The 230,686-nt window shown below is 55.7% G+C and carries 219 protein-coding genes, 1 tRNA gene, 2 pseudogenes and 1 riboswitch (1 of these 223 cut by a window edge); of the genes and pseudogenes, 119 read left to right on the forward strand and 103 right to left on the reverse strand.

Annotation, left to right across the window (positions count from 1 at the left end; all coding sequences use genetic code 11):
* Positions 1-256 precede the first annotated feature (256 nt).
* Both msrQ and msrP read right to left on the reverse strand, forming a co-directional pair.
* Positions 257-871 (reverse strand): protein-methionine-sulfoxide reductase heme-binding subunit MsrQ, encoded by a 615-nt coding sequence (msrQ, locus tag GOV89_RS06550; RefSeq protein ID WP_171181893.1) that lies wholly within the window; start codon positions 869-871, stop codon positions 257-259.
* A 4-nt stretch (positions 872-875) separates the two neighbouring features.
* Positions 876-1,778: a protein-methionine-sulfoxide reductase catalytic subunit MsrP gene (gene msrP / locus GOV89_RS06555; protein WP_171237856.1), complete on the reverse strand. Its 903-nt coding sequence runs from the start codon at positions 1,776-1,778 to the stop codon at positions 876-878.
* 300 nt (positions 1,779-2,078) lie between these two features.
* Here msrP and GOV89_RS06560 point away from each other — a divergent pair, with 300 nt between their 5' ends.
* Together GOV89_RS06560 and GOV89_RS06565 are read left to right on the forward strand one after the other, a co-directional pair.
* Positions 2,079-2,894, forward strand: a complete 816-nt coding sequence (locus GOV89_RS06560; RefSeq protein ID WP_171181897.1) for a cyclase family protein — start codon at positions 2,079-2,081, stop codon at positions 2,892-2,894.
* 129 nt (positions 2,895-3,023) lie between these two features.
* The gene (locus GOV89_RS06565) at positions 3,024-3,671 is read left to right on the forward strand and encodes an NAD(P)H-dependent oxidoreductase (protein ID WP_171237857.1); all 648 of its coding nucleotides are present in this window, start codon (positions 3,024-3,026) and stop codon (positions 3,669-3,671) included.
* Between the two features lie 59 nt (positions 3,672-3,730).
* Here GOV89_RS06565 and clpB read toward each other — a convergent pair whose 3' ends face one another.
* Positions 3,731-6,349 (reverse strand): ATP-dependent chaperone ClpB, encoded by a 2,619-nt coding sequence (gene clpB / locus GOV89_RS06570; protein WP_171181901.1) that lies wholly within the window; start codon positions 6,347-6,349, stop codon positions 3,731-3,733.
* Positions 6,350-6,475: 126 nt separating this feature from the next.
* Positions 6,476-6,793 carry a hypothetical protein gene (locus GOV89_RS06575; RefSeq protein WP_171181903.1) on the reverse strand — a complete coding sequence of 106 codons (318 nt, stop codon included), beginning with the start codon at positions 6,791-6,793 and terminating at the stop codon, positions 6,476-6,478.
* A gap of 140 nt (positions 6,794-6,933) precedes the next feature.
* Between GOV89_RS06575 and pyrF the strand changes: the two genes are divergently transcribed.
* Both pyrF and GOV89_RS06585 read left to right on the forward strand, forming a co-directional pair.
* Positions 6,934-7,638, forward strand: coding sequence for an orotidine-5'-phosphate decarboxylase (gene pyrF / locus GOV89_RS06580; RefSeq protein WP_171237858.1), 705 nt, complete (start codon positions 6,934-6,936; stop codon positions 7,636-7,638).
* A 336-nt stretch (positions 7,639-7,974) separates the two neighbouring features.
* Entirely contained in the window at positions 7,975-9,228 is a 1,254-nt protein-coding gene (locus GOV89_RS06585) for a DNA polymerase IV (RefSeq protein WP_171237859.1), read from the forward strand.
* Positions 9,229-9,230: 2 nt separating this feature from the next.
* Here GOV89_RS06585 and GOV89_RS06590 read toward each other — a convergent pair whose 3' ends face one another.
* Complete coding sequence (locus tag GOV89_RS06590) at positions 9,231-10,091, reverse strand: N-formylglutamate amidohydrolase (protein ID WP_171181907.1); 861 nt, start codon at positions 10,089-10,091, stop codon at positions 9,231-9,233.
* Between the two features lie 148 nt (positions 10,092-10,239).
* Here GOV89_RS06590 and GOV89_RS06595 point away from each other — a divergent pair.
* The 5 genes from GOV89_RS06595 (at position 10,240) to GOV89_RS06615 (ending at position 12,962) form a co-directional block, all read left to right on the forward strand.
* Positions 10,240-10,314: transfer RNA gene (locus GOV89_RS06595), tRNA-Val, on the forward strand.
* Between the two features lie 90 nt (positions 10,315-10,404).
* On the forward strand, positions 10,405-10,530 hold the full coding sequence (ykgO, locus tag GOV89_RS06600) for a type B 50S ribosomal protein L36 (RefSeq protein ID WP_008755722.1): 126 nt from the start codon (positions 10,405-10,407) through the stop codon (positions 10,528-10,530).
* Positions 10,531-10,756: 226 nt separating this feature from the next.
* Complete coding sequence (locus tag GOV89_RS06605; protein WP_171181909.1) at positions 10,757-11,773, forward strand: Fe(3+) ABC transporter substrate-binding protein; 1,017 nt, start codon at positions 10,757-10,759, stop codon at positions 11,771-11,773.
* A 116-nt stretch (positions 11,774-11,889) separates the two neighbouring features.
* Positions 11,890-12,444: a helix-turn-helix domain-containing protein gene (locus GOV89_RS06610; protein ID WP_171181911.1), complete on the forward strand. Its 555-nt coding sequence runs from the start codon at positions 11,890-11,892 to the stop codon at positions 12,442-12,444.
* Positions 12,441-12,962, forward strand: a complete 522-nt coding sequence (locus tag GOV89_RS06615) for a GNAT family N-acetyltransferase (protein WP_171181913.1) — start codon at positions 12,441-12,443, stop codon at positions 12,960-12,962. The genes GOV89_RS06610 and GOV89_RS06615 overlap by 4 nt, the downstream gene beginning before the upstream one ends.
* Before the next feature lie 15 nt (positions 12,963-12,977).
* On the opposite strand, the gene GOV89_RS06620 is transcribed toward GOV89_RS06615, so the two are convergent.
* The gene (locus tag GOV89_RS06620) at positions 12,978-13,844 is read right to left on the reverse strand and encodes a phenylalanine 4-monooxygenase (protein ID WP_348540161.1); all 867 of its coding nucleotides are present in this window, start codon (positions 13,842-13,844) and stop codon (positions 12,978-12,980) included.
* Between the two features lie 53 nt (positions 13,845-13,897).
* Between GOV89_RS06620 and GOV89_RS06625 the strand changes: the two genes are divergently transcribed.
* Positions 13,898-14,356: an Lrp/AsnC family transcriptional regulator gene (locus GOV89_RS06625; RefSeq protein WP_171096703.1), complete on the forward strand. Its 459-nt coding sequence runs from the start codon at positions 13,898-13,900 to the stop codon at positions 14,354-14,356.
* A gap of 107 nt (positions 14,357-14,463) precedes the next feature.
* Here the strand turns inward: GOV89_RS06625 and GOV89_RS06630 are convergent, their stop codons facing one another.
* Both GOV89_RS06630 and GOV89_RS06635 read right to left on the reverse strand, forming a co-directional pair.
* The gene (locus GOV89_RS06630; RefSeq protein WP_171181917.1) at positions 14,464-17,253 is read right to left on the reverse strand and encodes a bifunctional aconitate hydratase 2/2-methylisocitrate dehydratase; all 2,790 of its coding nucleotides are present in this window, start codon (positions 17,251-17,253) and stop codon (positions 14,464-14,466) included.
* Positions 17,254-17,432: 179 nt separating this feature from the next.
* Complete coding sequence (locus tag GOV89_RS06635) at positions 17,433-18,779, reverse strand: serine hydrolase (protein ID WP_171237860.1); 1,347 nt, start codon at positions 18,777-18,779, stop codon at positions 17,433-17,435.
* Positions 18,780-19,037: 258 nt separating this feature from the next.
* Between GOV89_RS06635 and GOV89_RS06640 the strand changes: the two genes are divergently transcribed.
* Positions 19,038-20,024, forward strand: a complete 987-nt coding sequence (locus GOV89_RS06640; protein ID WP_171181922.1) for a DMT family transporter — start codon at positions 19,038-19,040, stop codon at positions 20,022-20,024.
* Positions 20,025-20,083: 59 nt separating this feature from the next.
* Here GOV89_RS06640 and GOV89_RS06645 read toward each other — a convergent pair whose 3' ends face one another.
* A complete protein-coding gene (locus GOV89_RS06645; protein ID WP_245223323.1) occupies positions 20,084-20,641 on the reverse strand; it encodes a CHAP domain-containing protein in 558 nt (185 codons plus the stop codon).
* A 129-nt stretch (positions 20,642-20,770) separates the two neighbouring features.
* Here GOV89_RS06645 and GOV89_RS06650 point away from each other — a divergent pair, with 129 nt between their 5' ends.
* From GOV89_RS06650 to GOV89_RS06675, 6 genes are all read left to right on the forward strand, one after another.
* Entirely contained in the window at positions 20,771-20,908 is a 138-nt protein-coding gene (locus GOV89_RS06650; protein WP_171181923.1) for a hypothetical protein, read from the forward strand.
* A gap of 304 nt (positions 20,909-21,212) precedes the next feature.
* Positions 21,213-21,770, forward strand: coding sequence for a hypothetical protein (locus GOV89_RS06655; protein WP_171237861.1), 558 nt, complete (start codon positions 21,213-21,215; stop codon positions 21,768-21,770).
* Positions 21,757-22,977, forward strand: coding sequence for a sodium/glutamate symporter (gene gltS, locus GOV89_RS06660; protein WP_171181927.1), 1,221 nt, complete (start codon positions 21,757-21,759; stop codon positions 22,975-22,977). Before GOV89_RS06655 ends, gltS begins: the two co-directional genes overlap by 14 nt.
* Positions 22,978-23,210: 233 nt before the next feature.
* A complete protein-coding gene (locus GOV89_RS06665) occupies positions 23,211-29,663 on the forward strand; it encodes a GAF domain-containing protein (protein WP_171181929.1) in 6,453 nt (2,150 codons plus the stop codon).
* 3 nt (positions 29,664-29,666) lie between these two features.
* Complete coding sequence (locus GOV89_RS06670) at positions 29,667-30,008, forward strand: Hpt domain-containing protein (RefSeq protein WP_171181931.1); 342 nt, start codon at positions 29,667-29,669, stop codon at positions 30,006-30,008.
* Positions 30,001-31,026 (forward strand): adenylate/guanylate cyclase domain-containing response regulator, encoded by a 1,026-nt coding sequence (locus GOV89_RS06675; protein WP_171181933.1) that lies wholly within the window; start codon positions 30,001-30,003, stop codon positions 31,024-31,026. The genes GOV89_RS06670 and GOV89_RS06675 overlap by 8 nt, the downstream gene beginning before the upstream one ends.
* A 160-nt stretch (positions 31,027-31,186) precedes the next feature.
* Here GOV89_RS06675 and GOV89_RS06680 read toward each other — a convergent pair whose 3' ends face one another.
* The 3 genes from GOV89_RS06680 to GOV89_RS06690 all read right to left on the reverse strand — a co-directional run bounded on the left by GOV89_RS06680 (position 31,187) and on the right by GOV89_RS06690 (position 35,570).
* On the reverse strand, positions 31,187-33,688 hold the full coding sequence (locus GOV89_RS06680; RefSeq protein WP_171181935.1) for a cation:proton antiporter: 2,502 nt from the start codon (positions 33,686-33,688) through the stop codon (positions 31,187-31,189).
* The gene (locus tag GOV89_RS06685) at positions 33,688-33,966 is read right to left on the reverse strand and encodes a cupin (RefSeq protein ID WP_171181937.1); all 279 of its coding nucleotides are present in this window, start codon (positions 33,964-33,966) and stop codon (positions 33,688-33,690) included. The genes GOV89_RS06680 and GOV89_RS06685 overlap by 1 nt, the downstream gene beginning before the upstream one ends.
* Positions 33,967-34,037: 71 nt before the next feature.
* Positions 34,038-35,570 (reverse strand): phospholipase D family protein, encoded by a 1,533-nt coding sequence (locus tag GOV89_RS06690; RefSeq protein WP_171237862.1) that lies wholly within the window; start codon positions 35,568-35,570, stop codon positions 34,038-34,040.
* Between the two features lie 367 nt (positions 35,571-35,937).
* Between GOV89_RS06690 and GOV89_RS06695 the strand changes: the two genes are divergently transcribed.
* Positions 35,938-36,087, forward strand: a complete 150-nt coding sequence (locus GOV89_RS06695; RefSeq protein WP_171181941.1) for a hypothetical protein — start codon at positions 35,938-35,940, stop codon at positions 36,085-36,087.
* 393 nt (positions 36,088-36,480) lie between these two features.
* Here the strand turns inward: GOV89_RS06695 and GOV89_RS06700 are convergent, their stop codons facing one another.
* Both GOV89_RS06700 and GOV89_RS06705 read right to left on the reverse strand, forming a co-directional pair.
* Positions 36,481-38,109 (reverse strand): N,N-dimethylformamidase beta subunit family domain-containing protein, encoded by a 1,629-nt coding sequence (locus tag GOV89_RS06700; protein ID WP_171237863.1) that lies wholly within the window; start codon positions 38,107-38,109, stop codon positions 36,481-36,483.
* 9 nt (positions 38,110-38,118) lie between these two features.
* On the reverse strand, positions 38,119-40,593 hold the full coding sequence (locus GOV89_RS06705; protein WP_171237864.1) for a CoA transferase: 2,475 nt from the start codon (positions 40,591-40,593) through the stop codon (positions 38,119-38,121).
* A gap of 105 nt (positions 40,594-40,698) precedes the next feature.
* Between GOV89_RS06705 and GOV89_RS06710 the strand changes: the two genes are divergently transcribed.
* A complete protein-coding gene (locus GOV89_RS06710) occupies positions 40,699-41,637 on the forward strand; it encodes a GlxA family transcriptional regulator (RefSeq protein ID WP_171237865.1) in 939 nt (312 codons plus the stop codon).
* A gap of 213 nt (positions 41,638-41,850) precedes the next feature.
* Here GOV89_RS06710 and GOV89_RS06715 read toward each other — a convergent pair whose 3' ends face one another.
* From GOV89_RS06715 to GOV89_RS06725, 3 genes are read right to left on the reverse strand one after another with little or no spacing between them, the layout of a single operon-like run.
* On the reverse strand, positions 41,851-42,405 hold the full coding sequence (locus tag GOV89_RS06715; RefSeq protein ID WP_171237866.1) for a CIA30 family protein: 555 nt from the start codon (positions 42,403-42,405) through the stop codon (positions 41,851-41,853).
* 11 nt (positions 42,406-42,416) lie between these two features.
* On the reverse strand, positions 42,417-42,869 hold the full coding sequence (locus GOV89_RS06720) for a TspO/MBR family protein (RefSeq protein WP_171181952.1): 453 nt from the start codon (positions 42,867-42,869) through the stop codon (positions 42,417-42,419).
* Positions 42,870-42,882: 13 nt separating this feature from the next.
* On the reverse strand, positions 42,883-43,386 hold the full coding sequence (locus GOV89_RS06725; RefSeq protein ID WP_171181954.1) for an aggregation factor core: 504 nt from the start codon (positions 43,384-43,386) through the stop codon (positions 42,883-42,885).
* A 302-nt stretch (positions 43,387-43,688) separates the two neighbouring features.
* On the opposite strand from GOV89_RS06725, the gene GOV89_RS06730 reads away from it, so the two are divergent.
* Positions 43,689-44,276, forward strand: a complete 588-nt coding sequence (locus tag GOV89_RS06730) for a substrate binding domain-containing protein (protein ID WP_245223324.1) — start codon at positions 43,689-43,691, stop codon at positions 44,274-44,276.
* Between the two features lie 198 nt (positions 44,277-44,474).
* On the opposite strand, the gene GOV89_RS06735 is transcribed toward GOV89_RS06730, so the two are convergent.
* The 7 genes from GOV89_RS06735 to GOV89_RS06765 form a co-directional block, all read right to left on the reverse strand.
* Positions 44,475-45,380, reverse strand: a complete 906-nt coding sequence (locus GOV89_RS06735; protein ID WP_171237868.1) for a haloalkane dehalogenase — start codon at positions 45,378-45,380, stop codon at positions 44,475-44,477.
* A 256-nt stretch (positions 45,381-45,636) separates the two neighbouring features.
* On the reverse strand, positions 45,637-47,526 hold the full coding sequence (locus GOV89_RS06740; protein ID WP_171181807.1) for an SLC13 family permease: 1,890 nt from the start codon (positions 47,524-47,526) through the stop codon (positions 45,637-45,639).
* Between the two features lie 597 nt (positions 47,527-48,123).
* Positions 48,124-48,669, reverse strand: coding sequence for a YdeI family protein (locus GOV89_RS06745; protein ID WP_171181809.1), 546 nt, complete (start codon positions 48,667-48,669; stop codon positions 48,124-48,126).
* Positions 48,670-48,690: 21 nt separating this feature from the next.
* A complete protein-coding gene (locus GOV89_RS06750; RefSeq protein WP_171237869.1) occupies positions 48,691-50,184 on the reverse strand; it encodes a cryptochrome/photolyase family protein in 1,494 nt (497 codons plus the stop codon).
* 3 nt (positions 50,185-50,187) lie between these two features.
* On the reverse strand, positions 50,188-51,489 hold the full coding sequence (locus GOV89_RS06755; protein ID WP_348540156.1) for an FAD-binding domain-containing protein: 1,302 nt from the start codon (positions 51,487-51,489) through the stop codon (positions 50,188-50,190).
* Positions 51,429-51,569, reverse strand: coding sequence for a DUF2256 domain-containing protein (locus GOV89_RS23035; protein WP_170575390.1), 141 nt, complete (start codon positions 51,567-51,569; stop codon positions 51,429-51,431). Before GOV89_RS23035 ends, GOV89_RS06755 begins: the two co-directional genes overlap by 61 nt.
* The gene (locus tag GOV89_RS06765) at positions 51,566-53,077 is read right to left on the reverse strand and encodes an FAD-binding domain-containing protein (RefSeq protein ID WP_371810608.1); all 1,512 of its coding nucleotides are present in this window, start codon (positions 53,075-53,077) and stop codon (positions 51,566-51,568) included. The genes GOV89_RS23035 and GOV89_RS06765 overlap by 4 nt, the downstream gene beginning before the upstream one ends.
* A 568-nt stretch (positions 53,078-53,645) precedes the next feature.
* Between GOV89_RS06765 and GOV89_RS06770 the strand changes: the two genes are divergently transcribed.
* Positions 53,646-54,092 (forward strand): thiol-disulfide oxidoreductase DCC family protein, encoded by a 447-nt coding sequence (locus GOV89_RS06770; RefSeq protein WP_171181817.1) that lies wholly within the window; start codon positions 53,646-53,648, stop codon positions 54,090-54,092.
* Positions 54,093-54,266: 174 nt separating this feature from the next.
* On the opposite strand, the gene GOV89_RS06775 is transcribed toward GOV89_RS06770, so the two are convergent.
* The 3 genes from GOV89_RS06775 to GOV89_RS06785 form a co-directional block, all read right to left on the reverse strand.
* Positions 54,267-55,586, reverse strand: coding sequence for an AarF/ABC1/UbiB kinase family protein (locus GOV89_RS06775; protein ID WP_171237870.1), 1,320 nt, complete (start codon positions 55,584-55,586; stop codon positions 54,267-54,269).
* Positions 55,587-55,592: 6 nt separating this feature from the next.
* The gene (locus tag GOV89_RS06780) at positions 55,593-56,066 is read right to left on the reverse strand and encodes a DUF427 domain-containing protein (protein ID WP_171181821.1); all 474 of its coding nucleotides are present in this window, start codon (positions 56,064-56,066) and stop codon (positions 55,593-55,595) included.
* Between the two features lie 188 nt (positions 56,067-56,254).
* On the reverse strand, positions 56,255-57,373 hold the full coding sequence (locus tag GOV89_RS06785) for a pyridoxal phosphate-dependent aminotransferase (protein ID WP_171181823.1): 1,119 nt from the start codon (positions 57,371-57,373) through the stop codon (positions 56,255-56,257).
* A gap of 41 nt (positions 57,374-57,414) precedes the next feature.
* Between GOV89_RS06785 and GOV89_RS06790 the strand changes: the two genes are divergently transcribed.
* Positions 57,415-58,170 carry an N-acyl homoserine lactonase family protein gene (locus GOV89_RS06790; protein ID WP_171181825.1) on the forward strand — a complete coding sequence of 252 codons (756 nt, stop codon included), beginning with the start codon at positions 57,415-57,417 and terminating at the stop codon, positions 58,168-58,170.
* Positions 58,171-58,218: 48 nt separating this feature from the next.
* Here the strand turns inward: GOV89_RS06790 and GOV89_RS06795 are convergent, their stop codons facing one another.
* Positions 58,219-58,947 (reverse strand): SDR family NAD(P)-dependent oxidoreductase, encoded by a 729-nt coding sequence (locus GOV89_RS06795; protein WP_171181827.1) that lies wholly within the window; start codon positions 58,945-58,947, stop codon positions 58,219-58,221.
* Positions 58,948-59,669: 722 nt separating this feature from the next.
* Here GOV89_RS06795 and GOV89_RS06800 point away from each other — a divergent pair.
* The gene (locus tag GOV89_RS06800; protein ID WP_245223326.1) at positions 59,670-60,476 is read left to right on the forward strand and encodes an MBL fold metallo-hydrolase; all 807 of its coding nucleotides are present in this window, start codon (positions 59,670-59,672) and stop codon (positions 60,474-60,476) included.
* Positions 60,477-60,478: 2 nt separating this feature from the next.
* Complete coding sequence (locus GOV89_RS06805; RefSeq protein WP_171237871.1) at positions 60,479-61,420, forward strand: MBL fold metallo-hydrolase; 942 nt, start codon at positions 60,479-60,481, stop codon at positions 61,418-61,420.
* A gap of 1 nt (position 61,421) precedes the next feature.
* Here the strand turns inward: GOV89_RS06805 and GOV89_RS06810 are convergent, their stop codons facing one another.
* From GOV89_RS06810 to GOV89_RS06875, 14 genes are all read right to left on the reverse strand, one after another.
* The gene (locus tag GOV89_RS06810) at positions 61,422-62,480 is read right to left on the reverse strand and encodes a YeeE/YedE family protein (RefSeq protein ID WP_348540158.1); all 1,059 of its coding nucleotides are present in this window, start codon (positions 62,478-62,480) and stop codon (positions 61,422-61,424) included.
* A gap of 58 nt (positions 62,481-62,538) precedes the next feature.
* Positions 62,539-63,762 carry a 5-aminolevulinate synthase gene (gene hemA / locus GOV89_RS06815; protein ID WP_171181835.1) on the reverse strand — a complete coding sequence of 408 codons (1,224 nt, stop codon included), beginning with the start codon at positions 63,760-63,762 and terminating at the stop codon, positions 62,539-62,541.
* 1 nt (position 63,763) lies between these two features.
* Positions 63,764-64,198, reverse strand: a complete 435-nt coding sequence (locus GOV89_RS06820) for a DUF302 domain-containing protein (protein WP_171181837.1) — start codon at positions 64,196-64,198, stop codon at positions 63,764-63,766.
* 80 nt (positions 64,199-64,278) lie between these two features.
* A complete protein-coding gene (locus GOV89_RS06825) occupies positions 64,279-65,541 on the reverse strand; it encodes an NAD(P)/FAD-dependent oxidoreductase (protein WP_171237872.1) in 1,263 nt (420 codons plus the stop codon).
* A 24-nt stretch (positions 65,542-65,565) separates the two neighbouring features.
* Complete coding sequence (locus GOV89_RS06830) at positions 65,566-66,273, reverse strand: c-type cytochrome (RefSeq protein WP_171181841.1); 708 nt, start codon at positions 66,271-66,273, stop codon at positions 65,566-65,568.
* A 2-nt stretch (positions 66,274-66,275) separates the two neighbouring features.
* Positions 66,276-67,601 (reverse strand): c-type cytochrome, encoded by a 1,326-nt coding sequence (locus tag GOV89_RS06835; protein WP_171181843.1) that lies wholly within the window; start codon positions 67,599-67,601, stop codon positions 66,276-66,278.
* Positions 67,585-68,847 carry a sulfite dehydrogenase gene (gene soxC / locus GOV89_RS06840; protein WP_171181845.1) on the reverse strand — a complete coding sequence of 421 codons (1,263 nt, stop codon included), beginning with the start codon at positions 68,845-68,847 and terminating at the stop codon, positions 67,585-67,587. The genes GOV89_RS06835 and soxC overlap by 17 nt, the downstream gene beginning before the upstream one ends.
* A gap of 24 nt (positions 68,848-68,871) precedes the next feature.
* Entirely contained in the window at positions 68,872-70,569 is a 1,698-nt protein-coding gene (soxB, locus tag GOV89_RS06845) for a thiosulfohydrolase SoxB (protein WP_171181847.1), read from the reverse strand.
* Between the two features lie 87 nt (positions 70,570-70,656).
* Positions 70,657-71,502, reverse strand: coding sequence for a sulfur oxidation c-type cytochrome SoxA (gene soxA / locus GOV89_RS06850; protein WP_171181849.1), 846 nt, complete (start codon positions 71,500-71,502; stop codon positions 70,657-70,659).
* 70 nt (positions 71,503-71,572) lie between these two features.
* Positions 71,573-71,902, reverse strand: coding sequence for a thiosulfate oxidation carrier complex protein SoxZ (soxZ, locus tag GOV89_RS06855; RefSeq protein WP_170380046.1), 330 nt, complete (start codon positions 71,900-71,902; stop codon positions 71,573-71,575).
* A gap of 36 nt (positions 71,903-71,938) precedes the next feature.
* Positions 71,939-72,355 carry a thiosulfate oxidation carrier protein SoxY gene (gene soxY, locus GOV89_RS06860; protein WP_058275041.1) on the reverse strand — a complete coding sequence of 139 codons (417 nt, stop codon included), beginning with the start codon at positions 72,353-72,355 and terminating at the stop codon, positions 71,939-71,941.
* 46 nt (positions 72,356-72,401) lie between these two features.
* A complete protein-coding gene (gene soxX / locus GOV89_RS06865) occupies positions 72,402-72,878 on the reverse strand; it encodes a sulfur oxidation c-type cytochrome SoxX (protein WP_171181851.1) in 477 nt (158 codons plus the stop codon).
* A gap of 130 nt (positions 72,879-73,008) precedes the next feature.
* The gene (locus tag GOV89_RS06870; RefSeq protein ID WP_171181886.1) at positions 73,009-73,587 is read right to left on the reverse strand and encodes a thioredoxin family protein; all 579 of its coding nucleotides are present in this window, start codon (positions 73,585-73,587) and stop codon (positions 73,009-73,011) included.
* Between the two features lie 14 nt (positions 73,588-73,601).
* Complete coding sequence (locus GOV89_RS06875; RefSeq protein WP_171181853.1) at positions 73,602-74,342, reverse strand: cytochrome c biogenesis CcdA family protein; 741 nt, start codon at positions 74,340-74,342, stop codon at positions 73,602-73,604.
* An 80-nt stretch (positions 74,343-74,422) separates the two neighbouring features.
* On the opposite strand from GOV89_RS06875, the gene GOV89_RS06880 reads away from it, so the two are divergent.
* From GOV89_RS06880 to GOV89_RS06900, 5 genes are all read left to right on the forward strand, one after another.
* Positions 74,423-74,797 carry a hypothetical protein gene (locus tag GOV89_RS06880; RefSeq protein WP_171181856.1) on the forward strand — a complete coding sequence of 125 codons (375 nt, stop codon included), beginning with the start codon at positions 74,423-74,425 and terminating at the stop codon, positions 74,795-74,797.
* A gap of 100 nt (positions 74,798-74,897) precedes the next feature.
* The gene (locus GOV89_RS06885) at positions 74,898-75,206 is read left to right on the forward strand and encodes a metalloregulator ArsR/SmtB family transcription factor (RefSeq protein ID WP_170514663.1); all 309 of its coding nucleotides are present in this window, start codon (positions 74,898-74,900) and stop codon (positions 75,204-75,206) included.
* 41 nt (positions 75,207-75,247) lie between these two features.
* A complete protein-coding gene (locus GOV89_RS06890) occupies positions 75,248-76,309 on the forward strand; it encodes a YeeE/YedE family protein (RefSeq protein ID WP_171181858.1) in 1,062 nt (353 codons plus the stop codon).
* Between the two features lie 226 nt (positions 76,310-76,535).
* Positions 76,536-77,567: an L-glyceraldehyde 3-phosphate reductase gene (gene mgrA / locus GOV89_RS06895; RefSeq protein WP_371809127.1), complete on the forward strand. Its 1,032-nt coding sequence runs from the start codon at positions 76,536-76,538 to the stop codon at positions 77,565-77,567.
* Between the two features lie 466 nt (positions 77,568-78,033).
* Positions 78,034-79,377 carry a phospholipase D family protein gene (locus tag GOV89_RS06900; protein WP_245223071.1) on the forward strand — a complete coding sequence of 448 codons (1,344 nt, stop codon included), beginning with the start codon at positions 78,034-78,036 and terminating at the stop codon, positions 79,375-79,377.
* A gap of 59 nt (positions 79,378-79,436) precedes the next feature.
* Here the strand turns inward: GOV89_RS06900 and GOV89_RS06905 are convergent, their stop codons facing one another.
* A complete protein-coding gene (locus GOV89_RS06905; RefSeq protein WP_171237873.1) occupies positions 79,437-80,711 on the reverse strand; it encodes a serine hydrolase in 1,275 nt (424 codons plus the stop codon).
* Between the two features lie 429 nt (positions 80,712-81,140).
* Between GOV89_RS06905 and GOV89_RS06910 the strand changes: the two genes are divergently transcribed.
* Positions 81,141-83,156 carry an amidohydrolase gene (locus GOV89_RS06910; protein ID WP_171237874.1) on the forward strand — a complete coding sequence of 672 codons (2,016 nt, stop codon included), beginning with the start codon at positions 81,141-81,143 and terminating at the stop codon, positions 83,154-83,156.
* On the opposite strand, the gene GOV89_RS23040 is transcribed toward GOV89_RS06910, so the two are convergent.
* The 5 genes and pseudogenes from GOV89_RS23040 to GOV89_RS06930 form a co-directional block, all read right to left on the reverse strand.
* Positions 83,055-83,534 carry an META domain-containing protein gene (locus tag GOV89_RS23040; protein ID WP_371810620.1) on the reverse strand — a complete coding sequence of 160 codons (480 nt, stop codon included), beginning with the start codon at positions 83,532-83,534 and terminating at the stop codon, positions 83,055-83,057. The genes GOV89_RS06910 and GOV89_RS23040 overlap by 102 nt on opposite strands.
* A 15-nt stretch (positions 83,535-83,549) precedes the next feature.
* Positions 83,550-83,842 (reverse strand): annotated as a pseudogene (locus tag GOV89_RS23045) (YbaY family lipoprotein); the annotation flags it as partial.
* 117 nt (positions 83,843-83,959) lie between these two features.
* On the reverse strand, positions 83,960-84,817 hold the full coding sequence (locus tag GOV89_RS06920; RefSeq protein WP_171237875.1) for a DUF302 domain-containing protein: 858 nt from the start codon (positions 84,815-84,817) through the stop codon (positions 83,960-83,962).
* On the reverse strand, positions 84,811-85,209 hold the full coding sequence (locus GOV89_RS06925; RefSeq protein WP_171181882.1) for a DUF4345 domain-containing protein: 399 nt from the start codon (positions 85,207-85,209) through the stop codon (positions 84,811-84,813). Before GOV89_RS06925 ends, GOV89_RS06920 begins: the two co-directional genes overlap by 7 nt.
* 182 nt (positions 85,210-85,391) lie before the next feature.
* Positions 85,392-85,691 carry a hypothetical protein gene (locus GOV89_RS06930; protein ID WP_171237876.1) on the reverse strand — a complete coding sequence of 100 codons (300 nt, stop codon included), beginning with the start codon at positions 85,689-85,691 and terminating at the stop codon, positions 85,392-85,394.
* Between the two features lie 668 nt (positions 85,692-86,359).
* On the opposite strand from GOV89_RS06930, the gene GOV89_RS06935 reads away from it, so the two are divergent.
* From GOV89_RS06935 to GOV89_RS06950, 4 genes are all read left to right on the forward strand, one after another.
* On the forward strand, positions 86,360-86,779 hold the full coding sequence (locus GOV89_RS06935) for a DUF805 domain-containing protein (protein ID WP_371810622.1): 420 nt from the start codon (positions 86,360-86,362) through the stop codon (positions 86,777-86,779).
* A gap of 73 nt (positions 86,780-86,852) precedes the next feature.
* Complete coding sequence (locus GOV89_RS06940; RefSeq protein ID WP_171237878.1) at positions 86,853-87,623, forward strand: hypothetical protein; 771 nt, start codon at positions 86,853-86,855, stop codon at positions 87,621-87,623.
* The gene (locus GOV89_RS06945; RefSeq protein ID WP_171237879.1) at positions 87,607-88,143 is read left to right on the forward strand and encodes a hypothetical protein; all 537 of its coding nucleotides are present in this window, start codon (positions 87,607-87,609) and stop codon (positions 88,141-88,143) included. Before GOV89_RS06940 ends, GOV89_RS06945 begins: the two co-directional genes overlap by 17 nt.
* Before the next feature lie 521 nt (positions 88,144-88,664).
* Positions 88,665-89,570: a sterol desaturase family protein gene (locus GOV89_RS06950; protein WP_171237880.1), complete on the forward strand. Its 906-nt coding sequence runs from the start codon at positions 88,665-88,667 to the stop codon at positions 89,568-89,570.
* Positions 89,571-89,953: 383 nt separating this feature from the next.
* Here GOV89_RS06950 and GOV89_RS23050 read toward each other — a convergent pair whose 3' ends face one another.
* The 5 genes and pseudogenes from GOV89_RS23050 to GOV89_RS06970 form a co-directional block, all read right to left on the reverse strand.
* Complete coding sequence (locus GOV89_RS23050) at positions 89,954-90,262, reverse strand: hypothetical protein (RefSeq protein ID WP_371810623.1); 309 nt, start codon at positions 90,260-90,262, stop codon at positions 89,954-89,956.
* Positions 90,263-90,337: 75 nt separating this feature from the next.
* Positions 90,338-90,517, reverse strand: a pseudogene (locus tag GOV89_RS23055) (Arm DNA-binding domain-containing protein); the annotation flags it as partial.
* Positions 90,518-91,095: 578 nt separating this feature from the next.
* A complete protein-coding gene (locus GOV89_RS06960; RefSeq protein WP_171178802.1) occupies positions 91,096-92,589 on the reverse strand; it encodes a heme biosynthesis protein HemY in 1,494 nt (497 codons plus the stop codon).
* A 10-nt stretch (positions 92,590-92,599) separates the two neighbouring features.
* Positions 92,600-93,814 carry a hypothetical protein gene (locus GOV89_RS06965; protein ID WP_171178801.1) on the reverse strand — a complete coding sequence of 405 codons (1,215 nt, stop codon included), beginning with the start codon at positions 93,812-93,814 and terminating at the stop codon, positions 92,600-92,602.
* Between the two features lie 54 nt (positions 93,815-93,868).
* Positions 93,869-94,582: a uroporphyrinogen-III synthase gene (locus GOV89_RS06970; RefSeq protein ID WP_171178799.1), complete on the reverse strand. Its 714-nt coding sequence runs from the start codon at positions 94,580-94,582 to the stop codon at positions 93,869-93,871.
* Between the two features lie 99 nt (positions 94,583-94,681).
* On the opposite strand from GOV89_RS06970, the gene tsaD reads away from it, so the two are divergent.
* The 5 genes from tsaD (at position 94,682) to GOV89_RS06995 (ending at position 98,767) form a co-directional block, all read left to right on the forward strand.
* Positions 94,682-95,779, forward strand: coding sequence for a tRNA (adenosine(37)-N6)-threonylcarbamoyltransferase complex transferase subunit TsaD (tsaD, locus tag GOV89_RS06975; RefSeq protein WP_171178797.1), 1,098 nt, complete (start codon positions 94,682-94,684; stop codon positions 95,777-95,779).
* The gene (locus tag GOV89_RS06980; protein WP_171178795.1) at positions 95,776-96,738 is read left to right on the forward strand and encodes an NAD(P)H-dependent glycerol-3-phosphate dehydrogenase; all 963 of its coding nucleotides are present in this window, start codon (positions 95,776-95,778) and stop codon (positions 96,736-96,738) included. Before tsaD ends, GOV89_RS06980 begins: the two co-directional genes overlap by 4 nt.
* 1 nt (position 96,739) lies before the next feature.
* Complete coding sequence (locus GOV89_RS06985) at positions 96,740-97,009, forward strand: YciI family protein (RefSeq protein ID WP_171178793.1); 270 nt, start codon at positions 96,740-96,742, stop codon at positions 97,007-97,009.
* Positions 97,009-97,431 (forward strand): EVE domain-containing protein, encoded by a 423-nt coding sequence (locus GOV89_RS06990; protein ID WP_171237953.1) that lies wholly within the window; start codon positions 97,009-97,011, stop codon positions 97,429-97,431. The genes GOV89_RS06985 and GOV89_RS06990 overlap by 1 nt, the downstream gene beginning before the upstream one ends.
* Positions 97,432-97,591: 160 nt before the next feature.
* A complete protein-coding gene (locus GOV89_RS06995; RefSeq protein ID WP_171178782.1) occupies positions 97,592-98,767 on the forward strand; it encodes a hypothetical protein in 1,176 nt (391 codons plus the stop codon).
* 218 nt (positions 98,768-98,985) lie between these two features.
* On the opposite strand, the gene GOV89_RS07000 is transcribed toward GOV89_RS06995, so the two are convergent.
* From GOV89_RS07000 to GOV89_RS07015, 4 genes are all read right to left on the reverse strand, one after another.
* Positions 98,986-99,327 (reverse strand): DUF2853 family protein, encoded by a 342-nt coding sequence (locus GOV89_RS07000; RefSeq protein WP_171178779.1) that lies wholly within the window; start codon positions 99,325-99,327, stop codon positions 98,986-98,988.
* Between the two features lie 140 nt (positions 99,328-99,467).
* Positions 99,468-100,217 carry an extensin family protein gene (locus tag GOV89_RS07005; RefSeq protein WP_171237881.1) on the reverse strand — a complete coding sequence of 250 codons (750 nt, stop codon included), beginning with the start codon at positions 100,215-100,217 and terminating at the stop codon, positions 99,468-99,470.
* 13 nt (positions 100,218-100,230) lie between these two features.
* The gene (gene ahcY / locus GOV89_RS07010) at positions 100,231-101,619 is read right to left on the reverse strand and encodes an adenosylhomocysteinase (RefSeq protein ID WP_171178776.1); all 1,389 of its coding nucleotides are present in this window, start codon (positions 101,617-101,619) and stop codon (positions 100,231-100,233) included.
* 102 nt (positions 101,620-101,721) lie between these two features.
* A complete protein-coding gene (locus GOV89_RS07015; RefSeq protein ID WP_171178774.1) occupies positions 101,722-102,036 on the reverse strand; it encodes a hypothetical protein in 315 nt (104 codons plus the stop codon).
* Positions 102,037-102,241: 205 nt separating this feature from the next.
* On the opposite strand from GOV89_RS07015, the gene GOV89_RS07020 reads away from it, so the two are divergent.
* Positions 102,242-102,835 carry an HD domain-containing protein gene (locus GOV89_RS07020; protein WP_171237882.1) on the forward strand — a complete coding sequence of 198 codons (594 nt, stop codon included), beginning with the start codon at positions 102,242-102,244 and terminating at the stop codon, positions 102,833-102,835.
* Between the two features lie 120 nt (positions 102,836-102,955).
* On the opposite strand, the gene GOV89_RS07025 is transcribed toward GOV89_RS07020, so the two are convergent.
* Together GOV89_RS07025 and GOV89_RS07030 are read right to left on the reverse strand one after the other, a co-directional pair.
* On the reverse strand, positions 102,956-103,510 hold the full coding sequence (locus tag GOV89_RS07025) for an ActR/PrrA/RegA family redox response regulator transcription factor (protein WP_050604676.1): 555 nt from the start codon (positions 103,508-103,510) through the stop codon (positions 102,956-102,958).
* Between the two features lie 80 nt (positions 103,511-103,590).
* On the reverse strand, positions 103,591-104,217 hold the full coding sequence (locus tag GOV89_RS07030) for an SCO family protein (protein ID WP_171178769.1): 627 nt from the start codon (positions 104,215-104,217) through the stop codon (positions 103,591-103,593).
* Positions 104,218-104,307: 90 nt separating this feature from the next.
* On the opposite strand from GOV89_RS07030, the gene regB reads away from it, so the two are divergent.
* The 10 genes from regB (at position 104,308) to GOV89_RS07080 (ending at position 116,911) form a co-directional block, all read left to right on the forward strand.
* Positions 104,308-105,705 carry a sensor histidine kinase RegB gene (regB, locus tag GOV89_RS07035; protein ID WP_171178767.1) on the forward strand — a complete coding sequence of 466 codons (1,398 nt, stop codon included), beginning with the start codon at positions 104,308-104,310 and terminating at the stop codon, positions 105,703-105,705.
* Positions 105,706-105,771: 66 nt separating this feature from the next.
* Positions 105,772-107,277, forward strand: a complete 1,506-nt coding sequence (locus GOV89_RS07040) for a PAS-domain containing protein (RefSeq protein ID WP_171237883.1) — start codon at positions 105,772-105,774, stop codon at positions 107,275-107,277.
* Between the two features lie 41 nt (positions 107,278-107,318).
* Positions 107,319-107,792, forward strand: a complete 474-nt coding sequence (tsaE, locus tag GOV89_RS07045) for a tRNA (adenosine(37)-N6)-threonylcarbamoyltransferase complex ATPase subunit type 1 TsaE (RefSeq protein WP_171178749.1) — start codon at positions 107,319-107,321, stop codon at positions 107,790-107,792.
* Positions 107,789-108,793, forward strand: coding sequence for an aminoglycoside phosphotransferase family protein (locus GOV89_RS07050; RefSeq protein WP_171237884.1), 1,005 nt, complete (start codon positions 107,789-107,791; stop codon positions 108,791-108,793). The genes tsaE and GOV89_RS07050 overlap by 4 nt, the downstream gene beginning before the upstream one ends.
* Positions 108,790-109,476, forward strand: a complete 687-nt coding sequence (locus GOV89_RS07055) for a nucleotidyltransferase family protein (RefSeq protein ID WP_171178737.1) — start codon at positions 108,790-108,792, stop codon at positions 109,474-109,476. Before GOV89_RS07050 ends, GOV89_RS07055 begins: the two co-directional genes overlap by 4 nt.
* The gene (gene addB, locus GOV89_RS07060) at positions 109,469-112,393 is read left to right on the forward strand and encodes a double-strand break repair protein AddB (protein WP_171237885.1); all 2,925 of its coding nucleotides are present in this window, start codon (positions 109,469-109,471) and stop codon (positions 112,391-112,393) included. Before GOV89_RS07055 ends, addB begins: the two co-directional genes overlap by 8 nt.
* Positions 112,390-115,746, forward strand: a complete 3,357-nt coding sequence (gene addA, locus GOV89_RS07065; RefSeq protein ID WP_171234615.1) for a double-strand break repair helicase AddA — start codon at positions 112,390-112,392, stop codon at positions 115,744-115,746. Before addB ends, addA begins: the two co-directional genes overlap by 4 nt.
* A gap of 60 nt (positions 115,747-115,806) precedes the next feature.
* Positions 115,807-116,127, forward strand: coding sequence for a thioredoxin (trxA, locus tag GOV89_RS07070; protein ID WP_152459632.1), 321 nt, complete (start codon positions 115,807-115,809; stop codon positions 116,125-116,127).
* 74 nt (positions 116,128-116,201) lie between these two features.
* Positions 116,202-116,552 (forward strand): Lin0512 family protein, encoded by a 351-nt coding sequence (locus GOV89_RS07075; RefSeq protein WP_171178731.1) that lies wholly within the window; start codon positions 116,202-116,204, stop codon positions 116,550-116,552.
* Positions 116,549-116,911: a Lin0512 family protein gene (locus tag GOV89_RS07080; protein ID WP_171178729.1), complete on the forward strand. Its 363-nt coding sequence runs from the start codon at positions 116,549-116,551 to the stop codon at positions 116,909-116,911. The genes GOV89_RS07075 and GOV89_RS07080 overlap by 4 nt, the downstream gene beginning before the upstream one ends.
* 61 nt (positions 116,912-116,972) lie before the next feature.
* On the opposite strand, the gene GOV89_RS07085 is transcribed toward GOV89_RS07080, so the two are convergent.
* A complete protein-coding gene (locus GOV89_RS07085) occupies positions 116,973-117,167 on the reverse strand; it encodes a DUF1127 domain-containing protein (RefSeq protein ID WP_171178727.1) in 195 nt (64 codons plus the stop codon).
* A 197-nt stretch (positions 117,168-117,364) separates the two neighbouring features.
* Here GOV89_RS07085 and hslV point away from each other — a divergent pair, with 197 nt between their 5' ends.
* Positions 117,365-117,922, forward strand: coding sequence for an ATP-dependent protease subunit HslV (gene hslV, locus GOV89_RS07090; protein ID WP_171178725.1), 558 nt, complete (start codon positions 117,365-117,367; stop codon positions 117,920-117,922).
* Complete coding sequence (locus GOV89_RS07095; RefSeq protein ID WP_171178723.1) at positions 117,919-118,272, forward strand: hypothetical protein; 354 nt, start codon at positions 117,919-117,921, stop codon at positions 118,270-118,272. Before hslV ends, GOV89_RS07095 begins: the two co-directional genes overlap by 4 nt.
* 37 nt (positions 118,273-118,309) lie before the next feature.
* Here GOV89_RS07095 and GOV89_RS07100 read toward each other — a convergent pair whose 3' ends face one another.
* The 3 genes from GOV89_RS07100 to GOV89_RS22780 form a co-directional block, all read right to left on the reverse strand.
* Positions 118,310-119,551: an MFS transporter gene (locus GOV89_RS07100; RefSeq protein WP_171237886.1), complete on the reverse strand. Its 1,242-nt coding sequence runs from the start codon at positions 119,549-119,551 to the stop codon at positions 118,310-118,312.
* Between the two features lie 105 nt (positions 119,552-119,656).
* Positions 119,657-119,914: a DM13 domain-containing protein gene (locus GOV89_RS22775; RefSeq protein WP_371810611.1), complete on the reverse strand. Its 258-nt coding sequence runs from the start codon at positions 119,912-119,914 to the stop codon at positions 119,657-119,659.
* On the reverse strand, positions 119,892-120,059 hold the full coding sequence (locus GOV89_RS22780) for a hypothetical protein (RefSeq protein ID WP_254451502.1): 168 nt from the start codon (positions 120,057-120,059) through the stop codon (positions 119,892-119,894). Before GOV89_RS22780 ends, GOV89_RS22775 begins: the two co-directional genes overlap by 23 nt.
* A 198-nt stretch (positions 120,060-120,257) precedes the next feature.
* On the opposite strand from GOV89_RS22780, the gene hslU reads away from it, so the two are divergent.
* The 3 genes from hslU (at position 120,258) to GOV89_RS07120 (ending at position 123,981) form a co-directional block, all read left to right on the forward strand.
* Positions 120,258-121,565, forward strand: coding sequence for an ATP-dependent protease ATPase subunit HslU (hslU, locus tag GOV89_RS07110; protein WP_171178716.1), 1,308 nt, complete (start codon positions 120,258-120,260; stop codon positions 121,563-121,565).
* Positions 121,566-121,663: 98 nt separating this feature from the next.
* A complete protein-coding gene (locus GOV89_RS07115) occupies positions 121,664-122,764 on the forward strand; it encodes an alpha/beta fold hydrolase (RefSeq protein WP_171178714.1) in 1,101 nt (366 codons plus the stop codon).
* Positions 122,761-123,981: an MFS transporter gene (locus tag GOV89_RS07120; protein ID WP_171178712.1), complete on the forward strand. Its 1,221-nt coding sequence runs from the start codon at positions 122,761-122,763 to the stop codon at positions 123,979-123,981. The genes GOV89_RS07115 and GOV89_RS07120 overlap by 4 nt, the downstream gene beginning before the upstream one ends.
* Here GOV89_RS07120 and GOV89_RS07125 read toward each other — a convergent pair.
* From GOV89_RS07125 to GOV89_RS07135, 3 genes are read right to left on the reverse strand one after another with little or no spacing between them, the layout of a single operon-like run.
* Positions 123,978-124,565 (reverse strand): Smr/MutS family protein, encoded by a 588-nt coding sequence (locus GOV89_RS07125; RefSeq protein WP_171237887.1) that lies wholly within the window; start codon positions 124,563-124,565, stop codon positions 123,978-123,980. The genes GOV89_RS07120 and GOV89_RS07125 overlap by 4 nt on opposite strands.
* Positions 124,565-125,602 (reverse strand): MltA domain-containing protein, encoded by a 1,038-nt coding sequence (locus GOV89_RS07130; RefSeq protein WP_171237888.1) that lies wholly within the window; start codon positions 125,600-125,602, stop codon positions 124,565-124,567. Before GOV89_RS07130 ends, GOV89_RS07125 begins: the two co-directional genes overlap by 1 nt.
* Positions 125,599-126,258 (reverse strand): Tim44/TimA family putative adaptor protein, encoded by a 660-nt coding sequence (locus tag GOV89_RS07135; RefSeq protein WP_171178706.1) that lies wholly within the window; start codon positions 126,256-126,258, stop codon positions 125,599-125,601. Before GOV89_RS07135 ends, GOV89_RS07130 begins: the two co-directional genes overlap by 4 nt.
* Positions 126,259-126,366: 108 nt before the next feature.
* On the opposite strand from GOV89_RS07135, the gene GOV89_RS07140 reads away from it, so the two are divergent.
* Both GOV89_RS07140 and secB read left to right on the forward strand, forming a co-directional pair.
* Positions 126,367-126,867: an FxsA family protein gene (locus tag GOV89_RS07140; RefSeq protein ID WP_171237889.1), complete on the forward strand. Its 501-nt coding sequence runs from the start codon at positions 126,367-126,369 to the stop codon at positions 126,865-126,867.
* A gap of 54 nt (positions 126,868-126,921) precedes the next feature.
* Complete coding sequence (gene secB / locus GOV89_RS07145) at positions 126,922-127,422, forward strand: protein-export chaperone SecB (protein WP_171092779.1); 501 nt, start codon at positions 126,922-126,924, stop codon at positions 127,420-127,422.
* A gap of 24 nt (positions 127,423-127,446) precedes the next feature.
* Here secB and dnaQ read toward each other — a convergent pair whose 3' ends face one another.
* From dnaQ to GOV89_RS07165, 4 genes are read right to left on the reverse strand one after another with little or no spacing between them, the layout of a single operon-like run.
* Complete coding sequence (gene dnaQ / locus GOV89_RS07150; protein ID WP_171178702.1) at positions 127,447-128,169, reverse strand: DNA polymerase III subunit epsilon; 723 nt, start codon at positions 128,167-128,169, stop codon at positions 127,447-127,449.
* Positions 128,162-128,755 carry a dephospho-CoA kinase gene (coaE, locus tag GOV89_RS07155; protein WP_171178700.1) on the reverse strand — a complete coding sequence of 198 codons (594 nt, stop codon included), beginning with the start codon at positions 128,753-128,755 and terminating at the stop codon, positions 128,162-128,164. The genes dnaQ and coaE overlap by 8 nt, the downstream gene beginning before the upstream one ends.
* The gene (locus GOV89_RS07160; RefSeq protein WP_171178698.1) at positions 128,752-129,585 is read right to left on the reverse strand and encodes a shikimate dehydrogenase; all 834 of its coding nucleotides are present in this window, start codon (positions 129,583-129,585) and stop codon (positions 128,752-128,754) included. Before GOV89_RS07160 ends, coaE begins: the two co-directional genes overlap by 4 nt.
* Entirely contained in the window at positions 129,582-130,181 is a 600-nt protein-coding gene (locus GOV89_RS07165; protein WP_171237890.1) for a nucleoside triphosphate pyrophosphatase, read from the reverse strand. The genes GOV89_RS07160 and GOV89_RS07165 overlap by 4 nt, the downstream gene beginning before the upstream one ends.
* Positions 130,182-130,586: 405 nt before the next feature.
* On the opposite strand from GOV89_RS07165, the gene GOV89_RS07170 reads away from it, so the two are divergent.
* The 7 genes from GOV89_RS07170 to GOV89_RS07200 all read left to right on the forward strand — a co-directional run bounded on the left by GOV89_RS07170 (position 130,587) and on the right by GOV89_RS07200 (position 137,959).
* Positions 130,587-131,036, forward strand: a complete 450-nt coding sequence (locus GOV89_RS07170) for a CopD family protein (protein ID WP_171178694.1) — start codon at positions 130,587-130,589, stop codon at positions 131,034-131,036.
* Positions 131,037-131,158: 122 nt separating this feature from the next.
* Entirely contained in the window at positions 131,159-132,430 is a 1,272-nt protein-coding gene (gene rho, locus GOV89_RS07175) for a transcription termination factor Rho (protein ID WP_171178692.1), read from the forward strand.
* Between the two features lie 31 nt (positions 132,431-132,461).
* Positions 132,462-133,748 (forward strand): tRNA uridine-5-carboxymethylaminomethyl(34) synthesis GTPase MnmE, encoded by a 1,287-nt coding sequence (gene mnmE, locus GOV89_RS07180; RefSeq protein WP_171178690.1) that lies wholly within the window; start codon positions 132,462-132,464, stop codon positions 133,746-133,748.
* Between the two features lie 12 nt (positions 133,749-133,760).
* A complete protein-coding gene (mnmG, locus tag GOV89_RS07185) occupies positions 133,761-135,629 on the forward strand; it encodes a tRNA uridine-5-carboxymethylaminomethyl(34) synthesis enzyme MnmG (RefSeq protein WP_171237891.1) in 1,869 nt (622 codons plus the stop codon).
* Positions 135,626-136,246 (forward strand): 16S rRNA (guanine(527)-N(7))-methyltransferase RsmG, encoded by a 621-nt coding sequence (rsmG, locus tag GOV89_RS07190; RefSeq protein ID WP_171178686.1) that lies wholly within the window; start codon positions 135,626-135,628, stop codon positions 136,244-136,246. Before mnmG ends, rsmG begins: the two co-directional genes overlap by 4 nt.
* On the forward strand, positions 136,239-137,042 hold the full coding sequence (locus tag GOV89_RS07195; protein WP_171178684.1) for an AAA family ATPase: 804 nt from the start codon (positions 136,239-136,241) through the stop codon (positions 137,040-137,042). The genes rsmG and GOV89_RS07195 overlap by 8 nt, the downstream gene beginning before the upstream one ends.
* Positions 137,043-137,062: 20 nt before the next feature.
* Positions 137,063-137,959 (forward strand): ParB/RepB/Spo0J family partition protein, encoded by an 897-nt coding sequence (locus GOV89_RS07200; RefSeq protein ID WP_171178682.1) that lies wholly within the window; start codon positions 137,063-137,065, stop codon positions 137,957-137,959.
* Here GOV89_RS07200 and GOV89_RS07205 read toward each other — a convergent pair.
* From GOV89_RS07205 to rph, 4 genes are read right to left on the reverse strand one after another with little or no spacing between them, the layout of a single operon-like run.
* Positions 137,949-138,302: a YbaN family protein gene (locus GOV89_RS07205; RefSeq protein WP_171178680.1), complete on the reverse strand. Its 354-nt coding sequence runs from the start codon at positions 138,300-138,302 to the stop codon at positions 137,949-137,951. The genes GOV89_RS07200 and GOV89_RS07205 overlap by 11 nt on opposite strands.
* A 2-nt stretch (positions 138,303-138,304) precedes the next feature.
* A complete protein-coding gene (hemW, locus tag GOV89_RS07210) occupies positions 138,305-139,459 on the reverse strand; it encodes a radical SAM family heme chaperone HemW (protein WP_171178678.1) in 1,155 nt (384 codons plus the stop codon).
* Complete coding sequence (gene rdgB, locus GOV89_RS07215; protein WP_171237892.1) at positions 139,449-140,063, reverse strand: RdgB/HAM1 family non-canonical purine NTP pyrophosphatase; 615 nt, start codon at positions 140,061-140,063, stop codon at positions 139,449-139,451. The genes hemW and rdgB overlap by 11 nt, the downstream gene beginning before the upstream one ends.
* Positions 140,060-140,773 carry a ribonuclease PH gene (gene rph, locus GOV89_RS07220; protein WP_170655392.1) on the reverse strand — a complete coding sequence of 238 codons (714 nt, stop codon included), beginning with the start codon at positions 140,771-140,773 and terminating at the stop codon, positions 140,060-140,062. The genes rdgB and rph overlap by 4 nt, the downstream gene beginning before the upstream one ends.
* A 112-nt stretch (positions 140,774-140,885) precedes the next feature.
* Between rph and hrcA the strand changes: the two genes are divergently transcribed.
* Both hrcA and GOV89_RS07230 read left to right on the forward strand, forming a co-directional pair.
* On the forward strand, positions 140,886-141,950 hold the full coding sequence (gene hrcA, locus GOV89_RS07225) for a heat-inducible transcriptional repressor HrcA (protein ID WP_171234639.1): 1,065 nt from the start codon (positions 140,886-140,888) through the stop codon (positions 141,948-141,950).
* 10 nt (positions 141,951-141,960) lie between these two features.
* A complete protein-coding gene (locus GOV89_RS07230; RefSeq protein ID WP_171237893.1) occupies positions 141,961-142,524 on the forward strand; it encodes a nucleotide exchange factor GrpE in 564 nt (187 codons plus the stop codon).
* A 59-nt stretch (positions 142,525-142,583) separates the two neighbouring features.
* On the opposite strand, the gene mutS is transcribed toward GOV89_RS07230, so the two are convergent.
* On the reverse strand, positions 142,584-145,199 hold the full coding sequence (gene mutS, locus GOV89_RS07235) for a DNA mismatch repair protein MutS (RefSeq protein ID WP_171237954.1): 2,616 nt from the start codon (positions 145,197-145,199) through the stop codon (positions 142,584-142,586).
* 163 nt (positions 145,200-145,362) lie between these two features.
* Between mutS and GOV89_RS07240 the strand changes: the two genes are divergently transcribed.
* Entirely contained in the window at positions 145,363-147,618 is a 2,256-nt protein-coding gene (locus tag GOV89_RS07240; RefSeq protein WP_171178670.1) for an NADP-dependent malic enzyme, read from the forward strand.
* Between the two features lie 3 nt (positions 147,619-147,621).
* Positions 147,622-148,494 (forward strand): ribokinase, encoded by an 873-nt coding sequence (locus tag GOV89_RS07245; RefSeq protein ID WP_171178668.1) that lies wholly within the window; start codon positions 147,622-147,624, stop codon positions 148,492-148,494.
* On the opposite strand, the gene msrA is transcribed toward GOV89_RS07245, so the two are convergent.
* The gene (msrA, locus tag GOV89_RS07250) at positions 148,491-149,162 is read right to left on the reverse strand and encodes a peptide-methionine (S)-S-oxide reductase MsrA (RefSeq protein WP_171237894.1); all 672 of its coding nucleotides are present in this window, start codon (positions 149,160-149,162) and stop codon (positions 148,491-148,493) included. The genes GOV89_RS07245 and msrA overlap by 4 nt on opposite strands.
* Positions 149,163-149,343: 181 nt before the next feature.
* Here msrA and GOV89_RS07255 point away from each other — a divergent pair, with 181 nt between their 5' ends.
* The 8 genes from GOV89_RS07255 to GOV89_RS07290 all read left to right on the forward strand — a co-directional run bounded on the left by GOV89_RS07255 (position 149,344) and on the right by GOV89_RS07290 (position 157,986).
* The gene (locus GOV89_RS07255; protein WP_171178664.1) at positions 149,344-150,360 is read left to right on the forward strand and encodes a GlxA family transcriptional regulator; all 1,017 of its coding nucleotides are present in this window, start codon (positions 149,344-149,346) and stop codon (positions 150,358-150,360) included.
* Between the two features lie 140 nt (positions 150,361-150,500).
* Positions 150,501-151,640, forward strand: a complete 1,140-nt coding sequence (locus tag GOV89_RS07260) for an SRPBCC family protein (protein WP_171178662.1) — start codon at positions 150,501-150,503, stop codon at positions 151,638-151,640.
* Positions 151,637-153,172: a choline-sulfatase gene (betC, locus tag GOV89_RS07265; RefSeq protein WP_171237895.1), complete on the forward strand. Its 1,536-nt coding sequence runs from the start codon at positions 151,637-151,639 to the stop codon at positions 153,170-153,172. Before GOV89_RS07260 ends, betC begins: the two co-directional genes overlap by 4 nt.
* Positions 153,169-153,963, forward strand: a complete 795-nt coding sequence (locus tag GOV89_RS07270) for an SDR family NAD(P)-dependent oxidoreductase (RefSeq protein WP_171178650.1) — start codon at positions 153,169-153,171, stop codon at positions 153,961-153,963. The genes betC and GOV89_RS07270 overlap by 4 nt, the downstream gene beginning before the upstream one ends.
* The gene (locus tag GOV89_RS07275) at positions 153,960-154,889 is read left to right on the forward strand and encodes a 3-keto-5-aminohexanoate cleavage protein (RefSeq protein WP_171178648.1); all 930 of its coding nucleotides are present in this window, start codon (positions 153,960-153,962) and stop codon (positions 154,887-154,889) included. The genes GOV89_RS07270 and GOV89_RS07275 overlap by 4 nt, the downstream gene beginning before the upstream one ends.
* Before the next feature lie 12 nt (positions 154,890-154,901).
* The gene (locus GOV89_RS07280) at positions 154,902-156,320 is read left to right on the forward strand and encodes a gamma-aminobutyraldehyde dehydrogenase (protein ID WP_171178646.1); all 1,419 of its coding nucleotides are present in this window, start codon (positions 154,902-154,904) and stop codon (positions 156,318-156,320) included.
* Positions 156,320-157,060 carry an SDR family NAD(P)-dependent oxidoreductase gene (locus GOV89_RS07285; protein ID WP_171178644.1) on the forward strand — a complete coding sequence of 247 codons (741 nt, stop codon included), beginning with the start codon at positions 156,320-156,322 and terminating at the stop codon, positions 157,058-157,060. Before GOV89_RS07280 ends, GOV89_RS07285 begins: the two co-directional genes overlap by 1 nt.
* The gene (locus GOV89_RS07290; RefSeq protein WP_171178641.1) at positions 157,060-157,986 is read left to right on the forward strand and encodes a 3-hydroxyacyl-CoA dehydrogenase NAD-binding domain-containing protein; all 927 of its coding nucleotides are present in this window, start codon (positions 157,060-157,062) and stop codon (positions 157,984-157,986) included. Before GOV89_RS07285 ends, GOV89_RS07290 begins: the two co-directional genes overlap by 1 nt.
* Positions 157,987-157,988: 2 nt before the next feature.
* Here the strand turns inward: GOV89_RS07290 and GOV89_RS07295 are convergent, their stop codons facing one another.
* The 3 genes from GOV89_RS07295 to GOV89_RS07305 form a co-directional block, all read right to left on the reverse strand.
* Complete coding sequence (locus GOV89_RS07295) at positions 157,989-158,270, reverse strand: SCP2 sterol-binding domain-containing protein (RefSeq protein WP_171178639.1); 282 nt, start codon at positions 158,268-158,270, stop codon at positions 157,989-157,991.
* 79 nt (positions 158,271-158,349) lie between these two features.
* Positions 158,350-158,754, reverse strand: coding sequence for a DUF1810 domain-containing protein (locus GOV89_RS07300; RefSeq protein ID WP_171178866.1), 405 nt, complete (start codon positions 158,752-158,754; stop codon positions 158,350-158,352).
* 32 nt (positions 158,755-158,786) lie between these two features.
* Entirely contained in the window at positions 158,787-160,013 is a 1,227-nt protein-coding gene (locus GOV89_RS07305) for an argininosuccinate synthase (RefSeq protein WP_171178636.1), read from the reverse strand.
* A 249-nt stretch (positions 160,014-160,262) separates the two neighbouring features.
* Between GOV89_RS07305 and GOV89_RS07310 the strand changes: the two genes are divergently transcribed.
* Both GOV89_RS07310 and ilvA read left to right on the forward strand, forming a co-directional pair.
* Positions 160,263-160,922, forward strand: a complete 660-nt coding sequence (locus GOV89_RS07310; RefSeq protein ID WP_348540057.1) for a hypothetical protein — start codon at positions 160,263-160,265, stop codon at positions 160,920-160,922.
* 57 nt (positions 160,923-160,979) lie between these two features.
* Positions 160,980-162,206: a threonine ammonia-lyase IlvA gene (gene ilvA / locus GOV89_RS07315; RefSeq protein ID WP_171178632.1), complete on the forward strand. Its 1,227-nt coding sequence runs from the start codon at positions 160,980-160,982 to the stop codon at positions 162,204-162,206.
* Here ilvA and GOV89_RS07320 read toward each other — a convergent pair.
* Positions 162,203-162,532: an Hpt domain-containing protein gene (locus GOV89_RS07320; RefSeq protein ID WP_171178630.1), complete on the reverse strand. Its 330-nt coding sequence runs from the start codon at positions 162,530-162,532 to the stop codon at positions 162,203-162,205. The two genes, ilvA and GOV89_RS07320, sit on opposite strands and share 4 nt — an antisense overlap.
* Positions 162,533-162,695: 163 nt before the next feature.
* Here GOV89_RS07320 and GOV89_RS07325 point away from each other — a divergent pair, with 163 nt between their 5' ends.
* Positions 162,696-163,970: a PP2C family protein-serine/threonine phosphatase gene (locus GOV89_RS07325; RefSeq protein ID WP_171237896.1), complete on the forward strand. Its 1,275-nt coding sequence runs from the start codon at positions 162,696-162,698 to the stop codon at positions 163,968-163,970.
* Here GOV89_RS07325 and GOV89_RS07330 read toward each other — a convergent pair.
* Positions 163,967-164,413 carry an NUDIX hydrolase gene (locus GOV89_RS07330; RefSeq protein WP_171178626.1) on the reverse strand — a complete coding sequence of 149 codons (447 nt, stop codon included), beginning with the start codon at positions 164,411-164,413 and terminating at the stop codon, positions 163,967-163,969. The genes GOV89_RS07325 and GOV89_RS07330 overlap by 4 nt on opposite strands.
* A gap of 76 nt (positions 164,414-164,489) precedes the next feature.
* On the opposite strand from GOV89_RS07330, the gene GOV89_RS07335 reads away from it, so the two are divergent.
* The 8 genes from GOV89_RS07335 (at position 164,490) to GOV89_RS07370 (ending at position 173,730) form a co-directional block, all read left to right on the forward strand.
* Positions 164,490-165,476 (forward strand): Hsp33 family molecular chaperone HslO, encoded by a 987-nt coding sequence (locus tag GOV89_RS07335; protein WP_171237897.1) that lies wholly within the window; start codon positions 164,490-164,492, stop codon positions 165,474-165,476.
* Positions 165,469-166,065: a CoA pyrophosphatase gene (locus GOV89_RS07340; protein ID WP_171178864.1), complete on the forward strand. Its 597-nt coding sequence runs from the start codon at positions 165,469-165,471 to the stop codon at positions 166,063-166,065. Before GOV89_RS07335 ends, GOV89_RS07340 begins: the two co-directional genes overlap by 8 nt.
* On the forward strand, positions 166,062-167,216 hold the full coding sequence (locus GOV89_RS07345) for a CCA tRNA nucleotidyltransferase (RefSeq protein ID WP_171178622.1): 1,155 nt from the start codon (positions 166,062-166,064) through the stop codon (positions 167,214-167,216). The genes GOV89_RS07340 and GOV89_RS07345 overlap by 4 nt, the downstream gene beginning before the upstream one ends.
* Before the next feature lie 191 nt (positions 167,217-167,407).
* Positions 167,408-169,246, forward strand: a complete 1,839-nt coding sequence (locus tag GOV89_RS07350) for an ABC transporter ATP-binding protein (protein ID WP_171178620.1) — start codon at positions 167,408-167,410, stop codon at positions 169,244-169,246.
* A complete protein-coding gene (locus GOV89_RS07355; protein WP_171178617.1) occupies positions 169,243-171,075 on the forward strand; it encodes an ABC transporter ATP-binding protein in 1,833 nt (610 codons plus the stop codon). The genes GOV89_RS07350 and GOV89_RS07355 overlap by 4 nt, the downstream gene beginning before the upstream one ends.
* Positions 171,076-171,114: 39 nt before the next feature.
* Positions 171,115-172,344 (forward strand): class I SAM-dependent RNA methyltransferase, encoded by a 1,230-nt coding sequence (locus tag GOV89_RS07360; RefSeq protein ID WP_171237898.1) that lies wholly within the window; start codon positions 171,115-171,117, stop codon positions 172,342-172,344.
* A 21-nt stretch (positions 172,345-172,365) separates the two neighbouring features.
* On the forward strand, positions 172,366-173,151 hold the full coding sequence (locus tag GOV89_RS07365; protein ID WP_171178613.1) for an ion transporter: 786 nt from the start codon (positions 172,366-172,368) through the stop codon (positions 173,149-173,151).
* A 60-nt stretch (positions 173,152-173,211) separates the two neighbouring features.
* Complete coding sequence (locus GOV89_RS07370; protein WP_171178610.1) at positions 173,212-173,730, forward strand: murein L,D-transpeptidase family protein; 519 nt, start codon at positions 173,212-173,214, stop codon at positions 173,728-173,730.
* On the opposite strand, the gene GOV89_RS07375 is transcribed toward GOV89_RS07370, so the two are convergent.
* From GOV89_RS07375 to cysQ, 7 genes are all read right to left on the reverse strand, one after another.
* On the reverse strand, positions 173,714-175,165 hold the full coding sequence (locus GOV89_RS07375; protein ID WP_171178608.1) for a sulfotransferase family 2 domain-containing protein: 1,452 nt from the start codon (positions 175,163-175,165) through the stop codon (positions 173,714-173,716). The two genes, GOV89_RS07370 and GOV89_RS07375, sit on opposite strands and share 17 nt — an antisense overlap.
* A gap of 6 nt (positions 175,166-175,171) precedes the next feature.
* On the reverse strand, positions 175,172-176,872 hold the full coding sequence (locus GOV89_RS07380; RefSeq protein ID WP_171237899.1) for a beta-1,6-N-acetylglucosaminyltransferase: 1,701 nt from the start codon (positions 176,870-176,872) through the stop codon (positions 175,172-175,174).
* Positions 176,869-177,855 carry a glycosyltransferase family 2 protein gene (locus GOV89_RS07385; protein WP_171178861.1) on the reverse strand — a complete coding sequence of 329 codons (987 nt, stop codon included), beginning with the start codon at positions 177,853-177,855 and terminating at the stop codon, positions 176,869-176,871. Before GOV89_RS07385 ends, GOV89_RS07380 begins: the two co-directional genes overlap by 4 nt.
* Positions 177,856-178,033: 178 nt before the next feature.
* Positions 178,034-179,083, reverse strand: a complete 1,050-nt coding sequence (locus tag GOV89_RS07390) for a glycosyltransferase family 2 protein (protein ID WP_245222875.1) — start codon at positions 179,081-179,083, stop codon at positions 178,034-178,036.
* A gap of 7 nt (positions 179,084-179,090) precedes the next feature.
* Positions 179,091-180,074, reverse strand: coding sequence for a UDP-glucose 4-epimerase GalE (gene galE, locus GOV89_RS07395; protein WP_171178603.1), 984 nt, complete (start codon positions 180,072-180,074; stop codon positions 179,091-179,093).
* A gap of 70 nt (positions 180,075-180,144) precedes the next feature.
* Positions 180,145-180,945, reverse strand: a complete 801-nt coding sequence (locus tag GOV89_RS07400) for a manno-octulosonate cytidylyltransferase (RefSeq protein ID WP_171178601.1) — start codon at positions 180,943-180,945, stop codon at positions 180,145-180,147.
* Positions 180,945-181,742 (reverse strand): 3'(2'),5'-bisphosphate nucleotidase CysQ, encoded by a 798-nt coding sequence (cysQ, locus tag GOV89_RS07405; RefSeq protein WP_171178599.1) that lies wholly within the window; start codon positions 181,740-181,742, stop codon positions 180,945-180,947. Before cysQ ends, GOV89_RS07400 begins: the two co-directional genes overlap by 1 nt.
* 121 nt (positions 181,743-181,863) lie before the next feature.
* On the opposite strand from cysQ, the gene GOV89_RS07410 reads away from it, so the two are divergent.
* Positions 181,864-182,688 carry an ABC transporter permease gene (locus GOV89_RS07410; protein WP_171178597.1) on the forward strand — a complete coding sequence of 275 codons (825 nt, stop codon included), beginning with the start codon at positions 181,864-181,866 and terminating at the stop codon, positions 182,686-182,688.
* Here GOV89_RS07410 and GOV89_RS07415 read toward each other — a convergent pair.
* Complete coding sequence (locus tag GOV89_RS07415) at positions 182,685-183,287, reverse strand: alpha-ketoglutarate-dependent dioxygenase AlkB (protein ID WP_171178596.1); 603 nt, start codon at positions 183,285-183,287, stop codon at positions 182,685-182,687. The two genes, GOV89_RS07410 and GOV89_RS07415, sit on opposite strands and share 4 nt — an antisense overlap.
* 212 nt (positions 183,288-183,499) lie before the next feature.
* On the opposite strand from GOV89_RS07415, the gene dnaK reads away from it, so the two are divergent.
* The gene (gene dnaK / locus GOV89_RS07420; protein ID WP_171178593.1) at positions 183,500-185,407 is read left to right on the forward strand and encodes a molecular chaperone DnaK; all 1,908 of its coding nucleotides are present in this window, start codon (positions 183,500-183,502) and stop codon (positions 185,405-185,407) included.
* Positions 185,408-185,481: 74 nt separating this feature from the next.
* The gene (dnaJ, locus tag GOV89_RS07425) at positions 185,482-186,630 is read left to right on the forward strand and encodes a molecular chaperone DnaJ (RefSeq protein ID WP_171178591.1); all 1,149 of its coding nucleotides are present in this window, start codon (positions 185,482-185,484) and stop codon (positions 186,628-186,630) included.
* 75 nt (positions 186,631-186,705) lie between these two features.
* Here dnaJ and GOV89_RS07430 read toward each other — a convergent pair whose 3' ends face one another.
* Positions 186,706-188,010: an FAD-binding oxidoreductase gene (locus tag GOV89_RS07430; protein WP_171237900.1), complete on the reverse strand. Its 1,305-nt coding sequence runs from the start codon at positions 188,008-188,010 to the stop codon at positions 186,706-186,708.
* Between the two features lie 48 nt (positions 188,011-188,058).
* Positions 188,059-188,847: an IclR family transcriptional regulator gene (locus GOV89_RS07435; protein WP_245222876.1), complete on the reverse strand. Its 789-nt coding sequence runs from the start codon at positions 188,845-188,847 to the stop codon at positions 188,059-188,061.
* 293 nt (positions 188,848-189,140) lie between these two features.
* On the opposite strand from GOV89_RS07435, the gene GOV89_RS07440 reads away from it, so the two are divergent.
* From GOV89_RS07440 to radC, 14 genes are all read left to right on the forward strand, one after another.
* Complete coding sequence (locus tag GOV89_RS07440; protein WP_171237901.1) at positions 189,141-190,142, forward strand: ABC transporter substrate-binding protein; 1,002 nt, start codon at positions 189,141-189,143, stop codon at positions 190,140-190,142.
* 102 nt (positions 190,143-190,244) lie between these two features.
* Positions 190,245-191,051: a taurine ABC transporter ATP-binding protein gene (locus GOV89_RS07445; RefSeq protein ID WP_171092888.1), complete on the forward strand. Its 807-nt coding sequence runs from the start codon at positions 190,245-190,247 to the stop codon at positions 191,049-191,051.
* Entirely contained in the window at positions 191,048-192,316 is a 1,269-nt protein-coding gene (locus GOV89_RS07450; protein ID WP_171178583.1) for an ABC transporter permease subunit, read from the forward strand. Before GOV89_RS07445 ends, GOV89_RS07450 begins: the two co-directional genes overlap by 4 nt.
* 208 nt (positions 192,317-192,524) lie before the next feature.
* Positions 192,525-192,631: riboswitch (TPP riboswitch) on the forward strand.
* Positions 192,632-192,675: 44 nt separating this feature from the next.
* Positions 192,676-193,479, forward strand: a complete 804-nt coding sequence (gene thiD, locus GOV89_RS07455) for a bifunctional hydroxymethylpyrimidine kinase/phosphomethylpyrimidine kinase (protein WP_171178581.1) — start codon at positions 192,676-192,678, stop codon at positions 193,477-193,479.
* Complete coding sequence (thiO, locus tag GOV89_RS07460) at positions 193,476-194,453, forward strand: glycine oxidase ThiO (protein WP_171178579.1); 978 nt, start codon at positions 193,476-193,478, stop codon at positions 194,451-194,453. Before thiD ends, thiO begins: the two co-directional genes overlap by 4 nt.
* Positions 194,437-194,631 carry a sulfur carrier protein ThiS gene (gene thiS / locus GOV89_RS07465; protein WP_171178577.1) on the forward strand — a complete coding sequence of 65 codons (195 nt, stop codon included), beginning with the start codon at positions 194,437-194,439 and terminating at the stop codon, positions 194,629-194,631. Before thiO ends, thiS begins: the two co-directional genes overlap by 17 nt.
* 2 nt (positions 194,632-194,633) lie before the next feature.
* Positions 194,634-195,398: a thiazole synthase gene (locus GOV89_RS07470; protein WP_171178575.1), complete on the forward strand. Its 765-nt coding sequence runs from the start codon at positions 194,634-194,636 to the stop codon at positions 195,396-195,398.
* On the forward strand, positions 195,395-195,991 hold the full coding sequence (locus GOV89_RS07475) for a thiamine phosphate synthase (RefSeq protein WP_171237902.1): 597 nt from the start codon (positions 195,395-195,397) through the stop codon (positions 195,989-195,991). The genes GOV89_RS07470 and GOV89_RS07475 overlap by 4 nt, the downstream gene beginning before the upstream one ends.
* Positions 195,988-196,953, forward strand: coding sequence for a HesA/MoeB/ThiF family protein (locus GOV89_RS07480; protein ID WP_171178571.1), 966 nt, complete (start codon positions 195,988-195,990; stop codon positions 196,951-196,953). Before GOV89_RS07475 ends, GOV89_RS07480 begins: the two co-directional genes overlap by 4 nt.
* Before the next feature lie 20 nt (positions 196,954-196,973).
* Positions 196,974-197,909: an ABC transporter substrate-binding protein gene (locus GOV89_RS07485; protein ID WP_171178569.1), complete on the forward strand. Its 936-nt coding sequence runs from the start codon at positions 196,974-196,976 to the stop codon at positions 197,907-197,909.
* The gene (gene tenA, locus GOV89_RS07490; RefSeq protein WP_171237903.1) at positions 197,906-198,580 is read left to right on the forward strand and encodes a thiaminase II; all 675 of its coding nucleotides are present in this window, start codon (positions 197,906-197,908) and stop codon (positions 198,578-198,580) included. The genes GOV89_RS07485 and tenA overlap by 4 nt, the downstream gene beginning before the upstream one ends.
* Positions 198,577-199,305, forward strand: coding sequence for an ABC transporter ATP-binding protein (locus tag GOV89_RS07495; RefSeq protein WP_171178565.1), 729 nt, complete (start codon positions 198,577-198,579; stop codon positions 199,303-199,305). Before tenA ends, GOV89_RS07495 begins: the two co-directional genes overlap by 4 nt.
* Positions 199,302-200,036, forward strand: coding sequence for an ABC transporter permease (locus GOV89_RS07500; protein WP_171178563.1), 735 nt, complete (start codon positions 199,302-199,304; stop codon positions 200,034-200,036). The genes GOV89_RS07495 and GOV89_RS07500 overlap by 4 nt, the downstream gene beginning before the upstream one ends.
* 35 nt (positions 200,037-200,071) lie before the next feature.
* Positions 200,072-200,827, forward strand: coding sequence for a DNA repair protein RadC (gene radC, locus GOV89_RS07505; RefSeq protein WP_171178561.1), 756 nt, complete (start codon positions 200,072-200,074; stop codon positions 200,825-200,827).
* 3 nt (positions 200,828-200,830) lie between these two features.
* Here the strand turns inward: radC and GOV89_RS07510 are convergent, their stop codons facing one another.
* The 3 genes from GOV89_RS07510 to secA all read right to left on the reverse strand — a co-directional run bounded on the left by GOV89_RS07510 (position 200,831) and on the right by secA (position 206,141).
* Positions 200,831-202,381 (reverse strand): phosphate ABC transporter substrate-binding/OmpA family protein, encoded by a 1,551-nt coding sequence (locus GOV89_RS07510; protein WP_171178559.1) that lies wholly within the window; start codon positions 202,379-202,381, stop codon positions 200,831-200,833.
* Positions 202,382-202,405: 24 nt separating this feature from the next.
* Positions 202,406-203,323, reverse strand: a complete 918-nt coding sequence (locus tag GOV89_RS07515; protein WP_171178557.1) for a hypothetical protein — start codon at positions 203,321-203,323, stop codon at positions 202,406-202,408.
* A gap of 100 nt (positions 203,324-203,423) precedes the next feature.
* Positions 203,424-206,141, reverse strand: coding sequence for a preprotein translocase subunit SecA (secA, locus tag GOV89_RS07520; RefSeq protein WP_171178555.1), 2,718 nt, complete (start codon positions 206,139-206,141; stop codon positions 203,424-203,426).
* 176 nt (positions 206,142-206,317) lie between these two features.
* Here secA and GOV89_RS07525 point away from each other — a divergent pair, with 176 nt between their 5' ends.
* From GOV89_RS07525 to mutT, 3 genes are read left to right on the forward strand one after another with little or no spacing between them, the layout of a single operon-like run.
* The gene (locus GOV89_RS07525; RefSeq protein WP_171178548.1) at positions 206,318-207,166 is read left to right on the forward strand and encodes a peptidylprolyl isomerase; all 849 of its coding nucleotides are present in this window, start codon (positions 206,318-206,320) and stop codon (positions 207,164-207,166) included.
* Positions 207,167-207,172: 6 nt separating this feature from the next.
* On the forward strand, positions 207,173-208,399 hold the full coding sequence (gene argJ / locus GOV89_RS07530; RefSeq protein ID WP_171178546.1) for a bifunctional glutamate N-acetyltransferase/amino-acid acetyltransferase ArgJ: 1,227 nt from the start codon (positions 207,173-207,175) through the stop codon (positions 208,397-208,399).
* On the forward strand, positions 208,396-208,794 hold the full coding sequence (gene mutT, locus GOV89_RS07535) for an 8-oxo-dGTP diphosphatase MutT (RefSeq protein ID WP_171178544.1): 399 nt from the start codon (positions 208,396-208,398) through the stop codon (positions 208,792-208,794). Before argJ ends, mutT begins: the two co-directional genes overlap by 4 nt.
* 21 nt (positions 208,795-208,815) lie before the next feature.
* On the opposite strand, the gene GOV89_RS07540 is transcribed toward mutT, so the two are convergent.
* The gene (locus GOV89_RS07540; protein WP_171178542.1) at positions 208,816-209,214 is read right to left on the reverse strand and encodes a hypothetical protein; all 399 of its coding nucleotides are present in this window, start codon (positions 209,212-209,214) and stop codon (positions 208,816-208,818) included.
* Positions 209,215-209,508: 294 nt separating this feature from the next.
* Between GOV89_RS07540 and GOV89_RS07545 the strand changes: the two genes are divergently transcribed.
* The 10 genes from GOV89_RS07545 to GOV89_RS07590 all read left to right on the forward strand — a co-directional run bounded on the left by GOV89_RS07545 (position 209,509) and on the right by GOV89_RS07590 (position 220,433).
* The gene (locus GOV89_RS07545; protein ID WP_171237955.1) at positions 209,509-211,452 is read left to right on the forward strand and encodes an AMP-binding protein; all 1,944 of its coding nucleotides are present in this window, start codon (positions 209,509-209,511) and stop codon (positions 211,450-211,452) included.
* A 52-nt stretch (positions 211,453-211,504) separates the two neighbouring features.
* The gene (locus tag GOV89_RS07550) at positions 211,505-212,323 is read left to right on the forward strand and encodes an ABC transporter ATP-binding protein (RefSeq protein WP_171092927.1); all 819 of its coding nucleotides are present in this window, start codon (positions 211,505-211,507) and stop codon (positions 212,321-212,323) included.
* Between the two features lie 29 nt (positions 212,324-212,352).
* On the forward strand, positions 212,353-213,339 hold the full coding sequence (locus GOV89_RS07555; RefSeq protein WP_171092928.1) for a branched-chain amino acid ABC transporter permease: 987 nt from the start codon (positions 212,353-212,355) through the stop codon (positions 213,337-213,339).
* A gap of 3 nt (positions 213,340-213,342) precedes the next feature.
* On the forward strand, positions 213,343-213,600 hold the full coding sequence (locus GOV89_RS07560; RefSeq protein WP_171178538.1) for a hypothetical protein: 258 nt from the start codon (positions 213,343-213,345) through the stop codon (positions 213,598-213,600).
* 3 nt (positions 213,601-213,603) lie between these two features.
* Positions 213,604-214,680, forward strand: coding sequence for a branched-chain amino acid ABC transporter permease (locus GOV89_RS07565; protein ID WP_171178536.1), 1,077 nt, complete (start codon positions 213,604-213,606; stop codon positions 214,678-214,680).
* Between the two features lie 76 nt (positions 214,681-214,756).
* Positions 214,757-216,040: an ABC transporter substrate-binding protein gene (locus tag GOV89_RS07570; protein ID WP_171178534.1), complete on the forward strand. Its 1,284-nt coding sequence runs from the start codon at positions 214,757-214,759 to the stop codon at positions 216,038-216,040.
* Positions 216,041-216,151: 111 nt separating this feature from the next.
* Entirely contained in the window at positions 216,152-216,985 is an 834-nt protein-coding gene (locus GOV89_RS07575; RefSeq protein ID WP_171178532.1) for an ABC transporter ATP-binding protein, read from the forward strand.
* 19 nt (positions 216,986-217,004) lie between these two features.
* Entirely contained in the window at positions 217,005-218,222 is a 1,218-nt protein-coding gene (locus GOV89_RS07580) for a phenylacetate--CoA ligase family protein (RefSeq protein ID WP_171237904.1), read from the forward strand.
* A 122-nt stretch (positions 218,223-218,344) separates the two neighbouring features.
* Positions 218,345-220,009: an iron ABC transporter permease gene (locus GOV89_RS07585; RefSeq protein WP_171178530.1), complete on the forward strand. Its 1,665-nt coding sequence runs from the start codon at positions 218,345-218,347 to the stop codon at positions 220,007-220,009.
* A gap of 73 nt (positions 220,010-220,082) precedes the next feature.
* The gene (locus tag GOV89_RS07590) at positions 220,083-220,433 is read left to right on the forward strand and encodes a DUF2794 domain-containing protein (protein ID WP_171178528.1); all 351 of its coding nucleotides are present in this window, start codon (positions 220,083-220,085) and stop codon (positions 220,431-220,433) included.
* Here GOV89_RS07590 and GOV89_RS07595 read toward each other — a convergent pair.
* From GOV89_RS07595 to GOV89_RS07605, 3 genes are all read right to left on the reverse strand, one after another.
* Positions 220,430-221,167 carry a C40 family peptidase gene (locus tag GOV89_RS07595; protein ID WP_171237905.1) on the reverse strand — a complete coding sequence of 246 codons (738 nt, stop codon included), beginning with the start codon at positions 221,165-221,167 and terminating at the stop codon, positions 220,430-220,432. The two genes, GOV89_RS07590 and GOV89_RS07595, sit on opposite strands and share 4 nt — an antisense overlap.
* Positions 221,164-222,546, reverse strand: coding sequence for a M17 family metallopeptidase (locus GOV89_RS07600; protein WP_171237906.1), 1,383 nt, complete (start codon positions 222,544-222,546; stop codon positions 221,164-221,166). Before GOV89_RS07600 ends, GOV89_RS07595 begins: the two co-directional genes overlap by 4 nt.
* 63 nt (positions 222,547-222,609) lie before the next feature.
* Positions 222,610-222,999, reverse strand: coding sequence for a hypothetical protein (locus GOV89_RS07605; protein WP_171178855.1), 390 nt, complete (start codon positions 222,997-222,999; stop codon positions 222,610-222,612).
* A gap of 145 nt (positions 223,000-223,144) precedes the next feature.
* On the opposite strand from GOV89_RS07605, the gene GOV89_RS07610 reads away from it, so the two are divergent.
* On the forward strand, positions 223,145-223,795 hold the full coding sequence (locus GOV89_RS07610; RefSeq protein ID WP_171178522.1) for a carbonic anhydrase: 651 nt from the start codon (positions 223,145-223,147) through the stop codon (positions 223,793-223,795).
* 93 nt (positions 223,796-223,888) lie between these two features.
* Here the strand turns inward: GOV89_RS07610 and GOV89_RS07615 are convergent, their stop codons facing one another.
* The 5 genes from GOV89_RS07615 to GOV89_RS07635 all read right to left on the reverse strand — a co-directional run bounded on the left by GOV89_RS07615 (position 223,889) and on the right by GOV89_RS07635 (position 229,739).
* Positions 223,889-224,806 carry an endonuclease/exonuclease/phosphatase family protein gene (locus GOV89_RS07615; RefSeq protein ID WP_171178520.1) on the reverse strand — a complete coding sequence of 306 codons (918 nt, stop codon included), beginning with the start codon at positions 224,804-224,806 and terminating at the stop codon, positions 223,889-223,891.
* Between the two features lie 264 nt (positions 224,807-225,070).
* Positions 225,071-226,012, reverse strand: coding sequence for a hypothetical protein (locus GOV89_RS07620; protein WP_171178517.1), 942 nt, complete (start codon positions 226,010-226,012; stop codon positions 225,071-225,073).
* 375 nt (positions 226,013-226,387) lie between these two features.
* Complete coding sequence (locus GOV89_RS07625) at positions 226,388-227,410, reverse strand: aspartate-semialdehyde dehydrogenase (protein WP_171178515.1); 1,023 nt, start codon at positions 227,408-227,410, stop codon at positions 226,388-226,390.
* A gap of 103 nt (positions 227,411-227,513) precedes the next feature.
* Entirely contained in the window at positions 227,514-228,545 is a 1,032-nt protein-coding gene (locus tag GOV89_RS07630; RefSeq protein ID WP_171237907.1) for a glycosyltransferase family 4 protein, read from the reverse strand.
* A gap of 21 nt (positions 228,546-228,566) precedes the next feature.
* The gene (locus GOV89_RS07635) at positions 228,567-229,739 is read right to left on the reverse strand and encodes an MFS transporter (RefSeq protein WP_171237908.1); all 1,173 of its coding nucleotides are present in this window, start codon (positions 229,737-229,739) and stop codon (positions 228,567-228,569) included.
* Between the two features lie 141 nt (positions 229,740-229,880).
* On the opposite strand from GOV89_RS07635, the gene GOV89_RS07640 reads away from it, so the two are divergent.
* On the forward strand, positions 229,881-230,686 hold the 5' portion of the coding sequence (locus GOV89_RS07640; RefSeq protein WP_171237909.1) for a DUF3095 domain-containing protein. Its footprint extends 337 nt past the window's final position; only the first 806 of its 1,143 coding nucleotides appear in the window; it begins with the start codon at positions 229,881-229,883; the stop codon falls past the right edge of the window.

Raw genomic sequence — 230,686 nt, forward strand, 5'->3', positions numbered from 1 at the left:
TGTGTCACCGCCGCTTCCGCAGCGTCCCAGCGCCTCAGCAGCGCCGGTGAAGGGGGTTCTAAGGTTTACTCCCAAAACCCGCAACCCAAAAAAACAAAAAATCAAAAGTTTTTCTCTGATGCAGATTTTTATACTTAAAATCAATTAGATATGATGGAATTCTCTCGCCCAAAACCGCCTAAACCAGCCAAGAACACTCGAAACTTCAGAGCCCTGCCCCCTTATGCACACGGTTACCCACAGACTCGGCGTCGATTCAGGCGGAGTCTGCAGTTTTGCTTCCGGAAACGAGTCTTGGAGTCGGCAAACGCAAGGCAAGAAGTGTGAGAATGATCGTCAGATAGACAAGCGGCTCGATCTGGAACCCTTTGGCCAGCATCACGAAGTGTAAGGCACCCAACAGAGCGACTGGGTACACCAAACGGTGGAGCTTGCGCCAACGCGTCCCTAACCTGCGCACCGACCAATTGTTGGAAGTCACCGCCAGCGGCACCATAAGAAGGAAGGCCGCCATGCCGACCGTGATATAAGGACGCTTGAGAATATCCGCCCAAATCTGACTGGGAAGCTGTACATCCAAGATCAGCCAAACAAGAAGATGCAGACTGACATATGAAAATGTCAGCACTCCAATCGCGCGCCGGAACTTCATCAGGTTCAGACCCGCAATCCGGCGCAGGGGCGTGATTGCCAGACCAGCGATCAAAAGTTGCAGGGCCAGTTCGCCATAGCGATGCTCCAGCGCTTCGATCGGGTCGATACCCAGCCCCCCGGACAGGCCGAGGTAAAACAGCCAGGGCGCAGGTAGCGCGCCAAGCAGGTAAATGGCCCATACCGGAATACGGCGGAATATCTGGTTCACGGCCTGCATGGGCTTAGTAGTTTTTGGCCAGATCCAAGCCTTCATACAGGCTGGCGACCTCTTCCTCGTAGCCGTTGAACATGAGAGTGGGGATTCGTTTGGCAAACAGACCGCCGCCAATGCGACGCTCGGACGCCTGAGACCAACGCGGATGATCAACCTTCGGATTCACATTGCTGTAAAACCCGTATTCGCGGGGGTTCGACATGTTCCAGCTTGTGGGCGGCTCTACATCGGTCAGCGTGATGCGCACGATCGATTTGATCGACTTGAACCCGTATTTCCACGGAACCACCAAACGCAAAGGCGCGCCATTCTGGTTCGGAATCGTTTTCCCGTAAATTCCGGTGGCTATGAACGTCAGAGGGTGCATCGCCTCATCCAGACGCAAGCCTTCACGATACGGCCATTCAAGAATGGGGAAGCGTGTTCCGGGCATCTCATCCGGGCGGTACGCGGTTTCAAAGGCCACATATTTCGCACTCTCCTGAACTCCGGCCATATTCAGCAGGTCGGCGAGTTCGAAACCGTTCCACGGAATGACCATTGACCACGCTTCAACACAACGGAAACGATAGATCCGCTCTTCGATGGTCATCTCAGACAGAATATCCTTAAAGTCATACTCACCCGGGCGATCCACCAAGCCGTCGATCTTGACGCTCCAGGGTTCGGTCACAAGAGAACCGGCATACTTAGCAGGGTCATCTTTTCCGGTCCCGAACTCATAATAGTTGTTGTAGCTCGTGATCTCTTCCCATGTATTCGGTTCCAACGCGTCTCGCGCTGCAGCCGGGCGCGCCATCGCGGTTAGCCCAACACCTGCCAGACCGGCCATCACCTGCCGCCGGTTCAGGAACGCCGCCTTTGGCGTGACGTCGGCTTGTGTCAAAGTATTGGTCCAGCGATGCGCCATGTATGTCTCCGTCGTGTCCACGTGTCAGTCTTGACTTAATGCGCTGATAGCACAGCGCCAGCGAAACAGGCGTAACGATTGAGCGAAGTGACTGTAACGTTCTCAAATCGGACGCCTCGAAAAGACCGGAGCATTCTGCCTGTTCAGCTCTTCTTTTCGACTGCTTTGGCCGAGCTATTTATCGGAAACCTTTACAAAAGCGCCTACCGGACTGCACTCTGTCACGCAGGCATCGCACGCGTTCCTGCGCGTTGCTTGTCTGTTATTGTAGCCGTTTCGCCGCAAAAGGGAGGAAGAACTATGTGTGACATCTGTGTAATGAATGCCGTCAAGGACAGGATGCTGTCTCGGCGCGGGTTCTTCAAAGCTGCAGCTGCGACAGGCGTTGCCGCCGTCGCAACCGGTGGTACGGCCCCCGCATCGCTGGCCGCAGGACATGGCGGCATCGAGGATATGACCCACACGCTCAGCCCGGAATTTCCGACATGGGGCGGTGACCCTGGCATTTCGGCAGAACAGGCTTTCAACTTTGCAGATCACGGTTTCAACCTGTTCAATTTGTCGATCAATGAACACACAGGCACCCATATCGACGCCCCGCTGCACTTTTCCGCGGATGGCACATCGGTCGATGAGATCCCGGTCAACGACCTGGTCGCGCCATTATGTGTAGTCGATATCGCCGCCCGCGCGGCTGAGGACGCAGACACACGAGTCACGCCAGACGATCTGAAGGCATGGATATCGGCGAACGGAGACATCCCTGACGGTGCCTGCGTGGCGATGCATTCCGGCTGGGGCGGAAAAACAGCCACAGATGAATTCCGCAACTTCGATGGCGAAGCGCAGCACTATCCCGGCTTTCATGTCGAAGCGGCGCAGATGCTGATGGAAGATACCGGCGCGCGGTCGATTGCTGTGGATACGCTGTCGCTGGATCACGGCATGTCGGCAGATTTTGCCACCCATTATGCGTGGCTGCCTTCAGGCCGGTTTGGGATTGAATGCCTGGCCAATCTGGATCGGGTGCCGCCATCCGGCGCGACGCTGGTCATAGGCGCGCCAAAACACGCAGGCGGTACTGGCGGCCCAGCGCGGATTTTTGCGCTAGTGTAAAAAACTGCACAAAATAAAATTAAGGCTCACCCTGATGGTGAGCCTGTTTTGAACTGATCCCCAGCTGTCAGGATGTTCTGCTTGACCTAAAGGTACCTTGAGCAATCAAGGTGCCTCGGGAAAGCCAGATTGAATCAGAAAGTCCCGATCATGCACATCCTGACCGTCCTTGACCATCCAGACCCAAACTCATTTACCGCCGCCGCAGCGCGGATGTTCATGGATGGTGCGAAGGCAGCCGGTCACACGACAGAATTTGCTGACTTGCATGCCGAGGAATTCGATCCGCGTTGGACTGTGGCGGACATAGAGGGGGATTCGGCGTCCGCACCACTTGCAGACATACGATACGAGCAAGAACGTATCTCTCGCTCGGATGCTATCTGTCTCGCGTTTCCGCTTTTCTGGTGGGGAATGCCGTCAATGATGAAAGGTTGGGTTGACCGCGTCTGGTCATGGGGTTGGGCATATGATCAGTTGGATGATCGCGAAAAATCGCTGCAACGGCCCAGATCCGGGGTCTTGCTGATACCCGCTGGCGCGCGATCCGACGAAATGGAGGACGCCGGATATCTGAATGCAATGGAAACCCTCTGGACACAGGGCACATTCGGATATTTTGGGTTCTCGCCCCGCAAGCTGGAAATCCTCTGTGGATCCACAGGGTCAGAAGAACGTCGCGAAGCCCTTCTGGAGCAAAGCTACAACGCAGGTCTGACCATACCGCCACCTCGGCAGCCCAGAGGTTTATGGGCGCAATGGAACATCAGGCATTGATATATGGTAGATGCTGAAAAAAGACCCGCTGAAACAGCGGGTCTCTCTTTCCGTTCTGATCAATGCACCACGGCATCATCCGGGCGAGGTCGGTCTGACGTGCCCAAACGGTCGCCTATGATCAGACCATCAGTTCCGGCGGTCACCGGAACGGTCTCTCCATCCTTGATCTCGCCGGCCAGCAGCGCTTCGGCCAGCGGGTTCTGCAAGGCGCGCTGAATCACACGCTTCAAGGGACGCGCGCCAAAGACCGGATCATAGCCTTCATTGGCCAGCCACTCCTTGGCACCGTCGTCCAGCACCAGCTCGATCTTGCGAGCAGCCAGTCGTTTCTGCAGACGCGCCATCTGGATATCAACGATGCCATCCATATCGGCCCGCTTGAGCCGGTCAAAGATGATGGTCTCGTCCAGACGGTTCAGGAACTCGGGCCGGAAATGCGCCCGGACCGCATCCATCACGTCACGCCGCGCTTGCGCGCTGTCCGCACCTTCGGGCAACTGGCTCAGCGCCTGAGAGCCGAGGTTCGAGGTCAGGATGATCAGCGTCTGCTTGAAGTCCACGGTGCGGCCCTGACCATCGGTCAGAACGCCATCATCCAGAACCTGCAACAGCACGTTGAACACATCAGGGTGCGCTTTTTCGACCTCGTCAAACAACACAACCTGATAGGGCCTGCGCCGTACGGCTTCGGTCAGCACACCGCCTTCGTCATAGCCGACATAGCCCGGAGGGGCACCTATCAGACGGGCAACCGCATGTTTTTCCATGAACTCGGACATATCGATGCGGACCATCGCATTGTCGTCGTCGAACAGGAAATTCGCCACGGCTTTGGTCAGCTCTGTCTTACCCACACCGGTCGGGCCAAGGAACAAGAACGAGCCCAGCGGACGACCTTCGTCGTTCAGCCCCGCACGCGCACGACGTACGGCATTGGCGACAGCGGTCACCGCTGCATCCTGACCGATCACGCGAGAATGCAGATCATCTTCCATCCGCAGCAACTTCTCGCGCTCACCTTCCAGCATTTTCGAGGTCGGAATACCCGTCCAGCGTTCGACCACAGCAGCGATCTGCGTCGGGCGCACCGTTTCCTCGGCCATCATGGCGTTGCTTTCGGCGTTTTCGGCCTCGGTCAGCTTTTTCTCAAGCTCTGGGATGACGCCATAGGACAGCTCACCGGCCTTGGCCAGGTTACCTTCGCGCTTGGCGATTTCCAGATCAGCCCGCGCTTTGTCGAGCTGCTCTTTCAGATCACGGGCACCAGCCAGCTTGTCGCGTTCGGCCTGCCATTGGGCCGTCATCTCGGCAGATTTCTCCTGCAGGTCGGCCAGATCCTTTTGCAAGGTTTCCAGACGGTCCTTCGAGGCCGCGTCGTCTTCAAGCTTCAGCGCCTCTTCCTCGATCTGCATCTGCAGGATCTGGCGATCCAGCTGGTCGAGCTCTTCCGGCTTACTATCCACCTCCATCCGCAGGCGCGACGCTGCCTCATCAACAAGGTCGATGGCTTTATCTGGCAGGAACCTGTCAGTGATATAGCGATGCGAGAGCGTCGCCGCCGACACCAATGCCGAATCCGAGATGCGCACGCCATGGTGCAGCTCGTACTTTTCCTTGATGCCCCGCAGGATGCTGATCGTATCCTCGACGGTTGGCTCGGTCACCATCACGGGCTGGAACCGGCGCGCAAGGGCCGCGTCTTTTTCAACATATTTACGGTACTCATCCAGCGTGGTCGCGCCGATACAATGCAGCTCACCCCGGGCAAGCGCGGGCTTGATCAGGTTGGCGGCGTCCATCGCGCCGTCGGACTTCCCGGCCCCAACCAGCGTATGCATCTCATCGATGAACAGAATGATCTCACCAGCGGCCTCGGTCACTTCGGTCAGAACGGCCTTCAGTCGTTCTTCGAACTCACCACGGTACTTCGCACCAGCAATCAGCGCGCCCATGTCGAGCGCGAGCAGCTTCTTGTCCTTCAGCGATTCCGGCACGTCGCCGTTGACGATGCGCAGGGCCATTCCCTCGGCAATCGCGGTTTTACCCACGCCAGGTTCCCCGATCAGAACCGGGTTGTTCTTGGTGCGGCGCGACAGAACCTGCATCGAGCGGCGGATTTCCTCATCCCGCCCGATGATCGGGTCAATCTTACCTTCAGCCGCAGCTTCAGTCAGATCGCGCGCATATTTCTTGAGCGCGTCATAGCCCTCTTCCGCCGATGCGGTATCAGCGGTGCGACCCTTGCGGATGTCATTGATCGCCTCATTGAGTTTCTGGGCAGACACCGCACCAGCCTCCAAAGCGTCCTTAGCTTTGGATTTCACCATGCACAGCGCCATCAGCACCCGTTCAACCGGCACAAAGCTATCGCCCGCTTTGGTGGCGATCTTCTCAGCCTCGTCCAGAACTTTGGCGGTCTGTCCGTCCATGTAAATCTGGCTCGCGTCGCCGCTGACCTTCGGGATTTTGCCCATCGCGACGTCCAGCGCCTCGACCACGCGGTTGGGCGCGCCGCCAGCACGTGTGATCAGGTTGCTCGCCAGCCCCTGATCGTCATCCATCAATGCTTTGAGTATATGTGTTGGCTCCAGCCTCTGGTGCCCCTCGCGCAGCGCAATGGTCTGCGCAGCCTGCACGAATCCCCGTGCCCGCTCGGTGAACTTGTTCAAGTCCATGATATTCTCCTTTTCCAAGCGCCCCGTTTTGACATGCCCGCTTGGCGGCACATATCGGTCGAAGCCTCACATTCAATCTGGGAAATATCTTTGCCGGTTCAAGAGGCTAAGACGCAGAAATCGCCGTTATTCGCGCTGTATGGTGTAGACGGTGTAACCTCCGGTCTCGGCGACCTGAACCGCACCCAGATCATCCACGAGGGACTGTGCCGCCGCGCTTCCTGTCGGGCATGACACCAGATCAGCCGTATGGTCCAGGAATTCCACGGTAAAACCCGTTTCGCCCGTAAGCTGGCACCAATCATCCTCGGACCTGTAGCCACCCACAAGACGCAGATCATCATTTGTGGGTGCAGGAGCAGCCCCGGTTTCCGGTGTTTCGGGCGGGGTTTCGTCACATGCAGCCAGCGCAACCAATACGCCCAGCACAACCAGCTTTTTCATTTTCTGTCCCTTGCTGTGAAATCAAATACTCAATACCCGGCACGATAGCACAAAATGAACGTGCCCGCGCCCGGCTTCGAAGATGGACAGAACCGCCCGAACCCGCTAGGAGGCAGACGTTTGCCAAAAAGGAGCGCCCCATGTCCGATGATCGCCTTATCGTCGCCCTCGATGTCCCTAACGCCCTGCAGGGTCTGGCCATGGCTGAACGGCTGGGCGACAGCGTGTCCTTCTACAAGATCGGCTTGGGCATGTTGACGGGTGGCGGGCTGGCTTTGGCCAATGAGCTGAAACAGGACCACGACAAACGTATCTTTCTGGACATGAAACTGTTCGACATTGGCAATACGGTTGAAAACGCAGTGCGGGGGCTGGCGCAGTTCGATCTGGATTTCCTGACTGTACATGGCGACCCACATGTTGTGCGCGCCGCCAAAGAAGGTGCATCGGGCAAGGATTTGAAAATCCTTGCTGTGACCATCCTGACTTCGCTGAACCGCGACGATCTGGACGCCAGCCTGATCAAAGCTGGCGACGTGCAGGACCTGGTGGTCGAACGCGCAGCCAAAGCGCTGGAGGCCGGGGCTGATGGCGTTATCGCCAGCCCGCAGGAGGCTGCCCTGATCCGCGCACTGCGTCAGGCCGACGGTCGCCTGATTGTCACCCCCGGTGTGCGTCCAGCAGGCGCAGCACTTGGTGATCAGAAACGAGTAGCAACACCGGCCAACGCGATTCGGAATGGTGCGGATCACATCGTCGTGGGCCGTCCGATTTATCAGGCAGAAGATCCAAAAACCGCCGCCGAGGCTGTTCTGGCCGAGTTAAATTCTCTGAAAGTGCACTGACCATTTCAAGTGTTTCGGACGGTTTTCGTGTTCGAGTTTCACCGCAACAAGTTGACGTTGCGTCAATTTTTTGCAGAACCGCGCCAAATCGTCCCTGTGCCAGAAAACACACATTCAAAAGGTGAGTTTTGGCGACACGGCCTTCCACCTATCGAAAACCGAAAAACTTAGCGATTCTTTGGGGAAGTTACTCCCCAACGGACCATTTCTTCCTGAGGTTCGTTACTTCCCCCCGCCACATTGCGGGGGGTTTTCTTTTCCTCAATGACCTATGATCGAAGTTGAGGAATGTTATAAAGAAACCCCAAGCCAACTGCGGAGCGCATGAGGACGCAGATGCCCGGTCTTTGCCGAGATTGCCTGACACCTTCAAGGAACGAACGTCGCTGTGCAGCCTGCGGCAGCCCAAGGGTCAAGTCGCACCCTGAACTGTTTGACCTGTCCATCGCGCATATGGATTGCGACGCCTTCTACGCATCAGTGGAAAAGCGTGACAATCCCGAGCTTGCGGACAAGCCCGTCATCATAGGTGGCGGGAAGCGGGGAGTTGTATCGACGGCGTGTTATGTGGCGCGCATACGCGGCGTCCGATCGGCGATGCCCATGTTCAAGGCTATCCAACTCTGCCCCGAAGCCGTCGTGATCAAACCACGCATGTCTGTGTATGCCGAAGTATCGCGCGAGATACGCGCCATGATGGATGAATTGACGCCGGTCGTGGAACCGCTGTCTCTGGACGAGGCATTCATGGATCTTTCCGGCACCGAGCGATTGCACGGGGTACCCCCCGCGATCATGCTGGCGCGGCTGGTCAAACGAATGAAGGAAGAGTTGGGCGTGACCGGCTCTATCGGGCTGAGCCACAACAAATTCCTCGCCAAGGTCGCGTCTGATCTCGACAAGCCGCGCGGCTTCTCTGTGATCGGCAAAGCCGAGACGGCAGATTTTCTGAACGACAAACCTGTGCGGCTGATCTGGGGTATTGGCCCCGCAGCGCAAGAGTCGCTGGAACGGGCCGGGATTCGAAGCTTCAACGATTTGCTGCGGTGGGATCAGGAGGCGCTCACCGCGCGCTTTGGAGCGATGGGGTATCGCCTGTGGCATCTGGCCCGGGGACAGGACAAACGGCGTGTCTCGGCCCATGAGCCTATGAAATCCATCAGCAACGAGACCACATTTTTCGAAGACACAGCTAACCCTGAAATTTTAGACGGACATCTGTGGCGCATGGCCCTGAAAGTCTCGGACCGGGCCAAGGCCAAGGATCTTGCAGGGCGGGTTGTCACGCTCAAGCTCAAGAAGGCCAATCACAAAACCCTGACAAGACGCGTGTCCCTTCGGGATGCGACGCAGATTGCCGACCGGATCTATCGCACGGCAAAGGGGCTGTTCGATCAGGTGGGTGATCAGGGACCCTATCGGCTTTTGGGATGCGGCCTGTCTGATCTGTGCCCGGCTGATCAAGCTGATATGTCGGGTGATCTGCTTGATCCTGGTGCATCCCGCAGATCGCAGGCTGAACGTGCAACTGACGAGATCCGCCAAAGGTTCGGCTCAGACGCCATTGTGAAAGGTCGCGCGCTGCGCTGAGGTTATTCGGCCGCCAGACGAACCGAGTCCGCTCCGATGTTGGCAATCTCGCGCACCACCTGCCGCAGAAGTTTCGCAAACGCCATGAAATTGGAGTTTGGTGCGATCCTCTCTTCGTCCATATAGAGTGCGCGGTCGATCTCGATCTGGATTGCATGCTGATGGCGACCGGGACGTCCGTAAGTCTGAGTGACATAAGCCCCGGCAAACGGTGCATTGCGCGCCACGTTCAGACCTGCCGAAACAAAGGCCGATTCAACCAGATCCACAATTTCCGAAGACGCCGACGCGCCAAACCGATCCCCCAGCACGATTTCGGGCCGCTTGCTGCGGGCTGTACCGGCCATCGAAACCGCCTCATGCGGCATAGAATGGCAATCCACCAAAATCGCCTGACCGAACTTTTCATGCGATTCGTTCAGCAAAGACTTCAATCTCGCGTGATAAGGGCGCCAGTAGGTGTCGATACGCAGCCGCGCCTCATCCATGGTCAGCTTTCCACTGTAGATCGCCCGACCATTGGCCACGACGCGGGGAATCACCCCCAGCCCCGAAGCGACCCGCGGATTATGTCCATGCCGGCGCGCGCCGCTGATCAGGGCGGGGTCAAGTTCATCCAGGCTGCGATTCAAATCCAGATATGCGCGGGGCATGGCCGCTTTGATCAATGGCGCACCGCATTCAGCAGCAGGCGCAAATAGTTGATCCACAAAGGCATCTTCGGATGAACGAATCACGTTTTGATTCAGAACCGAACGCTTCAGAAAGGCCGCCGGATACTCTCGCCCGCTATGAGGGGACGAAAAAACCACGCATGAACTGCGGTTTTCGGGCATATCCAATACAAAGGCTGCGTTCTGCATGATTTCTCCATGTTCGTAATCAACATAGACTGGAAAATTGTTCTTCCAAACCCCTTGAACCCCTGAACGACTCCTTTTATAGACCCCGCTACCGGCGCGGTGATCCGCGCCCCATTTCGTTATGGGGCTGGGCACGCAAAGGGAAAGTGGGCGGTTAGCTCAGCGGTAGAGCACTTCGTTGACATCGAAGGGGTCACAAGTTCGATCCTTGTACCGCCCACCATCGTTTCACTGTTCCGGGTTTCCGGGGCACCCGCTAACCCAGGCGCTGGCCACGTCCTTGATGAAGGCGCCGCAGATTGGAGACAGACCCATGAAGGTCAAGAACTCGCTCCGCTCGCTCAAGAACCGGCACCGTGACTGCCGTATTGTGCGTCGCAAAGGCCGCGTCTACGTGATCAACAAGACGCAGCGCAAGTTCAAAGCCCGCCAAGGCTAAGAACTGCGAAAAATCGTTTTCAGAAACCGCGCCTTCGAGCGCGGTTTTTTTTGTTTTTTTGGCACCTTTATCGTGAAAAGAATCCTGAAAATTAGAGAAAAGCAGACTTGCGACCATTTAGACCAAGTAAAACTGTCGGAATTTCTTGCATCCAATGTGAAATAGTATAATTGAGCAAAACAGTCGGGTTAATCTCCGACACGAAATTCAATTGTTGGAGTACACTATGCTGAAATCCACAACCTGCCTGGCTGCCGCCCTGTCGGCATTGGTTGCCACCACCGCTGTCGCTGAAGGTGAACTGAACCTGTATTCATCGCGCCACTATGACACTGACGAGCGCCTCTACACCGATTTCGAAGAGGCCACTGGCATCACCATCAACCGAATCGAAGGCAAGGCCGACGAGCTGATCGCGCGGATGGAAGCAGAAGGCGCCAACTCGCCCGCAGACGTAATGCTGACCGTTGACACCTCACGTCTGGCGCGCGCCAAGGACGCTGGTATCCTGCAGTCGATCGAAAGCGCAACTCTGGAAGAGCGTATTCCTGGTAACCTGCAAGACAGTGACAATCAGTGGTTCGGCTTTTCGCAGCGTGGTCGGATTATTTTCTACAACAAGGAAAACGTCACCAACCCACCGGCCACCTATGCCGATCTGGCCAAGCCGGAATACAAGGGTCTGATCTGCATCCGGTCTTCGACCAACACGTACAACCAAACCCTGTTGGCATCGATCATTACCCATGAAGGCGCGGATGCGGCCAAAGCCTGGGCAGAAGGTATCGTCGCCAACATGGCACGTGATCCACAGGGGGGTGACACCGACCAGCTACGCGGCATCGTTTCGGGTGAATGTGACATCGCTGTATCGAACACGTATTACTTTGCGCGCGCGGTCCGCAAAGATGTCAAAGGTCTTTCGGCGGATCGCGACATGATCGGCTGGGCTTTCCCCAACCAGGACAGCTATGGCGCGCACATGAACCTGTCGGGCGGCGGCGTTGCGGCACATGCACCGAACAAGGAAAACGCGGTCCTGTTCCTTGAATATTTGGCAAGCGATCAGGCGCAGCAGTACTTCTCTGCGGGGAACGATGAATACCCGGCCGTTTCAAGCGTCGAATTGGCCGAGTCGGTTGCCACCCTGGGTGAGTTCAAGGCTGACGAAGTGAACCTGTCCGAGGTTGCCAAGAACATCCCCGAAGCGCAAAAGATCTTTAACGAGGTTGGCTGGAAGTAACCGCCCAAATCGTTAATACCCATGAAGGGCGCGAGATTCTCGCGCTCTTTTTTGTTTACATTTTGTTTATTTCGTATAATTTTTCTCATATCTGAGAAATTTTCTACTAACTGCCTATGCTCGACACCCTTTCAAATCGCCTTGCCAATCGACTGAATGAGCTGCGTCGCGGGCGCGGGTGGTCTCTGGACCAGTTGTCTGAACACAGCGGCATAAGCCGTGCCACACTATCTCGTATGGAAAAAGGTGATGTAAGCCCAACGGCAGAAAACCTTGGCCGTCTCTGCGCGGCTTACGACTTGCCGATGTCACGTCTGCTTATGATGGTCGAGGACAGTTTTGACCCCAAGATCCCGTTTGAACGCCAAGCCGAATGGAGCGACCCTGAAACAGGCTACACCCGCCGTGCAGTGTCCCCCCCCGCGAATGGTCTGAACGCCGAAGTGGTGGAAGGCCACCTGCCTCGGAACACGGTCATCACCTATGATACGCCCCCCAAATCCGGGCAAGAGCATCACCTCATTCTGGTCGACGGCGCGCTTACGCTGACGGTCGACGGAACACCACACACCCTGAACGCAGGGGATTGTATGCGTTATCACCTGTCTGGCCCGACCCGGTTCGAAACAGGCACAACGCGGGGCGCCCGGTATCTTCTGGTGCTGGTATGATCACACGTTTAACCGGATCCGAATTTGATGCGGCACTGGATGACCTGACCGAGATTCTGCACACCTGTGTTCATGACGGGGCCAGTATTGGCTTTATCCTGCCGTTCACCCAAGAAGACGCGCGCTACTATTGGCAACAAAACGTGCGGCCCGGCGTGAACGCAGGTGCATTGGAAATCTTTGCAGCGTATGACGGTCCACGCGTTGTGGGCACCGCGCAATTGATACCAGCGGCAATGCCCAACCAACCCCACCGTGCCGATGTGGCCAAGCTTTTGGTTCATCCGAACGCCAGGCGCCGCGGATATGGCCGCGCTTTGATGGAGACCCTATTTCAACGCGCGCGCGACTTGCACCGCTCGACTTTGGTGCTGGACACACGCAGCACCGATCCCTCTCGGTTGCTGTACGAAAGCCTTGGGTTTCAGATTGTGGGGGAAATACCAAAATATTGCCAAAACCCGTTCGAACCCAGGTTGGAGCCGACGACATACATGTACAAAGACCTGTCCGCCTGACGGTGGACTGCGTGATTACTCGGCTGCCGCGACCTTTGCGGGAAACTTGTTGGGCAGCAGCCCCAAACCACGCGCGTTCCGAATATCGGCCAGAAGGTCGCGCTCGGCCGCTTCGAACAAATCCTCGGGATCATCCAGAACAAAATAGCCCATCTGATGCATGTCGATACGGTACGGTGTTCGCAAGATGGTTAGGATATCGAACGGGTCCCGATCTGGAATGTCACTGCTCACGGCATAAACCAGCTCGGTCGGAGAAGACGCTAAGCCCGATCCCAGTGCTTTGATCTGGCCATCCTGGCGGCGTAAACCAAACTCGATGGAAAACCAGTACAACCTGATCAGCCAAGCGTAATCCGCATCTGTCGCCTGCTGGCCTGCCTGCCCGATGGCGTGGCTAAACGCGGCAAAACGCGGGTCGCTCAGCAATGGGGTGTGACCGAAGATCTCGTGAAAGATATCCGGTTCTTCGATATAGTCGAAATCCTCGCGCGACCGGATAAACGAAGCTGCGGGAAAAACGCGATCCGCCAGCATACCGAAAAAAGTCTTGAAACCGATCAGCGCCGGTACTGGCTGCACCCGCCACCCCGTCAGGTCCAGCAACCGATCCGAGATATCCGCGCAGCACGGCACCTTGGTTTTGGGCAAGTCCAGCCGGGCAAGCCCGTCCAGGTATTCGCGCGCCATATAGCGCTGCACATTATCCGCCTGCGCTGCGTAAAGATCGGCCCAGACAGCGTTTTCTTCGTCGGTATAGGCTATGCGGCCGCGCGCGTCAGCGACCTTGGCAACGTACTTGGTCGATTTGGGCATCCGTTTCCTCCTGCTTAAATACAGGATACCGCGCCCGGCGCGGTGGATTTGTTTTGATAACTGAATTTATTTCACTAAAATGAAACAATTAATCCGGTTGGTGACAATAAGTGAAACAAATGCTTCATCCTGCTGATATAGATATTCTCCGAGAGCTTCAGATCAGTGGACGTCTGTCGATGCAGGAACTGGCAGATCGAACCGGGTTGTCGGCCTCGCAATGCTGGCGACGAGTACGCGATCTTGAAGCAAGCGGAGTGGTCACGGGTTATCGCGCGCAGGTACCAGCTAAGGCCGTTGGCCTGAATGCCATCGCCTATGTCCATGTCGCGCTCAAAGATCACCAGGAAAAGAGCATCGCGGATTTTCTGCGTCTGGTCGAAACAGAGCCGCAGATCGTCGAATGCGCCTCGATCACCGGGGATCATGATTTCATCCTAAAGGTCTACGCCAAGACGCCCGAGGATCTGGAGGTGTTTATCATGCAACGTTTGTTGAAATCTGGTCTTGTTCGCGACACCCGAAGCAATTTTGTTCTTCGGCAAACCAAGACCCGAGGACCTTTACCGATACTATAGGGGCGACGGGCGTCCGTTTGAAATCGGTCATGGCCGTCACTACAAAAAACGCCCGGTCACCTGAAGTGGCGCCCGGGCGATCCATGCTTGGTTTCAAAAAACCGTGTTTAGAAGTGCGCCGACTTCGTGCCAGCTGGTTTTTCAACCGAAGGCGCGAACTTAGTCAGGTCGATGCCTTCAACAGCGGTCTTGTATTCGTCGATATTGGGCGTCCGACCCAAAATGGCAGACAACACCACAACCGGGGTCGAGGCCAGCAGGCTTTCGCCTTTCTTGTCGGGTGCATCGGCCACGACGCGGCCCTGGAACAGACGGGTCGAGGTGGCCAGAACAGTGTCACCCTTGGCGGCTTTTTCCTGGTTGCCCATGCAAAGGTTACAGCCGGGGCGTTCGAGATACAGGATATTCTCGTACTCGGTGCGCGCCTTCTGTTTTGGGAACAGGTCGTCAAACTCGAAGCCCGAGTATTTTTCAAGCACTTCCCAGTCGCCTTCTTCCTTCAGCTCATCGATGATGTTGTAAGTCGGGGCCGCGACCACCAGCGGTGCCTTGAATTCGACTTTACCGGTTTCCTTTTCTAGGTTCTTCAACATCTGGGCAACGATCTTGATGTCACCCTTATGCACCATGCAAGAGCCGACAAAGCCCAGATCCACATGCTTTTCAGCGTTGTAGTATGAAATCGGGCGGATCGTATCGTGGGTGTACCGCTTAGAGACATCGGCGTTATTCACGTCGGGGTCAGCGATCATTGGTTCGTTGATCTGGTCCAGATCCACAACAACCTCGGCAAAGTATTTTGCGTTATCATCGGGTTGCAGCGCCGGTTTTTCACCAGACTTGATCTGAGCAATACGCGCATCAGCAATGTTGATCAGCTTTTGCAGCATGCCGTTTTCATGCTCCATGCCTTTGTCGATCATGATCTGGATGCGTGACTTGGCCAATTCCAGCGAACCGATCAGGGTCTCGTCATTCGAGATACAGACCGAAGCCTTGGCCTTCATCTCGGCCGTCCAGTCGGTGAAGGTGAACGCTTGGTCCGCCAACAGCGTACCGATATGAACCTCGATCACCCGGCCTTGGAAGACGTTATCTCCGTGCTGTTCTAACATCTGCGCCTGTGTGGCGTGAACCACGTCGCGGAAATCCATGTGATCCGCCATTTGGCCCTTGAAGGTCACCTTGACCGATTCCGGGATCGGCATCGATGCTTCACCCGTTGCCAGTGCCAGCGCCACGGTGCCCGAGTCGGCCCCAAAGGCCACACCTTTGGACATACGCGTGTGGCTATCTCCGCCGATAATGACCGACCAGTCGTCCACGGTGATGTCGTTCAGCACCTTGTGGATCACGTCGGTCATCGAATGATAGACGCCTTTCGGGTCACGACCGGTGACAAGGCCGAAGTCATTCATGAACTTCATCAGACGCGGCGTGTTGGCTTGCGCCTTGGCGTCCCAGACCGACGCAGTGTGACAGCCGGACTGATAAGCCCCATCAACAATCGGGGACACAACAGTAGCTGCCATCGCCTCAAGTTCTTGCATGGTCATCAGGCCAGTGGTGTCCTGCGACCCAACGATGTTGACCTTCACGCGCACGTCCGATCCGGCGTGCAGGGTCTTGCCCGGCGTTGTGCCGACCGCGTTCTTGTTAAAGATCTTCTCGACAGCGGTCAGGCCCTGACCTTCATGGCTGATTTCTTTGGACGGAGCAAAGACCAAAGGCGCTTCGACGCCCAGCGTTTCGGCCGCAAATGTTTGCAGCTTCTTTCCAAAGACAATGGCGTAAGAGCCCCCGGCCTTCATGAATTCCACTTTTTGCGGGGTAAAGGACGAGGACACGTCAACCAGCTCATCGCCATCCTCGCTCAGCAGCTTGTGGTCTTTGGTGTTGATCTTCAGAACTGTGCCTGTGGCGACCGAATACTTTTCTTCCAAGATCGGGTTGCCATCGTTGTTCAGGATCGCGTTGCCGTCTTCGTCCACCTTCTTGACCCAATTTTTCAGGTCAAGACCGATGCCGCCGGTCACACCGACGGTGGTCAGGAAGATCGGAGAGATGCCGTTTGTACCCGCAACAATTGGGGCAAAATTGACAAAGGGCACATATGGGCTGGCCTGCTTACCCGTCCACAACGCCACATTGTTCACGCCGGACATACGCGAGGAACCTACACCCATGGTACCCTTTTCAGCAATCAGCATGACGCGTTTGCCGGGGTGCTGAAGCTTTAGATCCTGGATTTCCTGCTGCGCCTTTTCCGAGATCAGGCACTTGCCGTGCAATTCGCGGTCAGCACGCGAATGCGCCTGGTTGCCTGGTGAAAGAAGGTCCGTAGAAATGTCGCCCTCGGCAGCCACATATGTGACGATTTCAATTTCTTCGTCGATGTCAGGCAGCTTGGTAAAAAACTCAGCCTTGGCGTAGCTTTCCAGAATGTCCCGCGCGATTGTGTTGCCGGCCTCAAGCGCGGCCTTCAGACGGTTTGTGTCCGCATCATAAAGGAAGACCTGCGTTTTCAATACCTCGGCTGCCTTGCCTGCGATTGCAGCATCATCACCCAGCGCAAGATCCAGAAGAACCTCGACCGAGGGGCCACCTTTCATGTGCGACAGCAGTTCGAACGCAAAGTCCTGCGAGATTTCTTCGACGTCAGCTTCGCCCAGAATGATCTCTTTCAGAAAGCTAGCCTTTTCGCCGGCCGCGCTGGTTGTGCCGGGCAGCGTGTTGTAGATGAAATAGTTCAGCGAGTCTGCGCGATGGTCGTTCTGGGGATCACGGATCTGATCAATGATTTCCTTCGCCAAAGCCCCGTCATCGATGGGTTTAGGGCTCAGGCCCTGCTCTTTGCGGGTTTCGATTTCATTCAGGTAATCAGTATAGAGGCTCATGACGGGTCCGACCATTTAGCTGGGTGTACCGGCAGTCAAAAGGCCGGCACTTTCAATTTGTATGCGGCGGTATACTAAAACTGCGCCGCATGCAAGCCCCAGACCTGCGACCCGGTGTCCTGAGCCGGTTGCAGCCTGCCAAGGTCGTTACCATCGCAAGCGCGGGATGAAGAGGTCTGTTAAGACGAATCGTCCCCAAAGGCTGTAATCAACGCCTGCGCCAACGGCAAGGAAGAGTAGCCAAACCGGGATGGCGTCAGACCCATCCGTAGAACAACCATGTCATGCGAGGGGAAAACGCCGATGAACTGACCATCGTGCCCCTGCAGCCAATAGGCATCTTCGAACGGTGGAAAATCTCCGGGGGCTTCCAACCAAAGGTGCCCTTTGGCATAGCGCCCGTCCGAGGCATCAACAGGCTCGACCATCCAGTCCACAAAACCTTCGGGCAAGATCCGGGCGCCGTCCCAAACTCCCTTTTGCAACAAAAGCTGACCAAACCGGGCCCAGTCACGGGCCGTGGCATACATATAGCTGGACCCGATAAACGTATCGTTGGCATCTGTCTCAAGGATCGCCGAGGCCATACCCAGTGGCGTAAACAGAGCCGTTTGCGGATATGTCAGCCCACCGTCAGGCAGCTTATCCTGCCACACCCGCGAAAGAACCGTGGTTGTTCCCGAGGAATAATTGAAGTCTGTGCCGGGTTTGGCTTCGGGCACTCGTTCCGCTGCAAAGGCAGCCATATCATTACCGAGATACAGCATCCGCGTGACGTCCGAAACGTCGCCATATTCCTCGTCCCATTGCAAGCCGCCGGTCATGGACAACATATCGGCCACAGTAATGCCCCGGCGCGCATCCTCGGCCCAGTCCGGAAAACTGTCGACCAGATTGTCCGCAAGGCTCATCCGACCGGTTTCAACTAAAGTGCCGATCAATCCAGCCGTTATCGTTTTGGTCATGGACCAACCCAGCAGTGGGGTTTGCGCGTCGAACCCATCGGCATACGTCTCGGTCACAATGCGCCCATTTCGAACTACCACGACAGCGCGATATCCTTCGCCAAGCAAAGCCTCGTCAGACATGATGCTTTGAATCTGCGGGTCCTGCGACAGCGCAACATCATCGCCTGCTGGCCAAAGGCCTTGTGCGGGGCGATTGGGGGGAACCAACGACTGATCACTCAGGACCGCATCATGAACATTGGTGCAGCCCAGCCCTTCGCGGAACTGCGATGTCGCCGGGGCAAAGAACCGAAACAGCCGCGCTTGCACCGATTGCGCCTCTTGATCAACGTCGATCGAGACCTGCTTGAGCAGCGGATGCCCCGGTGCCTGCACATCAACGGCCAGCACCTCATCAGGGTCTCGTCCGGCAATGAAAACGTTCGAACAGACGATTTTGGCAGAGTAATTTGTGCCAACCTTCAACAGATCCGGTGGCGCGACAAGCAGGTACCCAATCAAGCCTGCTCCACCCACAAACGTCAAAACGCCAAGTGTTTTCACTATTTTCCCGAACATCCGACAGTGCCGCCCATATTGTCTTCCTGCCACGCGACGTTAGAGGCAACCGAGCAACGGTTTCTAGACTTCCGTTACGTATAAACCTGATGTCATCGGGCCAGGCTTGAAACGAAATACCTGTTTTGATCTGGCGCACTCTCCCAAACCCAAACTGGCACCAACACTGCATGGAATGCGAGCTACGACCACAGAGGGTCGCAAAGTGACGTGACCCGTTAGATGGCCCGTGTTAGTGGCCATTTGAAAGGACGCTCCATGACCGAAGGCCAAAAGTTGCAAAACCCGACAGCTGGTATTGTTTTCATTCTGATCGGAATTTTGGCAATTTCTGTCAACGACATGGTGATCAAGTTTCTGTCGGGTGGTTACCCTTTGCATCAAATGGTCTTCACGAGATCGCTGATCGGAATCGGGTTCAGTTTGGCCCTGGTGCAGATGGAAGGCGGTTGGAAAATCTTGAAAACAGATCAGCCGGGGCTCCACCTTTTGCGAGGAGCGCTCATCGTCGTTGCCAATCTGACGTTCTTTACAGCCTTGGCTGTTATGCCTCTGGCCGAAGCGACTGCGGTGTTCTTTGTCGCGCCCTTGATGATAACGCTGCTCAGCATCCCATTACTCGGGGAAAAAGTTGGCCCCATGCGAATTGGTGCCGTAATTGTAGGTTTCGTAGGCGTTATAATAATGACTCGCCCGTGGGAGGCCGGTGGCACACGTGACGTTGGCCTGGTGATGTACGCCCTTCCGGTTGTCGCGGCTTTTACCTACGCGCTTAACAACGTGCTTACCCGCTTACTTGGCGCAAAATCCAAAGCCTCGGCTATGGCTGTCTACATTCAAACGTGTTTCATCGTCGTCAGCTTGTTATTCTGGTCGGTGGCGGGAGATGGACGTTTCGCCTCAGCGTTCGAGAACGAAAGCCTGGTTTTTCTACTTCGAGCCTGGGTCTGGCCAGAAGGTACCGATCGGTGGTTGTTTGTCGGGCTTGGGTTTAATTCCGCGATCATCGGCTATTGCCTGGGCCAGGCTTACCGTTTGGCAGATGCTGCCACGGTGGCTCCATTTGAATATGTCGGCCTTCCAATGGCGATTTTTTGGGGATGGGCAATCTGGGGCGAATTGCCAAACCTGCCGGTCGCAATTGGTATCACGCTGATCTTGGGATCGGGATTGTTTGTCTTCTTGCGTGAGCGCCAAAAGAAAAGAAACGTGGTTTCACAAAAGCGCGTGCACCGCCGCTATTAACGGCCCAAGCTGGTTGATCGGCCGGGTCGCACATGGCCGCGACGCGAAATCGGATTGGCTTACTCGGCCCCGCCAGGATAAATAAACCCATTCACCGGGTAGAAACTACCGTACTGGCCCGGCTGGCTTTCGACCCGGACCATCGTCCAGTCGTTGTTTTTTGACACATCCCTGACGCCCATTTTCAAGGATACCTTGTTACGGTGCCAATTGGCGTGATTCACGATGACTTCCCGTTCGGTGACAATGTCAGACACCACGGCCACATGGCCAAGTGGCATACCGCGCGTTGCCCGAAAGGACATAACCGCACCAACAACCGGCTCATTGCCTCGTGCAAAACTATTGCGTGCTTTCCCCCACCAATCCTTTGCATTACCTCGGATTTCGATTCCGCTCAGGGTACGTGCGTAGGGCACACACCAAACTCTTTGCCCCCGAGCGTGTTTTTTCGAGACCTCTTGAAGCGCCACTAGCTGACGTTCCGGATCGAGATCCGCGTCGCTCGGGCTTTGCGCGCAGGCCGAGACAAACGCAAAAAATCCCATCGCAATCACAGCGCGGGATGTGCCGGTCAGCAGCGGCCAAATCGTCGTTTTGCTGGTCCTGTTTAGCAAGAAACTTCGGTGTAGGTTTGAGTGGTGAAGAAGTTTTAAGGCGATAATGCGCGTTATGAAAAGAGCCCTGTTAAGCTCCGGCAGAAATTCGCCGGTTTCCCATTACACTTTTGCACTGGAGTTACACACATGTCCGACTGTTGGCGGCTCACCCCGGACATGGCCGTTCTGTGGGTATGTGCAAAACACATCGCAAATCTACAACCCAATGCAGGTATGCTCATAACGCTGCATGGCACCACTGACTTCCTTGCAGAAAGCCTTTGAATCTGGCCCACAAGTTTGGGCATTCACCATTTCGGTGTCGACTTACACGTGATCAACCCCACACGAGGGGTCCAATTTGATTGCTAGTGAACAACCGGCCTTTAGTGCAGCTGGACAGTGTTTTCCGGGGCCGACGAACGAATGACCTTAAAACATTTAGACATCAGAATATCAGCAATGCATGATAGTTTCGGTCACCGAGTTGCGTCTTTTGGCGTAAATTTTCAGATCCCGGAATCCTGTTTTGGTTCCAAAAAATAGCTACGAGGTGAATAATGAACCTTGCACATTCTGAGGGTCGAACATGAGTGGCCCTGCGCAGCCCTTGATCCGGTTGTCGTCAGCGCGACCGTTCTTGAGCACGTTGAATACTGCCTGTCCGGACGCCGATGAATTGCTAACACGCTTGGGAATTTCTCGATCCTCGTGCGATGAGCCCGAAGCACATAGCCACCCAATAGTTACGTATCATCTGTTTGAAGAGGTGGAAGCCGCCACAAACGACATTGATCTACCGGGGAAGCTTGGCGCTTTTCTAACGCCATTCGAAATTGCCGCGACTGAGCATTCCGGTTCAACTGAGCACCACCTGAACATCTATGGCAGACCCGCCGTTATGTCTGAGAAACGGTGTTTCGAGACACCTTTCGTTCCGGTGCAATTAGTGGCGTTTTTTGCCTGCTTGTTTTCAGAGATTGCTGCAAGAGTTGCCGGGAGTAGTTGGTCTGCCGACAATACGTTGGTAAACGTAAGCGATCCCAACGCATTACTAGATGACTTCAAAGGTTCCAAACCAATCCTGACACAACTGACCAAATTGACTTGCGTGGACGAGGGCACAAAACACAATGGAATTGCTTGATCCTATAGAAATCGACAGCTTTGGCGCCGTTACAATTGGGATATTGGTCTATTTCCTCGGTGCACGGCTGACCCGTCGCTATGCCGTCCTGTCCAAGTACAGCATCCCAGAACCCGTCAGCGGAGGCCTCTTGGCCGCCGTTCTGGCTCTGCTTGTAGTTTTGGCCACGGGCCGGGCGATAAGTTACGAACTAAGCGCCAGAGATTTCTTGCTGGTCTACTTTTTCACAACAGTTGGTCTCAACGCCCGTTTCGCTGACCTGCTCAAAGGTGGGCCCCTTCTTGTGCTCATGCTAGGGCTCACGATTGCCTTTATGCTCGTGCAGAATGTGGTTGGCATGGTTGGTGCGCTCGTGTTCGGTTTGCCGTCACAAGCAGGTGTGCTGTTGGGCACCGCATCTTTGATTGGTGGTCACGGCACAGCCATTGCCTGGGGCCCAACCATAGAAAACAGCTATCAAGTCACTGGCGCTTCAGAACTGGGAATAGCCACTGCCACAGTTGGTCTGATTTTAGCCAGCGTTCTGGGCGGTCCCATCGCCCGATTTCTCATCCAAAAGAACGATCTGACAAGTGCCCCGGACGTTGAAGAGGAGGTCGCGACGGTTGCGGAACCAGCCACCGACCAACCATCGACCCTGACCCATGTTGACCTGATGAATTGCGTGCTCTGGATTCACGTCGCCATTGGAATTGGATATTCAGCCTTCGAAGCACTTGAGGCGGCGGGGATCAAACTGCCTTTATTCGTACCCTGCCTTTTAACTGGTATCCTGCTATCGAACTTGTTGCCGCCGCTGCTTCCAAAGCTCTCATGGCCGGCGCGAACCCCTGCGATGAACGTGATTTCCGAATTCAGCCTGTCCGTGTTCTTGGCAATGTCGCTGATGAGCATGGAGTTATGGACCCTTGCCAGCAGCGCTGGCGTGCTGATCACAACCATGCTCTTGCAATCCATTGCGGCTGTAGCGTTCATCATTTTCATCGTCTTCCGTCTGATGGGGAAAAACTATTTCGCAGCTGTGATATCGGCAGGGTTCGCTGGTTTCTCTTTGGGCGCAACGCCAACCGCCATCGCAAACATGACTGCGGTCACACAACGCTATGGTCCTTCGCCAGTCGCGTTCATAGTGTTGCCGTTAGTCTCAGCGTTTTTTGTGGATTTGGCCAACGCGTTCATCATTCAGTGGTTCCTTGGATTTGGGTAGAGCACTGTGTTGCGCCAACGGGCTTGAAGTAAGCTCTGCAAACAAATGCCTGTTTTCCTCTCAGAACGTCCAGCCAGTTACCCCAGACCAGAGCTGCTTGGATTGCCAGATGACCAACCATCGGCTTAAGCGCGTTGAATTCTGTCCACAAAGAAACTCTGTGACTTCTATCGTATGCCCTTTAAACTGCGATCTTGTGTGTTTCATTGGTTTGCGCGGGAGCTCGAACGCAGGTGGATGGGAAGAGGACATCGGAAGAAGCCGGAAGTTCAGCGTCGTCATCTGCGCACAGTGTGGGGCTCAGCGCGGATGATCAGCAGGCGCGGTTCGAAGCAACCGCACGGGTTATGCAAGCGATCTCCGAGACCAAGGATGATGTACAGCCGGTATGCGACCTGATTGTAACACTGGCAAAAGATCTCTGTGATGCCTTTTTTGCTGGTCTGGTTCTTGGACGCGAAGGGGATGCGCGTCAGAAACTGGTTGCCAGCGTCAATCTACACCCGGATATCCAACAGCTCTGGCGCGACGGCAAGTATACGATGGAGCCGGGCAACTCGATCGTAACTGACACTATTCTCAGCGGTGAGACCAGACGCGTTGTCGACATGGGCGACACCGATTTCCATAGATCAGGAGATGAGCGCTTTAAGCTCATTGTCGACACGCATGGGTGCCGGAGCAATCTGTTTGTCCCGTTAAAGGTAGGTGGCAGCGCAATCGGTTGCCTGATGCTGGCACGGAACGAAGTGAGACCATACTCTGACGATCAGGTGCAGCTGGTTGAAACTTTCGCCGCTCAGGCGGTCATCGCGATAGAAAATGTTCGCCAGTTCAGCGAGTTGCAGGCCCAATTGGCTCGCGAAGGTGCCACGCGCGACGTTTTGGAGACGATCACCCGGTCTCGGGATGATGAAGCACCGGTATTTCAGACGATCTTGGAAAATACGGCCCGGCTTTGCGAAACGGACGTAGCTACATTGAGCCTCGTAAATGAGGCGGGAACCCATCTGGAATATGCGGCCCATTTTGGCGATCAATTGGCCACATATAAAGTCGGCGTGGATCGTTGGTCTTTGGATTCGAATTTACAGATTGCCGAAGCCGTGCGGGAAGCGCGGGTCATTCACAATGTCGATTTGCGCCAGACAGACCACTACATCAACGGGGATCGTTGGCGCCGCCAATTGGTTGATGAAGAAGGCGTCCGATCGTTTCTGACGGTTCCTTTGATGTCTGCGGATGGTGATCCTGTAGGCGTCATCGGGATTTACCGTCGGGAAGTGCGGCCCTTTACAGACAGCGAGATTTCTTTGGTCGAAGGCTTTGCGGCGCAGGCTGTGATCGCAATCGACAATACCCGCCAAATGAAAGAGCTGCGCTCTCAATTGGAACGGCAAACGGCGACACAGGAGGTACTGAGTGTCATCAGCAAAAGCCGTGACAATGACGCACGAGTCTTTGAAGCCGTGCTTCAGCAGGCCACGGAAATCTGTGACGCGGATCAGGCGGCGCTGGTTTTGGTCAACGCTGCGGGAACCCACATTCAATTGGCCGGTGCATGGGGGCACGATAGAACCGACGTTGAATTAGGAGAGGAGTGGCCTCTTGATGGTTCGGTCACGGCAGCGGCGGCGATACGAAATTGCAAGGTTGTACGTGTCGAGGACATCGCCGACACCGAGTTCTACCGCTCGGGTGATCCTACGGCTGTTACAATGGTCGAAATCGAAGGCATCAGGTCACGGGTTGTTGTGCCCTTGATGCAGGGGGAACAGGCGATCGGTGCTATTGCGGTTAGCCGCCGCGAGGTCCGCCCGTTTTCTGATCCCGACGTGCAATTCATCGAAGAGTTCGCCAAACACGCAGTCATAGCGATAGAAAATACGCGCCAATTTCGAGAGGTTCAGGAACGGCTAGAGCGCGAAAAAGCATCGCGAGAAATCCTCGAAGTCATAAGCCGCAGCCGCGATGACGAAAGACCTGTATTCCAAAGCATTCTCGAAAACTCCAGCCGTTTGTGCAAAGCGCCGTTGGCCTTTTTATGTGTCGCTGATCACGAACGCGGTCTCGCAACGATCCCGGCCAATATTGGCGCAAGAACCGATTTTGACGAAGCGCTCAAAAACTTTGTAGAGCCGCTAACGCGCACTGAATTAATTGCGATCAAACCAATGATCGATGGCGAGGTCATTCGCCAGGACGACATCGCGGACGATCCTCTTTACTTTAGGGATCGTGACCCAAAACGGGTTCAGATGGTTGAGATTGAAGGAGCCCGCTCGGTTCTGGCGGTTCCGTTGATGAAGAACGGCACCGGTCTCGGGGTGATCGTGCTCTATCGTCGTGAAGTTGCACCTTTCTCAGACGACGATGTGGCTCTGGTCCAAACCTTTGCAGCTCAAGCCGTAATCGCAATGGAAAACGTCCGCCAGTTCCGGGAAGTGCAGGATCGGACAGCCGAAGTAACGCAAGCCTTGGAATACCAGACCGCCACCTCTGACGTGTTGTCGGTCATCTCGCGATCTCCAGACGAGCTGAGACCGGTGCTCGAAGAAATCCTGAGGGTCGCAAGCCGAATCTGCGAACCAAAATACGCCGCTATTTCCTTCCTGAATCCCGAAGACGGCCTTTATCACACTGACATCATGCTCGATTTTGACAGCGAATTCATGAAATTCATGAAAGCTAACCCGGTGCCAGCAGGACACGGGAGCGGCATTGGTCAAACAGCTGCACGAGGCGAAACAGTCTATTACAAGGATACCGAGGCGGACGAGTACAAATGGAAAGAGGCCGCGCGCATCGGGAATTACCGTTCGCTCCTGGGCGTACCACTGATCAAGGGCAAAGCTGTGGTCGGAGTGATAGTCTTGTGCCACGACAAAGTCGCACCGTTTGATGCAAAGCAAATCGCCCTTTTAGAAACTTTTGCGGCTCAGGCCGTAATCGCGATCAACAATACTCAGCTGTTCGAAGAAGTTCAGGCCCGTACAGCCGAAGTTGAAGAGACACTGAAGTACCAGACAGCCACATCTGAGGTGCTTGATGTCATCTCCCGGTCACCCAACGATCTACCGCCTGTGTTGGATGCAATCCTGGAGGTATCGTCGCGCATCTGCTCGCCAGAGTATGCGTTCTTTGCCATGCGAGATGCCGACGATGGGCTTTATCGCGTGGTTGTGTCCCATAATGTAAGCGACGCGTTCCTGGATTTCTTGTCAAACAACCCAATAGCTCCTGACGAAGGTTCATGTATAGGGCGAACCGCGTTGCATGGAGAAACGGTCTATATCGAGGATACTCGGAACGATGCCTCTTACACGTGGAAAGAAGCCGCGGAGATAGGAGATTACCTTACTACATTGGGGGTCCCACTTGTCAAAAATGGTCGCACGCTTGGTGTTATTGTTATGGCACACAGGCAGGCGTCGGCATTTAGCGGCAAACAGATCAACCTTCTGGAAACATTCGCGTCCCAGGCCCTGATTGCTATCAACAACACGCAGCTCTTCGAGGAAGTGCAAAGGCGCACGGCAGAAGTTGAAGAATCGCTGGAGTATCAAAAGGCCACGAGTGAAGTACTCGAAGTTATTTCCCGATCTCCGGACGCCTTAGAGCCGGTATTGGAAGCGTTGCTTGCCGTTTCGTCCCGTATTTGCCGCCTTCAAGATGCTTTCGTGGCGCTGAAGAAACCTGAAGATGGCAAGTACCATTTCTTTGCTGGCCACAACGTGTCAGACGCATTCACCGACTTTATCAAAATGCACCCATTTGAACCGGGGGAAACATCTGCAACTGCACGGGCGCTGTTGTATGGGCGCGCCGATTACGTCGAAGATACTCAGGCCGATCCCAATTATGATCCAGTTCTGAAGTCGAACCTCGACGGTTATCGATCCGTCCTTTCGGTACCGTTGATACGTGACGGCGACACAATTGGTGTCATCAGCATGGGGAGCAGAACCCCCGCGGCTTTTGACGAGAAGCAAATCAAGCAGATGGAAACTTTTGCGTCGCAAGCGATAATCGCCATTCAAAACTCGCAGCTTTTCAATGACACGCAAACTGCACTTGCCCGCCAAACAGCAAGTGCGGACGTTCTCAGAGCTATTTCTGAATCCCCAACCGATACCAAACCAGTATTCGAGAAGATTGTCGGACTGGCAACGACGCTGATAGACTGCGACCTGGCTATTGCCATTCAAGCCAATAGAACTGAGATTTGGCAAGTCGCTGTCGCAACTCCTCAAGGTGTGGAAGAAGTCAAGTGGACGGATCGGCTTCCGATTGATCCCGAGGACAATTTACCTTCCTGGTCGATCAAAAGTGGTAAGACGCTAAACATGCCAAAGTGGCGCTACGACGAATTACCGCGGCGCGACAAAAAAATCTTTCGCGAAAAGGGATTTAAATCGTCTTTGATGGTGCCCTTGATGCGCGGGAAAGACTGTTTCGGCAACTTGGTATTTATTCGAAAGACGTCAAAGGTTTTTACGGACGACGAAGTGTCGATTGCCGAGTCTTTTGCAGATCAGGCCATCATCGCGCTGGAAAACGTGCGCTTGTTTAACGAGACTCAAGCTTCTTTGGCGCGTCAGACTGCGAGTGCGGACATTCTACGGGTGATCAGCCAATCTCCTGACGACATCAAACCTGTCTTCGAGGCCATTGCAGAGGCGGGCGTACGGCTGGTTTCCTGTGACATGGTAGCCGCCATGACGGCGCAAGATAATACGTTCGAGGTTCTGGCAAGGGTCAGTGCAGAAGGAGTTGCCACCCTTGAAGGCAACCAAAGTTTTCCGATCGACCCGGATCCGATGTCCAGCTTTCCTGCTCAGGTTCTTCATCACAAGAAGATGCTTCATCTGCCCGATTGGGACACGATCGAGCTCTCGCCATTCGAACAGATTACGTATGATCGGCATGGCGTTCGCGCCGCTTTGTTGCTGCCCCTGATGAAAGGCAAAGCGTGTCTGGGCGTGTTGGTGTTCGCTCGGAAAACAGCCGGGGCTTTCACCAAAGATGAAATCGACCTCGCGTACTCGTTTGCGGATCAGGCGGTAATTGCCATCGAGAACGTGCGCCTATTCCGTGAGGCCGAAGAGGCGCGAAAGGCCGCTGAGGAAGCAAACGAAGCAAAAAGTGCTTTCTTGGCGACAATGTCCCACGAAATTCGAACTCCCATGAATGCCGTAATCGGGATGAGCGGGCTGTTGATGGACACAGAGCTGGATGCCGAGCAAAGTGACTATGCGAATACGATCCGCGATAGTGGCGATGCGCTTTTGGGTATCATTAACGAAATCCTCGATTTTTCGAAAATTGAAGCTGGACAGATGGATATCGAGAACCATCCGTTCGACCTGCGCGAATGTATAGAAAGCGCGCTCGATTTAGTCAGCGGCAAGGCTGCCGAGAAACAACTCGATTTGGCCTATGAGTTCGATGACTCACTCCCCCAGGCGATCAGCGCGGACCTGACCAGATTGCGGCAAATTTTGCTGAATCTTCTCTCTAACGCTGTGAAATTCACCGAAAGCGGAGAAGTGGTTCTGTCAGTTGAGCAATCTGCCGAGGTAAACGGATCACTGGAGCTGACGTTTAGAGTCCGAGACACAGGTATCGGCCTATCTAAAAAGGGTATGAGCCGCCTATTTCAGTCTTTCAGCCAGGCAGACAGTTCAACGACCCGCAAATATGGCGGCACTGGTCTGGGTCTTGCGATCTCGAAACGCCTCGCCGAACTTATGGGAGGGACCATGTGGGCTGAAAGCGAAGGAGAGGGAAACGGTTCCACCTTTGTTTTCAAGATTCAGGCAAAACCTGCAAAACCAGTTAAGCCGTCCTCCCGCAATCTTGTCGGCCCTCAGCCTGAACTTGAAGGCAAACGCATTTTGATGGTCGACGATAATGCCACCAATCGCAAAATCCTGTCTCTTCAAACCGAGAAATGGGGCACCCGGACCACGACGTGTGCATCTCCGTCAGAAGCGCTGAGTATACTTGGAGAAGGCATCGAGTTCGATTTAGCAGTTCTAGACATGCATATGCCTGAAATGGATGGGGTAGAGCTTGCCAAACAGATACGCGCCAAGAAGCCTGGGTTGCCACTAATCCTTTTCAGTTCACTTGGCCCGCGCGAAATAGATTTGGAGGATGGGCTTTTTGCTGCCAACCTTGCCAAACCTTTGCGCCAATCCCACCTGTTCGATACCCTGGTCACACTGTTCGCGACTGAAAAGCTGCGCGTAAAGCCGTCAAAACCACAGGACAAACCCCAAACCGATCCGGACATGGCAACGCGCCATCCACTGCGAATTTTGCTGGCAGAGGATAATTTGGTGAACCAGAAACTTGCACTCCGCCTGCTGGAACAGATGGGCTATCGCGCTGATTTGGCCAGCAACGGTGCCGAGGCTGTCGAAAGCGTCAACCGTCAGACATACGATGTCGTTTTCATGGATGTGCAAATGCCCGAGATGGATGGGCTTGAAGCGTCTCGCCGTATCAACAAAGCGCATCCGGATGGAAGCCGTCCTCGCATAGTCGCGATGACCGCCAACGCCATGCAGGGCGACCGTGAGATGTGTCTGGAAGCAGGGATGGACGACTATATCACCAAACCGATCCGCGTGCCTGTCCTCATCGAAGCCCTATTAAATTGCCCCAGAACAAGAAGGTGATCCATGACAGACAGCCCGATTGATCATGAAATCTTCATGGAGCTAAAGGACGCCACAGGCGAAGAGTTTGCAGCAGAGCTTGTGAACACCTTTCTCGACGAAGCGCCAAGTATGATTGGCGAATTGAAAGCGGCCGCGAACGAAGCCGATGCCGACCGATACCGCCGTGCTGCACATTCTATCAAGTCGAACGCCAACACGTTCGGTGCAACGGCTCTTGCCGAACTGGCCAGGAAAGTCGAACTGGGAGAACTGCCCGAAGCCGGAGACTTAACAGAAGCTGCCGCTTTAGAGACCGCCCTCGCCACTGCAGCTACTGCCCTACGGAGCCTGATTGATGTCTGACGCCCCCGGTCATTTGCTCATCGTCGACGACAACAAGGTCAATCGCTTGCTTTTATCTCGCAGTGTAGAACTCTTGGGCCATCAAGCATCGGTCGCGGAAAACGGCCGAGTGGCGATGGAGATGTTGTCTGGTCAGCCATTTGACTTGCTTTTGCTGGATATCGAGATGCCGGAAATGGACGGTTTCCAGGTTCTTGAAGCTGTCAAATCGGACACCGAACTGCGGGATTTGCCAGTGATCGTGACGTCGTCTGTTGAGGGACTCGACAATGTCGTACGCTGCATTGAATTGGGTGCCGAAGACTACCTGCCGAAACCAGTCAACAAGACACTTCTCAGTGCGCGCGTCTCCAGCGGCCTTGAAAAGAAAAGACTCAGGGACGAACAAAAGCGACTGCTAGAGCGTTTTGCAACAACTGAGGTGGCCCAAGACCTACAGGAATCTGGCTTTGCCATAGGTGGTAAGCGCGCCAATGCTTCGGTTCTATTTTGTGATATTCGCGGCTTTACGACCTTGTCGGAAAACCTCGCTCCTGAGGATACGATTGACCTGCTCAACACCTTTTACACCTTGATGTTTGAGGCAGTTACCAGCAATGGCGGGATTGTCAGCCTGATGCTGGGTGACGGGTTGATGGCTCTTTTCGGAGTTCCGCAGCCCCTGCCCAACTCGGCGCAAAGTGCAGTGGCGGCAGGACATGAAATGCACAACATGATCGAGATGTTAAATCTCGAACGGCGCGCAGAAGAGAAAAGCGACCTAAAGATCGGTATCGGAATAGCGACTGGCGAAGTCGTCGCTGGCTATGCCGGGACAGACAACCGGGCGACGTATACTTGTATCGGATCGACCGTAAACCTTGCTGCGCGCCTGGAAGCAGAAACGCAGAAAACCGGAAGCCGGATGTTGATTGATCAAGAAACCTTCGATCTTTTGGAAGGGGCTGACGTGTTGCAGACATTTGGTGGCACCAGGATCAAAGGTTTCTCTGATCCGATCGATATTCATGCGCTTTGACCATTCGCGCAGCGCAGTGGGTGAACTCCGTTATTCAATGAACTCAAAATTTATGAAGCAACGCCATGAGCACACCGGCACGGGTTTAGCAGACAGGTAACTATCGAGACCTGTCCAAGCGTCATCAGCTAGGACTTCGTGCAATTCGAAAACTTGGGCGTTACTTCGGCTCAAGAAGCTTTTCCAGTTCGACACCTTGGTTTGCGGCGCTCGAAAGTACGGCTTCGCGCAACGCCTTACTGCGCTTAACAAGCCTCCGGAATTTTTCTTCATCCAAAACCAATAAGGTCGTGGGTACAATCGCTTGGACGGAGGCGCGGCGTTTTTGGCGGAGCAATAATTCAGCTTGCCCAAAAATTTCACCCCTACCCAACCGCCAACTCTGGCCGCCCATCTCCAATTCAACTGCTCCTGACGCAATGAAGTACACGCTTCGCGCCGGAGCGTTTTTTTGGATGACAACTTCGCCTGCCTCAACATAGCGCGTCTTCAAAGCGCGGACGAGCTTTCTAAGCCTCGCGGGATCCACGTCTGAGAATACGGGCAATTGTTTTACAAGCTCGGTGGCCCGCGGTGCAATGTCGATCCTTGGGCGTTCTTCTTCCTTTGCACGTTTCGCGGAAACATCATTCAAGAGTACGGAATAGAGTTCTGCACCTATGAGCCCTTCATCGAACATTTCGGTGTACTCTCGTTCTTCCAGCCGCAGAGCAATTCGGCGAATGAAACGACGCTGAACTTCTTCTGCAAAACCCGGGTACTGAAGCTGAAGGCCGTCAAGAGCTGTATCGACATATTCTGCGCGCCGATCAACAAGCTCCCTTAGAATGTCCGTCACCCTTCGCCCATGTATTCGGCGAATGCGTCGTTCTAAAAACCGATAAACGTCCCGCAGAACGAGGCGTTGTGCAAGCAAGACTTCAAAACGGTGCGCGGTCACACGGGCAAGTGGTGTTTGCAGCCGGAGCTTGTTGTTTAAAAAAGCGGCAATGCGAAACAAACGTCCGTAGTCCACAGTGCGACGTGCCGCTCGCAAGTATCCCGTGCGGCCCTGCAAGCGTGTTGCTTCAATAAGCCGGTCAATATCCAGAAGCGCCTTTTCGGCCAGTCGAATAGAAAGTGATCTGTCGCGCATGTGGCTAAGAACAAAATTTCGTTCCGCTCCTGCCAGGGCAAGGAGGCCCAGGGTTACGCGGTCCCGGTCAAGAATGTCTTTGCGCTCTTCGGCCGAGCGAACCTCTGTTTCCAGTCTTTGCCCGAACTGAACAGCTTCAGACCTGATGATTTCCGGATTCAGTTCGTAGCTCGCAGTTGTTTTTTCCACATCTTCCCGAACTGTCTGGAGCGACACAGCAACAACCTGGCGGGACAAGGCTTCGTCTACTGATGAAAGCTTATCGAGCCCAAGGCGACGTATGAAGGGCCTGAGAGTCGGCCCTTGAACGATCAGGGTAAATAGGGTGAAACCCGTCGCGAGGATACCAACGGCGCGTTGCGTCTCGGCGGCGACTTGATTGTTCTCGGTGACAGCAAGCGCCAATGCCAGCGTCACCGCACCTCGCATACCGCCCCAGAGTATTGCGTAACGAAACGGACGTTCCACAAGTGGTGAAACACGTACGAGTGACAAAAATGGCAGAAAACCAAACAGAATGAAGACCCGCGCGGCAACTGCGGCAACAATCACAACCAAGATCAGCACAAAGTCTGTCCACTGAACACCGCTTAACAGTTTGGGGATTAAAAGCGCCGCTAAAATGAAGATCAAAGCTCCGGCCCAATGCGCAAGAACGTCCCATACATCTGTGAGGCTTGTCCAAGCTTGGGGGGTCAGTCGGCCGGGCGCAGATAGGTTCAATGTGATCCCAGACACAACAACCGCGATTACACCCGACGCGCCGACACTCTGCTCTGCAATGACATATGTCAGATAAGGTAAGGCAATGGAGATCGAGATTTGAGCGAGCTCGAAACCTTCAATCAAGTTCATCAACCATAAGCTGGAACGCGCGAGAACCCATCCTGTCACAGCCCCCCCAACCAAAAGTAACGGAAACTGAACCAAAGCATCTTGCGGTCGCGGGTCGGGCGCGCCGACCATGACGAATCCTATGAACAGTCCAAATAGGGCGATTGCGGCTGCATCGTTCAAAAGGCTCTCGCCTTCGATTATTCGCGCCAGTCTTTGCGGGGCGGCAATCGAGCGAAAGATGCTAACAACCGCCGATGGGTCCGTCGTTGAAATGATGGCGCCCAGCAGCAGGCAAGCAACGGTAGGAAGGGAACTAACTGCCGCAAGAGCAAACCCAACGGTGAATGTCGCCACAAATACCGCGACAATAGCCAGAACGAGTATCGGCACCCAGTCGTCCAGCATACGTCGCAAGTTCATACCCAACGTCGCCTGAAAGAGTAGCGTGGGCAAAAAAATGTAAAGAAACACATTCGCGCGGATTGGAAACCCGAGGATTGCTTCCGCCACCGGGTTCATCACTTCCGTCAGATCAGTCTGAAGGAAAAAGGTCGCGGCAACACCAATTATGATGCCTAGAACCGCAAGAACGACGCTGTATGGAATTTGAAGGCGTGCCGCAACTGGCTCGGCAAGGCCGATAACCACGAAAAGCGAAGCAACCACTGTTGTTACAAGAACAATGTCCATCAAACGTCGCCTGTTATGATGTCACGAGGCACGCTTTCATTCGCGCTCACGCGGATCACCCCCGTAAGATTCATCAGTCCTTGGGGAGCTGGCATTACGTGGAATGTTTCATTCCATACAGACTTTATCCTTAAGAACATGGGGTTCTTGTAGGATACAGGTTCTGAAAATTCGATTGCCTGAGCGGATAGAGCAAAGCGCCACCTTTCGTTTTTGGCTTCGACATCTTGCCGATGACTCTCGCCAGCTTCACCAGCATAGTGGTTGAAATCCTTCACGGTAAAACCTTTTCAAGTGCAGCCGCTTCCCCAATTACGTCGGCAAGCCGTCAGAGTATCTATCAAAAAAACTAAAGCTGAGACCCGATTGGTAAAATACTTAGAAATCCGGCGACTATATGATCCCAGGCCGACCCCGTCGGCTCTGATCGATATTCGAGAACGTTGCCATCCTCTCCTCTTGTCGTCCATTTTAGTTGACCAGCTTGCTCTAGCGTCACGTTATAAGTGTATGCGGGTAGCGCCTCGTCCAAAACACCCATGGTTTGCGTGGTCAAGGTCGGCGAATCTATCAGAATTCCCATTTCCGTGTTTATGTTGACAGAACGCGGATCCCAGTTGAACGATCCCACAAACAAGTAACGGTCATCAACTGCGAATGCCTTGGAATGTAAGCCCGACCTGGACTGAGCCCAGTTGATACCGCGGCGTTGGACCTGATAGGCGTCAGGCCGTAGCTCGTAGAGTTCTACTCCACCGCGTAATAGTGCTCGGCGTTTTTTGGCATAGTGCGCATAAACGGGTGCGACATCGTTAGATGCCAGGGAATTGGTTACAACCTTTACGTCGACACCGCGGCTTTCTAGTTCGGTCAGCCATTTCACACCATTGTTGCGCGGCACGAAATAGGCGGACACGATATTCACTTCACTGCTGGCATTCTCGAAATACGGAAGCAATTGAGACGCAAGAATTGGATCTGAGTTCTCGAGACCTGCGGCTTTTGAAGGCGGATCAGCATACAGTTTTGCGGGCAACCAATCCAATGATAGGGCTCCGTCCGCAAAATTCTCTTTTGCTGACTTTCTGAGGGCCGCGCCGTACTGCGTTTGCTTCGCTTTCTCGACCAGTTCATTCAACATGCGGCGCGCATCACCAAGATCAAATTCTTCAGGTTCACCAACGACCACACGCGCAGGAACGGCGAACTCGCTGTTCCAATACGCATCGAAACTGCGGGAGACCTCACTTACAACAGGACCTGCTGCCAATACGTCCAAATCTGCGTAGTTCATTTCCTTCCGTGCCAGAAAATACTCGGCACCGATGTTTCTGCCACCCACTATTGTAAACACGTTGTCAGCCGTCATGGACTTGTTGTGCATTCTGCGATTGATGCGTTTGAAATCTGTCAGCCCTGCAATCAGCAGGCTTTGATCCATCCAAAACGGGTTGAACAGCCTGATCTCTATGTTCTTGTGGTTGTCCAAAGCGGCGGTCATCGCGTCATAGCTGGACGTATCCATGTCATCCAGCAGAAGCCGGACACGAACACCCCGATCTGCTGCCTGCAACAGACTGGCTGCGAATAGGTGGCCCGTGGGGTCGTCGTGCAGAAGGTAATATTGTGCGTCAATTGTTCGCTCGGCTGCAGCGGCCATCAACAGCCGAGAGACAAGCGCTTCTTCCCCATCACTGATTAGCTTGACACCCGACCGACCGTCTTTGGGGTCGCCAAGCCGGTTGGCTGCCTGTCCCAAAGTTGTATTTGCACTCGCTGGCAGCGAAGCCGTCACTGTCTTTTCATATGTACGTGTTTTGGGGGCACAAGCGACCAGTGCAACCGTGCAGAATAGATAAACCACGAATTTCCACGGCGCCATCGACATCCTCCAAAACCCATGCCCTAGGTGACTACGACGGGGCACGCGATTGCAAGTTTGTTCTTTGAAGCCATTGGTTGTTTCTTTTGCCGGTGTTGTATTCGCAGGAGTTTTGTCGCTGACCTCTGGAGTCGCGATTTTGACTCTATCCCATTTCAAACGCACTCTGACATCAGCCAAGTGGGGACGGGAGCAATGCCTCACCAAGAGAACAGAAATGACCCCACCCCGGATTCTGCGCCGCAAGCCGCGGTATGTGGCTCTGTTCCCTGTGGGTTTCCTGCCCACCACAAGGTCCCGTTCGAATTTGTTTGATAAATTCTAATTCAACACAGGTGGTTGAGCCAAGCTCACCTATGGAGCGCACGTGCTGCCCGATCTAAAAGGCCTCTCTTATCTGGGCGCGCTGGTCTATTTCCACGACGCCGCTGAAAGCCTGAGCTTTTTGCGCGCCACCCAGGCGCTGAACGCGGCGCCATCGGATAACCGCGCTGGAAGACGCCAAGCCGCTGTTTGACACCAAGGCCAACCCGGTCGCTGCGCTTGGCGCCCAGATCGGCGAGGCGTTCTGGAAAGAGGCGCTTCCGCACATCCATTAACGCGACCGCTCGACCTGGCGTCACTGGCTGAACGCGGTCGGCGCTCCGACCGACTTTGCCGAGCGAGGCTAAGTGCTGACAAACCCCATATGGTTCGGGAGGCGGCGGGTTACAGACGGGGCATCGCCATCGGCTTTTTCCCTTTATTGACAAGTTCCTTGACCAGTGGCGGCTTGACGGCGTCGGAACGCAATCGATCAGTTCGAACCGGGGCTATTTCTGCAGGTGAATTCTGGCGCCAGACTGCAGGCCGAGGCCTTCGTCGACTGAGTTGCGGGTCAGGCGGAAGAGTTGATGGTTCGGCCTTAGGCTCAGGACCTGAACCGCTCCAACACGTTCCGGGTGATCTGTTCGACCTGCCAGTCCCGCCGGGTGAGGCCTATGACCCATTCACAGGTGGCGGCGTTGAAAATCTCTCCCTCGCCGCGCGCCCAATGCAGGATCACGCCGTTACCGCGGGTGCTACGGTCCAACGAGTCCTGTGTGATCTCGCCAAAAACGGTCTGCGCTTTGAACTGCGCGTCGTCGTCGCCGATATAGACTGTTTCGCCCCACACCCCATGCGCGGGTTCCACATTGGTGGCGAGCCCAAGGGCCAGTATCTGGATTGCCGGGTCCGCCCCGTCGCTGCCGGTGGGAAAGGGCAAGCCGTCCTCCATCCGGTAGTCCACCCCGTCGACTTCGTAGCCAAAGATGCGAGAGGCCGCGCCCAGCTGATCGCCATAACCCAACTGCGTGTCCTGGAACGCCCAATGTTCGGGCCGGTAGACCGTGAAACCACCACTGCCCTGGCCGACGCAGCGGCCCAGGCCGGCATAGACGCCTTTCAGCCCGTTTGCGCCGAAAGTCTGGGCTCCCGGCCAGTTCACCGGGTCCACCTCCCACGCCGCCGTGACCAGATGCGCCTGATCGGTTCCGATCAGAGGATCGCGTTCGGCGTTGTATTTGTAGCAAATCTGGGTGCGGCCTTCGTCCTCGATCCGGGTTTGCCACAGGAAGTTGCCACCAAACCGCGCGACCCGCCCGCCTGCATCAACATAGGCGTCGACCGCATGACGCATATTGGCGGACCAGTATTCGTCGTGACCCACGAAAATCACGCATTTGTAGAGGCTGAGTAGCTCTGGATCAGCGTCGAGGTCATGTTGGGTCGCATAGTCCAGTTCGAAACCCTGCGCCTCGGCCCAGCGCGCGAAATGGCGTTCGTAACTGGCCCAGCCGGCGGAAGCGTATTTCTTGGAATAGCCATAGGCATAGGCCCATTCCATGTAGGGATATCGCACCATGCCGCCGGGCACATGCGGAGCCTCGGGCACCGCGCGGGGGGCGCCTTCGGGCAGTTTGCAGAACCCCCGCGTCCACGGGCGCTGGGTGGAAACGACCGGTGAGAATTCATTGCCTTCGGGTCCGTGGATTCCTTCGTAATGGTTCGAGCCACCCCAGCAGTTATAGGCCAGCCAAGTGCCTGTTGCGCAGACCAGCAGGTACGGCGCCGGGGGTCTTTCGGCCGCGCGGCGCAGCAGGAACAGGTGATGTTCTTCAACCCGGTCTCCATCGCGTTCTGCGCTGAGTGTGACCAGATAGCCGCCCTCGCGCCAGCCTTCCGGAATGGTGAAGTAATAGGAACCTTTCCACCCGCAACCGCTGACGGAACACTCGACGGGCGTGTCCTGATGCACGCCGGTTAGCCCGGTTTCGGACAGCAGCGGTTCATAACGCAGTCCGTCGCGTCCCATCTCCACGTTCCACTGCGCCGCGGTGGTCGACACCCGCAACGTCACTGTGTCACCTGGGGCATAGGTCATCCGGTCGGTATACCCCCAGATCTCAAGCACTGCGTCATCGCGCGCCGGACCGATATAATAGTTGTCCAGGATATGCCGCGCCTTGGCCCGCGTGCGGGGCGTCGTGGCAGGGCCTGGCCTTTCCGAGCATGTCATCTCACCATCCTATTCCGGCAGATATTTTTCGGACCAGCTTTCGCTTACTGTTCCAGCAGTGATCATTGCCTTGATCTGGTCGCCAGAGAAGCCGATTTCGTTCAGAATCCGACGTGTGTCGGATCCGTATTTGGGCATTGGCCCAGGGATCCCGATCGCCGCGCGCGCAGGACGAACCGCATTTGGCGCCACCAGATCACACCAGCGGCCCATCGGATGCTGGTTGTGTCGGATCACGCTAAAGGTATTCCCCGCCAGGTCGATTTGCCCCTCACTCTCAGGCTGCAAAACCGCATCGCGGGTTTCATGCAGCGATCGCAACGGCATTGCTGTGGCAGAACTTCCGGCAAAAGCCTGCGCCCAGTGAGCCGCGTCGTGAATTGCGAACCGGTCTGAAAGTGCTGCAACCATTTCTTCTTCAGGTATCTTGGCCAGGTCAGCCAGTTCCGGCACGCGCATCAGCGCGCCTCGTTCCTCGGTGGGGGCCGCAAAAAACATCCAATCATCTGCAGCCCGGTAGCAGTGATAAAACGGACCCCAGCCCAAGGCCTCGCGTCCTGAAGGTTCATCAAAAGGGGCACGGCCGTCAAAATCGTACATCAATTGCGCCTGTATTAGATTTCCCGCACCGGCCAGCGCAGCACGGGCAATGCCGCCTTTGCCGGTCTTTTCAAGCCGCAGAAGTGCCGCCCCCAGAGCTACGCAGGCACAGAACCCGGTCAATACGTCGATGGTTCCGAAGTGCGCGTGTTCTTCAGGCGTTTGCATACCACCGCCAAAACGCACCATGACCCCGGTCGCGGCCTGAGCCAGGTCATCGTAGCCCAGGTGATCAGATTTCGGACCGCGTGCTGGACCGCCAAAGGCGTCAAGCTGTAGCAGAATCAGGCGCGGGTTGATGGCTGCAAGCTGCGTTTCACCCAAACCCAAGGCATCGCGCTGTTCGTCAGTGCCGTTCATGGTGATCACGTCTGATCTCTTGATCAGTTTGCGCAAGGCCACCTGCCCATCCTCTGAGCGCAGGTTCAACAGGACACTTTCCTTGCCGCGATGCGCATGCAAACCGAAAACGACAGTGTTCCAGGGATCAACCGAAGGTTCCACCGGCTGCACGGACGTCACTTGCGCTCCGAAGCGGGCCAGGGTCGATCCGATGGTCGGACCGGCGATTACGTTGGTCAGGTCCAGCACCTTCAACCCGTCGAGCCAGCCTCCCGCGCTGTCGCCGCCTTTTCCCGTCCGGGGAGCCTCAGCCAGGATGTCGGTCAAAGGGGCGCTATCTGAATCCGGCCCCGGACGTTTGACCAAGGCACCCTCATCTCCGGCCAACCACGCTACGTTCCCCATCTGCCGCATGGCACCATGGCGCGGGTCGTCGACCTCCAGCACCAAACCTGAGGCCAGCGCATGAGGATCCGCCAGCCATTCCCTGGTAAATCGTTGCGCCGTGGCTGGCGCCTTGGCCGCGCCAAACAGGACCTCCCATTCTTGCGAGGGCTTGGTCAGAAACGCAGCCTTCATGGCTGCTGACACGCGCGCCCGGTCCCGGTCGCCAACGGGGTAGTTGCGCAGGGACCAGTCATCCGGCCAGTCCACCGTATCCAGATAAGCATCGAAATCAGGCAACTCATCCGCCAGTTCTTTCAGGCCCAGCGTCTCCAACACCCGACGTGGATGTGTTTTGACGCTGCCCGCCACGACATAGAACCCACGCCCGTCCGCGCAGGTATAAGTGCGGTAGAACGGATCCAGGAACTCTTCCAGCTCACCAAAGCTGAGGTCCATGGACAGACCTTCGGCCGCACGCCGGTCAAGCTCTAACTCACGCGGGGATTTGTAACGTTCGGGGTAATCCTCGATCTGTTCACAGTTATAGACCAACCCCTCCAGCAGCGAAGAGGCCAGCGGAACCTCAATGTGCTCTCCTCCATTGCGGTTCCGGGCAAGCAGCGCAAATTGAACCGCCATTGCGCCGAATGCCGCCCCATAAGCCGAAGCAAGCGTCAGCGGAGTAAAGGACGGGTTGATCCCCATCAATCGCCGGTTCAGGCCCATATCAGTGAACTGCCCAGTACGCGCAGCGATTACGGCCTCCCAGGCTGGCAGATCTGCCAGAGCCGGGTCTGTCGAGGCGAAGCCTGGCAAGGACAGCGACACGATGCGCGGGTTGATTTCGCGCAGTGCCTCAGGCTCCAGACCCAACCGCTCCATCACACCGGGTCGGAAGTTTTCGATCACCACATCAGCGCGCGCGACCAGTTCGCGTGCCGTCCTCAGGTCCGCCTCGGTTTTCAGATCCAAAGTCACCGCAGTTTTCCCCCGCGACAGCATGTCGGTGGCGGGGTCCTTCAGCCGCGGCCCACCGGGCGGGTCGATGCGGATCACGTCAGCCCCCATATCGGCCAACATCATGCCGACCAAGGGACCAGCCAGATATTGGCCAAAATCAAGCACACGGATGTGGTCAAGGGGCCGTGTCGTCATATCAACCTATCTCCTTGTCGGGCTTCTAGCACTGAACTGACGTTACGATTGCGTTTCCGAAGCCGCCGAACCAATATTGCCAAAAAACGCGCGGATTCTGCCAAGATGGCTCCACTCACCATCACAGTTCTTTTGTCGGAGCGGTTCTCTAACATCGTCCTCGCCTGCCTGCTGGAACCTCTGCGTGTTGTGCGCGACAGCGGTGGGGCAGACATCCGGTGGACAATTCTGACGGTGAATGACGCGCCTGTGACCAGCTCAAGCGGCATTCGGGTTGCGCCAGACGACTGCCTTAAACACATGGAAGCGGCCAACCTGACGCTAATCGTAGGCGGGGATGACTTCCGCAAAGAGGCCGCAGAAAAACAACTCTCACGGCAGCTGCGCCCTCTGCTGCGGTCAGGAGTGGTGATCGGAGCAGACACTGGCGCATGGCTGATGGCAACCTTGGGGTTGCTTAACGGTCGACGGGCAACCATTCACTGGCAGCTCTTTGACGAGTTTTCTGAAAGCTTTCTGGCCACTGCGGTATCACCTGACCGGTTTGTGCAAGATGGGCGGTTTTGGACCTGTGGCAGTGCGGCAACCGCGCTTGATCTGATTCTGGAATTTATTACTGGCCACTTCGGGGCCGCCGCTGCGCAAGAGGCGGCGGCCATGTTCCTGCAGGACAACACAACTGCGCAACTTTCCGGCTCCGCGCTGCATGGGCTCCGCGCCTTCGGCTCCGAGAAGCTGCGTATGCTGTCCGCCAGGATGGCTGACACGCTGGAAAAACCCCTGCCTCTGGCCGAGCTTGCGGCCTGCGCCAACATGTCTGAACGCAGTCTGGCGCGCCTGTTCCACCAAGAACTCGGAGTGTCCCCTGGACAGCACTACCAGGCCATGCGCCTGACACGTGCGCGTGATCTGAGCACACACACCCGGCTGAGCATCGAGGAAATCGCCCTGCGCTGCGGCTTTTCTTCAGGCTCGGGGCTGCGCAGGGCATTTCAAAAGCAATATGGCCAGCCGATCCGAAGGAGAACCGGCAGCCCCCCGTAGCGGGCGTCCACGGCAGAGTCATTTCTGTGTTCAGGATCAGACATGGTCCTCGTTTGCGCTTGGCTGCTGGTAGAGTACGTTTGAATTGAGGTTGCGTCAAAACCACCAGCCTTGATTGGATGGCCGAGGTTTTCGCGAAATCAACGTCCTGAGACAAGACAACCTCAAGTTTCACAATGGCTGGCATCCGAGGTGAAACTAGGAACCTGACCTTCAGTAGAAACCAATCTCGCTGACATCTACGCGGGCCTCGTGATCGTGCCCGTAGGCTACAACTCCAACTGAAGTGATTTCGTCAGCAATGGGAGTAGCACGCAACATGGCACCTGAAGCCTTGAAACCTGACAGAGGTAAATAAACTTCGGTCCAATCGTCAGAAGTTGCGAACTCGGCCTGATAGTATTGCCACGGTAGCACTGTGCCACGCGTTCTGAGGTGAACAAAGTAATGTTCGCCGTTCCCCCGCACCAATAACCTGACACCTGATACACCATCATCCGGTCGATCAGACAACTTGCGTCGGAACTGGATGAAGCCCCCGTTATTTTCTGTACTCACGGTTCCGGTCAACCGTGCGAATGCAACATCACCTTCCGAACGAAACTGCACGTGCCCTGAAGAAACTCCTCCCATCACCGTGTCGGCAACGTAGTCCCAACGCGTCTCCGGAGACTTGGAGAAGTCTTCAGTCAGTTTTCCATCAGCCTGAGCCATTGTGCATCCGATGATAACAAGACCTGAAACAAGTCCAATGAAGTTGGCTCGCATATTGTTCCTTCTCAGTTCAGTAGCGCAATTGAAAGGTTCAGCGCCGTGGCAAATGCAACCCATGCGAAGTACGGCAGGAAGGCCAGCGCGGAGACACGATCAGAGTGCCTGACCCGAGCAATGAACGTGGCGATGACAGCCAACAACGCAACAATAACCACAAGGGCAAACCACGGCAGCTGCAGAACGAAAAAGGTTGGAGACCACAAAAAGTTAAGACCCATCTGCGCCCACCAAAGATTCATTGCGGTCGAGCTTCGGTCTGTTTCGAACTGACGCCAACCGACCATGGCAATCAATACATAAAGCACAGTCCAGACCAGGCCAAATATCCAATTTGGTGGATTGAAAGCCGGTTTAGAAAGCTGCGCGTACCATTCGTCAGGTGCAGTCAGTGTCCCAATCAGGATGCCGCCGCCCACCACAAGCGCAAGGAATGCTATGCGGATCAACCAGTTCGACATTGTAGGATAGCTTTCAGCAGTCCTTGGTCGTCACTTTAACAAATGCTTCGGAAGAGAAGATCGCAGTACTGGTCTCACCCTCATCGGTAAATGACACCGTGGCGCCTTCGATCTCTGACCCTGTTACGGTGATTTCGCGTTGCCCGATAGTGTCATCGACATCAATGGTAAAGGAGAGTTTGTCCCCGGCTGCGAGGGAGGCGATCTCAAGTTCAATTGCATCTTGCCCGTCCACGACCGCGGGAATTTGTCGCAAGGCATCCGCACCCTCAACGAATTCAAGCGGTTGGAAGACCTCTACACCCGCACCCTTTTCGGTAACGTCGAAAATCAAACGTCCGGCAGATTGCGACAAGTCAATTTTGACGGTCGAGGCTTCTACTTCGCAAGCTCCGACGTTTGTCAGAACAAAACGGTCTTTGGGTGCGCCTTCTATAAAGCGAATTTGTACACCAGCCTGAAGCGAAGTGGCTGCAAATAATCCAAAGGTCGCCGCAAGAATACTCTTCGGGAGCATATTTATCTCCTTGCTTAAAGGTTCTTGATAGATACGCTTCGACGGGTTTCTTGGATCAGACTTATGCCCTTAAGCTTTCGTGGTTCAGCCGACAAGACCTTTCGAAGTTCCATGCACCGCTGTCCTAAGGATTACGTCAAAACATGCCATTGTCATTCTCACTGTTTGCTGGAACTTCCTGAAGAACATCCCAGTGCTCGACAACCTTTCCTTCAGCATCCAGGCGAATGATATCGATCCCTGCGTACTCGAGACCATCGGGCCAGATTCGATGGCAATGCAGAATAAGCGCGCCGATTGACTTGGGACGGAGCATTGTTTCCAAGGTTATTGCCGAATTCACCCAAGAGAACCCTGCCATCTCAATCGAACTGTCCCTCTCAGACGGCTACGTCGACCTTGTAGGCCAGGGTTTTGACCTCGCCGTTCGCTTCGGCAACATCACAGACAGCTCGTTCAGATTGCGAAATCTAGGAAGCTACCAACGGTTCGTATGTGCATCCCCTAGTTACCTAACCTCATTTGGAACGCCTGAAAAACCAGAAGATCTATTAAACTACAACTGCTTGGTCATGAGGTTTGGCGACATGATCGACAACGTTTGGGAGTTTGGATCAGGACCAAATGCCCAGCGCGTATCAGTAAAAGGAAATCGAATAGTCAATGATGGTTCACTCATCCGCGATTGGGCGATTGCAGGCCATGGGGTCGTATTGAAGTCGGAGCTGGATGTCGGCGACGATGTTCGATCTGGCAGACTTGTTTCTGTCTTGCGCGACTTCCTCCCGCCGCCGAAACCTTTGCAAATGATGTTCCCGCCTAGCCGAGCCCAACCACGTCGCGTAACGGCCTTAGCTGAGCATATGCGCCGCAAATTTGGTGTGAGTTGAGGCCGCAAGGGAAGACATAAAATCGCTTCTGCGATTGGCTGCGCTGTTCAAGCCTGTCCTATCAAATTATTCGAAGAGGAACCTCTAAGGCGTGGTTCAGAAGAACCATCAGCAGCAGCCTTTTTGGACGGGAACTGTTGCAAAGTCGAACATCTTTCAAAGGCGACCATTCCGACGGATTGCAGCAACTGATAGCCGCTAGGTTTGCTCAATGAATCTCAAGGTCGCGTGTGCTAGCTCTGTGCCAGCATCTTCTTGAATGAAATGCCCCGCTTTAGGCACAACGATATGATTTTGACCAGATGCCCCAGGGATCGACTTTTGGAACATTTTGTCTACTCCTGCCATGACCCTATCGTCTTCTCCAAAAACAGTCAGAAACGGAGTGTTCAGAGTCTTGAGGGTTTCCCATGCGGCTCGGTTGGCTTCAGAAGCTGGGTTGTCGGGTTTGTCGGGCACCAACATTGGAAACTGCCGAGCGCCTGCCAAATAGCGTGAATCCGGGAACGGTGCGTTGTAGGCTGCAACCTCTTCGTCGGAAATCTTGGATGTTGTGCCGCCGAATACGATCCGGCCCGAATTAAATTCAGGCACAGATTGTGAGTATTCCCGCCATGAAAGAAATGCCTCGCCCAAGGGTGTGTCACCAGTGGGCAAGGCCGTGTTCGCCACAACCACACGTGAGAACCGCTCGGGCATACGCGCAACCAACCGCAAGCCTATGAGGCCGCCCCAGTCCTGGCAAACCAATGTGATGCCCGTCAGGTCAACTTTCCGCAACCACTCGGACATCCAGTCTACGTGGCGTTGGTAGGTGTAATCGGATCGCTCAGTTGGCTTGTCCGACCGTCCAAACCCAATCAAGTCAGGAGCCAGAACTCGATGGCCCGCATCTTTGAATAACGGAATCATGCGCCGATACAAGAAGCACCAGGTTGGCTCTCCATGCATCAACAATACTGGCGGTGCCTGTGTCGGCCCCTCGTCCAAATAGTGCATTCGGAGACGACCGTCTTCGGTATCATCCACATCAAGATAGTGTGGGCCAAATGTGAAATCTGGCAACCCGTCAAACCGATAGCCCGGTGTACGAAGGAACTTCATAGTGAACTCTCCAAGAATGTCGACGGTCTTGGCAAAGTAACAATGATCGATAAAACAAAATCGGTCCAGTTCCCGCGTATATCGACTTCATGATTGTATGAGTTCGACGCTTTTCTTCGCTCCATCGCAGCAAACGTACTCATTGCGAAGGTCTCGTATCTTCTGCTCCAACACTAAAGTTTGGTCTCAAAAACCTCATTTATGAGTTCGCCTGAGTTGAAGCAGAGCAGATCTGTTCGGACCGCCGAGAGGCGGCTCAGAAGAAAAGGGCAAGCCCGGTCATTGAGACAACCAAGAAAAGGAGAGTCATGATTCCACCTGAGCGAACGAAATCGACCACCCGGTAGCCTGCTGGACCCATGATCAACGCGTTCACTTGGTGTGTTGGGATCAAAAACGAGTTGGACGTTGAAATTGCCACGGTGAGAGCAAATACAGCCGGGTTACCACCCGCCGATACGGCAATAGAAACTGCTAGCGGCACCAGCAGAACAGTTGCACCTACGTTGGACATGACCAGCGTAAACGCCGTTGCCAAAACGGCGATTCCTGCTTGCAGCGACCATATCGGCCACCCTTGAAGGAGGGCCAACACATGCGCTGCAATCCAATCCGCTGTGCCGGTGTTTTGAACTGCCTGGCCCAACGGGATCAGCGAAGCGAGTAGAAAAACTGTACTCCAACTAATCGACTCGTAGGCTTCGTCAATCGAGAGCACCCGGCTCAATACCATCCCAATAGCGCCGATCAACAGGCACAATGACAAGCGCAGATCAGAGAACAGAATTAAGCTTAACGCTATTAGGAAGAAGGCGAGCGCCCATCCGACCTTGTGTGGCCGTAGCTCTTCCTGGGGAAAATCCGAAGTTACAACGACAAAATCCCTGTCCGACTTCAACCGTGTCAGGCGGTCCCACTGCACGTGAACCACACACGTATCACCGGACTGCAAAGGGACTTGCCCGATATGCGTTGCAGCATGATCTTCGGTTTCAACGTGGCTCAGTGTTTCTTCACCACGCTGAATGGCTAACAAAGACAAACCGTGTGTCTGACGCAGGCGCAGATCAATCGGAGTTTGGCCAATAACCGATGAACCGGGCGGGATAACAACCTCAGCCACGCCCGATTGGGTCGCGGCGAAATCATCCGCAAAGACATCTAGTTGGGGAAGTATCTCTAAGCCGTAAGGCTCAGCGAACTGTTGCGCAACCACCCGGCGCAGGCCAAGTACTGCAAGCCGCGCTGGCGCTTCGATCTTGGTATCAGCCATCGGCGCGATGACCTTGTGGCCGCGATAGGATGTGCCAAGAATGTACATGTTATGGGCGACCATTAAATCCGCAAGCGTTTGCCCGATGATGATCGAGCCTTCAGGGACACGTATTTCGAACATATCGGCCCTAAGCCCGTAGGTGTTTTCGACATAGGTCTGCATGGACCGAGCCGAGCTTGCGTCTTCTCCACGCTCCCGCTGCGCTGGAAGGACCCAACGACCAAAAAGCACAAAGTAAAGCACCCCCGTCAGCACCAGCATCACACCGATAGGCGTGACTGAAAACAACCCAAATGTCTCCATTTGTTGGTCAGCCGGAAGGGATGAATTTGCCGATACAATCAGGTCATTCAACAGGATAAGAGGCGACGACCCGACTAAGGTGATCGTACCACCCAGTATTGCGCAAAACCCCATGGGCATCAGCAACCTACTCATCGGGATTTCCGTACGTGCCGAGATGCGGCTAACAACAGGCAGAAAAAGCGCAGCAGCTCCAACGTTCTGCATGAAGGAGCTTATGACACCAACCGTTGTTGATGTTATGGGAATTATCCGAGCCTCAGTCGTGCCACCATTCTTGAGGATCAAGGCCGCGACCTTTGACATCAGTCCAGTCTTATCAAGCCCAGCCCCAATTACCATTACTGCGATGATGGACATCACGGCGTTCGAGGAAAAACCTTCAAAGAGCTTGGAGATATCGGCTAGATTACCTAGCCCCGGCAGATAGCTCAGTGCGCCAAGCAGTACCATTACAAGAATTGCTGCAACATCGATCCGTATAATCTCGGTAACAAAAAGAAAGACCGTAAAAGACAATAGACTCAGTACGGCTATCATTTCGTAGGTCAGTGTTGGTAATTCCATGTCGTACCCTCCAACCTGAAATTACCTGACTAGCAGTGAATACGAAGGACCAGCTCCGCGCAGCAGATAAGGCCAAAATCCATCAGGCCGGCTCACGCAGCTCGTTTCTTCGGACGTGGTATCTGGTGAAACCTGGATTTCGCCAACCAAAAGAGACGCTGATGACAAACTCATAAGCCTCTCTTAGACGTCGCAATGCGAAATGAACTTTCACTATTGCTCGATTGTAAACACATAAATTTGCCGTGTCGTCATCATTCATTTTCAATCAATTTTCTTGCTAAATCGGGTAGGCTTTGTGAAAGCCGCCACGAAAACGGGTGCTAGAACAAACGCTGCCAAGACTCAGAAAACATGACGCAAGCCGACGAACGCATCATCGCGACCAACGTCCACTTCTATGATTGACATCTCCGCCAAGCCTCCAGGTGAGTAGGCTTCGAACTTGGACTGTGGTTCTGCAAATACGAAAGTACATTGCGTAAGCAAACGGCGACTTCCGAGGCGGCTGATCTAAACCATAATTTTGGCTGCATTGCTCCGTTTCGATACGAAAGCTCAAGCTCCGATTGGGAACCCAGAACAGACCTGACGGCGCTACATTTGCTGCATTCTTTCACCAGCGTGCGTGGTTGCGACCGTCTTATTGATCCGCCTTTGGCGCGTTGTTGGGTTCTTTGCGACCTTAATCCACCGCAGGACGTTGCGTCGGTAAGACGGGGGCAATTGCTCCCATTTATCTAGGTCCAATTCAACTGATAAATCATCTGGAACGATCAGGGCATCGACGTCGTCAAAAAAATTCCAAAGCCCGAACGCTTTACTGGCTTGTATAGAAGCCTCTCCTGCGGGGTGCATTAAGCCGTTTTGCCTGAGGCGCTCTGCTCTGTCCTTGTAACTTTTAGACCACGCTTGTTGTTTTCGCGGGCTGATAAGTTGCGCCGTCCGGTCTTTGTCGACTGTAAATCGTCTTCCATCAATCCAACCATGCGCAATAAGCGCATCCAGCACCTCGTCCCGACTGACATATTTCTGTGGATGTGCGGCCTTCCACGTGATCAGTCGGACGCTCTCACGCTGGGCAAAATGCGTGCTTAGCCAGTCCCAAAGCTGATCACTGGATGCGACCTCAATATCCGTCATGCGCCACCATAGAGTTCATGCTCATTCCATCCGTCCCAGAAAGGCTTCAGCCGTCGATACATGCTTGGTTTTGACCTCTGGCGACATGCGCTCAGCCGTACGGCACATCATCGCCCAGCGGGAATTGCCAGCCAGTATATCGCTGTGTTTCAGGATAAAGCGCCAATATAGACCGTCCCATATATCGGCCCAGGGCCCCTTGCCCCAATGGCTCATTTTGCGAACATAGTTTGAACCCGAAAAGTACGGCTTGGTGGTGATCAACCCGCCATCGGCATGCTGGCTCATCGCGTAGGCATTGGGAACCATAACCCAATCATAGCTGTCGACGAACATTTCCATGAACCAGCGATAGACATCGTTGGGATCAATCTCGCACAGAAACATGAAACCGCCCAGAACCATGAGACGTTCAATATGGTGGCAATACCCTGTCCTAAGCACCCTTTTGATTGTGTCGTCTAGCGGATCAATGCCAGTGCTTCCGTCGTAGAATGCGCGGGGTATGGCGCGGTGATGACCCCAATGATTTGTCGTACGCATCGGTACACCCAGGCTTTCATATGTCGCGCGCATAAACTCACGCCAGCCAATGATCTGGCGGATGAAACCTTCTACTGAATTCAGGGGAATGCCCTTGCGATCCGCATGCGCCAAGGCAGCATCCAAAACTTGTCTTGGTGTCAGCAATCCAATGTTCAAAGCAGGCGTGAGAACGGCATGCCACAGCCAGTTTTCGCCCTCAACAATGGCATCTTCATAGTCGCCAAAGTGATTGAACCGCCGTTCCAGAAACTGCGCCAGCCAATCGGACGCAGCTTTGTGCGATGTCGGATAATACAACTTATCCAAGCTGCCCAGTGCATCTGGAAACTCAGCAAGAACACTTGCTTTTGCGGCTTCATCAACGGCGTCATGGGCGGGCCAATCGATCCAAGGCAGGCTGCCCAACAGCGCCTTGGGCACTTTTTTGCGGTTTTCCTCGTCAAAGCTCCATTGTCCGCCAGTTGGTTGATCGCCGTCCATCAAAACATTCAAGCGGCGGCGTTGGCTTTCGTAGAACTCTGCCATGAACCAGCGTTTGCGACTGGCAGACCAATCCAGATTGTCGGCTTGAGTGTTCAAAAAGCCGGGCGATGGCAGGATATCGAGCGTGATATTGGTTTTGCCAGCCGCTGCCCGTAAGCGTTTTTCTGCAATGAAGTCTACCGGATCAGCCATGACTATTCTGCTGACACTGCGGTCACGCAGACTTTGAAACAGGCGCAGGCATGCTCCCGATTGCCGCTCAAAGGGCCAAATCGCTGCATCAAATCCTCTGGCGACCAAGCTATCGCGATAGCGCGCCATAGAGGCACGGTGCAACCACAGCTTTTGCTTGTGCATCTTGGCCGGATAACACGCATCGCCAAAAAACAGCGGGTCTTCAAAAAGAACAACAGTGTCTGGGCGGGCGACCAGACCCGGGTGTTGCGCAAACAATTGATTGGGAAGCAGAAGAGCGGCAGTGGACACGGGCTATGGCCTTAATTGGCTGGCCAGGTTCAATTGGCCCAGAATCGACGGGATCTTCTTTCGAAGACCAAAGAATCCGGCCTTTGCATGAGTCCATGTCACAGCGTCGTAAGGTCGTATTATCCGGTTCAAAGACAGACCAGCGTCCCTCAATAGGGGTTCCGCACGATCCAATCGTGACCGAGTGGGACCGACAGGCGCATAGGCTGTCGCAATGGTTTTGACACCGGCATTCCGTGCTGCCTCGATCAACGGACCACTCCAATCCTCGGCGGATTGCAGGCGCTTTCCGTGAGGTTCCAGGGCGCTGTTCATCGCGCCTTCGGCAAAATCCGTTACGGCGCCTGCAATCGGGTTCGGAGACCGGCCATGCGTCGCCAAAAGTCCAATCGCGGCAGCAGGCGATGCCGGCATTACGCATTCACCTGTCAGATCATCCTCGGTCAAAAGCATAAGGTAAGGGCCCTCTGGGGGCTTTTGCGGCATCAGAAGCGGAATGAACGGGTGTTCTGCTGTCTCGGTCAGAGGTTCCGCGAATTTGGCGAGGCCTTTTGGTTGAAACTGTCCGTCGGTGTATTTGGCAATATTGTCCGGACGCGCGAGGTAGGTTTTGCCTTTCGTGTGCAATCCGCCAACCCATCGCCAACTCAGCGTGTTCGACGCGGGATCGCCATCCAGCAAATGCCGCAAAAAGAAATCCGCGCCAAGCTGCCAGGGTATGCGGAGTGTAAAAATCCAGATGGATGCAAACCACATTCGCGCATGGTTATGAAGGTAGCCGGTCGTCACCAGTTCCCGTGCCCAATGATCGAAACAGTCGATGCCGGTATTGCCATTCACTGCATCGTTGAAACGGTTGTCTAGACCCGCATCATTTGCCAGCCTCTCACAAGCGTTCAACAGATCCCGCTGATACTGTGCCCAGACGCTGGGCCGCTGTTCCAGCCAGCCTTTGAAGTATGTGCGCCAGAACACTTCTTGTACGAACTTCTCCGCCGCGTCGGAATTACGGGACGCTAGTACAGTTGCCAGTAGCTCTTGTTCCGTTATCAAACGGTGGCGCAGCCAAGGTGACAAACCCGATACATTGCTGCGCTGATCGGTCCCAAAATCGTAGTTCCGCTTACCCGCATAATGGCGACCGGCGCGTCCCACGAACTGCTTCAACCTTTTAAGGCCATGGGTTCGTGTGGGCTTGAAACTGAACGTCTCTTTCGCTTCTGCAAGTTCGGGAAAAATCTCGGTCATGCGGCCGACCTGCATTTCTTCGAGCAGTATTTCACTTGATCCCAAACGTTTTCCCATTTCTTGCGCCAGGTGAAAGGGCGCTGGCAGACCGGGCAGATTTTCTGGGGCAAATCGGCTTTCTTCCGCATCCTCATCATTTGTCCCCCAAAGGCAGGCCGAGTTGCTCTTGATCTTGAGACGACCGCGCATCTTTGCGCGCAGTCCGTCTGGTCTTTCGGCTCGCGTGTTTTGTCGCGATGTCGCGCGCTTCCGAGCGAAACACCGCACTCCGGCGGACGCCCCACACCCGCTCGCGCGCGGCTTTGGCTGCTGCGAGATGGTCAAAAATACGCTCTGGATAATGCGCTCCGATGACGTGTTTCCCGTCCGGGGCTTTCCAGGGTTCGTGGATGTGCCGATCCGAAATATCGGCCAGTTCCGGCACCCATGTCCGAATGAACACCCCTTCTGGATCCTGATCATATCCCTGCTTAACTGGATTATAGATGCGCACGGTATTGATGCCGGTGGTGCCTGATTGCATTTGCACCTGGTTCCAGTGAATGCCCGGCTCATAGTCGGTAAACATGCGCGCCAAATGCTGACCAGGGGCTCTCCAATCCAGCCAAAGATGATAGCTCGCAGTCGCCATCACCATTGCGCGCATCCGAAAATTGAGCCACCCCGTTGCTTGCAACGACCGCATGCATGCGTCCAAAAACGGATATCCCGTTTCGCCTTTGGACCAAGCAGCCAAAAGCGCGCCATCTGGCGCTTTTGGTCGAAGCCCGTCGTAGAGCCGATGCAGATTTTCAAACTCAATTCGAGGCTCATCCTCGAGTTTCTGAATGAAATGGCAATGCCAATGCAATCGGCCCGAGAACGAGCGAAGCGATTTGCGCCAGTCCTTTGCTTGCGGCGGCAATCTGCGTCTTTGCCTTTCAGTCGCTTGCGATACCTCGCGCATCGAAAGCGCGCCCCAAGCCAAGTGGGGCGACAGCCGCGAACACGCGACGGCCCCCGCCAAGGGGCTGGACATTTGGCGTTGGTATCTTTTGCCACGGCGGGTCAGAAAACTGTTCAGCCGTTCCAAACCCGCAGCTCGTCCCCCGACCTGACGACCAACGCACAGATCATCCCGCAAGCCGAGATCGCGCGCCGTGGGAATATACCCCGGTTCTATGTCGATAGGCTCTAGCGCAACTGGTGACGAAACGGGCAATGCCATAAACTTGTCCCAACCTTCCGCCCAGCCGTCGCGAGACTTGAGCCTGCGAAAAACGCCGTGGTTCTGCACTTCGTGCCACTGCACACCATGATCCCTGCACCATGCCGCGACCTGACGGTCCCGCTGATACGTCCAGTTATTTCCTGTTTCCTCGTGTGACCAAAGTACGTCGACTAGACCACGATCCTTCAACTCGGATAGGACCGACACAATTTGCCCGGTGCGCACAACAAGAGGCTGGCCAAGTTCCCCAAGGTCTTTTCGCAGTCCCGCGATTGTCTCAGCAACAAAGTTCCAATGCCGTGTTGACGCGTCGGGTTGCTGCCAAAGCTCAGGCTCAACCACATAGAGTGGTAGAACTGTTCCGACCTCGGACGCTTGCGCCAGTGCCGGGTGATCATTTACCCGTAAATCCCGTTTGAACCAAACGACCTGCACGATACCTCCGTTTTTCAAATATTGTACGCATGGCCGCAAACAATGGATCTTTGTTCCAATCTCCTCCGCATTTCGCTGTTGACGTGGCATTTGCACAGACGCAATTGGCCTTAGGCACTTGAAGGTCGGAAGTTGCCGCGAACTCACTGATGAGAGCTTGGCCAGGAGTACGGGACCTAGGCAAACGTGAAATCGAATAGTGACGGCTCCGAGCTCTAAAACACCAAGCAAAGAAACGGGTTAGCCAAACTCTACTTTGTTCGAACGTCTGATTTCTGAGCACACGTTAAAGAGACCACCCCGACGAACTTTACGCTGCAAAGCAGCGTCGGCATTCTTGGCAGTGCACCCCAAACCATTCACCCCCAAGATCACTGCAAACGAGAGAAAGCAATATTCAAACAGAACCATCTTGTTTGCGCGTCCAAAGCGTTAAGTTTGGCTGACAGCATCCTTAGTTGCGGCTTCATAACGCACCTGAGTGCAGCTGGTGACCCCTCGTTTCTTCGGTTTTTGCGCTAGCTCTTGCGAACGTATGGGCGAAACCCAAGAGACAAGGCCAAACAAAATGTACAATTCGGATAATGATGAGGTTGCGCTCACATCTGATGATGCCGGTCAATCTCTTACTACGGTGTACTACGACGGATCTTGCCCACTTTGCTCCGTTGAGATCAGGCACTATGCTTCTTGCGAGGGCGCTGAACGTGTGCGGTTCGTTGACGTTTCAAAATCCAATGCTCTTATTGATGCAAATCTAACGCGGCAAGAAGCAATGGATCGATTCACTGTGCGTCGACCAGATGGAGAACTTGTATCCGGTGCGCGCGGGTTCACGGAACTCTGGGGCACTTTACCCAAATGGCGTTGGCTAGCACGTGTGGCAAGCATTCCGGGGGTAACGCCTCTGCTAGAGCTTGCATACCGGATTTTCCTGCCCCTAAGGCCGACGTTTTCGAGGATCGCGTATCGGGTCGGAGCGGAGCCGGTTAACAGGACGGGTTCGTCGACGTGATCAACTTACACGATGGTCATTTCTAAAGCCGGGTTTGGTTCGTCAAAGGGGTTCTCGAACCCGAGCCTGGCAACATTCGCATCGCACTTGCGCATTGTTTTGGGTTGGTCGCGCATATCGGTGACACTGGTTTGTAATTGTTCGGCTTGCTGGTTTGGAGTAAATTGTGGTCGTTCAGATGACGTACTTTTCAAGAAGCGTCTTCACGGGAAGCGAGGCGTTTAATCGCGTGGCTAATAAGAACATACCCCCAATCTTTCGCTGAAGGTAAAGAATGTCCATTGGCAGCTGGGGCGGGATATACCCGGCCGCGGCCAGGGCCATACTTTCTTTGTTCAGGTGGTTGGAGAGCGTTCGATCAGAAAAATCAAATTCATTCTCGGATAGGATTGCGTCAAAAACGCTGCGGATCATTCCAAGGATTCGGTCGTCAAATGGGCCATCACCTTCAATAAGCTTCAGTTGTATAGCAGCCTTACGAAGCGCCGCACCGTCTTCAAGCAAACCGGCGCGCAACAGATCCACATATCCATCTATTGCAGATGGTTGCAGTGCGCGTGCCGCGCCAAAATCCAAGAGACTGATTTTTCCATTGGATGGGTTGTATCGGTAGTTGGCAAAATTCGGATCGCTTTGCATGATCCCGAACTCGAAAACCTCGCGCAGCGTGAGCTGGACCAAGGCTTCTGAGACTCGATTGCGGTCCTCGCTGGTCGCATCACCCACGGCTTCGATAGGGCGACCTTCCAGAAAGGACATCGTTAGAACTTCTGGCGTACTCCAATCTGGATAGAACTCCGGGATTTCAAACGCTTCATCATTCTGCAAGAGGTCAGCAAAGTGGCGCAGGTGCTGTCCCTCGCGTTCATAATCGGTTTCTTCATGCAGTTGACTTCGCGCCTCTTGGATATACGGATCCAGATCAAAGCTCTTGGGAAGCAAACCTGACATGCGAACCAGAGCCGCGACATTGGCCACATCGCTGTCGATACTACGAGCTATTCCCGGATACTGCACTTTGATCGCCACATCGCGCCCGTCTTTCAATGTCGCACGATGTACTTGCCCGATACTCGCTGCCGCCATGGGCCTTACATCGAAGGCTTGGAAGGATTTTCGCCAATCTGGACCCCAGGCTCGGTTCAGGACGTCACGCAATTGTTTCGGCGGCATGAAATGCGCCTGATCTCGCAGTCGCGCCATGATGTCAGCCAGTTCAGACGGCAAGACCTCACCTGCATCCATCGAAATCAACTGACCCACCTTCATCGCGGCCCCACGCATACGCGCAAGCTGATCCGCAACGCGTGTCACGTTGCCGGGTGTCATCAGCAAACCACGCATATCGGGTCGCGCACCGCGACCGATCTCTCTTAGCGCGCGGACTGCCACGTTCCCCGCAATGCCTGCCGTCATGCCGCTCAAACCGGCAACACGGACCAAACGGCTTGTAGGAACAGCCAAAGGGGAAGGCGAGGTTTTAGGGTCGGTCATCAATACTCACCAAAATTCCGTTCCCGGAGCACCTTTGATGCGACCCTTCAAGTTTTCGGTGACCCAGCCTCCATAGAAGTCCCCGGGTTGCGGGATCACCCGGTACTCACCAACAAAACAAGCGTCCATAAGTCCGGCGTAAAAGGCGAGATAGCCCTTAATCTGTTCAAATCTGGTGGTTGGTGCAGCATAACTCCACGCAGCTTTCTTTGCCGCGGCCGCCCCGCTCTGAACGTCCCAGTAGCTCGCAACACCCTTCCACTCGCAGTACGATTTACCCGAGGTCTTTGTCAGAACGGCATCAATGTCTTGCGGCGGGATATAATACGTAGGGGCGTGATGGGTTTCGAGAACCTGAAACGCCTGATCGGTCTCCACGATGGTTTGACCGCCGAGTTCGATCCGCATCCGATGGGGTACAGCCCGTAGCGCAGGTGGTCGCGGATAGTCTTGGACGTTTTCAGTTGTCCAACCTGTCATTTCGAACCTTGGTTATGAATCGGTTGTTCCATCTTCGAACTAGCGCGCGACCAACGCTATTCTAGCAGAAAAGCTGTCAGCACATGGCGGGTGAACTTGCACCACAATTGAGCTTAGTATCAGCTTTGAGCGGACGGCATTTTTTGACCGGCGTTGCAGACCGAGAAACCGAAATGTGTGTCTTATGTCTACCAGTTCGCCAACAGTTCGCCCATGCGCTCTAGGCCAAGGTCAAGGTTGGCAGCAGCCCCTCCCCCCACACCCAGTCGGATGTGGTTTTGCATCCCGTAAGACGAGCCCGGCAAAAGAAATGTCCGATAGGGATCGGCGAGCAAGCGTTTGGCAAAAACATCGCCATCAATCCCGTCGAGCCGTGCCAATCCAATCAATCCAGCCTGAGGTTTGACCCAATTCAGGCGGGGCTGATCGGCAACATACCGATCAAGGCTTTCCAGTGTCTCAATCCCTGCTGCCCGCGCAGTTTTTATAGCCTGATTGTATCGGTCAGGCCGCAGGGCAATTTCGGCAATAACTTCGCCGAGAATATTCATAATCTCGCTAGAGTTTTCCCGCAGAACAATAGCGTCCCAAATCAGATCAGGATCACGGCATATCATCCAGCCGGTGCGCAGCCCTTGAAGACCCAATGCCTTGGAAACGCTGCCCGTCGTGATACCCCTAGGATACAAACCGGCGATCGAAGGGGCGCGAGACCCGTCCCACTCCAATCCCGCGTAAACCTCGTCAACAACCAGCCAAGCGCCGACGCGATCTGCAATTTGGACAAGCCTTTCCAGCTCTGCTTGTGTCATCAACTGCCCGGTGGGGTTATTGGGGTTGGTTATAAAGATGAGCCGCGTGCGCGCTGTTACTGCGGACTCAACTTCGTCTAGCGGCAATACCCAACCAGAGCTTTCTTCTCGGTCGACAACTTTTAGCGTCGCGCCAACTGCCTCTGCCAATACGCCCGCTTGTGGCCAGCCCGGGCGTTCCGTTACGACTTCGTCGCCCGGTTGGACCAATTGCATGAATGCAAGATAATTGGCTTCTGCTGCGCCAGCGGTGATCAGGACGTCGTCTGGCTTGCAAACATCAGACAAGCCAGCGCGGTCCAAGACATGTCGTCGTAAAGCAGGCAGACCCCGAAAGCTCTTTTGGTTCCAATCCAACGGCAGCGCTGGATCCAGCGCATCCATGAACTCACCCAAAAGCGGCGACGCGGACAAGGAAAACCCAATGAAGGCATCTGGATCCGCTTCTGTGGTATCCAGTAGGTATTGAAAAAGTGTGTGTATCTTGACTTTCATGCTCTACTCAAAATCCTTTTAGTTAATCCGGGAGAGAGTCTGTGCAAGCAAAGGGATTTGTCAAAGGGCGACCGATTGACCTAGCAGTTTTGGACTACGGTCTGTTCAAGGTCCATTCCACTGGCCGTATCATAGGGATCTGCGGGTTTCTCGTTCGGACAGATTTGGGAGAAGCTATACTCATCGACACTGGATTTCCCGAAAAATACGCGACCGATACCGACGCCGCAGTCAAAGAAGATCGATTGTACGAGTTCGGCGAGGTCTTGAAGTGTGAACCAGACAACCTGCCAAGCGCACAACTGGCAAAACTCGGGCTTACTCCGTCAGACATTACACTACAGATTTGTACGCACACCCACATCGACCACATCGGCGCTTTGGGCGACTTTCCAAGCAGTCCAATTCTTATCTCTGCTGCGGAGCGAGCCTTACCCCGCCCGTTGTACTGGGGCGATATGCGGCCTTTGGAATGGCCCGATCAGGATTACCTGGTTGTTGATGACGACGTAGAGATTGCGCCAGGTATCTTCGTTTTGATGGCACCCGGTCATGCGCCTGGCCAGATCGCGGTAATGGTCGATCTTCCGTCAGGGACGGTTTTACTAACCAGTGATGCGATTTCCCGACCAACAGAAATCGACGAGAAGTTTGCCGGGTCTTGGGACGAGGATTCAGCGATTGCCAGCGCAGACAGGTTGATGCGTCTGGCATCCGAGCGAGATGCATTTGTAATTTACGGGCATTGTCCAAAGCAGTGGCCCGTTCTGAAGAAAGCTCCAGAAGTCTACCGTTGATCCCAAGCTGTGGACCATTTTCCCAAAAAGTGATGTCGCACCTCAGAGTTATCTGACGTCGCGCCCTTGGTTCAGAACAATCACATTTCCACTGGAAACGTCACCAGCCGGCGAAATGAGAAAACCAACCCAAGAGGCGATTTGCTCAGGTAGCATCGCGCGACCATGCGGCATGGCACTAACGGCTTTCTCCAAGACGTCCTTGGTTAAGACATTGAACAACGGTGTCTCAGTCATGGCAGGAGCCAGCGAATTTACGCAGATTTTTTCATGTGCATATCGACGGGCGAGGTCTTTCGTTAGGGTATCCATCGCAGCCTTTGACGCCCGGTAATGGGGAGGGTCGAACACATCGAAATTGTAAGCTCCATTCGATGAGATGTTTACAATCTTCTTGACGCCTTCGCGTTCCAACATCAACTGAACCGCCTGCTGGCAACAATTGAATGCAGAGTTAAAGTTGATTGCCATCTGCTGTTCGAGTTCTTCGGGCAGAATGTGCGGGAAGTCAGACATGAAGCAGGTGCCCGCGTTGTTTACCAAAGCATCTAGACCGCCATACTCTGACCTAATTCCATCAAACGTATGAGCGATAGCAATGGGATCCGTTAAGTCAACGCAGATAGGCGTGAAATCCGAACCTAACTCCGCTGCCATTTCACCTAGGCCCTCCTCGTTGAGGTCCAGTCCAAACACGTGGAACCCATCTGCCCGCAGTTGGCGGCAGATGGCCTGACCCATCCCTCCTGCAGCGCCGGTCACAACCGCTGTTTTCATAGTCAGCACTCCCACATTGGCATGATTTTGGGTACTTCGAATTAAAGAAGGAAACTCACAACCCTTTTATCCGAAAGCCGCAAAAGTCAATTGTACTTGAATTCAGTGCATTTCCGTTTTGGGCTCAAGCTAGACTTCGCAAAGTCCGCTTTCTACGCATCGCAGACCTTCGCGAGAATCCAAGGTTCCTTAAGGAGGCCCTTTGCGGCATCGAGCAACGCACAGGACCATAACCGCAACGACTACGCCAAAACTGATTCAATTCACCGCTAATGCACACAATCACGCAGCGCAAAACTATGGACAAACTACGCAAATTTTTGCGGTGCACGAAATGTTATGTGCAAACCCACAAGCGTGTAGGATGCCGCGTAGGTGTTCGCGTCGCTTCTCAAAATCATTTAGAAATTTTACGCGCAGCAGCCCAAAGAAATTCGCACCGATTGCCCAAAACAATTCGCGATCCAATCTCGCTTGTGAGCTCCTAAGGGAGAGACCAAAAGCTGATCTGCAAATCGCCCCCGCCCGCAGATAGCTTGGCGGAATTCCATCCATCTGCATCTTTACTCATTTACAAATCAAAACATTCATTTTATTGATTGTGTATGAATGGAGATGCATTTTCACGACGCAGATTCTTGTGTAGCGCCGCTTGTATCGCAGCGCTTGGAGTACAATCCAGGTTCGTGAGGGCAGAGTTACAACTCGGTGCTTCGGCTCGCATGACAACCATATCAGACGGGTACCTGTCCTTGCCTCCGGATATGGTCTTTGGCGCCATGCCGCAGGCAGAACTCAGGCAGCTTTTGGACAACTACAAGGTGGACGCGACCAAATACGAGCCAGAGTGCAACGTGGCGCTTTATCGAGATGATCAAAACACGGTGCTGTTCGATGTGGGAGCTGGGCCAGATTTCATGCCCACTTCTGGTAAGCTTCTGGAAGCTCTTGAAACAACCAACCTGTCGCCCGAAGACATCTCGCACGTGATCTTCACCCATGCGCACCCGGATCACATTTGGGGCGTTTTGGATGATTTCGACGACCTTCTGTTCCCGAACGCTACGCATCACTTTGGCCGTAATGAGTGGGATTATTGGTGGAACCCCTCAACAGTGGATACCATTGGAGAAGATCGCGCTGCGTTCGCAGTAGGCGCAAAGCGGCGTATGGCAGCAATTGAGGATCAGGTCGCGTTCTTTGACGACGGGCAAGAGATCCTTCCCGGTATCGCCGCGCGCGCAAGCTATGGACACACGCCCGGTCACATGGCGTTTGAAATTCGCAGCAGCAGTGAATCCGTGATGGTTGTCGGCGACGCGTTGGGAAATCCACACGTAGCTTTTGAACGCCCCGACTGGCCCAGCGGGACGGATCAGGATCCACAGGCGGCCGCAGCAACTCGGAATTCGTTGCTGGATCAGATTTCCCACGGGCAAATGAAAACAATTGGTTTCCACCTGCCGAATGGTGGAATCGGCCGGGTCGAGAAGACTGGGTCTGCCTATAAGTACATTGGAGAGCCATAAAGATGCGATCGCTGGCGATTGTCTTGGCCCTGGTCACACAAGCTTGGGCAAGCGAGGATATTGCAGACCAATACCCTCAAAGTGTGCTGTATTCCAAACCGGTCGAATACATCCCCGGCGTCTATTCCGCCATTGGTGCAACCGCACCGCCGACCTACGAGAACTCTGGTCATAACAACAATCTCAGTTTTATCGTAACCGGGGAGGGCGTGGTCGTTATAAACGGCGGCGCGGCCTATGGGCTTGCTGAAGCGCTTCACCAAGAAATTCAGGCAATCACGGATCAGCCGGTTAAGCTTGTCTTCAACGAGAATGGTCAGGGGCACGCGATGCTTGGCAACGCATACTGGTCAGAGCTCGGTATTCCGATCATCGCCCATTCGGATGCTGCGGCTGAATTCGAGGAATATGGCTCTCAGATCCTTGAAGGAATGCAACGGTACAATCAGGACAAGGCGGAAGGAACCGTCCTGGCAGGCCCAACCGAGACATTCGAGGATGAATACGTTGTTGAAATGGGTGATTTCCGGATTGAGGCCAAATATCTCGGGCCGGCCCATAGCCCCGGTGATATATCGGTTTGGCTGCCGAACCAAAGCCTTGTCATCGCGGGTGACATGGCGTTTCACGAGCGAATGCTACCGATCTTTCAAGAGACCTATACTGCGGATTGGCTTGAGACCTGGGACAACGAGTTCGAAGCTTTGGGAGCCACATACGTCATCCCCGGACATGGTCATCCGACGAACATGGATCAGGTGCGCCGTTATACACGCGACTACCTGATCTATCTGCGCGGCAAGATCAAAGAGCATATGGATGCCGGCGGCGATCTGACCGAGGCTTACTATGTCGATCAATCACCTTTCGCCCATTTGGACACGTTTGAGGAACTGGCGACAAAAAATGCCGGGCGAGTATTTGAACAAATGGAATTCGAATGACTCAGGACGTTTGAGGAACAGGTATTCGCCTCAATAACTTATGCGTGCTGATCGCTCCTACCCACATGAAGAAAACGGCAAGCCACGCCGTCAATGACAGGGCGGACCCTCCCGAAAGCCCTGCGCCCACAGCGCAACCCCCGGCCAGCATGGCTCCAAACCCCATGAGGACAGCTCCAACAAGGTAGCGTTCCATCGGAGTATCCGGGCCAAACCGTTCGATCTTCCACTCCCCTGCAGTTAGGGCTGAGCCTGCGGCACCAATTGCTACGCCTGGAACAAGGCCGATACCAAAAGACAAAACAACGTTCCTCTCCGCAACCAAGCTCATTAGTGTATCCGTGGCCGGTCCGGTAAATGTGACTGACGACACGGGCACGACGTCAAAAGATGCTTGCGCGATCGCAAATGTCATCAACCAGCCAAGCGCCACCGCCAAACCAACGCCGGCGGCTGTTATGATCCTGATAGGCGCAACTCGCCGGTGGAACGCAAATGCAATTGCCGAAACCAACCCCAAAGCTGCAACGGCTGTATAAGCCACTGGTGAAAATCCAAGTATTTCTGAAAGATCTCTCGAGGCGCCTCCTGAGACAGTCCAGATCCCGGAAAGCAATTCGCGGGCAGGACTAAGAACGCCCGTGTAAGCAGCCTGAGCCACTAAGGTTAAAACCAATCCAGTAATCAAGGCGCGCAGATTACCGCAGGAGGCCAATACCAACAGGCGAGATGCACACCCGCGCGCCAGAACCATTCCAACGCCGAACATCGCCCCACCAATTATTGCTCCGCTAAGGCTGCCCGTCGACGCGATCGCGCGTGTCTCGGAAAGGTTCAACCACTTAAACGCGACAAAGGCCTGTACTAAGGTGAGCGCTGCGGTGAAGGCGATCAGCCAAACCGCCAGGCGAGGACCAAGCTCGCCTTCGGCGACTTCGATGGTCGACGCTCGCAAACAAAAGTGAGACTTCTGGGCCATCACGCCGAACAGGATACCAACAAGCGCACCGCCAAATGCCAAAGCGCCAGGGTCTCCCAACAAATCGATGAGCCTTTCCATCAACAGAAACTCTCACTTCGTTGCTTGCGCGTCCTTGTCTTCGGTCAAGCTGTCATTGTCATTGCGCGGCCATTGGCCTGCGGGCCAATTGACATTGCGTCCATAATTCACCCAAAGCAGATACCAGTCGATCCACGTCTTCGGTGGAATGCACTGGGGAAGGTGTAATCCGTAGACGTTCCGTTCCCTTGGGGACGGTTGGATAGTTGATCGGCTGGATGTAGATTCCATAGTCACGCATCAGCACGTCAGAGATGAAGCGGCACTTGACCGGATCGCCGACCATGACCGGAATGATGTGACTTGGGTTCGGTGTATGCGGAATGCCCAAATCGTCCAGCCTGTCTCGTACCTCGCGCACGCGCTGCTGGTGCAAATGTCGTTCCGAATTGCTTTGCTTCAGGTGCCGAACCGAAGCGGCAGCTCCTGCGGCCACGGCGGGAGGCAATGCAGTGGTGAAGATAAAACCACTGGCAAAGGATCGGACAAAATCCACCAGCTCTTTCGACGCCGCGATGTATCCACCAACTACGCCGAACGCCTTGCCCAATGTCCCCTCAATGACGGTTAGCCGATCCATCAGGCCTTCGCGTTCGGCAATGCCTCCGCCGCGCGGTCCATAAAGCCCTACGGCGTGAACCTCATCCAAATAGGTCATCGCGCCATAGCGATCCGCCAGATCACAGATCTCGGCAATTGGTGCAATGTCGCCATCCATGGAATAGACGCTTTCGAACGCAATGAGCTTCGGTGCATTGGCAGGCAATTCAGCAAGGTGCCTTTCAAGGTCCGCCACGTCGTTGTGTTTCCAGATACGCTTCTGGCACCGACTGTGGCGAATGCCCTCGATCATCGAGGCATGGTTCAACTCGTCAGACAGGACTGTGATGCCAGGAATGCGAGACGCCAAGGTTCCCAAAGCAGCCCAGTTCGAGACGTACCCGGAGGTGAACAGCAATGCAGCGTCCTTGCCGTGTAAGTCAGCAAGCTCCTGCTCGAGCAAAACATGCTGGTGGGTGGTTCCAGAGATATTCCGCGTTCCGCCTGCCCCGGCACCACACTCATCGATCACCTTGTGCATTGCTACAATAACACTGGGGTGCTGACCCATCCCCAGATAATCATTAGAGCACCACACAGTGACTTTCTCGGGACCATTTTCCGCGTAGCTACGCGCTGTCGGGAACGCGCCACACTGCCTTTCGAGATCCGCAAAGACCCGGTAGTTCCCTTCCTCTTGAAGCTGGTCGAGTTGACCACGAAAAAACTGCTGGTAGTTCATTTCAGTTCCCAACGGCTTCTTCTACGATCCCGGACAACAGGGTCTGAACCTTTTGCATTGGTCCATCAGGATAGCTTCGGTATCCAACCATCACACCATTGTCGTCTTCGGCTACAAAAATCCCATAGGGGCAGAAGCCAATATTCATTGGGTCGGCTTCCATGACCTCGCGCGAGATTTTTGCCGAGCAGAAAATGAAGATATCCGCGGCCGCAAATATTTGCTTGTCGCTGCCAACATCTGCGCCTGTTCGATTCAGCATTTCCCCAACATGGCTCACATAGTCGATGACCAGTCCCTGTCCCACAATCGCGGACTCGACTGCAAATGTCGCGTCATCAAAACTACCGTCGAAGGGGGTAGTGATGATCTCTTCTGCAAGCCCTTGGCTCGCCAGAACAGTGGAAAACGCGGCCGCGGCGATAAAGTGTTTCATGGTTTTAGTCCTCCTCCTGAACCGCATTTTCTCAGATTGATCATCGGGGTCTTTGACACCGGTCAAAGCCCCCGATTGCCTCAACCAAACATGTCCGACGTGATACCGGCGTACCAACCAAGAGACTCTTCGTAAGTTGCTTTCCTGAGGTCGGCATCTTCTCCGGTCTGGCTAATAAAGCCGTCAACTTTGGCAATCTTCTCAGGTGTCGCCTCGTAGGTTGCGCCAACCTTAACGCCATCATTGGTATCGATCAGCGACCAACATGTGTTCGAGAACTTGGCCGGGAATACTTTAGACCCGGTCAACGCACTTCGCACGGCGTTCGCGCAAACTTTCGCCTGACTGTTTGCCGAAAACCCGGATTTCGGCATGTCACCCTGCTGGCTGGCATCACCAAGAACATATATGTCCGGATCGGCTTTGGAGGACATGTCCACAGCGTTTACTGGTGCCCAGTTGCCGTCGGTTACTCCTGCCATTTCCGCAATGCGGCCGGCTTTCATCGCTGGGATTACATTGCAGACATCAACCTTTGTCTCTTCGCCGTCGATGGTCACCGTCATTGCATCCGGATTCACGGATACATTGCCACCGCCGAAATCTTCGCCGATCCAGTCAACCATTCCTTCATAGTTGTTTCCCCAGCCTTCTTGGAACAACGCCATTTTCGAGAACTTTGGCTTCGGGTCGGCCACAATGATCTTTGCTGTCGGATTATTCTTCTTCAAAACATGCGCAACCATCGAAGTCCGCTCATATGGCCCAGGCGGGCAACGGAAGGGGTTAGGAGGAGCGACCATCGCGAAGGTACCACCTTCGGGCATTGCCATGATTTGCGCTTTCAAAAGCTCTGTCTGTGAACCAGCTTTATAAGCATGCGGCATCTTATTCTGGGCCGAGACGTCCCAGCCCTCGACCGCTCCATCTACAAAGTCGATACCCGGGCTTAGAATCAGCTTGTCATAGGGAATTGACCCGCCACCCGCCAAGGAAACCGTCTTGGCATCGCGGTCGACCCCAGTGGCCCAATCATGCACGACGTTGATACCGTAGTTCGCGGCAAGCGTGCCATAGCTGTGAGCGATGTCCGATAGCTCCTGAAAACCTCCTAAATAAAGGTTTGAGAAGAAACAGGTGTAATAGGTCCGAGACGGCTCGATCAGCGTCACGTCGACCTCTCCTTTGCTGTCCTTTGCGATGTACCGCGCGGCAGTTGCACCGCCCGCACCGCCACCAACAACCACTACTCGGGGCTTGCCTTGAGCCAGCACCATCGGAGCAGATAGCCCGGCGGCCACGACCCCGGCGGCTCCAAGAAATACTCGTCTATTGAGTGTCATCGCGTTTCCTCCCCTTAGGCACTTTCACTCTGGATTATTGAAGTATGCGGCCAATGCCGCGATCTCGTCATTGCTCAGCCGCCCGGCGATCATTTGCATGACTGGATGTGGCCGCTGTTTGTCCTTGTAAGCGTGCATAGCGACTACGAAGTCTTCGTCAGGCCAATACACAATCGAAGGAATGCCCTCATCGCCTCCTTCGATCTGGTGGCATGTTGTACATTCGCTGCTGAGATATGCGCCGTACTCAGGATCTCCTTGTATCGCCAGAATCGCGGGATCGATCGAATGATCCGTTCCTTTCGCCGTTGGGTCCGCTTCTGGGATGTCCTGAGGATTGTCAGAAAACGCCCGCAAATAGGCGACCACGTTGGCTCGGTCTTCCGGGTCCTTCAAACCGCGAAAACTCATCCTCGTGCCTGACGCAAATGCGCGTGGATTTTCGATGTAGGCGGACAGTGTGTCAGCGTGCCATTCCAGACCCGAGTTGCCCGCGCGCACAAGGCTCTTGGAGTAGTTGAAACCCTCCAGTCCTGCGGCCTTACGCCCAAAAACACCGTTCAAGTGCGGCCCGATTTTGTTTTCGGCTCCTTCGCCGACCTGATGGCAGCCTTGGCATTGGGCGAACACCACTTTCCCTGCTTCCGCGTCGCCAAGGTCTTCTGTTGCGTGGGTCGATGGAGCGATCGAAACCAATACCGTTGCGCAGGTTAAAAGGAACGACCACCGCATGATCAGCTTCCGAACGACTTTAGGTAGACGATCACAGCTTCAATATCGTCTGGTTTCTTAAGCCCGGCGAAAGACATGCGCGTGCCTTTCATGTAGTCTTTGGGTTTTGTCAGGAAGGCCGCCATTTCTTCATCAGTCCAAATGAGACCTGTCTCGGCCGCAGCGTTCATAGCTTTGGAGTATTTGAAACCTTCTACCGACCCTGCGTTGGACCCAATAATTCCGTTCAACGCTGGTCCCGTGCTATGCTTTGCACCTTCACCGACCTGATGGCAGGACTTACACTTCTTGAAGACCTTTTCTCCGGCGGCGAGAAGGTCCGCTGATTGGTCAGACTCTTCGATTTCCTGAACAGCCAGTGTTGCGGCGGCCTCTTCCTCAGGCTTTGGCGCTGCGGCTGGAATGAACGAGGGCCCTTCCGCCGTGAACGTCGGCAACCCGTCCGCGCTGGCTTCATTCATGACCGAATTCGAACCGCCTTCTGGTGGCGTCTCAACCAGAAAGACAGAACGCATAGTAACCGATGCCTCTGTTTTGCAGTTCTCCATGCAAGGCTCTTCTCGCCATTCCGCGTATTCCGTCTCGGGTCGAACATCGACAACAAAACCGTCCATATTGTACATCTCGAAATCGGCGAAGTTTTCGTTGCTGAGAACGAAATCGTCATCCACCAGATCATTGGAATAAAGGATGTAGGCGACAATTGCGTATGTCTCGTCCGCTGTCAGCGTGCCCGCTTCACCAAACGGCATCGACCGAGAAATGTAATCCCAGGCGGTGGACAAATGCGGCCAATAGGACCCAACGGTTTTTACAGGATCTTCATCTGCAAGTGTATCGAAACCACCTGCCAGAACAGGCCAATTGTCGGCACCTTCGGCAAACTCGCCGTGACAAGACGCGCAACGGTCGACAAACACTTCTTCTCCGGTCCAGACATCGCCTGATCCAACCGGCAAGCCACGCCCGTCGGGCAAGACGTCAACGTCCCATGCCGCGATCTCTTCCTCCAGAGCAGGACGTCCAAGCCCATAAGTGCCATCCTGGCTGGGCGCGGGTGCGGTCAGGTTCATCCCGGTTGCGACCCGCTCGGCCGCCGCTGTCTGGATTTCTTCAACCTTGGCCACCAGTTCGGCAGCCCGGCTGGCCTCTGCTTGCGCGTTTTCCTGGGCTTTCGCTGCGTGCGCCTCAACCTGGCTGATCCGGGTTTCCAGGGTTTCTATCTGCGATTGGCCGTAATTCCGGTTCGCAATAGCCACAGCCGCCGCAAGCACCAACGCTGTGCCGCCAAATACGGGCAGGAAAACATGACTAAGAGACTTCGACATTCTCAGCGATCCCTTCTGCGCTCACGTACCAAGTCTGGATACAGTTGTTGTGGTAGACCGAGTTCTCTCCGCGCTTTTCGCGCAGTTGGTCTTTGGTCGGCTGAACATAGCCGGTTTCGTCTATCGCCCGGGCCTGCAAAAGCATTGGTGCTCCGTCCCAGTTCGTGTCGAGATAGAAGCGCGTCAAAGCCTTGCTGTCGCCCTGCTTGCCAAGACGCGCTGTCTCCCAGGTAATCCCACCGTCCTTGGACACATCAACCCGCGAAATTTGCCCGTGGCCTGACCAGGCAAGCCCGGAAATGACCAAGGGTCCCGGTCCGTGTTTGATGGGCATTTGCGGGCTGGGTGAAGTAATGACGGATTTTGCATCCATCACCCAAGTCCATTTCTGGGCTGTGCCATCGGCGTAGACATCGGTGTACTTTGATGTTTCTTCACGGCTTTCGACCGCCATATCGACGACTTCGATCCGGCGCAGCCACTTGACCCACATGTTGCCTTCCCAGCCAGGAACAACCAGTCGCACAGGATATCCGTGCTCCATGCGCAGCGCTTCACCATTTGCCTTGAAAGCCACCAACACGTCATCCAGTGCTTTTTCCATCGGGATGGAGCGGCCATTGGATGACGCGTCTGCGCCTTCAACATAGACCCATTTGTCGGGTGAGATATCAGCGCCTGCTTCCTGCAACAGCGTCCGCAGCGGAACGCCGGTGTATTCCATGTTGTGAATCATGCCGTGGGTGAACTGGACGCCATTGAGTTGAGCACCAGCCCACTCCATACCGGTGTTCGCCGCACATTCGCAGAAATACACATGGTTTTCGCGCGGGAACCGCTCGATGTCGTCGTAAGTAAATACAAGCGGGCGATCGACCAGCCCGTTGATCATCAGACGATAATCCTCCTTGCGCAACTCGATCGCGCCCGAGTGATGACGCTCAAATGCGCAACCTTGCGGAGTGATCGTGCCATCAAGCGCGTGGATTGGTGTAAAGTTGATCGACGAAATCGGAGAGGCGGTCAGCCATTCCACGTTGCGGCGCACAACATGGGATTCAAAACTGATCGGCATGCCATAAGGTGACTCATCGACACCGGCACCTGTGTAAGACGCCCAATCCTGCAGCTCTGTTATCAGAGGATCGGGCGTGTCTGCCACTGCCGCACCCGCAACTGATCCTGCGGCGACCGCTGCACTGCCTTTCAGGAAGGCCCGGCGGGACGGTTTGAACGCGTCATCCATATCTCTTAGGTCTCCATCTGTTTCTTAAGCACCGACAACATCGACACTGGTGTTCTCTTGCACCGTTACGGTGCCAAGGTTGCGAATGTGGCTTTCGACGACATCCCAGATCGGCGGGCCTTCAGTGCCTTCGTTGACACTGGCCCAACCAGCCACGACGTAGGTTTTCGACGGATCAATCGCTTCACCCGTTTTGAGCAGGGTCATTTCGCTGATCCGCTGCCCTTGTGGTTTGGTCACATCGATGCGGTAGCCAAGCCCACCGACACGGACCATATCGCCGCCCTGCTGATAGTAGGGATCGGGATTGAACAGGTTGTCACCGACATCCTCAAGGATCACATGGATGAATTCGCCCGTCATTTCTGTGCGATAGGCATTGGGATACGACATCGATGTGACGTTCCAGACGTCTTCACGCGTGATGTCCTGCCCCGGCAGGATTGAGGGTCCCCAACGGACGCCAGGCGACATCGCGATGTCTGCCTCACGCTCTTTGATCAGGGCATCGCAAATCAGGTCATCCCAGGTGCCGTTGAAATTGCCGCGGCGGTAGAGCAACGAATCCGTTTTGCCAATCACCTCACTCAGCGCAGCCTCGTGAGGCGCGCGCTGATCATTTATCAGAGCAGTGATCGCAGGATCAGGAGCGATGACGTCCGAGAAGATCGGGATCAGCTTGTGCTTCAGCCCCATCATCTGCCCGTCCCTCACGTCGAGATCCACGCGGCTGACGAACTTGCCGTTCGAGCCAGACGCGATGATATGCGTTTTACCGACCAGAACCGGCTCGGGCAGGGCGTCATGCGTGTGACCGCTGAGGATCACGTCGATCCCTTGCACGCGGCCTGCCATCTTCTTATCCACGTCAAAACCATTGTGGCTGAGGACGACAACGACATCGGCACCGGCATCGCGAACCTCGTCCACCATGGCCTGCATGTTTTCATCCCGGATACCGAATGAATATTCTGGGAACATCCAGCCTGGGTTCGCGATTGGCATGTAAGGAAACGCTTGCCCGATCACGGCGACCTTTGCACCGCCCCGATCAAAAAACTTATAGGGTTGGAACAATTCTGCAGGTTCGTCCCACTCGGCATCAAAGATGTTCTGACCCAAGGCCGCGAAGGGCAAACCTTCGACGATTTCGTTAACCCTGTCGCTGCCCAACGTGAACTCCCAATGGAAGGTCATAGCATCGGGTTTCAGAGCGTTCATGACATTGACCATGTCCTGACCGGCCGTCTGATAGCAGGTGTAAGAACCGTGCCAGGTATCGCCCCCATCCAATAAAAGGGCATCAGGACGGTCGGCACGAATGGCGTTGATGACAGTTGAGACCCGGTCCAATCCACCGACCCGACCGTAGGTCTTGGCCAGCGCAGAGAAATCATTGTAGGTCAGCGCATAGGCCGACGGGCTTCCATCTTCGATCCCGTAGGCCTTGCGGAACGCCGCCCCTGTGACATGCGGCATCTGCCCTCGCGCATCGCCAATACCCAAGTTTATCTCAGGTTCACGGAAATAGATCGGCTTGAGTTGCGCGTGGATGTCGGTGACATGGATCAGGCTGATATTGCCGAAGGTCTCGAACTCCAGCAGTTGATCCTGCGTGAGGCTTTGCTGCGCAGCAACCTTGGCCCAGTTGCCAAACCCGGACGCCCCATAAAGAGCCGAGGCTGCCATTGAAACCTGCAAGAAGTCACGTCGAGAAATCATCTATCCGCTTTCCTGTAACACATATAAATGTGTGAATGTTATTTTCCTGAAAATCCCGCGCAGGACATTGCCCACGCGGGTCGTTCGTTATTGACGTACTGCTGGAGTTTCGACTGAAAGCCCGTTGCCACGCGAGGCCACATAGAGCTCAAGCGCACGGAACTCGTCCGATCCTTCGGCAAAAGTTTCCGCCCGCGTATCGCGAATACAGCCGCGGAAACGATTGTGGCGCGAGATCAGCTTGGCTTGTTTCAGACGATATGTCGGGAACCCATTGATCATGCCCTGGCTCAGGTGGTCGGCACGGATCATGTTGCCCCAGTTGTCTTCATGACAATTGGCGCAGCTAAGCTCCAGCTGACCATAGCGGGTGTAATACATCTCTTTGCCCTGTTCCCAATACGGGGCGGCATCGCCATCAATCGCGACATTCATTGGCATCCCGCGTGATTGCAGACCGATCAAAGCGACCATGCCCTGCATATCGCCCCCGGACCATTTCCAGGCATCGGCTTCCATGCGGTCCGTGCGGCACTTGTTGATCAGATCTTCCATGACGACCAGCTTACCAGTTTCGGCATCCACTTTCGGCATGGACGCCTGCAATCCCTTGAAGCTTTCCGCCCCATCGTGGCATGAGGCACAGCTCTCGCCAGCGGCGCCATCAACGGTCTCGAAGAGATCGGCGGCCTGATCGACGAAGATCATTGCAGGATTGTCGAAGTCATCAATTTGAAGCGCTTGCGTTTCATCCGTGCGAAAATGCCAACCCGAATAGATCGTGTCCAAATTTTCCAGATGTGCCGGAGCTTCGGTAACCGAAGTCATGTCCAACTCATCATTGATCACCAAATTGTCTTCGTCCGGTCCAGCCATCGCTGCAGCCGGGAAAACCAGAATTGCCGCGATCGCCGTAAGTGCCTTGGTATTCATTGCGTTCCTCCCTTGGTGGATCAGCGCCAGTTCCTCCTACCAGCGCTGATCTGCCTTAGTGGTCGAGCCGTCAGGCGATCTCGATCGTTTTCTTCTCATCGTAGACAGAGCCGTCATCATCGTACCAAGTGAAGACAAACTCACCGGCCTCGGGCACAGTCGCTTCGAACTGGAAATACGGGTTGGTCGAAATCGCCGGCTCCATCGTCACATCAACCACCATTTCTCCATTAAACTCGCAAGTGAAACGGTTGATGATCGAACGCGGGATGACGTTGCCTTCTTTGTCTTTACGCTGGCCGCTTTCCATCTTGTGGCTGATCAATGTCTTGATCGTAACGGTTTCGCCAGCAGCGGCTGTCTTTGGAACCTTGACGCGGGGTTTTACACCGGAAGCCATTGATTAATCTCCTGTTCTTCGAGGCGCGCGTGGCGATCAGCCGCCGCAGCCGCCGATTGTCACTTTTACGGTCGCAGACGCTTTGGCAAAGCTGCCATCTGCCATCTTCGCCACGGCAATGACATCCTGCGTTCCGGCAAGACGGATGCGGGTTGATGCGGCTTGCTCAGCAGCCAACGGACCGAAATTGAAGGTTGCAACGCCCGGTTCGGGGTTACCTGCAGCCACGATGAGAATTGCAGCTGCGCCCGGAGCACTGACTTCGATAGGTACAGTATTACCGTTTTCTGCGATTTCCGGTGCAGTCAATGTAACACCGCCGTCGGCCACATCTGCCCCGCCTGTAAATGCCGCAATGGCATCCTCAGCAGCTGCATTTGCCCGAAGCGGCATAATTGTCAGGAACGCGGCGCCCAGCCCAAGGGCCAGTGTCTCGCGGCGAGAGAGTTCCATTTTCAATCTCCTTTGATTCTTCGAAAATCCGCGCCTGAAAGCGCAGCTATTCTTCTTTCAGGGTCGCTAGAAACGCGACCACATCCTCGATTTCTTGTGCTGTCAGGATCGACGTCAAAGGCGCGGTTGGGGCTTTTCCGGTATAGGCGTCGCCCGGGCGGATATAGCCGTCATCCTTGTAGAACGCAGGCATCACCGTGCCTTCGAACGTCATCTTGGCATTTGCGACCAATCCGCGAAGTTCTGCTTCGGTCCAACGATCACCGGCGCCATCCAGCATTGGACCAACTTCGCCATGGAACGGGATGTCGGCCAAAGCCGAAACCGCGTGGCACGCGACGCAGTTGCCTTTTGACTTGTCCCCAACGATGAGCGCGCCATTAGCCGCGTCGCCAGCAGCACCGGTCAACGAAGCCTCAATGGCACCATAGTCGTCATAGGTTACGTCTTGCGGGTCTGTTTCTGCCGCAAATGCGGCAACGCCTGTCATTGCGCAGACCAATGTTAAGAGTCTCAGCTTCATGATCCCTCCCATTTGCTAACACGCCGACGGCGCCTTGCGACCCAAAGCCTTTGTGTACCGTAGTCGACGAGTACCGGTTGTCGCAACATTAAATTCATAATAATGAATTTTTTATTTATAACGGCAGCACTCAATCCTGAGAAACATTGTTTCGCTCTTGAATGCGCCGCGCATGATAACGTTGGAAATCTTCACCATTATCAAGCTCATATCGTTTTTCCTCGACCCAGGTGAAAAGGTCTAAGGTTGTTCCCTTTGAGAACGCTCCGGGCATAACAGCGACCGCAGCATCGATGGCTGTAGCGTCTTCTGGCACCTCTTCCGGCAGAAATACGAGCGTCGGGGTGAACAGAATCCCCCATTTTCGCATCAGCGCTCTTTGCTCATTTTCTTCCCCGTCAAAGTCGATGGCTGCGGTGCTGCCATGCAAATCCAGTTGGACGACAAAGAAATTCTCTTCGATGAACGCTGCAAGGTCAGGCTGGGGGAACACTTCTTCATGCATTTTCTTGCAATAGATGCAGCCTTGTTGCTCAATGAATAAAACCAACCGCTTGTCTTCGCTTGACGCCTCTTCAAGATCCTCACGAAGGTCTTTGAACGTGTCGCGCATCCACGGCGTTTTATGCAAACCGTCGTCGCCCAGTTCAGCGGCGAAAACTGCCCCGCCGATCAGACAAGCGATCAATACTGACAAAACTCGTTTCATGTCTTCCTCCCGAATTAACCAATGGCTGCCAGCCAAGGCATATGGTCGAGCATCCATTGTGCGACGTGATTGATGGAGTTGGTTGCGATGAGGATGCCGAAGAGCACCAGAAAGCCACCCATTGCCTTTTCGATGAGGGGCAAGTGCTTTCTGAACCGTGCCATCCATTGCATGAAGGGGCGGACCAGGAAGGCTGCCAGAACAAACGGTGCGGTCATTCCAACCCCGTAGACGAATAAAAGCACCGCTCCACGCCAGGCCGTTTCGGTTCCGGCCGCTGTAAACAGGATCGCGGCGAGCACCGGCCCAACACAGGGTGTCCAGCCAAAAGCAAACGCCAATCCAAGAACATATGCCCCAACAAGGCTTACATTTGATGTATCACCAACATCCGCTCGAAATTGGCGATAAAGGAAGCCGATGCGGATAATCCCCAAGAAATGCATGCCCATCACAATGATGATGGCCGCGGCGATCCAACGCAGGATGTCAAAATACTCTCGTACCAATTGCCCGAATATCGAAGCCGTCGCACCCAGCGCCATGAAGATCGTAATGATCCCGGCTGCAAATGCTATCGCAGAAAGCGTTGCCTTGCGACGAACGCCGCTGGGAATTGTAGAACCCGCAGATATCTGATCAATCCCGACGCCGGCCAGATAGCTAAGATAAAACGGCACGATAGGTAGGATGCAGGGCGACAGGAAAGACAACAGTCCTGCGACCAAAGCTCCTGCAAATGTAATGTCGAGCATGGTCAAATCTGTCCTGGCACGCTATCATTCACACATTCAAAATAATAAAAATATGTCGCTGCGGTCAATCGGAGCTTGAGATGCGTCACCTACTTCTGCTTTTGCTTGCAATCACGTTGCTTGTTTCTCCTGTGGTTTTACGGGCAGAAATAACGCTTTTGATGGCCGAGGAAGATGGGTGTATGTGGTGCGCACGTTGGGACGCCGAAATCTCGGAGATTTACCCCAAGACACCAGAAGGACATGCCGCTCCACTTCAGCGCATCGATCTCCACGCGGCTATGCCTGACGGCGTCGCATTGGAGCGCCCTCTCTACTACTCGCCAACCTTTGTTCTGCTGGACAATGGCCAAGAGGTCGGCCGGATCGAAGGCTATCCCGGCGAAGATTTTTTCTGGGGGTTGCTGGGCGTTTTGCTGCGTGACGCGGGGATATCGATTGAGACCTCTGGATAATCTGCGGCGCATTACATAAACTGTTATGAATGCGTGAAGCCAAGAAAGCGAGGCAATCTTGTTGGACAAACCATCGAAACTGCCAGTGTTCACAAAGGACATGTGCGCAGAAGACCTGGACAGAATGATGGAGAATGCTCAGACGGCGTCGAGTTTCCTCAAGGCAATTAGCCATGAAGGGCGCCTTATGATCTTATGCTACCTGTCCTCGGGTGAAAAATCTGTCACGCAGATGGAAGAAATGCTCTCGGCACGCCAGGCCGCCGTTTCTCAGCAACTTTCTCGCTTACGCTTTGAGGGCTTGGTCAAAACACGACGCGAGGGGAAAACGATCTACTACAGATTGGCGGATGATCGATCGACACAGATCCTGGAAGTCGTTTACGATCTATTCTGCAGGGAGAAGTAGAAGCCGCCAAAATACCCGCCAGCTTTGGGAGGAGACTGGCAATGTTTGAAGCATTGGGAGACGCCAACACCGTCGCCCTGATCGGTTTGATCGGTGGTATTGTGTTGGGCTTGGCCGCACGCATTGGCCGTTTTTGCACGTTGGGTGCAATCGAGGACTACCTTTACGCAGATGATGACCGGCGGCTGCGCATGTGGGCAATTGCGATCGGCGTAGCAATTGTCGGCAGCCACTCAGCCATGGCTTTAGGGTGGCTGGACCCTGTTGGAACAAGGTATCTTGCACAGACCTGGAACCCACTTGGGTCGATCGTGGGTGGTCTCATGTTCGGTTACGGAATGGCCATCAGCGGAAACTGTGGCTATGGCGCGCTGGCAAGGCTTGGAGGCGGCGACCTTCGATCATTCGTCATCGTTTTGATTATGGGTCTGTCTGCTTACGTTGTCATGTCCGGGCCCCTTGCATATTTGCGCGTTTGGGTCTTCCCCGAGGAAATGGATCTTGAAGGCCCCCAGAGCATTAGCTTCCTTGCCGAACAACTGACCTCTATCCCAGCTTGGCTCATTGGCGTGGTCATTGGCGTTGCGTTGATGATTTTCGCCTTGGCAAACCAGCGCTTCCGCCGCAATCCCGCACAGGTGTTTTGGGGATCTGTGGTTGGGCTGGCGATCGTATCTGGGTGGCTCGGCACGAATTGGGTTGCGACGCATGGTTTCGATGGTGAGCCAGTTCAAACCCACACCTTCGCTGCGCCCCTTGGCGACACAATATTCTACCTTATGACAGCCTCCGGAAACACTTTGTCCTTTGCGGTCGGATCAGTCTCCGGCGTTCTCATTGGTGCATTTTTGGGGTCCTGGTCCAAAGGTCATTTCCGATGGGAAGCATGCGAGGATCCACGTGAACTCAAGCGCCAGATGCTCGGCGCGGCGATTATGGGGCCAGGCGCGATCATCGCGGTCGGTTGCAGCGTCGGACAAGGTATATCTGCCTTCTCACTTTTGGCTTACAGCGCGCCTGTAACATTCGCTGCCATCTTCGCCGGTGCGGCGCTTGGCTTGAAACAACTCGTGTCTGGACTGTCCTTCATAACCGAGCGTTGAATTCACAGTTCAAATCAGAATTCACGTTTGGAGGACGGTTTCGGCGGTTCTCTATCGTTCAGAATCCGATCACCTTTGAAGGCACATAGTCGGTCAGCCAAGGCTATCCACCAGGACGGCTGGAAACTCACGTCGATATTGCAGGAGGTGATCCGTTTGACAGGCTCAACAATCCATTGATTATGTGCGCATGACCAAAGCTCAACGACCGCCAAAACCAAAACCCATTCCTTACACCCCGGAGCCGAACCGCTATGAGCGGATGGTGTATCGGCGATGTGGGCGGTCTGGTGTGAAGCTTCCTATTGTCAGCCTGGGCCTTTGGCATAATTTTGGCGCAGACTCCACACACGAAATCAAGCGCGCCATGTGTCGGACCGCGTTTGATCATGGGATCACGCACTTTGATCTGGCGAACAACTACGGTCCACCACCCGGTTCAGCCGAAGAGGCATTTGGCGAGATCCTCAAAACGGATTTCGCGGGTTACAGGGATGAGCTGATCATTTCCTCCAAAGCCGGCTACGACATGTGGCCGGGACCCTACGGAGAATGGGGGTCGCGCAAGTACATGATCGCGTCCTGTGACCAATCACTCGCGCGCATGGGGCTTGATTACGTCGACATCTTTTATTCCCACCGCTTTGACCCTGACACCCCGCTCGAAGAGACGATGGGCGCGTTGGATCATATCGTACGGTCGGGTCGCGCGCTGTACGCAGGTATCTCGAGCTACAACTCCCAACGCACGCGCGAGGCGGTAAAAATTCTCAACGACCTTGGGACACCTTGTCTGATTCACCAACCTTCTTACAATCTGCTCAACCGTTGGGTGGAGCGTGACGGTTTACTCGATACTCTGGACGATCTTGGGGTGGGATCGATTGCTTTCACGCCACTGGCACAAGGCATTCTAACGTCAAAATACCTACGCGATATTCCGGATGGCAGCCGTGCTACACAAGGAAAGTCACTGCTTGATGGAATGATCAACGAGCGGTCTCTGGCAAGTGTCCGTGCTCTGAACGAAATGGCTTTGGCACGCGGGCAGACCCTGGCGCAAATGGCCCTGGCCTGGGTGCTCAGAAGTGGGCGCGTGACGACCGCCCTTATTGGTGCGTCCCGCCCGGAACAAATCGTAGATTGCGCAGGCGTTGTTGATAATCTCGACTTCAGCGCTGACGAGTTGAAAAAGATCGATGAAATCAGTTCGGAAGAAGATATCAATTTGTGGGCGCGGTCTTCAGAAACAGAATGATCGTCCTTAGAACGTACGCAATGCCACGGCCTACAGAGCTTTAGACTAACGGCGGGTCCAACTTCTTCAGTTTACCCAAACAACTATCAAGAGCGATCGGCCCAAAGCGGCCATCTGCGACAGCCGCATCGAAGGTCCGCTTTGAGCCCAAAGCGAACAAACTTTGGTGCTCAGTCGGTTGCTCTGACCCAAACTCTTGAAAAACAATCTGTAGATAGGCCAATCTCAGCTGCAAGGATAATCCGAAGCGCCATTTATGGAACCCTGAATGCGGCTAATCAGAATATGTTTGATTTTGGTGGCGATGATGGCAGTGGCCATAGTCGGGTTAAGGTGGACTTTTCCGCTTCCTAGTGAAAATTTTTCTGAGCCAACGTTTAAGAAAGATGCTGATTGGGACGGGCCATTAGGTGCAACAATAAAAAACGCACTTGAACGTAACCCTGGGCTCGACGGTGTAAGGCCTTTGGGAAATGGACGCGCAGCCTTTGCGGCCCGGGCGATCCTCGCCCGAGAAGCGACATCCTCAATCGATGCTCAGTACTACATCTGGCAAGATGACGTTACCGGCCTAATGCTTCTTGAAGAGCTTAGGGCAGCAGCAGAGCGTGGTGTGCGCGTCAGATTGCTGGTCGATGATAACGGTATCTCCGGATTGGATGATTTGCTCGCCGAACTGAACGCTCTGCCGCATGCAAATGTACGCATTTTCAATCCGTTCACTTTGAGGAACCCAAAACTTCTGTCCTATGCATTTGACTTTGGACGCCTGAACCGGCGGATGCACAATAAATCAATGACTGTGGACGGGGTCGCCACGATAGTTGGGGGACGCAACATCGGTGACATCTATTTCGACTACGGGGTGGGAACGCACTACCTGGATGTAGATGCGATAGCCATCGGCCCGATTGTAGATGAGGTGTCGCAATCATTCGACGCATATTGGAATAGTGCCTCCGCGTACGACGCTGGGCTCTTTTTGGAAACTTTGGCGGAAAAAAGCCTTAAAGCAAAGGCAGACACCGCGCGCCAGACTGCGGTTGGCGCAGGCTATCAAAGGGCAATTCAGGATAATGAACTGGCCGACCGGATAGCGGCACATGATCTGAAGTTCGAATGGAGTGAAGTCACACTTTTTGTCGACGATCCGTCAAAAGGGTTGGGCGAAGTCGAGAGTGAAGACCTGATTGTCGAGCAACTTATCGAGTTTGCCAAAACCTCTGAAACCTCGCTAGACCTTGTTTCAGCGTATTTCATTCCGGGGGAACGAGGGGCGGAGGTTCTGGAAGGGTTGGCAAAGTCCGGAGTGAAGGTCCGCGTCTTAACCAATTCACTGGATGCCACGGATGTCATGCCCGTTCATGCGGCCTATATGCGTTACAGGGAAGACTTGCTCAACAGTGGTGTAGAACTACTTGAGCTTCGAGCTTTGCGGCGCGAACATCGCGAGCGCAGCCTGCCCGAGATGCTGGCAGGATCGGCCTCCGGTCTACACGCAAAAGTCTTTGGATCGGATGGAGAACGGATCTTCATAGGCTCTTACAACCTTGATCCCAGGTCCGCGCGGCTGAATACAGAAATGGGCCTTATGATCGAAAGCCCAACGATTGCTGGGTCGCTTGCGGAGCAATTGAACCGGCCTGAGTTTTCTTATCGCGTCGAACTTAACGACAGCGGCGAGATCATCTGGCGGCAAGAAGATCAGGATGGAACAGTCACCATTCACACTGTGGACCCGGAAACCAACGGTTTACAGCGTGCCCTTACGGCCGTGGTCAGGTGGCTGCCGATTGAATGGATGCTCTAGTCACCATATGACCGACAATTCATTGACCTGCGGCCAGAGACGCAAGTGAGTGATCTGACCTACAGTGAAGTCACAATGGCCCTGGCGTAGGCTTCCATATCGATACTCGCGCCTCCAGTTGCGTACCAAACGACAACGGCGTCCTTTCCTGGCGAGACATAGATTCCTTGGCCATTCATTCCACTTTTGTAGAAATCGCCATCGGCAAAAACGGCATCCCATTGGTATGCGTTTGCCATCGGTTGTTCACGGAATGCTTCAGAAAGGTGTGGGCCGAGTGTTCCCTTCATGTAGTTTTCGGCAACGCCCGCTGTTTGGATCGTGTCGATCATCTTTTCAGATACAATGCGGTCTGACGCTGTCTTGTCCCAGCTTGGCGTGTAGAGCAGACCAATCTTTGCCATGTCGATCAATCGGCTGCTGATCAGGCCGTGTATTATGCCGTTTCCTTGAGGTGACAGCGCCAGGGTGGCATCGCCAGTCATTCCAGCTTTGCTCCAGACCCGCTCCGTGATCGCTTCACCAAGTCTCTGGTTCGTAACGGCTTCAATGACGAGACCAAGCATTTGTGTGTTTGCAGAGGAGTATTCGAAAGCCTCAGCCGGTTCCCGCAGTTTGGGTATAGCAAACAGGGCTTCGTTATGCGTTTGCAGAACGCCTTCTTCGTTCGGAACACCAACCTCAGCCCTGACAAAGCGCCCATATGGTGTATCGCCTTTGCGTGAGAGGGGGTTCTCTTCCAAATCCAAACCAGACTGCATGTTCAGGACGTCGATGACCTTTATGTTCTCCCAAGCTGTTCCCTTGGTGCCATCTACATAATCGCCAACCGTTTTCTGAACGTCGATTTTACCCTCATCTTCCAATTGACCGATCAGCAAGCTCGAAAGGATTTTTGCATTGGACATCCAGACGTGGTTGTCCGTTCGACGCATTCCTGGGTAGGCCTCATAAGCGATTTCGCCGTTGTGAAGAACCATAACGCCCTGCACTGTGGAATCATCAGCATTAATCATCTCGTCGAGCGAGACAGCATTGCCGTCAGCGCCTGGGACGCTCGTCGCTCCTATGGCATCGTTAAAGTTTGTCGCAAGCATCGCGACGGCCCCGTCGCGACGAATGACAGAACTCGGCAAGAACTCGGCGAGGTTCATGTACGAAAACGCCCCGGCTTCGGTGATGTCGAGAAACTTCTGTAAATTCCATTCAGAGCTCAGGTCGTAGGCTTGCTTGGCTGAGTAACCATTCCTCAGGTCACGGATGGAAAAGTCTTCTCGCGGCGTCGCGTATGGGTCGTCCTCAGCATGTACAGGAGAGGTTCCAAGGCTTTGCATAATCAAACCTCCAATAAGCGCAAAAACTGGAAAATTGGACTTTGAAAGTAACGAAGTGTTTGGCATGGCAGTATCGCTCCAAATGAATTGCAACTGAAGTATGGCCGCGGCCAGCGTGTTGAAATCTGGTTTTCGAAGAACTGAACAACGTACTTTTACTCGTCAAAGCATAGTCCGTTCTCTAGGAAATTCGAGAATTACTGCCGCTCGCCCTTACCTGGTGAAATATCCATTTTGTTCGCATTGCAGTCATTCCGTGAATTTGGGCGAATGTCTGCCACGAGACCACGGCGGGCAACGAAAGTGGCTTTCAAGTTTATGTTGCTCAGTCAGTATTGAGTGGCTGGCGACTTAGGTTGACACATCGCCGACCAGCCTGCTCTGATCGAAGCAATTTATTCATGTCCGTAATCCCATTCGGAGGCATCAATGAAGTTCTTTAAGTCTCTCACAGTATTCGCTTTCGCATTCATGCCGCTTCACAGCGCTGCACAGTCCCCCTCATTGCAAGACGCTTTCGAGCGTTTCCCTGAGTTTCCCGGCACAACTGTCTACGTCGGTGGAGAAGTTCTCACCATGAACCCGGACGCCCCGCTGGCTGAGGCAGTGGCGGTCAGAAACGGTCGAATTACTGACGTCGGAACCCTGGAGGAAATCGAGGGTCGCCTGCCCGATAGAAGCTATTCAATTGACCGCAGCTTTGAAGACAAGATTATTGTGCCGGGGTTCATTGAACAGCATTTGCACCCGCTTCTGGGCGCACTTGCGATGATGTCTGATGCCATCATTTCCATCGAGGACTGGCAATCGCCAGCGGGATTTGCACCTCTTGCCAATAGCGAGGAGGAGTTTCGCCAACGTCTGTCCGAGGTAATCAACACTTATGATCCAAGCAGCGGGCGACCGCTGATGGTCTGGGGGTATCATGCGTCATGGCACGGCAGCATGAGTCGTGCGATTTTGGACGAACTGGCCCCCGACATTCCGCTGGCTGTATGGCAACGCTCCACCCATGAGATGTACTTCAACTCGGTTGCCCTGGAACAACTTGAAATCACGGAAGAATACATTGCCAGCTGGTCAAGTGAACTGGCTAGGTCTCAAGCCAATCTGGAAAAAGGCCTCTTCCTTGAAGCTGCTTTCTGGGAGCACGTGTTCTTTGAGAAATTTGCTCCGGTCTATGCATCCATCGACAGGGTTATGGAGGCGCTAGAGTTCACAGAAGATTACTATCACCGCAGCGGGATTACGACCCTTGCAGAGCCTGCTGGTCCTGTTGATCAGAACGCCCAAGCTCTTGTAGCGAAATCGTTCGGGCCAGACGACACGCCGTTCAACTTTTATTTTATTCCGGACGGTCGGACGCTTGGCGGTTTGTTTCTGAACACAGAGGGCCCCGAAAAAGTACTGACCGAGACCGAAGCCATGCTGGCGTGGAGCGAAGGCCGAACCCAGTTCCTGCCCAAGCAGGTCAAGCTGCTGTTGGATGGAGCGATCTTCAGTGAATTAATGATCATGCGCGACGGCTACTTGGACGGGCATGAAGGTCAATGGATCATGACGCCCGATTTCTTCAAACAGGTGTTCGACCTTTATTGGGACGCGGGCTTTCAGGTCCATGTTCATAATCTTGGAGACGGCGGTCTGGACATTCTTCTTGATGCCCTTGAGGCCGCCATGCAACGCAATCCGAGATATGACCATCGCACCGTCGTTGTACACTTTGGCTACGCTCAACCAGATCAGATCGCACGCATTAAACGTCTTGGTGCCATTGTCAGTGGTAATTCTGTCTACACGCCGACGCTCGCAGATCGGTATGCCGCAGGCAGCGTTGGTAGCGAGCGCACAGAGCGCATGGTGCCTTTAGGCGATGCCGTTCGAGCAGGTATCCCCTTTTCGATGCACTCGGACATGCCGATGGCTCCCGCAGAGCCGCTGAAGTACATGTGGGCTGCTGTCAATCGGATTTCCACAAGTGGTCGTGTCGTTGGTCCGGACCAACGCATCAGTGCAGAATATGCCCTGAAAGGTATTACCATCGGCGCAGCCTATTCCCTGCAACTGGAGGATGAAATCGGTTCTATCGAGCCGGGCAAACTGGCCAACTTCACAATCCTCGAAGAAAATCCGCTAACTGTAGATCCTTTGACGCTGGCCGATATCAAAGTGTGGGGTACTGTCCTTGAAGGCCGTCTTCAGCCCGCTCCTCCCGCAGCAGATGGAGAACATGACGAAGCCGATGCAAGCCAGCTCATCTATAATCCGGAACGTGTGCTGATGGCGTCGCTACGCCACGCACGCAGTAAGGCCACTATCACGATCACTCGCAATCCACACAGCCTAACGTCTTTGATCCACTCGGAATTTCGACCTTTGGTTCTCGTTGATTGTCGCTCGAACAAGTCGGATGATTGCACCAACTCGCTTCGAAACGCGCGGTGACAATTCTGGCGTTTTGCGCAGGCGCAGAACCGTCGCTCCCGCTGCGTTCTTGAGTGCCAAGTTTGCTCCGTTTGTCACGTAGCCCACTGCTGCGGACAAGGCTTTGATCGTATCCTGCTCAAGCTTTTCCCGCTCCTCAGGACACGCCATCTTTGTTCCTGCGAAGTTGCCCGGCATACTGAACTCACCCTTGGCTGCGTCAAGGGTTCCTGTAAACCGGTTACGTCCTCCGTACAGGCCAAACTGGCCATCTTGATCAATTGTCAAGGAAGGAGGGTTCTCAGCAATGAGCATACACCCTGCGATCTCGTAAACTTCCCAAGCGGTATCGTAGATCGATTGTTCTGGGTCGTTGCCCCCGGCTCTCCTTGGCATCATCTCTAAAACGAGTTCAGCAGAATTTGGTGCGCCACGGGTGAGTACAGGTGTCGCTGTCGTTGAACGAAACATCACGTGATCGTCGGAAATGATCCTGGCAGCCACCGTGTAGGTATGCGCTCATCGATGAGATCTGTGTCGAAGGCAATTTCAACTGTTCTGGGGACACCCGCAAGTTTGAACCTCTGGGAAGACAGCCGAACAGAAGGTGTATCTGCACGCGAAGTATCCAGGAGTTCAACTTCCAATACGGCATTAGGTGGAAGAGCGATCCGCTCCCGGTAGGTCACAGTGGTTTTCACATGCATTGTCTCAGCGACTCCGGACGAAGCGATATAGAGCAGGACAGCTGCTCCGAGCCCAAAGCGGACGACGAAAAGATGGCCAATCGATAATTGGTATCTATTGCGTTTTCCAAACAGCGGCTACTCAATTGCCGTGCGAAATGTTGCGGTCAGCCGTTTGTTCAAACCGTGATGAGGTTCGGCTGAAGAACCGTAGTGCAACTCCGCCAAAGCGGCGATGTCATTGAAAATGACTACCGAGCCACCTTCTTCATGCGCGTAAACCAATAGTTTTTGGCAAAAGGCATCCAAACCAATTGCCGGAAACCCCGCCATTGCTACGCCACCGGGCGCTGGGCCTCCGAACAGCAAGAGAACCGTATCCGGCAGCTCCACCCCTAGTAGGGACGCTTCGGTCGCAAAATCAATCTCCCCAAACCAGACCGTATCGTTCTGCTCCATCACAGTCGCCCTGAGACGTTTCACTGCCTCTGTTACGCTGAGCTGAGATCGCAGATCGATGATGCCATAGTTAGTATTCAATCCGTTGGTCGGCGCTGGTGCTGCATCTAAGTCCTTAAGAACTTCGAGCAACTTGCTCTGAAACGAATTCAACGCCTGGGTGTTATTCAGATCATGCCTAACTTTTAGAAATTGAGAGTCTGTGTAGACGATCTGCGGGCGACCATCCTGATCGAATGAAAGAACGCGAAACGGAAGGTCCAGACCTGCTCGTACGTTCTCTTCCAGTACAGGTGTGTTTATCTCCGGATCAGAGAAAATGAGTACACGAGACGCTGGCATTTCTACGCCTTCGGCTTTGGCCAGACGCGAATGATCTATCGATGCGATTGGAGTAGCTCCCGCTTCGTCAACGGCAGTCTCAAGCTCTAAGAGGTTGTCGTCCACCGCGGTCTGGACAGATGACGATTGTGCCAGAGCGAATGTCGAAACTGTTAAAGTCGCAATCATCGAGAAAACAAAGCCTAACCTCACCATTTTACCACTTCCGTTTTTATCGTACTTTTTTTCAGGGAAACCGCGGCCAGAGCCGCAAAAGCTATCTCGGCCGCTAGGTAAAACAGAAGTAGCTCGTTCGGAACTCCATCGATAAGAATGCTTAGTATGCGTCCAACGGCCAGTCCCGACATAAATAAAAAAAGAACCCACAGCGCGGGACGTTGTAATTCTGGTTTCGAAGCGGCCGCCAACCAAAACAACGCGTTTGCCAGGTAAAGACCCATAATTGCTCGGAACACGTGGGTTTGGTTCGTCCCTTCCACCGGAAATCCTAGCAAAACTGGGATCGAACTGCCGGGCATCAGGCCATATGATAACGCAATTGGCACGAGGCCGACGGCAGCAAGCAGAAGGACTAGTCTAGCACTCATGGGGGACTCCTTCTCGTAGAGGTTTCGCTTTTTTCGCAAATCCTAATCGGTTTTTTGGGCATCCGGTGATCCGAGGCGGATGCCCACGCTGCGCTCTGAAAGGCGTATACGACAGGCCAAGTCGAGTTTTCTGAAGAGCAAGCCGGTGCTGCGCAGCCGATTTCGGCTACGCGACAGACTACTCACAGTGCGCCTTCGTCGCCCAGAAACTCGATACCAGCTGTCGCGCCATCAGTGTAAGCAATGCAATTCCAAGGAGCACGGTCCTCACCAACACCGACAGTAACTTGTGTTCCAGCTTCGCTAAACGCGGATGAGAGCACCACGACTTGCGAATTGTTCGTTGTCTTGGCCACATCTCGCAAACACGCCTGTTGAGCGGGTGTGAGTTCGGCGGACGCATTGGATGTACCCGTGTCGTCGCAGGCCGCGAGCAGTGCAAAACAAGTTGCGCTTGCAATCATCACCATCTTGTTGGTCATTTTCTTCTCCCTCTGAGTCTGTTGAAGTTAATGAACTTGGATGCGCTTGTTTGAGGCTCTCGCCTTTGGGCAGCCGACAGAACAGACAACGTTCCTGTGACGACCTTTCCCAAAACTTGCCGCGGGGGGGCTTGGCGGGCAGAGCACTATTACTTTGACTGCCAAGACCTCCAACAACGTGGGATGGCCGAATGAAATCACTGGCAAAAGCTAGAGCAAACTCTGGAAAGAGGGCGAGTACATTAAGTCTAAGCATCGCGCTCTCCCAACGACTGATCCGTGTAAAGTGCCTTCCGGCTGCCAGCACTCACTCCAGCGGCCGGAAGGGCTCGGCGAAGCGAGCAGCAACGACAACAACGGAGGTAAAATGAAAGTTGCGTCGAATTCGCATGTTTGAATCTAATTTTTTATAAATCAACATTTTTTCCGCGCGCAAATTTCGCTACCTTTTCATAGAATAGTTTTTTGGCGTTCAAACACAAAATGAAGGTGGGAAAACCCAGAAGGGCAAGTCTGTTCTATTAGCTAGCGAGACGTTCTGAGGCCGCACAGAAACTTAGAAAGGGTTGAAAATGGGGTTTGTGGAAGCAGTTAAAACGTGTTTCTCGAAATACTTCCAGTTCTCCGGTCGGGCTATACGCTCAGAATACTGGTGGTTCTTCTTGTTTGTGGTTCTCGTGAGTGCTGCTTTGGCTGTGCTGGATACTATCATATTCGGGACCGACCCTGAAACAGGGCAGGGATCTCGCGTCATTTCCTCTGTTTTCCAACTGGCTGTTCTCATACCTATGCTGGCCGCCGGTTGGCGGAGACTGCATGATACAGGACGACCTGGCTGGTATTTGCTGCTGCCGATGGCGCTCAGCATTACAACGCTTTTTGTTATGCTGGGTGGCGTGGCGTTCTTCTCGGCATTGGAGCAAGGGGCCGAAAACCCCGATGCATTGCGAGGACCCGCGGCAGTTTTGGGCGTGACCGGTATTGTTGTTGTCTCAATTCTTCAATTGGTTCTGTCCATCCTGATGATCTGGTGGCTGACGCGACCTTCTCAAGAAGGCGCAAACGAATACGGCGCACCTGTTTCCTGACCTGGTTGCGCAGGCAGCGGGTCAGAATCTCTGCTGAATGACAGTTCGATTCTTAATACCAGGGAGAGAGAAAATGAGTTTCAAGCTGATTCCCATTGGAACGCTACTGATGGCTATGGCGACCACAGCATCAGCAGAATGGTCGTTCAGTTCCGGGCCTAATCCCAATGCATTTATTCAGACTGGAAACATGACATTGGAACTTCAGTGTGACCGTATCCGCTTTGCTCCGGCTGGATATGAGGACAGCCAGGACATTGTGGAGAAGCAGGGGTTTTCCATTCGTTTTTTGAAGAACGGCACCACCGAAGTTGGGGCATTTCAGGTTGGCGCAGAAAACGCTGCCGTGCAGATCGTCGACAACTATCCCGTCGAGGTCAGTTTCAATAGTCAAGAGGACTATGGTTTTGTACAGGACCAGCTTGCAGCCAATGCATCCGTTAATCTGTCCATGATTGATCAAGATGTTAGCTACGGAATCTTTGACTTGAAAGGTTCCAGCGCGGCAATTCAGTCCCTTCGTTCCGCCTGCGATTCAGATGCTAGCCAGGGGGCCTCCTACGAACCCCCCGAAGGCATCGTCTATTGTGGTGGCGGAGCGGTGGAGCGAGTCATCGAACCTGTAATTTTGGACAATCCGGAAGGAGAGTGGGACGCGCGAGTAACGGTCAACGGCGAGTCGATCAGAGCCATGACAGCCTACAGCTTTTTCGGAAACTCTGAGCCGCCGACCGGATTTGTTGTCGCCCTGCTTGGGGAAGACAGGTCCGAGTTTCTAATTTTTAGCGAAGGTTCGGCAAACTGGCTGGAATACGGGGACTACAGGTATGATCAGTGCAATTGATGCCACCCTCCAACCGGCTTCCCAATTAGTGGGCCTGTTGAAAGGGTTGGTTTCCGGGATTGTGCTGGTTTCGAGCCCAGTATGGACCTCACCAGCTGTCGCGGCTGATGTTTCGCAACTTCCAACTGGTTTGCAGGCGAAGGTTGATCTGGCAGAACAAGCCTGCGCAGAGTTCAACGACGGTCAGTTTGACTTAGATTGGGGTGCGGTTGAGAGGGTCGATCTCGACGGAGACCTACAACGCGACTGGGTTCTGAATGAATCTGGTTTTGCGTGTTCAAGCGCCGCATCTCTTTATTGCGGAACTGGTGGATGCATGTCGCACTTCTTGATTGAAGAGGAAGTTCACTCCTTGCTCAATCGAGGCTGGACGGTCGTCGAATTCGGGCGTCAACGCATTGTCCTTGCAGATGTCCACGGAACTAATTGTGACGGAATAAACCCGACGCCTTGCGCAACAGCCAGTGTTTGGGATGCGGAAGCAAAGACGTGGCGCTCGTCTGCTGGTGATTGGGAGTAAACTGTAATTGGGCACCGCAGATAAGCCTGAGAGCCTGTATGTTCGGGTTCCTCAGTGGCATGCAAACCTGTTGGCAAACTTCCAAGCTTTTCTTTTATGAAATCAATGTCAGAAACGCAGCGTTATGAGCGTACCCACATCCGGTCTCGGAAATTGCAACGTCTTGTTACGAAGGTCCGCTTTGGGCTGCGAGCGGCCTGACGCGGTTGCAGCAACTGGGTAGCAGTATGAAGGCTGCAAAGGGCTCTTCTGAGACATCTGAGCGGTTCGGTCAGATGTCCGCAAAGCCGGGTTCAGCAGCCATTTGAGGAGGCCGGACCGCGTGATGAAGTCCGCTTTTGTGCCCGAACGACTGCTCCCGCAGGCAGCTGCCGTTCGGCACTTATGCCTCCGACGTCTCAGATGCGGACAAAGCCGACCTCAGTTGGTGTTGCTTGAATGTCTGCTTAGATAAAAGTGGGGTTGTTGCTTATAAGTGTTTGCTGGCCAATTGCGACGACCAACCTAGGAGCACACGTACCATGTCCGACGCAATCCTTGCCGCCGAGCCGACCATCCGCCTTGTCGCCTTTCTGGGCGTTCTTGCGGTCATGGCGCTGTGGGAGATTGGAGCACCGCGCAGAAGGAGGGAAATTCCGCGCGTTGTCCGGTGGACAAATAACCTAGCACTCGTGGTGCTCGACACCGCGATCCTGAGGTTGACCTTTCCGATCCTCGCAGTGGGTCTCGCGGTTTTGGCCGAGGAGCGCGGGTGGGGCCTCTTCAACAACATCGACGCCCCGGTCTGGCTTGCCATCGTCGTCTCGATGCTACTGCTCGATCTGGCGATCTACCTCCAGCACGTAATGTTCCACGCAGTGCCGGGGCTCTGGCGCCTGCACCGGATGCACCACGCCGATCTCGACTTCGACGCGACCACGGGACTGCGCTTCCATCCGGTGGAAATCCTCATTTCGATGGGGATAAAACTGGCCGTCGTTGCCGCTCTAGGTCCGCCTGCAATCGCCGTGCTCTTGTTCGAGGTGATCCTGAACGCGACGTCGCTTTTCAATCACGCCAACATCAATTTTCCCCGTCCAGTGGACCGCATCCTAAGATGGATCGTCGTCACCCCGGACATGCACCGCGTGCACCATTCCATTGATCCACGCGAAACCAACTCGAACTTCGGTTTCAACCTACCGTGGTGGGATCGGCTCCTGGGAACCTATGTTGCGCAGCCTGCGCAGGGACATAAGGAGATGGTGATCGGCATCGAGCAGTTTCGCACAAGCCGCGACCTCTGGCTCGACCGGATGCTGATACAACCGCTGCGGGGTCCGGCAAGCGGAGGTTCGCTCGACGCCCTAAGCCATCAGGAGCAATCTTCGCCCGTCTCATCTGAGCAAAACAAACTTGGCAAAGACCAAGGGGACCAACGGCGCTGAACCAGTGACCGCTATGCCGCGCTTGGAAGTCAGTCAGACTTTGCGCAGCATCCGTCACTCTGGGCTCGGAGCGGTCATCTGAGTGTTTCTGTCGGACGACAGCTTTGCCGCGCTGAGTGATCTTTGCCGTTGTCAATTCCATTCTATGCCACATCGTGATTCAATGTGGCAGAAGGATTGGCCATGTTGCATTTGCTTTGGCTCGACCAAGAGTATCTCAACCGCATTAGACACATGTTTCCGAAGTTACGCGGGGTTGAGCGTGTCGATGACCATCGCGCTCCTAACGGCATCATCCATGTCATTCGTAAAGGCCCACGATGTCCGGGTGCACTATTCAAGTATGGGTCGCATATGACCCACTGAATCGGTTTGTCTTGCGGTCACACTAAAGTGTCTTCAAAGACATCTGACATGTTAAGGTTTGCTAAGGTTTGTAAAGGTTTCTTGGCGCTGGCGTAGCTCAGACAGGCCTTCAGGCGCGTCAGAGCTTTCCGGGCGACATCCGTCTTGGTGTGCCATATCGGGCGGAGGGCGTCGGCGATAGCGGTGCCGGTGACATCCTCAACTGGCTTTCCACCCAAGGCGGGCAGGATGTGCGTTTTGATTGGGCTGTACCAACGCCCAGCTTTCCCATCGTCTTTCAACTGCGCTTTGCGGGCTTCGAAGGCTAAAGGCGCGATGTTCTTCAACAGTCTCTCTTCGCGGAGTGTGAGGTCGGTTGCAATCTGGTAAGCAACGGCTTGCGCTTTTTCTGCATTGCGAACTTCAATAGGGTTGCCGCCACGCTTGACGATCCCCCGGTAGGCGTCAGCCATTTCACGAGCCTGTGCTAAAGTCACGCCGGGATAACCGCCCAAACCCATCTCTTTGCGCTTTCCCGAGTAGGTGAAGCGAAACACCCATTGGTCCCCTGTGGTAAGTCGATAAAGGTACAGCCCCCCACCGTCACTGTGCTTGCCTTATCCGGCACTGCGGACCTTCGCCGCGCTCAACTTGTAGAGTGATCCGGCCATATCCCCTCACAGCAATCTGTATCCCCTGTTTTATCCCCTTTTTCTCCTGCGGTTTCAAGACGCACTTTGAGGCATAGTGATCGTTGAACCGGTTAACTTCATTGTTTATATTTCTAAAAAAATTCTACTAGAGGAATCTTGGTGCATTGTGATGTACATGTTCAATGCCTCTCCTGGGCACCAAATTCTTCCTAAAAACCTGAATTCAAACGTGGTTCTCGTACGGTTGTTCTGTGACTGCCGAACACTGCTTGAATCCTGCTTTCGGTTCGGAATCGGTGCCGATTGCAGATCAAAACGGTACTGCTAGCTGTGTGTCATCACGCTGAATTCCGGCAAGGGTGCGGATTTGATTGATACGGACCCATATTCTCTTGCAGTGCGCCTGGTCACCATTTCATTGGCAATCCCAGTCGCGGTAAGCCGGAAGCTTAAAAAACAACCAGCCTGCGCCTGACGACAACAAACAAGCCGATGTGACGCCACCACACCAATGGTCATTGATGCGCTCAGGCTTGTTTCTGCACTCCTGCCTCGTCCGCAGACTCAGCAGGCTCTGCCGTCACATCAACTGTGTCGGTTTCGTCCAATGGTTCCACCTCTTCAGGTTCGTCCGACTGATCCTCAAGCGCGCCGACAATGAGTGGCAGCATGTGGACACCGGTTGCGCTGGCGATCTCGGGGGTTTGCGGCGTTTGCCAGCTGAGCGTATCGAAGCTGCCGCAATTCTGGCAGACCGGGGCCCATTCGGGTTGGATGTCGTGACAATTGTCACAGACCCACTGAGGACCACGCGGTGCGTTGAGCGCCTTGGCCAACCAGCCTTGTACAACAGCGTCCGAAGCGCCCTCGCCCCGTTCGATCGCCGCCATCAGAGTGTACGCCCGCGCATCACCTTGTTTTTCAACCACATCCCCCAGCGCGCGGCGGGCTTCGGGGAAGTCTTCGGCCACGATGTTCAACTCGGCCAGAATCAGACGGGTCTCCATATTCTCGGGGTGAATACGCGTAAGTGCGGTAAAGCGCTTGATCCTTTGCGCGGGCGTCTCATCCGGTGCTATCTCGGCGAAAGCGTGGGCCAGGTCAGGATGCGGCTGCGCCTCCCAGGCTTTTTTCAGGATCTTGGTCGCGGGGCGGGGTTTACCTTTGGCAATATACGCACGAGCGGCCATCGCAGCCGCGGGCACCAGATCTGGCGACAGTCGATTGGCTTCGATTGCATGTTCCTGCTGTTCCAGGCTGGCGTCTTCGTCCAGAATGTCCTTGGCTTCAGACAAAGCCAAAACCGCATCACGGCGCTTGAACACATCGCGCGGCAGGTAACCGGCCTTTAATTTGGACGACAAGGTCGAGCGCGCACCGGCCCAGTCCTGCGCCTTGGTTTGAAGGTTCAGCAGAACATCTTGCGTTTCTGCATGGCGCGGTTTGATTGCCAACGCCTTTTCAGCCAGCTTGCGAGCGGTTTCGTCATCACCTTCGGCCAGTTTCTGCTTCATGATCCCGCGCACGCCGACAAATCGAGTCGCGTTATTGGTCACGAGTTTCTTGTAGGTGTCGGCCGCTTTCTTGGTGTCGCCCGTCATCTCGGCCGCTTGCGCCACCAATAGATTGGTCAATTCCGGCTTGTTGAGCAGCTTTTCGGCCTTGTTGGCCTTGGTCATGGCCGCACGCCCTTCACCTGAAGCCAAAGCCATCAATCCATCTGCCAGAGCCTGATACCCGCGCTGTTCACGGCTACGGTCGAAATACCGCGACAGGGCCGTTTCATCGCCATTCAAGAACTTCAGCGTCGCCACCAAAAGGCTAAGCAGTTTGAAGAACAGCCAGACCGCAAACACCAGCACGCCCAGCGCAATCACGGATTGCAGCGGCCCCAGTGTAAATTCCGTACCCGCGACGGTGATCTGCACCCCGCCACTGGTTTGCATCAGGAAGTGACCGCCCAGCGCCAGCAGGCCGATAATCGCAACAAAGACAAGGATCTTAAACAGTGACCACAGCATGGCAGGTCCTTCAGTTCGAGTTCAGGCTGGAAGCCAATGAGTTCGCCGCATCAACAGCAGCAACCCGTGTCTGGGCCGCCTGCTGCCAATCGGCCATCGCGGTCTGCGCCGCTTCGGGAAGTGATTTCAGTTCGCTTAACGCTTTGGGCAGGTCTCCATCCGCCAATGCGGCCTGCGCGCGCGACAGGACTGCGTCAGGCCCGTCGCCTTCCTGCGGCGTAACTGAACGTGCTCCTGTCTGCCGTTGTAGGAAAGCGATCAGACCCGTACCCTTATCCGCATCGCGCGCGTCTGCCAGTGCAGTTCGGGCAGCAGGGTCAAAAGTCGCCCGCAAGGATGACAAGGTTTCCACGCCTTCCTCAGCTGGCCCTGTCAAAGCATCCGGTACATCCACACCGCCCGACTTCAGTTCAGCAACCAGTTCGGAATAAGGTTGTCCTGCATCCAGCTGCCCGCGCAGACGAGACAGAACCGCGGCGTTCGTCGCAGCTTGTGCGTCGGCGGATGCTTTCGCCTCAAGCGCCTGCGCATCCGACACCATTTTTTCAACCTCGGCCCGTTGCGCCGCCAGCGAATCCTGGAGCTTTTTCAGTTCAGCCTCAAAGGCGGCTGTGGCTTCAGGTGAGGTATTGGATTCGATTGGAGCTTTCTCAAGCGCTGTGATCCGATCCGCCAAAGGCGCGACCTGACCGGACAGCGCTTCAACCGAGGATTTGACCGCGCTCAGGTCACCTTCGACCGGGGTCAATTTATCCGACAGCGCTTTGATCTGATCCGTCAAACCAGACGTATCCGGGCCGTTTGTCAGCCCTTGTGACAGTTTGGCGATTTGATCCGACTGATCCGCAAGTTTCGATTCCATCGCCGCCAGCGCGTCAGAATTGTCAGCACCACCCGGCAGCAGCCCGCCATTGCCCAGCGCAAATCCGACCACGGCAGCAACGGCACCGCCCAGCAAAGCAGGCACAAAGCCACCGCGTTTTTCGACCACGCGCTCAACCGTCTTTTCCGCAACCGGAGCGATCTCCTCCGTCGGAGCTTCGGCTTCGGCTTCGGCTTCGGCTTCGGCTTCGGCTTCGGCTTCGGCTTCGGCTTCGGAAAGGTCTTCTGCTACAGGTTTATCGGGGTCAACAGGCGTACCTTCCTGTTGCAGCTCGGATTCAACAACGTCGTCTACCTTGGGGTCTTCCACCGGCTTTTCGTCGGATTTCTTCTTACCAGCCACCGCAATATTCCCCTTATCGAATCCAAATTCAGATGAATAACAGCCCAAGCTAAGTTAATCGGGGACCTCGTCTCTCTCAACCCGCAACACATGTTTTACAAGCTTTTTAACCGCCTTACGCATTTTCTTGGGTGTCGGCGCTTTGGCGATCTTCAGGTGCGTATAGTCCAAGGAATAAAGGGGATCAGCCGTCGCGCGGCTGATTGCGGCCAGCCAAAGCGGAGCCGAGCCCGACCAAATATCGGCAAAATGTCGCGCCGTTCGAGGCGAAAAAAGTGGGGCGATTATCGGCAAATCGTCGTTCGCGGCTTGGGTCGCCTCGGATGTTAGCGGCAACAGAATCTGTTGATAAACCGGCTGTTCGCGTACCGTCAGGCCGGATTCGGTGAGCCGCCCCGCGATGTTGCCTCGTGTATGTTCGCCACGCAAATGCAACAAAGGGCTTTGGGGTCGATGTTTCAACAGATGCCCCACAAGCTCTTCGGCTGTGGTGCCTGCCATCTCGGCCTGCCAGCCATAGCCCTTGGCTGTCCCGGTCGTCGCGGGGCCAACGCAATAGGCGGGCAAATCGCGGTCGACACCCATTGAAGCCGCCGCGTTCACCGCATTGGCCGAGGTAAAGATCACACCCTGCAAACCTACGGTATCAACCGCAGCGGGCAGTGGGCGAATTTCGAGAATCGGGGAATAGATGACCTGAACCCGGGACCTGGTGCGGGTCGGCAACTGCGCGACAAACCGTTTCGAGGCTGCGCGCGGGCGGGTCATCAACAAATACAACGTTTGGCGCCTTGGCCCTTGAGGATTGTTTGCATCCGCGCAGGGTGATACCCCGCCGTTGGTAACATGATGCAACGGATCAGGGTGATGGTGCAAACACTTACCGTGCTGGGATTGGAAAGCAGCTGTGATGACACGGCTGCTGCTGTTGTGCGCCAAACCGAAGGTGCGGATGCTGAAATCCTGTCATCGGTGGTGCATGGCCAAACCGAGTTGCACAGTGCTTATGGTGGTGTTGTGCCCGAAATCGCTGCGCGGGCACACGCGGAAAAGCTGGACATCTGCGTTAAACAAGCGCTAGAGGCCGCCGACCTTGGTCTGCGTGACATGGACGCCATCGCCGTCACTGCCGGCCCTGGCCTGATCGGTGGCGTCATGTCCGGCGTCATGTGTGCCAAGGGGCTGAGCGCCGCCACCGGCTTGCCCCTGATCGGCGTCAATCACCTTGCCGGGCACGCGCTGACACCGCGCCTGACAGACGGGATCAGCTTTCCCTACCTGATGCTTTTGGTCTCGGGCGGCCATTGCCAGTACCTGATCGCCCACGGGCCAGAACAGTTCACCCGTCTTGGCAGCACAATTGATGACGCACCCGGAGAAGCCTTTGACAAAACCGCGCGTTTGCTAGGCCTGCCGCAACCGGGCGGCCCGTCGGTCGAAGCTGAAGCCCACACAGGTGACCCGAAACGCTTTCGCTTTCCCCGGCCGCTGCTGGACAGGCCCGGCTGTGATCTCTCTTTCTCGGGTTTGAAAACGGCTTTGATGCGGATGCGCGACCAAATCGTCGCGGAAAAGGGTGGGTTGACCCGTCAGGACCGCGCGGATTTATGCGCCGGATTCCAACAGGCGATTGTGGACACCTTAGCCGAGAAAACCCGACGCGCGATGGACCAGTATCTGGCCCTCAACCCTTCCGAACCCGTCATCGCCGTTGCAGGGGGCGTGGCGGCAAATTCGGCCATTCGTACCGCGTTAGAGACTGTTTGCGCCGAAAAGGGTACGAGATTCACGGCCCCCCCGCTTCCGCTGTGTACGGACAACGCCGCCATGATCGCCTATGTGGGGCTCGAACGGTTTCGCGCCGGCTCACGCGACGGCCTAGACCTGACCGCACGTCCCCGGTGGCCACTGGATCAACGCAGCCCTGCAATGCTGGGCAGCGGTAGGAAAGGAGCCAAGGCATGAGCGTTTCTGTCCTGGGCTCTGGCGCATTCGGAACCGCGCTGGCGATCTCGCTGGCGGGCAACGGGCCGGTGACGTTGTGGGCGCGGGATGCGGAGCAGGCGCAACAAATGCAAATGTCGCGAAGAAACGAGACCCGCCTGCCCGGTGTAACCCTGCCGCCAAGCATTGCCGCTACGGCAGACATCAAGGAAGCTTGCACAGCAGATACGCTTCTTCTGGCTGTTCCAATGCAGAAACTGCGACAGGCTTTGACGTCTCATGCGCCCTTGCTGCAGGGCAAAACGCTGGTCGCCTGCTGCAAAGGGATTGAACTGTCCTCGGGCCTCGGTCCGATAGCCGTGATTGAAAGTGTTGTGCCGTCCGCCGACGTCGCACTGCTGACCGGGCCCAGCTTTGCAGACGACATCGCACGCGGCCTGCCAACAGCGCTGACACTGGCATGTGCAGATGCCCAGATCGGCAAATCGCTGCAAGCCGAGCTAACAACGACAAATCTTCGTCTTTATCGCACGACCGACACGGTTGGGGCCGAGCTGGGCGGGGCATTGAAGAATGTCATGGCCATCGCATGTGGCGCAACGATGGGTGCCGGGTTGGGTGACAGTGCGCGGGCGGCTTTGCTGACACGCGGATTTGTCGAAATGCAGCGTTTCGCCACAGCGCGCGGGGCGCGACCAGATACGCTGATGGGCCTGTCCGGGCTGGGTGATCTGGTGCTGACCTGCTCATCCGATCTGTCCCGAAATTATCGTTTTGGCCTTAGTTTGGGTCGAAATCAGCGCTTTGACAGCCAGACGACAGTCGAAGGTGTCGCGACTGCCTGCGCCTTGTCCGACATCGCAAGCAAAGAAGGCTTGGACATGCCCATCAGTACCACTGTGGCGGACCTGAGTCGCGGTGCTTACAGTGTACCTGAGGCCATTCAAACCCTACTCAATCGACCCCTTAAGGAGGAATAACATGCTGATCGCTCTCATCGCCAAAGACAAACCCGGTGCCCTGCAAACCCGGCTGGACAATCGCAGCGCGCATCTGGCGTATATCGAGGAAACAGGTGTTGTGGCGCAGGCTGGCCCTCTGCTGGATGGCGATGCCATGATCGGCTCACTGGTAATTCTGGATGTCAAAGATTTGGCTGCTGCACAAACATGGGCCGACAACGACCCTTACGCCAAAGCAGGGTTGTTCCAATCCGTTGACCTGATTCCATGGAAAAAAGTGATTGGCTGATGGCATATTGGCTGTTCAAGTCCGAACCCTCAACCTGGAGCTGGGACCAACAAGTCGCCAAGGGGGACGCAGGCGAAGAGTGGGATGGCGTGCGCAACTATCAGGCGCGCAATTTTATGCGGCAGATGGCCATCGGAGATTGGGGGTTCTTCTACCATTCGCAAAAGGACAAATCGGTGGTGGGAATCGTCGAGGTTTGCGCTGAGGCGCATGCCGACAGCACCACTGACGATGAACGGTGGGAATGCGTGGATATCAAGGCAGTTCGGCCCTTTGCCAAACCGGTGACGCTGGACCAGATCAAGGCGGACGAACGTCTGGCTGAAATGGTGCTGGTCAAGAACTCGCGCTTGTCGGTGCAGCCGGTGACTGAATACGAATGGAAGGTGATTTGCGCACTGGGCGATACGCAGCCTGATTGACGTGTAAACCTGTGTCTGGCGTAAAACTTCTCAAGCGCTCGACAAAATGCTATGTTTCTCTGGGCTTCGCCGGGTGGGGGCTTGCCATCTGCGGTTTTTACAACCGCAGACGCTTGGTGGTGTTCGAATAAAATTCGGTCTTTCTTGAAAGTGTGACCCCATGTCTGACGTTAAAGGCGGCAGTGGGATTCTCGAAGACGCCGTCGCTGCGAAGAACACAAAAACCTGGGAAGCGCGCCTGAAAGAGGCGCGCGAAAAGCGTGCAAACGCGCTGGCTGATGGAAAGGTCGAAGCGCGCGAACCACCGCGCTTGAAACCAACTGAGACAGACCTGCTACCGCCAACAGATGACACTGAGATCGACGAGATCGTGTCCGAACGGGTACGCTCACTCCACCTGAACGAACCTGTCAGCAAACCGCCTTCGAAAAGCCGAATCCCTATAATTTTGGCGGCTCTGTTTTGTGGGGCTTTGCTGCATTGGGCCGGAACAAAGGTGATTGAAACACGACAGTCCACGCCAGAAAACTCTGTTGTGCAATCGAATGATCCTATCGACGAACCTGCATTGGACGAAACACTTTCGCCTACATCTGCAGCGATCGAGCAAATTCCTGAGGATCCGGCTGCGCCCGTGCTTGAGGAAGAAATCCAAGCTCCGATTCTTGAGAAAAAGCCAGTTACCCCTTCCATTGATATTGATGAAACACCACCGCAAGAAACCGAAGCATCACTTGCCCCGCCGATTGTGTTTCTTCCCTCCTTACTTGAACCTGTTTTGGAGGCTCCGGAAACGCTTGCCAAACCAGTATCATTTTCAGTTCCCGTTGCGCCGCAAAATCCCGCTTCCAGCCTGCTGAACAAGCGTAGTTCTTTACAGCCGACACAGGCAGTCTTCGACCCATTGCCCAAAGAGATCACGCAATCAGCGACTCCGAATTACTCTGAGGTAAAACCACTTCAACCCTCTAAACCTTCGATCGACCTTGAAGTGTCACTGTTCGTTCCGGCACGGGTATCACAAGACACCAGCGACCGGGCATTCGAACTTTTGAACGAAAGCCAAGCGAATGTGGTTGCGACCGCGCGTGTAGGCTATCGGATCAGAGAAACTCAGGTGCGGTATTATCACCCTGCAGACGCTGAAAACGCCGACCTTGCTGCCAAGGCTTTGGGTGGTATTGCGCGGGACTTCACAGGTTCTGGCAGCAAAACACGCCCTGGGCGCATTGAGGTCTATCTTGCTGGCGCAGGCGGAGGTGCAAACCGCACTTCAGACAATCAACCCAACAGTTTCGACAACTTTATAGAACGCATTCTGAATGAGCTTAGATAACAAATAAGGGAAGGTTCTGACCATGCAGAACCTTCCCTACCCCCGCGTGCTCCCTACTCACCACACGCGTATGGAAATGTCTGGTTCTGACCGTCCTGGTCACGGTTTAAACTTAACCCAACCATGACCATGGTTTCAAATACCAAGTCCCTAAACTTCAATTCAAAAACAAAACGCCCGTCATTAGTCGACGGGCGCAGAATGACTTTGCGCGATGATCAGCTGTAAACAGACTCTTTACGGAAATGCTTGGTCAGCATGTAATAGACCACAGCGCGGTATTTGTTACGCTCGGACATGCCATAGGTTTCCATGGCTTTATTGATCCCTTCCATCAATTCAGGCCCATCGGCCAGACCCAGCTTTTTGATCAGGAAGTTGTTCTTGACGGTTTCCAGTTCGGACTCTTGGCTGGCTGCAACAGTTGCCGCATCTGCGTCATAGATCGCCGGACCACAACCGATCGTAACCTTGGTTAAAAGGTCCATATCGGGATCCATCCCACATTTGTCCTTCAGGTCTTCTGCGTATTTGGCGATCAATTCGTCGCGCTTGCCCATATCCCAATCTCCTTAATGCGTTAATTCGGCCCTTATCACCGATGGCCGGAAGACTAGCCGCGCCCGTGTGTATTCCAAAAGGAAAAAAATTCGCGATTTCTCCCCCTTGGTCAAATTTGGGATGAAGGCTTCTAAACAATCTAACGACAGTATCCCCAACCCGGTCCTTGCAAGTGAAAGTGATCGGCATGCAAACGATTGAAATCAGGGCCAAGAACTACGCGGAACCAATCGCAGGCGCCACGCCAGATTTGTCTCAGAAACGCTGCCTCTGGTTCATTACGTTGCCAGTCAGCCAGTAAGGTCAGCGTCCGACCATCGGCAGTATCCAGCCCGATAACATCAATCGAGTCTGCGCGCGCGTGGCTGCTCCACCCGCTGTTTTCGCCCTGCGCTGTGCGCATAGGACGGCAATTGTAACTGCCGATGTCGCGCAATCGGGTAATTTCGGTCCCAAGTAGATCCTGCGCGGCGGGTTGCACAACGTGGTTTTCCCACATGGCCAGACGCAACGTGGTGGTGCAACTCGTTTCCACAGGCTCCATCCGAGCCGTCACCAGTTGCGACAGCAAACCCCGACCGCTGATGCCGCAATTCTGATCGACAATCAGGTCCTGCATTGCTGGGAATTGCACACCTGCCTCTGCCAAAGCAGCCCTGCACTGCGCCTCATTTGCCAGCGCGCGGTTCAACTGCCATTTTGTGACCGGCGTCACCGGCGCGCTGATTTTCAGATCGCGCAACGGATTCCAATAAGAAGGAACCGGCGTATTGGGATGCGCCAGCAGCCACCATCCCCCACCGCCCAGCAGGATCACTACGACCGCCAGCCTGAAAAAGAAAGACGCCGCCGAGTACAAAAACCGGCGGCGTCTAGAAGTCTGCGTCATCGTCAGACAGCACTTAGTAGCGGTAGTGTTCCGGCTTGTAGGGACCTTCCGGCTTCACGCCGATATAGGCGGCCTGATCGGCGTCCATCTGGGTCAGCTTCACGCCGATGCGGTCGAGGTGCAGGCGAGCCACTTTCTCATCCAGATGCTTGGGCAGGATGTAGACCTCGTTTTGGTACTGGTCGCCTTTGGTGAACAGCTCGATCTGCGCCAGAACCTGGTTGGTGAAGGATGCCGACATCACGAACGAGGGGTGCCCGGTGGCGTTGCCGAGGTTCAGCAGACGGCCTTCGGACAGCAGGATGATGCGGTTGCCCGAGGGCATCTCGATCATGTCCACCTGTTCCTTGATGTTGGTCCATTTGTGGTTCTTCAGGCTGGCGACCTGGATTTCGTTGTCGAAGTGACCAATGTTGCCAACGATGGCCATGTCCTTCATCGCGCGCATATGCTCGATACGGATAACGTCCTTGTTGCCAGTAGTTGTGATAAAGATATCCGCCGACGCGACTTCATCTTCCAACAGGGTGACTTCGAAACCGTCCATCGCCGCTTGCAAGGCGCAGATCGGGTCAACTTCGGTCACTTTCACGCGGGCACCGGCGCCGCGCAGCGAAGCGGCCGAGCCTTTGCCCACGTCGCCATAGCCACAAACCACGGCAACCTTACCGGCCATCATGGTGTCGGTGGCGCGGCGAATGCCATCGACCAGCGATTCCTTACAGCCGTATTTGTTGTCAAATTTCGACTTGGTGACCGAGTCGTTCACGTTGATCGCCGGGAACGGCAGGTGGCCGTCTTTCACCAGCTGATACAGGCGGTTCACACCAGTCGTGGTTTCCTCGGACACACCCTGAATTTGGTCGCGCATCTTGGTGAACCAACCCGGCGATGCTTCCATGCGCTTAGCGATCTGCTTCTTGATCACTTCTTCCTCTTCAGAGCCCGGGACCGGGATAATGTCCTCACCCGCTTCGGCGCGAGCGCCCAGCAGGATATACAGTGTCGCGTCGCCGCCATCGTCCAGGATCATGTTCGGGCCGTCTTCGAACAGGAAGGACTTGTCCAGATAATCCCAATGCTCTTCCAGCGTCTGACCCTTGATAGCGAAGACCGGAACACCGGCTTCGGCAATCGCTGCCGCTGCGTGGTCCTGGGTTGAGAAAATATTGCATGACGCCCAACGCACATCCGCACCCAGCGCGACCAGTGTTTCGATCAGTACACCCGTCTGGATGGTCATGTGCAGCGATCCAACGATGCGCGCACCTTTGAGCGGCTTGCTTTCACCGTATTCCGCGCGCAGGGACATCAGGCCCGGCATTTCGGTTTCGGCAATGTCCAATTCCTTACGGCCGAACCCGGCCAGTGAAATGTCCTTAACGATATAGTCCCCGGCCATCAGGCGCTCCATTTTCCGGTTAATCTTAGTCCCGGCTGCCCTAGCATTCCTTGGGGCAGGAGGCAATGTAGACGACTTCCAACCAAAAGATGTAAGTCTTTGTCAGCTTGGGATTCCTTCAATTTTTATCTTTGGTATCGCTTCAAAAAAATCAGTGCCAACGGCAACAATGCAACTGATTCCATTCGCATTGGTGACCAAAACGGTATAGCTACCAGTTTCCTTAGAGGTCCAAACCTCCATTACCGAATGCGCCCCGCGTGTCTTTTGCAGACCACCAAAGGCCAATTCCTCGGCGTAGTTTTCCTGCAATTTGGCGATAATATCGTCGCGCTCAGCGCAATTCTTGGCAAAGGCCGGTGGGGCTGTGGCAGCCATTCCAAAAGTCAGTGCAAGGGCGAACAAACGCTTGAACATGGCAAACTCCTTTCGTTTCGCGTTTCGCTTGTGAGAGGAGCACACCGGGAGAAGCGTGTGCCCCCCTCGGTTTTTATGTCGGGATCGGATGATGTTGTTTCAAAGCACGAATGCTCAAGAAAACGTTGGCAGCAGGTGATCCTGACAGGTAAATCATACCACAAAATACGATTTTTATGTGTCCGACTTCACAAGGCATGGCAAAATGGCAACACAACCCCGAGCATGGCAGAGGATGCTGTCAGGCCGCAGGCTGGACCTTTTGGACCCAACCCCGGTAGATATCGAGATCGAAGATATTGCGCATGGATTGGCCTTTGTCGCCCGTTGGAACGGCCAGACGAACGGCGACTTTGCCTATTCCGTGGCCGAACATTCCCTGCTGGTCGAAGAAATTTTTGGCCGGATTGCCCCAAATGCACCGGTAAAATGGCGGCTGGCGGCGCTGTTACATGACGCACCGGAATATGTGATCGGCGACATGATCTCACCCGTCAAATCCGCTGTTGGCCCCGACTATGGCGCGCTGGATGATCGGTTGGCGACCGCCATTCATATCCGGTTCGGTCTGCCCGCCGAGGTGCCGAAGACCGTAAAACGTCAAATCAAGAAGGCCGACAAGATCAGCGCCTGGATGGAGGCAACCCAGATCGCGGGTTTTTCCGAGGCTGAGGCAACGAAGTTCTTTGGCCGTCCGGATCGGGCGGTGATGGAGGGGTTGCAGATTACGCTGAGACCTCCGATTGAGGTGCGGCAAGCCTACACGGCGCGGCATGAAGATCTGCTTGCGCAGCTATAATCAGCAATCCGAACGACGAAAAGTAATGGTGCAGGCAGTTTAATGCCAGTCAAATTAGCCGTGGCTGGACTGTCTTTCTTTTAGTTTGGGTCGCGATCTTTGTCGCAATACCAGAATATCTTACCGCGGGCTGCGTTTCGCCAAAATCCGCTGCAAAGTCCGGCGGTGCATGTTCAACCGCCGAGCGGTTTCAGAGACATTCCGGTCGCACAACTCGTAGACCCGCTGGATATGTTCCCACCGCACGCGATCGGCGCTCATGGGGTTTTCAGGGGGCGGAGGCAGTTCGTCGCCCTTGGCCAGCAGCGCGTTTGTGATGTCAGTCGCGTCGGCAGGTTTTGAAAGGTAGTCCGTCGCGCCGATTTTCACAGCGGCCACGGCGGTGGCGATGGCGCCATACCCGGTCAGGACCACAACCCGGCTATCGGGGCGCTTTTCGCGCAGCACTTCGACCACATCCAGCCCGTTGCCATCCTCGAGCCGAAGATCAACAACGGCATAAGCCGGAGGACGCGCGGTTGAAATCGCGCGTCCTGCTGCAACGGAACCCGCGGTTTCGACCTCAAAGCCACGCTTTTCCATGGCCTTGGCCAAACGTCTCAGAAACGGCTCGTCATCATCTACCAGAAGCAGGGATTTGTCAGGGCCGATATCAAGCTGAGAACTGTCTGCCATATTTGGGTCTTTCTGCTATTTCATGCCTTTGGCTTGGGTATGAGTAATAGCAGCGCGCGAACAAAGGTCAAACAACCTTGTTACGATGCGGCCTGATCCAGAAAGCACCCAACTTTGTCCGCCATCTGCTCGGCCGTGTCATCGCGCTTGAAAAACTCAAGAAAACCATGTTCGGGCGTGACCAGATAGGTAAAAGTGGAGTGATCGACAAGATAATACTCGTCGCTTTTGTCATGCGCCTTGTAATAGGTCTTGTAGGCCTTGCTGGCCGCCTTCACTTGCTCGGGCGAGCCGGTAAGCGCGATGGTCTTGCCGCCCAGATTAAAGGCATAGTCATCCACAACCTCTGGCGTGTCGCGTTCGGGGTCGATTGAAATGAACAGCGGCGTTGCGGAATAACCCCGTTCGGCCAGAATATCCACGGCCTCTGCATTGCGCGACATGTCGAAGGGGCAGACATCCGGGCAGAACGTATAGCCAAAATAAACCAGCGTAGGTTCGGTGATCACATCTGCGTCAGTGACAGTCTCACCCTTGCCATTAACCAGCTCAAAGGGCCCGCCGATGGCCGCCGCGCCTCCGGCGATCTGACTGGACCGGCATTGCGCGAACTGGTCATCAGAACCGCTACCACGCGTCAGAAGCCACATGGCCCCAAGGCCAATTGCCAACACAACAGCTGCAAGAATTGCGTATAGACGGGTCATTTCAGTTTTCCGGTCGCAAGGGGTTGTTGAACGTTTCGGCCGGGACACCTATCAAGATGATCAGCCTATGCAACAGGACATAAGGAACCAATGGCAGAATCCAACCAGACCTTTTGGCGCGGCCAGGAACGCAGCAGCTGGATTCGCCTGCGCACCCTTATCCTGTTGCGATGGGTGGCCATCATTGGCCAGTTCACAGCCATCACCGTTGCCCAGCAATATTATGATGTGCAACTGCAACTGGGCCTGTGTTATCTGGCCATTGGCATTTCCGTCATGGGCAACCTGACAGCCATCCTGTTGTTCCCACAAAACAAGCGCCTGACCGAGTTCGAAAACTTCTTAATGGTTCTTTTCGACCTGCTGCAACTGTCGATATTGCTGTATCTGACGGGGGGGTTGAACAACCCGTTTGCACTGCTTCTGTTAGGGCCGGTTACAATTTCCGCCAATGTTATGAGCACCCGATCGACCCTGATCGTTGGGGCCGTGGCGATTGTTCTGACAACCCTGCTGGCCGAGTTCCACCTGCCTCTACGCACCAGTCTGGGACTTGTTCTGGATATCCCAGATATTCTGCTGTTCGGAAACTGGGCCGCGATTGTCATCGCTATTGTGTTTATCGGCGCCTATTCCCACCGCGTCAGCTCGGAAGTTCAATCCATGTCCGAGGCATTGGCCGCAACGCATATGGCATTGGCGCGCGAACAGAAGCTGACCGATCTGGGTGGCGTTGTTGCGGCTGCCGCGCATGAGCTGGGGACACCTCTGGCAACAATCAAACTGACCAGCGCGGAACTGATCGAAGAACTGGACGATCACCCGGACTTGAAGGAAGACGCCGCATTGATCCGCGAGCAGGCCGATCGGTGCCGCGATATTCTGCGGGATATGGGCCGAGCCGGCAAAGACGACCTTCATTTGCGACAGGCGCCACTGTCAACCGTGGTGAACGAGGCGGCCGAGCCACATGTGGGGCGCGGAAAAGAGGTTCATTTCTCGGAAGGGCCGGCGTTGGACGGCGATGTGCAGCAGCCGTCAATCCTGCGAAAACCCGAAATCATTCACGGGTTGCGCAACCTGATCCAGAATGCAGTGGATTTTGCCCGAGCCAATGTCTGGGTCGAGGCCGAGTGGACCGACACAGTGATCACAGTCAGCATCATGGACGACGGTCGAGGGTATCCGTCACACATGATCGGACGCATCGGTGATCCTTTTATGCGGCGCAGGCGCGCTGACGCCGACAAGAAAGCCCGGCCTGAATACGAAGGCATGGGCCTTGGCCTGTTCATCGCCAAAACCTTATTGGAGCGCAGCGGTGCCGAGTTGGAATTCGCCAACGGCGCGGATCCTTATCAAAACCTGACTGACGACCCGGCGCGCAAGGGGGCTATTGTCAAAGTGTCGTGGCCCCGCAAACTGATCGACGCGCAAAAAGGTGACACACCCGTCCCTTCGGGTTTGAACGAACGTATCCAGGTGTAAGTTAAGAGACCGTTAACCAAACACACCCATAGTCAGACCGGGTTGGAATCTGCTTTGGGGATAATGATGGCCGATTGGATCATTCTGGGCGCAATCAGCATCGTCTCGGGCTGTTTTGCCGTTCTGTGGCTTGTGCCGCGCCGGGCGTACAGGGATCAGTCGTATGGGCTGTTTTCGACTACCTCTCTGTTCGATGCGGTGTTTCTGTTCGACGGAGAACGGCTGATCAGCCATTCCGACATTGCGCTTGCGGGTTTCGAACACGTGAGAAACTGGCCAGATTTGCGCCGATTGCTGCAAAGGGATTTCCCGACTTTTCCGGAATCTCCGGATACCGTGCGCGACAGTGGGTATGTTGTGGTCTCTCCAATCGACTGCACGTTTGAACGTGATGTTCTGTGCGAGTGGATTGACGGAATTGTCCGCGTTCGGCTACGTGAATCTACCGAGAAAAAGCCCGAAGTGTCAGGTGCTCTGAACAACCCGACCCGGCTGGCCATGGATCAAGCCCCATACCCTGTGTGGCTGTTGGATCAAAACAATCGGGTGCAATGGTGCAACGCCGCCTATGTTTCGCTTGTCCGAAAAACGCGAGATCAGGACACCGATCTGACCGTCCCCCTGTTTCCCTCTGCCCCCGAAGAACGATCCGTCGGAAGAACCAGAGTTTCGGTCGGTGTTTCAGGCAGCAGCAACAAGCTTTGGTTCGACCTGACCCAGATTGAGCAGGAGCCCGGCCACCTTTGTTATGCCGTAGACATTAACGCAATAGTCGAAGCGGAAACCGCACAGCGTAAATTCGTTCAGACCATGACCAAGACCTTTGCTCAACTTTCGATCGGTTTGGCCATCTTTGATCGCAATCGGCAGCTTGCACTTTTTAATCCCGCTTTGATCGACCTGACCACTCTTCCACCCGATTTCCTGAGCTGCCGTCCTAGCTTAAGCAGCTTTTTTGACCGCCTGCGGGATCAACATATGATGCCGGAACCCAAAAACTATCGCAGTTGGCGGCGACAGATGAATGATCTTCTCGAAGCGGCAGAAGACGGAAACTATCACGAGACATGGTCACTTCCATCGGGATCGGTTTATTCCGTCAGCGGTCGACCCCACCCGGATGGAGCAGTGGCGTTTTTGTTCGAGGATATTACCGCCGAAATCACCCTGACGCGCCGCTTTCGGTCTGAAATGGATCTTATGCAATCCATTTTCGACAAGCTTGCAGATGCAATTGCCGTTTTTGCCGACGACGGTACCCTCGCTTTTACAAATTATGCTTATCAAAGGCTTTGGGGTGGCACGGAAGAGACCGGGTTTCAGACGGACACAGCCACAGACGCAATGCGGCGCTGGCAGGATCAGTGTTACGCGACCCCGATCTTGGGTGAAATCCGGGATTTTGTCGAAACACGCGACGACCGGGCTGAATGGTCAGCTGACATTCAATTAAAATCCGGCATCCTTGTGGAATGCACAATCATTCCGGTTCACAATGGCGCGACAATCGTGCGGTTTTCGGCTACTAAAACCCCGGCAAAAATCCCTCTGATCGAGCAGATCAGCGCCTGAACCGGGTTGCAGCCTGTCGGGCGCAAGGTCATTGTGGCGCCATGACGAAGCTGCCCCGATCCCTAACGTTCCAGTCCCCCGAAGAAACAGCCAATTTCGCCGTGCATCTTGGTGCAAACTTGCGATCGGGCGATGTTGTGTTGTTGGAAGGTGAGATCGGCAGCGGAAAGACCCATTTTGCGCGCGCGCTTATTCAGTCGCTCATGTCCGAGCCCGAAGATGTCCCTTCGCCCACGTTTACCTTGGTGCAGGTCTACGATACGCCGATTGGCGAAATCTGGCACAGCGACCTCTATCGTTTGAGTGCAGTAGACGAGGTTGAGGAACTGGGCCTGATTGACGCTTTCGAAACTGCTATCTGCCTTGTCGAGTGGCCTGACAAACTTGGTCCACTTACCCCAGGTGCCGCTTTGAAGCTGACCTTCAAAACAGACCCTAACACTGAAGATTTGCGCCATTTGACCCTGTCATGGAATGATCCGAAATGGACGAAAAAACTGGAGACCTTTGGATGACAAACAGGACGGTCCTCGCCGAAGCCCTGATTGCTCAAACCCAGTGGGCCAACGCCACCCGTGCACCGCTGGCGGGCGACGCTTCGGACCGCCGCTACGAACGGCTGACCGACCAGGCCAGTGGGCACACGGCTGTTTTGATGGATGCACCACCTGAAAAATGCGAGGATGTCGAGGACTTTGTGCGCATCGGGAATTACCTGCGTTCGGTTGGCCTGAGCGCACCTGGGATCTACGCAGAAGATGCGCAATACGGCTTTCTGTTGCTGGAAGATCTGGGTGACGATCTTTTTAGCCGGGTGCTAGCAAAGGATCCTTCGAAGGAACGTGTTTTGTATGAAGCGGCAACAGACGTTTTGCTGCACCTGCATCAAGCGCCGTCTTTGTCTTTGACATCCTTTGACCCGCCGCTGATGACCGAACTGTGCACGCTGGCCTTTACAAGTTACGCGGCCGGAATATTGGGGTCTTACGACGCACGTGCACTAAGCCGGTTTGAACACCGTTTCGCGGATGTTCTGCACCGCGAAACATCAGGTGCGAAAGTGGTCGCGCTCAGGGACTATCACGCGGAAAATCTGATTTGGCTCCCGGATCGCGACGGGCTAAAACGCGTTGGCCTGCTGGACTTCCAATCAGCCGTTCTGGCCCATCCCGCCTACGATCTGGTCTCACTGCTGCAGGACATTCGCCGCAAGGTCTCTCCCGGGGTCGAAATGCAGATGATCAATCGGTATATTGCGGCCTCTGGCATGGACGATCACGATTTTCGCACGGCCTACAGTGTGCTGGGCGCACAACGGAACCTGCGCATTTTAGGTGTGTTCGCACGCCTTGCCACGGACTTTGGCAAACCGCACTACGTGGACATGATACCAGCGGTCTGGGATCATCTGATGCGCGATCTGGATCATCCGGCCCTGGTGTCGATCGCACCGTTGCTGCACGAGGCTTTGCCCAGCCCATCCCCTGAAAACCTGAACAAGCTGAGGGTGCAATGACCGGTTCACCCTTTGGCGTGATGCTGTTTGCAGCAGGGTTTGGCACGCGCATGGGCGCTTTGACCAAGGACCGTCCCAAGCCGTTGATTAATGTGTCCGGGCGCCCTCTGATTGATCACGCGCTGGATCTTGCGCACGAACTTAACCCTGTGCGCATCGTGGCGAACGTGCATTACCACGCCGATCAGCTGTATGCGCATCTCAACCCCAAAGGGGTAATGATCTCACGCGAAGAACCAGAGATTCTGGAAACCGGCGGCGGATTAAGGGCCGCCCTACCCTTGTTGGGCACCGACCCCGTTTTCACGCTGAACACCGATGCCATCTGGTCGGGCCCAAACCCTCTGACCCTGTTGCAAAAAGCGTGGGATCCGACTCGTATGGATGCGCTTTTGATGTGTATTCCAATCGCCCAAACCATTGGTCACACGGGGGACGGAGATTTCTCGGTCGACGCGGACGGTCGCATCACACGCGGTCCCGGTTTGGTCTATGGGGGGGCGCAAATTGTCAAAACGGATGGATTACAAAGGTTTGCGCAACCCGCTTTTTCGCTGAACCTGCTTTGGAACCAGATGCAAGATCAAGGCCGCCTGTTTGCAGCCGAGTATCCGGGGCGTTGGTGTGATGTTGGACGACCCGAGGGTATCGCCCTGGCCGAAGGTCTGTTGGCTGATGTTTGAACCCAGCGCCCTGCCCCGAGTCTTTGCTGTGCCACCAGGCGCGGATTTCCCAAAAGCACTGGTCGATGGTCTGCGGCGACGCTGCGCTGGTCCGCCGGAAGCCTTGGCGCGGGTGGAACTGGTGCTGAATACGCGGCGTATGGAACGGCGCATCCGCGATTTGTTCAATCAAGGTCCACCGTGCCTGCTGCCACGTCTGTCGCTGGTCACCGATTTGGGGGAAAGCGTTGATTTGGCAAAGATTCCCCCTGCCATTCCACCGCTTCGACGACGTCTGGAACTGACGCAATTGGTGGCCAAACTGCTGGAACAGCAACCGGATTTAGCGGCGCGCTCTTCGGTCTTCGACCTCTCTGACAGTTTGGCGGCGCTCATTGATGAAATGCAGGGTGAAGGTGTGTCGCCCGAGGCCATTCGGCAGTTGGATGTCAGCGACATGTCGGGGCATTGGGCACGAGCGCAGGCTTTCATCAGCATTGCGGATCACTTCATTGACACCAGTGCAGAGGCGATGGATGCGCAAGCTCGCCAGCGCCGCGTTGTCGAAAACCTGATCGCGCGTTGGCAGGAGAATCCTCCGCACCATCCGGTCATTCTGGCGGGCTCCACCGGGTCGCGCGGAACAACGCTTATGTTGATGGAGGCCATCGCGCGTCTGCCACAAGGGGCGCTGGTTCTGCCGGGCTATGATTTCGACCAACCCGATAGTGTATGGCAGGGGCTGGACGACGCGCTGACGTCGGAAGATCACCCACAATACCGGTTCCGCAAACTTATGCGCGCGTTGGAACTAGTGCCTGATCAAATTGCAGTATGGACTGATCTGTCCTCCCCCTCTCCTGCTCGCAACCGTTTGGTTTCACTTGCTTTGCGCCCAGCGCCGGTAACAGACGCCTGGATGACCGAAGGGCCAAAACTTACCGATTTGGGGGCCGCAACCAAGGACCTGACCCTGGTCGAGGCGCAATCGCCCAGAGCCGAGGCTTTGGCCATCGCCTTGCGCTTGCGACAAGCTGCTGAAACCGGACAAACCGCCGCTTTGATCACGCCGGATCGCATGTTGACCCGTCAGGTCAGCGCCGCACTGGATCGGTGGAATATCCTGCCGGATGACAGTGCGGGCTTGCCTCTGCAACTCTCACCGCCCGGTCGTTTTCTGCGCCATGTGGCCAACCTGTTCACGCGCCGCCTTGAAGGCGAGGCGTTGCTGACGCTGCTGAAACACCCGCTGTGCCATGACGGGGGTGAGCGCGGCGCTCATCTATTGCATACCCGTGATCTGGAACTGGACCTGCGCCGCCATGGCCCGCCATTCCCCGACAGTATCAGCCTGACGGCGTTTGCGATCCGCAAAGAAGCGCCGGAAAGCTGGGTCAAATGGGTCGTACATCACTTTTGCGACCAGCACATCAGCGGCGAACTGCATCTGTCCGACTGGGTAGACCGACTGACAACACTGGCCGAAGCGATCTCGGCTGGTAGTACAGGTGTAACCGGCACGCTTTGGGACAAAAACGCAGGTCAAAAGGCGCTGGCGGTTGTGAACTCTCTCAAAGATGAAGCGCAGCATGGTGGCCCGATGACGGCCCATGATTTTGCCGATCTTCTGGGCGCGCTTTTGGCCAGCGAAGAGGTTCGTGATCGCGATGCCCCGCACCCGCATATCATGATCTGGGGTACGCTTGAGGCGCGGGTGCAGGGTGCCGACCTGCTGATTCTGGGCGGGCTGAATGAAGGAAGCTGGCCCGAGGCCCCGACGCCAGATCCGTGGCTCAACCGTCAGATGCGCGACAAGGCCGGATTGCTGCTGCCTGAACGCCGGATCGGTCTGTCGGCGCATGATTTCCAACAAGCCATCGCCGCGCCCGAGGTCTGGCTGACCCGCGCGATCCGCTCGGATGACGCGGAAACGGTGCCGTCACGGTGGTTGAACCGGCTGACAAACCTGTTGCAAGGGTTGCCGGAGCAGGGTGGTCGCAACGCTCTGGAAGGAATGCGTGCGCGTGGTCAGCACTGGCTGAACTGGTCGGAAGCTTTGGAAGAAGCGCCGCGCATTGAACCCGCGTCTCGCCCCTCGCCACGGCCACCCGCCGCCGCGCGCCCGCGTCGCCTGTCTGTGACCGAAATCAAGCGGCTGATCCGCGATCCATACGCGATCTATGCCAAACACGTGCTGCGCCTGAAACCACTCGATCCGCTTGTACAGGCCCCTGACGCCTTGCTGCGTGGGATCGTGATCCATGAAATCCTTGAGCATTTCGTTAAAGACAGCGTTCTCGACAGCGCTTTGCTGACACGTGAGAATTTCCTCAAACGGGCGCACAGCCTTCTGGAACAGCATGTGGCCTGGCCCACCGCCCGCAAACTCTGGCTGGCCCGGTTGGAACGGATCGCAGACGACTTCCTAGGCGCTGAACTAACGCGCCGAGGTGACGGCGGGCCAATTGCGTTTGAGGCGGCCATGAAGCTGGTGCTGGATCCAGTGGATTTTACCATAGTCGGACGTGCGGACCGGATCGATCACAATGGCCGGGGCGCGTTGCGGATCATCGATTACAAAACCGGCGCGCCGCCCACGGAAAGTCAGCAATCCAAATTCGACAAACAACTGTTGATCGAGGCGGCCATGGCTGAGCAGGGCGGGATTGAAGGCATTGACCCAATTGATGTAGCCGAAGCCATCTTCATCGGCATGGGCGGCAGTTACAAAGAGGTCTCCGCACCCTTGGTCAAAGAGCCGGCCGATAAAGTTATTGCTGAGCTGAAAGAGCTAATTTCGGCTTATTTAGAGCCTGATCAGGGGTTTTCATCCCGTCGGATGCTGCACAAGGATACGGATATCGGTGACTATGATCATCTGGCGCGGTTCGGCGAATGGGACCGTACTGCTGAAACCTGCCCCGAGGACCTGAAATGAGCCCGCGCAACGATGCAACCGAACGGCAAGTGCAGGCCGCGCGCCCCGACGCCTCGACCTGGCTAGCGGCCAACGCGGGGTCCGGCAAAACGCGGGTTCTGACCGACCGCGTGGCGCGGTTGCTGTTGGGTGGGGTTCAACCTCAACACATCTTGTGCCTGACCTATACCAAGGCGGCAGCAAGCGAGATGCAGAACAGATTGTTCAAGCGCCTTGGTGAGTGGGCAATGCTGGAAAACGCTGCTCTTTTGGAGCAACTGACCGATCTAGGCGTGCCTGGCGACATCGACTCGGACAGATTGGCGCAAGCGCGCACATTGTTTGCCCGCGCCATCGAAACGCCGGGCGGTTTGAAAATCCAGACCATTCACTCGTTCTGCGCTTCGTTGCTGCGGCGCTTCCCGCTGGAGGCCGGGGTCAGCCCTCAGTTCTCCGAAATGGAAGACCGTGCAGCCGCCCTGTTGCGGGAAGAGATCGTCGAGGATTTCGCAGAAGGTCCGCAAGCCGGGCTGATTGAAGATGTGGCGCGGTTCGTGACCGATACGGGCTTTGACAAATTGACAGCTGCGATCACGCACAGGCGCAGTCTGTTTGCCCAGCCATTGGGCTGGTCCGATCTGTTGAAACGGTTCGATCTGCCGGAAGGCTTTGACGAAACGGCCCTGGCCGAGCGGGTGTTTCTGGGCGGCGAAGTCGAGTTGATCCAGTCCATGCTGCCCGCATTGACAGAAAGCGGCGTCAACGATGGCAAGGCAGCGGCGAAGCTAGCCGGGTTCACTGAGGCCCGATTGGCATATCTGCCTATTCTGGAAGGCGTGTTGCTGACCGGAAAAGGCGCAAAAGAGCCTTTCACCGCCAAGATCAATGGGTTTCCGACCAAACCCCTGCGTGAGGGCGAACTGGCCGACCGGATGCCGCAATTGGAATCCTTCATGCTGCGGGTCGAGGCCGCGCGCGAACAGCGTCTAGCCTTGGTCGCGGCCCAAAAAACCGCTGTCCTGCACCGCTTTGCCGCAGCCTACCTGCCAGAGTACGAACGGCGCAAGCAGTTGCGGGGCTGGCTGGATTTCGATGACCTCATCCTGCGCGCGCGGAAAGTGCTGAATGACCCGGCGGTGGCCGAATGGGTTCTGTATCGCTTGGACGGCGGCATCGACCATATTCTGGTGGACGAAGCACAAGACACCAGCCCAGACCAATGGGACGTGGTCGAAAAACTGGCTCAGGAATTCACCAGTGGGGAAGGGGCCCGATCCGGGGTTGAACGCACGATTTTTGTCGTGGGCGACAAGAAACAGTCGATCTATTCCTTTCAGGGCGCAGACCCGCAGGCGTTTGACAGAATGCAGGAAGAGTTTGGCCGGAAACTGGCTGAATCAGACTCTAAACTGTGGGATATGACGCTGGAATATTCGTTCCGCTCCTCCAGCGCGATCCTGTCCTTGGTCGATATTCTATTTGAAAACCGGATCGAGGCAGGGTTTCACAAGGACAGCCAGCACCGTGCTTTCAAAGCTGACCTGCCGGGCCGGGTTGATCTTTGGCCAGTTGTGGAGAAGGTCGAAGAGGCCGAGGAGGGCGACTGGACCGATCCGGTGGATCGCCCTGGCGCGCGGCACCATACTGTCATTCTGGCCGAACAGGTTGCACAGTCGATCAAGGCCATGATCGAACGGGGTGAAACGATCCCTGAAGATGGCAAGAACGGCAAGTTCGAAAGGCGAAAGGTGAAGCCGGGGGATTTCCTGATCCTCGTACAGCGCCGCTCGGATCTTTTTGCCGAAATCATCCGCGCCTGCAAATCCGCCGGTCTGCCCATCGCCGGGGCCGACCGGCTTAAGGTGGGTGCTGAACTGGCGGTCAAAGACCTCGCCGCGTTGCTGAGCTTTCTGGCCACGCCCGAAGACAGCCTGTCGCTGGCAACGGTTCTGAAATCCCCTTTGTTCGGATGGTCTGAACAACAGCTTTTCGATCTGGCGCACCGGCGAAAGGAGCAATTCCTCTGGGCCGCGCTGCGCAACCGGGCTGAGGAGTTTCCCGAAACGCTTGCCATTTTGAACGATTTGCGCAGTCAGATCGACTTTTTGCGCCCCTATGACCTGATCGAGCGCATTCTGACCCGCCATGACGGGCGGCGCAAATTGCTAGGCCGTCTGGGGGCCGAAGCTGAAGACGGCATCAACGCCTTGTTGTCCCAGGCGTTGGCCTATGAGCGCACCGATATCCCCAGCTTGACTGGGTTTTTGGTCTGGATGCAGACCGACGATCTGGAAATCAAACGGCAGATGAGCGGTGTGGGCAACATGATCCGGGTGATGACCGTGCATGGCTCAAAAGGACTTGAGGCTCCAATCGTGATCCTGCCGGATACCGCCAAACGCCAAGCACCGCGCGATGCCGAGATCATGGTGACCGAAGGCATTCCGCTGTGGAAAGTGTCGGCAGATGCATCGCCCAAACTGATCGCACAGGCGCGGGAACAGGCGCGTACGCGTGAGGAAGATGAACGGCTCCGGCTGCTATATGTGGCTCTAACACGGGCCGAAAAGCGGTTGATCGTGGCCGCAGCCGGCGAATTGGGGAAAGACGGCAACAGCTGGTATCAAATGGTCGAGGCCGCGATGGAGAGGGCCGGAGCCGCGCAGCTGCCGGGTTCCGACATTCGCCGACTGTCTCATGGGGATTGGGATGCGCTGCCTTTGGTCGATCAACCGCAAATGACGACTGAACGATCCGAGTTACCAGACATATTTCTGCATCCGGCACCTGACCCCATTGAACCCACAAGCACGCTCAGCCCTTCGGATCTGGGGGGGGTCAAAGCGCTACCCGGTGAAGCTGGTTTGGATGAAGACGCTGCGAAACTGCGTGGAACACGTATTCACCTGTTGCTGGAGCACTTGCCGATAGCTGAACCGGAGATTTGGCCCGAACTTTGCGCACGGCTTCTACCGGATATGCAAGACACAGACCGGCAAGAGCTTTTGGCCGAAGCCACCCAGGTTCTGACGGCAGAATCGCTAAGGAATATTTTTGCACCTGAAACTCTGGCCGAAGTTCCAGTAACCGCAGATTTGAATGGGCAGCGTATGCATGGGGTCATCGACCGGCTCATCGTTTCGGATACGGACGTACAAGTGATTGACTTCAAAACAAATGTAACTGTTCCAATTCGCGTTGAAGACTGCCCTGAGGGCCTGTTACGTCAAATGGGGGCTTATGCGCAGGCGCTTGCTCAGATCTACCCCGGCCGGAACATCCGAACCGCTATTTTGTGGACCCGGACAGCAAACCTCATGTGGTTGCCACACGATCTTGTGACGGATGCACTGACCCGAACCCGGATACCTTGACCTTACCCGGCGCGACACCTACGTTCTGTTTCCGAGTTTACCCCATTCAGGAGACAGAATATGTCGACCGTAGCCGTTACTGACGACACCTTTGACGCCGAAGTCAAAAACTCGACCGTTCCCGTGGTCGTGGACTTCTGGGCAGAATGGTGCGGTCCCTGTAAGCAAATTGGCCCGGCGCTGGAAGAACTGGCCGCCGAGTATGGTGACAAGGTGAAAATCGCCAAGGTCGATGTGGACAGCAACCCGAACTCTGCCGCCGCAATGGGCGTGCGCGGTATTCCGGCGCTGTTCATCTTTAAGGATGGCCAGGTTGTTTCAAACCGCGCAGGTGCGGCCCCTAAGGCTGCACTGCAAAGCTGGATCGACGAATCCATCTGATCTGGTTCTAGCAGAACGTTCCAAAGGCGCCTCAGATCGGGGCGCCTTTTTTGTTGCAAACATCGGAGAAACCAATGGCAAAAACGCGGGTGCTTGTAGAATTCGGCATGGGTACATCCCTGCGCCGAATGGACTATACAGAGGCGTCGTTGCGGGCGATCAAGGATGCGCTGTGGCACAACTCGGTCAACATGGCCGAACTGTTCGGGTTTCCAAAAGAGGCAATGATCATCGATGCCGAAATCGGGGTGCAGCAACCGGATCAGGTGGACACTGATGCGCTAAAGGCGGTCTTTCCATATGGCCAGCCGAACATCACCGTCACAAAAGGCGGGCTGGATATAGAGAAACCCCATAGCGACGGACATACGGTCATCGCAAATGCCGCACTGATTGTTTCTTTTGATATGGAGCCCGCACAATGACCGAAAAACGCATTATTCTGGAAATGGGAACAGGCAACGACCTATACGGTCAGGACTATACCAAAGCGGCCCGTCGCGCGGTGCAGGATGCGTTGCATCATTCATCAATCACATTGTTTTCCAAGCTGGGCATTGATCATTCTCAGATGCGGGTCGGCGTGACCATCGGCGTCCAAGAGCCCGATCAGGTGGATTGTGATCTGGTTGCTGCCGATCTGCCGCGGGGCCGCGCCGAAGTGCGCGCGGTCAAGGGCGGTCTGGACGTAGCAGACAGCGACGCTGGAACACACCACGTGATTGCGACCGCAGCGGTCGAAGCATTCCTGCCCGACTTGTCAGGGAAATTCGTGCAAAGCTGACAAAGAAAAAGCCGCTCGGGGTTCCGGGCGGCTGTTCCAATTCGGTAATCCAGACGAAGGATCAGAGATTTGCGATGCTTTCGCGGGTCAGACCGATGTCTTCCAGCTGTGCGTCGCTGAGCTCCGACAGAAGGTTCCGTGTTTTGCGTGCGTCGTTCCATTTCGCAACAGATTTGACGACGTTTGAGAACGCGTCCGCCACGTGCAGGATGGTAGCTGCTCCGAGCGGCGCATGAATGTTAGCTGTGGTTGCCATGTGCGCAGTCCTTAGATGTGAAACAGCCGACCCGTTGTCGGTTGTAAGCCTCATGTAGTCCCGCGCGCTTGGACTCACAATTGCTGGTCTGGTAACCCCGGATTGCATTTTCTGCATATCTTTTGGGCACTTTAAGAACGGGTTGCGCCAACACCTTACCCGGCCCATATATACCGCCAGCGAAAACGGAGACGATCATGGCAGATAACGACTTTCCCGGTTGGCACGGCACGACGATCATTGGCGTCAAAAAGAACGGTCAGGTTGTCATAGCCGGTGATGGTCAGGTCAGCCTTGGTCAGACCGTGATCAAGGGAACGGCCCGCAAAGTGCGCCGTTTGTCGCCCGGCGGATTCGAGGTTGTGGCGGGTTTTGCCGGATCGACCGCAGATGCTTTCACACTGCTGGAACGTTTGGAAGCCAAGCTTGAGGCCACACCCGGCCAATTGGCGCGCGCCTCGGTCGAACTGGCCAAGGACTGGCGCACTGACAAATACCTGCAAAAGCTTGAGGCGATGCTGATTGTCACTGATGGCAAGGATCTGCTGGTCATCACCGGGGCAGGGGACGTGCTGGAGCCTGAGCACAACGTGGCCGCCATCGGATCGGGCGGGAACTTTGCACTCGCCGCGGCCCGCGCAATGATGGACGGCGACAAAGACGCCGAGCAAGTGGCGCGTGAAGCGATGGTGATTGCCGCCGATATCTGCGTCTATACAAATGGTAACCTGACAGTCGAGACGATAGCATCATGAGTGCGGTTCTCGCAGCCATATTCGGCGGCCTAATCGGCGGTATTATTGGGCCAATTGTCCTAGAGGAATATCGGAGCAGGAAGCACAACAAGGAATGGAAAGAGCCTCGCAAAGAGCTCCTGAAATCCATGTTGAAGGACTCGAAGTACAAGTTCAAATCTTTGGAAAGGCTCAGCAGGACGATTGGCTGCACCGAGGATGAAACACGCTCGTTGTTGATTGAGCTGGGTGCTCGGGGCACCGTTTTGAAGAAATCAAAGAAAGAGGGTTGGGCGCTGATCGAAAGAGCGCCGTTACCAGAGAGCCAACGCAAACTGGACGAAGAAGAGATCGAGGAAGATCAAGAGTAATAGCTTTCTTCGCTTTAACTCAGCCGCGGGTCGCCTGTCAGGTTAACAGCGCCTTGATCTCTTTCCCTTTCCAGCGACGGTGCATTCCGGTCAGCCCGAAAATCGCGGCAATGACAACGATGTAGTAGGGCACACGGATGTCGATGCTCATCAACCCGCCGCCGATCAGGGACATGATGCCTCCGGCCAGACAGAAGACGGCGGTGGTCACGCCCATAACCCAGCCTTGGTCCGTCTCACTTACGCTCGAGGAAAACAGACCCAGCATGGTCGGGTAGGCAACGCCGAACAGGAAGTAGAAGAAGAAGACCGGCACATAGCTGAGCACACCATTAGGACTGAATGCAAAGGCAAGTCCACTGATCACCATTACTATGAGAGACGTGCAGATGATCTGGTGTTTGCTGAATCGCTCTTGCGCGGGTTTGACGAGGAAGGTGCTTGAGAACGCCAGCGCAAAGCCAATCACCACCATCGCCATACTGCCGCCAATAACACCGTAGCCGAAAGCACTGGTCAGGAAGTTGTCGACAAAGACATAGAACGTCACGTTGGCGATCATGAAGAATGCGTAGACCGGCAGGATTTTACGAACCATCGGATGGCCACGCACGGCAATTAGGCTGTCGGTGATGTCACGTGGGCGAAAAACAAAGGGCTCACGCTCTGTCCGGGTGTCTTTGAAAAAGGTCATCACAAGAAATATCGCAATCAGCACCAGAACAAATGCGCCATAGAACGGGGTCTTAAGTGTCGCGTAGCTGCCCAGCAGAGCGGCGTCGGACAGAACCGCCCCGATGATCGGGCCGCCCACAAGGCCAAAGCTGACGCCAGTCACGATATAACCCATGTTGCGGTCGCGGTCGGCCGCATCGGTGCTGCCGTCAATCATAGCTGCCTGAGCGATGGGCTGGTTTCCGGCAGTGAAGCCGGTGACCGACCGCCCGACGATCAGCAGCAGCAGGCTGTTCATGTACAGCGCCGCGATGGTTAGGGCGTAACCGACCAACGCTCCGCCCAGACAAACAAGAAGTGCATTCTTGCGCCCAATGGAGTCCGAGACTTTCGAAACATAAACGACCCCCAGAAACCAGGACAGAAAGAAGCACCCGATCACCAGACCATAGTAGAAATGGCGCCGCCCCACGGGCGTGCCATCCGGCAGGAAGCCTGATTTCGTCTCCATGATGAGCGAGTTGATGATAGGAAAAACCAAGCCTTGACCGATCAGGTCGACAAAAACCACGAACAACAAGGTGATCTTGGCAATCTTGGTCATGAAAACGCCCCCGGTTCCAATGGCTTGGGGCGATTGTAACAGACAGCTGCTCTGTTACCTAACGATGTGTCAGAGGCCGGATGGGTCGGCCTCTGAGCGATGTAGCTACTTCAGTGACGCGACGCCCAGCGGCACACCAGCGACCTCGCACCAGATGTACACTTCGTTGTAGCCAGACACATCCATTGTGGGCGGCACGGCATAGGATTGCTTGCCGGTCAGGTGCAGTAGCGCACCCAGTTTGCTGTCCGGGGCATAAGTTCCGTCTTTACCAAAAGCGACGCGAGGATCAGGGCCGTTGTCCAGCGAGAAGTCGTCACCCAGTTCGACGATGTACCGATCACCGTCTTTGACCAGCTTCACGGAACCGGTTGTGATGTGGTTCGATCGGCCCTCCGAACGAGCCTTTCTTTTTGGCACCGCCAGCCACAGCAGCGGTGGTGCCGGCCAGTGTCAGGGCCGCGCCCGTGGCAGCAGCTTTCACAAAAAGCGAACGACGAGTCATCATGATTTGGTATCTCCACTGATGTATCCAGGCTGAATTGCCCGTCGCAATAACTATGCAGCACGCGAAACGCCTCTGGCGATTCACATCGTCACGAATTTCCGTGTGGCACCTGTGAGTTGGCGTGAGTTTTCCGTGATCAGCTTGTGTTTTCGTGTCTTATGATTAGGTTCCGTCTCGAAACAACCGGATTGAATACACATGACCGACCTGACCCCGCGCGAGATCGTCTCGGAACTGGACCGCTTCATTATCGGCCAGAAGGATGCCAAACGAGCGGTGGCCGTTGCCCTGCGCAACCGGTGGCGGCGTAAGCAGCTGGCTGATGATATCCGGGACGAGGTCTATCCCAAGAATATCCTGATGATTGGCCCCACCGGCGTTGGCAAGACCGAGATCAGCCGTCGTCTGGCCAAACTGGCCCGTGCGCCCTTTATCAAGGTCGAGGCCACAAAGTTCACCGAGGTAGGATACGTTGGTCGCGACGTAGAACAGATCGTACGCGATCTGGCAGATGCAGCCATTATCCAAACCCGCGAATACATGCGTGAAGACGTCAAAGCGCGCGCGCATCAGGCCGCCGAAGATCGCGTGATTGCCGCGATTGCGGGCGAAGACGCTCGCGAAGGCACGCGCGAGATGTTCCGCAAGAAACTGAAAGCCGGGGAGCTGGACGACACAGTGATCGAGCTGGAATTATCAGATACCTCGAACCCGATGCCTATGTTTGACATTCCAGGGCAGCCGGGCGGTCAGATGGGCATGATGAATCTGGGTGACATTTTCGGCAAGGCGTTTGGCGGGCGCACTGTCAAAAAACGCATGACCGTCGCCGAAAGCTATGATGCTTTGATCGGGGAAGAGGCCGACAAGCTACTGGATGACGAAACCGTCAATCGGATCGCTCTGGAATCGGTCGAACAGAATGGCATCGTGTTTCTGGATGAAATCGACAAGGTCTGCGCCCGCTCGGACGCACGCGGCGGCGATGTCAGCCGCGAGGGCGTACAACGTGACCTGCTGCCTCTGATCGAAGGTACCACCGTCAGCACCAAGCACGGTCCGGTGAAAACCGACCATATCCTGTTCATTGCGTCTGGTGCATTCCACATCGCCAAACCTTCGGATCTGCTGCCGGAATTGCAAGGACGTCTGCCGATCCGTGTGGAACTGCGCGCCCTAACGGAAGAAGACTTTGTGCGCATCCTGACCGAAACCGACAACGCGCTGACCCGGCAATACACCGCCCTGATGGGGACCGAAGAAGTCACGGTCAGCTTTACCGATGACGGAATTGCAGCACTGGCTAAGATTGCTGCGGATGTAAACCAAAGCGTTGAAAACATTGGCGCACGGCGGCTTTATACGGTGATGGAGCGGGTTTTTGAGGACCTGTCTTTCGCGGCACCGGACAAGGCTGGCACAGAAATTACTGTGGATAACCAGTTTGTCAGCGACAATCTAGGTGAATTGACCAAATCAACCGACCTCAGCCGTTACGTTTTGTAACGGTACAGGCCGGTTTTTGCCGCTGTTTTCGGTCGGCCCCGCTGGACGTTGGTCGAGAATCCGCTAGCGTATGCACGATTCACCCCGAGGGCTGGCCCGTGCTGCGCTATTTCATCATTTTACTCGTATCCCTTTCGCTGAGCGCCTGCGTTGACCGGACGGTGTCCGAGATTGTGCCTAATGCGGTAAATATCGGCACACCTGAAACCATCTTCGCCAGCACGACCCGTGCACGTGAAGCCGACGGCTCTTATGGGTTTCGTCGTGGCGAGGCGCTCAAGTTTCTGGAAACCACGGTTTCGATTCCGCCAACGCATACCCCGGGCACGCTCAAATTCTCATATGCAAACCCCAATCCGCAGAAGGAATTTGTTTTGGCGGATGTGACAGAGTTGGACGGGCCAAAGGGGCTGCGCAAACACCTGCGTGGGCAGGACGACGTCACGATTTTTGTGCACGGCTACAACTCGACCCAGACTGAAACGATCTTTCGTGCCGCCCAGCTGACGCATGACATTGGTCTACCGGGATCGACGCTGGTTTATTCGTGGCCTAGCCGCGCCACCGGCTATGGGTACGCCTATGACCTGGACAGCATGTTGTTTGCGCGCGACGGTTTGGAACAGACCATCCGCGAGTTGAAATCCATGGGTGTGAAGCGCGTTATTCTGGTTGCGCATTCCATGGGTGGGGCCTTGTCGATGGAAATGATGCGGCAAGCTGAACTGCAGGAACCCGGATGGGCCAATCGAAACATCGAGGGCGTCGTGCTGATCTCACCCGATCTGGATCTTGATCTGTTCCGTTCGCAAATGAAACGGATCGACAATCCACCCGATCCATTCCTTGTGATGGTTTCCCAGAAAGACAAAATCCTGAACATCTCGGCCCGACTGCGCGGCACGGATGAGGGTGAAAGGCTTGGAAACATCAGCTCGGTTGAGACGCTCGAGGAATTCCCGATCAGCGTGATTGATACAACAGCGTTTAACAGCGATGCGACATCATCACACTTCGTTGCGGCGACGTCTCCGGCATTGCTGTCGATCCTCAACTCATTGAGGCGCGTCAACAATACCTTTGGACGCGAGGACCGCCCAGCAATCGATATTCTGGTGCCGCCCAGCGAGCGTAACCCTGATGGCGCAACGGAAATTGTGCTAACTGAAACAGGACAGGCACAGGTGAATACTCCGTGACGCAGTTTAGCCTGCGCCGCTTTCTCATCGACAACGCGGCGTGGCTGGGCGCGGGTGTATTGCTGACCTTCCTGTCCAGCTTTGGTCAGACCTTCTTTATCTCGGTTTTTGCAGGCGAAATCCGCGCCGCTTTCGGGCTTAGCCACGGCGCGTGGGGTGGGTTGTATTCTTTGGGTACGCTCGTGTCAGCGGTAGTAATGATATGGGCAGGCGGCCTGACAGATGTTTTTCGTGTCCGCGTGTTGGGGCCTGTTGTGCTGCTTGGGTTGGCATTGGCAGCGTTGGCCATGGCAATGAACAGCTGGGTTGTGTTGTTGCCGGCGGCAATCTTCCTTCTGCGCCTGTTTGGACAAGGTATGAGCACCCATCTCGCGATGGTCGCGATGGCGCGATGGTTTATCGCGACACGAGGCAAAGCGCTTTCTATTGCGTCCATCGGCTATGCACTCGGCGAAGCCTTACTGCCACTGATCTTTGTCACCGCCATGGTATTTCTGGACTGGCGATTGCTGTGGGGGGTCGCTGCCGTCATCACTCTGCTGGGCATCCCTGTTTTGACGCGCCTGCTTCGGGAAGAACGCACACCGCAGAGCCTGGCCAGTGCGTACTCAGCCACCGGGATGCACGGCCGTCACTGGACACGGCGCGATGCGCTAAGCCACCCATTGTTCTGGTTCATGACGCCAGCTGTTCTGGGTCCATCGGCTTTTATTACGGCATTCTTCTTTCACCAAGTGCATTTGGCCGAGGTGAAAGGATGGGCCCATATTCAACTGGTCGCCCTGTTCCCGGTCTATACCGGGGTGTCGCTGCTTTCGATGTTTTCCGCCGGATGGGCCTTGGATAAATGGGGCACGGCGCGGATGATGCCCTACTACCAGCTGCCTCTAGCTCTTGGTTTTGTCGTTCTGGGCCTGTCGACCTCGGTCATGGGTGCTACGATCGGGCTGATCCTGTTGGCCCTGACCGTCGGGGCCAACAGCACCTTGCCCAGCGCCTTCTGGGCCGAGTTCTATGGCACCCGACACATCGGCGCGATCAAGGCGATGGCAACGGCCGTTATGGTCCTTGGATCAGCCATCGGACCGGGCTGGACCGGAGTGCTGATCGATTGGGGCGTTTCGCTGGACACTCAATTCCTTTGGATTGGCATCTTTTTCCTTTTGGTCTGCGCACTGGTCCACATAGGTGTCACCAGCGCGGTACGTACCCTTTAGCGAATACGCCGCAAGTAAACGTAATACGCCCCATCTCCGCCGTGGCTGATATGAGCAGGCGTGACCTGCATCACCGCTTGCGCCAATGGCGGGATGGACAGCCAATGGGGTACCTGGTTCCGCAGAACGCCGCGCGGTGTTGGGATCGGGCCAGGTTCGTCCCGGTCTTTGCCTTTCCCGGTCACGACCAGAACAAGCCGCTTTCCCTGTGCCTGCGCGGTCAAGACAAAACGGATCAGAGCGGGATGCGCGGTGTCGACCCGCATACCGTGCAAATCAAGCTTGCCTTCGGGTTTCAGTTTACCTCGTTTCATCCGACCGAAAGCCTTGTTGTCCATCTGAACCGGCACTTTGCGCAGCGCATCTGTGACCGACGGCTTCAAATCGTTCGGCTTGGGCTTTGCCTGGTGGGCCTGACCAAGTTCAAACGCTTCAAACCGGGGTTTCGGCGTTTTCTTGGGCTTGGGTTTCGGCAAAGAGGTCGGATGAACCGTCTGCGGTATTTCCGGATGCATCCGCTCGGCCTGTTTGGCGACCTTGCGCCACAGCTCGATCTCTTCTGTCGTCAGTTTGCGCCGGGTCATCAGAACTCATCCGGCAATAGAGCATAGGCCCGCTGTATTGGTAACAGTACGACCATCCGACCCGGATCTTTTAACCTGCCGGCGGCTTGCCCGGCCTCGTCACCCGTTCCGAAAAAGATATCTGCCCGCTGGGCGCCCTTGATCGCGGCACCTGTATCCTGCGCGATCATCAGGCGACGCATTGGGTTTTTGCCGTCTTTCTCAACCCAGACCGGAGCCCCCAACGGGGTATAGGTCGGATCTGCAGCTATGCTGCGCATCGTGGTAATTGACCGGTTCATCGCGCCCAGCGGCCCAAGTTCGGGCGCAACGCGCGAAACTTCGCGGAAGAACACATAGGATGGGTTGTGGAACAGCAGCTCGGCACCAGATTCTGGGTTCTTGCGCACCCATGCTCGGATCATCTGGGCGCTAACTTCATGCGCGCCCAAGACCCCGCGCCGCACCAACTCAACTCCTATAGATCTGTAGGGATGACCATTCGCACCGCCATAGCCAACGCGCAAAGCACCGCCATCGGGCAGCCGGACACGTCCAGACCCCTGAATCTGCAAGAAAAACAACTCAACTGGATCGTCCACCCAGGCAATCTCAAGACCGCGCCCTTGCATCACATCACCAGTCAGGATTTCCCGACGGCTGAGCCATGGCCCATCTCGCGCTTCGGGCGGCATCTTGTAAATAGGATATTTGAAGCGATCAGTTCGGCGGCGCGCACCATCGAGTTCGGGTTCAAAATACCCCGTGAACAGGGCTTCTTCGCCATCCTCGACCAGAACTGGGCGGAAGAAGAGCTCAAAAAATGCCTTTGCTGCATCCGTGTCATACGTCTCTGCTACAGCGCATAACGCGCGCCAGTCCGGGTCCTTCAGATCGCCGCAGGTGTTCAGAAAAACGGAAAGGGCTGCGCCGTGGTCATCATCGGCCCAGCCCTGCAGATCGTCAAACGACAGAATGGATCGCGTTGCCTCGGCTCCGGCAGCGCTGGCAGCGGTCATTACACCCACCAGAAAAAGCAACCGGAGCGTTGCAATCATGCGTCCGTGGCAACAAGCAGCCAGTTCGGATCGTCCTTGCCCATCACACGAGCAAAGGTCCAGCTGTCCTTTTGGCGTTTCACGGTGTTGGGGTTGCCTTCGACAATATCACCGCCGCGATCCCGCACAACCGAAGTCAGTTCACCTACAAATTTCATGGTGATCTCGGCTTCATTGGTATCCTTATCGAATTTAACATCCGACAGGGCGGTCTCTCGGACGCCGATGAATTCGGCTTCGATGGTCAGGCCCTGATCTTCGCGTGCAGCAACACCCGCAACGAAAGACTCAAATACCTCTTCCGACAGGAATGGCTGGATTTCGTCGAGGTTTCCTTTTTCGAACCCCATAACGATCATTTCATAAGCGCCACGCGCGCCGTGAACAAATTCACTGACCGAAAAGCCGGGCTCAACCCGTTTCATGGCGGCCAGGGTTTGCGCCTGTTCGCTGTCTTCAGCGACATGGTCAGTGATGTCATGATCCGGGCCGCCTTCGATCACCTCGAAATCGCGACGCGATTTGTGCGCTTCAGGCTGTTGCTGCAAAGGTGGTTTTTCAAAACCTTCACGCGTACCCAACACGCTTTTAAGGCGCAGGATCAGGAAAACGGCAATTCCGGCCAGGACCAGTAGCTGGATCATGGGTTCGTTCATTTCATCCTCTTTTCAGAACCGCGACTTTGTATACGCGGCCTCATGCTACTATGTAGGTGAGCGTGGGTGGCAAGTCCACAGCCCGGCCTTAGGGAAAGGATAACGCAAATGTATCTGTTCTTGGCATTTTTGTTGGTGCCCATCATCGAGATTGCGCTGTTTATTCAGGTTGGTGGTCTGATCGGCCTTTGGCCAACCCTTTCCATTGTTGTGCTGACCGCGGTTTTGGGCACGGTTTTGGTGCGGACACAAGGTCGCATGGCACTGGGAAATCTGCAGCGTTCCTTTGCTGAACTGGACGACCCGACCGAGCCTTTGACCCACGGTGCGATGATCCTTTTGTCAGGCGCATTGCTGCTGACACCGGGTTTTTTCACCGATGCCATAGGATTTGCCTTGCTGGTACCGGGCGTTCGTGTCGCTGTGTTCCGCTATCTGAAGTTGAAAGTCACCGTGGCACATTTTCAGATGGGAACGGGCACTGGATTTCAGTCACAACAAAACCCTTTCGAGCAAGGGGACATCATTGACGGTGAATTCAGTGAAGTTCGCCCGAAAAAAGAGCCTTCAAAGCCATCGAAATGGGTGGAAGGCCCCCACCAGCATTGAGGTGCCGCGCCCAACTTGCTAAGCAGTGGCGAAATTCAATTTTGGAGTAGATCCATGGCCGAAGAAAACGCTGCAGAAAACACTGCGGCCCAAGCCGCCCCGCAGGTTCAGATGCGGGTTCTGGGGCAGTTCATCCGTGATATGTCCTTTGAAAACGTGATGGCGCAAAAGGGTGTGTCAGGCGACGTGCAGCCGGAAATCGCTGTTCAGGTGAACCTGGACGCGAAAAAGCGCAGCGCTGAACATCAGTTCGAAGTGTCCATCAAGCTGAACCTGACATCCAAGGCCAAAGGCATGGATGATGTGCTGTTCCTGTGTGAGCTGGACTATTGCGGTCTGTTCCACGTGGAAGGTGTGCCAGAAGATCAAATGCACCCGTTCCTGATGATCGAATGCCCCCGGATGCTGTTCCCGTTCCTGCGCCGCATTGTCAGCGACATCACCCGTGATGGCGGCTTCCCGCCGGTGAACCTGGACAATATCGATTTCGTCGCGCTGTATCGCAACGAATTAATGCGTCGTCAGGCCGCTCAGGCAGAAAAGACCGACGCCTAAGGCTTTGACCCGCGCCTGATCGGATCAGGCGCGGGTCCACAGGGCGCTTTCGCCCAGCTTTTCTACAAATGCCTCATGCGCTGCGCGCTCATCCTCGGTGATCCGGGAAGGCAACGGTGTGCCGCGCGACATTGGCCGCCAGTCTTCACCGCCACCGGATGCGGATGATGCGGATGTTGACAGGCCAAAATCAGGCTGCCGCCCACCGATCAACTCAAGATAAACCTCGGCCAGAATTTCAGAGTCGAGCAAAGCGCCATGCAGAACACGGTTCGAATTGTCGATATTGAAACGTCGGCAAAGCGCATCCAAAGACGCCGGAGAGCCGGGAAACCGTTTGCGGGCGATTGCCAGCGTATCCAGTGCTTGTTCAATCGGGATCAACGGCGCGCCCATCCACTTCAGTTCAGCGTTCAGGAACTTCATGTCGAACGATGCGTTGTGGATCACCAACCGCGCATCCCCAACAAACTCACGAAACCCGTGACCCACCTTGGCAAACACCGGTTTGTCTTTCAGCGTCACCTCACCCTTTTCCGGTGGACGCGGGTTGTCCAACAGATCCGGGCCGATGCCATGCACGCCAAACGCCTCATCCGGCATACCGCGTTCCGGGTTGATATAGACGTGATACGTTTCACCCGTCGCGACGTGGTTCCACAGCTCTACGGCACCAATCTCAACAATCCGGTCGCCGCTTTCGGGATCGAACCCGGTGGTTTCGGTATCAAGTACGATCTCACGCATGATTCATCCCCGCCCGTATCTGCCTGACCACATCCTGCACTTGCTGACGGGCATGGTCCAGCGTGTCTGTTTCGATCACGAAGTCTGATCGCGCGCATTTCTCTGCATTCGGCATCTGTTTGGCGCGGATCTGTTCGAACTGCGCCTCGGACATGGTTCCCCGTTCCATAACACGGCGCTTTTGTTCATCCGCCGGGATCGAAACGCAGGCGACGGCGTCCATGGCTGCGTCTCCGCCTGTTTCGAAAAGAAGGGGTATGTCGAACACCAGAATGTCGCTTGTTGTGTTTTCGCGAAATACAGCGCGATCTTTCGCGACCAGAGGATGCACAATCGCTTCGATTGCTTTCAACGCATCAGAGTCCTTCGCAATGATCTGCTTTAACGCGTCCCGGCTTACAGCTCCGTCAACAATAGCGGCAGGGAAAACTGCACGCATCGGTTCAATTGCAGCACCTCCGGGCGCGTATAACCGATGCACAGCAGCGTCCGCATCCCACAGGGCGCAGCCTTCTTCGACAAACATCTGCGCCGTGGTGCTTTTCCCCATACCAATGGAACCAGTCAGACCCAGCGCAAAACTCATGCCAAAGCAGCCGCGCGCGTATCCGCGTCCACCTCAGGGCGCACACCGAACCACCGTTCAAATCCAGGAACCGCCTGGTGCAGCAACATGCCCAATCCGTCGACTGTGGTGCATCCTGCCTCTTCCGCAGTTTTCAGAAGGTTTGTTTTAAACGGAGCATAGACCAGATCCGTGACCACGGCACCGGGCTGCAACCCATCCAGTGGAACCCGCAATTCCGGCTGGCCCTGCATCCCCAATGAGGTCGTATTGACCACCAGTTCCGCGTTTTCGATGACGTTTCCGGCCTGAACCCAATCTACAACGCGGATTCGTTGACCAAATTCCTCTTTCAGATGATCCGCACGGGCGCGCGTCCGATTGGTCAACAGGATTTCCGGCACACCTGCATCAGACAACGCTTGCAGAACGGCGCGAGCTGCCCCTCCGGCCCCGAACACAACAGCCGGGCCGTCTTTGGCATTCCAGTCGGGGGCACCGCTGCGCAGGTTTTCCATGAACCCGTACCCATCAGTGTTATCTGCGTGGATCGAGCCATCTTCGCGGAACACCAGTGTATTCGCAGCACCAATCACCGTTGCGCGATCGGACACGTGATCCGCGATCTTCAACGCTGCTTCCTTGTGGGGAACAGTTACATTGGCCCCAACAAAACCGGCTTTGGGCAGCGTACGTAGCACGGTTTCCAGATCGGCTGGGGCAACATCCATTGGGATGTAGTGCCCGGCAAGACCATACGTCTTCAGCCAATGGCCATGCAGTTTCGGGGAACGCGAATGCCCAATGGGATGTCCGATCACCCCGGCCAGAGGAACCCGGTAGTCCGTCATTGATCGATCACCCCTTTGACAGCCAGAAAATTGAGAAGCTCCAACAATGGCATACCCAAAACATTAAAATAGTCGCCGTCAATGGTGGCGAACAACCGGACGCCTTCTTCTTCCAGCTTATATGCTCCGACGGCATGGCGGATACTGTCCCAGTTCCGTGAGACATAGTCTTTCAGATAGGCATCAGAGCTGGCCCGCATCCGCAATCGTACCTGTCCTACATGCCGCCAGATCGGCTCACCGTCCTGATAGATCACGGCCGCTGACAAAAGCATGTGCCGTTTGCCGCGCATCGCTTTTAGCTGAGCCACTGCTTGTTCCGGGTTTTCAGGTTTTGACAGCAGCTGACCGTCAAAATCCAGAACCTGATCACACCCCAGCACCATAGCGCCAGGATTCTTGTCGCTGACTTTGCGGGCTTTCATTTCCGCAAGCGTGTCGGCAATATCTCGTGGTGATGCGCTTTCAGCCAGCAAGGCGCGCTTGGCGGTCTCTTCATCCACGCGCGCGGTTTGAACCGTGAATGGAACGCCTGCGTTCTCAAGCAAGTGTGCCCGTATGGCAGATCCCGAGGCGAGAAGAATGGGGACAGACATGTGGAAAACCCCGTGTGAAAGTCGATGAGAGCTCTGGGGTGCTTTGTATGGTTTTACGGTTGACACGCAACCCCAGGAAATTCGCGTGAAAGATCCTCGAGTCGCTCTAATCCAATCCAGCTAGGACAAGGATAACTTGGAATACCGGGATAATCTGATTGTCCCATGATACCCAAAGAGTTATCCCCAAACGCTACCTGGGTGTAACAGACTTAAGTATATGTTTTTATTATTATAAATTAAGTTTCAACAGAATCACTAGAAAATCAAAAAGTTCTGTCCACCTGGGGAAAACACATGGGTAAAAAAGTAATCCACGGAAATTGTTATCCCTACAAAACCATCTTCCTTTCTCTTTCTTTATTTTTTTATTAGGGAGAGTTCCGAACAACGCTCGGAGCCAAGATGACTGATCTTCTTTTCACGCTGTACCCGTGGGTGAAGTCACTCCATATCATGGCCGTGATCTCATGGATGGCGGGTCTGTTCTATCTACCACGCTTGTTCGTCTATCACGTTGAAAAAGCTCAGGCTGTCGACGGGGCGCAAGAAATCTTCTTTGAAATGGAAGAAAAGCTGCTGCGTGTGATCATGCGCCCTGCGATGATCGTGGCTTGGGTGTGCGGCCTGATCATGGTGTTCACACCGGGTATTGTTGGATGGGATTGGTCCTGGCCTTGGATCAAAGGTGCAGCCGTGATCGGTATGACCTGGTTCCATCACTGGTTGATGGCGCGTCGCAAGGATTTCCTGGAAGGCCGAAATAAGCTCACTGGGCGGCAGTATCGTATGATGAACGAGGTTCCGACCGTTTTGATGGTTATCATCGTTCTGGCGGTCATTCTGAAGTTCTGACGGGCTGTTTGACTCCGAAAGCAGTCGCGCTTATGTAGGGGACAACTCGCCCGTCCGGGCGGCGTATCTTCCGTACTGAAATTTCACTTCGTGCCGCGCTGATCGCGGTGAAGGTATATATCATGACAACTGACGCCCTTAATCTGGCCGACCTGAAGGCCAAAAGCCCCAAAGACCTTCTGGCGATGGCCGAAGAACTGGAGATCGAAAACGCCTCGACCATGCGGAAAGGCGAGATGATGTTCCAGATTCTGCGCGAACGCGCGGATGAGGGCTGGACCGTTGGCGGTGATGGTGTGCTTGAGGTGCTGCAGGACGGTTTCGGTTTCCTGCGCTCGCCCGAGGCGAACTATCTGCCAGGTCCCGACGATATCTATGTCTCGCCCGATATGATCCGTCAACACTCGCTGCGCACCGGAGATACTGTTGAGGGTGAGATTAAGGCACCTGATGATAATGAGCGTTACTTTGCGCTGACCAAGGTCACCAAGATCAACTTTGAAGATCCTGAAAAGGCCAAGCACAAGATCCTGTTCGACAACCTGACGCCTCTGTACCCAGATGAGCGTCTGAAGATGGAGATCGAGGATCCGACCATCAAAGACAAGTCGGCCCGTGTGATCGACCTTGTGTCGCCGATCGGTAAAGGCCAGCGCTCGCTGATCGTGGCGCCTCCGCGGACCGGTAAGACGGTCATCCTGCAGAACATCGCGCATTCAATCGAACAGAACCATCCAGAGTGTTACCTGATCGTCCTTCTGATCGACGAACGCCCGGAAGAGGTGACCGACATGCAGCGCTCGGTGAAGGGTGAGGTTGTGTCCTCGACCTTTGACGAGCCCGCAACACGCCACGTGGCCGTGTCCGAGATGGTGATCGAAAAGGCCAAGCGTTTGGTCGAACATAAACGAGATGTTGTTATTCTTCTCGACTCGATCACAAGACTTGGTAGGGCCTTTAACACTGTGGTCCCATCCTCGGGTAAAGTTCTGACCGGTGGTGTGGACGCCAACGCTCTGCAACGGCCCAAGCGGTTCTTTGGTGCGGCACGGAACATTGAAGAGGGTGGATCGCTGACCATCATCGCCACCGCGCTGATCGACACTGGTAGCCGGATGGACGAGGTGATCTTTGAAGAATTCAAAGGCACCGGTAACTCGGAAATCGTTCTGGATCGTAAAATCGCTGATAAACGTGTGTTCCCGGCCATCGACATCCTCAAGTCCGGTACCCGGAAAGAGGACCTGCTGGTCGACAAGGGCGATCTGGCCAAGACCTTCGTTCTGCGCCGCATCCTCAACCCGATGGGCACGACCGATGCAATCGAGTTCCTGCTATCCAAGTTGAAGCAGACCAAGACGAACTCGGAATTCTTCGATTCAATGAACACCTGACGCCGAACCGGTACTGACGCGGGGGCTATTCATGGATACGATATTTGCCCTGGCCAGCGCGCAAGGCAAAGCTGGGGTGGCGGTCATCCGCCTCTCAGGGCCGGACTCGCACTCTGCGGCGGCGCGGCTGACAGGTGGCACGCTGCCTGAACGTGGCATGGTTCTGCGCACATTGCGGGATCAGGGTGGTGCGCGTCTTGACGATGGCTTGGTTCTTACGTTCCAGGCCCCGGCCAGTTTCACCGGAGAGGATGTGGCAGAGCTTCAGATTCATGGCAGTACAGCATCCGTCAACGCGGTATTGCAATGTTTGTCGGATACTGAAGGGCTGCGCATCGCGGAGCCGGGCGAGTTCACACGCCGAGCGCTTGAGAATGGCAAGATGGATCTGACGCAGGTCGAAGGCCTGGCCGATTTGATTGATGCCGAAACCGAGGCGCAACGCAAACAAGCGCAAACAATTCTGGCTGGTGAGCTGGGCATACTGGCAGAACGGTGGCGCCGGGATTTGATCCGCGCTGCGTCTTTGCTGGAAGCTGTCATCGACTTTGCCGATGAAGAGGTTCCAACGGATGTAACGCCTGAAGTTCGCGAATTGATCACTGGTGTCTTGTCAGACCTTCGCCGTGAGGCAGAAGGAGTAAAAATCGCTGAACGTATACGCACGGGGTTTGAAGTTGCAATTGTTGGGCTTCCGAACGCAGGAAAGTCCACTCTTCTGAACGCTTTGGCAGGTCGAGACGCCGCCATCACTTCGGAATACGCTGGAACCACGCGGGACGTGATCGAAGTTCGGATGGATCTGGCTGGTTTACCTGTGACTTTGCTGGATACGGCCGGGTTGCGTGAAACTGAGGATCATGTTGAAAACTTGGGTATCAAGTTGGCGCGCAGCAGAGCGGAGGCCGCCGACCTGCGTGTTTTCCTGTCAGATACACCCGAAGACCTGGGGGTTGGGATGCAGGCAGGTGATATTCATGTTTTGCCGAAAGCTGATCTTCGAAGTGAAAATAGTCTCGGCGTTTCTGGTAAAACAGGGCAGGGGATTGACGCGCTTGTAAACCAGATTTCGTATGTCCTTTGTGAAAGAACTACCACCCATGGTATTGCAACGCGGGAACGACATCGGGTTGCAATCAATGGGGCACTGACTTCTCTCCAATCGGCAATCCCGGTTCTGGAATCAGGTCCAGAGATGTATGATATCGCCGCGGAAGAATTACGAACCGCCATAAGGGCACTTGAATCGCTGGTGGGCAGAATAGATGTCGAAACACTGCTGGATGAAATCTTCTCTAGCTTCTGTTTGGGAAAGTAAGGAGTGTTTCACGTGAAACATTCGAAGTTTGATGTCATCGTTATTGGTGCTGGGCACGCCGGGACAGAGGCTGCTCATGCCTCTGCAAGGATGGGTGCCAATACTGCTTTGGTAACCCTGTCCGCATCGGACATTGGTGTAATGTCCTGTAATCCGGCAATTGGTGGCTTGGGGAAAGGCCATTTGGTTCGTGAGATTGATGCTCTTGACGGCGTTATGGGGCGTGTTGCGGATCAAGCCGGCATTCAGTTTCGTTTGTTGAATCGTCGTAAAGGACCTGCAGTACAGGGCCCCAGAACACAAGCGGATCGAGCGCTTTACCGGGCGGCGATGCAAAAAGAAACGCAAAACCAGAACAATCTGTCCGTTATCGTCGGTGAAGTTGTCGACTTTCTTATGAACGGGCCGCGTGTTTCCGGCGTTTTGCTTGCGGATGGATCAGAGATTTCCGGGCAGGCAGTCATACTGACATCTGGGACATTTCTGCGCGGAGTCATTCATATCGGTGACGTCTCACGACCTGGTGGGCGGATGGGAGATCGCCCTTCTATCAAGCTTGCCGAACGTTTGGATAGTTATGATTTGCCGCTGGGACGCTTGAAGACAGGTACGCCGCCTCGTTTGGATGGGCGGACAATTGACTGGTCCGATCTAGAGCGTCAAGACGGGGACGAAGAGCCAACACTATTCTCATTTCTGTCGACAGACGTGGTCGCACCGCAGATCTCCTGTGGAATAACGTATACCAACGCACAAACACATGAGATCATCGAGGCCAATCTTTCAAAGTCAGCGATGTACGGTGGCCATATTGATGGTATAGGCCCTCGGTATTGCCCGTCTATTGAGGATAAGATTGTAAGATTTGCAGACAAGGAATCCCATCAGATCTTCCTGGAACCCGAAGGAGTGAATGATCACACGATCTATCCTAACGGTATTTCAACCTCACTTCCTCAGGACGTCCAACTGCAGTATGTACGATCCATCAAAGGCCTTGAAAAAGCAGAGATTCTGCAACCAGGATATGCCATTGAGTATGACTACGTAGATCCTCGTGTTCTAACCGCGACACTGTCTCTGCCAGAAATTCCGGGGTTGTACTTGGCTGGTCAGATCAATGGAACCACAGGATACGAAGAGGCCGCCGCGCAGGGTATGGTTGCCGGGCTCAATGCAGCGCTTGAAGTGCAAGGCCGTGATCCTGTGCACTTAACAAGATCTGACAGCTATATCGGGGTCATGGTAGATGACCTTACAACACGCGGTGTGGCTGAACCTTATCGGATGTTTACATCACGTGCGGAATTCCGGCTTTCCTTACGTGCTGATAATGCAGACCAGCGCTTGACGCCGATTGGCATGGATATTGGATGCGTTGGGTCCGATCGTGAGGCGCACTTCAAAGACAAAATGGACCAGCTCGATGCGGTAAAGGCTAAGCTGGCAGAGCGTACATACACACCGAAACAGGTGCTGTCGGCCGGAATTAACGTCAACCAAGATGGCAATCGCCGCGACGGGATGGCGATCTTGGCATTTCCGGACGTATCTTTCGACAATCTGTTACCATTGATCCCGGATCTACAAGATGTGGATCAAAAAATCCGACTTCAGATTGAGCGTGACGCGCTTTATGCAAACTACATTGCGCGCCAGAAGCGAGATGTGGAGGCGATGAAGCGGGATGAATCTTATGTTATCCCTCGCGACTTCGACTATTCCTCTTTAGATGGCTTATCTTCCGAGATGAAGCATAAGCTATCGCAGGCGAAGCCTTCGAACATAGCCCAAGCAAGTCGAGTCGAGGGGGTAACACCTGCCGCGCTGACACTTGTACTTGCGAAGCTACGCCGCGAAGACAGGGCGCGACGGGCATGAGCGCTGGTTATTCGGCATTTGAGCGGCTAAATGTTTCACGTGAAACATTCAAGCGTTTGAAAACCTACGTTGATCTCGTAAATCGCTGGAATCCTAAAATCAATCTAGTGTCCCGAAGTAGTCTGGAACACATCTGGGATCGCCATATCCTCGACTCCGTGCAAGTTTATAGATGTGCTGGTCAATACAAAAGCTGGGTGGATATAGGCAGTGGAGGCGGATTTCCGGGAATGGTATGCGCCTTGATCGCGGCTGATCATTCACCAGACTCACGATTTACTTTCGTTGAAAGTGATCAAAGGAAGTCTGCCTTCTTACGCAATGTAGCGCGGGAATGTGAAATCAAATGCAAGGTGATTTCGAAGCGAATCGAAAGTGTTGATCCTTTGGATGCAGATGTCCTTTCGGCTCGTGCCCTGGCAGAGTTGCGGGTATTATTGTCCTTTTGCGACAGGCATTTAAGTAAAACGGGAACAGCTTTGTTGCCCAAAGGCGCAACCTGGAAAAAAGAACTGTCAGAGGCGCAAGAAGAATGGAATTTCGACGTCGAGCCGATTACAAGTTTAACTGAACCTCAGGCCGTTATCCTTAAAATCAAAGGAGTATCACGTGGTTGATCTGTCCCGACCTTCAGGACCTCGGATTATTGCGGTCGCCAATCAGAAGGGCGGAGTGGGGAAAACAACGACGGCAATCAATCTTGCAGCAGGGCTTGCGGAATCCGGTTGCCGGGTTTTGGTGGTTGATCTTGATCCTCAAGGGAATGCGTCCACCGGATTGGGTGTAGAGGATCGGGATTGGACAACCTATGACCTCATCCTTGACGACGCTCCGTTAGAGGCCGTTGTTCAAGAGACGGAAATAGAAAACCTTATGGTTGTTCCGGCAACCGTTGATCTGAGTTCTGCCGACATTGAATTGATATCCAATGAAAAGCGCAGTTATTTGTTGCACGATGCATTGAGGCAGACTGCGGTTGATGCTTTCAACCTTGATTTCATCCTTATCGATTGCCCGCCGTCTTTGAACCTGTTGACCGTCAATGCAATGGTGGCGGCGCATTCAGTCCTTGTGCCGCTGCAAAGTGAATTCTTTGCTTTAGAAGGTCTTTCTCAACTGATGCTGACGATCCGAGAGGTTCGGCAAACAGCAAATCCTGATCTGAGAATCGAAGGTGTTGTGTTGACCATGTATGACAACCGCAACAACTTGTCCCGTCAGGTTGAAAAGGATGCGCGTGACAATTTGGGTGAGATGGTCTTTAAGACAAAGATACCCAGAAATGTGCGAGTCAGCGAGGCTCCGTCATATGCGCTGCCAGTGTTGCAATATGATTCGGGTTCGCTTGGCGCGATGGCTTATCGGCATCTGGCCCGCGAGATCATGCACAAGAACAATAAAACCGCTGCGTAGGCGGAAATGAGGAGGGCGACATGAGCGCCAAAAAAACAAAATCCAGAGGGTTGGGGCGCGGGCTGTCCGCTCTTATGGCGGACGTAAATACCGAAACGGAAGGGCGGGCACAGTCCGAAGTGCGTCGGCCCGATCTTAAGGTTCCAATTGAGAAGCTAAAGGCCAATCCCAATCAGCCGCGCCGCACATTCCTGCCCGAACAGCTGGACGAATTGGCCGCCTCGGTCAAGGAAAAGGGTATTATCCAGCCTCTGATTGTCCGGTCGACCGGAGCTGATGAATACGAAATCGTTGCAGGGGAGCGTCGTTGGCGGGCAGCGCAAATGGCGCAGCTGCATGATATCCCTGTCATCGTGCGGGATTTTGACGACACCGAAGTTCTGGAAGTTGCGATAATCGAAAACATCCAGCGCGCGGACCTGAACGCGGTGGAAGAGGCCGCTGGGTACAAGCAACTGATGGATCGTTTCGGCCATACGCAGGAAAAGCTGGCTGAAGCTTTGGGTAAAAGCCGCAGCCACATTGCAAACCTTCTGCGTCTTTTGTCCTTGCCAATGGATGTTCAAGCCCTTGTTATTGAAGGAAAAATATCTGCAGGACATGCAAGAGCCCTGATTACGGCCGAAAACCCATCGGAATTGGCGAAGCAGATCGTCAAAGAGGGGCTTTCGGTGCGCGCAACCGAAGCTTTGGTCAAGAAGCAGCAACAAGGTGACGCCGAACGCGCTGCACCGCGGTCCAGAAATCTGGATGCGGGCAAGGATGCCGATACGCGCGCTTTGGAAAAAGATCTATCTGCAATTCTGGCGATGAAAGTCTCGATCAATCACAAGGCTGGAACAGAGACGGGTCAGGTTGTCCTAACATATGAGAACTTGGATCAGCTTGATGATCTGTGCGCTAAGCTCAGCCGTTAGGTCGCGTCCAGATAAAGATCAAAACACCCCCCAGAACGACAGCTTGAATGGCCAAAACGAAAACCGGGGCGGACATCCAAATAGAGATTCCAAAAACGGCGGCGACTGAAACAGTTGCCGCCCTTTTTGCACTAGGGCGGATTGCGCCTGAGCTTTGCCAATCTTGTATCAGCGGTCCGAACAGTTGATGGGTCAACAACCAAGTGTGCAAACGCGAAGAAGATCGGGCAAAGAAAAACGCAGCCAATAGCAGAAATGGGACGGTTGGCAAAAGGGGTAGGACAACCCCAACCATTGCCAGCGCAACACATAACAATCCCAGTCCGGCCCAAAGGTAATGCATGGCTAGCTCAAAAGCTCCCGAATGACGGCGTTCAGTACAGCGCGACCATCTGATGTTGCCCGAAGTCTGCCGTTTTCATGTTCAATCATTTTGATCCCGATCAGATGATCAACCGTGTCTTCCGAGAGTTTTCGGCCTGCTAAGCGCTCCCACCGATCAATATCTAGTCCTTCCGAAATTCGCATCCCCATCATAAGGTATTCGCTCGCCTGGTCTTCAAGGGACAGTGTTGTTCGTCCTTTCTCTCCACCCCCACGCTCTGCAGCGTCAAGCCAGCGCTGTGGATTCAGATAGGTCTCGGTTGCGTATTTTTCTTCGTTAAGCGTAAGCCTCCCATGGGCGCCGGGACCAATGCCAATATAATCACCGTATCGCCAGTAGATCAGATTGTGTTGCGACTCAGCCCCCGTGCGCGCGTGATTGGACACTTCATAAGCGGGCAAACCGTGCGCTTCGCAAATGTCCTGCGTGATCAGATACATGTCGGCGGCGCTGTCATCTTCGGGCAACCCACGCAGTTTTCCAACGGCATAGCGATCGCCAAAGGCAGTTCCGTCTTCAATCGTCAATTGGTACAGCGACAGGTGGTCCACGGCCATCGACAGGGCTTCGCTCAGTTCCGCGCGCCAGGCTTCAGGTGTTTGGTGCTGTCTGGCATAGATCAGGTCAAAACTGACACGATCAAAGCAGGTCCGTGCGATTTCAAAGGCGGCTTGGGCCTCGGCAACAGTATGAATGCGGCCCAGACGCCGTAGATCGTCGTCATTCAGCGCCTGAACGCCCATCGAAATTCGGTTTACGCCGGCATCTCGATAAGCTGCAAACCGACCTGCTTCAACCGAGCCGGGGTTGGCCTCGAGAGTGATTTCCATGTCATTGGATGGGTGCCAAAGCGCGCGCGCCTCATCAATCACGGAAGAAACGGTTTCCGGGTCCATCAGAGACGGGGTGCCGCCCCCAAAGAAAATCGTGTTCAGTACCCGACCCGGCGTTTCAGAGGCAGAGCGGCGCAGCTCGCTCAGATAAGCTGCAAGCCATCTTTCTTGGTCAATTTTCTTCGAGACATGGCTGTTGAAGTCGCAATAGGGGCATTTGGCCTCGCAAAAAGGCCAATGCACGTACAGGCCAAAGCCCCCGTTGCGCCAATCATCCGCCAAAGCAGCCTTTCACGAACTTCTCAACCGCGCGGCCGCGGTGGCTGATCTTGTTCTTTTCCCAGCGATCCATTTCGGCAAAGGTAATGTCGTGCCCGTCCGGAACAAACATCGGGTCATAGCCGAATCCGTCCTTGCCGCGGATCGGCCAGACCAGGTGGCCCGGGACGATGCCTTCGAACACCTCGTCATGTCCGTCGGGCCAGGCCAGGACCAGTGTACAACGGAATTGCGCAGTGCGCGGGACAGGGGCTTTTTTAGCCTCCAACTCATTATGTGCGCGATTCATGGCCATTAGGAAATCACGACCATTTGCCGTTTCCGCCCAGTCGGCGGTGTAAACTCCCGGCGCGCCATCCAGCGCGTCGATGGTGATCCCGGAATCGTCCGACAGGGCAGGCAGGCCGGTGGCTTTGGCGGCGGCATGGGCCTTGATCCGGGCGTTACCGACAAATGTGTTCTCAGTCTCTTCCGGCTCGGGCAGGTTCATGTCCCCAGCACCCACAACAGTGACGCCAAAAGGCTCAAGGAGATGCGCCATCTCCTCGAGCTTGCCTTTGTTATGGGTGGCGACCAGCAGCCTGTCCCCGTCGAACTTGCGGGTCATGCTGTAGCGGCCTTTTGCGCAGCTGCCAGTTCGCCGACGCCCTTTTCGGCCAGATCCATCAGCTGATCCATCTGAGCGCGGCTGAAGACCGAGCCTTCGGCGCTCATCTGCACTTCGATTAGTTTGCCGGATCCGGTCATGATGAAGTTGCCGTCGACGCCGGCTTCGCTGTCTTCCGGGTAATCCAGATCCAGAACCGGTTGACCGGCGTAAATTCCGCAAGACACAGCTGCTACCGGGTCCACTAGGGGGTCAGAGATAACATCGCCCGCTTTCATCAGCTTGTTCACAGCCAGCCGCAGGGCCACCCAACCGCCGGTGATCGAGGCGCAGCGGGTGCCGCCGTCGGCTTGGATCACGTCGCAGTCCACGGTGATCTGACGCTCACCCAGCGCGACCCGATCCACACCAGCGCGTAGGGCGCGGCCGATCAGGCGCTGGATTTCCACGGTGCGACCGCCTTGCTTGCCGCTGGCGGCTTCGCGCCGCATCCGAGTGTTGGTGGCGCGAGGCAGCATACCGTACTCAGCCGTGACCCAGCCCAAGCCGGAGCCTTTGATAAAGGGCGGCACGCGATCTTCGATCGTTGCGGTGCACAGCACATGAGTGTCGCCCATTTTTATCAGGCAGGAACCTTCGGCATGTTTGGTGAACCCCGTTTCGATTGAAACGGCGCGCATTTCGCTTAAATCTCTTCCAGAGGGTCGCATCGGAATTCCTTTGTTTGCTGGGTTGGGGATAACGCCCCGCAGCATTACGATGCAACCCCGATTGACCTTTCATTTGCCTGCGATTTAATGACGAACGAGCAGGGGAAGACGCATGAGCGAAGCAAGCAAAATTCTGGATGAGATGAACGACCGGTCTCGCGAAGTGTTCCGTTTGATTGTCGAGAGCTATCTGGAAAGCGGTGAGCCTGTCGGCAGTCGCACTTTAACGCGCACCTTGTCCGAAAAGGTGAGCGCAGCGACCGTTCGCAATGTGATGCAAGATCTGGAGTTTCTGGGTCTTCTGGACAGCCCCCACATCAGCGCTGGTCGAATTCCAACGCAGCAAGGTCTGCGGATGTTTGTGGACGGATTGCTTGAAGTCGGAGACTTGGGCGCGGATGATCGCGAGAAATTAGAACAAACTTTAGGCTCTAACACAGGCGATGTTGGCGGAATGCTCGATCGTGTGGGCTCGGCTTTGTCACACGTGACACAAGGCGCCTCGCTGGTTTTAACGCCCAAGCATGAATCGGAAATCAAACATATTGAATTCGTATCACTGGGTCATGATCGGGCTTTGGTAGTGCTGGTTTTCTCGGATGGTCATGTGGAAAACCGCCTGTTCACCCCGCCGCCCGGACAAACCCCAAGCTCGATGCGTGAGGCTGCGAACTTCCTTAATGCGCTCATCGAGGGGCGGACACTCAGCGAAGTGCGTCGGCAGATGCAGACGCAGATTGATGCACGCAAGCAAGAGATCGACGTTCTGGCGCGTGAGATGGTGGAAAGTGGAATGGCCGTCTGGGACGGAGATGGCAGCGACTCGGCCCGTTTGATCGTGCGTGGACGGGCGAATCTTTTGAACGAACCGGGTCGGGCCGAAGAACTTGATCGGATTCGGACCCTGTTTGATGATCTGGAGCGTAAGCGGGACATCGCTGAATTCCTTGAATTGACCGAAGATGGCGAAGGTGTGCGCATTTTTATTGGGTCTGAGAACAAACTTTTCTCACTTTCGGGTTCCTCTTTGGTGGTGTCTCCATATATGAACGCTGATCGTAAGATAATCGGTGCGGTCGGGATCATCGGGCCAACGCGTCTGAATTATGGACGGATCGTACCGATCGTGGATTATACGGCGCAACTGGTCGGCAAGCTGATATCCGACCGGAGCTAGAGGGTAAGAGATGGCAGAGCCGAAGAACGAAGATTTTCTGGACGATATCATGTCTGCGGAAGCGGAAGAGCTGGCCGAGGAGTTTGCAGAGATCAGCGACGAAGCGCTGGAATTGGATGAGTTGCGCGCTGAGCGGGACGATTATAAAGACAAGTTCATGCGCGCGCTGGCAGATGCCGAGAATGCACGCAAGCGTGGCGACAAGGCGCGTCGCGATGCGGAACAATATGGCGGTTCCAAGCTGGCACGGGACATGCTGCCGGTTTACGACAACATGAAGCGCGCGCTTGAGGCAGCGACGGATGAGCAGAAAGAAGTTGCTGCTGGCCTGCTGGAAGGCGTTGAATTGACCATGCGCGCGCTGAAGGATGTGTTCCAGAAGCACGGGATTAAGGTGATCACACCTGAGGTTGGCGACCGCTTTGATCCTAATGTGCATGAGGCGATGTTTGAGGCACCGGTGCCCGGCACAAAAGCCGGCGACATCATTCAGGTGTCTGCCGAAGGTTTCATGTTGCACGACCGCTTGCTGCGTCCGGCGCAGGTTGGGGTGTCGTCAACACCTTCGAACTAGTTGGCCTCGAAGAGGCCAAGCCTCTGGCGGCCGTATTTATCAACAAGAAGAAGGGGCGGTCAGGAATTGGCCGCCTCTTTCAGTTTGTAAATCAGGTCGAGCGCTTCGCGTGGGGTGAGTTCGTCGGGCAGGACGTCGCTCAACATATCTGTGACAGGAGATGCTTTGGTTGAGGGCGGCGGTGGCGGTGATGCTGCAGAAAACAAAGGCAGATCGTCGATCAGAGCCTTTTGTTTACCGCCTTCCCGTTCGGTTTTTTCCAATTGATTCAGTACCACGCGAGCGCGTTCGACGACTGATGCAGGCAATCCGGCAAGCTGGGCAACTTGCACACCATAGGAGCGGTCGGCGGCGCCCTTGTGGACCTCGTGCAGGAAGATCACTTCGCCTTCCCATTCTTTGACCGCAACGGTTGCGTTATCCACGCCTTCCAGTTTACCGGCCAAAGCGGTGAGTTCGTGGTAATGAGTTGCGAACAGAGCGCGGCATTTGTTGGATGCATGTAGATGTTCAAGCGTAGCCCACGCGATCGAGAGGCCGTCATAAGTGGCGGTGCCGCGGCCAATTTCATCGAGAATGACCAGTGCGCGATCATCGGCCTGATTGAGAATTGCAGCGGTTTCGACCATTTCCACCATAAAGGTCGAGCGACCCCGGGCCAGGTCATCGGATGCACCGACCCGGCTGAACAATTGACTGACAACGCCGATATGGGCCTGTTCAGCAGGCACGTAGCTGCCCATTTGGGCAAGCAGGGCTATCAGGGCGTTTTGGCGCAGGAAGGTTGATTTACCAGCCATGTTGGGGCCGGTCAGTAACCATATGGCCGCGCCGTCATCCGCGCTTAGATCGCAGTCGTTGGCGACAAAGGCATCGCCGCTTTGCTGCCGTAAGGCGCGCTCAACGACCGGATGTCGACCGCCGTGCACGTTGAACGCACGTGATGTGTCCACATGTGGGCGACACCAGTTTTCCCCGCGTGCCAGATCGGCGAGGGCAGTGGTTAAATCCAGCTCTGCCAGCCCGCGGGCAGCTTGATTAAGCTGTGCTGCAAGGGTCAAAACCTCATCAGAAAGCCTTTGATAGAGCCGCTTTTCAATCTCAAGCGCCAGATTCCTTGCGTTCAGGATACGGGTTTCGATCTCTGACAGTTCGACGGTGGTGAAACGCACCTGATTGGCGGTGGTCTGACGGTGGATATAGGTTTCGCTGAACGGCGGGTTCAGCATTTTCTCGGCATGGGTCGCTGTGGTTTCGATGAAGTACCCCAGCACATTATTGTGCTTTATCTTAAGCGAGGCGATACCCGTGTGTTCCGCGTATTTCTGTTGAAAGCCGGCGATAACCGAGCGGCCTTCGTCGCGCAGGGTACGGGCTTCGTCCAGTTCAACTTCGAAACCGGGGGCGATGAAGCCGCCGTCACGTGCCAGCAGAGGTGGTTCCGCAACAAGCGCTTCGTCCAGAAGGGTCAAGAGATCGTCAAACCCAGTCAGGTTTTGGACGGCGGTTGACAACAGTACTGGCAACTCTTGGACACTGCACAAACTGGCAATCGTGGCCGCTTGCGCCAACCCGTTACGGATGGCAGCCAGATCGCGCGGACCACCTCGGTCCAACGACAAGCGTGACAAGGCGCGGTCCAGATCCGGTGTTTTGCGTAGCGCTTCACGCAGGTCTGACGCAATCAGGCTGTCCTCAGTTGCGAAGCTTACCGCATCCAGGCGCGCATGGATCACGTCCAGATTTCGGGACGGGTTGGACAGGCGCTGTTCCAGCAACCGCGCGCCGCCGGGTGTTACGGTGCGATCGACCACGGACAACAAAGACCCGGCGCGCCCACCAGAGAGCGACCGTGTCAGTTCCAGATTGCGGCGTGTTGCGGCGTCAATTTGGACGACGCGGTCTTCTGATTCTTTGAGAGGGGTTTGCAGCAGGGGTAATTTGCCCTTTTGCGTGATCTCAAGGTAATCGATCAGTGCGCCCATCGCCGAAACTTCGGCGCGACCGAAAGTCCCGAACGCATCCAGCGCACCGACGTGAAACAAGCCGCATATGCGCTTTTCCGCTGCTGTGCTGTCAAAACTGGCACGTCCCACAGGCGTCAGAGAAATCCCCAGATCCCGAACCGGCTCACTAAGCTTGTCTTGAACACCGTCGGCCACGATCAACTCGGACGGGGCCAGCCGTGCCAGTTCCGGGCTGAGCCGAATCGAGGTCAGAGGCATCACGTGAAACGCGCCGGTCGAGATATCGGCCCAGGCCAAGGCGGCCTCATCCCGAACCTCGGCATAGGCAGCCAGAAAGTTGTGGCGGCGGGCTTCCAGCAGGGCGTCTTCGGTCAGTGTGCCGGGCGTCACTAGACGCACGACGTCCCGCTTTACGACTGATTTAGAGCCTCTTTTCTTCGCTTCCGCAGGGCTTTCCATCTGTTCGCAGACAGCGACACGAAAGCCTTTGCGGATCAGTGTAAGCAAATACCCTTCGGCTGCGTGCACTGGCACGCCGCACATTGGAATATCATTTCCATTGTGCTTGCCGCGTTTGGTTAGGGCGATGTCCAGCGCTTCGGCGGCATTGACGGCATCTTCAAAGAACATCTCGTAGAAATCGCCCATGCGATAAAACAGCAGGGCATCGGCGTGGGCCTCTTTGATCTCGAGATATTGCGCCATCATCGGCGTGACTGTGGACAAAAGCGGCCCCCTTTTGGCGTATTCCGGGCGCGACCTTACAAATCCCCCATCTGCTGCGAAAGGTGAAAACGTATTCTCGTTGAGGCGCGCGGTTGCCTGCGCTATGAGGCGAAGGTCCCGCAGTTGTAAAGAAACGACCAATTCCATGCCCAAAGCGAAGATCACCAAAGAAGAAGCACTGGCCTTTCACCTGGACCCGACCCCCGGCAAGTGGGAGGTGCAAGCCACCGTGCCCATGACCACGCAGCGTGATCTGTCGCTGGCTTATAGCCCCGGTGTTGCTGTTCCATGTGAAGCCATCGCCGAAGCGCCCGAAACCGCGTATGACTATACCAACAAAGGTAATCTGGTCGCCGTGATCTCGAACGGTACCGCCGTATTGGGCCTGGGCAATCTTGGCGCGCTGGGCTCGAAGCCGGTAATGGAAGGGAAATCCGTCCTGTTCAAGCGGTTCGCTGATGTGAACTCGATCGATATCGAACTGGACACCGAAGACCCGGATGAGTTCTGCCGTGCGGTACGCCTGATGGGCCCCACCTTTGGCGGGATCAACCTGGAAGACATCAAAGCACCTGAATGCTTCATCATCGAGCAGCGCCTGAAGGAAGAGATGGATATCCCAGTCTTCCACGATGACCAACATGGCACGGCGGTGATCTGCGCGGCGGGTTTGCTGAACGCACTGCGAATCTCGGGTAAGAAGATCGAGGATGTAAAGATTGTCCTGAACGGTGCGGGTGCGGCAGGGATCGCCTGTATCGAGTTGCTCAAGGCGATGGGCGCGCGGCACGAGAACTGCATCGTGTGCGACACCAAAGGCGTGATCTATCAGGGCCGTACAGAGGGTATGAACCAATGGAAGTCCGCGCATGCCATCTCTACAGATTTGCGTACGCTGGAAGATGCGATGAAGGGCGCGGATGTGTTCCTGGGCGTGTCGGTCAAGGGTGCGGTCACGCAAGAGATGGTCGCCAGCATGGCGGACAACCCAGTGATCTTTGCGATGGCGAACCCTGACCCCGAGATCACTCCGGAAGAAGCACACGAAGTCCGCGTTGATGCCATCGTCGCCACCGGGCGCAGCGATTATCCCAATCAGGTCAATAACGTACTTGGCTTCCCCTATCTGTTCCGGGGCGCATTGGACATCCATGCGCGCGCTATCAATGACGAAATGAAAATTGCCTGCGCCCATGCGTTGGCTAATCTGGCGCGCGAGGATGTGCCGGACGAGGTCGCGATGGCCTATGGCAAATCTCTGACCTTCGGGCGCGACTATATCATCCCGACACCGTTCGACCCACGTCTGATCCACCGTATCCCGCCAGCCGTTGCCAAGGCCGGGATGGACACCGGTGCGGCGCGGCGCCCGATCATCGACATGGATGCCTATGAGCTGAGCCTGAAATCCCGCATGGATCCGACCGCAAGCATCCTGCGCGGTTTGAACGCCCGTGCGCGTCAGGCACAAAGCCGGATGATCTTTGCCGAAGGTGATGATCCAAGGGTGCTGCGCGCTGCGGTCATGTACCAACGATCCGGCTTCGGAAAGGCGCTGGTGGTCGGTCGCGCCGATGAGGTCAGGGCCAAGCTGGAAGAAGCGGGCTTGGGTGACGCTGTGCGTGAGCTGGAGGTTGTGAATGCCGCCAACACAACGCATCTCGAGAGCTATTCGAATTTCCTCTACGACCGTTTGCAGCGCAAGGGTTTCGACCGAAAGGACATTCACCGCCTCGCCGCGCGGGATCGGCACGTGTTTTCATCATTGATGCTGGCCCATGGCCATGGGGATGGGCTGGTTACGGGTGCGACGCGCAAATCGGCGCATGTGATGGATCGGATCAACCACGTGTTTGATGCCGATGCAGCGCGTGGGGCCGCTGGTGTGACCGCCCTTTTGCACAAGGGCCGGATTGTTCTGATTGGCGATACGCTGGTTCATGAATGGCCGGATGAGAATGACCTGGCAAACATTGCTGAACGATCGGCTGCGGTTGCGCGTCACATGGGCCTGGAGCCCCGGGTGGCCTTCGTCAGCTTCTCGACTTTTGGTTACCCGGTGTCCGAACGGGCCGAAAAGATGCACGTGGCTCCGACGGTGCTGGACCAGCGCGGTGTTGACTTTGAATACGAAGGCGAGATGACCGTGGATGTGGCGTTGAACGTTGATCAGCAGGCTACCTATCCCTTCCAGCGTCTGACCGGTCCGGCGAACATTCTGATTGTTCCGGCGCGGCACTCGGCCTCCATCTCGACCAAATTGATGCAAGAAATGGGTGGTGCAACTGTAATTGGTCCGATTCTGTCAGGCATCGACAAACCGATTCAAATCTGTTCGACCGTTGCGACCGCCAATGACATTCTAAACATGGCCATTCTGGCCTCGTGCGACATCGGATAAGACATGACAATCTGGAACCTCGGCTCGATCAACGCGGATATGGTCTATGACCTGCCGCATCTGCCTGCGCCGGGGGAAACTCTGGCCGCCCTTGGACTGGATCGGTTTCTGGGCGGCAAGGGGGCCAACATGTCGGTGGCTGCGGCTCGGGCCGGATCGCGCGTCAGCCATATCGGTGCTGTTGGCCAGGATGGGCGCTGGGCGAAGGATCGATTGACGGAATATGGCGTGGATACACGCTTTATCTCAGAGGTCGATTTGCCAACCGGACACGCGATCATTGCGGTGGATGCTGAGGGCGAGAATCTGATCATCCTGTATCCCGGTGCCAATCATGCGTTAGAGGTCAGTGATCTGGGACAAGCGCTATCCTCAGCAAACACGGGCGATCTGCTGATCCTTCAGAATGAAACCAACGCACAAGTGGAAGCTGCGCAGTTGGGGCACCGGCTGGGGCTAACCGTGTGTTACGCCGCAGCGCCGTTTCAGGCAGAGGCTGTGAAGGCGGTTCTTCCCTATCTGGATTTCCTGATCCTCAACGAGGTCGAAGCTGAACAATTGCGTCAGGAAACCGGCTTAAGCGCCGCTGATTTGCCAGTGCGGCACGTCATCGTCACGCTGGGCTCAAAGGGCGCGCGGTATTTACAGCAGGGCAGCGAACCGGTCGAGTTTGCGGCACATAAGGTGCAAGCGGTGGATACAACAGGGGCAGGCGATACCTTCACCGGCTATGTACTGGCAGGAATGGATCGTGGAATGCCGATGGAACAGGCTATTCTGCAAGCAAACCGCGCCGCGGCCCTGATGGTCACGCGGCACGGAACGGCTGATGTTATCCCCGATTTGAAAGAGGTGCGCGACGCGTCCTTTGACTAAGATCCAACAAACGGCGCGTCAGTACCCCAAAGCTGTTTGACGCGCGCGTCACGGCCGCAGGCTTTGCGGTAAGCTTTGTATGCGCTGTGCTGTCGCTTCGGCCCGAAGCGGGTCAAAATCAGTTTGTTCCCCTTGTAGTAATCCTGATGATACGCCTCGGCTGGGTAAAAAGTTCCTTCGCTCAGGATCGGCGTTACCACTGTCTGGCCCAGGGCCCGCTGCGCATCTGCTTTTGCTTTCTCGGCCAAAGCTTTTTCCCCTGTGTTAGAGACGAAAATCGCAGTGCGATAGCTATCACCGCGATCGCAGAACTGACCTCCGGCATCTGTGGGGTCGACCGAGCGGAAGAACATGTTCAGAAGCGTTTCCCGTGAGATTTGAACTGGATTGAACGTGATCTGAACCGCTTCATAATGGCCGGTTCCTCCTTTTGAGACCTGATCATAAGTGGGATTAGCTGACTTGCCGCCGGTATAGCCTGAAACAGCCTCGATGACGTCGGGGACAGACTCAAAATCAGATTCAACGCACCAGAAACATCCTCCGGCTACTGTCAGTGTTTCTGTTCCGGCCGCCGGCGCAGGTAAAGCACGCAACATCGCTGCCAAGGCGATCAGCGTGAACAGAAGGGCTGGTTTAAGCGTGTCGAGGTAAGCAGTCCGTGTCATGTCAGGTCTCCTTTCACGACCAAGGTGACCCGACTAGGATCAACATGCAATTGCCTGACATCTCATGTCACGCGCTGGTGAGGCGAGTTTATCAAATTCAGCCCAGCCCTAAGAAACCTTGTGTATCGCAGTCAAAAGACCTTTTCTGAGATGTGGTGATGCAAGGTTGGATTCAGGATCGATGACACAGGAGATGCAGGTTTCGACGCGCGTGCTGGTCATAGTTGCGCCCAGCTTCAATATGGCGGCAACCATGGCATTCATAGATCCGTTTCGTGCAGCCAACTATCTGGATGGAAAGCCTTATTTTAAATGGGACTTCGTATCAGAAGCAGGTGGTTTCTGTGTGTCCAGCAACGGCGCTGGCATTGAAACTCAACCGCTTGACGCGCTTTCGTTCACCGAGGCTGATATTGCCATTGTCTCTTCCAGTTGGACACCAGAACGGCACCTGACATCCAAACTGGGAACAGCTTTGCGTAAATTTGCGCGCAGCGGCGCGACTTTGGGCGCATTGGATACCGGCGCTTTTATTTTGGCGCAGGCGGGGTTATTGAACGGACGGCGCGCCACCGTTCATTACGAGCATATCGATGCCTTGCAGGAGCTTTATCCGGAAGTCGAGGTCGTTGAGAATCTTTATGTTATGGACGGCAATCGGCTTACCTGTTGCGGTGGCTCTGCAGCAACTGACTTTGGCCTGCAGATTCTTCAGGGGATACATGGCAGCGCCCTTGCCAATGCAGCGGCCAGATACGTTTTTCACGATCGTTTGCGTGGCCCCACGGAACAACAGCAACCCCAAGGAACCGAGCCTTTGGGAACGACAGTGCCCGCCAAGCTTAAAACGGCGATTCAGGTGATGGAGGCCAATCTTGAGGAGCCGATTCCCGTTCCCCAGATTTGCAAACGCGCGGGAATCTCTCATCGCCAACTGGATCGGCTGTTCGCGACCTACATCAAGAAAACGCCCGCGCTTTACTATCGTGACATTCGCTTGGATCGGGCACGTGGCCTGGTCACGCAGACTGAGCTTCCCATTGCAGAGGTCGCTCTGGCGTCGGGCTTTTCCAGCCCGGTGCATTTCAGCCGGGCTTATAAAGAAAGATTTGGCCTGCCCCCCACGCGCGACAGGGTCGAGGGCAGAGTTCCATTCGAGTTCCGCGCTTGGCCGATGCATCGCAAGCCCAAAGACTGACGCAATCGGGATCATCAAGTTGGCTAAAACGGAAAACAATAAGGCGAAAAAAGTTAAGAGACGAACCAAGACTCAGAGGATCATACGCGCCACACGTCAATCATTGGGGCAAAGCCTGTCCCTGAGCTGTGGAGCCACCCATGAGCCAGCTGCCGTCCAAAACCCAGTTCGAGCGGATTTCCGATGGTTTTAGCACCGATCCCTTCAATACCAGTTCCCTGAAAGCCGAAGCCTATGTCGATCCGTCCTGGTATCAGGTCGATCAAAACGAAGTGCTAGCCAAGACCTGGCAATGGGTGTGCCACGTTGAAAAGCTGCGCGTTCCAGGGTCATACACAACCGTCGAAATCGCCGGACGTCCGATTGCTGTCGTGCGCGACCGCGAGGGCACATTGCGTGCGTTCTATAATGTCTGCAAACACCGCGCACATCATCTGTTGTCGGGCGAGGGCGAAACCACGCGTATCATGTGCCCGTATCACGCTTGGGTCTATAAACTGGACGGCCAGTTGGTGCGCGCGCCCGAGACCGAGAACCTGGCTAATTTCAAAACATCGGATATCTGCCTGGACCAAGTACAGGTCGAAGAGTTTGCGGGGTTCATATACGTCAACTTAGACTCTAATGCACAGCCTTTGAGCGAAGTTTCCGGGAATCTGGAAACCGAAATCCGCCATTGGGCACCGGATATCGAGCAGCTGTCATTTGGTCACCGCCTGACCTATGACATCAAGTCGAACTGGAAGAACGTCGTCGACAACTTCCTTGAATGCTACCACTGCCCGACAGCGCACAAGGATTTCTGTGATTTGGTCGATATGGACACCTACAAGGTGACCACATACGGCATCTACTCCAGCCATATGGCCGAGGCGGGTAAGGGTGCTAACACTGCTTATGACGTGTCCAATGCCACAGTACGAACCCATGCAGTTTGGTGGTTGTGGCCCACGACATGTTTGATGCGCTATCCGGGGCGGTCTTCGATGATCGTGCTGAATATTATCCCGATTGGTCCTGACCGCACGCTCGAAACCTATGATTTCTTCCTTGAAACCCCGGAACCAGACGAAGCCGAACTGGAAGCCATCCGCTATCTTGATGAGGTTCTGCAACGCGAAGACATCGACATTGTCGAAAGCGTACAGCGCGGTATGAGCACCCCGGCCTTTACGCAAGGCCGGATCGTGCATGATCCCAATGGCTCGGGCAAATCGGAACATGCGGTGCATCATTTCCATGGGCTAGTTCTGGACGCATATGCAAAGGCTGCACCGTGACACGGCCGAACATCGTTGTGATCATGGCCGATCAACTGGCGCCGCATTTTTGCGGCGCTTACGGCCATCCAACGGTCAAGACCCCAAACATCGACGCGCTTGCCGCACGCGGGATGCGATTTGACGCGGCCTATTGCAACTCACCCCTTTGCGCGCCGTCGCGATTTGCGTTCATGGCCGGGCAGCTGATCAGTCGCATCGCGGCATATGACAACGCCAGCGAGTTTCGTGCCTCGGTCCCGACCTTTGCGCATTACCTCAAGGCGCTGGGCTACCGGACCTGCCTGTCGGGCAAGATGCATTTCGTTGGGCCAGACCAGAAACACGGGTTTCAGGACCGTGTGACAACCGACATTTACCCCGCCGATTTTGCCTGGACCCCGGACTGGGAAGCCCCGGACGAGCGGATCGACAAGTGGTATCACAACATGCAAACCGTCAAGGAAAGCGGTGAGGCGGTCGCCACCTTCCAGACGGATTATGACGACGAGGTCGAATTTGCCGCGCGTCGCTGGTTGATCGACAGGGGCCGCGATCGGGCGGCTGGGGACAATGCTCCGTTCTGTATGGTGGCCAGCTTTATCCATCCGCATGACCCCTATGTCGCCAAGCCCGAGTGGTGGAACCTGTATTCCGACGCAGACGTCCCGATGCCGGAATTTACACTGACGCCCGAAGAGCAAGACCCGTTCTCACGTCGCGTGATGGATGGGATCGAGGCAAGCTATGTCCCTCTGAACGAGGAAGAAATTCGCCGCGCGCGTCGCGCTTATCTGGCCAATGTCAGTTACTTTGACAGCAAGGTCGGCGCGATGGTCAAAGCTTTGAAAGACATCGGCGCGTTAGACAATACCATCGTCATCGTCACCGCAGACCACGGCGATATGCTGGGTGAGCGTGGGTTGTGGTACAAGATGAATTTCTTTGAACACTCGGCCCGTGTGCCGCTGATCATGGCGGGTCCCGGTGTTGCCAAAGGCTGTGCTGCCAACGCCTGTTCCCTGCTCGACCTGTTGCCGACATTTGTGGACATCGCCAGCGGTTCTGACGCGATCTTCGGGGAGCCGATTGATGGCCGATCCTTGATGCCGCTTGCGCGCGGAGAAGCTGACCCTGTGGATGAAGCCATCGGCGAATATTGCGCCGAGATGACGCCTTATCCGGTATTCATGATCCGACGCGGGCCGTTGAAGTATATTCACTGCGACCCGGACCCACCTCAGCTTTACGACCTGTCCAAGGATCCGTTGGAAAAGGTGAATGTGGTCGATGACCCGGCTTACGCTGAACATTCCGCAAAGTTTGCTGAAGACGTGGCGCGACGTTGGAACAGCGAAAGCCTGCGTGCGGACGTCATTGCAACGCAAAAGTCCCGGCGCGCCTTGCACGCCGCGATGGAGGCGGGTGCCGGAGAGGCCTGGGACTACACCCCGCCACGAGACGCCACGCAGGAATATGTACGCAATCACATGGATTGGACGGTTGCAGCGACTCGCTATCGCTATCCGCCATTGAAGGAGACCAAAGAATGATGCTGGACGGCAAAACAGCGCTTGTAACCGGTGGGCGCGGCGGGATCGGGCGCGCGATCGTGGCGCGTTTTCTGCGCGAAGGCGCACTGGTTTATGCGGCTGATCTGACGCCCGAAGGATCCTTGTCAGCCCATGATGACGACGGCAGCATCTTTGTGAAACTGGACGTCACGCAAGAAGCTGATGCGATTGCCGCGATGGAACAGGTTGGTGCGGAAGCTGGCCAATTGGACATTCTGGTCAACGCCGCTGGTATTGAGATCGAGAAAACTATCGAACAGACCACGTTGGAGGAATGGAACCAGTCCTTCGCTGTGAATGTCAACGGCACGTTTTTGACCTCAAAACACGCGTTGCCACTGTTGCGCAAAGGGGCCACGTCGGGAACGTCAGCCTCGATCATCAATTTCGGGAGTTACGATGGGTTCATTGCGGACCCCGGCCTTGCCGCCTATTGCGCGACCAAAGGTGCTGTTCATGCACTGACGCGTGCAATGGCGTGTGATCATGGACCGGAAGGTATTCGTGTGAATGCCATATGCCCCGGCTATGTCGACACACCCATGTTGCAGAGCTTTTTCACCGGCGATGGCTCGGGCGGTGGCGGCAAGACCATCGACCAGTTGCAGCAGGCCGTGCGCGATGTGCACCCGATGCGCACATATGGCACGCCCGACGACATCGCGAATCTGGTGAATTGGCTGGCTTCGGACGAGGCTCGATATGCCAGCGGTCAACTTTGGGTTCTGGACGGAGGGCTGAGCGCACAAGTCCAGCAGATGAAGCTATGAGCAAACCGGTCATCATTACATGTGCTCCGACTGGCGGGATTCATACGCCGACCATGTCAGAACACTTGCCCATCACGCCAAACGAAATCACCGAGGCCAGTATTGGTGCCGTCGAGGCCGGGGCTGCGATCATCCATCTTCATGCCCGCAATCCGGAAAACGGTCGACCAGATCCGGACCCTGACCTTTTCATGCAGTTCCTGCCCCGCATCAAACAAGCAACCGGTGCTGTGATGAATGTCTCAACCGGTGGCGGGTTGGGCATGACCCGCGAAGAACGCCTGCGTGCGGCATTACGGGCCAGCCCCGAAATGGCCAGCATGAACATGGGCTCGATGAACTTCGGCATCTTCCCTATGATGCAGAAATATTCAGGCTGGAAACATGACTGGGAACCCGAGTTTCTGGACATGACCCGCGACTTCATTTTCCGCAACACGTTTGCTGATATCGAATATGCGATGAAGGAATTGGGCGAAGGTCACGGCACGAAATTCGAATTCGAATGCTACGATTTGGGACATCTCTACAACCTGGCTTGGGTGGTGGATCAGGGTTGGGTAAAGCCGCCATTTTTCATCCAGATGGTTTTTGGGATTCTGGGCGGTGTTGGTGCCGACCCCGATAACTTGATGCACATGCACACAATTGCCGAAAAGTTGTTTGGAAATAGCTATGAATGGTCGGTGCTGGCCGCAGGTCGCCACCAGATGGCCTTCACGACACAGGCCGCGATTCTTGGTGGCAATGTGCGGGTTGGGCTGGAAGACAGCCTTTACATCGGGCCCGGCGAAAAGGCGAAGTCCAACGCTGATCAGGTCCGCAAGATTCGCTCAATCATCGAAAATCTTGGCCTGACGGTCGCTACACCGGACGAGGCCCGCCAACGTTTGGGCCTGAAGGGCAACGACCAGACCGCTTTTTGACGGGGGAAAGATATGCAGACGAAGATGCTTATTAACGGAGAGATGGTTGAGGGTCAGGGCGATGCTCTGCCCGTTCTGGATCCATCCACCGGCGAGACAGTAGCCCATGTGCCCGAGGCAACGCCCGAGCAGATCGAAGCCGCAACACGTGCTGCCCATGAAGCCTTTGACACCTATCGGCTTGTCACGCCCGCCGAGCGGTCGGGATATCTGCATACGATTGCGGATGTAATGGAAGAAAATACAGATGAATTGTCCGAGTTAGAGACACTGGACGTCGGCAAGCCGTGGCCGATGGCCCGCGATGAAGAGATGCCTCTGACCATCGACACTTTCCGCTTCATGGCCGGTGCCTCACGCACGATAAGCGGGTCAGTGGCCGGAGAATACGCTGCGGGCCACACGTCGATGATCCGAAAGGATCCGATTGGCCCCGTGGCGTCCATCGCACCGTGGAACTATCCGCTTATGATGGCGGCATGGAAGATCGCTGCGCCTCTGGCGGCGGGCTGCACCATTGTAATGAAACCGTCCGAAATCACGCCGCTGGCCACTCTGCGGCTGGCAGAGTTGCTGGCAGATGTATTGCCCAAAGGTGTGTTGAACGTGGTCCATGGTCGGGGCATGTCGGTTGGTGACAGCCTGATCAATGACCCACGGATTGAGGGGATTTCCATCACCGGCTCACCTGCGACCGGAATGGCCGCGATGCGCGCTGCATCCAACCAGATCCGCCATGTGCATCTGGAACTGGGGGGCAAGGCACCGGTCATCGTGTTCAATGATGCTGATATCGACGCCGTGGCCGAGACGATCCGATACGGTTCGTTCTTCAACGCAGGTCAGGATTGTGCTCAGCCCTGTCGGGTGATGGTGCAGGATGATGTATACGACAAAGTGGTTGCTGCCGTCGCTGATCAGGTTGCTCAGATCAGGATCGGTGCGCCAAAGGCCGATGGTACAGAAATGGGGCCCATCGTATCAGCCGCCCAACGCGACCGGGTCGCCGGATTTGTCGATCGCGCCCGCAGCAGCGCTGAAATCGCCGTAGGTGGCAAGGTTGGTGAGGGGGAAGGGTTCTTCTATCAGCCGACCGTCGTCGCAAATGTGGATAATAACGCTGAGATCGCGTGCAGCGAGGTGTTCGGCCCGGTCGTGACTCTGTCGCGATTTACCGAGGCGGACGAAGCCCTTCGGATTGCAAACGCGGGGCGGTACGGGTTGGCGTCGTCTGTCTGGACCAAGGATGTCTCGACCGCGATGAAAATGGCGGCGCGGCTGCGGTACGGCATGACCTGGGTGAATACGCACGGAATGCCAGCGGCGGAAATGCCCTGGGCTGCGATGAAAGGATCAGGCACGGGTTGTGACATGTCGGTTTATGCGCTGGATGCCTACACGTCCGTGCGCCATGTGATGGTGGCACACTGATGCGGTTGGCTGGGAAAAGAGCGCTTGTGACAGGTGGGCGGCAAGGCATTGGCCGAGGAATAGTCGAAGCCTTTCGCCGTGAAGGCGCGACAGTGACGACATGTGGACGCGGGGCGCGGCCTGATGGGTTGGCTGACGACATCATCTGGTGTCCGCTGGATGTCACGGACACGGACGCTGTCGAAGCGTTGGCCGAGGCCGCAGGCGGCATCGACATTCTGGTGAATAATGCTGGTGTGCAGGTCGAAAAGACTGTTCCAGACAGTTCGGACGCGGATTGGGAAGCTGTGATTGGCACCAATTGCAAGGGCGTCTTCAATATGTGCCGGGCTTACATACCTCGGATGGATGAGGGCGCTGCGATCATTAATATAGGCTCTATTTCCGGGAATACCGCTGATCCGTCCATGGCGCTTTACAACGCGTCCAAGGCATTTGTGCATGGCTTGACCCGTTCTATTGCGGTCGATCACGGGCCAAAGATCCGCTGCAACGCGATTTGCCCCGGATGGATTGAAACAGGAATGCTGGACGCCGCGTTCGAGTTGGCCAATGACCCTGATGCCGCGCACAAGGATGCGATTGCCCGCCATGCTGCAGGTCGTTTTGGGAAACCCGAGGATATTGCGAGCATGGCGGTCTGGCTGGCTTCGGATGAGGCAAGCTTTGCCACAGGTCAGCTTTTCACCGTGGATGGTGGTATGACAGCAGCTTCACCTTTGAACCCGGGATTGTTCTGATGGAAATACAGCACACGGCCTGCTTGGGCGGAGGCGTCATTGGCGCTAGTTGGGCAGCTCTTTTTCTGGCATCCGGGCGTTCTGTTGCCCTCTTTGATCCTGACCCGAACGTCGAAAGGAAAGTATGCCAGTATGTAGAGAATGCATGGTCGACCCTTGGTGCGCTGGGCTTGACGGAGAATGGAAACCCGGACGCCATCACGTTTCATTCCAGCGCTGCTGCCGCAGTGGCTGATGCGGGATTTGTTCAGGAAAATGTGCCTGAGCGTTTGCAGATAAAACATGCAACCTTTGCCGAGATTGAGCCTGCTTTGTCCAAGGGCGCAATCGTCGCCAGCTCTGCATCGGGTCTAACACTTGGCCAAATGCAGCCTGGATGGTCTGACCCGTCGCATTTTGTTTTGGGGCATCCCTTCAACCCACCGCACCTAATCCCGCTGGTTGAGGTGATGGGGAATGAGAAAACTTCCGATGGTGTGGTTGATGCGGCACAGGCGTTTTATGAAAGCGTGGGTAAGACCACGATCCGGGTCAACAAAGAGGTGCCCGGCCATGTAGCAAACCGGTTGCAAGCTGCTTTGTGGCGTGAAGCCATTCATCTTGTGGTGTCGGGTGTTGCGTCGGTCGAAGATGTGGACAAAGCCGTCTGGGCAGGACCGGGTGTAAGGTGGGCGGCGATGGGGCCGACCATGTTATTCAACCTCGGCGCTGGCAAGGGTGGGTTGAAAGCCTTTTGCGACCATTTCACCGATACGTTCAATGGATGGTGGGATGATTTGGGTCAGGTCTATTTGACTGATGATGTCGCCCAGCAGCTTACAGAAGGTGTGATGGCTGAGGCCGCAGGGAAAACCCAAGCCGAGCTGTCCGAGCAACGGGACGCGTTGATTCTGGCAATGCAGAAATCCATTGCAGAATTGCGCTGAGTTTAGCCGAGCAGCTGACCCAGCTTCATCGCGACGCCCATATTGCCCGAAATCTTGAGCTTGCCCATAGCGACACCCGTCATCGGGTTCAGTTTCCCTGTCAGCAGCTTGGTCAGGTTGTCTTGTGAGATACGGATGGTGCAATCCGTGTCCTGATCCTGCGTCGTGGCCTGATTGTCGGCCAGAACAATCACCCCGTCTGCGCCACAGTCGAATTTCAACGAGCCATCAAAGGTTTTGCCGTTCAGGCCCTTTTGAATTCCATCAGCGATGTCTTCAAGCATCCGGGTTCCTTTCGCAGTTTCCGAATGCGTAAAGGGTCAGACGGCGCGCAGGCAAGGCTGACCCAACGGGAGCTTGGCTTTATGACGCACCAAGCATCTGCGTTGTGCGATCGCAGGCCTGACCATCGTAAAAGGCGTCGAGAACAGCCTGAAATTCGACCGGAGCATCCGCGACAGAAGAAAACAGCGTCATCGAAGATCGAAGCTTCTTTGCATCAACCCCACCCAGAATGTCAGCCGCATCTCGCCCTTTGTGCGACAGCATCAGCGACGCTGCTTCCGTCAGCCGACGGCGCAGTTCAGGGTGGTTCAGATAGCTCGTTGCCTCGTCCAGATCTTCTATGCCGTAAAGCTGCGCCATATGAGATTGGCCCAGCTCGGCCAGTTGCGGAAACACAAACCACATCCAGTGGCTGGTTTTCTGCCCCTGTTCCAATTCACGCAGGACATCGGCCCAAACCGTGTCCTGCGCCTCGATGAACATATCGAGTTCGTCGTCGTTATCGTCTTCGTCGATCACTTGGACAAACGCTTGTCGCGTGCGGCCAGAAGTTTCAGGCGTAGTGCGTTCAGCTGGATGAAACCGGCTGCGTCTGTCTGATCGTATGCACCAGCGTCTTCCTCAAAGGTCACGTGCGCCTCGGAGTACAGCGAGTGATCCGACCAGCGGCCTACGGTCGAGGCCAGACCCTTGTACAGTTTCACACGAACGGTGCCGGTGACATGCTCTTGCGATTTGTCGATGGCGGCTTGCAGCATCTCACGCTCGGGCGAATACCAGAAGCCATTATAGATCAGCTCGGCATATTGCGGCATCAGCTGGTCTTTCAGGTGCATCGCGCCGCGGTCCATGGTGATGGATTCGATCCCGCGATGCGCTTCCAGCAGGATGGTGCCGCCGGGTGTTTCATAGATGCCGCGCGACTTCATGCCCACGAAGCGGCCTTCGACCAGATCCAGACGGCCAATGCCGTGCTTTCCGCCATATTCGTTCAGCTTGGTGAGGATGGTGGCCGGGCTCATCGCTTCGCCATTGATGCTGACCGCGTCACCTTTTTCAAAGCCGATCTCGATGAACTCGGGCTCGTTTGGCGCATCCTCGGGATGGACGGTGCGCTGATAGACGTAGTCAGGCGCCATGTCGGCAGGGTCTTCCAGAACCTTGCCCTCGGACGAGGTGTGCAGCAGGTTCGCATCGACCGAGAACGGAGCCTCGCCGCGCTTGTCCTTGGCAATCGGGATCTGGTTCTGTTCCGCAAACTCCAGCAGTTTGGTGCGGCTGGTCAGGTCCCATTCACGCCAGGGCGCAATCACCTTGATCTCGGGATTCAGGGCGTAAGCTGCCAGTTCAAAGCGAACCTGATCGTTGCCCTTGCCGGTCGCGCCGTGCGCAACAGCATCGGCACCGGTGGCCTCGGCGATCTCAACCAGGCGTTTCGAGATCAGAGGGCGCGCGATCGACGTGCCCAATAGATACAGCCCTTCATAGACCGCATTGGCGCGGAACATCGGGAAGACAAAGTCGCGCACGAACTCTTCGCGGATGTCCTCGATATAGATGTTCTCGGGCTTGATCCCCAGCAGTTCAGCCTTTTGGCGGGCGGGCTCCAACTCCTCACCCTGACCCAGATCGGCGGTGAAGGTCACGACCTCACAACCATACTCGGTCTGCAGCCATTTCAGAATGATCGAGGTATCAAGGCCACCGGAATAGGCCAGAACAACTTTCTTGGGCGCGGACATCTGACTTCCCTTTATGCGTAGAACGATTGGCCCCTAACGGGTTTTGAACTCGGGGGCAAGCTGTGTGGATTGACGCAGAGCGGGAATTGGGGTGAAACATACGCAATTAAAACAATGTTTGGTTGAAGGGGCAGTTTTCGGATGTTGGGATGGCAAATTTTCGTTCATTCAGTGCGGATGGTGTTTGGTAACCTGAAACAGGTCCTGCAAATCACGGTTGGGCCTGCGGTGATAGCGACTATCGCAATTGTGGCTTTGTTTCTGGCCCTTGGTATTCCGCTTGAGGCGCTTGACGAAAATGCTGGCGAATTACCTCCGGGCACGACTGCCGGGTCAATCTTGATCTTTATGTTCGTCCTGCTGGTAGTGTTGTTGGGCACCATGTTCTGGATTGCCGTGTCATGGCACCGCTTCATCCTTTTAGAAGAGTATCCTACGGGAGTGCTTCCAACATTCCGTTTCGACAGGATTCTAGCCTACTTCGGTCGTTTTCTCATGCTGGGAATTCTAATGGCAATCGCATTTATCCCCATGAGCTTGGTTGTTGCGGTTCTGGGCGAAAGCCTTGCGTGGCTTTCCCTTATTATTTTGATTTCCTACACGGTTTTTCTGGTCATTTGCTTCTTCCGCCTTTCCATAATTCTTCCGGCGGCTGCAATTGGAAGCCCGATCTCACTAAAAGACGCTTGGAGCAACACAACTGGCGTCGGCCCTTCTATTTTGGTGTTGCTGGTTGTTGCGTTCCTGTTCCAGGTTCTGGTGCAATTGATTTTCACCGCTCTGGCGATTATTCCGGTTGTTGGAGTGTTGCTGACCGTGTTTTTCGGCACGCTCATCCTTCCGATGATCAATGTCAGCATCTTTACCACCATGTACGGTGTCTTTTTCGAAAAGCGCCAGCTGTCCTGAGCCCGTACACATATGTATTCCTTGCCCTTATCGCGGTGATACGGCAGTGAGGCGGACATGACTGATTTCATGACCCGCGCCCGCGCCGCAGAACAAGCGATGCGCTCTGTGTTTCCTGCAACGCCTTTGCAGCGGAATGCCCATCTGTCCGACCGTTATGGCGCGGACATTTGGCTCAAACGTGAAGACCTGAGCCCGGTGCGGTCGTATAAGATTCGCGGCGCGTTCAACGCGATGCGCAAGCAGCAGGGGCAGGACCTATTTGTCTGTGCCAGCGCGGGCAATCACGCACAGGGTGTGGCCTTCATGTGCAAGCATCTGGGGGTCAAGGGCGTGATCTTCATGCCGGTCACGACGCCACAGCAGAAAATCCAAAAGACTCGTATCTTTGGCGGCGAAAATATCGAGATTCACCTGACCGGAGACTATTTCGATGACACGCTGGCAGCTGCCCAAGCGTGGTGCACGCAGCAGGGCGGGCATTTCCTGTCACCGTTCGACGACGCGGATGTGATCGAAGGTCAGGCCTCATTGGCGGTTGAGATCGAAGAGCAACTGGGCGGGGTGCCAGATCATGTCGTGTTGCCGGTGGGCGGTGGCGGCATGTCCTCGGGCGTGGCGACGTGGTTCGGGGATCGCAGTCATTGCTTGTTTGTCGAGCCCGCTGGGGGCGCATGTCTGCGTGCTGCATTGGCGGCAGGGCATCCCGTTGTGCTGGATCATGTGGATACCTTCGTCGATGGCGCGGCGGTCGGACGAATTGGTGAGAAACCGTTCGATTTGCTGAAATCGCGCCACCTGTCGGATGTGCTGGTCCTGTCCGAAGACCGTATCTGCGCCACTATGATTGAAATGTTGAATGTCGAAGGCATCGTGCTTGAACCGGCTGGGGCTTTGGCGATTGAGGCGGTGGGTGACGTCCAAAGCTTTGTGCGCGGCAAGACCGTAGTCTGCGTGACGTCCGGTGGTAATTTCGATTTCGAACGTTTGCCCGAGGTCAAAGAACGCGCGCAGCGTTACTCGGGGGTGAAAAAGTACTTTATCCTGCGCCTGCCGCAGCGCCCGGGTGCGCTGAAAGAGTTCCTTGGTATTCTTGGCCCCGAAGACGACATCGCCCGCTTTGAATACATGAAAAAATCAGCGCGCAATTTCGGCTCGGTCCTGATCGGGATTGAAACCCGCAAACCTGAAAACTTCATGCGCCTGTTTGCGCATCTGGATGAGGCCGGGTTCACCTATACAGACATCACCGAGGACGAGACCCTGGCGCAGTTTGTGATCTAGCAGAGATTCTGTTGCAACTCTGCTTCGAACTTGAGTTTCGAGCTGTCAAAAAGCGCCAGCAGGGCCGGCAGATCAACTTCTACGCCTTGACCTGCCGCGGCCTGCCGTTCGCCATCCTGGCAGAGTTTCGAGAATTGATCGAACCCAAGGCTGAGAGCGCTGCCTTTCAGGAAATGCAGGTTCTGTTCCAATTCGATTCGGTTGGTATCGTGATGCAGACGCGCGATAACCTCTTGCACCTCTTCCAGAAAAATCTCGACCACCTCGTCAAATTCATCTGGGCCAACTTCGTCCCGCAATTGCCTGACTCTGTCCCAGTGGATCATTGTGAGATACCTGCCATTTAACCTTCAAGGTTCTGGTTAAACCACGGCTGGTAAAAACCAGGTTAAGGGCACCATTTGAACGTGAGTCGGGTCTTCACCGGATGTTAAGCCCGCAGACGCTAGGGTCTCTTTGACCGGTCAATTTTGTAAGAGCTGAGTGTAAATGGTACCAAGGGCGAGTCTTGAGGACACCAGATCAGATCTGGACTTCGGCGCGATCCGCAAGGTGCTGGTTGTGGATGACAGCCGTTTGCAGCGGCGCATCCTGGTGGCCTCTCTCAGGAAATGGGGGTTTGATGTGGTCGAGGCCGATACCGGCGAGGCCGCGTTGGAGCTTTGCCAGACAGACCCGCCCGATCTTGTTCTTAGCGACTGGGTTATGCCGGGGATGAGTGGTCTGGAGTTCTGCTGCGCGTTCCGCGCGCTGAATTCGGACCAATACAGCTATTTCATTCTGCTGACGTCCAAGAGCGAAAAGCAAGAAGTCGCCCGAGGTCTGGATGCCGGGGCTGATGATTTCCTCATCAAACCTTTGGAGGCGGATGAACTGCGCGCGCGTATCTCTGCCGGAGCGCGTATTTTAGATATGCAGCGCGAGCTTTCGCAGAAAAACAGGCTGATTGAATCCGCGCTGGAAGAGCTGAAGCTGGCGCATGACGCGATCGACAAGGATTTGATGCAGGCGCGTAAGATTCAGGAATCGCTGGTGCCTGAACTAATGCGCGACTTTGGCAACTCGCGGGTCAGCCTGTTGCTGAAACCGTGCGGCCATATTGGCGGCGATCTTGTTGGCATGTTCTCGCCCGGCGTGAATCGGTTGGGGTTCTACAGCATTGATGTGTCCGGCCACGGGATCACATCGGCCATGATGACGGCCCGGTTGGGCAGCTATCTGTCCAGTAAGCACTTTGATCAGAACGTCGCAATGGAACAGCGATTTAACAAATTCTACGCACTTTTACCGCCCGAGGATGTCGCCAAAACGCTCAATTCAAGGCTGATGGCGGATACGGGGATCGAAGAATATTTCACGATGGTTTATGCCATCGTCGACCTGCGCAACGGTCTAATGAAGATGGTGCAGGCCGGGCACCCGCACCCTCTTTTGTTGCGGAAGGATGGCGGTAGTGAGTTTTTGGGCGACGGCGGTTTGCCTGTCGGACTGATCGAGGACGCAGGCTTTCAACAGATCGAGACAAAATTGCAGCCCGGGGACAAGCTGTTGCTGTATTCCGACGGGTTTACCGAATGTCCCCTGGCCGATGGCGGTCTGTTGGACGAAAACGGTTTGCAGGAGATGGCACAACATTGCGTTACGGAACATGGCGGATCCGAGTTTCTGGATGACATGTTCTGGCGACTGACGCAGGTGATGTCGCCCAACGAGGGGATAGGGGATGACGTCTCGGCCGTGTTCTTCGAATATAACGGCCCTTAAAGCGACCAAAGGTGCAGCTTGGCAAAATGCCGATCGCCGTCATTGCCAAGCTTTTCAATCGCATCTGATGCATCTATCCATCGTGCTTCGTGAAACGCCTCGGCTGGCGGTCCGATGCGGCGGACAGGACGCGCGCGATAGATCATGCAGACCTTTTCCGCCCACAGATCGTATTCGGGCATATACGCGTAGCGGCGAAAGGCGCCGACGCGACGTGGGTTGGCAACCAGCCAGCCGGTTTCTTCGTAGACCTCGCGATGCAGGGCCGTGATTGGCGATTCGCCTGGATCAATGCCTCCGCCCGGCAGTTGCAGCTCTGGGTTGAAGCCGTCGTCATACCATGTCACCAACAATGATCGTCCACGAGGCAAAAGCACGTACACTCCCGGTCGCAGTGTGTATTTCTGCCCTGCCTGAGGGGTTTCACCAAACCGTCTGATCATGTATGGCCCCTTAAAACCCAATCTGTACGACCTATATGGTGCCGGTATGCCAACCTGTGGCGTGTAAGGAAACCCCATGTCTCTTGGAACAAAAATCGCGTGGGACGACACCGTCCTGCCCTTTCAACTTGATGCATCCGACATGCGTGGCCGCGTGGCCCGTCTGGATGGCGTGCTGGATGGCATCCTGAAGCAGCACGACTATCCGCCGCAAGTCGAAGCGCTGGTGGCTGAAATGGCCTTGCTGACCGCGTTGATCGGCCAGACCGTTGCGTTGCGCTGGAAGCTGTCGTTGCAGGTGCAGTCCAAAGGGGCGGTGCGCATGATCGCAACCGACTATTACGCGCCGCAGGAAGAGGGCCAAGCCGCCCAAATCCGTGCATATGCCAGCTTTGACCGCGACCGGCTGACCGACGCGGCACCTTTTGATCAGGTGGGCGAGGGGTATTTTGCCATCATGATCGACCAGGGCGAGGGCACGCAACCGTATCAGGGTATCACGCCGCTGGCGGGCGGATCGCTGAGCGCATGTGCCGAGGCGTATTTCGCGCAATCCGAACAGTTGCCGACGCGGTTCTCGTTGAGCTTTGGTAAATCGACCGAGCCTGGTGTGGGCGAGCATTGGCGCGCCGGCGGCATCATGTTGCAGCACATGCCGAAAGCCTCGCCCTTTGCAGCATCTGGTGAAGGTACTGGCGAGATCCTGACAGCAAGCGACTTGGTGGACGGCGAAGAGGGTGAGAACTGGGGTCGCGTCAGTATCCTGCTGGATACTGTCGAGGATCTGGAAATGATCGGCCCTTCGGTTGCTCCGACCGATCTATTGGTTCGTCTGTTCCACGAGGAACAGCCGCGTGTTTATGACGCGCAATCGGTTCAATTTGGCTGCACCTGTTCCGAGGACCGGGTGCGCCAGAGCTTGTCGATCTATTCGGCGAAGGACATCGAAAAGATGACAACGCCGGAAGGTCTGGTCACGGCTGATTGCCAATTCTGTGGTGCGCATTACGTGCTGGATCCGGCAACTGTGGGCTTTGAAGCTGAAGACAGCAAAGGTGCATGATCCGGTTGAACAGATCCGGGCGGCCTTGCGCCGCCCCGGTCACGGGTCCAGCGATTTTGACCTGAACCCTGACACAGTTTTGCCACCCAGGCGGCGGCTGCGTCCTGCCGGTGTTCTGGTGGCCATATCTTTGGCTTATGAAACGCCTCGGGTGCTTTTGACTAAACGGTCCTCAGCCCTGAAGCATCACCCCGGTCAGATCGCATTTCCGGGCGGTAAGCAGGATGAAAGTGACGCCGACGTAACCGCGGCAGCCCTGCGCGAGGCGCAGGAAGAGATTGGGTTGCCCGTTGACCAGCCCGAGGTTCTGGGGTTTCTGCCGGCGCATGAAACCGTCACCTCTTTCAACGTCACCCCTGTGGTTGCAGTGGTACGTGACACATTCAAACCTGTGCCCGAACCCGGCGAGGTGGATGAGGTTTTCTCGACGCCTCTTGCCCATCTTCTAGATCCCGAGAATTATCTGGTTGAGTCGCGTCGCTGGCGCGGTCAGAAACGCAGATATTACACAGTTCCGTTCGGCCCCTATTATATCTGGGGTGCGACGGCTCGCATATTGCGCGGGCTTGCAGCACGGGTGAATGAATGATGCAGATAAACGAGCCTTGGGTCAGTGAACCAGCGACCCAACAGGTATGCGCCGCTCTGACTGCATCTGGTGCGCAGGCACTTTTTGTGGGTGGCTGTGTGCGCAACGCGCTTTTGGGCGCACCTGTCTCGGATATCGATATCGCTACCGACGCGCGACCACAGCAGGTGGTTGAGATGGCGCAGGCCGCGGGGCTCAAGGCTATTCCAACGGGTATTGACCACGGTACGATCACGGTCGTCAGCGCCGGTATCCCGCACGAGATCACGACCTTCCGTCGAGATGTTGAAACCGACGGGCGGCGCGCTGTTGTTGCGTTTTCCGATCATGTCGAGGAAGACGCGGCCCGGCGCGATTTCACCATGAACGCAATCTATGCGCAGCCAGATGGCACTGTGTTGGATCCGCTTGAAGGGTTGCCCGATCTTGAGGCGCGACGGGTGCGGTTCATTGGAACGGCCGAGAATCGTATACGCGAAGATTATTTGCGCTCGCTTCGATATTTCCGGTTTCACGCTTGGTATGGTGATCCACAGGCTGGGTTCGACCCAGATGCACTTTCCGCAATTGGTGCCAATCTTGACGGGTTGAAATCACTGTCGCGCGAACGGGTCGGGGCGGAACTGCTGAAACTACTGGCAGCGCCCGATCCGGCCCCTGCAATTGCAACAATGCGCAGCACGGGTGTCTTGGCACAGCTGTTGCCGGGCGCAAACGACCGATCCCTTGCGCCTCTTGTTGCGCTCGAACAGGCGGCGGGTGCTGATCCCGATCCGGTGCGACGGCTGGCAGCCATCGCCACGCCTGAAGACGCAGCGACATTGCGATTGAGCCGTTCGCAATTGCAACGTCTGACCCGTATGCGTAACGAGGCACAAGCCACCACCAGCGTGGCCGAGCTGGGTTACCGCTACGGTGACGAAGGCGGTTTGCACGAGACTCTTCTGCGTTGCGCTTTTCTGGAACAACCCTGGTCCGAAGCCTTGAGGCATGACTTGCATAAAGGGGCGGCTGCCCGTTTTCCAATTCAAGCCAAGGATCTGATCCCCACTTTCACAGGACCAGCGCTGGGCCAGAAACTGGCCGAGCTTGAAAACCGCTGGATCGCGTCCGGCTTTGCGTTGTCGCGCGAGGAGTTGCTGGCAAGTTAGCGCTAAGTCTCAAAAGGGGATGACAAACCAACACGTTTGTGGTTACGTGCGACTGTCACATGGATGGAGGACTGCGAATGTATTACGGGATCTGGTTCGGCTAAAGCCAGAACACTTGCCCCGTAAAGGGTGGTGTTCAGGCGCCATTCTTCTTCGCACGTCTACATTTTTGCTCAATCGGAGCACTCTCCATGTTTCGCTATTTCGAAAATCTCGTTAACCCTTTTGTCGCCTACAAAGAGACCGACGCGCCACCAACCAAGTTGTGGCCGTTCATGTTGGATTATTCGCGGCCTTTCGTCCGGGTGTTTGTCTGGGCCGCACTGATTTCTATCGTCGTCGCAGGGGTCGAAATCGGGTTGATCTATTATATGGGCCGCGTTGTCGACCTGCTGGGCGGATCTCCTGCAGAAGTCTGGCAGAACCACGGGACAGAGCTGTTATTGATGGCGGCGTTTGTTCTGCTGCTTCGTCCGTTACTGCATCTGATCGACGTACTTCTGTTGAACAACACGATCCTGCCTAACTTTGGCACGCTGATCCGCTGGCGCGCGCACAAACATGTGCTGCGCCAATCGGTTGGCTGGTTCGAAAACGATTTTGCCGGGCGGATTGCGAACCGGATCATGCAAACGCCACCTGCCGCAGGCGAGGTGGTCTTTCAGGTCTTTGATGCGATTTCCTTCTCGCTAGCCTATCTGATCGGTGCGGCGATCTTGCTGTACGCAGCGGATCCGCGTTTGTTGATCCCCTTGCTAATCTGGTTTGCGTTTTATGCGATGCTGGTGCGCTGGACGGTGCAGCGTGTCGGTCCGGCGTCAAAAGCGGCCTCAGATGCGCGCTCGACTGTCACCGGCCGGGTTGTGGACAGCTATACCAACATCCATTCCGTCAAGATGTTCGCCCATGGTCCGCAAGAGTTGGACTATGCCCGCGAGGCGATCGAAGAAACCCGCCGAACTTTCCAGATTGAGATGCGGATTTTTACGATCATGGATGCGGTTCTGGTCACCTTGAACGGCATGCTGATTGTGGGCGTTGTTGGTTGGGCAATTGCGTTGTGGATGCAAGGCACCGCCTCGGTTGGTGTCGTTGCGGCTGCCACCGCACTGACTCTTCGTCTGAACGCCATGACCGGATGGATCATGTGGGCGCTGACCAGCTTTTTCCGCCAGCTTGGTATCGTGGCCGAGGGGATGGAGACGATTGCCCAACCCATTGATCTGTTGGATGCGCCCGCTGCGAAACCCTTGCGACTGAACAAGGGTGAGATCCATATCCGCGACCTGTCGCACCACTACGGTCGCGAAGCCGGTGGTTTGGACCACATCAACCTAACCATCCAACCCGGCGAAAAGATCGGTTTGATCGGTCGGTCCGGTGCTGGAAAATCGACCCTAGTTAAGCTTCTATTACGGTTTTATGATGTCGAGCGGGGCGCGATCCTGATTGACGGGCAGAACATCGCAGATGTCACGCAGGACAGCCTGCGCAGTCATATCGGCATGGTTCAGCAGGACAGCGCTTTGCTGCACCGGTCGGTGCGGGACAATATCCTTTATGGCCGCCCTGATGCGACCGAGGATCAGATGATCGCCGCCGCCAAGCAGGCCGAAGCGCATGAGTTCATCCTTGACCTGCAAGACCCGCAAGGACGCACGGGGTACGACGCGCATGTGGGCGAGCGTGGTGTAAAGCTGTCCGGCGGGCAGCGGCAGCGTGTGACGCTGGCACGGGTAATCCTTAAAGATGCGCCGATATTGTTGTTGGATGAGGCGACATCCGCCCTAGATTCCGAGGTTGAAGCGTCAATTCAGGAAACCCTATACGGCATGATGCAAGGCAAAACCGTGATCGCCATTGCGCACAGGCTCAGCACGATCGCGCAGATGGACCGTATTCTGGTCATGGATGATGGCCGCATCGTCGAAGAAGGCGCCCATTCCGACCTGTTGACGCAGCGTGGTCTTTACGCGCAGTTCTGGGCGCGGCAATCTGGCGGCTTCATGAATCCGGAGGCCGCGGAATGAGGGTCGCTGACCTCATCCAACCGTTCAAAAACATCGAAACGCCCCCGCCGCAGACGTTGGGAGCGTTCATTCGCTGGAGCCTGTCCGGTGCTTGGCCGATGTTGTTTGTTGCAGCGTTCTTTTCGGCCACAGCCGGCGCGATGGAGGCGGGCACGGCTTGGATTTTGGGCCGTGTGATCGACGTGGCAACGTCTAGCGGTCCGGAAAACTTTCTGACCGTGCAAAACATGTGGATGATCTTCGGCTCGATCGCTTTCTTTATGCTGGTGCGTCCGATCCTGTTTGGCCTGTCTTCGGTTTCGAACAATTACATCGTCATGCCCAACATCACACCCTTGGTGTTGGCCAAGTTGAACCGTTGGACGCTGGGCCAGTCGGTGACGTATTTCGACGATGATTTCGCTGGACGCATCGCACAGAAGCAGATGCAAACGTCGAACGCGATGGCTTCGGTCGTGTCAGAAACGATCAGCGCCATTGTATTTGCCCTAGCGTCTCTTGTGGGGTCTTTGCTTTTGTTAGGGTCTATTCACCCGCTTGCGATGCTGCCTTTTGCCGCTTGGCTCGTGGTCTACTTCCTGCTTGTGCGCTGGTATTTGCCGCGCATCCGTCAACGCTCTGCCGCGCGGGCCGGGGCGCGGGCGATGGTTTCGGGGCAGGTCGTTGACACGATCACCAACATCAAGACGGTTAAGTTGTTTGCACATTCCGCTTTTGAAGATCGGGCTGCGCGCGACTCGATGGTGGAACTGCGCGAACGGTCGCTGGATTTCGGTAAGCTTTCGGCCAGTTTTCGATTTATCCTGATGACGTTGGCTGGTGTTTTGCCGGTTCTGCTGCTGGGTGCGACGCTTTGGTTGTGGCAAATCGGCATTGCGACCGCAGGGGATATAGTGGCAGCAGGTGCCGTCTCAATCCGGATTGCGCAAATGACGGGTTGGGTCAGTTTCACTCTAATGGGCCTCTACGCCAATGTGGGTGAAATCGAAAACGGGATGAAAACGCTGGCCAAGCGTGACCGGGTCGAGGATGCGGGGGACGCAAAAGACCTGGTTGTGCACGACGGATCAATCTCATTCGAAAATGCCAGCTTTGCTTATGGTCGGGACATAGGCGGTGTTACAGATCTGACCCTGACTATAAAACCCGGCGAAAAGCTGGGTATCGTCGGCGCCTCGGGCGCGGGTAAGTCGACGCTCGTGTCCTTGCTGCTTCGACTCTATGACAGGGAAAGTGGCGCTATTCGTATTGACGGGCAAGACGTGTCGCAGGTGACACAAGACAGCCTGCGCCGCCAGATCGGTATGGTCACACAAGAAACAGCAATGTTCAACCGTTCGGCGCGCGAAAACATCCTGTACGGTCGCCCGGATGCGTCCGAGGATGAGATGATAACCGCTGCGAAAAAGGCCGAGGCGCATGAATTCATCCTCAGCCTTGAGGATGCTAACGGTCGCCAAGGCTATGACGCTCATCTGGGCGAAAGGGGTGTAAAACTCAGCGGCGGACAGCGTCAGCGGATCGCTTTGGCCCGTGCCATTCTGAAGGACGCGCCGATTTTGGTTCTGGACGAAGCAACCTCGGCACTTGATTCCGAGGTCGAAGCCTCGATTCAGACCGCGCTGCATCGGGTAATGGAGGGTAAGACCGTTCTGGCCATTGCACACCGGCTGTCCACCCTCAGCGAGATGGATCGGATCGTTGTCCTGGACCAGGGGCGGATTGTCGAAAGCGGAACACATGAGACGCTGCTGGATCAGGGCAGTCTGTATGCGCGGTTCTGGCATCGTCAATCTGGCGGCTTTATTCAGGCGGAAGCTGCTGAATAAGGGTTTTGTTGACTTGAAAGCCCGGCTATCAGGCCCTTCATGACGCAGCGATTCACAATCACACGGCTCGGCCATCAGGGCGATGGTATTGCCGATGGCCCCGTCTATGCCCCGCGCACTCTACCAGGTGAGGTCGTAAGCGGCACTTTGACGGGTCAAGTGCTGACCGATATCCGGGTGGAAACGCCATCCGAAGATCGGGTCAAGGCGCCGTGTCGCCACTACAAAGCCTGCGGCGGGTGTCAGTTGCAGCATGCCTCTGACGCCTTTGTGGCCGATTGGAAGCTTGAAATTGTGCGCAACGCCTTGGCCGCGCAGGGTCTGGATGCACAGATGCGCCCGATCCACACGTCACCCGAACAGTCGCGCAGGCGTGCAACGGTTGCTGTAAGACGAACAAAGAAAGGTACGTTGGCCGGGTTTCATGGTCGCGCGTCGGACACGATCACGGAAATCCCCGACTGCCGGTTGTTGGACCCCGAGTTGACCGCGGCCATTCCTGTGGCCGAGGCGCTGGCCGTTCTGGGTGGAAGCCGTAAGGGTGTTCTGGCGGTGACACTGACACTCTCCGAAGGCGGATTGGATGTAGCTGTTAGAGGCGGCAAACCCTTGGACGGTCCGCTGGAACTAGCGCTGGCTCAAGCGACCGAGAAACACGGGTTGGCGCGGCTGAGTTGGGACGGTGAAGTGATCGCTATGCGACAGGCGCCGGTTCAGCGGTTTGGAAGAGCCGCCGTCACTCCGCCGTCCGGTGCGTTCTTGCAAGCGACCAAGGACGGAGAACAGGCTCTATTACAGGCGGTTTTGGAGGCAACAGAGGGTGCAAAGCGCGCCGTCGACCTGTTTTCAGGTAGCGGTACGTTTTCGCTTCCCCTGGCCCAAAAAGCCGAAGTTCATGCTGTGGAAGGCGAGGCCGCAATGGTTCAGGCGCTGGATCAGGGCTGGCGCAGAGCGCAGGGTTTGAAACGCGTAACAACTGAGGCCCGCGACCTGTTTCGTCGTCCATTGATGCCTGATGAACTAAAGGCCTTTGACGCGATTGTTTTAGACCCGCCCCGCGCCGGAGCCGAGGCGCAGGTGGAGGAGTTGGCTCAAGCCAGTCGACCAGTGATTGCCTATGTTTCCTGCAACCCGGTGAGCTTTGCGCGGGACGCAAAAATCCTTGTTAACGCAGGCTACACCCTTGAATGGGTACAGGTCGTTGACCAATTTCGGTGGTCGTCACACACGGAACTTGCTGCGCGCTTTGTCCTGAACGCCGCATCTTGACCAGACAGGAGATCGCGACACATGAGTGTCAAACAGCGTTTGCTGACCATCATCGAAGCCCCGGCTTTCGGGCGTTTCATCACGGCAGTCATAATTTTCAACGCAATTCTTTTGGGGATGGAGACATCACCCACTTTGATGAACGCAGCAGGACCGCTGATTGTCACGCTAGACAAGCTGTGCCTTGCCATCTTCGTGGCTGAGATCACAATAAAGCTGATCGCGACCGGGCGCAGATTCTTTACAAGCGGTTGGAATATATTCGATTTCCTGATCGTGGGTGTCGCACTTGTCCCCAGTGCTGGTGGTCTTTCCGTGCTGCGTGCCCTGCGGATCCTGAGGGTGTTGCGCGTGATTTCCGTGGCGCCCCGCCTGCGCCGCGTGGTCGAAGGCTTTATTTCGGCCCTGCCCGGGATGGCCAGTGTCTTCTTGTTGATGGCAATCCTATTCTACATCGGCGCGGTAATCTCGACCAAACTGTTCTCGGTGTCATTTCCCGCCTGGTTCGGTGATCTGGGCCTGTCGGCCTATACCTTGTTCCAAATCATGACGTTGGAAAGCTGGTCCATGGGCATCGTCCGCCCCGTGATGGAGGTATATCCCTACGCCTGGCTGTTTTTTGTGCCATTTATCATGGTCACGACCTTTGCCGTGGTGAACCTGTTGGTGGGTTTGATCGTGAACTCGATGCAGGACGCACACCATGCCGAGGACGAGGTTAAAACCGATGCCTATCGCGACGAAGTGCTGGAACGGCTGGAAAGCATCGAACGCCGTCTGGCCGAGCAGATGAACAGCAAAAAGTGATTTCCGTTTCGCAAGGTTTTTGGCATATTAATCTCCAAAAAACAGAGCAGGCAGTGAAAAATGGATCGTCGAGCATTCGGATTGGGGGCTATGGCAACGCTGAGCCTTACGGCTTGTGCCAAAGCTGGCCCAAGATTTTTGACTTATGATGGGCCCGAAGTGACCTCTTTGGTGGTCAACAAAGGCGCACGCAAACTCTATCTGCTGCATCATGAGCAGGTTTTGCGAGAATACGATGTGGATTTGGGATTTGCGCCACGAGGCACCAAAACCAAAAAAGGGGATGGTCGCACGCCAGAGGGCAGCTATCTGATTGACCGCAGAAATCCGCGAAGCCGCTATCACCTATCGTTAGGTATTTCCTACCCCAACTCTCAGGATATCGCTCAGGCCAAGGCAGCAGGCGTTAATCCGGGCGGTGATATCTTTATTCACGGCCAGCCGAATCTTCGGTCAGAGCTCAAGCGCGCGCGGAAAACACCCGATTGGACCGCAGGATGCATCGCTGTCAAGAATGACGAGATTGAAGAGATTTATGCGATGGTCAACAAAGGCACGCTAATCACTTTGCGTCCCTAGGCGGCACCGGGGCCCAGGCTCCAAACCCGAACACCTCATAGTCATGCTGGTAGACGTCCTCTGCCAGCGCCTCTAGCTCAGCATCATAGATCTGGTCCAGCGTAAACGGTTCATCAGGCGCGCGTGTGCTGGGCTTTGGCGGGTTTGAATGACCGATATCTCGTGCAAGCGCTGGAAGCGCTGTGGTCAGGTCTTCTTCCCGCAGGATCAGGTCTGGCAAAAGGAAACCGGAAATCCCGTCCAGAACCCGGGATTGGCTGCACCATGTCCCGTCAACGCGGATTGGGGTTTGATTGTTGAGGTTAAGACGTAGGAAGCCGAGAAAGGCTAAAAACGCATCACGGTGCTGCGCGACAGAATAATTGGTGTCCCGCACCTGCCCTGGAATCGGCACCTTTAGTCGGTTCCGCAGATAGTTGCGCACCATTTTGTAGCTGCCAGGTCCAGTACTTAGAATGTGTTGGCAAAACGCGGTATGCGCCCGCGCCAACGGATGGCGCAGGACTGTGAATTTTCGGTGACCGGTGTGGTTCCTCAACCAGGCGCGGATCTGTTTGCGGTTGCGATCGGTGATTAGATCACCAGTCTTACCGCCGTCCAGATCGGCCAGCCATTGGTTTATAACAGCCTCTAATCCGTTACGAATGGGCAAATACATCAAGGCCGACTTTGGTGCCGCGACGTATTGCGGGACGGCGGCACCGCGCTGCGGCTCAAAGCGAGAGGTGTGATGCAGCCCAAACTGGTCGACATCCGCCAGCGCACGCGTCATGTCGTCAGGATTTGTGACTTTTGACACTGCGGGCGCTGGGTTTTGCGGTTTCAGCGTGTCGTCCAGCCGGGTCAGTCGCGCTTTGACCCCCAGCCATTCGGCTAGGCCGTTCAGGACGTCCATTTCAGTCAGGTCTTCATAGGAGATGAAAAAAGCGCTCTGACCTGTCTTTTGCAAATGTCGCCGCAGCATGTGCTGATGGCTCTGGACCTGTTCCAGATAATCCAAGAATTCCTGTGCATCAAAGGTGACTTGGGCATCGACGCGGCGTTTAACATTCTTCAGCAGCCATTGCTGTGTGGTCCGCGCGATCTTCAAGGACAGGTAGCTGTCCAGTGGATTGCGGGTCAGAATGATCTTTGCGCAGCGATGGTCATTCAAAACGGGCTTCAGAATGCGCGGATCGTGTTCTTCGAAATACCGGAACCCGTTGATGTCACCGGGTGCTGTACGAATGGCTTTCAGCAGCTTCATCGGATCTGCGTCACGGTCTTCCAGCGTCAGGCCCAGCAGTGTATCTGACTGCAGATTCCCGGCAAAATGGGGATTAAACGCCTCGCCATGGCAGGTCACGCTGTCAAGCGCGTTCAGGTTTGCCTCCAGCAGGTTAGACCCTGTGCGCATGGCCGCCAGTACAACAAAGTAATCATATTTGGCTGCCATTGGCCGTCACTGCACCAGATAGGGTTTTCGGAAAGGTTTTGTCTGCCGACCAAACACATCGTCAGACGGGAAATCACCCATCAGATATGGGTGCATACCCTGATTCTTCAGATTTTGCAGGAACTTCCCGAAACCGGTCAGATCAACCATGGTGGGCACTTCGGTCAAGTGGCTGGCCTGATGTGCGCCGATCTCATCCAGAATCGTCTGTAACGGATCCATCGGCGATTCAATGAAATCGGCCAAGGTCCAACTGCGCATGCGGGCTTTGGTCCAGACCGAGGTCAAAACCTCGAGCTGCTTGGTTTCAATCTGCTGCAACCGTGCCGCTTCGCACCGGATCTCCGAGAAGTTGAGGTTTGAACGGAACAATGGAATTGCCCAGGCTCCGGTGATGACCGAAATCTGGGCGTTCTTGTCGCGCGCCAAAAACCAGTTGATCTCTTGCGTGTCTCTTGGGCTGAACTGAAAACACTGCCGTTCCCCCCGCGTGTTCCAGATCAGGTTCGACAGGAATGCTGTGGGGTTGTAATCCCGTAAAGTTGCGCTGTCGCTAAGGGCGCCGTTTGTGATGGTTTCCCCTTGTTCAAATTCGGCGCGATCAGGTCCGAACAAGTGCCCATGGACTTTTGCTCCCGTGGTGGTCACAAGCCAGGATTCAAAATCCTCAAACAGCTCGGAAAATCCCTGGAATACAGAATAAGGCGAAGATGTCAGGCCGTTTTCGCTGCCGTGCCGTGGAAAGCGGCTTTGCATATAAAGCCCGTCGCGTCCTCGCGTCCGCCGTTCCACCGCTTTCGAGAAGATGCGGTCGATCTTGCCGGGATTGGGCTCAGCCGGTTTCATGGCACTGGTCTGGTCCGTCAGAAATGCCTGATACAGTCGTTCGGCCTGAGGCCAGATCTTACGGGCAACAAAGCAATCCGAGCGTCGCAGCAATTGCAGGTGATCGTCATAGAAAATATGAGGACGGCCCTGGTAATCGAATTTGGACAGAGTCAGGGATCGGCTTTCGATATGCGTCGAATATTGTCGTGCAAGGGTCTGGAAATAGCTTTCATCCGGAATCCAAACATGGCGGAAATACTTGTCGTATTGTTTACGTTTGGGATCTTGAAGGATGGCTGAGAGTGTCTGGCGGGTCAGGCACCACCACTGGCTGCCCATATGAGGCACCAAACCATCTGGAATTTGTCTGCGGTACCCCACGGCACGCTGTAGCCTGACATAGGTGTCAAACAGCTTGCGCTGTTTGCGCCACGAGAATGGGAACCGCAGGGTAAACCGTTCATGATCCAGACCGCCAATGGTCCAGCTGACATCGGATGTCGTTGCGCTTTCGATAAAATCCACGCGGGGCCGTTCAGCCAGGTAATCGATTAGCTCCTGAACCGGACGCAGGGGCAGGCATGCTCCTGAAGACAGAAACGCGTGCCGAACGTCGGGAAATTGCTCAAGCATCAATTCGGATGCGCTTTGCGAGGCAGCGACGATGCCCCAGCCGCCCCAATCGCACCGGTGACGTTCAGAAAAAACGATATCGGGATCGTTTGAGCAGGACGCGACAAAACGGGCGTAAGTGCCATCCGGGACTTTGCGATCCACGTGCACCACAACCGGACATCCCGCAGCCGTCCAATGGCGCGCCACCTGCTCGGCTCGGTCCAGCGAAGTATGGACCAGCATGACGATGCCCAGGCTACTCATGCCCAATTCCCCTTGGACATAAGGCCCAGAATCTCAAGCTGTCGCCAATTGATGTAAGCCTCGGACCATTGGCACCAGAAAACGGGTTTTTCCTCAAGCTGTGCGGCATAGGCTTTGTATTCACCTGATCCGCGGTAATGTTGACCGCGCTGCAGTTCCTCGCGCGCTTTGTCGCCAAGGGTGTCGATCAGTTTGGCATGAAGCAGTGACCCGCTGGCTTTTTCCCCGCCCCACTCGTCATAAACTTGGTTCAAACCCCGCGGCAAAAGCGAATGGGTCGAGCTGACATAGACATAGCGCCGATCCCACTTCACCAAGGGAATCTTGTTCAACGCAGGCGCTTTGGAGGGGTTTTCGCGAAAAAACACGCGCGCTCTAGGACCGCCTTGAATCCACAGGTTCTTATAATCCGGGTTCTTGGTGATCATGTAGTTCCCGGGATCGAACCAGCGCGCGATTTCGAACGGGTTCTGCCCCTCGCGGTAGGGTTCTGCATCTACCGGACCTTCGGGGTACATGTCGATCAGCATGGTTCCAAAACTGCGCACGGCGCTGCCATCCAGCCAATCCGTCAATGCGCGTATAGGGCGGGTGTCGCAAAACGGATAGATGAAGAATTCATCCGGATCGACGGTCAGAACCCAATGACCATGTGCGTATTTCCGCAAAATGTAGTTCGACCAGTCCAGACCATAGCCCGCGCGTTTGTAGCTGGTTGTCGTTCGCCAAACTGACACGTCGGCCTGTTCTTGTAGGAATTCGAAACTTCCGTCATCGCTATTGTTGTCGATGAACAAAAAGTGGTTGATGCCCAGTTTACGGTAGTATTCCAGGAAAAACGGCAGGCGGATTTTTTCGTTCCGGACAACGCTCATTAGAAGAATGTCGTCGTGTCGGATGGCCGATGTGTTGACGCTGGCGGGTTTCAGTTCACGGCTTCGTCTGAGGCAGCGCAGAATACGGCGCTTGCGCCGCAATCGCATTTTGTAGGATTCGAACAGGCTCACGTGACTGCCCAACCTTTATTATTACGCGAGCTTTCCCCGACCTCGTCTTTCCAGTTGGCAGGACAAGGCATTACCGGTTTATGCCACCTATGCATCTTCTGAGGCAACTTTTTTAAACCGACAAAGTGTAAACGTGCGGTTGACTGTCGTATTTTCATTGCAGGCCCCAATCCCCGCCAGGCATCAACCCCATTTGTTGCAACTGTTTCCAGCCGGTATAACGGACTGATTGTGGAGTCCACATGACCGGCTGATTAATGATCCCGTCATAATACGCCGCAAATTGGCTTGGATCATGAAAGTGCTGGCGTCGTTCTTTTTCCGATTTGGACTTTTCAACAATCTCCGGCAGGAATTTTGTGTGCAGCAATACTCCCGAAGGCGCCGCTCCACCGGGCCCATCATAAGCTGCGTTCAGGTGGCGCGGCAGGGCCGAGTGGCATGAGTTCACATACGCATACCGCCGCGACCAGCGGATCAGTGGAATCTTGTTCAGAGTGGGAGAGCGCTGCCGCGTCTGGGTGAAGAACATCCGTTCCCTTGCGCCGCCTTGAACCCACAGATTGCCAATCGGGCTTTGTCGCTCTGCGCGATATGGCCCCGCATCGAACCAACACAGCAGATCTGTTGGGTCGGTATCCGGGTCATAGGTGTCGCGGCCCAACGGACCTTTGGGATAGAGGTCCAGCATCAACGCGCCAAAACCAACCCGCCCTTTCTGCTCCAGCCAATGTGTCAGGTCCTGAAGGGGCCGGGTATCGCAATGGGAATAAACCAACAGCTCATCCGCATCGACCATAAGACACCAGTGCGCGTGTCCATGCCGCATCTGGAGCCAAGTCAGCCAATCCAGACCAAATCGTGATCCCCGATAGCTTGAATAGGTTTGCCAGACAGAAACATCTGGTTGATCCAAGAGATACTCTGCCGAGCCGTCATCGCTGCCATTGTCGACGACCAGAAAGTGGCGCACACCCAACTGGCGGTAGTGGCGAAGAAACCAGGAAAGGCGGGTCATTTCGTTGCGCAGAGTGGTAAAAGCCAGCACGTCACCAGCGCGGATCTTGCCGGTCCGATCGTTCAGGCAGGTCAACTGGTTCCGGCTGCGAAAGGATCGCCACAGAAGCCGCCGACGTTTCCAGCGCAGCTGATACTTTTGCCGCCAGCCGATCTTGGGCAGCTTTTGTAACGCGCTGAAGGTCAATTTAGCCTCATTTCTCGTAGTGGCCGTTCTGATGCCAGCGCCAGGCATCCGCTATCATTGTCTCTAACGTGGAGCGTTTTGGCATCCATCCCAGTTCAGTTTCAGCCCGAACAGAGCCCGAGACCAGCTTGGTACAATCGCCTGCCCGACGAGGCCCGGTTGAATAAGGCACAGGGCGGTTGGTAACGGATTTGGATTGCTCGATTACCTCCAACACGGAAAATCCTGATCCGGTGCCCAGATTGAAAACACGGCTTTCCTTGCCTTGTTCCAGCCATTCCAGCCCCAGAACATGCGCGTCGACCAGATCGCAGACATGTACATAGTCGCGGATACATGTGCCGTCGGGGGTGTCATAGTCGGTCCCAAAGACGGTCAGGCCTTCGCGTTTGCCGTCGATCGCATCCAGCATCAGAGGGATCAGGTGCGTTTCGGGCTGGTGGAATTCACCAACGTCTCCGTCAGGGTCTGCCCCGGCAACGTTGAAATAGCGGAAAATGACGTGGCGCAGGCCGTGGGCCGCTTCGAAATCTTTCAGGATATCTTCGATTGCACGTTTCGATGCACCATAGGCATTCAGTGGATACTGCGCGGTGGATTCATCCAGAACCACGTTGTCATGTTCACCATAGGTGGCGCATGTGGACGAGAACACAAAATTCAAACACCCGGCTGCAACCGCAGCTTCGATCAAGGTCAACGAACCGGTGACGTTGTTTGACCAGTACAATCCGGGCTGCTTCATCGCGTCGCCCACCTGGCTTAGGGCCGCAAAATGCATCACGGCTGCCGGTTGGTGTTTGGCAAACACCTCGTCCAGACGCGCGCGGTCCAGCAGGTCGCCCTGCTCGAAAGGGCCGTATTTCACCGCATCCTGCCAACCCGTGACCAGATTGTCATATGTCACAGGCACATAACCCGCTTGCGCCAGCGCTTTGCACGCGTGCGAGCCGATATACCCTGCACCGCCAGTAACAAGGATAGTTGTCATGATGCGTCCTTTAAAACGAGTTAACTATACTTAAAATTTGAGCACCGCCGGATGTCATGGGGAAAATCGGTTATTCCAACCCCATCGCCGCCATCATCTCTTCGATTTTTGGGACATCCTGCGGGTTGTTCAGTTCCCAGAACTGGCGGCCCTTGGCCTCGACTTCGACGCACAGTACCTTGCGGCCGTTCTCCATGAACCGAAGCTGCTCCAGGCCTTCCAATTGCTCCAGCGGGCCGGTGGGCCAGCCTGGATATGCGGCAAGCGCATCGGGCCGATAAGCATATACACCCACGTGATGAAACACCGGGGTCGGCTCGTCGCCTGCATAGGTCTGCGAGGTAAACGGCACGACCTCTTTCGAGAAATACATCGCGCTGTGATCGCGACCGAACACAGCGGTGGTTCCTCCGACACGGTCATGCTTTCGGTCGTTCAGCAAACTGTTCAGCGCGTCGCCGTCACAGCGCAGCACAGGCGTGGCCACACCAGCATCCGGCGCCGCGCGCAGGCCCGCGATCAGGTCTTCTACAAACCAGTGTGGCGTCAGTGGCGCGTCGCCCTGAAGGTTGACCACCATATCATACCCAGCCCCCAGAACCTCATGCGCTTCGGCGCAGCGTTCGGTGCCGTTCTGACAGCTTTCCGAAGTCATCACCACTTCGGCCCCAAACCCTTCCGAGACCTCGCGGATACGATCGTCATCCGTTGCAACGACCACCCGATCAACGCCCGAGACAGACTTGGCTGCGCGCCAGGACCGTTCGATCAGCGTCATCGCAGTGCCTGTGGCACCAGATAGCGGCACCAACGGCTTGCCCGGATAGCGGGTCGAGGCATAGCGGGCGGGGATGGCAATCAGAACAGACATCAGGCTTCCTTTAGTTCAACACCCGGAGCGTAGGCGATAAAAAACGGGTTGGCATAGCCTTCTTTGCCATAGAGCAGCGGCGAATGGTCGTCAAAACGCACCACCTGGCCACCGGCCCCGGCCAGAACCGCGTGACCTGCCGCTGTATCCCATTCCATTGTGCGACCGACACGAGGGTAGATATCCGCTTCACCGGTGGCCACCAGACAGAACTTGAGGGAAGACCCTGCGCTTTTGCTGTCTTTGGCTTGGTATTTGCTGATGTAATCCTCGGTCGCCTGATCCCTGTGGGATTTCGAAGCCACGACCAAAAGCGCCGAATTGTCTGGTTTAGAGACTGAAATATTCGTCAAATCACCAGGTGTGTCCTTGTCAAACGCGCCGGTTTCCTCGACCGAACGGCCATCTGCTTGTGTGTAGAACATACGACCGCGAGCTGGGGCATAAACAACACCTCGCGTTGGTGTTCCGTTTTCGACCAGCGCAATGTTGACGGTAAAGTCGCCACGGCGGTTGATGAATTCTTTGGTGCCGTCCAGCGGATCAACTATCAGGAACGTATCACCTTTTTCCGAATGCGAAGCCGCCTGTTCTTCAGTGACCAGCAGAATATCCGGGAAAGCTGCGCGCAAACCGGCGGAAATCAATGCGTCTGCAGCCTCATCTGCCTCGGTTACTGGGCTGGAGTCAGATTTGACTTTGACATCGAAATCATCTGCCTCATAAATCTCCATGATCTTATCACCCGCCTGAAGGGCAAGACGTCGGATGACTGGGATAAGCGCGTCATAGGTCACAAAAATGCTCCGTTCCTGTGGTTTGTTGATCCAAACTCATGACCGACTTATGATGTGGCGGTTACGGAACGGCAAGATATTCATGCCAGATTGAGGGCGACGAGGCAGGAAAGACCTTCGAGTGTTTTACTTCAAGCGCAATCAATCGCTGCTGGGCGGCGCGTTCACAACTGCTGAGCTTGTGTTCCATGCTGTTGTCAGAAATGTGCGGGCACAGCACCCGAATGCGGTTATCGCCATTTTGATTAACGTCATACAACTGGTGGTGATGTGCATGGTGTTCTACCTGCTCATGACATTGCTGGGTCGGGGTGGCATAGCCAAGATCAGGGGTGAATTCCTGCTGTATATCCTGTCCGGCGTCCTTCCGTTTATGATGCATATCCAGTCGATTGGGTCGATTTCCGGGGTTGGTTCGGCCAACAACCCAATGACGCTGCATTCACCAATGAATGCGATGGTCCTTATCCTGGCGGCGGCTTTCGGCACGCTGTACAAACAGGTGATGGCCATGTGCGTCCTTCTGTTCATTTACAATGTTGCAGTCGCCCCTTTGGACATTGAGAATCCCGGTGGTGCCTTTGGGATGGTTTTACTGGCCTGGTTCACCGGATGCGCGATCGGGCTTGTGTTCATGGCGATCAAACCCTGGTTCCCGACAACCGTTGCTATGCTGTCAAACATTTACCGCCGAATGAACATGGTGTTTTCCGGTAAAATGTTTGTCGCAAACACGATGGGCGGATGGTTGTTGATGATGTTCGCCTGGAATCCGCTTTTTCACATCATTGATCAGTGCCGCGGTTTCATTTTTCAGAACTATTTCCCCCGCAACACCAGTTGGGAATACGCGCTTTGGGTCGGGATCGCCTTGTTGATGATCGGATTGATGGGTGAGTTCTTTACGCGCCAGCATGTTTCGCAAAGCTGGAATGCCCGCCGTTAACGCGCCACCCGCAGTGTCAGATTGATCCGCCCGCCCTTAGGCAACAGGCGCGACGATCCGAATCTGATCCGGTCCACCCCGTGATATGCCAACCGTGCGGACCCACCCATAACGACCACATCCCCCGAGCTGAGCCAGATCGACTCGGTCTTGCCGCCACGGGTGGTGTTGCCAATGCGAAACAGGGCGTCATCGCCCAGAGAAATTGACAACACGGGCCAGGAAAAATCAGCCTCGTCCTTGTCCTGATGCAGGCCCATCTTTGCGCCTTCGCCATAATAATTGACCAAACAGCAATCCGGCTCATGTTCCGTGCTGACCAAGTCATGCCAGATACCCAAAATACTGTTGGGAATGCCGGGCCAAACTCCGCCCTTGGGATGCTGTTCCTGATAACGGTAGCCTGCCTTGTCTGTCACCCAACCCAAATCCCCGGCCGAGGTCATACGCACCGACATCTCTTTGCCCGAAGGCGTGACGGGGCGAAACAAGGGCGCGGATTTCAGAATCGGCCGCAGATCAGCGATGACCTGCGTCTGGGTGGCAGGATCCAGATGGCCTTTTCTGATGTCGAACCCCCGCAAAATCAGCCGCGCCATTCCGGAAACCCCAATCCTTTCCAAATCCTTGCCAAAAAAGGCCACAGATTCCCGAAAACCTGCCTTTTACGGTGCTTGCAGGCCCTTGGTCTCGCCCTTATATACGCCGGGACGCGCGATGGTAGTGCTGTCGCGCACATCAGATCGGGGACGGGATGCCGTAACGGGTCCGGTTCTCGGGACATCGCCTTGAAGAGAAAGGGATTGCAAAAATGGGAAAAGTCATCGGGATTGACCTCGGAACCACCAACTCGTGTGTGGCCATCATGGACGGCTCGCAGCCGAAGGTCATCGAAAACGCAGAAGGGGCGCGGACCACGCCCTCGATCGTCGCCTTCACCGAAGATGAGCGACTGGTCGGTCAGCCTGCAAAGCGTCAGGCGGTCACCAACCCCGACAACACGATCTTTGGCGTCAAGCGTCTGATCGGCCGTCGTGTGGATGATGCAGAAGTCGAAAAAGACAAGAAAATGGTGCCGTACGCCATCGTTGATGGCGGCAATGGTGACGCGTGGGTCGAGGCCCGCGGTGAAAAGTACTCCCCAAGCCAGATCTCGGCCTTCACTCTGGGCAAGATGAAGGAAACCGCCGAGAGCTATCTGGGTGAAGAAGTCACACAAGCAGTCATCACCGTACCGGCCTACTTCAACGACGCACAGCGTCAGGCCACCAAAGACGCCGGTAAAATCGCCGGTCTGGAAGTGCTGCGGATCATCAACGAACCGACAGCGGCTGCTCTGGCCTATGGTCTGGACAAGGAAGAAACCCAAACCATCGCGGTTTATGACCTTGGTGGTGGTACCTTCGACGTGACCATCCTGGAAATCGATGACGGCCTGTTCGAGGTCAAATCGACCAACGGTGACACCTTCCTGGGTGGTGAAGACTTTGACATGCGCATCGTCAACTACCTGGCGGATGAGTTCAAAAAGGAACACGGCGTCGATCTGTCCCAAGACAAGATGGCCCTGCAGCGTCTGAAAGAGGCCGCTGAAAAAGCCAAGATCGAGCTGTCTTCGACCTCGCAGACCGAAATCAACCAGCCGTTCATCTCGATGGGTTCGAACGGTCAGCCGCTGCACATGGTCATGAAACTGACCCGTGCCAAGCTGGAATCGCTGGTGTCGGACCTGATCAAAAAGTCGATGAAGCCTTGCGCTGCCGCTCTGAAAGACGCCGGTCTGTCGGCTGCTGACGTGGACGAAGTTGTTCTGGTTGGTGGTATGACCCGGATGCCGAAAGTGATCGAAGAGGTCACCAAATTCTTCGGGAAAGAGCCGCACAAGGGTGTGAACCCGGACGAAGTGGTTGCTATGGGCGCCGCCATTCAGGCCGGTGTTCTGCAAGGCGACGTTAAAGACGTTGTTCTGCTTGACGTGACCCCGCTGTCGCTGGGCATCGAAACTCTGGGTGGCGTGTTCACCCGTCTGATCGACCGCAACACCACGATCCCGACCAAGAAGTCTCAGGTCTTCTCGACCGCCGAGGACAACCAGAATGCCGTGACCATCCGCGTGTTCCAGGGTGAGCGTGAAATGGCTGCGGACAACAAGATCCTGGGTCAGTTCAACCTTGAAGACATCCCGCCCGCACCGCGCGGTATGCCTCAGATCGAGGTGACGTTTGACATCGACGCCAACGGCATTGTCTCGGTTTCGGCCAAAGACAAAGGCACCGGCAAAGAGCAGAAGATCACCATCCAGGCTTCGGGCGGTCTGTCCGACGAGGACATCGAAAAGATGGTCAAGGACGCCGAAGAGAACGCGGAAGCCGACAAGGAACGCCGCGAACTGGTCGACGCCAAGAACCAGGCGGAAAGCCTTATCCACTCGACCGAGAAGTCGATGGAAGAGCATTCCGACAAGGTCGACCCGACCACCATCGAAGCCATCGAGCTGGCGATCGCCGCTTTGAAGGACGAGCTGGAGACCGAGAATGCCGACAAGATCAAGTCGGGCATCCAGAACGTCACCGAAGCGGCCATGAAGCTGGGCGAAGCCATCTATAAGGCGCAAGCCGAAGAAGGCGAAGAAGAGCCCGCAGCAGCCGACGCCGCACCGGGTGACGATGACATTGTCGATGCCGAGTTCGAAGATCTGGACAACGACAAGCGTAACTAACGGGTAACCGGGCCAATTCGGGCCGGTCCGGTTGCCGGGCCGGCCCGATTACGTTGAGGCAGAAGGAAACACTGATGTCAAAACGCGACTATTACGATGTGCTCGGCGTAGCCAAAGGTGCATCGGCGGACGAGATCAAAAAGGGTTTTCGCAAGAAAGCCAAAGAATTGCATCCCGACCGTAACAAGGACAACCCGGATGCCGAGGCGCAGTTCAAGGAAGCGAACGAAGCCTATGACGTTCTGAAAGACGCCGAACGCAAGGCGGCCTACGACCGTTTTGGCCACGCAGCCTTTGAAAACGGTATGGGTGGCGGCGGGCGTCCTGGCGGCGGCTTTGGTCAGGGCGATTTCTCCAGCGCGTTCTCGGATGTGTTCGATGACCTGTTCGGCGACTTCATGGGCGGTCAACGCGGAGGAGGCGGCGGCCGTCGCGCCGCGCGCGGCTCGGACCTGCGCTATAACCTGCGCGTGTCGCTGGAAGAGGCGTTCTCGGGCCTGCAGAAAACCATTAACGTCCCCACCGCCGTGGCCTGTTCGTCCTGTGACGGAACCGGCGCTGAAGGTGGCGTTGAACCCACAACCTGCCCCACTTGTTCGGGCATGGGCAAAGTGCGGGCGCAACAGGGCTTCTTTACGGTTGAACGCACCTGCCCGACCTGTTCTGGGCTGGGTCAGATCATCAAGAACCCCTGCAAATCCTGCCAGGGTTCCGGCCGTGTCGAAAAAGATCGTGCTTTGTCCGTCAATATCCCAGCTGGTGTTGAAACCGGAACACGGATTCGGCTGGCTGGCGAGGGCGAAGCTGGGATGCGCGGCGGTCCTCCGGGCGATCTCTATATCTTTGTCGAGGTCTCCGACCACAAACTGTTCGAACGCGACAGCGTAAACCTTTATTGCCGGGTTCCGGTTAGCATGGCCAAGGCCGCGCTGGGCGGTTCGATCGAAGTTCCGACCATTGATGGTGGACGGGGCCGTGTCCAGATTCCAGCCGGCAGTCAGTCAGGTCGCCAGATGCGCCTGCGTGGCAAAGGCATGCCCGCCCTGCGTGGTGGTGGCGTTGGTGATATGTTCATCGAACTGGCGGTGGAAACTCCGGTCAACCTGACCAGTCGTCAGAAAGAGCTGCTGCGCGAGTTTGAGGACCTGGGTGAAGACAACCACCCGGAATCCAAAAGCTTTTTCTCTTCCGTCAAATCCTTCTGGGACGGAATGAAAGGCTAAGACTGAGGCGGCGATTGCCGCCTCTTTTACGTTTTGACCGTTGTAAAAATCAAAACGACATGGCTTCGTTTGGCACTATCTGGTTTCCAGCCAATCCATGAAACGCATCGACCAGATCGCCGTTCCCAGACCTGCAATCTTGAACGGGCGATAGGACATGGCCCGCACCGGTGTTGTTGGAAAGGTCAGAGATTCAGAGTCAGCGCCCAGGGCACGCTCGGCTAGAACGCGGCCCATCACATGTGACATTGCAACGCCGCGCCCGTTGTAGCCTAGCCCGATTAAAAGGCCCGGCTGCGGTTCATGCAGGTGAGGCAGGTGGTCGTCGGTAACCGCGATGCGCCCGCCCCAATGATGGGACCAGTTGGCTCCTTTCACCTGAGGAAAAACGCGTTCGGCGTCTCGTTGAAGCCAATCGAAACCGCCCAGGTTGCCCGCGCGGTCCATGCGGCCCAACCCACCGTAGACCAACCGATTGTCTGGCTCTCGCCGTGCATACATGATGATCCGTCGGCTGTCCGAGATTGTGTGCCCCTGTGGCAGGATCGAAGCAATGACGTCTTCCGGCAACGGGTCTGTTGCAATCTGGATCGGGGTCAGAGGCATGATGCTGTTGGGTAGTTTCGGCACCAGTGGGCCGGTATAGCCGTTGGTTGCAACGATCACAGTGTCAGAGGTGACCGAACCCTGATCTGTGCGCAGTTGCCACTTACCGCCGACCTTGTTCATCGAGGTGACAGCGCTGTTTCCAAAAATCGAAACGCCGCGTTGTTGGGCGGCACCTGCTACGCCGCGCGCCAGCATCATTGGCTGTACGGCGCCACCGCGTGGGGTCACGACACCACTGGAATAGGCAGCAGTGCCCGAGGTGCTTCGCAGATCATCCCCACGCAGAAGCTCCATTCCTGCGCCAAATTCGTTCCAGGCTTTCACGTCCGCCTCGGCCTTTTGCAAGGCCCGGTTGTTGTGCAGTACCCTCAGCCAGCCCTTCTGCCGGGCTTGGCACGGGATTTGATAGGTGTCGATCAACGAGAACAATTCGTCGGCGGAATTCAGAGACACTTCGGTCAGACGCTCAAAATAAGTCTGTCCCAGCATAAGCTGTAAGTCTTTGGGTGAGTTGAAAGGCAGCATAGGATTGACCTGCCCGCCAGTGCGCCCCGATGCGCCCCAGCCTACATCACCGGCATCGAGTACGACGGCTGACGTACCTGCCTCGGCCAAGGCCAATGCTGCGCGCAGACCGGTGAAGCCAGCGCCCAGAATGGACACGTCCGCGTGCAGATCGCCGGTCAATTGTGGGCTGTCGGGCATTGACGGCGCAGTGCTGGCCCAAAGCGAGTTCGGCCGCGTGGCCATGGCAGGTGGTGTTGCGAACATAAAAATCTCGTATATCGGAACAATAATTCCAATATTCGATAGCATCCGTCAGGTCGTCAAGTGGAAGTTTTCGGGTGCTTCGCCGCCGATCCGACTACAGATCTCGGCAGCGGTTTGTTTCAGCAAGTCAAGGCTGGCAAGCAATTCCTCTGGCGTGTCGTCTGCCGTCAAAGTCCAAACAGAAAGACAGGCGGCGACTTTGCCCTGATCATTCCAAATAGGAGCGGACATGCCCATGACCTGGAGAAATTCCTCTTTCACGACAACCGCATAGCCCTGATTCCGAACGACACCCAAGTCGGTCTCAAGCTCTGGCAGGTTTGTCTTTGTGTATTCGGTGAACTTTTCCAATCCGGCCGAGTCGAGCACGGAATTGCGCTGTTTTTCGGGCATAAACGCAAGGAAAACTTTGCCTGCGGCTGTGCAGTGCAGCGGTGCGTGGTCGCCTGCACGCGCTGCGTACCGAACCGAAACATTATTGGTTGTCCGCAGGTACAAAATGGTATCGCCATCCAAAACAGACAGCGCAATGTTCAATCCTGTCGCTTCGCTGAGGCGGTCAACAGGTTCTGCGACAACCTGCTGAAGATCCGGGTGTCGAAATCCGGCGCGTGCCCATTCCTGAAATCGCGAGCCAGGTTTGTAGGTTCTGCCGCTTTTGTCGTATTCGACCATCCGCTCACTTTGAAGAACGGCAAGTACGCGGTGGCACGAGCTTTTGACCAAACCTGTCCGCGCAACGATATCCGAAAAACCCATAGGTCTTTTTGCGTGGGTCAGGGCATCCATGATCATAGCGCACTTTGCGACGATAGAGCTGTCTGTCGATCTTGCCATGCCCACTCCCATATCTACTGCATTGCAGAACTACGACGAGTTTTTAACCGTTTCAACTTTTGAATACGCTCACAGCAAAACTTGAAGAATAAACAGTTGACGAAAAGAATGCGTACTCACTAGTGTTCTATTTCAGAACACCTGTTCTGCACAACGATAGAATGAGAGGCTTCTTGATTGGCGGCGTGCAAAAAAGAAAAATACACGGCACAGTACCGTAAGGCGCACCCAATGCTCTCTCACAGTAAAACAGCGGAACGCGCTGTAAAAAAGTGACCCAACCGGAGGATACCATGAAAAAAACACTCGCCACTCTCGCTGCGACCAGTGTGCTTGCGTTGACAAGCCATGCAGTGCTTGCGCAGGACCTGGACGAAATCACCGTTGCATACTTCCTGGAATGGCCGCTGCCCATGCTAGAAGCCAAGGCCAACGGAACCTATGACGAGGCACTTGGCCTCAAGGTGAATTGGGTGAGCTTTGAAACCGGCACTGCGATGAGCGCGGCCATGGCCTCGGGCGACGTGCAGATCGCGGTCAGCCAGGGCATTCCGCCTTTCGTTGTTGCCGCATCCGCTGGTCAGGCGATTCAGGTGGTCGATGTCGCTGTGACGTATTCTGAGAACGACAACTGTGTCGTGTCGGAAGCGCTGGAGATCGATAAGGAAAACGCCAGCGAGCTGGCAGGTAAAAAGGTGGCTGTGCCACTGGGTACCGCCGCGCACTATGGCTTCCTTCGCCAGATGGATCACTTCGGTATCGAATTGGCCAGCCTTGAAGTTGTCGACATGGCCCCGCCTGAAGGCGCTGCGGCCCTAAGCCAGGGCGCAGTTGATTTCGCGTGTGGCTATGGCGGCGGTCTGTCCCGGATGAAAGAGCACGGCAACGTTCTGTTGACCGGTGCCGAGAAGGAAGAACTGGGTATTCTGGTGTTCGATGTGACCTCGGCCCCGGAAAGCTTTATCTCGGAAAACCCTGAGCTGGTCGCCCAGTTCCTTCAGGTAACTGCGGATGCAAATGAGCGTTGGAACTCGGGTGCGGGCGGTGATGCGATGCTTGAAGTTGTTGCCAAAGAATCCGGCATGGATCTTGAAGGCGCGCGCGCGGCCATCGGGACGATGGGTTTCCCCAGTATGGATGATCAGCTGTCGCAGAAATGGCTGGGCGGCAATGTGCAGACCTTCATGAAGGGCGTAGCCGACGTGTTTGTCGAGGCCGGCAGCATCGACGGTGCGCTGGACAGCTATGCCAACTCGGTCAACACCGAGCCGATGACGATTGCCTACGGCAAGTAACAAGGTTTGGCGTGGCGCATTTCCATGCGCCCGCCGATCCTCCCCCGGCAATCGGGCGTGCCGCCTGCTTGTGGCGGCGCCCTCATCTACAGAAAGCGGGATATGACAGGTTTATCCATCGAAAACATCTCCATGCGCTTCGACCTGCCTAACGGAACGGCCGTGCAGGCGTTGAAGGATGTCACGTTGCATCTGAACGAAGGCGAGTTGATGAGCGTGCTGGGCCCCTCAGGTTGCGGCAAGACCACACTGCTGAACATCGTTGCGGGTTTTCTGGCCCCGACCGAAGGGCAGATCGTGATGAATGGCCACACGGTCACTGGCCCTGATGCCGAACGTGGCATGGTGTTTCAGAAGGGCGCTTTGTTCGAATGGATGAGCGTGCGTGATAATGTAAGCTTTGGCCCTCGGATGAAGGGGCAGAAGGAAGCGCAATACGCGGCCGAGGTCGATCATCTACTTGAGGTCGTGGGGCTTCAGGACTTCAAGGAAAAGGCTATCTACGAATTGTCTGGCGGGATGCAGCAGCGTGTGGCGCTGGCGCGGTGTCTCGCAAATGACCCCGATGTCATCCTGATGGACGAACCGCTTGGCGCGCTGGACGCGCTGACCCGTGAAAAAATGCAATCGCTGGTTTTGAAGCTGTGGAAAGAGACCGGCAAGACAATCATCCTGATCACCCACTCGGTGGAAGAAGCGCTGCTATTGGGCGAGCGTCTGCTCGTGATGGCACCCAGACCGGGGCGCATTCACAAGGAATATCGCCTCCCCTTCGCAGATATGGGCGTCGACCAGGATCTGCGTGAGGTCAAGAAACACCCTGACTTCGCCACCAACCGCGAAGAGATCCTGGGCATGATCTGGGACATGGAAGAAGAAATCATGGGTCGGACGGAGGCAGCGCAATGATCCCCATTCTGATCTATATCGCGATATTTATCGGCGCTTTCTTTGTGGTCAAACTGGTGACTGCAGGCACAGACCGCCATGATTTCACCTCACTTAAGACGGTCACTTTCGGCGATGAAAGCGCCGTTGTCTCGGATCGTAAGGCATCAATCATCTCGATCATCGCCATCTTCGTGCTTTGGGGCGCATTCACCGGGTCGGCCTTGTTGCCGTCTTTCTTGCACGCGCCCGGTCCTTATGTCGGAGAGGGCTCATTCACCTACACTGTTGAAACGGCTGATGGTCAGACCGATGACGCCTCAGTGACGGTGATCGTGCACCCTGCGGACGCACCGGTGGATGAACCCGAGGTCGCGCCCGGCGACGGATTCGCCAAGGACGATGCCGTTGTGGTGCAGGCCTATCGCAGTAAGTTGGCCCGCCTTGACCGAAATGATGAGATCGGTCGTGACGAAGGTGCAAAGATCGTTGCCGTGAATGGTCAGTCGATTGAGCCGGGTGGTTCTGTGAACACTGATTTCGGTCGTGTGGTCATGTCGCAGCGCGGCACGCTCAACATCGACCCGGACAAGGGCTGGCAGATGGAGCCGATCTGGCTGCCCGCACCGGAAAACGTTTTCGAGCGCTTGGGCGAGATTGCCAGCGAAGGCTTCCGGAATTTCACCCTTTGGGAGCATCTGGGTTACTCGCTGTTCCGCGTGATCGTGGGCTTCCTACTGGGATCGCTTGTGGGCATTCCCTTGGGCTATGCCATGGGTCTGTCCAACTGGTTCCGTGGCTGGTTCGACCCGATTGTCGAGTTTATGCGCCCGGTTCCGCCGCTGGCTTTGATCCCGCTGGTGATCATTTGGGCAGGGATCGGTGAGGGAGGCAAGATCATCTTGCTGTTCCTGGCTGCGCTCTGGATCATGGCGATTGCGGCCCGTTCTGGTGTGTCCGGCGTGAACATCTCGAAGGTACACGCGGCCTATTCCCTTGGGGCGTCAAAGTGGCAGGTGATGCGCCATGTGATCATCCCCAATTCGTTGCCCGAGATCTTCACCGGTGCGCGGGTTGCGATGGGCGTCTGCTGGGGCACGGTTGTTGCTGCTGAACTGGTCGCCGCTGAAAAAGGGGCCGGCATGATGATTATGGTTGCCTCCAAATTCCAGAATACCGACATCGTGATCATGGGCATCATCCTGATTGGTGTCATCGGCTTCGGCATCGACATGCTGATGCGCTGGGCCGAACGTATTCTGGTGCCCTGGAAAGGCAAAAGCTGATATAGACTTGCACCAGACGTCAATACCGTCTGGGTGCACCCATAAAGATCATGAGGCGCGGTTTCCCAGTCAGGGTGCCGCGCCTTATGTGTTTTGCGCCTGCCGCGCCACTACGCGTGTTGCAAAACGGACCAGCGATATATCCAGTTTGCTGACCGATAACGCCCATTTGGCTCTTGCGTTCGGTGTCGGTGGCTGAGATTGTCTGCCCCAACCGTTGGGGTGCCCTATTTGCAGGGCTGAGAGACGTGGCTGCGTTAACCCATCGAACCTGATCCGGGCAATTCCGGCGTAGGGAACGGTCTTTTGAATGCAGACAGTTTTCCTACATCGTTGCCCAAAGAAGATGGAGCGACGATATGGCTGCAATTGCCTTGACCATTGCGGGATCTGACAGCGGCGGCGGTGCCGGAATACAGGCTGACATGAAGGCCATGTCAGCACTTGGTGTTTTTGGTGCAAGCGTGATCACCGCCGTCACCGCACAGAACACGCAGGCCGTAACAGCGGTGCATGGTATTCCTCTGGACGTGATCGAGGCGCAAATTCAAGCGGTGCTGGGCGATCTGGATGTCAAAGCTGTCAAGATCGGTATGCTGGCAACACCTGAGATCATTCAAACCGTCGCAAACGGGTTGGCCGACTTTCAGCGACCCATTGTTCTGGACCCGGTGATGATCGCCAAGTCTGGTGACGCCTTGCTGGCGCAAGAGGCAATCCAGACCTTGCGCGATGTGCTGTTGCCGATGGCGGCGGTTTTGACCCCAAATCTGCCCGAAGCTGCTTGCCTGTTGGATGCAAAAGAGGCCGAAACACCCGATGAGATGGCCGCCCAGGGTCAGGCTCTTTGCGCTTTGGGTGCGCGCGCTGTGTTGATGAAAGGCGGTCATAGTGCGGGTGAGGTATGCCATGACTTGCTGATCGATCCGACGGGTATCGTGGCAGAGTTTCAGGCCCCGCGCCGGAACACCAAAAATACGCATGGGACTGGATGCACTTTATCGTCCTCGATTGCCGCGGGTTTGGCAAAGGGTCTGACGATGCAGGATGCCGTTGCGCAGGCGCATGAATACCTGCAAGGCGCGATTGGACGCGCAGATGAGCTGAACGTGGGTTCTGGGCACGGTCCGGTGCATCATTTCCATCAGGTCTGGCCCAAGTGACCGTCTGGTCTGTCATAGGAGCCGGGGTGGCCGGTCTGGCCGTCGCCAGCGAACTGGTGTCGCGCGGCGCGAAGGTGCAGGTGTTTGATCCCGGCGGCCCGCCAGGCCCGCACGGGTGTTCATGGTGGGCCGGGGGTATGCTGGCACCCTGGTGCGAATACGAAAACGCGGAAGAACCGGTGCTGAGACTGGGTCAGCGGGCAATCGATTGGTGGGCTGGTCGCACAAAGGTACAGCGGTGCGGTACGCTGGTTGTCGCCAATACACGAGACCTGCCGGACCTACGCAGATTTGCGCGTCGGACCGAAGCGTTTGTGGAAGCCGATCGCGCAAAAATTGCTGAATTAGAGCCTGATTTGCACGGGTTTGGGAAGGGCCTGTTCTTTGACCAGGAAGCCCACCTTGATCCCCGCCAGGCATTGCAGGACCTACACCGAGGCTTGAAGGAACAAGGGGTGGAATTCCATCGCAAATTGGCCCCTGCACAAATTGAGCACGCGATCGACTGTCGCGGACTGCACGCACGCGAATACCTGCATGATCTTCGGGGTGTGAAGGGTGAGATGCTGGTCGTGCGTTGCCCGGACGTTGAGTTGACACGCCCCGTGCGTCTTTTGCACCCCCGAATGCCGCTTTATATCGTGCCCCGGGGCGATGGCATCTACATGCTGGGCGCGACCATGATCGAAAGCGAAGACAGCAGCCGCATCACGGCCCGATCCATGCTGGAACTGCTCAGCGCAGCCTATGCCCTGAACCCGGCCTTTGGTGAGGCCGAGGTGTTGGAAATCGGCGTCGATCTGCGTCCCGCCTTTCCCGACAATTTGCCCCGCATCCGTCGCTTGGGTCGGACAATCTATGCCAACGGACTTTATCGGCACGGCTATCTGCTCGCCCCGGCTCTGGCGCAGGGTGTGGCGGATTTGGCGCTGGACAACACACATACGGAGATGGTCGATGAAGATCGTGCTTAATGGCGAGACGCGGGATGTGCGCGCCGAAACCCTGGCCGAGCTGCTAGAGGAATGCGGCTTCACTGGCCGCGTTGCCACCGCAGTGAACGAAGACTTCGTTCCTTCCAGCCTGCGCGTCGCGCACAAACTGGCCGATGGCGACCGGGTCGAAGTCGTTGCGCCGATGCAGGGGGGATAAGGATGAAAACCTTTTATGGAACGGAACTGCCCAACCCGCTGATGCTCGGCACGGCCCAATACCCCAGCCCTGCCATTCTGGAGCAGGCTTTCCGTGACAGCGGTGCGGGTGTTGCAACCGTATCCCTGCGCCGTGAATCCGGTGCGGGGCAGACCTTTTGGCAGATGATCCGGGAGCTTGGCGTCCTGATCCTGCCTAACACAGCTGGCTGTCATACAGTAAAAGAGGCCGTGACCACAGCCCATATGGCCCGCGAGGTGTTTGAGACCCCGTGGATCAAACTGGAACTGATTGGGCACACCGACAGCCTGCAACCGGATGTGTTCCAGTTGGTCGAAGCCGCCCGTATCCTGACCGAAGACGGGTTTCAGGTGTTCCCCTATACCACTGACGATCTGATCGTGGGCGAACGCTTGTTAGAAGCAGGGTGCGAGGTGCTTATGCCTTGGGGTGCGCCCATTGGGTCTGGGCGTGGTCTGAACAACGAATACGCCTTGCGCGCTATGCGGGCCGAGTTTCCGGATGTTCCGTTGGTGGTCGATGCCGGTATCGGTCTGCCCAGCCATGCGGCCCACGCAATCGAACTTGGCTATGACGCCGTCCTTTTGAACACGGCCGTGGCTCGCGCCGGGGATCCTGTTCTGATGGCCAAAGCGATGGCGCAGGCGACACTGGCCGGGCAATTGGCCCATCAGGCGGACCCGATTGAGGCGCGCGATATGGCTGAACCCTCGACCCCCGTTGTTGGAAAGGCATTTCTGTCATGACGCTGGACCGTTTTTATCCGATCTTTGATCACTCGGATTGGCTGCGCCGGATGTTGCCGTTGGGTGTCAAACTGGTGCAATTGCGCGTAAAGGATCAGCCTGATGATGAGGTTCGCGACCAGATAGCGGCCTCGCGCGATATGTGCCGCGATCATGGGGCAGTTCTGGTGATCAATGATTATTGGCAACATGCCATCGATCTGGGATGCGACTGGATTCACCTTGGGCAAGAGGATCTGGATGATGCTGACCTGAAAGCCATCCAAAAAGCGGGTCTAAAGCTGGGTGTTTCAACTCATGACGATGATGAGCTTGAGCGCGTGTTGGCAATGGATCCCGACTATGTGGCACTGGGACCGGTCTATCCAACCATCCTGAAAAAGATGAAATGGCATCAACAGGGCCTGCCCCGCGTGACCGAATGGAAGGCACGTGTTGGCGACATTCCCTTGGTTGGTATCGGCGGCATGAGCGTCGAGCGCGCAGCGGGGGTGCTGGAGGCCGGGGCCGATATTGTCTCGGCCGTGACGGACATCACCCTAAACGCGGATCCCGAAGCACGGGTGCGCGCGTGGATCGAGGCGACGCGATGAGCCGCTATAACCGTCAGACGCTTCTGCCCGAAGTGGGCGCCGAAGGACAGGGCCGCTTGTCTTCAGCTCGTGTTCTGGTGGTGGGAGCAGGCGGGTTGGCCGCGCCGGTCCTGCCGCTTTTGGCCGGGGCCGGCGTTGGGGGGATCACGATTGTAGATGGTGACACTGTGGATCTGTCGAATCTGCATCGGCAAACCTTGTTTGCTGAGGCAGACTGTGGACATCCAAAAGCCGAACGCGCTGCTGACCGGTGCCGTGCATTGAATGCCGAAGTTGAAGTTGTTGCCCTCAATCACGCCCTTACAAGCGAAAACGCGGCTTCCCTGGTGGCGCAAGCCGATGTCGTTCTGGATTGCGCCGACAGTTACGCGGCCAGCTATATCCTGTCGGACACGTGCCTCGCGCAAGGCAAACCGTTAATCAGCGCTTCGGTTCTGGGGCTTTCGGGCTATGTCGGTGGATTCTGCGGCGGAGCCCCATCCCTGCGCGCTGTGTTCCCGGACGCGCCCGATAGTGGGGCCAGCTGCGCTACGGCGGGCGTTCTGGGTCCTGTGGTTGGTGTGATCGGGGCGATGCAGGCGCAGATGGCGCTCAACCTGATCCTTGGGCTGGAGCCTTCGCCCTTGGGCCAGATTGTGCAGTATGACGCGCAAACCCTGCGCAGTACGGGGTTCCGCTTTGACGATGCGCCCGAGCCGAATACGTGCTTCCGCTTCCTATCTGTTAATCAACTGACGGATGCCGACCAAATCGTGGAGTTGCGCGGTATAGAAGAAGCACCAGTTCCAGCACACCCTGACGCCATCCGTATATCACCTGAAAACTTGCAACAGATAGACCCTAATAAAGGGAAACGGCTTGCTCTTTGCTGTGCGACAGGCCTGCGCTCGTGGCGTGCGGCGGAACACATGCAACCGAATTGGCCAGGCGAGATTGTCCTCGTCGCGGCCTCAACCTCGTGAATGAAAAGGAAACGCGAGACATGAAGAAGCTGATGACAGCCATAGCCCTTTTGGCCGCCGCGCCAGCCTGGGCCGAAGACAAGATGACAGTCCTGCTGGATTGGTTCATCAACCCTGACCATGGCCCTATTATTGTGGCTCAGGAAAACGGCTATTTTGCCGAGCAGGGCCTTGAGGTCGAAATCGTCCCGCCCGCGGATCCGTCCGCCCCGCCGCGTCTGGTTGCTGCTGGGCAGGCGGACCTGGCCGTGTCGTATCAGCCCCAGCTGCATCTGCAAATCCACGAAGGGCTGCCCCTGAAACGCGTTGGCACACTGGTTGCAACACCGTTGAACTGCCTTCTGGTGCTGGAAGATGGCCCGATCAAGTCGCCCGCAGACCTCAAGGGTAAGAAGATCGGTTTCTCGGTTGCGGGTGTCGAAGAGGCCATCCTTGGCACCGTTCTGGGCAAATATGACGTTGCTCTGGACGATGTTGAGATGATCAACGTCAACTTCTCACTCTCGCCCTCGCTGATGACTGGCCAGGTCGATGCGGTGATCGGCGCGTACCGTAACTTTGAACTCAATCAGATGGATATCGAAGGTCGTCCGGGCACTTGTTTTTACATCGAGGAAGAGGGCGTGCCATCTTACGACGAGCTGATTTATGTCGCCAACCCCGAGACGATGGACAAAGACAAGATCGCCCGCTTTTTGGCTGCGACCGAAAAAGCGACCCAGTATATCGTCAACAACCCGGAAAAAAGCTGGGAGATCTTCGCAAGCACGTCGCCTGAACTGCAAGATGAGCTGAACGCCCGCGCTTGGGTCGATACGTTGCCACGTTTTGCACTGCGCCCTGCAGGTTTTGATGCCGGTCGGTATGCCCGGTTCGAGGCGTTCCTGAACGAAAGCGGCATGATCGATAGCATCCTTCCGGTCAGTGATCTGACCATCGATGTTACCGCGCAATGAACGGGTATGGCAAAGCCTTCACGCTGATGCGTGATGCGGCGCAGGGGCCGTGGCGGGACTATACCCGCCACGCCTTTGTCGAAGGAATGAAGGATGGAACGCTGCCGCGTGAGGCGTTTCTTCACTATCTGCGTCAGGATTACGTGTTTCTGATCCATTTTTCTCGTGCGTGGGCTTTGGCAGTTGTGAAATCGGAAACGCATTCCGAAATGCTGACAGCGGTCGGCACCGTGAACGCTTTGGTTGCGGAAGAAATGCAGCTGCACATCGGTATCTGTGAGGCTGCTGGAATCTCACAGGATGAATTGTTCGCCACCCCCGAACGCGCCGAAAATCTTGCATATACGCGGTTCGTCCTCGAAGCGGGATACAGCGGTGATCTGCTGGACCTGCTGGCAGCGTTGGCCCCCTGCGTTATGGGCTATGGTGAGATCGGTACCCGGCTGGCGGAGGAAGCGACGTCCGAGACCTATCGCGATTGGATCAACACCTATGCCGGTGAAGAGTATCAAGGCGCGTGCCAAGCGGTAGGTGAGTTGCTGAATTCGGCTCTAACAAGGCGACTTGCGGCGGATTTTGAACCTTCACCCCGCTGGCATCGTCTGTGTCAAACCTTCCGGACGGCGACTGAGCTGGAAGTGAACTTCTGGCAAATGGGCCTAACACCATGACCCGTGCGCCCGGTCTGACAATCAGCGGATCAGCCAAAATCGATGATGCGACCCTGTTTGCTCCGTTGACCTTGAACCTGGACGCGGGTGCTTGGACCTGTTTGCTGGGCGGATCGGGCGTGGGAAAAACCACCGTTTTGCGGTTGATTGCCGGGCTGGAAACCGGGGCCAAGTTCTTGGGCCAGATCACAGCAAGCGACGGTTTGCCGGTCTCGGATCGGGTAGCTTACATGGCGCAGGATGATCTTCTGTTGCCCTGGGCGACAGTGGCTCAGAACGTTTCGCTTGGTGCGCGGCTGCGGGGCGAAAAGCCTGATCTGGATCGGCGTGACCGCCTGATCAAACGGATGCGCCTGCAGGATCACATGACCAAGAAACCGACCGAGCTGTCGGGGGGGCAAAGACAGCGCGTCGCGCTGGCCCGTACGTTGATGGAAGACCGGCCCATCGTGCTGCTGGATGAGCCCTTTTCAGCGCTCGACGCCCGGACTCGCGCCGATATGCAGGATCTGGCGGCCGAAGCGCTGGTGGGGCGAACTGTCCTTTTGGTCACGCATGACCCAGGTGAAGCCGCGCGCTTGGGGCAGTCCATTGTTGTCATGACCGAACACGGCCTGACCCCTTGCGACCCGCCTCATGCTCCGGCCCCGCGCAGCGTGGATGATCTGGAAACGCTGGAAACTCAGGGTGCGTTGCTGCGGCTTCTGCGGGAGGACGCAGCATGAGGTATCTGTCGGCGCTGGCAGCCACTCTGTTTGCTCTGCTCATCTGGCAAGGGATCGTAACCTTGACCGGATTGCCAAAATTCATCCTGCCCGGACCAGCCGTGGTGGCTGAAACTTGGTGGCAGAACAGGTGGTTAATCGCCGAGCATGCGTGGATCACCGCAGTTGAAGTTGTCATAGGCTTAGCTGTCGGTACGGTGCTGGGCGTCATCACAGCACTGCAATTGGCGAATTCGCGCGCCGCGCGAGTTTTGGTGCAGCCCATGCTGGTGTTTACTCAGGCGCTGCCGGTTTTTGCACTGGCACCGTTGCTGACCCTGTGGCTTGGCTATGGTCTGTGGTCCAAAGTCGCGATGGCGGTGCTGATCATCTATTTCCCGATCACCTCGTCTTTCTTTGATGGTTTGATGCGCACGCCACCGGGTTATCTGGATTTGGCGCGCACGATGCAGGCCAGCAAACGTTCGGTCCTGTGGCACATCCGTATTCCGGCGGCGCTGCCATCGTTGGCTTCGGGTATGCGTCTGGCGGCGGTTTATGCTCCGATCGGGGCGGTGATTGGCGAATGGGTCGGCTCGTCGCAAGGTTTGGGCTATCTGATGCTGCTGGCCAATGGTCGCGCCAAGACCGACCTGATGTTCGCGGCGATGCTGACGCTGGGTGTGTTCTCGATCCTTCTGCACATGATTGTCCGCCGCGCCACCGCGCATATGGAAGGAGAGGGGCGTTAACCAATCAGAAACTGATTCTGCGTCAGGGTGAAGCTATGACCCAGAACGCCTTTGCCGAAGCCCCTATGCTGTTTGACACGGACGAAGCGCCCGCGCAGCCGCTGCCGTCAGGTCGGTTACCCTCCTACATAAAAGACCACCGCAAGCGGCTGCGCGAACGGTTCATGGCAGGCGGATCAGCGGCGATGCCGGATTACGAGTTGCTGGAACTGGTGTTGTTCCGGTCGATACCCCGGCAGGACGTCAAGCCGCTGGCGCGTGGTTTGATGGATGCGTTTGGCGATTTCAACCGCGTGTTGACCGCGCCGGAAGAACGTCTGCGCAAGATCAAAGGCGTTGGGGATTCGGTGATCACGGATCTCAAGATCCTCGAGGCCTGCGCCCATCGGATGGCGCGTGCACGTGTGATGCAGCGGCATGTGATCTCGGGTTGGGATGCGCTGCTGGATTATTGTCACACCACCATGGCCCATCGCGAAACCGAGCAGTTTCGGGTGTTTTATCTGGACAGAAAAAACGTTCTGATCGCTGATGAAGAACAGGCCAAAGGAACCGTTGATCACGTACCGGTCTATCCGCGCGAGGTTGCAAAACGGGCGCTGGAGCTGAATGCTTCGGCCTTGATATTGGTCCATAACCACCCGTCTGGTGACCCGACGCCCTCGCAGTCGGACATCGACATGACCAACCGTATTCAGGATGCCTGTTCGGCCTTGGGGCTAACCCTGCACGATCACCTGATCATAGGAAAATCGACCGAGTTGAGCTTTCGGTCGGAAGGATTCCTGTAGCGCTTACTGAACCCAGATTTCGACCCGACGGTTAACTTTGCGGCCCCATTCCGTGTCATCGCAGGCCATTGGCATCGCCTCACCAAACCCTTCGGCTGAAACCTCGATACCTTCGGGCAGTGACGATTCCACAGCCGCCAGCACACCGTTGCGCACGGTTTGCGCGCGCCGCAAGGCGATGCGGGCATTGGTGGCGGCCCCGCCGTCACCGTCGCTGAAGCCCGCAAACACCAGCTTGCGCGCCTTCAGCGTTCCGGTCTCAAGCATCTGGGCCAGTTGTTGAATGTTTGAACGAGACTGTGCGTCGGGGCGCGAAGAGCCGGGTTCGAATCGAACAGACAAGGATAGGCGCGAAAGTGGGCGCAGCGTGTCGATCATGCGCTGCAACTCCTCCAACCCGACCTCGGAGCCGCCTGTTAAGATGGCATTGGCCAGCCGGTCGCCCTGCACGTCAACCGGCAGGTTTTCGGGCGATTGATCCACATACCCCGCGCCCCGTATCGCCATCTGAGCCTCTGGGCTTTGGGTGTATGCCAGAAACTGTCGCGCGATCCGTGGCAGGCGTCGGTCCGGGAGGTAAAGGAACATCGGCAGAGTCAGCGGATAATCCTCGGTCTTGATAGATTGTCGGGTCGCGGCAAGAGGATGTCCGCATCCTCCGGTCAGTGGCAGGATGCGGGTGGTATTAGCTGTAGCTTTGCTGGCTATCCCAATTGAAAAGGGATCTTTTGCGACAGAGTCTGTCAGATCGCGGATTCGGCTGTGCGGGGTCGCTGTCGGTGACAATTCTGCATCCACGGTTTTCAAAACCTGGTCTTCAACAGCTTGCGAAAGTCCGGATCCTATTTCCGGGACATGCAAAGCAATCGGCGCGTCTGGGCCGCCCAAATCCGCCCAATTGGTCACTTCCCCGGACAGGATGCGGGCCAAATCCGCCATCGAGATTTGCTGCATCATGTTGTCGGCAGCGACCACCGGGACCATTGCGTCCAACGCAATGACGCGCGAGCGCCGCGCCCGTTTCAGATCACCCAAACCGGCAGCTTCGGCTTCCTCTCGTTCTGACTCACGCACTTCCCGCTGGGCCATCACAATATCTGTCTGATCCGCAACAAGATCACTGAATCCACGCGCCGTCGTGCCCACATCAAAATAAAACCGTGCCAGCGGTGCCGAGCGCTCAGCCTGTCTTAGTTCGTAGACAAAGCTGTCCGAATCCACACGCGCCGGGATTGCGGTCAGGCTTTCTTGTTGCGCGAAGCCAATGATCAGCGCGGGCAGTACCGTTTCAGCCATAACGGATGAGCCGGAAAACCACAGCTCGGCCACAAAATCGGTCAGGTTCGGGCAGGCTGGACCGTCACATGTAACGCCCGATCCATCCACCGTGAGTGCGCCAAACTGCGTCTCAACGCGATAAAACTCGCCGTCAAAGCCCAGCAGATTGCCGGTCACTTCGACCTTGCCGTCATGCGACGTCAGCGTGATGTCCTGCGCCAGAGCGCCAGTGGCAAATGAAATCAGCGCAGCTGCCGCTACACGGAATAATGTCATAAGAGAGCCGAACCTGCCTGCGGATTACTTTGCCGCAATTGTCAGGTCTGAGAGCAGATTTTTCAACACCAGAAACTCACCAGCCTGTGAACAATCGGGCAGGGTCAGCGACATGTCGCGTGACCGCAAGCGACGGTCTGGCAGAAGCTCTAAAGCTTGCACGTTCAGCGTGTGCCCACAATTTGCTTCTGTCACTTCGGCCTCGACCGTCAGGTCAATTGTACCGGACTGATCCGATGCGCCTGCAGGAAAAGAATACACTTCGATATTCTGTGCCTTTTCGTGACCAATCTGACCCAGGCGCAAAACCTTTCCGGCGCCTTTGGCCGATGCGTCATCCCATACATGGCCATCACCGCCATAGCTGGCGCCGAACTCCAGAGCATGGATCTGCAATTCGGTCTCGCCCTGCCATTGCAGGGCAACGCGATTGTATTCGACAATGTCAGAAACGTGAGTGGTGGCGACAGTGCCGGTTTGGTCTTCGAACGAAATCAGGAAAATCGCGTATTCCGACAAGGCCGGGATGGTCATTTGCAACCCGCCAGAGGCATCGGTCATTTGACTGACCGTCAGGCCACTGTGGTGGATCTCAACCCGCTCTTCCGCGTTGCAGGGCGCTTTGAGCGAAACACGCGCCATCGCGCCCGAAACCGCAATTGCACGGGCACTGATATTACAATCCGACGGTTTGAGCGCGGAAGGAACCCCGCGAGGTGCCGAAGCTGCATTGCCGGGATTTGCATCAGAGGGCGTGGCAGACGTCAAAACAATATCTTCCAGTCCCGACAGAACCGAAGACTGTTCGGATGCCGAAGCGACATCAATTCCAGCCTGCGCGCCGTTGGGCTGCGCAGATGATCCGTTTTGCATCAGGTAGCCGATGCCCAAAGCACAGGCGACGGTACCGCACATGGTCACGTAGTTGCGAACTACAAACAAGACACCCTCCCCAGTTGAAGGAGCAGCTTGCACTCTCGTTACGAATCGCGGCCAATTTGTGGCCGCGAGACGGACTCATTGTGATCAGTGTGTGTTGACGTCAGGTCAATCGGCCGTGGCAGTGTTTGAACTTTTTGCCAGAGCCGCAGGGGCAGGGGTCGTTTCGCGACGGGTTACCCCAGGTTGACGGGTCATTCTCATCAAACCCCGGCAGCGCATCACCGGATGCTGTAGCTTCGGCTTTGGCTTCGGCCTGACCAGCGGCCTTGTCCACCGCCTGTTGCGCCTGCGCTTGTTGCGCAGCCATCTGGGCGAGCATTTCTTTCTGCTCTTCCTCGGTCAGCGGACGCACGCGCGACAATTGCTGAGTCACGGTTTCGCGCAAGCTGTCCAGCATACTTTCGAAAAGTTGGAAGCTTTCGTTCTTGTATTCGTTCAGTGGGTCGCGCTGTGCGTAACCGCGAAAACCGACGACCGAACGCAAATGTTCCAACGTCAGCAAATGCTCGCGCCATTTGCTGTCGATAGTTTGTAGCAATACCTGTTTTTCGATATTGCGCATGTTCTCAGGCCCGAAGGCGACGGCTTTCTGGGCCATCATCTCATCAGCGGATTTGATCAGACGTTCGCGCACCTGCTCGTCATCCACGCCTTCCTCGGCGGCCCAGTCCTGAACCGGGGCGTCGATGGTCAGCTTATCCTTGATCGCCTCATGCAGACCATCGGTATCCCATTGATCGGCATAAGATTTCGGCGGCATGTACTCATCGATCAGATCGTCAATCACCTGCTCGCGCATATCTGAGACGATCTCGGACAGGTCATTGGCCGACATGATTTCGCGGCGCTGGCTAAAGATCACCTTACGCTGATCGTTCATCACGTCGTCAAATTTGAGAACGTTTTTCCGCATGTCGAAGTTGCGGCCTTCAACCTTGGACTGCGCGCGTTCCAGCGACTTGTTCACCCAAGGGTGGACGATCGCCTCGCCTTCTTTCATGCCCAGCGTGGTCAGCACCTTGTCCAGACGTTCCGAGCCAAAGATGCGCATCAAATCGTCTTCGAGGCTCAGGTAGAACACAGTGCGGCCCGGATCGCCCTGACGGCCTGAACGACCGCGCAGCTGGTTGTCGATGCGGCGGCTTTCGTGGCGTTCAGACGCCATGACATACAGACCACCAGCAGCCAGAACCTTTTCTTTTTCCTCAGCGTGGCGCGCTTCTTCTGCGGCTCGCAATTCCGATGGATCAGCCTCGGGGTTTTCGGCCAGCGCCTTCAGCACTTTCATTTCGACATTGCCGCCCAGCTGAATGTCGGTGCCGCGACCGGCCATGTTTGTGGCAATTGTCACGGCACCCAAACGGCCTGCATCTGCAACGATCTGCGCCTCTTGCTCGTGCTGACGGGCATTCAGAACGTTGTGCTCGATGCCTTCTTTGGTCAGCATTTGGCTCAGCAGCTCGGACTTCTCGATCGAAGTGGTACCCAGCAGAACCGGCTGACCTTTTTCCTGCGCCTTTTGGGTTTCGCTGATCATCGCGCCATATTTTTCCATTGCGGTGCGATAAACCTGATCATCCTCGTCGATACGGGCAATTGGCTTGTTGGTTGGAACCTCGACCACGCCCAGACCGTAGATTTCCTGAAATTCCTCAGCCTCGGTCAACGCAGTCCCGGTCATACCACCCAGCTTGTCATACAAGCGGAAATAGTTCTGGAAGGTCACGCTGGCCAGCGTCACGTTTTCGGGCTGGATCTGCACACCTTCCTTGGCCTCAATCGCCTGATGCAGGCCTTCCGACAGGCGGCGACCCGGCATCATACGGCCAGTGAACTCGTCGATCAGAACAACGTTGCCGTCCCGGACAATGTAATCCTTGTCCCGTTGGAAAAGCTTGTGCGCGCGCAGACCCTGGTTCACGTGGTGCACGACCGTGGTGCTTTCGGGGTCATACAAGGAATGGCCTTCGGGAATCAGGCCTGCCTGTAACAACTGAGCTTCCAGAAACTCGTTGCCCTCGTCCGTGAAGGTCACGTTGCGCGACTTTTCATCCAAACTGAAATGGTCATCGCTTAGCGTTGGGATCAGCGCGTCAATCGCTGTGTACAGATCCGAGCGGTCCTGTGCAGGCCCCGAGATGATCAGCGGCGTCCGCGCCTCGTCGATTAGGATCGAGTCGACCTCGTCCACAATCGCGAAGTTGTGGTGTTTCTGATAAACCTGTTCCAGATCTGCCTTCATGTTGTCGCGCAAATAATCGAAACCCAGCTCATTATTGGTGGCATAGGTGATGTCGCACTTATAAGCGGCCATCTTTTCATCATCGGGCTGGCCCGACCAGATCACACCGGTGGTCATGCCCACGGCGGCAAACACCTTGCCCATCCATTCCGAGTCGCGCTTGGCCAGGTATTCGTTCACCGTGACCACATGCACGCCCTTGCCGGTCAAAGCGTTCAGATAGGCAGGGAAGGTCGCGACCAGTGTCTTGCCCTCACCCGTTTTCATTTCCGAGATATTGCCCTGATGCAGGAAGGTTCCGCCCATCAACTGCACGTCAAAGGCCCGCAAACCAAGCGCGCGCTTTGCACCTTCGCGCACGTTGGCAAAGGCTTCGGGCAGCAGACTGTCTAGGCTTTCGCCATCCAGCGCCCGTTTGCGCAGTTCTTCCGTTTTTTCGATCAGACCCTGATCCGACAGTTTCTCAAATTCGGGTTCCAATGCGTTGATCTTTTCGATCAGGGGGCGGGTCGCCTTGATCTTGCGGTCGTTCGGTGTTCCGAACACCTTTTTGGCGAGCGTTCCGAGTCCCAGCATGTTCACTCCAGCGGATCTGTTCTTGTCTTGGTTGCGACAGGCTTGCCCACCTTGCGCGCAACCCATAGATACGGGGGGTGAAAGGCGGCCCTGTCCAAGGCTTCAAAGCGATGTAAGCGGCAGGTTCCAGAGTGTCAACGCTGCGCCCTGTCGCGGCAAGGAAATAGGATGATTCAATGCCCAAAGGCCTCACTTTTCTGCCATCGCTGGCTCTGACTGCCATGATGGCGCTGCCGCTGGCCGCCGAAACCCAACCCGATGCGTCCACAGTTGTTGCGCGTGTGAACGGTGACGAGATCACACTTGGTCACGTGATAGCGACCGTTGCCGTTTTGCCCCCGCAGTATCAGCAGGCAGAAGACGACGTTTTGTTCGACTTTGTTCTGGAACAATTGATCCAGCAACAATTGCTAGGTCAGCAGCAAGATGACCTGAACACTGAAAACGCCCTGCGTTTAGAGAATGAAGAGCGATCGCTGCGTGCGGTACAGACGGTCGCCGCGTTGACAGAGGCTGCGGTCACGGATGATGCCATTCAAGCGGCCTACGATGCGCAATTCAAAGATTTCGCAGGCGAAGACGAATTTGATGCCAGCCACATCCTTGTCGAGACCGAGGAAAAAGCAAAAGAGCTTAAGCTGCAGCTGGATGAAGGTGCCGACTTTGCCGAGCTTGCGCGCGAAAACTCGACTGGGCCGTCCGGCCCCAATGGGGGCGCGCTGGGTTGGTTTGGCAAGGGCCAAATGGTGCCCGAGTTCGAAGGCGCCGTGATCGCGCTTGAAAAAGGGCAGGTCTCGGATCCGGTTCAGACCCAATTTGGCTGGCATCTGGTCAAGCTGAATGACAAGCGCAAGACCGAAGCGCCTGAATTGGACATTGTGCGCGAAGAACTTGTGCAGACGATCCAGCAGGACGTCATTCAGGCCCGTATTGATGAGCTTACGCAACAGTCACAGATCGAGCGTCCCGCGCTGGATGGTGCAGGCCACGAAATGATGCGCCAACTGGACCTGATTCAGGAGTAAAGACCCGTGGCCAAGATTACCAAGGTTTCACCGCTGGCCCCAGCGTCATTCCCTGACCTGCCCGCGATTGACGGTGTGCGCTTCGCAACTGTCGAGGCCGGGGTGCGTTATCAGGGCCGTACCGACGTCATGCTGGCCGTTTTGGACCCAGGCACTTCGGTCGCCGGGGTCTTTACCCGCTCGGCCACACGGGCTGCGCCGGTGCTGGACTGTCAGGACAAGATCGGTGGGTCCAGCGAAGGGCCTGCGGCGATCCTGGTGAACTCGGGCAATGCCAATGCCTTTACAGGCCACTATGGCCAGACCTCGGTGGCCGAGGTGACGCAAGCCGTGTCCAAGGCCACCGGCGTTCCGATAGAACGCGTCTTTACCTCGTCCACCGGGGTGATTGGTGAACCGTTGCCCCATGACCGTATCGTTTCGCAGCTTGAGACGTTGAAATCCGGCCTGAGCCGCCATGCTATCGAGGATGCAGCACGGGCAATCATGACCACCGACACCTTCCCGAAAGGGGCGTCTGCTCAGGTCGAGATTGACGGGAAAACAGTCTCTATTGCTGGGATTGCGAAGGGGTCCGGCATGATCGCGCCCGATATGGCGACGATGCTGGTCTATATTTTCACAGACGCGCAACTCGAGCAATCTGCGCTGCAGTCCATACTGAGCGCGCAGACTGACCGGACCTTCAACTGCATTACCGTGGACAGCGATACGTCGACCTCGGACAGCCTGTTGCTGTGCGCCACCGGGGCATCTGGCGTGAACGCCACTGGCAATGCCGCCTTTGCCGAAGCGCTGGAAACCGTGATGCTGGACCTCGCGCAACAGGTCGTGCGTGACGGGGAAGGGGCCACAAAATTTGTGGAGATTCGCGTAACCGGGGCCGTCTCGGACATGGACGCCAAGGTGCATGGTTTGGCAATTGCCAACTCGCCGCTGGTCAAAACCGCCATCGCGGGCGAGGACCCGAACTGGGGCCGCATTGTCATGGCCATCGGCAAATCCGGTGCGGCGGCGGATCGGGACCTTCTGAGCATCTCGTTCGGTGACATTCTGGTGGCGGAAAAAGGTTGGGTCAGCCCTGACTACCGTGAGGAGGATGCGGCCGAATATATGAAGGGTCAGGACCTTGTGATCGCGGTCGACCTTGGACTGGGCGAAGGCAAATCCACCGTTTGGACCTGCGACCTGACCCATGGATACATCGAGATCAACGCGGATTATCGCTCGTGAAAACTATACTGGTATCTGCTGTCGCTCTCATCGACATCGAGGGCCGTGTCCTGCTGGCCCAACGTCCCGAAGGCAAATCCATGGCCGGTCTGTGGGAATTCCCTGGAGGCAAAATCGAACCCGGCGAAACCCCCGAAGTCGCCCTGATCCGCGAATTGCATGAGGAACTGGGCATCGACACCTGGGCCTCGTGCCTCGCGCCGCTGACTTTTGCCAGCCACAGCTATGACGATTTCCACTTGCTGATGCCGCTGTTTGCTTGTCGGAAGTGGGAGGGGATACCGCAGTCCAAGGAGGGTCAGGCGCTGAAATGGGTGCGCGCGAACGATTTGCGGAATTATCCGATGCCTGCGGCGGACATACCGCTGATCCCAATTTTGCGGGATTGGTTGTAGCCGCACATGCTGGTTCCGGACTTATTCAACGCGCGTCGCTGACAGTTTGAGATACCCGACCGGAGTATTTGCGCCATTTCTGACAAAGTCATCGTCTGCTGCATCAAATATTGAGAAGGTTTTGACGTCTTTTCCATATTGGATGATTGCGTGACCGTGTTCATCGATGAACTGCAACTTGCCTGTACTTTTTGCGATCTGGAAGAAAACGATATTGAGCCCTGGCCTTAGAGTGCTTTCAAAATCTCCCATAGCAACCTTGCAATCCGCAGACTCTTCACACGTAAACCGAAAAACAACTTCATCGTCTTCAACTTTAATATGCCCCTGGATCAGTACCTCCGAGGGTTGCTCTGCAACTGCCCCTGATCCCGTGAGCAAGCTTAATATGAAGAAAAGCCGATAGATGGTGTTGGTCATCAACTTACCTAAAAAATAGCCTAAAACACATATGCATTAGAGGTCGGACATATCGCCTGCCTCGCCAAGCGAGATCTTGTAAACCGTTCAATTCTCAGGAACACCCTTTCACCCCTGTTACAATTCGTAAGAATTGAGAAAACATCAGGCAAAACTTGACGTTGATCTTTCCTGCGTCCCTTATCGGGACATCGACACCCGGGGCGTGTTCCCGATCTGTCGTTTCCGGCTCGGAGGAGGGGCCGGATGGGGAGGAGAGAAAGATTGGCTCAGACGCAGTCGGGCGCTGAAGGGATGCAGTCTCTTCCGGCGCTGCTACATCGCAATTTGACCCAGTTCGGGGATGCCCCGGCCTATCGGGAAAAAGAATTCGGAATCTGGCAATGCTGGTCCTGGGCGGAAGCCGCCAAAGAGATTCGAGCGATTGCGCTTGGGTTTCTGGAATTGGGCGTTGAGAAAGGCGACCATATCGCCGTCATAGGCCGCAACCGTCCTGCGCATTATTGGTCGATGGTTGCCGCGCAGATGGTGGGCGCGGTGCCTGTGCCTCTGTATCAGGACTCAGTCGCCGAAGAGATGGCCTATGTGCTGGAACATTGCGGCGCGAAATACGTGGTCTGCGGCGATCAGGAGCAGGTCGACAAGGTCATCGAAATTCAGGAAAACCTTCATCAGGTCAAACACATCCTCTATACCGACAAGCGCGGGATGCGGAAGTATGACCATTCCCAGATGAACGCGCTTGATGACATTATGGCCGAGGGCAGTGCCGGTCATGCACGGTTTGACGCGGAACTGGACAAGCGCATCGCAGCGATCACCTATGACGATACCTGCGTGATGCTTTATACCTCGGGCACCACAGGCAAACCCAAGGGTGTGGTGCTGTCGAACCGCAATGTCATTGAAAGCGCAAAGAATTCTGCTGAATTTGATCACCTGACACGGAACGAGGACATTCTGTCTTATCTGCCAATGGCTTGGGTGGGTGACTTCATTTTCTCGATCGGTCAGGCCTATTGGTGCGGCTTCTGCGTGAACTGCCCCGAAAGCGCTGACACCATGATGACGGACCTGCGCGAGATCGGGCCGACCTATTTCTTCGCACCGCCGCGCGTGTTCGAAACGCAGCTGACCAATGTGATGATCCGGATGGAGGATGCGGGCAAGCTGAAGCAGCGCATGTTCCACCACTTCATGGCGCATGCCAAGAAGGTTGGTGGTTTGTTGTTAGACGGCAAGCCGGTGGGCTTTGGCGACAAGCTGAAATACGCGTTGGGCAATCTGCTGGTTTATGGGCCGCTCAAGGATACGCTGGGCTATGGCCGCTTCCGCGTTGGATATACGGCGGGTGAGGCGATTGGGCCGGAAATCTTTGATTTCTATCGCTCTTTGGGCATCAACCTGAAACAGCTTTACGGTCAGACCGAGGCAACCGTCTTCATCACCGTACAGCCGGATGGCGAGGTGCGTGCCGATACAGTTGGCGTTCCCGCGCCGGATGTGGAGTTGAAGATCGACGATAAGGGTGAGATTCACTATCGCTCGCCTGGCGTGTTTGTTGAGTACTACAACAATCCCGATTCGACTGCCTCGACAAAGGATGCCGAGGGGTGGGTGGCCACCGGGGATGCGGGGTTCATTGAAGAGACCTCGGGTCACTTGCGGATCATCGATCGTGCAAAGGATGTGGGCAAAATGGCCGACGGGTCGATGTTTGCGCCGAAATATGTCGAGAACAAACTGAAATTCTATCCCGATATCCTTGAAGTTGTCCTGTTTGGCAACGGCAAGGATCGCTGTGTCGCCTTTATCAATATCGACCTGACGGCAGTGGGGAACTGGGCCGAGCGTAACAACGTGGCCTATGCGTCCTATCAAGAACTGGCGGGTCATCCCCGCGTGTTAGAGACGATTCGTGGCCATGTGGAAGAGGTCAACAAATCGGTCGCGGCAGATGAAATGCTGTCGGGCTGCCAGGTGCATCGCTTTGTGGTTCTGCACAAGGAACTGGATGCCGATGATGGCGAGATGACCCGGACCCGCAAAGTGCGCCGCGGCTTTGTCGAGGACAAGTTCCACGACATCATTGCCGCGCTATATGATGGGTCCGAGAGCGTTTCGACCACCACCGAAGTGACCTATGAGGATGGCCGCAAGGGCTCGATTTCTGCAACTCTGGAGATTGTAGACGCACCGGTTGTGCCGGTCGCGCAGCACAAGGTTGCGGCGGAATGAGCGCCGCTCGACCTGCCGCCCATCTTCTCGTTTTTGTGTCAGGGAGTAACTGATGCTGGATAATTCCGAAGGATATGTCACCGAAGACGGCCGCCAGATTGGCGGTGTGGTGATGGAAATGAAGAACATCACGCTGCGTTTTGGTGGTGTGGTGGCGATCAAGGATATCTCGTTCGACATTCGCGAAGGTGAGATCCGCGCGATCATTGGGCCGAACGGGGCGGGTAAGTCCTCGATGCTGAACGTGATCTCGGGCTTTTACGTCCCGCAAGAGGGCGAAGTTTGGTTCCACGGATCAAAGCGCCCGCCAATGCGGCCTTATGAGGTTGCGCAACAAGGCATCGCACGGACTTTTCAGAACATTGCTCTGTTCGAAGGTATGAGCGTTCTGGACAATGTCATGACCGGGCGGCTGAGCTTTATGAAAACCAACATGTTTCAGCAGGCTTGGTGGAAGGGCAAGGCCGAGGCGGAAGAGACGGAGAACCGTGAGGCGGTCGAGAAGATTATCGATTTCCTTGAGATTCAGCACATCCGCAAAACACCGGTGTCCCGACTGCCTTATGGTTTGAAAAAACGCGTCGAACTGGCGCGAGCGCTGGCTGCGGAACCCAAGCTGCTGCTGCTGGATGAACCCATGGCAGGCATGAACGTTGAAGAGAAAGAGGACATGAGCCGCTTTATCCTCGACGTGAATGATGAGTTTGGCACAACGATTGCCCTGATCGAACATGACATGGGTGTTGTGATGGACCTGAGCGATCGGGTGGTCGTGATGGATTATGGCAAGAAGATCGGGGACGGCACACCGGACGAGGTGCGCAACAATCAAGAGGTCATCGACGCCTATCTGGGGGTCAGCCATGATTGATATCCAGACAGAAATTTGGGGAGGCGCAAATGCCTGAACAACTCGTATTTGCGATGGAGGTCATCCTCAACGGTCTCATGGCCGGGGTGCTCTATGCTCTGGTCGCGCTGGGCTTTGTGCTGATCTACAAGGCTTCGGGGATTTTCAATTATGCGCAGGGGGTTATGGCCCTGTTCGCTGCGATGACGCTGGTTGGGATCATGAAAGGTCAGGTGCCGTTTGCGCATCTGATCAACGCTATATTCGGCACTCATATTCATTACTTCGGCTGGAACGTGCCTGCGCTGGTGGCGATCATTCTGACGATGGCGGTCATGGTGCTGTTGGCCTGGGCGGTGCAGCGCTTCGTGATGCGCCATCTGGTCGGGCAAGAGCCGATCATTCTGTTCATGGCGACCATCGGTCTGGCCTATTTCCTTGAGGGCGTGGCCGACCTGATGTGGGGGTCCGAGATCAAGACGCTTGATGTTGGTCTGCCACAAGGGATCAACCTGTGGATCGACGAGACGACCTTTAACATATTCGATTACGGCTTCTTCATCGACAATCTGGACATTGTAGCCACAGTGATTGCCGCACTGTTGGTGGCTGCGCTGGTGGCGTTCAGCCAGTACACCAAACAGGGCCGTGCGATGCGCGCGGTGGCGGATGACCACCAGGCGGCACTGTCGGTCGGGATCTCACTGAACTTCATCTGGATCATGGTCTGGTCGGTGGCAGGCTTCGTCGCTCTGGTCGCAGGGATCATGTGGGGCACCAAATCAGGCGTTCAGTTCTCGCTTTCGCTCATCGCGCTCAAGGCCCTGCCGGTGCTGATGCTGGGCGGTTTCACCTCAATCCCCGGTGCCATTGTGGGCGGGCTGATCATCGGTGTGGGCGAAAAACTGTTCGAATTCGCGCTTGGCCCGGCGCTGGGCGGCGCGACCGAGAACTGGTTCGCCTATGTTCTTGCACTGATCTTCCTGGTGTTTCGACCGCAAGGCCTGTTCGGCGAGAAGATCATTGAGAGGGTGTAGGGCATGACCAAGCTGATCGCCATCATCAACGTGATCGCATGGGCCGGGTTCTGGGCCTTCGGGTACATCGCCCTCACATCAGACGACCTGACAGAAGGCCAGCTAACCATCGCCGCGATCCTAGCCTTTGCGGGCCTGATCATGGGGGTTCTGGCCTACTTGAAACTGGTGCGCGCCTCAGAGGCGAGCGGATATGCCAAAGGATCCAACCAATTGGATGCCGCAGCCCGTAACCGGGCACAGGAAGAATGGGGAAAGTAAGACATGTTCTATCGTGAAGCCGGGGATTTCAAAACCTCGTACATTGATGACAGCCAGACCTTCCCGATCAAGTTCGACCGGTACCGGTATTACGTCGTCCTGGCGGTGGCTTTTGGTATTATTCCCTTCATCATCAACGACTATTGGGCCAACGCGCTGCTGCTGCCGTTCCTGATCTATGCGATTGCCGCGATCGGGCTGAACATTCTGGTGGGCTATTGCGGACAGGTCAGCCTGGGCACCGGTGGTTTCATGGCGGTCGGGGCCTATGCCTGCTACAAGCTGATGACCGCTTTCCCCGATGTGAGCATGTTCATCCACGTGATCCTTGCCGGGGGCATAACAGCCTTTGTGGGCGTTTTGTTCGGCTTACCGTCACTGCGAATCAAAGGGTTTTATCTGGCCGTGGCCACGTTGGCGGCACAGTTCTTTCTGGTTTGGCTCTTCAACCGGGTGCCGTGGTTCTACAACTATTCGGCATCAGGTCAGATCAACGCGCCCGAGCGGGACGTGTTCGGCATCATCATCACCGGTCCGAATGCGCCGGCCTGGGCCACATACCTGTTCTGCCTGATCTTCCTGACAGTCTGCGCCATAATTGCGCGTAACCTGACCCGTGGAACAACGGGTCGGACCTGGATGGCGATCCGCGACATGGACATCGCAGCCGAAATCATTGGAGTGAACCCGCTCAAGGCCAAGCTCACTGCATTTGCCGTCAGTTCGTTCTTTGTCGGCATCTCGGGCGCGCTGTTCTTTGCGGTTTACCTGGGTGCGGTCGAAGTGGGTGAGGTCTTTGGTATCCAGAAATCATTCCTGGTGCTGTTCATGGTGATTATTGGCGGGTTAGGCTCGATCTTTGGGTCATTCGCCGGGGCGGCCTTCCTGGTTTTGCTGCCTGTGGTTCTAAAACTGCTTGGCGTCGACCTGCTTGGCTGGCCGACAGATATCGTGGCGCACCTTAACCTCGTGATTGTGGGTGCACTGATCATCATGTTCCTGATCCTCGAACCACACGGGCTGGCCCAATTGTGGCGCGTGGCCAAAGAGAAACTCAGACTCTGGCCGTTCCCGCATTGAGGGGCCGGTCCAACGAAAAGACGGGTGCAACAAGCCCGAAAACCAACATCGGATTAATCAAGGGAGGAGACACCCGATGAACAAGAAACTGGCAACCCTGGCGCTGGGCGCCGTGATGGCCGCAGGTCCGGTCATGGCCGACCTTGTGTTCCCGTCGCTCAGCTACCGGACTGGCCCTTATGCTGCAGGCGGTATCCCGTTTGCTGACGGTTATGCCGACTATTTCACCCTGCTGAACGAACGCGATGGCGGCATCGGTGGCGTTCCTGCCCGCGTGCTGGAATGCGAAACCGGGTACAACACCGAAAAAGGTGTGGAATGCTATGAATCGACCAAGGGCGAAGGCGCGCTGGTGTATCAGCCGTTGTCGACCGGCATCACGTATCAGCTGATCCCAAAAGTGACGGCTGATGGCATTCCTCTGCACACGATGGGATATGGCCGAACCTCAGCGGCGAACGGTAAAGTGTTCAGCCACGTGTTCAACTATCCTGCCAACTACTGGAACGGTGCATCCGGCGCGATCAACTATCTGTTGGATAGCAATGGCGGAGACCTGAGCGGCAAGAAGATTGCGCTGGTCTATCACAACTCGGCCTACGGCAAAGAGCCGATCCGCACGCTCGAGACACTGGCCGAAAAGCATGGCTATGACCTTACACTGCTTCCTGTCGACCACCCCGGTCAGGAGCAGAAGTCGCAGTGGCTGCAAATTCGTCGTGAAAAGCCTGACTTTGTCATCATGTGGGGCTGGGGTGTCATGAACCAAGTTGCGGTTCAGGAAGCTGCCAACATCCGTTTCCCGATGGAAAACTTCATCGGTGTCTGGTGGTCTGGTGCTGAATTCGACGTGCAACCCGCAGGTGAAAAGGCCACCGGCTACAAGGCGCTGACCTTCACCGGTCTGGGTGACGACTACCCGGTTTATGAGGACCTGCAGAAATACGTTGTCGATTCTGGTAAGGCCGCAGGTGCAGGCGATCAGCTGGGCACGGTGCAGTATAATCGCGGTCTCTATGCGGCGATGCTGGCAGCCGAGGCGGTCAAAACTGCACAAGAGATGCATGGCACAGCAGATATCGACGCGTCGATGATGCGCGATGGCATGGAAGCGCTTGAAATCACCAACGCCAAGATGGAAGCGCTGGGCATGGCAGGGTTCGGGCCCGAGTTCTCGGTCTCATGTGACAATCACGGCGGTCCGGGTCTTGTTGGTGTTGTTCAGTGGGATGCAGCCGCTGGAACATGGAACCCTGTTCAGGATTTCAAGCCAACTGACGTCGAGGTCATCAACGCGCTGATCGAGGAAGACTCGGCAGCCTATGCGGCTGAAAACAACATCTCGCAGCGCTGCGAGTAAGCCAACCCAGTGTCCCGGAACCTATCCGGGGCACCCTAACATTCGGAGTGGCGGTTTCGCTGCCGCTCCTTACAGACGCCCCAAGCTGGGCAGGCATGAGGACACGCGCTGATGCTGGATGCGGCAAATACCACTGACGTGCAGGCGGAAACCCTGCTTGAAGTCAACAATATCGAGGTGATCTACAATCACGTAATCCTCGTGCTGAAGGGCGTCAGCCTGACTGTTCCAAAAGGGGGCATCACGGCATTGCTGGGCGGCAATGGCGCTGGCAAGACGACAACGCTCAAGGCTGTGTCGAACCTGCTGCATTCGGAACGGGGCGAAGTTACAAAAGGTTCGATCAAGTATCGCGGTGTAAGCGTGCATGAAAGCGATCCGGCTGACCTGGTGGAAAAAGGCGTCATCCAGGTGATGGAAGGCCGCCACTGTTTTGAACACCTGACTGTTGAAGAAAACCTGCTGACGGGGGCTTATACCCGCAAAGATGGGTCCGCAGCGGTTCAGCAGGATCTGGAACTGGTCTATAATTATTTCCCGCGCCTGAAAGAGCGTCGCAAGTCACAAGCGGGCTATACCTCGGGCGGTGAGCAACAGATGGTCGCGATGGGTCGGGCCTTGATGTCGCGACCTGAAACGATTCTGCTGGACGAGCCTTCGATGGGTCTTGCGCCGCAGTTGGTCGAAGAGATTTTCGGGATCGTTAAAGACCTCAATGAGAAAGAAGGCGTGTCCTTCCTTTTGGCAGAACAGAATACAAACGTGGCTCTGCGGTTTGCACATTACGGATACATTTTGGAATCCGGGCGCGTGGTGATGGATGGCCCTGCTGCCGAGCTGCGCGAGAACCCAGATGTGAAAGAATTCTACCTCGGCATGTCAGATGAAGGCCGCAAAAGCTTCCGCGACGTGCGATCTTATCGCCGCCGCAAGAGGTGGCTGTGAGCGGATGGAGGATATGGCGATGACCTATTTCGATGCACTCGAAACGCGCTCGGCAGACCAACGCGCCTCAGATCAGGCGGCAGCGCTTGTGGAACAGATCAAGCGCGTGTCATCCGCGCCCGGGTTCGCGGCGCACCTGTCGGATTCAGACACTAATAAAGTAGTTTCAACGGAAGATTTGCCGCTTTTGCCGGTGTTGCGAAAGTCGGACCTGACCCGCGCGCAAGCCGAACGGCCGCCCTTTGGTGGGTTTACGGTGAAGCCCGCGCGGCATTTTCATCATGTATTCCAGTCGCCGGGCCCAATTTATGAACCGGGCAGCACGGATCACGACTGGTGGCGCATGGGTCGCTTCCTGAATGCTGCAGGTGTGGGCGTTGGAGATATCGTGCAGAACTGCTTTGGCTATCACCTGACCCCGGCGGGCATGATCTTTGAAAATGGTGCACGCGCGGTTGGCGCAGCCGTTTTGCCTGCGGGCACTGGACAGACGGAATTGCAGGTGACAGCGGCGCGGGATGTCGGTTGTACGGCCTACGCAGGAACGCCGGATTATCTGAAAGTCATTCTGGACAAAGCCGATGAGATGGGCGTTTCGCTGAACTTCTCAAAGGCCGCCGTTGGTGGCGGGGCGCTGTTTCCGTCACTGCGTCAGGAATATGCTGATCGCGGGATTTCGTGCCTACAATGTTATGCGACAGCCGATCTGGGCAACATTGCATATGAAAGCCCAGCGATGGAGGGAATGATCATCGACGAACATGTGATCGTCGAGATTGTCACCCCCGGAACTGGTACTCCGGTCGCTCCGGGTGAAGTGGGCGAGGTTGTTGTGACCTCTTTGAACCCCGATTACCCGTTGATCCGCTTTGCAACAGGTGATTTGTCGGCGGTGATGCCGGGCGTTTCGCCTTGCGGCCGCACCAACACAAGGATCAAGGGCTGGATGGGCCGCGCGGACCAGACCACCAAGATCAAGGGTATGTTCGTTCGCCCAGAGCAAGTGGCGGCGCTGGTCGACAAGCATGACGAGATTGTCAAAGCCCGCGTCATCGCGATGCGTCAGGGTGAGATGGACACGATGACCGTCCAAATCGAAAGCGCGGGCGGCGAAAACCCCGCCTACGCCAAGTCAGTTGCCGAAGTGCTGAAGCTGAAAGGCGCGATCGAGGTCGTGGCCCCGGGTTCGCTTCCCAAAGATGGCTTGGTCATCGAGGACCAGCGGGTTTACGAATAGCCTTAGAAAATGGGTCTGCGGCATTTAATGCCGCAGATTTATTGGCCTACGTACTGGTGTTTCCGAGCTTTTTGGTCGATTAAAGGCGGACCCTTCGCCTTTGTCAGTTAACAGCCGGGATGATGGCCGAAATCGAATACTCACAAAACGGATCGCGCAATCGTGGCGTACGCGGAACCCGGCTGTTGGCGGGGATCGCGTATATCGTGGCGGGGGCTTGCCTGTTGCCCATGCTTGCCGTGGTATTGGCAGCAGTGACGGGTGGGACGGATACGATCTCGCATCTGATGCAAACGGTGTTGCCGAGTTATACGGTCACGACCCTGATCCTTGTTGTACTGGTTGCAGCAGGTACCTTTAGTATCGGCACCGGAGCCGCTTGGCTGGTTACGATGACCCGCTTCCCCGGCGTACGCTTTTTGGAAATCGCACTTGTGCTGCCACTGGCCTTTCCCGCCTATGTTTTGGCTTATGCCTACACGTTCATTCTGGACCACCCGGGGATCGTTCAAAGCACATTGCGGGACGTGACAGGCTGGGGGCCGCGCGACTATTGGTTCCCGGAAATACGCTCGACCGAGGGCGCGGCGGTGATGCTGATCCTTGTGCTTTACCCCTATGTCTATCTGCTGGCACGGGCGGCCTTTCTGCAGCAAAGCGCAACGGCGTTTTTGGCGGCCCGGGCGTTGGGCAACAACCCGTGGCTGGCGTTTCGGCGCGTTTCGCTGCCAATGGCACGGCCGGCAATTGCGGGCGGCGTTCTGCTGGCGGTGATGGAGACCATCGCGGATTTTGGCACCGTTTCGTATTTCGGCGTGCAGACCTTTGCGACCGGTATCTACACCAGTTGGTTTTCCATGGCGGACCGTGCGGCGGCGGCGCAATTGGCGCTGTGCCTGCTGGTTTTTGCTCTGGTGATGGCCGTGGCCGAGCGCACGCAACGCGGCAAGGCGAAATATTATCAGGCCGGTAAACAACATGTCGCGCAACCGGCAGCCGACCTGACGGGCCTGCGCGCCTTAGGGGCCTTTCTGCTATGTGCGATACCGGTTCTGTTCGGGTTCTTGTTGCCTGTGATCATTCTGGTTGAGATGGGGCTGGAGTCGGAACAAAACCTGCTGTCGCGGCGCTATATCGGTTTCATCCAGAACTCGCTGACTCTGGCCGGGACGGCAGCGGTCATCACCGTCTTTGCGGCGATCAGCATCGGGTTCTTCCAACGTCTCAGGCCCGGGCGGGCATCCTCAGCGACGGCTTATCTGGCGCGGTTGGGATATGCTGTGCCTGGGGGCGTGATTGCGGTGGGTCTGATCGTACCATTCGCCGGGTTCGACAACGCGCTGGATGCCTGGATGCGTAAGACCTTCGATGTGTCCACCGGATTGCTGGTCACAGGTTCGATCTGGTTGCTTGTCGCTGCCTATATGGTGCGGTTCCTGGCAGCTGCTCTCAGCGCCTATGAAGGTGGGCAAAGTACGGTGCACGCCAATATGGATGCCGCTGCGCGGTCACTGGGTCAGTCACCGCTGGGGACCTTGCGGCGTGTTCATTTGCCTATTCTGACGCCTTCCCTGTTGACGGCGCTGTTGATCGTATTCGTGGACGTGATGAAAGAATTGCCCGCCACGCTGATCATGCGTCCGTTCAACTTCGACACATTGGCGGTGCAAGCCTACAGACTGGCCTCGGACGAGAGGTTGGAGGGCGCAGCCGTGCCATCTCTGGTCATTCTAGCCGTTGGTCTGCTGCCTGTGATCCTGATTTGCCGTCAGGTTGGTCGCCGGTAACACTTCCGCCTGAATTCTTGGGTCATAACGCATCAGGCTTGATTCAAACGCGATTTCCGGCAAGGCTGGAGGTATGAATATGCAGCCTCCCAGCCGGTTTTCGGCAAGTGCAGCGCAGATGCCCGTCGCCTTTGACCGGCATGAGATGTCCCAAATCCTGTCCGTATATGGCCGGATGGTCGCCGCCGGAGAATGGCGGGACTATGGTATCTCGAACCTGCGCGACATGGCAGTGTTCTCGATCTTCCGGCGCACTGCTGAACATCCGATCTATCGTGTCGAAAAGCACCCGCGGCTTAGGTCCCGGCAGGGGATGTATTCTGTGGTCGGAATGGATGGTCGCATCCTGAAACGCGGCCACGATTTGCGCGCGGTGCTTAGAGTGTTGGAACGCAAGTTGATCCGGGCGGTCAACCTTGATTAGAGCCTTTTGTGAGCTGTGATCGGACCATCGCCCTGCGCCTGAATACGCTCAATGGCCTGATCCATAGGTTCAAACACAACCGCCATATGGCTGGCGTTGGCATGCAAAATCAAGTTTTCTCCGGATACCCAGGCCACATGACCTTTCCAAAACAACAAATCGCCCCTTTGTGCGGCTGACCCGTCGGCGAGTGTCGTGCCCAAAGCACGTTCCTGATCACCGCTGTCTCCGGGACAGGGAATGCCGCAGGCCAGCAACGCAGCTTGGACAAGCCCAGAGCAATCGATACCAAACCGGCTGTTTCCACCCCACAAATAAGGCGTCCCCAGGAACAATTCGGCCACAGCAACCGGGTCGTGTGGCGTATCTGAGATTGGTGCGGTGTGTACCTTTGGAACAAAGCCCCACTCGGTTTCCAGATAGCGATCTGTTTCCGCCAAAACATGGATCTTGCTTCCAAAGCTGAGCGATACCAGATCGCGGCTTTTGAAGTTTGCGCTTTCATATGCATGCGTCGCCGGTGCTTTGATCCAACGGGTGGCGGGGATATCATGGGTCAATTGATCCGTTTGCAGCCAGCCAGTGTACCCGTCTTTGTCGGCGATGACCCGGCTCCAGCCGTCCTTTTCTTCTGCGACTTGAACCGTATCACCGAAAAGCACCTGCCTGTCGCGAGGCCCTTCAGGGTCGCGCAAAAGATCGACCACAGGTTTGGATATGCGCAGGCGAGTCATAGGCCCAACATCTCGGGCAAAGCGTTCAGAATCGCGCGCGGCCCTTGACCCAGCCCACCCTTGCTGCGCCCGGGTTCCTTGCTGGGCTGCCACGCATAGATGTCGAAATGAATATAGCGGCGCGATCCCACGAACCTGCGCAGAAACAAGGCGGCGGTGATCGAACCTGCGAACCCGCCCGAAGGCGCATTGTCCAGATCGGCGATGCCGGGTTCGATCATCGCCTCGTAAGGTGTGTGAAACGGCATACGCCAGACCGGATCAGCCGAAACAACTGCGGCGTTGGACAGCGCCAACGCGCAAGTTTCATCATCCGTATAGAACGGAGCCAGATCGGGGCCCACGGCGACGCGCGCCGCGCCTGTGAGCGTGGCCATCGAGATCACCAGATCGGGCTCACCCTCATCCGCCAACGTCAGGGCATCGGCCAGGACCAGACGCCCTTCGGCGTCGGTGTTGTTGATCTCAACCGTCAGGCCCTTGCGTGAGGTCAAAATGTCACCGGGCCGGAACGCGTTACCCGCAACCGCGTTTTCAACAGCGGGGATCAGGACACGCAGCTGCACCGGCAAATCCAGCGCCATGATCATGCGAGCCAATCCAAGCACATTGGCGGCCCCGCCCATGTCTTTTTTCATCAGCCCCATCGAGGCACCCGGTTTCAGGTTCAGCCCGCCTGTGTCGAAGCATACACCTTTGCCCACGAGCGTCAGCTTTGGGCTGCTGTTGCCCCAGTTCAGCTCGATCAATCGCGGGGCCTGTTCCGCGGCCCGCCCAACCGTGTGGATCATCGGGAAGTTCTGATCCAGCAGCGCATCACCAAGGATTGCGTCGCAAGTGGCCCCAAACTCTGCGGCCAAAGCCTCGACCGCCTGATGCAGCTGTGCTGGTCCCATATCCGACGCGGGTGTGTTGACCAGATCGCGTGTCAAAGCCTCGGCCTGCGCCATTGCTTCGATACGAGCTGCATCCACCCCATCCGGTGCGACCAGTTCCGCTGACCCACCGGTTTGGGAGGCATAGTGATCAAACGCATAACCGGCCAACAGCCAGCCGAGGCATTCAACCTCTAACTGGTCCGCGGGCACGCCGGATGCGATGTGATAGGTTCCTTCTGGCAAAGACAGAGCGGCAGCGGCCAGCGGGAACCGTTTGCGCGTGCGTTTTTCTTCGGTTCCGTAGCCTGCCAGCGTCATCTCTGCTGCGCCACTCGCGCTTGGTACCAACAAAGTCTGACCCAGGGCCGCCGAAAACCCGTTCACAGCGACCCAAGATTGCACGTGCTGCGATTGCTTTTGCAACCAGCTTTCCAGGTCCGGCTGAGCAATCACATGCAACGGAAAAGAGGTGTCAGAGGGTAGAGCGAAGGACAGGGTCATGGGCGTCTCGGCGTTAGAATTCCACGCACAGACTAGCTGCGCCTGATCCACCTGCAACCCCCGTCAGACGGAAAGATCCTGCTGGTCCCATACGGCGGTCAATGAACGTTCGCCCACTCTGATCAGCCGCCCCAAGGTCGCAGCAGCCGCCACCGCATCACCGGCATCGACGGTTTGGGCCACATCAGCGGCTACGCGCGCCAGCGCCGTCATCCCGACCTGTTCAGAGATTGCAACCAGCGATTTGGCACATTTGCGCAGATCGGCCCATTCGCGGTGCCGCCAAAACCGTTCACAGTTTGAAAGACGCACGGCCAGTTCCTCAACCGTGCGGCACAGCACGTCCAACGCGTTCTTGTCCCCCAATTGGCTATACAGCCCGCCGAGTTGATCCGGGTCCAGCCGGACGGATTCCTTGTGTTCAAGCGCGATTATCTTTTCCACCACATTCACCCTTAATTTTGACGCCCCCACGGCGTTGTTTTGATATTGGCGGGAAATTCCTTTGCAAAACCTTGCAGTGAATCTGGATAATGGCTCGAATTTTTCTTGAATTCGGTTTAGAGCGTCCTGAAGCGAGAAGAACTGGGACAACACAATGGACTTTGCCAAGCCTTTGCCGACCTATCTGGTCAAGCGCTATCACGGGTGGAAAGCCACGACATATTCCGAGAACCAGGTTTGGTACAAACGGTTGGCAGAAGAGGGGCAGCGCCCTCGTGCGATGGTAATATCCTGCTGCGACAGCCGGGTGCATGTGACTTCCATGTTCGGGGCCGATCAGGGCGATTTCTTTATTCACCGCAACATTGCCAATCTGGTGCCGCCATACGCGCCGGACGGTGATCATCACGGCACCAGCGCGGCAATCGAATACGCCGTCACGGCGCTGAAGGTCGCGCATCTGATCGTGTTGGGTCATTCGCAATGTGGCGGTGTTCAGGGGTGCATCGACATGTGCAAAGGGGAAGCACCCCAATTGGAGGTCAAGGAAAGCTTTGTGGGCCGGTGGATGGACATCCTCAAACCCAAATACGAACTGGTGGCCAATATCGAAGACCGTGTCGATCAGGCGCGGCAGTTCGAACGCCATGCGGTTGTGGCGTCTCTGGAAAACCTGATGACCTTTCCGTTCATCTCGGAGGCGGTCGGGCAAGGCGCGCTGAGCCTGCATGGCTTGTGGACAGATATCGGTGCAGGCGGACTGGAATGCTTTGATCCCTATCAGAAGAAGTTTGTTCCCGTCTGAAGCGGCTCTTTTTTGATTTGGGCCTGCGGTGGACGGCACAATCTCTGTCGAAAACCACACCTGTTTAGCATGTGAGCGCCCAGCCCGCGTACGTCACTCTATTCGAATCCTGGCAAGCTTTCCCAGATGGTCCGATCCCATGAAAGGGCGCAATTCGACCGTTCCGATTGTGCCTTTGGGGAAGAGTAGGTTGTCTATCGGCAGCGGCACCTTCCAACTGCCAAGATGATGCGTATTCAGGGCGGTTCCAAAGCTTTGATTGTCCGCCGCCGCAGCGATCCGCTGAACGCTTGCCCCCCATGGTACCATGTTGAAATCGCCGGCAATCAGGACAGGGCCGTCCAAATCCGCAATGCGATCAGCGATAACCTGACTTTGCTGCGCTTGATCATAAGGAAACGGCCAATTCAGGTGAATCGATACAATCCAGACTGAAGTACCGTCAGGGGCCTCGACCTGAATGCCAACCAGCCCCGAGCCTTTCAGACAGAACTCAGAGTTTTCCACGATGGGCAGGGTTGTCAGGATGGCAACGCTTTGTTCGGGTCGAAAGCCGCAAACAGTCTTGGACGGGTAGTGTTCGAACAGGTTGCTCATGTATTTCTGGTTGTGGCTGGACACTTCCTGCAATGTCACAACCTGGGCGTCGGATGCGACAATGTCGTCCGCCAATGAATAGCGCGGCCAAGCTTTGCTCATCAGGTTTTTCTGATAAAGCGTCAGGCAAGTGCCGTTGCAATCGGCAGAGGGTGCAGCATAGCTGGTGGCGATCGAACCAAGGGCCATCGCAGCAATGGCAAAGGTTGTCAAAGCGAGATACCTGGCGCGCAGGTACAGCAACAGCGCTGAACAGAGTACCAGCAATATACCAGCTTGCGGGCGCAAAAGGGCAATCGAGTCCCCAACGGCAAAGATTTGCCCGGTAAAGCCAATGAAGACAAGCGCCATCAGAACACTCGCGCATCCGATGGTCAGAGTTCTGCCAATTCTGCGTTTGGTCGAAACCTGCATACTCTGCCTCAGCCACCTTGCGCGGGACACCGCCTGAGGTGTGATTGGTCACATCTGCCGCGATCAAGGTTTGTTATTTAGGTGGCAAGCCAGCCCGTCTTTGTCAACAGACCGGGCAAATTTACCTCATTGAGGGCCGCCTCGCGCCCACAGCGGTTACTTGCACGCGTTGCGTAAGGATTGTCATGGGTTTAGATCTTAAAGTTATCCGGGGCGTGCACTAAGGAGGCGAGTCCCAAACCCCAAATTTCGGTTTTCAAGTGGTCAAGGTAGAGGTGTGATAGCCACCTTTGTGACCGGGTTAAGGTCGCCATTTGGGTCTGTCAGGATTCCCTCTGGGAAGGATACCGAGATGGGTTGGTCTTTCGTATCCATACAGAGCATGTGGTTGTTGTCTCCATCGCCTAAGTTTGCCAGCTCTGCTGGCTTCACCTCGCGCCGGGTCCCATCCGCCGCTTCGACGGTGATCGCGTAGAGATCGCGCTCAGCCTCGCCGGGCTCGGTACCGTCTTCCAGCGTCACGCCGCCCTCCCACACAACACGGACCGCCTGAACGATGCCCTCTGTTTGGCAGAGGCTGCCCCTGACCCGAGGTGGGCCCAGCGTGCCAACAAGTGTCCAGTCTTCCACAACCTCAGCCCATGCGATCGATGGCCCGTCTTCAAGGGGTATTACTGGCGTACTGGCTCCGCGAAAATCCATCGACCCGTCGATCGAATGCAGATGACCCACGATTTCAACGCTGACTGGTGGGTCCGTGTCCGAAGGGCCCAACCGCCCGATCAAGAGTACGGTACGCAGCTCTCCCGGATCAGTGGCGGGAAGAACAGACACGCAGTGCATGATCCCAATTTCGCCAGACCTAGTCCTGACCTGAAAGTCACCCGCCTGCATCGTGGCGACGTCTATCTCGGTCGAGAAGATAACAGGCATCCCAGAATAGCCCTTTGAACCTTTGCAAATCACATTGGAAAGCCGCGGCAAAGCGTCAAGCCCGTGAAAGGCCGATAGAAGATTGGCAGATTGCCCGTTTGCCTGTCTCGGCAGGCTAGCATTGGCGGTCGTATCGGAAAGTTTGCGATTGGAGATGTTACCAGTCCAAGTCCCAGGTCCATAAAGTATGAACCAAGTGACGCCTACGCCGATTACGGCTGCCACGGCAACCAATACGCCTATTGTGATACGCTTCGAGATGCCTTTGAGCATGTCAGAAACCTCAGCATTAAGTATTACTGCGAACGTCTTTTGCCCTAAAGTAAGTTGAGGGAGGTGCCGAACAAAAAAAAGAACACATGGGAGTGAAAGGTTGTGCATCTCGAACTTCGAATGGTTCGAACCGTCGCCGATTGTGTAAACTGCGACGGGGGAATTGGGCACTGTATGAAAGACTGCTTCGTCCGCTTATGACTAATCAGGTCGGGGTGCAGTATTTGGAAGGGCAGTTCTGTGGCCTCAATGTCCTGTCCAAGAAACTGTATGCGCGACTAGAGCCCGTTTGGCTTGCAATCTAGGCTGACTGAAACAAAAAAACCCGCTGACCAAACAGCGGGTTTCTTCTTGGTCTTTATTGGGGCCGGAACGTCAGCCCTTTTTCAGAACCTCACGGCCCAGCAGTTCAGCGATCTGTACCGCGTTCAGGGCCGCGCCCTTGCGCAGGTTGTCCGAGACGCACCACAGGTTGATGCCATTTTCCACGGTCGAATCCTGACGGATACGGCTGATGAACGTAGCAAAGTCACCCGCGCATTCGATGGGCGAGACGTAGCCACCGGCTTCGCGCTTGTCGATCACCATGATGCCCGGTGCCTCGCGCAGGATGTCGCGGGCTTCGTCTTCGTCCAGGAATTCCTCGAACTCGATATTCACGGCCTCGGAATGGCCGACGAACACCGGAACGCGGACACAGGTGGCTGTAACCTTGATCGACGGATCGACGATCTTCTTGGTCTCGACAACCATCTTCCACTCTTCCTTGGTCGAACCGTCTTCCATGAAGACGTCGATTTGGGGAATGACGTTGAAGGCGATCTGCTTCTGGAATTTTTTCGGCTCAACCTCAGTGGTGGGGTTGTAGACCGCCTTGGTCTGATCCCAAAGTTCATCCATGCCTTCTTTACCGGCACCCGACACCGACTGATAGGTCGACACCACAACGCGTTTGATCTTGGCACGGTCATGCAGCGGTTTCAGCGCGACAACCATCTGCGCGGTCGAGCAGTTGGGGTTGGCGATGATGTTCTTGTTCTTATAGTCGTGGATCGCCTCGGGGTTACACTCCGGCACGATCAGCGGAATGTCCGGGTCATAGCGATAAAGCGACGAGTTATCGATCACCACGCAGCCCGCAGCTGCGGCCTTAGGGGCATAGGTCTTGGTGGCGTCCGAGCCGATGGCAAACAACGCCATGTCCCAGCCGGTGAAGTCGAACGTGTCGATGTCCTGGGTCGTCAGTGTCTTGTCGCCAAAGCTTACCTCTGTCCCCAGCGAACGACGGCTTGCCAGAGCAGCAAGTTCATCGACCGGGAACTGGCGTTCCGCCAGGATGTTCAGCATTTCGCGGCCCACGTTACCCGTGGCGCCGGCGACAACGACGCGATAGCCCATTTCATGTCTCCAAAGTTAAGGACGCGCGTTCATAGCTGCGTTGCGGCAAAGAAAAAAGAGCTTTTGGCGCTGAATCGAACGTTTGAGGTCGAATTGAGGCGCTTCAAGCGCTCAGAAGACGCTGGTAGAGCGCAACCAACGTCTCTGCCTCACCGTGAATATCGAAATTCTGTTCGACATGGGTGCGGCCGGCCTGACCGGACAGTGCAAGGGAATCACGGTTTTCCAGCATCTCCGCCGCTGCGTCGGCCAGCGCGGGAATGTCGTCCGGGGCTACCACCCTGCCCAGCGACGGGTCGGTCACGATCTCGGAAAACGCGCCAACATCTGTGGCCACAACCGGTACGCCACACGCCATGGCTTCAAGCGGGGTGAGCCCGAACCCCTCCCACCGTTGGGGTGCGATGAACAGGTCCAGAACCTGATACCATTCGGCAATCTGATCAACCGTGACCTCGGGCATGAATATGATGCGATCAGACAAGCCCGCCTTAGCAACCTTGTCTTTCAGCTCGGCCAGAAATGCGGTGTGCTTCTCGGTGGCCCGGCCCATGACGATACCTGAAACGGTGTCGAACCGCCCACACAGATCGATCATCGCGTCAACAAAGGCATCTGTACCTTTTTGGTGCCGGATGCGGCCGTAGCATCCCAACAGCAGTCCGTCCGGAAGCCGCAGTTTTGCCCGAACGGCGGCCTTGTCCTGTGGGGGCGTAAAGTCCTCAAGGTTGATACCATGCATGACAACCTGTGCGTCGCGCTCAAGGTACCCGGCGGTTTTTTGTGACGTTGCCACGATCGCGTCCATCTTTCCGATCAGCCATTTTGTGTAGCCAGTATGAGGACGTTGGGATGCGCTGGTGAACAGCAGTTTGAGTTTCAGGCGGAACACGTTCCGCAGGATCAAGCCCAGAAGCATCTCGGTGTTGCGGCGGGCGTGCCAAACGCGTGTTGGACGGCGTGACAGAAAGGGCAGGCGACCCAGTGGGATATGCGGGATGTCGGCGGGCAGGCCCGGACCCGTGGCGGCGATGTCGATTGATTTTGCCTGAAGCGGAACCAGCCTTGCGATGGTTGCGGTCACGCCCGAAAGCCTGCGTTTCAGATTTGGGGCTATGACGACGGGGTCTTTCACCGGGCTCTCCTGATGGCTGCTTCAGTCGACACTATCCCGGCTGAATAGATAGATCACGCAACCAATGGCAAGCGATATGGCAAAAAACCCGAATATCGCCGTGTAAGGCGCGGTTGACCCAGTCTGAACGGTGGCAGCATGAATCCGACCGGTGACGAACTGGGCAACGCCGACGCCACCGATGCCGAACAGGTTCAAAAGGGTCACGCCGCGGCCAACCAGGTGCGGTGGTACAAAGGCCCGACCATGGGCCATGATGACCGGAAAGCTGGCCCCGGCAAAGCCTATGACGGCCAGCAGCAGAACAGACAGCCAGATTGCGTTGTCAATCCACAGGCACAGCAAGGTCAGCGCCACTGTCCCCAGCGCATTGCCCGCAAAAACAACCCACTTTCGGGTACCAAAAACGCGATCCAATGGCCCGTAGACAAAAGTGCCAGCAATCATTGCGGTCCCCATGATCAGGGTCGCGGTGCCGATTTGCGTCGTGCTTAACCCGAAAATATCGTTCAGATATGGCCCGGCCCAAAGGCCCCGCAAAGCGCCAGAAGGCGCGTATGCGACCAACATCAGCGGCAGGATCAACCAGAGAGCGGGCTTCTTCACAAGGTCCAACAATGACCCCTTTTGGTCCGTCTCAACCTTTTTCGGATCATGCACAGTCAGCAAAAGGCCAAGAGAAATTGCAGCCGAAATCACGGCCAGCCCAACCATCGTTGCGCGCCATCCCATCCACTCGACCGCGAGTGCGGTGGGGTAGGATGCCACGAGGTTGCCAACAGACCCCACGCCAAGCATCACAGCCGCCAAAGTGGCAAACCGCGCCGGAGGGTATTCTCGGGCAAAGATAAAATATGAGGCCATCAGGACCGGCGAGCAGCCAACGCCAATCAGCCCCATTGCAATGCTGATATGCATTGGCGTAGACGCAGCGGCAAAAAGCGCCGCCCCTCCTGCACCACCAATCAGCAGCAGCACCGCTGCGGTCAGGCGGGGGCCAACCCGATCCAGCGCCCAGCCGACCGGGATTTGCATCGCAGCAAAAACCAGGAACCAAAGGCCCGAGGCAAACGCCAGATCCTCGGGTGTTGCGCCAATATCCTGTTCCAGGTCGAGGCTGAGAACAGCCAGAAACGCGCGGAAAAACTGGCTGAGTACGTAGCCCAGGCATAAAACCACCAAACCTGCCTGCATAACTTGCCCCTTATTTTGCGCGCTTTAGGGAAAGGCTTGGCATGTCATGATGCAACGCACAAGCGTGTGTAGTATATTTCAGAAACGGGACTTGGACTTACGCCCGCCTAATTTAAGCTCAACATTGATTTGAGGGGGACCATGAAAGACCTCCATTCCGAGTTTTATGAAAACCTCCCTCTTTTCCGGGAGTTTACTTTGGTGGCGGACCCGACGCAGTTTTCAGCTGTGCCGGATGAATGGGTCGTCGGCGTTGCCGACATAGTTGATTCAACCGGAGAAATCGCCCGGGGCCGATACAAAACCGTCAACACGGTTGGGGCGGCTGTGATTTCAGCCATGATCAACGCCATGAACGGTAAGCTGTTTCCCTATGTTTTTGGTGGCGACGGTGCTGGCTTTGCCGTTCCGCCCAGTCAGGTCGAAGCCGCGCGTGATGCATTGGCTGCTTTGCGACGCTGGGCAGAAGAAGAGTTTTCCATGCCTCTGCGTGCGGCCATGGTATCGATGGCCGAGGTCCGAGCCGCCGGTCGGGATGTGCGCGTGGCCCGCTATGCACCATCTACCGGCGTGGACTATGCCATGTTCTCGGGGGGTGGGCTGGCCTGGGCCGAAGCCGAGATGAAGGCTGGCCGCAACATGGTTGATCAAGCAGAACCGGGCGCCCAGCCGAATCTGACAGGCCTGTCGTGCAGATGGTCCAACAGTACGGCTCGGCATGGCCAGATCGTCTCGCTGGTTGTTGAGCCCACTGCATCAGCGTCAGAGGGTGATTTTGCCGATCTGGTGCAATCCGTTCTGTCCATGTCGGAAAAACTGGAGCGTGCAGGGCACCCCGTGCCCGAGAACGGCCCGCCCATGAAATGGCCGCCGCCTGGCTTGGACATTGACGCGCATGTGTCACGCAATGGACGGAACATGATATTGCAAAAGACTGTTCTGCTGTT

The organism is Ruegeria sp. HKCCA5763 (assembly GCF_013034545.1).
GTDB lineage: Bacteria > Pseudomonadota > Alphaproteobacteria > Rhodobacterales > Rhodobacteraceae > Ruegeria.

Coding starts and splice junctions, on each gene's coding strand:
- GOV89_RS06890 (WP_171181858.1), top strand. CDS start 75,248: ATGTTTGAAGCATTGGGAGACGCCAACACCGTCGCCCTGATCGGTTTG.
- GOV89_RS07435 (WP_245222876.1), bottom strand. CDS start 188,847: ATGGCAAGATCGACAGACAGCTCTATCGTCGCAAAGTGCGCTATGATC.
- dnaK (WP_171178593.1), top strand. CDS start 183,500: ATGGGAAAAGTCATCGGGATTGACCTCGGAACCACCAACTCGTGTGTG.
- GOV89_RS06680 (WP_171181935.1), bottom strand. CDS start 33,688: ATGGACATTGTTCTTGTAACAACAGTGGTTGCTTCGCTTTTCGTGGTT.
- GOV89_RS07005 (WP_171237881.1), bottom strand. CDS start 100,217: ATGACGCAGACTTCTAGACGCCGCCGGTTTTTGTACTCGGCGGCGTCT.
- GOV89_RS23035 (WP_170575390.1), bottom strand. CDS start 51,569: ATGATGAGGATGCGGAAGAAAGCCGATTTGCCCCAGAAAATCTGCCCG.
- GOV89_RS07440 (WP_171237901.1), top strand. CDS start 189,141: ATGAAAAAAACACTCGCCACTCTCGCTGCGACCAGTGTGCTTGCGTTG.
- GOV89_RS06755 (WP_348540156.1), bottom strand. CDS start 51,489: ATGGGAAAACGTTTGGGATCAAGTGAAATACTGCTCGAAGAAATGCAG.
- GOV89_RS07260 (WP_171178662.1), top strand. CDS start 150,501: ATGAGCCAGCTGCCGTCCAAAACCCAGTTCGAGCGGATTTCCGATGGT.
- GOV89_RS06800 (WP_245223326.1), top strand. CDS start 59,670: ATGACAACCATATCAGACGGGTACCTGTCCTTGCCTCCGGATATGGTC.
- galE (WP_171178603.1), bottom strand. CDS start 180,074: ATGACAACTATCCTTGTTACTGGCGGTGCAGGGTATATCGGCTCGCAC.
- GOV89_RS07575 (WP_171178532.1), top strand. CDS start 216,152: ATGCTGGATGCGGCAAATACCACTGACGTGCAGGCGGAAACCCTGCTT.
- thiS (WP_171178577.1), top strand. CDS start 194,437: ATGAAGATCGTGCTTAATGGCGAGACGCGGGATGTGCGCGCCGAAACC.
- GOV89_RS07345 (WP_171178622.1), top strand. CDS start 166,062: ATGATGCAGATAAACGAGCCTTGGGTCAGTGAACCAGCGACCCAACAG.
- GOV89_RS06940 (WP_171237878.1), top strand. CDS start 86,853: ATGAGTTTCAAGCTGATTCCCATTGGAACGCTACTGATGGCTATGGCG.
- GOV89_RS06985 (WP_171178793.1), top strand. CDS start 96,740: ATGCTGATCGCTCTCATCGCCAAAGACAAACCCGGTGCCCTGCAAACC.
- GOV89_RS07615 (WP_171178520.1), bottom strand. CDS start 224,806: ATGCAGGTTTCGACCAAACGCAGAATTGGCAGAACTCTGACCATCGGA.
- GOV89_RS06700 (WP_171237863.1), bottom strand. CDS start 38,109: ATGACATGCTCGGAAAGGCCAGGCCCTGCCACGACGCCCCGCACGCGG.
- GOV89_RS07280 (WP_171178646.1), top strand. CDS start 154,902: ATGCAGACGAAGATGCTTATTAACGGAGAGATGGTTGAGGGTCAGGGC.
- GOV89_RS06605 (WP_171181909.1), top strand. CDS start 10,757: ATGCTGAAATCCACAACCTGCCTGGCTGCCGCCCTGTCGGCATTGGTT.
- GOV89_RS06615 (WP_171181913.1), top strand. CDS start 12,441: ATGATCACACGTTTAACCGGATCCGAATTTGATGCGGCACTGGATGAC.
- GOV89_RS06970 (WP_171178799.1), bottom strand. CDS start 94,582: ATGACCCGCCCGCGCGCAGCCTCGAAACGGTTTGTCGCGCAGTTGCCG.
- msrQ (WP_171181893.1), bottom strand. CDS start 871: ATGCAGGCCGTGAACCAGATATTCCGCCGTATTCCGGTATGGGCCATT.
- GOV89_RS07525 (WP_171178548.1), top strand. CDS start 206,318: ATGCCCAAAGGCCTCACTTTTCTGCCATCGCTGGCTCTGACTGCCATG.
- GOV89_RS07635 (WP_171237908.1), bottom strand. CDS start 229,739: ATGCAGGCAGGTTTGGTGGTTTTATGCCTGGGCTACGTACTCAGCCAG.
- tsaD (WP_171178797.1), top strand. CDS start 94,682: ATGGTGCAAACACTTACCGTGCTGGGATTGGAAAGCAGCTGTGATGAC.
- GOV89_RS06810 (WP_348540158.1), bottom strand. CDS start 62,480: ATGGAAAGGCTCATCGATTTGTTGGGAGACCCTGGCGCTTTGGCATTT.
- GOV89_RS06590 (WP_171181907.1), bottom strand. CDS start 10,091: ATGCAGAACGCAGCCTTTGTATTGGATATGCCCGAAAACCGCAGTTCA.
- GOV89_RS07580 (WP_171237904.1), top strand. CDS start 217,005: ATGACCTATTTCGATGCACTCGAAACGCGCTCGGCAGACCAACGCGCC.
- GOV89_RS06945 (WP_171237879.1), top strand. CDS start 87,607: ATGATCAGTGCAATTGATGCCACCCTCCAACCGGCTTCCCAATTAGTG.
- GOV89_RS07545 (WP_171237955.1), top strand. CDS start 209,509: ATGCAGTCTCTTCCGGCGCTGCTACATCGCAATTTGACCCAGTTCGGG.
- GOV89_RS06795 (WP_171181827.1), bottom strand. CDS start 58,947: ATGAAAACAGCGGTTGTGACCGGCGCTGCAGGAGGGATGGGTCAGGCC.
- GOV89_RS07095 (WP_171178723.1), top strand. CDS start 117,919: ATGAGTGCGGTTCTCGCAGCCATATTCGGCGGCCTAATCGGCGGTATT.
- GOV89_RS06675 (WP_171181933.1), top strand. CDS start 30,001: ATGTCTGACGCCCCCGGTCATTTGCTCATCGTCGACGACAACAAGGTC.
- GOV89_RS06720 (WP_171181952.1), bottom strand. CDS start 42,869: ATGTCGAACTGGTTGATCCGCATAGCATTCCTTGCGCTTGTGGTGGGC.
- GOV89_RS07100 (WP_171237886.1), bottom strand. CDS start 119,551: ATGACCAAGATTGCCAAGATCACCTTGTTGTTCGTGGTTTTTGTCGAC.
- GOV89_RS07350 (WP_171178620.1), top strand. CDS start 167,408: ATGTTTCGCTATTTCGAAAATCTCGTTAACCCTTTTGTCGCCTACAAA.
- GOV89_RS06870 (WP_171181886.1), bottom strand. CDS start 73,587: ATGAAACGAGTTTTGTCAGTATTGATCGCTTGTCTGATCGGCGGGGCA.
- coaE (WP_171178700.1), bottom strand. CDS start 128,755: ATGAGTTTTGCGCTGGGTCTGACTGGTTCCATTGGTATGGGGAAAAGC.
- GOV89_RS06780 (WP_171181821.1), bottom strand. CDS start 56,066: ATGACAGGTTGGACAACTGAAAACGTCCAAGACTATCCGCGACCACCT.
- GOV89_RS07300 (WP_171178866.1), bottom strand. CDS start 158,754: ATGTTCATCGAGGCGCAGGACACGGTTTGGGCCGATGTCCTGCGTGAA.
- GOV89_RS07445 (WP_171092888.1), top strand. CDS start 190,245: ATGACAGGTTTATCCATCGAAAACATCTCCATGCGCTTCGACCTGCCT.
- GOV89_RS07075 (WP_171178731.1), top strand. CDS start 116,202: ATGGCAAAAACGCGGGTGCTTGTAGAATTCGGCATGGGTACATCCCTG.
- hslV (WP_171178725.1), top strand. CDS start 117,365: ATGGCAGATAACGACTTTCCCGGTTGGCACGGCACGACGATCATTGGC.
- GOV89_RS07000 (WP_171178779.1), bottom strand. CDS start 99,327: ATGGGCAAGCGCGACGAATTGATCGCCAAATACGCAGAAGACCTGAAG.
- msrP (WP_171237856.1), bottom strand. CDS start 1,778: ATGGCGCATCGCTGGACCAATACTTTGACACAAGCCGACGTCACGCCA.
- GOV89_RS07335 (WP_171237897.1), top strand. CDS start 164,490: ATGTCTCTTGGAACAAAAATCGCGTGGGACGACACCGTCCTGCCCTTT.
- GOV89_RS06710 (WP_171237865.1), top strand. CDS start 40,699: ATGGCTCCACTCACCATCACAGTTCTTTTGTCGGAGCGGTTCTCTAAC.
- GOV89_RS07495 (WP_171178565.1), top strand. CDS start 198,577: ATGACCCGTGCGCCCGGTCTGACAATCAGCGGATCAGCCAAAATCGAT.
- GOV89_RS07355 (WP_171178617.1), top strand. CDS start 169,243: ATGAGGGTCGCTGACCTCATCCAACCGTTCAAAAACATCGAAACGCCC.
- soxZ (WP_170380046.1), bottom strand. CDS start 71,902: ATGGCTTCCGGTGTAAAACCCCGCGTCAAGGTTCCAAAGACAGCCGCT.
- GOV89_RS07040 (WP_171237883.1), top strand. CDS start 105,772: ATGGCCGATTGGATCATTCTGGGCGCAATCAGCATCGTCTCGGGCTGT.
- GOV89_RS07050 (WP_171237884.1), top strand. CDS start 107,789: ATGACAAACAGGACGGTCCTCGCCGAAGCCCTGATTGCTCAAACCCAG.
- GOV89_RS07485 (WP_171178569.1), top strand. CDS start 196,974: ATGAAGAAGCTGATGACAGCCATAGCCCTTTTGGCCGCCGCGCCAGCC.
- GOV89_RS07360 (WP_171237898.1), top strand. CDS start 171,115: ATGACGCAGCGATTCACAATCACACGGCTCGGCCATCAGGGCGATGGT.
- gltS (WP_171181927.1), top strand. CDS start 21,757: ATGGAATTGCTTGATCCTATAGAAATCGACAGCTTTGGCGCCGTTACA.
- GOV89_RS07295 (WP_171178639.1), bottom strand. CDS start 158,270: ATGCTTGAAGACATCGCTGATGGAATTCAAAAGGGCCTGAACGGCAAA.
- GOV89_RS07085 (WP_171178727.1), bottom strand. CDS start 117,167: ATGGCAACCACAGCTAACATTCATGCGCCGCTCGGAGCAGCTACCATC.
- rho (WP_171178692.1), top strand. CDS start 131,159: ATGACAACTGACGCCCTTAATCTGGCCGACCTGAAGGCCAAAAGCCCC.
- rsmG (WP_171178686.1), top strand. CDS start 135,626: ATGAGCGCTGGTTATTCGGCATTTGAGCGGCTAAATGTTTCACGTGAA.
- GOV89_RS23040 (WP_371810620.1), bottom strand. CDS start 83,534: ATGATGCCAAGGAGAGCCGGGGGCAACGACCCAGAACAATCGATCTAC.
- GOV89_RS06950 (WP_171237880.1), top strand. CDS start 88,665: ATGTCCGACGCAATCCTTGCCGCCGAGCCGACCATCCGCCTTGTCGCC.
- GOV89_RS22780 (WP_254451502.1), bottom strand. CDS start 120,059: ATGATGACTCGTCGTTCGCTTTTTGTGAAAGCTGCTGCCACGGGCGCG.
- rph (WP_170655392.1), bottom strand. CDS start 140,773: ATGCGACCCTCTGGAAGAGATTTAAGCGAAATGCGCGCCGTTTCAATC.
- GOV89_RS06725 (WP_171181954.1), bottom strand. CDS start 43,386: ATGCTCCCGAAGAGTATTCTTGCGGCGACCTTTGGATTATTTGCAGCC.
- GOV89_RS07245 (WP_171178668.1), top strand. CDS start 147,622: ATGACAATCTGGAACCTCGGCTCGATCAACGCGGATATGGTCTATGAC.
- GOV89_RS07160 (WP_171178698.1), bottom strand. CDS start 129,585: ATGACGGACTACCGGGTTCCTCTGGCCGGGGTGATCGGACATCCCATT.
- GOV89_RS07255 (WP_171178664.1), top strand. CDS start 149,344: ATGACACAGGAGATGCAGGTTTCGACGCGCGTGCTGGTCATAGTTGCG.
- GOV89_RS06575 (WP_171181903.1), bottom strand. CDS start 6,793: ATGAAAAAGCTGGTTGTGCTGGGCGTATTGGTTGCGCTGGCTGCATGT.
- GOV89_RS07170 (WP_171178694.1), top strand. CDS start 130,587: ATGACTGATCTTCTTTTCACGCTGTACCCGTGGGTGAAGTCACTCCAT.
- GOV89_RS06770 (WP_171181817.1), top strand. CDS start 53,646: ATGTACAATTCGGATAATGATGAGGTTGCGCTCACATCTGATGATGCC.
- GOV89_RS06785 (WP_171181823.1), bottom strand. CDS start 57,373: ATGAAAGTCAAGATACACACACTTTTTCAATACCTACTGGATACCACA.
- GOV89_RS06630 (WP_171181917.1), bottom strand. CDS start 17,253: ATGAGCCTCTATACTGATTACCTGAATGAAATCGAAACCCGCAAAGAG.
- GOV89_RS07290 (WP_171178641.1), top strand. CDS start 157,060: ATGGAAATACAGCACACGGCCTGCTTGGGCGGAGGCGTCATTGGCGCT.
- GOV89_RS07510 (WP_171178559.1), bottom strand. CDS start 202,381: ATGACATTATTCCGTGTAGCGGCAGCTGCGCTGATTTCATTTGCCACT.
- GOV89_RS06990 (WP_171237953.1), top strand. CDS start 97,009: ATGGCATATTGGCTGTTCAAGTCCGAACCCTCAACCTGGAGCTGGGAC.
- GOV89_RS07555 (WP_171092928.1), top strand. CDS start 212,353: ATGCCTGAACAACTCGTATTTGCGATGGAGGTCATCCTCAACGGTCTC.
- GOV89_RS07415 (WP_171178596.1), bottom strand. CDS start 183,287: ATGGCGCGGCTGATTTTGCGGGGGTTCGACATCAGAAAAGGCCATCTG.
- soxY (WP_058275041.1), bottom strand. CDS start 72,355: ATGGAACTCTCTCGCCGCGAGACACTGGCCCTTGGGCTGGGCGCCGCG.
- GOV89_RS06640 (WP_171181922.1), top strand. CDS start 19,038: ATGACCGAAGGCCAAAAGTTGCAAAACCCGACAGCTGGTATTGTTTTC.
- soxX (WP_171181851.1), bottom strand. CDS start 72,878: ATGAAGCTGAGACTCTTAACATTGGTCTGCGCAATGACAGGCGTTGCC.
- hemA (WP_171181835.1), bottom strand. CDS start 63,762: ATGAACTACCAGCAGTTTTTTCGTGGTCAACTCGACCAGCTTCAAGAG.
- GOV89_RS07325 (WP_171237896.1), top strand. CDS start 162,696: ATGGTACCAAGGGCGAGTCTTGAGGACACCAGATCAGATCTGGACTTC.
- GOV89_RS06995 (WP_171178782.1), top strand. CDS start 97,592: ATGTCTGACGTTAAAGGCGGCAGTGGGATTCTCGAAGACGCCGTCGCT.
- GOV89_RS07450 (WP_171178583.1), top strand. CDS start 191,048: ATGATCCCCATTCTGATCTATATCGCGATATTTATCGGCGCTTTCTTT.
- secA (WP_171178555.1), bottom strand. CDS start 206,141: ATGCTGGGACTCGGAACGCTCGCCAAAAAGGTGTTCGGAACACCGAAC.
- GOV89_RS07430 (WP_171237900.1), bottom strand. CDS start 188,010: ATGTTCGCAACACCACCTGCCATGGCCACGCGGCCGAACTCGCTTTGG.
- GOV89_RS07285 (WP_171178644.1), top strand. CDS start 156,320: ATGCGGTTGGCTGGGAAAAGAGCGCTTGTGACAGGTGGGCGGCAAGGC.
- GOV89_RS07025 (WP_050604676.1), bottom strand. CDS start 103,510: ATGGCAGACAGTTCTCAGCTTGATATCGGCCCTGACAAATCCCTGCTT.
- msrA (WP_171237894.1), bottom strand. CDS start 149,162: ATGACACGGACTGCTTACCTCGACACGCTTAAACCAGCCCTTCTGTTC.
- regB (WP_171178767.1), top strand. CDS start 104,308: ATGGCAGAATCCAACCAGACCTTTTGGCGCGGCCAGGAACGCAGCAGC.
- tenA (WP_171237903.1), top strand. CDS start 197,906: ATGAACGGGTATGGCAAAGCCTTCACGCTGATGCGTGATGCGGCGCAG.
- GOV89_RS07560 (WP_171178538.1), top strand. CDS start 213,343: ATGACCAAGCTGATCGCCATCATCAACGTGATCGCATGGGCCGGGTTC.
- GOV89_RS07595 (WP_171237905.1), bottom strand. CDS start 221,167: ATGACTCGCCTGCGCATATCCAAACCTGTGGTCGATCTTTTGCGCGAC.
- GOV89_RS06825 (WP_171237872.1), bottom strand. CDS start 65,541: ATGACACTCAATAGACGAGTATTTCTTGGAGCCGCCGGGGTCGTGGCC.
- GOV89_RS07475 (WP_171237902.1), top strand. CDS start 195,395: ATGACGCTGGACCGTTTTTATCCGATCTTTGATCACTCGGATTGGCTG.
- GOV89_RS07200 (WP_171178682.1), top strand. CDS start 137,063: ATGAGCGCCAAAAAAACAAAATCCAGAGGGTTGGGGCGCGGGCTGTCC.
- GOV89_RS06650 (WP_171181923.1), top strand. CDS start 20,771: ATGTCCGACTGTTGGCGGCTCACCCCGGACATGGCCGTTCTGTGGGTA.
- GOV89_RS07365 (WP_171178613.1), top strand. CDS start 172,366: ATGAGTGTCAAACAGCGTTTGCTGACCATCATCGAAGCCCCGGCTTTC.
- GOV89_RS07270 (WP_171178650.1), top strand. CDS start 153,169: ATGATGCTGGACGGCAAAACAGCGCTTGTAACCGGTGGGCGCGGCGGG.
- GOV89_RS06735 (WP_171237868.1), bottom strand. CDS start 45,380: ATGAAGTTCCTTCGTACACCGGGCTATCGGTTTGACGGGTTGCCAGAT.
- GOV89_RS06930 (WP_171237876.1), bottom strand. CDS start 85,691: ATGACCAACAAGATGGTGATGATTGCAAGCGCAACTTGTTTTGCACTG.
- GOV89_RS06910 (WP_171237874.1), top strand. CDS start 81,141: ATGAAGTTCTTTAAGTCTCTCACAGTATTCGCTTTCGCATTCATGCCG.
- addA (WP_171234615.1), top strand. CDS start 112,390: ATGAGCCCGCGCAACGATGCAACCGAACGGCAAGTGCAGGCCGCGCGC.
- GOV89_RS07585 (WP_171178530.1), top strand. CDS start 218,345: ATGGCCGAAATCGAATACTCACAAAACGGATCGCGCAATCGTGGCGTA.
- GOV89_RS06925 (WP_171181882.1), bottom strand. CDS start 85,209: ATGAGTGCTAGACTAGTCCTTCTGCTTGCTGCCGTCGGCCTCGTGCCA.
- GOV89_RS07550 (WP_171092927.1), top strand. CDS start 211,505: ATGCTGGATAATTCCGAAGGATATGTCACCGAAGACGGCCGCCAGATT.
- GOV89_RS07030 (WP_171178769.1), bottom strand. CDS start 104,217: ATGACCCGTCTATACGCAATTCTTGCAGCTGTTGTGTTGGCAATTGGC.
- GOV89_RS06960 (WP_171178802.1), bottom strand. CDS start 92,589: ATGCTGTGGTCACTGTTTAAGATCCTTGTCTTTGTTGCGATTATCGGC.
- GOV89_RS07205 (WP_171178680.1), bottom strand. CDS start 138,302: ATGCATTACCTTTGGGCCGGACTGGGATTGTTATGTGTTGCGCTGGCA.
- GOV89_RS06980 (WP_171178795.1), top strand. CDS start 95,776: ATGAGCGTTTCTGTCCTGGGCTCTGGCGCATTCGGAACCGCGCTGGCG.
- GOV89_RS07480 (WP_171178571.1), top strand. CDS start 195,988: ATGAGCCGCTATAACCGTCAGACGCTTCTGCCCGAAGTGGGCGCCGAA.
- ykgO (WP_008755722.1), top strand. CDS start 10,405: ATGAAGGTCAAGAACTCGCTCCGCTCGCTCAAGAACCGGCACCGTGAC.
- GOV89_RS07590 (WP_171178528.1), top strand. CDS start 220,083: ATGAATATGCAGCCTCCCAGCCGGTTTTCGGCAAGTGCAGCGCAGATG.
- hrcA (WP_171234639.1), top strand. CDS start 140,886: ATGAGCGAAGCAAGCAAAATTCTGGATGAGATGAACGACCGGTCTCGC.
- ahcY (WP_171178776.1), bottom strand. CDS start 101,619: ATGGCCGGGGACTATATCGTTAAGGACATTTCACTGGCCGGGTTCGGC.
- GOV89_RS06655 (WP_171237861.1), top strand. CDS start 21,213: ATGAGTGGCCCTGCGCAGCCCTTGATCCGGTTGTCGTCAGCGCGACCG.
- GOV89_RS07020 (WP_171237882.1), top strand. CDS start 102,242: ATGGCAACACAACCCCGAGCATGGCAGAGGATGCTGTCAGGCCGCAGG.
- GOV89_RS07570 (WP_171178534.1), top strand. CDS start 214,757: ATGAACAAGAAACTGGCAACCCTGGCGCTGGGCGCCGTGATGGCCGCA.
- GOV89_RS07135 (WP_171178706.1), bottom strand. CDS start 126,258: ATGAACGAACCCATGATCCAGCTACTGGTCCTGGCCGGAATTGCCGTT.
- GOV89_RS07540 (WP_171178542.1), bottom strand. CDS start 209,214: ATGACCAACACCATCTATCGGCTTTTCTTCATATTAAGCTTGCTCACG.
- GOV89_RS06635 (WP_171237860.1), bottom strand. CDS start 18,779: ATGTTCGGGAAAATAGTGAAAACACTTGGCGTTTTGACGTTTGTGGGT.
- hslU (WP_171178716.1), top strand. CDS start 120,258: ATGACCGACCTGACCCCGCGCGAGATCGTCTCGGAACTGGACCGCTTC.
- GOV89_RS07230 (WP_171237893.1), top strand. CDS start 141,961: ATGGCAGAGCCGAAGAACGAAGATTTTCTGGACGATATCATGTCTGCG.
- trxA (WP_152459632.1), top strand. CDS start 115,807: ATGTCGACCGTAGCCGTTACTGACGACACCTTTGACGCCGAAGTCAAA.
- GOV89_RS06705 (WP_171237864.1), bottom strand. CDS start 40,593: ATGACGACACGGCCCCTTGACCACATCCGTGTGCTTGATTTTGGCCAA.
- GOV89_RS06625 (WP_171096703.1), top strand. CDS start 13,898: ATGCTTCATCCTGCTGATATAGATATTCTCCGAGAGCTTCAGATCAGT.
- GOV89_RS06715 (WP_171237866.1), bottom strand. CDS start 42,405: ATGCGAGCCAACTTCATTGGACTTGTTTCAGGTCTTGTTATCATCGGA.
- GOV89_RS07380 (WP_171237899.1), bottom strand. CDS start 176,872: ATGAGTAGCCTGGGCATCGTCATGCTGGTCCATACTTCGCTGGACCGA.
- GOV89_RS06690 (WP_171237862.1), bottom strand. CDS start 35,570: ATGGCGCCGTGGAAATTCGTGGTTTATCTATTCTGCACGGTTGCACTG.
- GOV89_RS07470 (WP_171178575.1), top strand. CDS start 194,634: ATGAAAACCTTTTATGGAACGGAACTGCCCAACCCGCTGATGCTCGGC.
- GOV89_RS07330 (WP_171178626.1), bottom strand. CDS start 164,413: ATGATCAGACGGTTTGGTGAAACCCCTCAGGCAGGGCAGAAATACACA.
- addB (WP_171237885.1), top strand. CDS start 109,469: ATGTTTGAACCCAGCGCCCTGCCCCGAGTCTTTGCTGTGCCACCAGGC.
- GOV89_RS07385 (WP_171178861.1), bottom strand. CDS start 177,855: ATGCGATTGCGGCGCAAGCGCCGTATTCTGCGCTGCCTCAGACGAAGC.
- GOV89_RS07620 (WP_171178517.1), bottom strand. CDS start 226,012: ATGCTCAAAGGCATCTCGAAGCGTATCACAATAGGCGTATTGGTTGCC.
- GOV89_RS07565 (WP_171178536.1), top strand. CDS start 213,604: ATGTTCTATCGTGAAGCCGGGGATTTCAAAACCTCGTACATTGATGAC.
- GOV89_RS07610 (WP_171178522.1), top strand. CDS start 223,145: ATGGACTTTGCCAAGCCTTTGCCGACCTATCTGGTCAAGCGCTATCAC.
- thiD (WP_171178581.1), top strand. CDS start 192,676: ATGGCTGCAATTGCCTTGACCATTGCGGGATCTGACAGCGGCGGCGGT.
- GOV89_RS06745 (WP_171181809.1), bottom strand. CDS start 48,669: ATGACGGATATTGAGGTCGCATCCAGTGATCAGCTTTGGGACTGGCTA.
- mutS (WP_171237954.1), bottom strand. CDS start 145,199: ATGATGGCGCAATATCTCGAGATCAAAGAGGCCCACGCCGATGCCCTG.
- GOV89_RS06875 (WP_171181853.1), bottom strand. CDS start 74,342: ATGCTCGACATTACATTTGCAGGAGCTTTGGTCGCAGGACTGTTGTCT.
- GOV89_RS06805 (WP_171237871.1), top strand. CDS start 60,479: ATGCGATCGCTGGCGATTGTCTTGGCCCTGGTCACACAAGCTTGGGCA.
- GOV89_RS06775 (WP_171237870.1), bottom strand. CDS start 55,586: ATGACCGACCCTAAAACCTCGCCTTCCCCTTTGGCTGTTCCTACAAGC.
- soxB (WP_171181847.1), bottom strand. CDS start 70,569: ATGATTTCTCGACGTGACTTCTTGCAGGTTTCAATGGCAGCCTCGGCT.
- soxC (WP_171181845.1), bottom strand. CDS start 68,847: ATGGATGACGCGTTCAAACCGTCCCGCCGGGCCTTCCTGAAAGGCAGT.
- GOV89_RS06670 (WP_171181931.1), top strand. CDS start 29,667: ATGACAGACAGCCCGATTGATCATGAAATCTTCATGGAGCTAAAGGAC.
- rdgB (WP_171237892.1), bottom strand. CDS start 140,063: ATGACCCGCAAGTTCGACGGGGACAGGCTGCTGGTCGCCACCCATAAC.
- secB (WP_171092779.1), top strand. CDS start 126,922: ATGGCCGAAGAAAACGCTGCAGAAAACACTGCGGCCCAAGCCGCCCCG.
- GOV89_RS07240 (WP_171178670.1), top strand. CDS start 145,363: ATGCCCAAAGCGAAGATCACCAAAGAAGAAGCACTGGCCTTTCACCTG.
- clpB (WP_171181901.1), bottom strand. CDS start 6,349: ATGGACTTGAACAAGTTCACCGAGCGGGCACGGGGATTCGTGCAGGCT.
- ilvA (WP_171178632.1), top strand. CDS start 160,980: ATGACTGATTTCATGACCCGCGCCCGCGCCGCAGAACAAGCGATGCGC.
- dnaQ (WP_171178702.1), bottom strand. CDS start 128,169: ATGCGTGAGATCGTACTTGATACCGAAACCACCGGGTTCGATCCCGAA.
- GOV89_RS07080 (WP_171178729.1), top strand. CDS start 116,549: ATGACCGAAAAACGCATTATTCTGGAAATGGGAACAGGCAACGACCTA.
- GOV89_RS07500 (WP_171178563.1), top strand. CDS start 199,302: ATGAGGTATCTGTCGGCGCTGGCAGCCACTCTGTTTGCTCTGCTCATC.
- GOV89_RS06560 (WP_171181897.1), top strand. CDS start 2,079: ATGTGTGACATCTGTGTAATGAATGCCGTCAAGGACAGGATGCTGTCT.
- GOV89_RS07015 (WP_171178774.1), bottom strand. CDS start 102,036: ATGTTCAAGCGTTTGTTCGCCCTTGCACTGACTTTTGGAATGGCTGCC.
- GOV89_RS07375 (WP_171178608.1), bottom strand. CDS start 175,165: ATGGCAGCCAAATATGATTACTTTGTTGTACTGGCGGCCATGCGCACA.
- GOV89_RS06610 (WP_171181911.1), top strand. CDS start 11,890: ATGCTCGACACCCTTTCAAATCGCCTTGCCAATCGACTGAATGAGCTG.
- dnaJ (WP_171178591.1), top strand. CDS start 185,482: ATGTCAAAACGCGACTATTACGATGTGCTCGGCGTAGCCAAAGGTGCA.
- GOV89_RS07165 (WP_171237890.1), bottom strand. CDS start 130,181: ATGTCTGTCCCCATTCTTCTCGCCTCGGGATCTGCCATACGGGCACAC.
- GOV89_RS07625 (WP_171178515.1), bottom strand. CDS start 227,410: ATGGGCTATCGCGTCGTTGTCGCCGGCGCCACGGGTAACGTGGGCCGC.
- GOV89_RS06820 (WP_171181837.1), bottom strand. CDS start 64,198: ATGAAACACTTTATCGCCGCGGCCGCGTTTTCCACTGTTCTGGCGAGC.
- GOV89_RS06585 (WP_171237859.1), top strand. CDS start 7,975: ATGCCCGGTCTTTGCCGAGATTGCCTGACACCTTCAAGGAACGAACGT.
- soxA (WP_171181849.1), bottom strand. CDS start 71,502: ATGAATACCAAGGCACTTACGGCGATCGCGGCAATTCTGGTTTTCCCG.
- GOV89_RS07600 (WP_171237906.1), bottom strand. CDS start 222,546: ATGACCCTGTCCTTCGCTCTACCCTCTGACACCTCTTTTCCGTTGCAT.
- GOV89_RS07370 (WP_171178610.1), top strand. CDS start 173,212: ATGGATCGTCGAGCATTCGGATTGGGGGCTATGGCAACGCTGAGCCTT.
- GOV89_RS06835 (WP_171181843.1), bottom strand. CDS start 67,601: ATGTCGAAGTCTCTTAGTCATGTTTTCCTGCCCGTATTTGGCGGCACA.
- GOV89_RS07125 (WP_171237887.1), bottom strand. CDS start 124,565: ATGACCCGGCGCAAACTGACGACAGAAGAGATCGAGCTGTGGCGCAAG.
- tsaE (WP_171178749.1), top strand. CDS start 107,319: ATGACGAAGCTGCCCCGATCCCTAACGTTCCAGTCCCCCGAAGAAACA.
- GOV89_RS07055 (WP_171178737.1), top strand. CDS start 108,790: ATGACCGGTTCACCCTTTGGCGTGATGCTGTTTGCAGCAGGGTTTGGC.
- radC (WP_171178561.1), top strand. CDS start 200,072: ATGACCCAGAACGCCTTTGCCGAAGCCCCTATGCTGTTTGACACGGAC.
- GOV89_RS07320 (WP_171178630.1), bottom strand. CDS start 162,532: ATGATCCACTGGGACAGAGTCAGGCAATTGCGGGACGAAGTTGGCCCA.
- GOV89_RS07400 (WP_171178601.1), bottom strand. CDS start 180,945: ATGTCTGTTCTGATTGCCATCCCCGCCCGCTATGCCTCGACCCGCTAT.
- GOV89_RS07305 (WP_171178636.1), bottom strand. CDS start 160,013: ATGTCCGCGCCCAAGAAAGTTGTTCTGGCCTATTCCGGTGGCCTTGAT.
- GOV89_RS06905 (WP_171237873.1), bottom strand. CDS start 80,711: ATGCAAAGCCTTGGAACCTCTCCTGTACATGCTGAGGACGACCCATAC.
- GOV89_RS07140 (WP_171237889.1), top strand. CDS start 126,367: ATGTATCTGTTCTTGGCATTTTTGTTGGTGCCCATCATCGAGATTGCG.
- GOV89_RS07130 (WP_171237888.1), bottom strand. CDS start 125,602: ATGATTGCAACGCTCCGGTTGCTTTTTCTGGTGGGTGTAATGACCGCT.
- GOV89_RS06830 (WP_171181841.1), bottom strand. CDS start 66,273: ATGCGGTGGTCGTTCCTTTTAACCTGCGCAACGGTATTGGTTTCGATC.
- GOV89_RS06920 (WP_171237875.1), bottom strand. CDS start 84,817: ATGGTGAGGTTAGGCTTTGTTTTCTCGATGATTGCGACTTTAACAGTT.
- mnmE (WP_171178690.1), top strand. CDS start 132,462: ATGGATACGATATTTGCCCTGGCCAGCGCGCAAGGCAAAGCTGGGGTG.
- GOV89_RS06885 (WP_170514663.1), top strand. CDS start 74,898: ATGTGCGCAGAAGACCTGGACAGAATGATGGAGAATGCTCAGACGGCG.
- GOV89_RS06880 (WP_171181856.1), top strand. CDS start 74,423: ATGCGTCACCTACTTCTGCTTTTGCTTGCAATCACGTTGCTTGTTTCT.
- GOV89_RS07275 (WP_171178648.1), top strand. CDS start 153,960: ATGAGCAAACCGGTCATCATTACATGTGCTCCGACTGGCGGGATTCAT.
- GOV89_RS06740 (WP_171181807.1), bottom strand. CDS start 47,526: ATGGAATTACCAACACTGACCTACGAAATGATAGCCGTACTGAGTCTA.
- pyrF (WP_171237858.1), top strand. CDS start 6,934: ATGTCCGATGATCGCCTTATCGTCGCCCTCGATGTCCCTAACGCCCTG.